A 230,686-nucleotide genomic window follows, 5' to 3' on the forward strand; every position below is an offset into this window, starting at 1 on the left:
TTCCAACCAAATGCAGATCAGGAATATACTGGGTAGCTATAACCATAAATGGAGACTGTGTACCAGCATCGGTACAACAAATCACATAGTTTTCACCTTTTAGAATTGGAGAAAATCCATACATCTCATAGTGATTTTGAGTCAACCTATGGTTCAAAGGCTTCTCCACATATAAATATTTAGATGTGAAGGGTCTCCAGGTTGCTCTAACAATCAAATTATCTCGATAAGTGAGATGCTTCTTATTTTCTGCATGAATCTTCAATGAAGAGTTCCACTTGATTCTAAAATCATAATTTTTGACTTCAATGCTATGATTGTAAATATCTATAAAGAATCTTATCTTTTGAGACAAGTTCTTACTTGATAAGTCATAAACCCATTCATCGCTACCCGTCTCAATTCCTCTAGAAAACAACTCAAATATTGATTGAGATGCGTTCTTTTTCTTCAATTTCTTATCCAACAAAAGAATAAAGCTTTCATAATCTTGAGTTGTATCTTGATCCGTTAAATTAATCCAATTTGATTTGATATCAGGTGCAATATGCTCAAACGGAATATCTTCAAACTTTGTCCGTTCAAACCATTTGAGCTTTTCTTCCTTCGTCTGCTCATTCTGTAGCTTAAAGTAAAATATTTTTGCCTTTTTCATAATACCCATACCCTAGAAATTGGATAAGCATCAAATGCTGAGTCTCGACTTACTATAGGAAATGAGTGATTCATGGCTTGAGCAATTAGGATTCGATCAAATGGATCTTTATGATGAAGCGGTAACTGATGAAGTAGTATAGTATCTTTGATAGAAATAGGTAATAGTTTAAATCTAGTCGCTTCAAATCTATCTTCAATATCATTAAAGTCATTTTGCAAAACAATTTTTCCGATTGTAACCTTAATAGAGATTTCCCAAAAGCTAGCAATACTGACAAATACATTGTCAGTAGCCTCAATCCTATCTCGCAGAGAAGTAGGCAAGCTCTGATCATCTTCTGACAACCAGATAAAAGCATGGGTATCTAGCAAAATAGAACTCATTACATATATTCCTTAAAGTCTTCCAAAGGTTCATCAAAATCATCGGGTAATGGAAGCACAAATGTTCCTTTCATTGAACCAGCCAAACGAGGTTTATTAGGGATAGCTTCTACTGGTTCTTCAGGGGTTTCTTTGGCATACTGACTGACTAGAAACTCTGTGTAGAGAAGCACTGATTGTTTGATAGATTCAGGGAGTTTGCTAATATTTTTTAAGATGGTTGACTCTAGTGTCATTTCTTGTTCTCCTTTTCAGTTTTGACTAAAAACATCACAGCTACTCCTATTTTAATATCAAAGATTTGACCAGTGGTATCACTTGAACGAATATCACCACCAGCATCAACAACATAAATTGTATCAAACTCTCGCTCTATAATTTTTCTAAAGCCGTCCAATGCTTTTGCATCAATAAATGAGCGATTGGTAATCAAGGCAATGATACCGTTTTTCCCGAGTCTATCCGATGCCCATCTAATAAAACGTGTGTACATATCATATACAGCATTTTGATTTTGTGCTTTTCCATGCTTAATATATGTGGCTTTAATTCGCTTATCGACTTCTGTATATTTCCGATTGGCATTATCTTGATTAAAATTTTCCTGCCAAGCGTTGTAGGGAGGATTTCCAATAATCACTGAAATTGTCCGACTATTTTGTTCTTGAATTCTGGCTGTATTCTGCACGCTCATGGCAAACAGATCAAGCTGCTTTCCTGCAAACCCGCAATGATCCAAAGTATCCACCAAACAAATATTTTGAAACTCCTCATATTTCCCCATCTTTTGCTGGTAGGTAAACTCGATATTCAAATTGGCAATATAATAGGGTAAAATCGCCACCTCATTACAGTGAATTTCATGCTTATATTTATGCTCCAACTTATCAGCGGGTAAATATTCAATCAATTCCGTCACATAAGTACCCGTACCCGTACAAGGATCGAGAATCTCCACCCCCGGATCGCTCAACAACTTCCCAAAGTGCTTGTGTACCAAATAATCCGCACTTTCAATCATAAAGCGGACAATTTCATTGGGCGTATAAACAATCCCCAACCGGTCCGCCGCTTTCGGATTATACGCCTTGTAAAAATTCTCGTAAACCGCCTTAAGAAACTTCTGCTTTTCGTGGTGGTTGGCGATATTTTCCGACTTGCGACGAATCACCGCATAGTAATGTTCGATGCTTTTGAGCGTGTTTCTGCGGGTGGCTCCGGTGAAAAACGTGTTGACAATCTCCGAGATTTCTCGGCCAATATTATTTTCCCGATGAAACTGCGACTCGTGGAAAATATTGGTAAAAATATCCTCCGTGAGAATGTGTTGAATCAGCATTTCATGGATGTCAAAAATTTCAATTTCCGGGTTAATTGACTGGCGACAAACCGCTAAAAAACTGTTGCGGCGTTCCCGAAATTTTGTATTATTGGCTTCCTGCTGTGTTATAATCTGTCGTAACGCTTCTATAATGTGGGGAATGTCTTCTTTGAATTTGGCGATCGCGGAGCGAAAGTCCCGAACTTCCGGGCGTTCGTAGTCTACAAAGGTTGAGATCAGCCCGTCGAGCGCTTCGGAATCCCCCATCGAAACCCGCAGCTGTTCCCGACTGTGTTGAATCAGAATGGCGGTTTGGGAGTCTTCAAAGAGAATATTTTCGTCGGGATAGCCCAACTCCAGTTTTTTCTCGATCTCTTCGTCGAGGTGATCATACTGGTCTTTGCTCTCCCACCAACCATGCTCCAAGCGGATGGCATCTTTCACCGTACCATCGGGAAAAACGGTGGTGTTGAACTTGGTTTTGTAGTCCAGTTCGGGAATCAGCAGATAGTTGCGGGGTTTGCAATATTCGTTCAGCAGACGCTCAAAAGCATTGCGAATGCTGGTTTCCTTGCGAGAACCCCCATAGCGAATGATTTGTTCAACTTCTGCGTGATACTGCGTGACCAGCAATCTGGACATAAAAAACCACTGCAATTCATCTTTTTATTTTATCCCTCTCCCCCAACTTTAACTCAACCTGTTACAATCGAATTGGAAATGCGATCGCCAATTCTCTTAATTAACCCTTCTGAGAGCGGCGCAAACCCTTCATAGCCAAACCCACCAGACCAACGGACAACAAAGACATAGAAACGGGTTCGGGTACTTTAGCCAACTCGTCTTCTATAGGTACATTGCCGAGTTTGAGTTGAAATGCGAGTTGGGAACGATGGGGTGCCGTTTTATCGCTTAGGTTTTTGGCGTCTCCCGTCCAGAACATCGTCGTTGTTCCCGTCAGGGTGAACGTTTCATCAAGATCGGTGAGCCACAAATATTGAGAACTATTCCAATAGTCGCAACCGCTAGCATCGGTACAGGCGAAACTGGAATTTTCCGCGATCGCCATACCATTGAGAAAGAGATTATCAACCACAACGCTGTTATCTGTCTTGCGAGCGGTGGTGCGAATAAACAGGTCTTTGAAACTGTCGGCGATGCTGTATTCCAAAGTCTGCCCGCCTATTATATAGGTTAGCAGATTGTTGGCAAAAGTCAAACTAAAATCCACCCCTTCCCCGCTCACCCAGTCAAAAGAACGGTATTGAGTCGGAACGGTTTGACCCCCATTTTCATTATCGTAGTGGATATTAAATTCATGTTCTGCCGCCCCGGAGAGGTCGCCAATGCGTCCTTCTGCGGCGACACCGATGGTGGCATCCAGTTCGTCGAAAGCGGCTTCCCCGTCAATAATACCCCCAAAAGTAAAAGCGTTTGCGGCTGTGGGTGCTGCTAAAAATCCAATTGTTGTGGCTGCAACTGCGAAAAATGATTTGTAGTTATTCATCTACTTTCATCCTTGAGGCTATTTCTAACTGTTCTTATTGTTTGTCTATAGCTCTCAGTTTAAGCCACAAAAAAGCTGATTGACCATCAAAAATTTTATATTTTACTCAATCTTTAAGTGATTTATGGGTTTGTAAAAATAACTGTTTTTAGCTGTTTATTTTGCAGTAATTTTATCCAAAAATATTCGGAATAACTGTGAAAAATAATCGTAAGTTTCAGTATGTTTTCGGAATAATCCTCGCCCAAGAAACAATAAAAAACAACCCCAAAAAATAGGGTTGCTGTGAATGAATGATAAAACTCGGACATAAACTGGTTAAGGGGAGAGCGGCTTACATCATCCCCATGCCGCCCATGCCCATGCCGCCCATACCCATACCGCCCATGCCGCCCATGCCGCCCATGCCGCCCATATCGGGAGGAGCGGCGGGTTTCTTCTCGGGCTTCTCAACAACTAAGGCTTCGGTGGTTAAGACCATTCCGGCAATAGAACCCGCATTTTGCAGCGCCGAACGAACAACCTTCGCCGGATCGATAATCCCCGCTTTAATCAGGTCTTCGCATTCACCGGTGAGGGCATTGTAACCCACATTAAAGTCGGTTTCCCGAACCTTCTCAACAATAACAGCACCTTCTGCGCCGGCATTATTGGCAATTTGACACAGGGGAGCTTCCAAAGCTTTGGCGACAATTTTAGCGCCAATCTTTTCCTCTCCAACCAATTCATCGAGCATTTCGTCAATTTTTTTCGCCAAATGAATTAAAGTCGTACCGCCACCGGGAACAATTCCTTCTTCAACTGCGGCTTTGGTGGCGTTGAGAGCGTCTTCAATTCTCAGTTTACGAGATTTTAACTCGGTTTCTGTGGCCGCCCCAACTTTAATCACCGCCACACCGCCGGCGAGTTTGGCAATGCGTTCTTGCAGCTTCTCTTTATCGTACTCCAAATCCGTCTCCGCCCGTTGTCGGCGCAGTTGTTCGATGCGGGTTTGGATATCGGCTTTATTCCCGGAAGCGACAATGGTAGTTTTGTCTTTTTCGAGGGTCACTTTGTCGGCGGTTCCCAACATTTCCAGGGTTACCGCATCCAAACTCAACCCGATGTCTTCGGAAATCACCTGACCGTTGGTGAGAATGGCGATATCTTGCAACATTGCTTTCCGGCGTTCCCCAAAACCGGGGGACTTGACGGCGGCGGCATTTAACACGCCTCTAGCTTTGTTAACCACCAAAGTCGCCAGCGCTTCTCCTTCGATATCTTCGGCGATAATCAGTAAAGGCTGACCCGCCCGGGCGATTTTTTCGAGGACTCCAACTAAATCCTGAATGGCGCCAATTTTCTTATCGACGATCAGAACCCGGGCATTTTCGTACTCGGCCAACATCCGTTCCGGATCGGTAACAAAATAGGGCGACAGATAACCGCGATCAAACTGCATCCCTTCGACAACATCCAATTCCGTTGTCAAAGACTTGGACTCCTCAACGGTGATCACGCCGTCTTTGGTAACTTTATCCATCGCCGAAGCGATCATCTCGCCAATTTCGTGATCGTTTCCCGCCGATACGGTGGCAACCTGGGCGATCGCATCCCCTTCGATGGGTTTGGCGACGGCTTCTATTTCGGCTACCAGACGGTTAACGGTTTTTTCAATGCCCCGACGTAAGGATACGGGGTTGGCGCCTGCGGCAACGTTTTTTAAGCCTTCAGCAACCATTGCTTGAGTTAAAATTGCGGCTGTGGTTGTACCATCTCCGGCGACATCGTTGGTTTGGGATGCTGCTTCTTGAATGAGTCTGGCACCCGTATTTTCTAGGGGATCGGGGAGTGTAATTTCTTTGGTTACGGTAATCCCATCATTAACAATATCTGGCGCACCAAATTTCTTCTCTAATAATACATTTCGACCTTTCGGGCCAAGGGTAACGCGCACGGCATCCGTGATCGCGTTAATTCCCTTTTCCAGCGCCCGTCTTGACTCTTCGTCAAACGCAACAATTTTAGCCATGTAACGACCGTTAGCTCTCCACCTTGTCAATTTAGCACTCTTAGCTTATGAGTGCTAGTTGGTGGAAACCGTACAAGAGTTTTAAGCCATGACCATTCCCCCGTCTACATTAAACACCTGACCGGTGATGTAGGCGGCGGCGGGGTCTGCGGCTAAAAACCTGACCATTCCGGCGACTTCCTCGGGTTGACCGTAGCGACCGAGGGGGATAAATTTTAGAATATCTTCGGTATTTTTTAGGTCTTTGGTCATGTCGGTTTGGATAAAACCGGGGGCGACGGCGTTGACGGTGACACCCCGACTGGCGAGTTCTTTGGCGACGGTTTTGGTAAAGCCGATTACGCCCGCTTTGGCGGCGCTATAATTGGCCTGTCCGGGGTTTCCCATCTGACCGGCGACGGATGCAATATTGATGATTCGCCCCGATCGCTTTTTCAACATAATTTTACTCACGGCCCGGGTGCAGAGAAAGACTCCTGTGAGGTTGAGGTCGATGACGGCCTGCCATTCTTCGGGTTTCATCCGCAACAGTAGGGTATCGCGGGTGATGCCGGCGTTGTTGACGAGGATATCTATTCGCCCCCATTTTTCCATGACGGTTTCGATCAGCTTATCGACTTGATCGGCTTGGGAAACGTCAGCTTGCAGGGCGATCGCTTCTCCCCCGGCGTTGGTAATTTCTCCGACGAGTTCATCGGCGGCGCCGGAAGAACTGGCGTAGTTCACCACGATTTTAGCGCCCTGACCGGCTAAGGCGATCGCGATCGCCCGACCAATTCCCCGCGATGCTCCTGTAATGATAGCAACTTGTTCTTTTAGATGTTGTAGGGTTTCGGGTAAAACGTCCATTGAGAGTTCCTCTGCGATTTTTTTACGGTCAAACTTTCCATCATAGAGGTTAACAGCTTTTGACACCAAGAGAGAATTAAAATTTCTTCATAAACTGTGATTTCTATTAAGATTATGGTGGTTCGATATAAACTGAATTTAAAATGAAGTTTGAGCCGATTCAAAAATTAGTCAAGTCTTGATTTGGGCGATTTTAAAGATAAAAATACCCTGTAAAGACAGTCAACTCGGATTGGCTCAGATTATAATACAAGCATCAAGTTAGAGGGAGTTTCTCTCCATGTCAGTTAAAAAGACGTTTGGCAGCTTTAAAGAACTTCTAGAGGGTTCGGATCTTCCGGTTTTAGTCGATTTTTATGCCACTTGGTGCGGCCCCTGTCACATGATGGCGCCGATTTTGGAGGAAGTCAATCGGGAAATGAATCAACAAATCCGAATTGTTAAAATTGACACGGACAAATATCCACAGATTGCGTCTCAATATCACATTGAAGCTTTGCCGACTTTGGTATTTTTTAAAAACGGTCAACCTGTCGATCGCATTGAGGGAGTTGTACGGGCGCCGCAATTGATTCAACGGTTGTACGGTTTGCTCTAAATTAATTTTTTAGGTTGGGGAAATCTAGAGAAGGACAGGGATTTTAAGGGGAAGGGACTGGGGAAGATTGGGTTTGAGTATTTTGGGATGAATTGAAGTGTAAATCGCATCTGTCGCCGCTGGCAATTGTCTCAACAAGTCAGAGGAATTCTAGCCGGAATGGAGACTTCTCAGGCTAATTTTGATCGCTCAGTTGAGGGGGTGAAAAATTACTTTTTGAGTTCTTGGGGCATTCTCAGACTGCTGTGTAATTTTCCTTGAGCGTGTTGATTGAGAAACTGTTGGTGTTGTTTGAGGATTTCGGCGCCGGGATAAATGGTGCGTTCTCCGGGGCGAATTTGAATCCAGCCCAAATCTTGCAGGCGACAGACTAAATTTGAGATGCTGACCCCCAATTCTTGACGCATTTCATACAGGTGTGACCATTTGGTTAAGTTGCGACCGAGGCGTTTCTGCTCCATAATGTAACGGGGCATGAGCAAGCAACTGGCAAAATATTGAGCCTGCCATTCGATAGAGGCGATTTGGGTGATGGTCGTCTCGGAGCGACAAACGAAGGGTTGCTCGGCTTCTGTGGGGGCTTGCAGAATCGCTTGATGGTTGACGTGTAAGACCCAATGGCCGATTTCGTGGGCGAGGGTTGATTCGATGAATCCTTGCGGTTTGTCGAGGATGTCTTCGTTAATTTCGATCAGTCGTTCTCTGGGTAAAATCCGGGCGGCAATTGGCCCTTGGTCGTCGGGTTCGATCACATCCCAAACGACGCCCAAATCGAGAAAATCAGCCACTAAGGAACCATCAAACGGCCAGATGGGTGCAAAGTTTTTGCTGGTTTGCATCTGTTCTAAGATGCGGTTGGCTTGACGTTCAATAAACGCCTTCGTGTGAAAACGATACGGTTTTAGTAGGTTCACCTCGGCTTTTTCCTCCCCTGCACAAAACTTCTATCCGGCTAAAAAACTAACAAGATTTAACCGGATAAATATGAGAACAATCGACTCAGTTTTGAGCTTGCCAATAAAATTTTGAGTCTTAAATTTTGGTTTCTATTGATTGGCGAAAACCCTTTCAAGTTCGAGCAATGTTTAACCCCAGTTCACAGTGCCAAATTACGGTGCCAAATTACAGTACCAAACTGCTGAATCACTGTTATAAAAATGAATATATATTTTGTAACACATTTTCCCCCGGCTGTCAAGGTCAATGACTCGTACCCTTGGCATGATGCTTAATTGATTGGGACGGGGAACGGTGGCTGTTTGTAATACATTCTGATTACAATTTTCTCAAATGGATTGAAAATTTTCTCGCTTTCGGTCCACATTTTCACAAAAAAAGTTGAATAAAAATTGATTTGTAGGTCAAAGAATTTGAAGGATGACAGAAAAAGGTTCGCCGAGTGACAGCGAACACTTGATTTTAACTTTTATTGAGTTGGAGTCGATCAGAAGTTTTGAGCAATTTCATCGGTTTTAGCAGCCATAATAAAATCATTGCGATGTAACCCGGAAATCGCATGAGTCCACCAAGTAACGGTTGTTTTTCCATATTCGGTGGTAATTGAGGGATGATGTCCTTCGGATTCGGCTGCATCTCCGACTTTTTTTGTAAATTCCAAAGCGGTTTTAAAGTCTGGAAATTTGTAAGATCGCTGTAAACGGTCTTCGTCTTGGTTATCGATTAAATCCCATTGGGGAATTTGGGGTTTAAGCTGTTTAATTTCGTCTGGGGTGACGGGTTTTGAATCTTTGGTACAGGCTTCACATTTTTGTTGGGTGAGTTGTGCCATAATATCTACCTAAATGTTATTGTTGTTATCTCTAATTTTAAAGGTTGCTTTTTTCCTTTAATCCCAACTCAAAGGTGATCTCGTGAACGCCGGGAATGGCTTTCACTTCTTCGACAATGTTTTGAGCAGTTTGTCTATCTTTAACGGTACCGGAGAGAATCACGGAACCGTTGGATACCATCGCCACTAAATCTTCTTGAATCTCGGATTTAATGGTGTTTTGAATTTCGCGATCGCTAAGTGTTTGAGAGCGGTTTAAATCTTCTTGAACGTACTCAACACCGCTATACTGACCGCCACCGGGATTGAGTTTTAAACGTTCATCAAGCTGTCGCTGTTGGGGAGTCTTAAGCGCACTATCGGGAGTTCCCAAAGCACCTAAAAACGGGGTTGCCAGAGCGGATGAACTCTGAATGAAAGTGAGTAATAAAACTGCAAATAAAGTGACAGCAGAGCCAAATAAGCGATGACGCTGGATTAGTAAAGGAACTGCAAATCCAACGGCAATAATTCCTAAGAGTAAATAAAAATCCATGAGGAAATCTCCTCCTTTTGTCTGCGTTCTCCAGCTTTAAATTAAGCCATTATGTTCTAGGATAGATCCTCAACATACAAACAAGGATCTTCCTAGAGGAACAAATTTTAGGCTCTCAAGTTAGAGAATTTTGGTAAAGATTTAGGCGGGTTGTAGTTCTTTAATGCGTTTAACCATCTGCACGGCTTGGCGAACCATTTGGCTGGCATAACCCCACTCATTATCATACCAACTCATCACTTTAACTAAATCTCCATCAATCACTTGAGTCATACTCAAATCAACAATGGAAGCGCGAGTATCGCCAATAATATCGGAGGAAACCAATTCATCATCGGAAGCGCCTAAAATGCCTTGATATTGTTCGTTACCCGCTTCTTCTCGGAAGATATTATTAACTTCTTCAATGCTGGTTGGACGTTCGGTAACGAGGGTAATATCAGTAATTGAACCGACGGGAGTGGGTACGCGGACTGCTGAACCATCAAATTTATTTTTAAATTGGGTTAATACTTGAGTTGTGGCTTGAGCGGCGCCGGTGGAAGTGGGGACTAAATTCTCGGCTGCGGCTCGTCCTCGCCGCCATTTTTTATTGGGTTCATCAACTAAGCCCTGGCTGGCGGTGTAGGCGTGAATTGTGGTCATTGCTGCTTTTTTGATGCCAATTCGACGACCCAAAACTTCGACAACGGGGGTAATACAATTGGTGGTACAACTCGCACAAGAAATGATTTTATCGGACTCAGAAATTTGATTGACTCCATTAACAATTGTTGGAATTCCTTCGCTTTTGGGCGGGGCGGATAATATTACCCGTTTTGCACCGGCTTGTAGATGTTTTTCTAAGTCAGGTTTTTTGGTAAAGATTCCGGTACATTCAAAGACGATATCGACGTTTAGATCCTGTTTTCCCCAGGGGAGTTGAGCGGGGTCTTTTTCTTGGTAAACGGGATATTCTTTACCTGCGACAACTAAGCTATTTTTGGTATTTTCGACGGTTTTAGAACATTTGCCATAGACGGTATCGTATTTGAGTAAATAAGCCAGTTGTTCTGCGGAAACAATATCGTTAACACCGACGACTTCTAACTCGGGAGTATCGAGTAAAATTTTGAAAACTGCCCGACCAATCCGACCCAATCCATTAATTGCAACTCTTGCCATAATTGTATCTCCAATTGACTTATAAATGTGATCTTTTGTCGATATTTTTAGGCTAAATGTTTGTCAATTTATCGCCTTCTATCTAGAGGATGAGGTTACTTTTTTTGTCCGGTTTTTTGTTCGAGTTGCTGTAAGATGACTTCAAATTATTTGAGGAAACGAACTCGGGAAAATAACAACCCGGGAAATTGAAGTTGAAAAGCTACGGGTATAAGGTTCTGAGTCGGTTAATTCTCAAATCCGAGCGATCCGATGATAAATGAATTACCCGATGGCATAAGTTTATGCAATTAAATGTATTTTAATGATGAGTATATTGTATCAATTCCGGTTGCAAAGATTGATAAATCTCAAAAAAACTTAATTCTAGGTTTGAGGAACGTGTGAGCTAGAAAATGAAAGGTTTTTTGATGGACATAAATATCAAACAGCCTGAGTCTATTCCAGCTTGAAGAATATTAGGTCGTCCCGGATTCGACTACACCGAACTCGATTTCTACCTTAGGAAAAGGAATTGCAAAATTGCATCTTCCGAGCGACAGAGTTTGTGTTAGAATAAGGGTGAAAATTTTTTGAGTAAAGATCGACAATCCTTTTAAATCTACCTCGGGGAACACGAAGGAAATTCAACGGACATGATAATGTGAAGCGTAAGCCCGAGGAATCACAGGAGGTTGGTATGGATAAAGCTGACTTAAAAAGTTTACTACATACGCTACAACAGTTGCGCCAGTCTGTCGAGGAAGAAGGTAGAAAACTCTATGAAAAATGGCGACCCAATATCACCCAACGAGCATTTACAATCAGTGCATTAAATCTCGCTCACTATCTGATTTTAAGACACCATGACTTGCGACCCATTCAACGGGAATTAATGCCTTTGGGGTTGTCTTCTTTGGGACGCTGCGAAGGTCGAGTGATGGAAAATTTAGATGCAACAATTGCCGCTTTGGGAACCCTTTGTCAAGTTGACCCGGAGAGTTTACCTCAACGTCCTTCGACTCATGCCTTTTTTCGCGGAGAACGCTTCCTTGACCGCCAAACTCAACAACTTTTGGGAGCATCTTCATCGGAACGTCGGGTGCGGATTATGGTAACTTTACCCTCAGATGCGACAGAAAATTATGAATTTTTTGTCAAAATTTTGCAGCGGGGAGTTAATTGTGTACGAATTAATTGCGCCCATGATAGCCCTAAAGAATGGGAAGCGATGATTGATAACTTGCATTGGGCCGAATCGGAAACCGGAAAATCCTGTAAATTATTGATGGATTTGGGCGGAATTCAACCTCGCACCGCCGATGTAATTACTCCAGAAAATGAAAATCGCTTACATTTAGGCGACCGCTTTTTTATGAGTAAAAATAAACCCGAGCCTAATGGCGAATTTTCCTTTCAAACCCGTTGTACAATTCCCGAAATTCTCGATCAAGTTAAAGAAGGACATATGGTTTGGATTGACGACGGTCAACTGGGAACTCGGGTGGAGTCCGTTCGGGAAGATGGTGTTGTATTAGAGGTGATTCAAGCCCGATTGGAAAAGGGAGAAAAGCTCAAAAATGATAAAGGAATGAACTTTCCCGATACGGAAGTTTATTTTGATGCTTTGACTGAAAAAGATTTAAAAGATTTGGATTTTATTGCGTCTCATGCGGATATTATTGGATATTCGTTTGTACAAGAAGCCTCGGATATTAAGCGATTGCAGCACGAACTTGAAGCCAGAAATCCCGGTCACACAATCGGTTTAATTGCTAAAATTGAAACGGAAGTTGCGATTAAAAATTTACCGGAATTGATTGTTCAAGCGGCAGGTCATCAACCCTTTGGGGTAATGATTGCTCGGGGGGATTTAGCCGTTCAAATTGGCTATCAACGTTTGGCAGAAATGCAAGAAGAAATTATGTGGATGTGTGAAGCGGCGCACATTCCGGTGATTTGGGCGACTCAGGTTTTAGAGAATTTGGCGAAAACCGGAATTCCTTCCCGTTCAGAAGTTACTGATGCGGCGATGGCTCAACGTTCGGAATGTGTGATGTTGAATAAAGGGCCGTTTATTGAGGAAGCGGTGATGATTTTAGATGATGTTTTGCTGCGAATGCAAGCCCATCAAATGAAAAAAACTCCCCAGTTGCGGGCTTTACATTCTTGGGAATAATTAAGAGTATCAGAGGATAAATAGAGATAAATAGAGAGTATCCCGAGCGATTTAGATTTTATAGAACTTAAGATAGATGACAGAATTTCATAAATCGTAGATACTCTCTAAAGTAGAGTCAAACTTGATAAAGCTATGATTTTTTTAGAAAACAAACAAACCGGAAACTTGGTAAAAGTTTTGGATGTAACGGCATTGGCTGACCCGAATAAAAGTCAGATTTCCGGGAGAGTTCAAGCCGGAGAAGAAGAACAACCCCCGGAATTTATGGAGAAAGAAAAACTTGTTTTTCCTTCCGGTGAAAGTTTACCTCGTTGCTGGGTAGATGCTGATTATCGTCATTCTAACTAGAGCTTTTCAAAATAACAAACTCTTTATATGGCGTAGAAAATACATTTAATTGGAGGTTGTAGTTCGATTCCCCCGTCGTCTACTTCCTCCTGTTGTTGTTATTTAACGAGAATTTTCCGCTTCTTCTATCGCGTCATAAAGTTGCGACTTATCCATTTTACTCCGTCCTTCTATGTCTAATTCTTGCGCTTTTTGGTAAAGTTCTCGCTTGGTAAGTTGAGAGTCATCAGCGTGTTGAATTTCGCGCATGACTCGCTTGACGGCGGTCGTCCATTGTGCATATTGTTCTCCTTGTTGAGAAGCGGACCGCTTTTTTTCTTCGACTTCTTGCTTTTCTTTCTCGCTCAAACGTTCCCAAACTTCTTGGGGTAAATACCGTTTGGTTTGATTATTTTTTCGGGCGTTTTCATCCCCTTCTTGGGTTTGCCAATTTTGCTCTGTCCAGTCTTCTAAAGAACGAGCCGCGTCATCTTTTTCGCCTTGATAACCTCCGCCCCGTTTTTCGTATTCCTGCACAAGTAACTGACTTTTTCTCGCTGACCATTGTCCGGGTTTTCCGCCTTTGTCAGACTCCATGATTTCTTGTTTGATTTCACGCCGTAAGTCTGGCTTAGTATATTTTTCGTTGTAGTTTTTATTACTCATTTTGGTGAATTAATTGCTGTTCTTTCATCTAGCCTAAAGAAAATATGCTCTTGAGAAAACTGACTGGGGATAGATTCATTTACAATGCAAACCATCTCTGAGGAATGATTGCTTTGAGTATCTGTCCGATGACTAACGGAATTAAACTTCCGGCTAAAATGAATCCCCATCCTTGCAAACCGGGATTAACGATTTTTAACACATTTGCTAGGGGAGAAAAATAAACAGCCGTCAACAGTAAACCCGTACAAAGTAAAAGTGCTAACCAGACATAACGGTTCGTTGTGACTTCATTTTTTAACAGTCCAGAGTTAGAATCCCGCATATTAAAAACGTGCCACAGGCGACCAAAAGCTAAGGTTAAAAATGAGATGGTAACGGCTTTCTCTTCTTTCATTCCCAAACGACTTAAACACAGCCAAAATACCCCCAAAACGATTAGCGCAATAATAACGCCATACAGCACAATTGCCATCCAATGACGGCGGGGTAAAATCGGTTCGCTGCGATCGCGGGGCTTTTGTTTCATCAGGTTAGAACTTCCTTCTCCTACGCCCAAAGCTAACGCCGGAAAGACATCGTTAATAGCGTTTAGAAATAAAATTTGCAAGGGTAATAAGGGTAACGGAGCGCCCACCAACGAAGTTGCAGCCACCGCAATAATTTCGCCCATATTTCCCGAAAGCAAATACAGCGTAAACTTGCGAATATTCCCAAAGATTGCCCGCCCCTGTTCGACCGCAGCAACAATACTGGAAAAGGCATCATCTTGCAATACCATATCTGCCGCTTCTTGCGCCACTTGCGTTCCCCGTTCTCCCATCGCAATGCCAATATCTGCTTTTTTTAATGCGGGTGCGTCGTTAACACCATCTCCGGTCATGGCAACAATAGCATTGTGCTGTTGATGTAGGGTCACTAAATTTAATTTTTGTTCGGGACTAACGCGAGCAAAAATCGGAACTTGTTGTAATTCTTGCTTTTGTTGTTTGGATAAATTATCGAGAGATTGAAGTTCCTCGCCCCGTCTGGCTTCGGCTTCTTGTTCGGTGGTTAAACCCACAGCCAAGCCAATATTACGGGCGGTAACGGGTTGATCTCCCGTCACCATGATCACTCGAATTCCTGCATCGTGGCACGCTTTTAGGGAATTTTTAACCTGTTCTCGGGGGGGGTCAAGTAATCCCACTACACCCAAAAGGGTAAGATTTTCATAGGGTTCGGCTTCCGAATTGTCTGTATTTTTAGACGCAAAGGCGAGAATTCTTAACCCTTCTTTTGCCAATTGATCGCAGCGTTCCCGCCAAGTGTTTTTGTCGTCTTCGCTTAAATCTTCAACGCCTTCTGAGGTTAATTGTTGAGTACAAACCTCGAGAACTGACTCGGGAGCGCCTTTAACAGCAAAACGATAACCTTGTTCGTCTTCGTGAATGGTTGCCATCATTTTTGTATCGGAATCAAATGGCACGTCTCGAACTTCGGAATAGGTTTCTAATAGTTCTTGGCGGCGAAGCTCTCCTTTTGCCCCGGCAACTAATAGGGCGACTTCCATCGGATCGCCAGTGGGTTTATCTTTGTGTTCGTTAAATTGGGGTAAGCTGGCTTTATTACACAAAACTCCCACTTCTAAGAGGGAGCGCAAACCGTCGTTTTCTTGGGGATTTATTGATTGTTCGTCTTGGGTAAATTCTCCTTCAAGTTCTAATGCTTCTCCGCTCACTTTGACGATGCCAGAATTTAACGCAATTTGCGCAACGGTCATGCGATTTTCGGTTAAGGTTCCGGTTTTATCGGTGCAGATAATATTGGTGGCTCCGAGAGTTTCTACCGCCGATAAACGGTTGATTAAAGCGTTGCGTTTTGCCATGCGCCACATTCCTCGCGCCAGGGCGACCGTCGCCACAATGGGAAGTCCTTCAGGAACCGCAGCAACCGCCAAAGCGATGGCAGTTTGTATCATTAAAAATAATTCTTTTCCCCCAATAATTCCCGCTCCCGCCACCAGTGCAGCTACAACTAATGTTACCCAAATTAAATTTTGACCGAGTTTTTTGAGTCGCTGTTCTAAGGGGGTAGATTCTTGTTCCGCTTCGGCCGTCATTGCGGAAATATGACCGAGTTCGGTCTTCATTCCGGTTGCGATGACAACTCCTTCGCCCGAACCCCGTGTAATTGCTGTTCCTTTAAACAGCATATTTTTGCGTTCGGCGAGGGGAAGATCGCCTTCTAATGCTTCTGTTGTTTTACTGACGGGAACGGATTCTCCGGTTAAAGCGGACTCATCTGCTTGCAGTTTTGATGCTTCCAAAACGCGCACATCTGCCGGAACTAAATCCCCACTTTCAAGAACAACAATATCACCGGGAACAAGTTCTTCAGCCGAAATTTCTTGAACTTTTCCATCCCGTCGAACGTTGGCTTTTGTCTTGCTGAGTTGTTGCAGAGACTCCATCGAATTGACGGCTTTTAGTTCGGTAAAAAAGCCAATCACTGTGTTTAAAAGAATCGCAATAATAATAGCAACCCCTTCGACCCAATCTTGAAAAGCAAAGGAAAGAGCGGAGGCGATCGCTAATAACCCAATAATAGGACTTTTAAATTGATCGATGAAGATTTGCCAGGTACTCCGGTGTTTGAGTTTTTGTAAACGGTTGGGGCCGTATTTTTCTTGTCTTTTTTTGACCGTAGAACCGGAGAGTCCCTGGTTGGTTTCAACAGAAAGTTTGTTCAGGTTTTCTTCTGCTGAATGGGAGCTAGTCCACCGAAGATCTAACTGTTCCTGCTGTTCTTGAGTTTGGGTCATGGGGGGTTAACCGAATAGGGATAGAATGTGAAACTTTTAAAGTTTATAAGTTTTATCAGGCTAAGTTTTTAGAGGAAGAAGGACGATTGTTTGTTTTGGGAGTGATGGAATTTTGAGGAAAATTTACAATCGCAACTCCACCTAAATTTGCAGCTTGATAGTTGTATCGTTCTACTAAAAAATTTGATAGGGTTTGCCGACAGTTTAAGCAAAACCAACAGATTGTGTGCTGGCAAACATGACGGGTTAATTCTCCCGAGCAGATCGGACAGATAATCATTTTTTAACAGGGTTTAATGATAGGGTTGAAGATTCAAGCGGACTGGAGAGCCGACATCAGTCGCGAGTCGAGAATTTCTTCATCGATCTTCTACTCATCCCGGATTCGTTTTTAAAGTATAAATTTGGGATTTAAAGACAACTTTTAATATACAATTATAAATTGCAGAGTTCTTCTATCTCAAGACAGAGGTTCGGTCAAAAGCAGAGAAAGATCCTATTATTGTAAAGGGTTACGGGATATTCTATAGGCTATCATCTCTTTCTCAAGTTGCCATCTCTCAAGAGGAATATTTTGGTAAAATAGGCTTTGATTTAAGCAGGATACAGAGAAATCCTTCTTGTGACAGAAGGAGTTAATTGTTGTTGATGTTACCGTAGTAAATAAGAGATTTTTAATTGTTTTAATAGGTCGATATAGAGAAGTTACCGTCGAAAAATATGAGTTACAATAAAGTATTAGCCGCATTAGATCGTTCTTCCCAAGGAGAAGATGTATTTCAACAAGCGTTAGATATTGCTCGCACTCAAAACGCTGAACTTTTGCTGATTTTTTGTATGCAAAGGTTGGAACAAATGCCAACCGTACCCCCGGTAGAAGCAACAACGGGAACGGGTTTACATCCTTTAATGAGAATGTATCCGGCTATGAGCGAAACCGAGGTGTTACAAACCACCGAACAAGAGATTAAAAGAGCGAAAGAAGAAGCAGATCGCTGGTTGCAAAATTATCAAATCCAAGCTGAAGATCAAGGCGTTCACGCTCAATATCAATGTGTTTCGTTTGCGGGAAATCCCGGCGAACAAATTTGTAAAATGGCGAAGGAATGGAATGCAGATTTAACGGTTGTTGGTCGCACAGGTCGCACAGGTTTAGAAGAAGCTTTTCTCGGAAGTGTGAGTAATCATGTGGTTCACCACGCGCCTTGTTCGGTGTTAGTTGTGCAGGATAACAACTGACGGAATATTTTTGAACTTCTTAAAAGTTTAAGATTTTTTGGAAAATTGACGAGATAGGAGAAATTAACTATGGCTACGAATCAAATCGCTAAAATTCAAGAATACGACCAAAGCATTTGGATGGATTATCTAAATCGCAGTTTGATTGAATCGGGAGATTTAGAAGATTTAATCAAAAATCTAAACATCCGAGGAGTAACCTCTAATCCTGCTATTTTCAAGTCGTCAATCATCGGAAATGAAAGCTACGATGCGGATATCAAAGCGGGGATTGAGAAGAATCAGTCGGTTGAAGAAATCTGCACAAATTTAATTTTTGATGATATTCGCCGAGCTTGCGATATCTTTCGTCCGATTTACGATGAAACTCAGGGATTAGATGGCTATGTTAGCATCGAAATTCCCCCCGATCTGGCGCGAGATACTCAAAAAACAATTTCCGAAGCTCGACGGTATTTTAACGAAATTAATCGTCCGAATGTGATGATTAAAATTCCGGGAACTCCCGAAGGAATTCCGGCAGTAGAACAGGCAATTTCTGAAGGAATTAACGTTAATATCACCCTGTTATTTTCTGTTGACAGTTATCTGGCAGCCGCCCAAGCTTATATTCGCGGATTAGAAACGAGAGTAAGTAACAATCAACCGATTGATTCTATCGCTTCAGTTGCCAGTTTCTTTCTGAGTCGAATCGATGTTAAAGTTGATGAATTGATTGACGAAAGAATTAAAAAAATTGGCACCGAAAACTTAAACGAAGAAGCGCGATTGGATGAAATTAAAGGGAAAGTAGCGATTGCTAATGCTAAAATTGCCTATCAAAAATATAAGGAAATTTTTGGTAGTGATCGCTGGAAAGCATTGCAAGAAAAAGGTGCAAATGTTCAACGGTTACTGTGGGCGAGTACGAGTACCAAAAATCCGGAATACAGCGATGTAATGTATATCGATGAATTGGTCGGGAAAAACACAGTAAATACAATGCCTCTAAAAACTCTCCAAGCTTGCGCCGATCACTGTCATCCTTCCGGGGATAAAATAGAAACAAATGTGGATCGTGCTTATCAGTTGATGGAAAGTCTGCAAGATCCGGATATTCAAATTGACTTAGATCGGGTGATGTCGGAACTCTTGGAAGAAGGAATTGATAAGTTTACTCAACCTTATAATGAGTTGATGAAGTCTCTCGAAGAAAAAACGCAACAACTCGCCACCGTCTAGCAACAAATCTGATTTAACCTAAATATCCAAGATCTGGGAGGTTATTAACAACCTCCTGGTTTTTTTTGCTAAATATTTAGATTTTCGGGTCTTTCTGTTGTAATTCTTCATCAAGCTGATTTTCTGATGATCTCATAAGTTGAGAAACGATGTTGAGTGGGGGAACGGTTCACGGAGTGGGGGTGTGAAACTCCGATTTGAACATCAGTCTGATCGAAATTATAATGAAATGCACCCACACAATTTAATGACCTTTATCAAATGCCAGATATCAACTTTGAATATTGCGAACCCATTGATCTGACCAACTGCGATCGCGAACCTATCCATATTCCCGGTCAGATTCAACCTCATGGAGTTCTCCTCACATTTCAAGAACTTGAGCTAAAAATCTTACAAGCCAGTGAAAATACTATCAATTTTTTAGGAATTGAGGCTGAATCGCTACTAGGAAAAACATTAAATGAGATTTTTGTCCATGCCGATATTGAGTTTCTAACCCAAATCGTTTCCGAGATTGATCTTGATTATTTTAACCCGTTTGAAATTCACACAAAAATCCCCTCACCCCATTCTCAATTTGAAGGGGTGATTCATCGAATAGATAGTGTTTTCTGTTTGGAGTTAGAAATTAAATCCAATTCTCAAAGAAGTTATCCGCTTAGTTTTTACCACTTACTCAAAGCTTCGGTTAAAAATATCGTCAATGTTGCTAGTTTTCAAGAGTCTACAGAACAGTTAGTTTGGGAGATTTATAAACTTACGGGTTACGATCGCGTAATGATTTATCAGTTTGAAGATGATGGCAATGGAGTGATTATTGCGGAAGCTAAAAAAGAGATACTAGAATCCTATTTGGGTTTGCATTATCCGGCTTCTGATATCCCTTTGCAAGCGAGAAAGTTATACAGTTTAAACTGGTTACGTCTGATTGTTGATATCAATTATAAACCTGTAGATATCGTTCCGGTTCTCAATCCCCTGACGAATGAACCTTTAGATTTAAGTCATTCCGTGCTGAGGAGTGTTTCTCCTATCCACGTAGAATATCTCCAAAATATGGGTGTGGCGGCTTCTTTATGTATTTCTTTGATTAAAGATGAGCAACTGTGGGGAATGATTGTCTGTCATCATTATGAACCGAAATATGTCAACTATGAAACTCGCAAAGCCTGTGAATTTTTAGGACAGTTTATGTCGATTGAACTGTTTAAAAAACATTACAAAGAATCAGAATATTATCAAGATAAAGTTAGAGAATTACAAAAAGACTTTAAAAAAAGTTTATCGAAACAACCGCCAAATATTAATGCGTTTCTCCAGAATAATGGAGAGCGTTTGTTATCTCTAGTGAATGCCAGCGGAATTTTGATCGCTCTTGAAGATGAATTGATCATTTTTGGAAATACACCTCCAACCGACTCGGTAAAAAAGTTGTTAAATTGGTTGAAGCTAAATCATCAAGTCGAACTGTTTCAAACGAGCAATATTAGTGAAATTTATCCCGAATTTTCTCTCTATCAAGAGGTCGCTAGTGGGATTTTAGTCATCTCTATTTTCTCCTTAAATACTTCCTATCAAATTGTCTGGATCAGACCGGAAAGAACTCAAACCGTAACCTGGGCTGGAAATCCCAATAAACCCGTTATTTTAGCAGAGGATGGAACGATGCAACTCTCTCCGCGTCGGTCTTTTGAAGCGTGGAAAGAGACGATTAAAGGCTGTTCGCTTCCCTGGAAAAAAATAGAACTTGATGCCGCTTTAGAACTAAGAAATATACTGATGCTGACGGCTTTACAGTCTTCTCAGTCTGCCCTCGAACAAGCGGCTCAACGGGCGGAAATTGCCAACCAAGCCAAAACCGAATTTTTAGCAAATATGAGCCATGAAATTCGCACTCCTATGAATGCTATTTTAGGGTTTTGTGACTTACTTCAAGGATTAGTCACTGAACCCCGCCAACGTTCTTATCTGGAGTTAATTGCTGCGAGTGGACAGTCATTACTCGATCTGATTAATGATATTCTTGATCTCTCCAAAATCGAAGCCGGAAAATTTCAACTCCACTACGAACCCTTAAATTTACGACAGTTAATAGCCGAAATTCAACAAATTTTTACCCATCGAGCCAAAGAAAAGGGATTGTCTCTGATCAGCCAAATTGATCAAACCGTTCCGCAAGGTATTTATTTTGATAGTATACGTTTGCGGCAAATCCTCTTTAATGTCTTGGGAAATGCGATTAAATTTACCGAGCAGGGTTTTATTCAAATTTCGATTCGCGCTCAAGTTTATACTAAAGAAAACATCCCTAAAGTTTGGCTAGAAATTGCGATAACCGATACCGGAATTGGGATCGCTAAAGACCAACAAGACGATATTTTTGAAGCCTTTGTTCAAAGTGAAGGTCAAAGTACGCGCAAATACGGAGGAACGGGTTTAGGATTAGCAATTACTCGCCGTCTCACCACTTTATTGGGGGGAACATTGATGCTACAAAGTCAACTTGGTCAGGGGAGTAGCTTCATTTTTGTGTTTCCGGAAATTGAGGTGAGTGATGCACTTTTGGACTCGGAGACTGTTTCATTGGTTGATGAAGACTTAAACCAATTTGAGAATTCAACAATATTAGCCGTAGATGACGTATACTCGAATTTACAACTGATTCAAGGTTATTTTGAGGGAACTCAACATCGTTTGCTGTTGGTACAGGATGGTCAAAGTGCAATTCAAGTTGCTCAAGCGGAACAGCCGGATGTAATTTTGCTGGACTGGCGAATGCCAAATCTAGATGGACGAGGTGTATTTAATGCTCTCAAACAACATGATAAAACTCAAAATATTCCTATATTTATTGTCACGGCTTCTGTTCTCAGACAAGACTATCTTGATGTACAATTGCTGTGTCAAGGGGTGCTTCACAAACCGATTAATCGCGCTCAACTTGTTAGCGCTTTAAAAAATGTTCTTCCGTCTACCACGAGCCAATCAACTACCACTTCTGAGACTGCCATATCTCAACCCCAGACAACTCAAGACATAGAAAATCTGCCTCAACTGCTTGAAAAACTCAATCAAGAAAAAACGGTTTGGCAAAAGTTAAAAATTACCCTAAAAAGGCGTGAAGTTCAGGCTTTCTATGAACGATTACAAGCCTACGGAGCGGAACATCAATGTCAAATTTTGCTTGATTATGCTCAAGAATTGTCAGCCGAAATAGAGGCTTTTGATTGGCAAAAAATTCCAGAAACTATCGATCAGTTTCCTACTATTTTAAAACAAATTGAAATTCAAAAATAATGAGTTTTAATCCCCATAATTTTCTCATCTTAGTGGTTGATGATATCACTAGAAATCTGCAAGTGCTTGCTGATATGTTAGAGCAAGTGGGCTATGAAGTCACATTTGCAACTAACGGTCAACAAGCCCTAGAACGGGCGAAACTTGCTGAACCCGATTTAATTTTACTGGACTTGATGATGCCGATTATGAATGGTTTAGAAGTTTGTCATAAATTAAAAGCCGATGAAAAATTGTGCGAAATTCCGGTTATTTTTATCACAGCCAGCGAAGAAAGGGAGCATTTATTAGAAGCTTTTAATCAGGGAGCAGTGGATTATATTACTAAACCCTTTTATCCCCCCGAACTGTTGGCTCGCGTGCGAGTTCATCTGGAATTAAAATATACTAAAGATGAACTCAAAAAAACGGCAGCTACTTTGGAAAAGCTCGCCATTACCGATCCTTTAACAGGAATTTTCAACCGTCGATATTTGATGTCAATTGCGGAGAAAGAATATCAGGGTGCAATTAATTATAAGCGGCTTTTTTCTATTGTGATGCTGGATATTGATCATTTTAAAAAGATTAATGATACTTACGGACATATTGTTGGCGATCAAGTGCTAAAAACCATGACTAAGGAGGTACACAGCTTTCTGCGAAAGGGGGATAGTTTTGGGCGGTTTGGAGGGGAAGAATTTGCGATTATTTTACCCGAAGCCGATCGGAAAACGGCTCTGAAAATAGCCGAACGTCTGCGAGAAGCGATCGCCACTCTCTCGATCCCAGTTTCTAACTCTAATTCTCATTCTAATCTTGAGATTAAAATTACCATCAGTTTGGGAGTGACCACTTATAGTTTTGATGATGAAAAACTCGATGAAATGTGGATACGAGCCGATAATGCTTTGTACAAAGCCAAGAGCAAAGGACGCAATCAAGTTTGTAGTATTTCTGCGCCTTTCAAGTCCTAAATTGATGGGGTGGCGGTTTGGGGGGTAATACATTGTGAACCGGGGGGATCTTCGCCTGCGGAAACAACAACAAAATTTCCTATCTCGATATGTTCGCTATCATCGAGGAGAATTACCCCCACTTTGTCCGCGTCTAAATTAAACGTAATTCCAAGCAAATCTTTGGGGAAACCGATCAGTTCATCGACTTTTACATTTGGCAAGCCGGAGACCGTTGCAATCCCACTATAAACCGATTGTACGATACCAACTTTCCGACTTACAAGCTGGGGTTCATGCTTCTGCAACACCCGATCAAACGAGTAAAAAGTCTCATCTAAAATGGATTGCAACGATTCAGAATTTGGGGTCATAAATGCTGATAAAATTCACTACAGAACGCGGGTAAAATCGGCTACGATGACCGTTTTATCTCTGAATTCGGCTTCCAGTTCTCGTTGAAGATCTAAGTCCCAAGTCAGATCGTAATCGCGCTCCAATTCTGTGATGTTAAACCGACGAACCTCTCCGGTCACTTGCACGTTTTCGCCATCAACAATCGGTTCTGTTTGATTATCGACTGAGATCACAAGTACCTCCTCTTCGTCAAATAAATTATCTTCATCCTGCAATACGAAGGAATTTAAACTGACGACGTTTTCGACTTCACCGCTAATTGTAACCGTTTCGCCGATAAATTCTTCGGTGTCATCTTTGATTTCCTCAACAGAAGTTACGGTTTCTACTGGTTCAGGATCGTTTGTGATGATATTGTCATCTTGGGTATTTAGAGCGTTATTTTCATATCCATCGCAAGCAACTAAAGCGCCGGATATCAAGACCATTGCTAATGCTGAACCGCTCTTTTTCCAGTTGGTCGCAATCCGTTGAATTAAACTTTTTTCCTGTTTTTCTGTTTTTAATGTGTTAAAGTTCATAATAATGAATTACTCCTGTCTATATTAGAAGTCCAATCTAGGGTTAAACTTGATAACCCGATTAACTTTATATTAGGAAAATAATCGTTAATCTCCATCTATCGAAATTGGTAAATTTTACCCAAACCACCGAAAGAAGGAGCGCGATCCTCTTCCTTGAGAAGCATGGAGAAGCGTTCATCTAAGTTTTGAACATCGGGAGTAAGGGCGGGTAAAATTTAACGTCAATTGCGCTCCCTCCAACAGAAATAAGGATTCCCTGCTGAGATTGTTCGGAGGTTTTATTCCTCGCCAATTAATCAGGATTATCGGGGTTGGAAACGGGAGATTTTTCTATCGCTTCTTCCATGCGTTCTGACATGGATTCTTGACGTTTTTCTTCTTTTAGATGGGCTTCGCTAACCAGTTCTCGCGCTCTTTCTTGAGTGATGTCCGCTTGTTCGTCCGCATTCTCGGCTTGCGGTTGGGATCGTTCAACCATTGATTCTTGACGCTGCTGAGAATTATGACGTTCTTGAGTCAACATTTCTCTTGATTGTTCGCTGGTACTCATAAATTGAGTCCTCCTTTTTTGAGTGTTCTACTGACCACAAACTTGGTCACGCCCGTACATTTCTGCCGGGGGACTCGTGGCTTCTACTGCGGTAAATGGTTCGATGATTTTGTAGGTGTGGCGGGCGCCTTGGGGAACGACCCAAGAATCGCCTTTTTCCAGAATTATTTTCTGTCCTTCTAAGTACAATTCCGCTTTACCTTTGATTACAAAACCGACCGTTTCATAGTCCCGTTCAACGATGGGTTTTTCTTCGTGGGGCTGTTCATTTTCCCACAACCTCATCGACATTGTGCGACCCGAAACTAAATATTTCTGATCCATTTCACCTTGGGGTGAATATTCGGCGCTGACTTTTTTTACGGTTTTATCTACCATGATTTTTAGGTATGTTAATTACTGAATGTTGCTATGCCAGTCCTACTCATAGTTAAGTGATGTAAATTCCTTTAACTTTTTTATTGCTGGCTACTCTTATCTGCTTGATTTCACCTTCTTATTTAGATCATACTCGCCTTTCCCCCTCTGTTTTCATCCCTCCTAAGGAAGATATCGACTGTTCCGAAAATGTATAACTTGAGTAAGAGGTTTGATGAATGCACCGAGTTAAATTTAGAAAGACAAAGAAATAGGGTTTCTAAATTAATGATTTCACTCCGATTTCATCCGACTTTTACCGAATTTTGATAGGCTTTATAACTGATGTTTAGGAGGTAAAATTAACGGTGAAACCTTTGAAGCAAATTATTTATAAGTACAAGTGGGTTCATACCCGTATTGGAATTCTGGGTAATATTTGTTTTTTAATTGGCAGTTTTTTATTCTTGTTAGAATTTCAAAAGGCTGGCGTTTGGTGGTTTATTTTTGGCAGTACCGGAATGTTAATTGGGAATGTGGGTAATGCTTTTGTAATGGGGGCTAGAAACCATCGCAGAAACTATAGAATAAGATAACATCAATTCTCCCGACCCCAGAGGGCTAACCCACCGCCCCGTCCTCTGGCGGCGATCGCTTTTTCTTGGATATAAAAATAGGCGAAAAATGCTTGTTTGTTTATGCGATCGCTGTAAAACTTTTCTTCGCTTTTCGCGCCGCCACGAATATAGCCATCGTACAACTTCACTCCGAATAATATCACGTTCATGCGGGTAAAGTCAAAGGCTAAAATATTCTTCTTTTCTTGAAATTTTACAGGCCCGCTGAGGGTTAATTTTAAACCGCCCAACTTTACCGAATTTTCGACATTTCCCGCTTCAAAAGCTTGTTCTAAATTGGCTTGAGGAAAAGCCGAAGAATCAGAATAAGATAAATGAATTTTAACCCAGTTGGGAAGATAACGTCCGGCGCCCAAAGCGGTGCCAATTTTGCGGCGAGTTTTTTGAGTTCCGGTAATAAAACATAACCGCCAAGTTCCGACAAATTGATTAAAATTCGACCGTTCTTTTAGCTTGTTTGCGGTTTTTTCCTGTTCAACAAGCGCCCCAACAACCGACTCGGGCGCCGGTTTTTCCGGCGAGTTGGTCAACACCGCTTTTGCGGCTTCTTCGAGAAGGATCGAGCTTTGAGTTAATGAAGTCATCGGTTATAATAGAAATAATAAATTCGGCAAGCAAGCTAACACTAAGTTTAGTGTTTTGAGCCAGATAAAGACTCTAAATCTAGCGGATTCTGCCCGAATTGAACCCAATTGCGATCGCCCAAAAGTAAGTATCAGATCTCCCCCATCTCCTGAGAAAACTGTAAAGAATTATAAAATCAAGATTAAACCCGTGACAAGAGGGGCGAGAACATCTTAAAATCACTCTATGATTCCACACAAACTGACACTCAAAAACTTTCTGAGCTATCGAGACGCCAGCCTGGATTTTAGCGGACTGCACACCGCTTGCATTTGCGGGCCTAATGGGGCGGGGAAATCTTCGCTACTCGAAGCGATCGCCTGGGCAATTTGGGGCAGTAGTCGCGCCGCCACAGAAGATGATATCATTCATCTGGGAGAAACGGAAGCTCAAGTTGACTTTGCCTTTATTGGAGAAGGAAACCTCTATCGGGTGATTCGCAACCGCCGCCGAGGTCAGTCGGGAACGTTGGAATTTCAGGTGGCAACCAAACCCTATGATGAAATTCAAAAGGGTGCAAAAATTGAGTTTCGCCCCATCGGTGAACGGGGAATGCGAGCGACACAGCAAAAAATATTAGATCAAATTAAACTCGATTACGATACATTTATTAATTCGGCCTATTTGCGTCAGGGAAGGGCGGATGAATTTATGCTCAAACGTCCGACCGAACGCAAAGAAATTTTAGCCAGTTTATTAAAGCTCAATGAATATGATAATCTAGCCGAGCGCTCCAAAGATTTCTCCCGACAATACAAAGCAAAAATCGAACTGTTGCAGCAAACAATAGACAGCACAAAGCAACAGCTTCAACAGCAAACAGAAATCACTCAAAATATTGCAAAACTCGAAACTACACTCAACCAACTCAACAGCCAACAAACCGCAGAACGGGAAAAATTACAACAGTTACAAGCGGGCCAACACCACCGCCAAACCTGGGAAAAATTGCGTCAGGGCGAACAACAACAATATCAAACCCTCTCCCAAGATTATCAACGACTTCAGCAAGAATTTAACAGCACTCAACAGCAACAGCAAGAACTCGAAGCCGTCTTAAAACAAGCCTCGGAAATACAAGCCGGATACAGTTTATTTCAAACCCTACAAGCCACAGAAGAACGCCTGTCAGCCCAATTCAAAACCTACCAAGAAGCCCAACAAAACCGCCAGAAACTCCTAGAACAACAGCGGCAAATTTTGCAGCAATTTCAGCAAAAAATACAAAATCTAAACGTACAATTAGACGGGTTAGCCCAACAAGAAAACGAACAGTTGGAAGTGCTAAAGCAGCGCCCGGAAGTGGAAGCCGCCCTGATCGAATTACAAACCGCCCGCAACCATTTAACTCAACTCGATGAACTGCAAGTTAAAGTAACACCTCTACTCCAACAACGCCAACAATTACAAAGCCAAATAGATCGCGCTTCTGCGACTCTGATCGCCCGTTTAGAGGAGTTATCCAAGTCCATTCGTCAAGTGCAACAGCGGGTGCAAATTCATCCAGAATTGCAGCAAAGTTTGCAACAACTGAACGCCCAAATTCAGGAATTAGACAATAAGCGGGTTTATCAAAAAAGAGTTCAAGAAAAAGGACTGGAACGGCACAATTATATCGAAAAATTGTGTTCTAGGCAACGGGATTATGAAACAAAATTGGCGGAATTAGACCATAAAATTAGCCTGTTGGGAACGCCTTTAAACGGGGAGAAAACCGAGAGTTCGGCGATGCCTTTGTGTCCGCTTTGCGATCGCCCCCTCGACGAACACGGCTGGAATTTAGTGGTCGGAAAACACCGAACTCAGCAGCAAGAAATTCGCGATCAAATTTGGGTGATCAACGAACAGTTAGCCGTCGCCGAGCGAGAAATTCAAGGGTTTAGACAGGAGTATCGCCAGCTAGATCGGGAGTTGGCACCCTATGAGGAATATCGAGAACAACGGGGACAAATTCAAGCTAAATTGGAGGGAATAGAAGAATCTCAATTAAGATATCAACAGCTAAAATTGGAAGCAAAAGAAATAGAAAGCTCTTTACAAACGGGCGAATTTGCTGTAGAATTAAATGGGGAATTGCAACAACTAGATCGTCAGTTACAACAGCTTAATTATAACGAACAGAGTCACGTTTTAGCCCGGAACGAAGAAAAGCGCTGGCGTTGGGCGGAAATTAAGCAAAGTCAACTGCAAAGCGCCGAAAGTAAGTTAACCAAAATTCGGGAGCAAAAACCCGAGTTAGAAGCGAAAAAATCCGCTTTAGAACAACAGTTAACCCAACAACAAACCGACTCGGAATTACATCAGCAAATTGCGGCGTTAGAACGTACCCTTGCCGAAATCGGCTATAATTTAGAAGAACACAATCAAGTGCGATCGCAGTTGCGCCAAGCCCAACAGTGGATAACAAGGGCGGAGAAATTAAATTCAGCCCAACAACAATATCCAAAACTTCAACAGCGCTCGGAACAATTACAACAGTTAAAAGCCGGTAAAGCCCAAGATCTCAAAACCGTTAAAACTCAAATCGACTTGCTGGAACAAAAATTAAAAGAAACCCCCGATCTCAGCCCAGAAATTCAACAGTTGGAACAACAAATTCAACAGCGCCGCCAACAAATGGATCGAACCTTAAGCCAGTTGGGAAGCCTCAAACAACAGCAAGCCTATTTAGAGAGTTTAAACGCCCAACATACCGAACAAAAACAACAGTTAGAAACCAATCGCCGTCAATATCGCGTCTATAGCGAACTCGCCCAAGCCTTCGGAAAAAATGGCATTCAAGCCTTAATGATCGAGAATGTATTACCGCAATTAGAAGCAGAAACCAATCACATTTTATCACGATTATCAGCCAATCAATTACACATTCAGTTTATCACCCAACGGGCGGGACGCAGCAGCAAATCTTCCAAAAAGAAAACGGCGAAATTAATCGATACTTTAGATATTTTAATCGCCGATGCCCAAGGAACTCGACCCTACGAAACCTATTCGGGCGGGGAAGCATTTCGGATTAACTTTGCCATTCGGTTAGCGCTGGCAAAATTACTCGCACAACGGGCGGGAACGGCGCTACAAATGCTAATTATTGACGAAGGTTTTGGCACCCAAGACGCCGAGGGGTGCGGGCGTTTAATTGCCGCTATTAACGCCATTTCCTCTGATTTTGCCTGTATTTTAACCGTCACCCATATGCCCCCATTTAAAAGAAGCATTTCAAGCGAGAATAGAAGTAAATAAATCCCCAACCGGTTCCCAATTAAGATTGTTAATGTAGGGTCAAAATTCCGGCTAAAAATTTGTAGAACCTTTAACCCGCTTCATTAACTTCAACTCTCCCACATCGCTAGTAAACCCTAACTTTTCATAGAAAGGAATCGTTTCCGGTAAACAAACCAACAGAAACGCCTCAATTAATTGTAACTGGGGATGATCTAAAATAGACTGAATGAGAGTCTGTCCTAATCCTTGCTTTTGATAAGCCGAATCAACAATTACATCCCAAATAACAGCCCGATACACATAATCCGTTAACACTCGCGCAAACCCAATTAACTTTTGATGATCGGAGTTATTAATACCAATAATTATATCAGAGTGCTGCAACATTTTTTCAACATCTTCTAGAGTCCGTCCTTTACCCCACCAGGTTGACTGATAGAGTTGAACTAAATCCTTAACTTGGGACTGATTGAGTTGACTAATGATTTCTAGATTCATAGATTAATGTAGGGCCAATTCAAGTCACTGGAGGGCGGGTTTATACAGCTTATTGATCGCAGGACAGAGATTGAGCGCACCAAGCCGCCCCTACACAATCATAATCGATTAATCGGACATGATATATAGTGCTTTCCTGTGAGGTACCCCGCCAAAAACCCGGTAACTTTTACAATATAAATCCCCGATTTTCGGCGCACCTTAGAAGAAACCGGGTTTTTTAGTCAACTGAAAACCGCTATAATATGATATCCGATTGATTAATAGGTGTTATTGGGCGGGGCGGGTTTATCTCAATCTTTGAGTAGTAGTAAAGATTGCGGTCGAACCCGCCCCTACGTTTGGGATTATTGATAATCGGATATCATATAAAAACGAAAATGGGCCTGACAATTAGACCCATTCTTTGAAAGCTTAGGGGGTGAAAATCAATTATTTTTTCCCACCCATTCGTAAAGTTCAAAGCTTTCGGTTTGACAGTGGCTACACCCGCCACATTTTTCGATACACTGTTTGTGAACTCTACCTTTACGAACGAGCCGGTTCAGCATTCCCCGCAACGCTTCGCCATCGGTGCGAAAATGTGTTTCCATTTCGGATAACGACGCCTTACCCCGTTGGGCGAGATAATTTTGTACTTCGGTTAAAATCATGGTAACTTTCCCTTTATTAATTAGAAATCCATTGCAGTTGCCTCTTGATTATTTTGGCGGCGAACCGGACGCGCCATCCGCAGCGTAAACAGAGTTCCAACTGTTAGTATTCCCATCGCCAATAACCACAGGGAAGAGAAAACCGGATGTTCGCCAAAGCGGGCAATTTGATAGAAACTCGTGGCAACAATATAAGCCATTCCCGTCGTCCAAACCGCCACAAATACCGTCCAACTCCGATTCGTTTCCCGGTACACGGCCGCCGTCGCCGAAACGCAGGGAAAATACAATAATACAAACAGCAAATAGGCAAACGCCCCGACCTTGCCATCGAACCGCTTCGCCATCGCCCCAAACGTTCCCAGGGTAACTTCCTGTTCTGCGGCGGCGGTTTCCGTGTTGTCAACGCTGCCAATATTTAACCCCAGCGGATCGAGTACGGCGCTCGGAAGTTCGGCCAAATTCGCGGGAATACTCGCAAACGCCTCCCCGACATTGCCCCAAAAACTAAATTCATCCTCGGTAGCCAGTTCGGGATTGTCTTGCACCGCCAACTGACCGTATACTGCATCTAAAGTCCCGACCATCGCTTCTTTAGCAAACACGCCGGTAAAAATTCCCACCGTCGCCGGCCAGTTTTCTTGAGTCACACCCATCGGCGCAAATATCGGCGTCACCGCCTGGCTGCTGACGCTGAGAAGGGAATCTTTGCTATCCTGATTTCCGATAGAACCGTCGGTTCCCAAAGAATTCAGCAAACCCAAAACCATCACCATCAGCACGATCAGTTTTCCAGCCCTCCACAAAAAGGCTTGCAGGCGATCCCAAGTTCGCAGCAGCACCCCTTTCATCCGGGGCAAGTGGTAGGGGGGCAACTCCATCACAAACGGCGAAATTTGCCCTTTCAGGATGGTGTGTTTCATCACCAGCCCGGTAAAAATCGCCGCCAAAATGCCCAAAAGATACAGTCCGAAAACCACGTTTTGACCGCCAACCGGGAAGAAAGCCGCCGCAAACAGCGCGTAAACCGGCAATCTCGCCCCGCAGGACATGAACGGGTTCATCATAATCGTCATCAGGCGATCGCGAGAATTTTCTAACGTGCGGGTCGCCATGATCGCCGGAACGTTGCAGCCAAACCCCACCAGCATCGGCACAAAAGACTTACCGGGGAGTCCGATAAACCGCATCACCCGGTCCATCACAAAGGCCGCCCGAGCCATGTAGCCGGAATCTTCCAGCATCGACAGAAACAAAAACATGAACCCGATCACGGGAATAAAGGTGGCGACGGTTTGAATGCCGCCCCCGGCGCCGTCGGCCAGCAGCGCCACCAACCACGCCGGCATACCGATACTGTTGTAGACGCGGCCCAAGCCTTCGACAAAAATCGTACCCGCCAGGATATCGAAAAAGTCAATAAAAGCGCTGCCGACGTTAATGGTAAACAAAAACATCAGGTACATCACGCCCAGGAAAATCGGCACCCCCAGCCAGCGGTTGAGAACGATGCCGTCAATTTTGTCGGAGAGGTGGCCGCTCGCCTGTCCGACCCGTTGGGTGGCCTCTTCGGTCAGGTTTTGGATGAACCCGTAGCGGCTATCAGCAACTAATATATCGATATCTTCCCCCAGAACTTGGTGAATGGTGTGCCGGTGCCGGGCGACAATATTCGTCAGTTGGGGGGTTGCCAACTCCGGGGCGACCCGTTCATCGTATTGGAGGAGGTTTAAAGCGGTCCAGCGGGGTTCGACGATGCGGAGGTGGCTGTGTTCGGTAATGTAGGGGATCAGTTCGCCGATCGCCTCTTCGATCACCGCCGGGTACGCGACGTAGTGGGGCGATCGCGTTAATTGTTTGAACATCTCGCCGATGGTTTCGATCAGGCCTTTGACGCCCCTGCTTTCGGCCGCGACAATCGGAATCACCGGCAGTTCCAGGCGTTGGGCGAGGCGTTCGGGATCGATGGTAATGCCCCTTTTTTCGGCAATATCCATCATGTTTAAAGCGATCACCATCGGCAGGCGCATTTCCATTAACTGGGTTGTTAAGTAGAGGTTGCGCTCCAGGTTGGAACCATCGACGATATTGATCACCAGTTCCGCTTCCCCCGAGAGGAGATAATCCCGGGCGACCAGTTCATCCATCCCGGTGGCGGTGTCTTCGGCGTCGAGGGAATAGACTCCCGGCAGATCGACGACGGTTATGGTTGTATTTTGATATTTGAACTGTCCCTCTTTGCGATCGACGGTGACTCCCGGCCAGTTGCCGGTGCGCTGGTTCGATCCGGTGAGGGCGTTAAACAGCGTTGTTTTGCCGCAGTTGGGGTTTCCAATTAGGGCAATTATCGGTTTTAGGCTTGCCATCTTCAACTCCTTTCGGGTTTAGGTTTGACTGAGGACTTCGACGATTAGAGCATCGGCTTCTTGCTTGCGGAGGCTGAGGTTGAACCCCCGCACGTTGATTTCAACCGGATCGCCAAACGGGGCAACCCGAATTACCGTAAATTCCGTTCCGGGGGTGAGTCCCATCGAGAGCAGTTTGCTTTTGTAGGCCCGATACGCTTTTTCGTAGCCCCGGATGCGCCCGGCGGTTCCCGAGGGCATTTCTCGCAGATAAATAGAAGTTTCTTGACTTTCCATTTTGGGTTCCTCCTGTTGAGTGCTGAGGGGTTCGTCCGCCACCATGATTTTTTCTGCCATTCCCGCCCCCAACCCCAGGCGGTTATCGGCGATCGCCACCACGACGGAGCCGCTGTTTTGCGTGCTTAAAACTTGCAGTTCGATACCGGGAGTGAGTCCCATTCCCAACATCCGGCTCATTCCGCCTTTGCCGCGAAAACCCACCACCCACACCCGCGTTCCCGACCGGGCTTGAGTTAGAGGGAATGACGTTGGCGCCGTCGGTTCCTGTGAGTCCGAGGTTGGGGAGGGGGTGCGAGTTCCTCCAAAGTATCTAAAGCTCCAGCTTTTACCCTGTTGACCTTGTTGAGGCTGATTTTCATTCTTATTCAATTGTTTAACTCCTGTTGAGTAGAGTTGGCGTCAGCTTTTTGAAATGTATTCTTATCTAGCTGTCTTTATTAAATTAACATCCCTGTATTTCTACTCAGTTTATTTTTTAGGAAAATTTAGCTTTTGATCGCCTTCGGTTTCCTTTGTAACAAAAGCGCGATTTTTCGGGACTTTCAATAGGAAATATAACTGATAAAACGCCCTTTAGAAAAGGGTTTAAAGCATTTTAACTCTTTGCAATGTCAAGTTTTGTATAGAGATAGTTTTTCGGCACAAAATATGATATATTCACAACCGAATAGCACTCAAAATGTAGCTGGAGTTAACCCCCGCCGTTCCCCGGAACTCTAGAGATTTTAGATGATATACAGTCACAATAACAGTGGGTTTCCGGCGATCGCATCCGGGATTTTATTGAAAATAAGTCTCAATTATGTTGGCGTATAGATCGAGATGCTTTTGACATTCTCCAATCCTTTATCACTCAAGAAAAGCGGGTTCTCTACGGCGGAAAATACAGGAGTTGCCCGTTTTTTTGTCCTCATCCTCCGGGTGAAGGGAGGTACAAGTTAATTAGAATCTTTATCAAAAAGCTGAAAGAGCTAATTTTTCAAAACATGACATCCGACTATTTATAACAGTCGCCAGAATGGTGTTCGATCTCGGAGGGCGACGGCGGTCAATTGTTCACCACTATACAGCGGACACTCACTATATATAATATACTGCTGCGCGATCGGCTTGAATCTGACTGCGATCGCCAGTAGCGATAAGTGTAGCTGATATTTACAATAATTTACATGGCATTGCTCGGGCTTCTGTCAGCAACTCCGGGCCACCTATAAGTAATAGCTTATCAGTCTGATTGAAAATTCATTGCTGTTTTGGGCAGATGGGGTAGTGACTTTTTTAAAAAAACCTGTAAACTAAAAGATTAAGAAAAGTCTTAATTGACTTCCTCTTACTTTATTAATTACTTTCAGGACCAGCTTTGATTTTTCATTTCTGAGAAGCACTAGGGTTAAACGTCTCAGACAAACCCGCTTCTTGATAGATAGTCTTGTTTTCTTTTTTAGTGAAAATCTATCAATTTTTGTCGATTTTCACAATTGAATTCGAGAAAACAAAAAATTAAGCTCAATCAATTTAACAGCCCAATTCAAATAATTTGGCAGGCTGCCAGGAGATTCTATGTCTGATTTTAATCGCCCCCACTCTCGAAGAAAATTTTTGCTGACTGCCGGTGCTTCGGCAATGGGTTCAATATTCCTGAAAGGTTGTTTAGGAAATCCCCCCGATCCCAATGCCGGAACCACAACTCAAGTCTCTCCAACCGCAGCGGTACCTGCGGCGAATATTGATTCCGGAATGCAACCGGAAACCACAGCCGTTAAACTCGGTTTCATACCCATTGTAGAATCGGCGGCGTTAGTCATTGCCAAAGAAAAAGGCTTTTTTGCTAAGTACGGAATGACCGATGTAGAACTTTCCAAACAAGCAAACTGGGCATCCGCACGGGATAACGTTACCATTGGTTCCCAAGGGGGAGGAATTGACGGCGGACAGTGGCAAATGCCGATGCCGCACTTAATTTCCGAAGGCTTGATTACCGACGGTAAAAAAGTCCCCATGTATGTTTTAGCCCAATTAAATACCAATGGAAATGGGGTGGCAATTTCGGGAATTCATACCGGAAAAGGATTGGGTCTTAATACAACCAATGCGGCAGATTATATTAAAGGTTTCCCGTCAACAAACGGCCGGAAATTCAAAGCCGCTCACACCTTCCCCAACGTGAACCAAGACTTCTGGATTCGCTATTGGTTTGCCGCAGGTGGCGTGAATCCCGATACCGATATTGACTTGCTGGCGGTGCCTCCGGCAGAAACCGTTCAAGGGATGAGAAATGGAACAATGGATGCCTTTAGTACGGGCGATCCTTGGCCTTATCGAATTGTCGCGGATGATATCGGTTTTATGGCTTGTATTACCAGCGAAATTTGGCCGTTCCATCCCGAAGAATATTTGGGGATTCGTGCAGATTGGGTCGATCAAAATCCGAAAGCAACCAAAGCCTTACTCAAAGGTTTGATGGAAGCTCAACAGTGGTGCGATAAAGTAGAAAATAGGCCGGAATTGGTGCAGATTGTTTCCGGACGAAACTACTTTAACGTTCCCGTTGATGTGTTGACTCCGCCCTATCAAGGTAGCTATGCAATGGGCGATGAAAAACCTGCCATTCAAGACTTTAATATGGGGCCGTTGTACTGGACCGATCCGGTTGGAAATGTTTCTTATCCCTATAAGAGTCACGATCTGTGGTTCTTAACAGAAACCATGCGTTGGGGTTTCCACAATAACTATTTCAAAGATTTTGACCAAGCCAAACAGGTAATTGATCGGGTAAACCGGGAAGATCTTTGGCGAGAAGCCGCCCAAGAAGCAGGTTTTTCAGGTATTCCGACCAGCACTTCTCGCGGCGTTGAAAAATTCTTTGATGGGGTGCAATTCGACCCCGAAAAGCCGGAAGCTTACCTCAATAGCCTGCAAGTGAAACGGATTTAATCCATTTTCATTCCCAATTTAATTCAATTCAATCTTTCTGAACTAGAGGGGTCAGAAAAGAGAAGAATTGGTTAACTTTAAAAAGTCTAAAGAAACCCCTCTGATTGTAGCATTAAACTTACCAAATCTCAACCCTTAAAAACCAAGGAGTTTCAAGACCATGACGAGCACTATTGGAAATAAACCAACCGGAAATAGTCCTGTTGATTCTATTCTTTCTTACTGGAAAAAACATTCTAAAGATATTCTTCCTCCCCTGATCGGAATTTTGTCCTTTCTGGCTATCTGGCAACTGCTTTCATCGACGGGAATCACTCGTCTACCGGGGCCTCTGAGCGTGTGGACAAACGAACGGACTCGGATTTTATTAATGTATCCGTTTTACGATCGGGGGGGATTAGATAAAGGTTTATTTTGGCAAACTTTAGCCAGTTTAATGCGTGTGGCTCAAGGTTATTCTCTCGCGGCAATCGTGGGGATTAGTACGGGCATTTTAGTCGGTACAAACCCGGTGATTGACAAAGCCTTAGATCCGATTTTTCAGTTCTTACGAATGGTTGCACCGTTGGCGTGGGTTCCAATTGCCCTCGTTGCCCTCCAACAAAACCAACCTGCGGCGATCTTCGTAATCTTTATTACCTGCGTTTGGCCGATTTTAATTAACACCAAAGAAGGCGTTAAACAAATCCCCGAAGATTACAATAACGTCGCCCGTGTTTTACAACTCACTCGCAAAGAATATTATATCAATATTCTCTTTCCTTCCGCTTTACCCTACATCTTTACAGGTTTGAGAATTGCGATCGGTTTGGCGTGGTTGGCGATTATTGCGGCGGAAATTGTCATGTCAGGTATTGTCGGAATTGGCTTCTTTATTTGGGATGCTTACCAACAAAACTACATCAGTGAAATTATCTTAGCCGTCATTTATATCGGTGGTGTAGGTTTATTACTCGATCGCAGTGTGGCTTGGTTACAACAAGCGATCATTCCCGGACAGAAATAATTGATAAGTTCAGAAGTTCAGGAGTTTAGAAGTTGCTCTGTTCATTCTTAATTCTGTCCCCCAACTCAGGATTTGGAATGTGAAGTTAAACGCTTCAGGATTTATCGAAATAAGTCCGTAGTTGCGCTTTAAAACCTCAGCATTCTTTGAAAAAACAGGTGAGGGCGTATGCCATACGCCCCTACTAAAAACGATTCATCAAACCAAAAACTCACAGAAAAAACGATGGAAACATTAATTGATGTCGAACAACTGGGTAAAACCTTTCCCCTATCCGGCGGAGGAGAATATATCGCCCTCAAAGGAATAGATCTGCAAATCAAAGTGGGTGAATTTATCTCCTTAATTGGTCACTCCGGCTGTGGAAAATCAACCCTGTTAAATATGGTCGCCGGGTTAGATCATCCCACCGAAGGAATTGTCACCATCGAAGGACAACGCATCACCCAACCCGGCCCCGATCGCATGGTTGTATTCCAAAACTATTCCTTGCTTCCCTGGCGGACAGTCCGCGAAAATATTGCTCTAGCCGTCAACTCGGTGATGGAGGGAATGCCGGCCGGAGAACGTCGCGGCATCATCGAAAGCCACATCGATCTGGTGGGACTGCGACACGCCGTTGATAAATACCCCGCCCAACTCTCCGGGGGGATGAAACAGCGGGTGGCGATCGCCCGTGCTTTGGCCCTGCGCCCGAAACTCCTGCTTCTCGATGAACCCTTCGGGGCGTTAGATGCCCTGACTCGGGGGAACTTGCAGGAACAACTGATGAAAATTTGCCAAGAAAACTGCATTACCGCCTTGATGGTGACGCACGATGTCGATGAAGCGGTGTTATTATCCGATCGGATTGTGATGTTGACCAACGGGCCGAAATCGAATATCGGTCAAATTTTAGAAGTCGATATTCCCCGCCCCCGCAAACGGATGCAAGTGGTAGAACATCCCAGTTACTACAGTCTCCGCAGCGAGATGATCTACTTCCTCAACCAACAAAAACGCATCAAAAAAATGCGGGCCAGAAAAACTGCTGCGATCGCCCGTCACGGCTTAGAAAAAGTTAACCTCGATATTGGCTTCGTTCCCCTGAGTGCCTGTGCGCCCCTGGCGGTTGCCAAAGAAAAAGGATTGTTTGCCAAACACGGTCTTGATGAAGTCAGCCTGGTGCGCGAAACCAGTTGGCGAGGAATTAGCGATGGGATGGTGGGCGGCTACTTAGATGCGGGGCAAATGCCCTCAGGAATGCCCCTGTGGTTGAGTTTGGGGGGCTACAACGAAAAACCGATCGCCGTTGTTACCGCCCTCACCATGACCCGCAACGGTAACGCCATTACCCTGTGTCGCCGCTTTTATGACCAAGGCATTCGCACCTTGGCCGACTTCCGCAAAATGTTGCTGTCTTCGAGAGGCGAACCCCACCGGATGGGAATGGTGCATCCGGCTTCTATGCACAACCTATTGTTGCGGTACTGGTTGGCATCAGGGGGTATTGATCCCGATATCGATGTCAACCTGCAAACCATTCCCCCGGCGCAAATGGTGGTAGACTTGAAAGCCGGCAGTATTGATGGATTCTGTGTCGGTGAACCCTGGAACCTGCGGGCGTCGAAGGAAAATGTCGGGTTTATCGTGGCGACGGATTTGGAAATTTGGCCCGGACATCCCGGTAAGGTGTTGGGTGTGCGCGAAGACTGGGCGAATACTTATCCGAATACTCACATTGCTTTGGTCAAGGCGCTGTTAGAAGCCGGACAATATTGTGCAGATCCGGCAAATAGTGAAGAAATTCGTCATATTCTCGCCAGTCGGGAATATGTGGGAACTCCGATAGAGTACATTCAACTCCAGGAATCGGAAGCGGCTAGCTGTCCTTTGGATTCTACCCTATCTTCCTTTGCTCATCATCTGTTTTTTGGCAACGGCGTTAACCGTCCGAGTCGTACAGAGCAACTTTGGCACATGGTACAGATGGCCCGTTGGGGGCATACTCCCTTTCCTCGGAACTGGGTGGAAATTCTCGAACGCATTTGTGAGGTTGGGGTGTTTAGTACAGCCGCTCGTGAATTGGGCTTGTCTGAAATTAGTTATACTCGCGGTGAAATTAAGTTGTTTGATGGTACTCGTTTTACAACAGAAGATCCCCTCGGTTATCTCAATAGTTTAGCGATTAAACGAGATTTCACGATGGCTGAAATTCATCTCGATTCTCCACGACGCACAGCGGCTTAACAGTGAACAGTGATCAGTGATCAGTGACCAGTGAAAACAGGGAACAGGGTTTTCAGTAACCCGTGACCGACCAAGTGACCGGTGATAACTGATAACTGTAAAAACTGGTCACTTCATAACTGATAACTGATATGAATCCGCCCTTTTTCCCACACAACCGAAATTCATCCACGATTTGCACCGAGTCAAAAAATTAGTAACAATCTCAGGTATTATTCTATGAACACACCCGTTAGGAGTCCTCAACGGACAATGGTCTCTCAAACTAAAGTTTCCGTCAAACCCCAAACGAATCCTCAAGCTTTTTTGAGCTTTGAAAATGTCTCCAAAATTTATCCTACTCCGAAAGGTCCTTATACGGTTTTAGAAAATATTAACTTCACGGTAGACGAAGGTGAATTTATCTGTGTAATTGGTCACTCCGGTTGCGGAAAATCAACGCTTTTGAATATGGTTTCCGGGTTTAATCAACCCACTCACGGCAGGGTTTTGTTAGAGGGTGAAGTGATTAAAGTACCTGGCCCGGATCGAATGGTGGTGTTTCAAAACTATGCGTTATTGCCCTGGCGTAGTGTTTTTGATAATGTTTATTTAGCGGTTAATGCGGTTTATCCCGATATGCCAGAAGCAGTAAAACGGGCAGTTGTTCGAGATCATTTGGCTTTAGTTGGACTGGCTGAAGCGGCTGATAAAAAACCCACTCAAATTTCGGGGGGAATGAAACAACGGGCGGCGATCGCCCGGGCGTTAGCGATTCGTCCTGAGGTGTTGATTTTAGATGAACCGTTTGGGGCGTTAGATGCGATTACCAAAGAAGAATTGCAGGAAGAATTGCTGAAAATTTGGAACGATCATCGCTGTACGGTGTTGATGATTACTCACGATATTGATGAAGCTTTATTCCTGGCGAATCGCTTGGTAATGATGACAAATGGGCCTCATGCAACGATTGGCGAAGTGTTAGAAATTCCCTTTGAACGTCCTCGCGATCGCACTCAAATCATGGAAGATCCGGTGTATTATGATCTTCGCAACTATGCGTTAGATTTCCTTTATAATCGGTTTGCTCACGATGATGATGCGCCTTAAATAAGTTTAAACTGTCTTGAGTCAGCTTAATATTTTTTCACGGTAGGGGAGGAGTTAACCTCCTCTACCTTTAATTTTAAGCGATCGCGCCCCTGGCAACCCGAAAAAGTTTTCTCAGGAGTTCACTAAAATAATAATATTGACTTCTGGGATTAATGTTTTATGAAACCCGTCACTGGCTACCACTTCCACAAGCAAATTTATGTCAGCTTCCGTACATTAATTTATCGTGGGTTCCGAGAAGCGGATCAAAAACCGGTGGTTGTCAAACTCTGTCGTCATCTCTATCCAACTTTTAGTGAACTGGCTCAATATCGTAACGCTTACGCCTTAATCGCCCATTTAGATTTACCGGGAGTGGTGAAAATGTTGGCTCTCGAACCCGTCGATCAACGTTTAATGTTGGTGATGGAAGATTTTGGCGGAATTTCTTTGAGCCAATACCTGAATCAACGGGGTATTCACTGGGGAAATGATACCAATAGTTTAACAGAATTTCTGCAAATTGCGCTACAACTGGCGGAAATTTTAGAACAGTTGCACCACCATCAAATTATTCATAAAGATATTAAACCTCACAATATTATTATAAATCCTCAAACTCAAAAGATTCAACTGATTGACTTTAGTTGTGGGTCCCAACTCCCCAAACAAATCGCCGAAATTCGCAGCCCTAATCGTTTAGAAGGAACACTGGCTTATCTGTCACCGGAACAAACCGGACGGATGAACCGAGGAATTGATTATCGCAGCGATTTCTATTCCCTTGGGGTGACGTTTTATCAGTTGTTAACCGGTCAACTCCCCTTTATTGCTAACGATCCAATGGAGTTGATTCACAGTCATATTGCTCGTGAACCCAGACCGCTGAGTGAACTCAATTCTAATCTTCCTGAAGCGATTAATGCTCTGGTCTTGAAGTTGATGTCAAAAATGCCAGAATCTCGATATCAAACTGCATTGGGATTGAAAAAAGATTTACAAAAATGTTTGTCATTGTTGCAAAAAACAGGTGCGATAGAAACTTTTTATTTGGCTAAAAACGAAGTTAACGACCGCTTTTTAATTTCAGAAAAAATTTATGGTCGAGATCGGGAAGTTGAAACCTTATTGGGTGCTTTTGAAAGAGTTGCTGGCTCATCTCAACGAAAAACCAAGCGGGATAAGTCCCGATTAGAATTGATGCTTGTCAGCGGTTTTTCGGGAATTGGAAAGTCAGCTTTAGTTAACGAAATTCACAAACCCATTGTTGAGAAAAAAGGGTATTTTATCTCGGGTAAATTTGACCAATATCAACGAGATATTCCCTTCTCGGCTTGGATTGGTGCTTTACAGAATTTAATCAAGCAGATTTTGAGCGAACCGGAACATAAAGTTGCAGCGATTACCGCAAAATTAAAACAAGCGTTGGGACAAGAAGCACGGGTTTTAGTGGATGTAATTCCCGAGTTAGAACGATTAATCGGCGAACAACCTCCCGTTACCGAACTGTCATTTTCTGCAACTCAAAATCGGTTTAATTTATTATTTCAAAAGTTTATTAGTGTATTTGCTCAAGTCGAACATCCTTTGGTGATTTTTTTGGATGATTTACAATGGGCTGATTTGGCTTCATTGCAGTTAATACAATTGCTGACCGAACTGATCGAACCTTGTTGTTTATTTATTGGTTCCTATCGAGATAATGAAGTCAATTCATCTCATCCTCTGATTCATACCCTTGAAAATATCAATAAATTGGGAGTTCCCGTCAATCAAATTACCTTACAGCCATTATCTGGCTCGGCGTTAAATCAGTTGGTGGCGGATACTTTGAATTGTTCTCTAGAGAAAGCATTACCCCTGACCGAACAGGTTGAATATAAAACTCAAGGAAATCCCTTTTTTGCGGCTCATTTTCTGAAATATATTCAGGCGGAAGGATTGATTTTTTATAATTTAAAACAAGAGGAATGGCAATATAAACTGAACCCGATTCAAGTTTTAGCTGAAAATCGAGATATTATTGAATTAATTGCGATTCAGCTTAAAAAGTTACCCCAAGAAAGCCTGGAAGTTTTGCAGCTTGCCGCTTGTATGGGGAACCAATTTGATTTGGCAACCTTGGCAATTATTTCAGATAAAACTCGGTCAGAAGCGGCTTCATTCTTGTGGATAGCCTTACAAGAAGGGTTAATTTTACCCGAAGATGAAACCTATAAATTTTATCAGCTAGACGGCGATGATAGCCTACAATTAACTCTTCAACAACAGTATAATCCGAGTTATCATTTTTTACACGACCGAGTTCAACAAGCGGCTTATTCGCTAATTCCAGAAGACCAAAAAGCCTCGATTCATCTGAATATGGGTAGGCTTTTATTACAGAGTTTTTCCTCGGACTCTCAAGAAGAAAAAATTTTTGATATCGTCAATCATTTGAATCAGGGAAAACACATCCTGTCTACAACAACAGAAAAGGTAGAACTGGCCCAATTAAATTTAAAATCCGCTCAAAAAGCCAAGAATTCTACAGCGTATGCGGCCGCCATGAATTATGCAGAAGTCGGACTGGAGTTGATTGCATCTCAAGGGTGGAATAAATGCTCTGAATTAACCTATAAACTCCATGTAGAAGCGGTTGAAACTGCCTTTTTAAAAGGAGATTTAGAGCGCATGGATCATTTGATTGAAATTGTACTAAAACACACAGAAAATCCCTTAAAAAAAGTCAAGGTTTATGAAGTGTTAATTCAATCTCTTGCGGCTCAAAATAGACTTTTAGAAGCGGTTGAGACAACACTGATTGCTTTAGAACTTTTAGGAATTCATTTACCCAAGCAACCGAGTCAGTCTGACGTGCAGAGAGAAATTAATTACACGCAAATGAAGTTAGCAGAAACTTCAATTGAAAGTCTGGTTCATTTACCTGAAATGACAGAAGAAATACATCTATCTGCAATGCGGCTTCTGGCTAGAGTTTGGGGTGCGGCTTATATTTCAGTTCCAAATTTAATGCCGATAACGGTATTAAAACAAGTTAATTTATCTGTTGAACGGGGTAATACGGCAACTTCAGCGTTTGCTTATGCTTCTTATGGCTTGATTTTGTGTGGACAAGAAAATAAAATTGAAGAAGGTTATCAGTTTGCTCAATTGGCTCTCCATGTTTTAGAACGCTTTCGAGCGAAAGAACTTAAAACCAAAACTTGGCAGATTATTTACACATTTATCACCCATTGGAAAGAACACTTACGAAACTCATTTTCTCCCCTGTATGAAGTGTATTCTCTGGGAATAGAAACGGGAGAATTAGAAACGGCAGGTTATGCGATTGTTGCCCATTCTTATTATTCTTATTTTGGGGGTGTATCTCTGGTTGAATTAAAAGAAAGCCTGAATATTTATCAAGCTTCTTTAACGAAGATTAAACAAAAAAATTCATTAAATAATATTCAACTTTATCTCAACCACATCTTTAGTTTAATGGAGAGTAGCGATCAACCTCTGAATTCTTTCATGCAACGGCAGGAGGATGAGGAAAAAATTCTATCTCTTTATCAATCCAATAATGATCTTTACGCTTTGGCAAACTTTTATATATTAAAAGCCATTTTGTATTATTTGTTTTTACAGCCAGAAGAAGCTGTAATTTTGTTAGAAAATGCGGAACCCTTTCTCGAAGGTGTAGTTGGACAACCTTGGATACCTGTTTTCTATTTCTACAGTTGTTTGGCTCAGTTAGCGGTGTATTCTAGTGCGTCTTCAACTCAACAGCAAAAAATTGAAACTACAGTGATTCAATTTCAGGAAAAAATACAAAACTGGGCGGATCACGCTCCGATGAACTACTTGCATAAATACCATTTGGTCGAAGCCGAATTTTATCGCGTTCAAGGGCAAAAAATAGAAGCTATTGAAGCTTTTGATCGGGCTATTAGTTTGGCAAAAGAAAATCAATACATTCAAGAAGAAGCGCTCGCCAACGAACTCGCAGCAAGATTTTATTTGAACTGGGGAAAAACTAAAGTTGCTCAAACTTATTTGATCGAAGCTTACTATGGTTATATTGCTTGGGGAGCAACAGCAAAAGTTCAACATCTAGAACAACATTATCCGGAATTACTCGCTCCGATTTTAGTTCGGGATAATGAAGGCGAGGATCTTCTCAGTTATAGTTCAATTTCATCAACTGGATGTTCAAGCAATTCTACCAGTAGTAGAACCTACAGTTTTCTGGATTCAACCACAGTCATAAAAGCGTGTCAAGCCCTTTCGAGCGAGATTAAATTAGAGAATCTACTTTCAACTTTAATGCAATTGGCAATTGAAAATGCCGGGGCGCAAAAATGTGCTTTAATCGAATACAAAGAGGAGCAGTTAATCTTAGAAGCGATCGCCTATGCTCCCCCTCGTTCTTCACGGGATCAATCTGGGTCATTAGAATCTTTTCAGCACCTTTCTGTAGAGATAGAAAACTGCACCAAAATTCCCCAAGCATTAATTCATTATGTTTGGCGAACTTCAGATGCTTTGGTCTTTGAAGATGCAGCCACCCAAGCCAGTTGGATGAACGATGTTTACTTAGAACAGCAAAAACCGAAGTCCGTTTTATGTTGTCCTATTGCCAAGCAAAATCAAATTATTGGAATTTTGTATTTAGAAAATAACTTAATCACGGCTGCTTTCACTCCCGAACGTTTAGAAATTTTAGAGTTAATTACAACTCAAGCCGCCATCTCTTTAGAAAATGCTCGACTCTACGAAAATTTAACAACAGCCAAAGCCGAATTAGAAACCGCCAACCAAACTCTCGAACAAAAAGTAGAGCAACGAACTCAAGAACTCCATGAAAAAAATCAAGATTTAGCCAACACGTTGAAACGCTTAAAACAAACCCAAGCCCAACTCATTCAGACGGAAAAAATGTCGAGTTTAGGACAGTTAGTGGCGGGGGTGGCTCACGAAATTAATAATCCGGTTAACTTTATTTATGGTAATATTGCCCACGCTCAAGAATATGCAGAAGATTTATTAAATGTGATTGAGGCTTATCAGCAGTGTTATCCCGAACCGGATGCCTTTATTCAAAATATCATTGAACAAGTTGATTTAGAGTTTTTAATTTAAGACTTACCAAAACTGTTAAATTCGATGCAAGTAGGAGCAATTAGAATCAAAGAAATTGTTGAATCTTTACGAAATTTTTCTCGGTTAGATGAAGCGGATGTAAAATTAGTTAATATCCATGATGGCATTGACTCAACTTTAATGATTCTGCACAATAACCTGAAAGCAAAACCCGATGCTCCCGCTATTGAAGTGATAAAAAACTATGGAAATTTGCCGAAAATCGAGTGTTATCCGGGGCAGCTTAATCAGGTCTTGATGAATATTATTTCTAATGGAATTGATGCCCTGAGAAGCAGACAACAAAAGCCTGACGTACCCCCACAAATGACCATTACGACAGAAACAACAATCAATAAAACGGTGCGAATTCGCATCGCTGACAACGGCATCGGCATGAGCGAACAGGTACAAAAACAGATTTTCGATCCGTTTTTTACCACCAAACCCGTTGGGAAAGGAACGGGATTGGGTTTGGCAATTAGTTATCAAATTGTCGTCGAACGTCACCGAGGTCAATTAAATTGTATTTCAACATTGGGCGAAGGTACAGAATTTATCATTGAAATTCCGCAGCGACAGTCCGATGCAAATCAAGTCTAATCGGGTTCAGGGAAGATTTGCCGGAGGAAGTCTGGGGATAGATTTTCGGCGTTGCATGGCTTCGCCGACGGTAACATTAACTTGAGCGCCGATCAGCATAATCAACGAACTAATATAAAGCCACAACAGCAAAATAATAAACGCTCCAATCGCGCCGTAAGTGAGGTTATAATTGCCAAAATGGGCAACATACAGGCGAAATAAATTAGAAATCACCGCCCAAGAAATCGCGGCTAAAATTGCTCCGGGAACAATCGGCGTTTCCGCTTTTCGTTGGCTCGGGCCAAAGCGATAAATCAAGGCAAAATTGGTCGCCATAATGCCCAAAGCGATCGGCCATCGCAACTGTCTCCAGGTGCTAGGTAGGGTTTTAACGAGCAAACATTGCTGTACGGGCGGTTGTTCGAGACAGTCTTTAATTTGATCGAGGGGACAGGTTCCCACAGTTTCGAGAATACAACTTTTTCGGGCGAGAATTTCAACGGCGACATCGCTAATAAACACCAACCCGCAGGCGACTATTAGTAATAAAATACTACCCACCGCCAAACCAATGGCAATTAACCGATTTTCCCAAAAGGGTCGCAGGCGATGTTTCGGGACTCGATGGATGTGGTTGAGGGCCACCATCGCCGAACCAATCACCGCAGAAAACAGCCAAATGGAAATCAGAAAACTAAAGGAAAACACCTCTTCGCTGCTGTTGATCAGCATTCGTTCCCAAACACTGGCAATTTGAATTTGAACTTCTTGGGGAACAACAACAGCCACAAGGCTTGCCATTTCCTCAAGGGTATTCTGCAACGAGTTTGATAAACTGATCGCCGCAATAATCGCCAGCAACGCCGGAAACAGCGCCAAGGTGGAATTATAAGCCATTTCTGCCGAAAGACCATTCAGGCGTTGCTCGGCGGTGCTGATGGCAACTTGCTTAATTGTTGTCCAGTTGATATAAAGAAAAAAGCCAAAAAAGCGGAAAATTCGCGCCCGGATTTTTCCGAAAATTTTGGTCAGGTAGCGGTAGAGAAGGATCAGAAAATCTGCCGTTTTCTCGGCCGCCTCCTCAAGAGAAGTCTTGAGTTGAGCGTGAGATAAGGTTTGTTGCAATTTTGCTTGGTTAAACTCAGATGAGATCCCAAACAGTCGAAGCATTTGTTTAAATAAGGTGTTGAGCAGCGCCCAAACCCCGCAAAATAGAGCAACTAAGAGATTGGCGACTAGCTCCGCCAGCCGTTCGACGAGCCGATGAATCGAGATCAGGTTGAACACAGGCCGTTGTCTTAAACTATCCTCATTTTAAAATGTGATTATTAAACAGTCCCCAGAAAATTTTGATATGGCTCAGGATGTCCGGCAATGGTTAGATGAAATCAAACGATTAAAGCAGCAGTTGACGCAGGTGCAGCGCGATCACGATGCGGCCCTCGACAGCGCTAACCAGTGGCGTCAGCTTTATAGTACCGAAGCTCAACAACGGCGCGAAGAAGCCAAACGCCATCAAGAGATGATTGCCAGTTTGCGATCGCAGCTTGAACAGTTACAACAAAAGTTTTCGATACCGACCAGTGAAATTGTATCGAAGGTGGCGATCAACCGGGAGATCGAGCGACTGGCTTCTGAGGATGAGTTAAAGGCGAAATTAGTCGAAGTGATGCTCGAACGCGATCGCGCTCGGGAGCAAGTTCGTCAGTTAAACGAGTCTCTCGAACAGGAAAAGGCTAATCATTTGCAAACCCGCAACAGTTTAACAACGGCTTTGGGCGATACGGTTGATCTGTTAACCAAAGCCCAAGGTCAATCCCCCTCGGCCGATCCGGTTCAAAAGAAGCCGAAACTGGAACTGTTGCCACCCGAGGCCTTCGAGGAGAACTCCTCCCAATGGGTTCAACTCCCGGAAGGCACTCAACTGCCTTTACCTCAGCTTCCCCCGATGGATGAGTCTACCCCGGAGTCTGAGGATTAGACCGTTGGGTTTTTACAATCCCATGACTTTGGCGACGGTTTCGATATCGGGGGCAATTCCCTGTTTGAAGGGGTTGTTGCTGTGTTCGATCGCGGTGCCGGGATCTTTTAGGCCGTTTCCGGTGAGGACGCAGACAATGGTTGCACCGGTTGGCACTTGCTCTTTGACTTTGAGCAAACCGGCGACAGAAGCGGCGCTGGCGGGTTCGCAGAATATCCCTTCTTCTGAGGCCAAAAGCCGATAAGCGGCTAAAATTTCTTCATCGGTGACAGCCGAAAAACTTCCCTGACTGGCTTGTTGGGCGGCGATCGCCAGGTTCCAACTGGCGGGGTTGCCGATGCGGATGGCGGTGGCCAGGGTTTCCGGTGCGGCGATCGGATGACCTTGGACGATGGGGGCGGCACCGGCGGCCTGAAATCCCATCATTTGGGGAAGGCGGGTGCAACGGTTCTCGCTGTGATATTGACAAAATCCCATCCAGTAGGCGGAAATATTGCCGGCGTTGCCGACGGGGATACAGAGCCAGTCGGGAGCATCGCCCAAAGCATCGACCACTTCAAAGGCTCCGGTTTTTTGACCTTCTAAGCGGTAAGGGTTGACGGAATTGACTAATTTGACCGGATAATGTTCGGAGACGTCCCGGACGATGTTTAAGGCTTGGTCAAAGTTCCCTTGAATGGCCAAGACTTCGGCGCCGTAGAGCAGGGCTTGGGCGAGTTTTCCCATCGCCACGTAACCATCGGGAATTAACACAAAGGCTTTTAATCCGGCTCGTCGGGCATAGGCGGCCGCCGATGCGGAGGTGTTTCCGGTACTGGCGCAGATGACGGCCTGACATCCTTCTTCCTTGGCTTTGGAAATGGCCATTGTCATCCCCCGATCTTTGAAGCTGCCTGTGGGGTTGAGTCCGTCGTATTTGACGAAAACTTGCACCTGTTTGCCGATGATCTGGGCAACGGAAGGAACCGGAAGTAGAGGCGTATTTCCTTCTTGTAAGGTGACAACGGGTGTTGCTTCGGAGACCGGGAGGTAGGGGCGGTACGTTTCAATTAAACCAGGCCAGTTCTTCAGTTGAACTTGATTCGGCGATAGAGTCAGCGTCATCTCGATTTTGGGTTTGATTTACTCGGAAAAAAAGTTGACAAATCCAATTTTATATGATACAAGTCAACCGTTGTATTTGGGAGAATTAGAATCCTCGATCAGTTGACAGAACAGGGGGTTAAATGGGATTCTTAATCCCAGTTTACCGTGTTTATTACAACTGATTAGAAAAACAAAACGATTTTTTACTGCTCTTAATCAGAGTTTACGTTTAGGTTACGGTATAGTTAAATCTCGTAAGTAAATATATTCAGATGCCTAGTCAACTGCTGATGTCAACACAATCATCTACTCTATCGCGGCCCGAGAACTTGGATGCAACGGTAAAACAGGCTAGCCGTTCTTCAAACTCCTCTGCTTCTAGCTCCCTTCAACTAGGTTTGATCAAGTGTCCGTACAATGTCGATCAGCAAGTGAAACTGCTTCACCTGCAAGCCGAGGTGGACACGCTGTTGTTACAACTGCAAACCCTAAAGCAGCAACGCTTGACGGCTCCCGTCGGTGAGGATCTCAACGCCAGATCCCGGCAAAACCAACACTAAACCAACACTAAAGGTATAATTTGATTGAGCAAATCCCATTACTCTTGTAAACTGGGAGAGGGCAACAAAGTATCACCCGTGTCACCTGATTTTAAATCACAGGTCAAATCGGGTAAATCCCTACGATCTTTGCTGAGAACAGTAGGGAAACACATCTGCTATTACTTTTGAGCTTGAATGTCAAGCCTTTAATTCCCCTCGGGGAGTTAGAGTCTTTTCCAGGGTTAATATTCCTGGCAATTGAAAACTGTTTAAAAACGCACCAACTCTAGAGTTTGGTGTGAGGATTTTACTGAGAAAAATCATCCATGACCCTATCTATTGAAAGTCCAGAGAGTCTAAAATCGACTCAGAACCTGTCCGATCTGCGTTTGAGAGATATTATAAAAACCCTACCTCGTGAAGTTTTCATTAAAGACAAACGCAAGGCTTGGAGTATGGTTATTATCAATGTTAGTCTTGTGATTTTAGGCTACATTGCGATCGCCTTATCTCCCTGGTTTTTACTTCCTATAGCTTGGATTTTCACCGGCACTGCATTGACCGGTTTTTTTGTGATTGGCCATGACTGCGGCCACCGTTCTTTTGCCAATCGTCGTTGGGTGAATGACTTGGTAGGTCATTTGGTCTTCTTACCCCTCATTTATCCGTTTCATGGGTGGAGAATTGGCCACAATCACCACCACAAACACACCAATAAAATGGGTGAAGACAATGCGTGGCACCCCTGGACTCCTGAAGTCTACGAAAACTTTAATCCGGCGATTCAAGTTGTCTATCAATTTGTTCGAGGACGGTTATGGTGGATGGCTTCTATTTTACACTGGGCTAATGTCCATTTTTACTGGCCAGAATATGAAGGCAAACAGCGAGAACAGGTGAAGTTTTCCGCTTTAGTGGTGATTGGATTTGCGGCGATTGCCTTTCCGACTTTAATCGCAACCACAGGGATTTGGGGATTCGTCAAATTTTGGTTATTGCCTTGGTTGGTTTACCATTTCTGGATGAGTACCTTTACTTTAGTTCACCACACTTTCCCCGATATTCAGTTTAGCACTCCCGACAAGTGGCACGAAGCAACCGCCCAATTACACGGAAGCGTTCACTGCAATTATCCGGGTTGGGTTGAGTTTATGTGTCACGATATTAACGTTCACGTTCCCCACCACATTTCTAGCGCAATTCCATCTTATAACCTGCGTGCCGCCTACAGCAGCATCAAAGAAAATTGGGAAGAATATCTCTATCCCGAACAGAATTTTTCTTGGGAATTGATGAAAGAAATCACCGATCAATGTCACCTTTACGACGAAGAAAAGTGTTATCAATCTTTCAAAGAATACTACAGATAAAATCTTGATTGAAAATGAATTCTAGAGGCGTTCTCCCCGAACGTCTTTTTTTTGGCTAACTTTTAGCCGTTTGTACGGGTTAAAATGAATATCAATAGGATACAACCCAGTGGCTATGGTTTCTCAAGCAACCCCATCTGCAAACGAAATCTTCTATCCCGATTGTGATGGTCAACCGATGGCAAATAACACCATTCAGTTTCGTTGGATTTTAGTCATCGAACAAAATCTAGACTGGCTATTTAGCGACGATCCCAACGTTTTTGTTGCGGGAGATTTGTTTTGGTATCCCATCGAAGGCAATAATACCATAAATAATGCACCGGATGTTATGGTTGTTTTTGGTAGACCCAAAGGCGATAGACGTTCCTATAAACAATGGGAAGAAGCGGGAATTGCACCCCAAGTGGTATTTGAAATTTTGTCTCCGAGTAATTCTCGCCTGGAAATGGATCGAAAGTTGCTCTTTTATGAGCGTTACGGTGTAGAAGAATATTATATTTATAATCCCGATAATCAGCAGCTTCACGGTTGGTTGCGGGGAGAATACGGACTCGAAATCATCGAACCGATAGAAAATTGGGTGAGTCCAAGAATGGGGATTCGGTTTGATTTATCCGGTGAAGAACTGCAAATTTATCGATTGGATAATACACCGTTTTATTCTTATAATGAAGTCCGTCAAATGTTAGAACAAGAACGACTTCGTGCAGAACAAGAACGACTTCGTGCAGAACAAGCAGAACAAGCCAGACGAGATGCTATTCCTCGATTATTAGGAATGGGTTTAACCGTTGAACAAGTGGCGGAAGCGTTGGGTTTGTCGGTAGAAGAAGTTAATTCAAGAACTGAATAAAAGATATATTAGGAGTTCTATCATGTCCGATTAATCAATTATGATTATGTAGGGGCGCGCCTCTAAACCATCTCTGATACCCATTACTAAATTATCAAAACCCGCCCCGCCCCCAGAACACGCATTAATCAACGACATGGTATTAGATATCTTCGTTATTAATCAACTTCATCGCTTGATTTAAAAGTTCTTCTCGATTAACAATTTCTTCTAATTCTTGCGGTTCGTAGCGTCCTTCTTGAACTTCTAGGGAAGCTTGATCAATTGCGTTTAAATAAGCTTCTTCTAGAGTTTCTAGCAGTTCTTCTTGATTGAGATAATAACCTCCCGCTTTGCGACGTTTATTTTCCCGTTGAATTTCTCGAACCGAGTTCCGAATGGAAACATCCCATGAACGAGTTGTGCGATTTTCTGCTTGTTGTTTAATTAAATGTAGGAGTAAAATAACTGCATAACTGCGAATGGTCTTTAAAATTGCTTTTCGACCCATTTCTTCTAACTCGTCAATCAGGGTTAATGAACCTTTTATATCACCTTTGAGTAGTAATTCTTTTAACTCTATAATTTCTTCCATAACCCAAGAATCAAGAGAGGATAGTTTTATTTTAGCATTTGAGAAGAACCTCTCCCTAAATCCCTCATCAATCCCCCCTTAATCCCTCATCAATCCCCCCTTGATCCCCCCTTAAAAAGGGGGGTGGGGGGTAAGGCGAGGGACTTTGAAATTGATCGGGGTGAGGAGGATGAGATCAATTGATTGTATCTGCGTCAATTAAACTCATCGCTTGACTTAAAATTTCGACTCGATTAACAAGTTGTTCTAATTGGCGAGAATCATAACGCCCTTCTTCAACTTCTAGAGAAGCTTTATTAATGGCTTGTGGATAGGCTTTTTCTAAAATACTATTTAATTCTTCAGAACTCAAATAAACCCCTTTTGATTTGGGACGTTCGTTTAAATTTTGAATTTCTAAAACCGAGTTCCGAATGGAAACATCCCATGAACGAGTTGTCCGATTTTCGGCTTGTTGTTTAATTAAATGTAGGAGTAAAATAACTGCATAACTGCGAATATTGTTAATAATATCTTTTCGACCCATTTCTTCTAACTCGTCAATTAGGGTTAATGAACCTTTGATGTCGCCTTTGAGTAGTAATTCTTTTAACTCTAGAATTTCTTCCATAACCCAAGAATCAAGAGAGGATAGTTTTATTTTAGCATTTGAGAAGAACCTCTCCCTAAATCCCTCATCAATCCCCCCTTTATCCCCCCTTTATCCCCCCTTTATCCCCCCTTAAAAAGGGGGGTGGGGGGTAAGGCGAGGGACTTTGAAATTGATCGGGGTGAGGAGGATGAGATCAATTGATTAATTTTGAGAAGAACCTCTCCCTAAATCCCTCTCCTAAAAGGCGAGGGACTTTGAAATTGTTCAGGGTGAGGACGGTGAGATCAATAGTCAAATCAACTTTTATTAAATTAATTAGTGAACCTATATGTTTCCATTTTATCAAAAAAAACCTCGTTTTAATTATCACTTTTTTAAACTAAAAAATTAGGAATTGGGTCAGCCTCATGTTAGGATGGAAAGAATGCAAGTCAATCGGATCGGATTAACGTGATACGGAGTTAACCCTTGAGTTTTAATCCTGCATTGTGTCGAAACGAAAGGGAAGTCGAGAGTAAACTGATTGTTAGTTATTTGTTACCGCAGTTGGGATACACCCCCAACACTTGGCATCAAGAAGTAACATTCGGTAATATTCGCTTAGATTTCTTATCCTTTGCGGCGCAAGTTATTCCCTTTACCGTTGATGCGGATTCTCCATTAAGTGTGGTCATGGAGGCGAAGCATCCCAATCAAAATTTGAATCGTCACGTTCAAAAACTGCGGCGTTATTTAACCAGTTTGAGCGTCAGATATGGACTCCTAACCAATGGGAAAGAAATCCGAATTTATCAACGGGTTGATGATAATATTGAGTTAGTTTTTCAATGTCCTGGGGAGGAAGTCGAAGCAAAAATAGAGGAAATCAAAGGTTTAATTGGTCGAGAATCCCTCAGACCCAGACAGGAAATTACTCCTGTATCTGATGGGATTGAAACCTTAGATTTTTCTCCCGAACCCAGTTATCAAGTTCTCCTCGAAAATGAGGATATAGAACCCATTCTATTTTCCGCAGAAACTTTTGAACAGACTCCCATCTCAACTGAAAACGAACCAACAGAATCCAGTCAAGAATTATCTCCATTTCCATCAGTTGTATCTCAAAGTTCTATTCTGGAAAGGACAAGTACCATGAAAATTATCGCCGTTTATCACAATAAAGGTGGTGTCGGTAAAACCACCACTGTTGTTAATTTAGCAGCAGCTTTAAGTAAGAAAGGTTATCGAGTTTTAGTGATTGATTTGGACAGCCAAGCCAACACAACCTTTGCAATGGGATTAGTAAAGTTTCAATTTGATGAGGAAGATAATATTAAAGATTCCTACGTTTATCATTTTCTAAAATCGGGAGAACTTGACTTTGTTTCAGATGTTGCCAAAAAGTCTGATGGGTTTAACGATCCGGAAATTGATGTCATTCCTTCTCATATTGACTTGCTACAACATCAAGATTTTTTAAAGAATATTCAAGCCACGCCTTTCAGACTTCCGAGCAAACTTAAGCGGGTAGAAAATGACTATGATATCGTAATTATAGATACTCCTCCATCCCGTGATTTATATGCACAATTACCGCTGATTGCTGCCGATTATTTAATTATACCATCGGATCTCAAACCTTTTGCGAATCAAGGATTATCTAATGTTAAAACCTTAATTAAAGACGTTAACGAGTTTCGGATGTCAAGCGGACGACCCCCGATCAATCTTTTGGGGGTTTTACCTTCTAAAATAGCCACTAACGCTCGATACTTACAATATGTATTTCCGCGACAAAAACAAGTCATTCCTGAAAAATATGAACTTCCACTCATGGATAGTGTTATTTTTGAAAGGACAGCTTTATCTCAATGTCTAAATGAGACAATTATTGTAGGAGAATTAGAAATTGCCGAACCCCAGTCTATTTTTAAATATGCAGAAAAAAATTCCTCAGCAAGTAATGCTGCTAGTCAATCTATCGATGAATTTGAAGCGCTCGCTACAGAAGTTTTAAGAAAAATGGGAGTTTAAAAGTGATTAAGTTTTCCTATGTGGATGTTAAATCAATTACCTCAGATGTTCCCCGCTCAGAATTTTCTGAAGCTGAAATTGACACTTTAGCCGATTTAATTCTAGAGTGTGAGGGAGTGTTAAAACCGATATTCTTACAGCAAATTGATTTGGATCAGTACAAAGTCATTGAGGGAGATTTAGAATATTATGCTGCGGTGAGAGCGAAGGAAAAAAACTTGCGTCAGGGAGAGATGATTAATGCAATTATTGTTTCTCCCGCTCAAGAAAAATCTATCAAGCAACAACTGGACTTTTTCAAGAAATCTCAATCTTTAAATGTTCCAGAAAAAAGAGAAAACAACCCCAGTCAAACGAATTTTGATGGCGTTGAGTCTCGAATATTGAATATAGAGTCTCGCCAAAATAATCTAGAATCACGTCTAAATAAAGTCTTTGATCAACAAAATTCAAAACTCGAAAGCATTAATCAAAAATATGATCGGGAGATACAAGAGATCAAATCTCAAATCCCAAAAAAATCGCAACCACTTGAGGCTTTTAATACTTTGACTATATCCGAACTGGCTTTTCGCTTGAAAAGTGCTAATATCACCGGAAAAACGGCTGATAAAATTATTCAAAATATAGAACGTGAACGATCTAAAAAGCCGTTTGAATCTCTAGGAGATATTATCGAGCGTATTGAAGGATTAGGGGATAAGAGGATGATCTCAATTCTTGATACTTGGTCAAGAACACTATTTTTATAATACCCAAAACGGGTGGGGTCTGTCAAACCGATTTCTGTTAAAATTCACAATAATTGTGAGTCAAATTTTGGGGTGGGGGCGGGTTTATTTAGGTTGTTGATGAGAAATATAAATCTCTGCGGAACCCGCCCCCTACAAAACGGGTGGCGTGCATCAAACAGATTTCTGTTAAAATTCACAATAATTGTGAGTCAAATTTTGGGGTGGGGGCGGGTTTATTTAGGTTGTTGATGAGAAATATAAATCTCTGCGGAACCCGCCCCTACATGGGCTAATTGATAAAATCCAATAAGTTTTTATCGGCAATAACATAGGTTTTTGCTGGTTTTTTAAGCTTTTCAACTTTCTTTTCTGCCACCGCTTTTTTTAACCATTCTCGCATTTGTCCGATTTGTACATCCAAACGTTCGGCGAGAGATTTATCATCTAACGGTTCTTGTAGATGTTTTAATATAATTGGTAGAACCGCTTGATAAATTTCTTCAGCAGGAATAGAGGGAACTGTCTGTTGTTCTTCTAAAGTATTTTGTGCAGAAATTGATTCATTCTCTACTAATTTTTCCGCAGTTTCAGCCGGATGAGTTTCTACATTTTCTTCTAAATTATACTCATTTTCTGATGGTTTTTCTTCCTGTTGTTCGTTTTCCTCCTCAATATTTTTCTCTATTAACTCCGGCGGTTTTGAGAGAAAATCATGTAAATAATCATTCCACTCAATTAGTTTAAACGGTCTTGCACCTTGCTCAACCAATTGTTGATTTCCTTCGGGAACATTATCTTCCATTCGCACCCAAACGGGAACCTCTTTAATTTTTTCTAACGCTTCAATTGCACCCGCCCAAGTTCCGCCTTGACGCACAGAAGAACTAATAACTAAAGCATAATTTGCCAAAGCATAAATATATTTATTCCGTCCCATTGCATTACCGACAGAAAAACCCGCGTTGGGATCGTAAGTAGAAATTAAAGTGAGTTGACCCTCTCGAATACTGTCTCTATATTTGCCCAAAGTTGCCGCTTTGAGTAAACTATCTGCTAACACACCGATCGCCGTTCCTCCCGCTTCTAATATCCCCAACATTGACGCCTGATCGACGCCTTTCGCTCCCCCTGAAATAATTTGAATTTTTTCTTCTGCACAAATTCGAGCAATTTGTTGAGTATATTCTACCGCTTCTTCGTCAATATTTCGCGAACCAACAACTGCTAATCCTCCTTTAGAAAGTAATTCTATCTCGCCCACACCATACAGAATAGCAGGTGCAGAATGTTTCAATCTTTGCTTGAGAAATAGAGGATATTCCCCATCACCCCGACCAATAATCCAGACTCCTTGATTCGTCCATTTTTCCACTGCAAAAGCGAACATTGCACCCCGTTCAAGTAAAGCAAAAATTCGGCTCGGATCGAGTTTATCACCCGGTAAACTTTGCAATTTAATTTGAGTATTTTTATCCAATAAATCTTGGGGTCGCATCCGATTTTCCTGCAACCATTTCGCCAAGAGATTATACTCTTTCAGCGTTAACGGTTTGGGTTCGGCTTGTCGATTTTCTCCAAAACTTGCACAGAGTAATAATATCGCTTCGGTATCAGCAGAAACCGTAAAATTAACCATCATTTAATCACTTGTAAAGCCTAAAGAATTCTGAGTCAAAGCCATCGGAAAAACGTTTCCACTTCCGGCTTGACGCAAAAGAGCAGCAACGACTGTAAATGTCCAGCGAGAATCAACAAAATCATCCACTAAAAAAACCGATCCTTTCATTCTTTCCCAACTCTCGACGACAAACACACCATCTAAATTATGAGCTTGTTGATAACTGTTACTCATGGTTTTTTGAGGTTGATTTTGACGAACTTTTTTCACCACTGGAACAAACGGTAATTGTAATTGATGGGCGAGTCGTTGGGCGAAGTTGGGAACTAATTCAGGACGTTTTAGGGAAGGTACACAAGTCACCCAAGTCGGAAAAGGTTGAGGCTTCCAGCGTTGAATCATTTCCACCATGCCTTGTACTAAAGTATCACTAAACTGGCAATCTTCATACTTTCCTTTTTTAACCAATTCTCCCCATCCCGCATCCCCCCAAAGAGATAACGCTCGACCTTCTTCTGCTCTTAAATTATCCCGAATATTACCAGAAAAGCCGTACATTTGCAAGGCTTGTGGAGTCCATTTTTTGCGGGGTGAAATTTTGTGATCGCTGCGGCGAAGATATTGAATGGCTTGATTTGTTCGTTCTATTGAACAGGTTATCGGAAGTAACGGTTTTCCCAAACAAACCGCACATTTACCGCAAGGAATACAGTTGGGATCATCAAGAGCGTTGGCGAGAAACTGCATTAAACAGTTTTGAGTTTCCATATATTCTCGCATTTGTTCTTGTTCTTGATAGCGAAGTTCTGTTAATTGTTCAATTTTTTTCTGATTGGGTTGATAAATGACGGGTGTAGCAAACCATTTAGAACCCTGTTTGGTTACGGGAGTTGGAGATTCCAGCGATAACAGTTTTAAGACTTTGCTAATTTGACCTTGAGAGAGGTTTAAATCCTGCTGTATCTGAGGAATTGATAACCCTTCTTCGGCTTGATTTAAACAGTCTAAAACTTGTTGGGTATGTGCTTCTGGGGGGAAAGCGGTTTGAATAAAATAGTTGGTGATTTCTTCGTCTTCTTCCCCACTTAATAAAATACCATAGGCTGATTCCACCGCTCGTCCGGCTCGTCCAACTTGTTGATAATAATGAACGACTGAACCGGGACGTTGATAGTGAATTACAAACCCCAAATCTGGCTTATCAAAACCCATTCCTAACGCTGTGGTTGCGACTAATGCTTTCAGTTGATTATTCAACAGTTGATCTTCAAGCATTTCTCGGTTTTCTTGAACATCAGCATGATAAGCTTTAGCATGAATTCCATTCTGTTTTAACCAATCTGCAATTCGTTCGGTATCTTTGACGGTTAACGCATAAATTATACCACTTCCCGGTAACTTTGGGAGGTTTTCAACCAACCATGCTAAACGTTCGGCTGGACTCGAAAGTTTAATATTTTGTAGTTTTAAACTTGGACGGGTTAAAGTTCCTCGAAAGACCCAAAGTTCCTCACCCAATTGTTCGATAATATCGCGAACAACTCGATTATTTGCGGTGGCGGTTGTAGCCAAAGCGGGAATATTGCGGGGTAATGCTTGTAACACTCGAACGATGCGGCGATAATCGGGACGAAAATCGTGTCCCCAGTCGGATATACAATGGGCTTCATCAACAACAAATAATCCTATTCTTTGAGAAATTTGGGAGAGAACCGTGTTTTGAAAGTCTTCATTTGCCAATCGTTCGGGAGAGATTAATAATAGGTCGATTTTTCCGTTAATTAATTGAGTTTTAACCGCTTCCCAGTCTTCGGTATTACTAGAATTAATCGTAGCAGCTTTAACGCCAATTCGTTCGGCTGCTACAATTTGATTTCGCATTAAGGCTAACAACGGTGAGATTAATAATGTCGGCCCGCTTCCTTGTTCTCTAAACAGACGAGTTGCGAGAAAATAGACTAAACTTTTCCCCCATCCCGTCCGTTGTACGACTAACAATTGAGAGCGATTTTCTACCAATTCTGCGATCGCTTCCCACTGTCCATCCCGAAAATTTGCATCGGAATTCTTTAGGGCTTCACGTAATAGCAATAAAGCCCGAACTTTTAAAGCGTTATTCATTTTTAATGCACACTGATTCGTTAATTTGGCGATATTTTTCTATTTTGAATGATGTTTTTAGTTCGGACAAACTTTCTTAAAAAATCTTAATTTTAGGGTAATTTATACTAACTAAAATTGAAATGAAACCACGTTATTTAGCATTTAGAACCTCTCCCTAAATCCCTCTCCTACCAGGCGAGGGACTTTGAGGCATGGCGATCGCCGAAGCGATGAAAATAGATATACTACAATCAGATAAGCTTGTAGGCTTGTCTCAAGAATGTCTGCTAGGATCGCGAAGCCACTTCTCACGAAGCTACTACACTATACTATACTTTGTGAAGGGTCGTTTATAGGGATGCTGTAATCCTAAGATAATATCTTCTTTAGGAATACCCATCTCTACCAATTCTTCAGCAATAAGAATATCCGTTGTATTCCGTTGAATCCAAATTTTCCCATCTTTAATATCAAGATGAATGATACAATTGTAAATCCGATCATAATCTTCCCAACCCAACTCTAAAATTTGATAATGGTCTCGTTCAGTATCAAATATTAACTGAGTTTCAAGATTTTCTTCTGAATTTTTAAACTGACTATATTTTATTAATAATGATTGAATAATTTGACGATATTTTTCTAGTTTGTCCATTGTAATATCACCTCATTAATAGAATCATAAACAATCATTTTAACCTGATATTCTTGCACTGATGCCTGGGCTAAGTCTCGACCGAAAAAAGATCGATAGGTTTCTATTGGAACTGCAAGGTACAAAGTTCGTTCAGGCTGAGTGCGCTGCAATACTAATCGATAATTTAGGAACTGTCCTAATGCTGCATGATAATCAAAGAGTTCAGATTCATTCAAGAAACTCTTGATTTCAACTGCTATTTTTTTGCCCGCTTTTTCTGCTGCTAGTATTCTCTCAGCACCGAGATCAATTAAAACTTTATCCTTACCAAATTTTACAACAAGCGGATCATCTGTAATTATCCAATCCTCTTTTTGAAGTGCTTGCCTTACCGCTTCGTGAAAAATATCCTTTGCTGGCACAGATGAACTCCTCACACTGCGTCTTAATAATTGGAGATAGTTTTATTTTAGCGTTTCAGTGCGATCGCAGTTTTTTAGAGTATTTGCACCCAATTCTGGGGGGAGTGATCTGGGTTACTTTTTTACAAATCAGGTAATACCGCTTCGCGAAAGTCAGAAGTCAATTTGTTGTTAAACCCGCCCCCGACAAACGTTTTTACTGTCCCCGCCACAATTTAATCGTCCTGTCAGAACTTCCACTGGCTAACGTTAGACCGTCGGGACTGAAAGTTACAGAATTGACAGTATTTGAACGTCTGGTGAGAGTGGCAATTTCCCGTTGAGTCTGCACATCCCACAATTTTATCGTGTCGTCACCACTCCCACTGGCTAAGGTTTGACTATCGGGACTGAAAGCTACAGAATTGACCCAATTTGAATGTCCGGTGAGCGTGGCAATTTCCCGTCGGGTCTGCACATCCCACAATTTTATCGTTTTGTCATTACCGCCACTGGCTAAGGTTCGACCATCGGGACTTATGGCTACAGAATTGACCCAATCTGAATGTCCGGTGAGAGTGGCAATTTGTCGTTGAGTCTGCACATCCCACAATTTTATCGTCTTGTCACCATTCCCACTAGCCAAGGTTCGACCATCGGGACTGAAAGCTACAGACCTGACAGAATTTGAACGTCCGGTGAGAGTGGCAATTTGTCGTTGAGTCTGTACATCCCACAATTTGATTGTGTTGTCCCAACTCCCACTGGCTAAGGTTCGACCATCGGGACTGAAAGCTACAGACCTGACAGAATTTGAACGTCCGGTGAGAGTGGCAATTTGTCGTTGAGTCTGTACATCCCACAATTTGATTGTGTTGTCCCAACTCCCACTGGCTAAGGTTCGACCATCCCGACTGAAGGCTACAGACCTGACCCAGTTTAAATGTCCTCTCAAGGTGGCGATTTCCCGTCGGGTGAGAACATCCCACAATTTTATCGTTTTATCTAAACTCCCACTGGCTAAGGTTCGACCATCCCGACTGTAGGCGATAGAAGTGACAGTATTTGAATGTCCCTTAAAAGTGGTGACTAAAGTTAGATTTTGCCCATTTCTTGAGGAAGTTTGAACAACTTTTGGTTGAGGAGAAACGGGAGATTGAATTTTTAACGCTGAAATAGGGGAAGTTTGAACAACTGTTGGTTGAGGAGAAACGGGAGATTGAATTTTTAACGCTTCTAAAACTTCTACAACGGACGAGAAACGATTTTCAATATTTTCTTGTAACAGCTTATCTAAAATTTCCCCCAATTCTTGACTCACCGAACCCTTTAAAGACTTTCGCCAGTTTCCCGTCCAACTGTAACCTTGTCTCAGGGATAATTCGTAGGGATGTACATCGGTTAACAGGTGAAAACAGGTTGCTCCCAAACTAAATAAATCACTCGCCCGATACGCTTCGCCGCCTAACATTTGTTCGATAGGTGCATAACCGAGCGAACCGATTTGAGTCCCGATTTGAGTTGATAACACGGTTTTTGATAACTCTTTTGCAACCCCAAAATCGAGCAGGACAAACTGACCATCCTCCCGACGCCGGATAATATTTTCCGGTTTAATATCCCGGTGAATGACGTTTTTTTGATGGATAAACTCAATCACAGGTAATAAACTGAGTAACAGGTCTTTAACTTGCTGTTCGTTCCAAATGCCTTGCTGTTCTAAAAGTTCTGATAAGTTCTCGCCTTCCACATATTCTTGAACCAAATAAAGCTGGTTATTGTCTTCAAAATAGGCGGATAATATGGGAATTTGGTCATGTTTTCCCAGTTGTTGGAGTTGTCTGGCTTCCCGTTCAAAGAGTTGGATTGCTTTTTGTAATGCTGCGGTTCCCTGCACGCTCGGCACAAACTGTTTAACCACACAATATTCTTTTAGTTTATCATGATATTCTGCCAAATAGGTTCGACCAAATCCCCCCTGTCCCAACAGTTTAATGATGCGAAATCGTCCCCGCAGCAGGTCGGGTATTTTCACCCCGCAAGCCTGACAATAAACCACATCATCGGGGTTTTGCGGCTTAGGACATTGGGGGTTGATGCAGCATTTCATGGTTTTGAGGGGTGATTATTTTATTTCTATTTTGCCCAAATTTTTCGGAAAATTAACCCTTTCCCGTTCATTGAATATTATAGCCTGGGGAATAAAAACCGGGTAACTCCTAAGAAACCGGGTTGTTGGGGTTTATCTATCAATAAAAATTGGATAATCGAGTTTTGGGGAATACTGTGGGGAATAAAAACCCGGTTTCTCGGAGAAACCGGGTTGTTGGGATTTATCTATCAATAAAAATTAATAAAAACCCGGTTTTTTGAAAAGAGAGGGTTTTTGGGATTGATTGGTTTTTTTGGATGTATTGCTGTTAAAATAATACAATTACTAAAACGCTCTATCAATACACAACTCAATGCTGACCCAAGACAAACAACAAAAACGCAATTGGAAACCGATTATTAAACAATTTGAAGCGACAGTCGGAAAACGGGGCGTGGTTCAACGCAAGGAAGAATTATTAGTTTATGAATGCGATGGACTCACCAGTTATCGCCAACGTCCCGCTTTGGTTGTCTTACCCCGAACCACCGAAGAAGTCGCCGAAGCCGTGAAAATATGCGATCGCCATAACCTTCCTTGGGTGGCGAGAGGGGCGGGAACGGGCTTATCTGGCGGCGCTTTACCCGTCGAAGATTGTGTTTTAATTGTCACGGCGTTGATGCGAAAAATCCTAAATGTTGACCTCGAAAATCAACGAGTTGTCGTACAACCGGGGGTCATTAATAATTGGGTAACGCAAACGGTAAGCGGGGCTGGATTTTATTACGCCCCCGATCCTTCCAGTCAAATTATTTGTTCAATTGGGGGAAATGTTGCGGAAAATTCCGGCGGGGTTCACTGTTTGAAATATGGGGTAACAACCAATCACGTTTTAGGCTTAAAAATAGTCACGCCTGAAGGTGAAATTGTCGAGATTGGCGGAGAAGTTCCCGAAATGCCGGGATATGATTTAACAGGTTTATTTGTGGGTTCGGAAGGAACGTTAGGAATTGCCACAGAAATCACGTTAAGGATTCTCAAAGCCCCGGAAAATATCTGTGTTTTGTTGGCAGATTTCCCGACAATAGAAGCGGCTGGCGCTGCGGTTTCTGATATTATTGGGGCGGGGATTATTCCAGGGGGAATGGAAATTATGGATAATCTCAGTATTAATGCGGTGGAAGATGTGGTAAATACTGGGCTTTATCCGCGAGATGCGGGGGCGATTTTGTTGGTTGAAGTTGACGGTTTGGAAGTGGAAGTTGCGGAAAATAAACAGCGAATTGCCGAGATTTGTAAAAACAACGGGGCGCGTAATATTACGATAGAATCTGAACCAGAAAAACGATTAAAAATCTGGAAAGGACGGAAGGCGGCGTTTGCGGCTGCGGGTCATGTTAGCCCGGATTATTATGTTCAAGATGGGGTAATTCCCCGAACTCAAATGGCTTATGTTTTGAAAGAAATTGAGGCTTTGAGTGAGAAATATGGGTATCGCATTGCTAACGTATTTCATGCGGGAGATGGCAACCTTCACCCGTTGATTTTGTATGACAATTCTGTTGAAGGGGCGTTAGAAGTTGTTGAGGAAATTGGCGGCGAAATTCTCAAGATTTGTGTGAAAGTTGGGGGAAGTCTTTCGGGCGAACACGGTATTGGTTCGGACAAGAGTTGTTATATGCCGGAAATGTTTAATGAAACGGATTTAGATACAATGAAATGGGTTCGAGAGGTGTTTAATTCTAAGGGTTTGGCGAACCCCGGAAAGCTGTTTCCAACGCCTCGAACTTGTGGAGAATCTGCTAAAGTTCAGAATGTGAAACAGTTTGAAGGGGCGGAGGTTTTTTAAAAAGAATCCCCCTAAATCCCCCTTAAAAAGGGGGACTTTATTCCCCTAAATCTCCCTTAAAAAGGGGGGTGAGGCGAGGGGGAATTTTTCCGCTTCCCTCTCCTAAAAGATCAGGGTTTGACCTCTCCCCCTAGCCCCCTCTCCTAAAAGGCGAGGGGGAATTTTTCCAGTTCCCTTTCCTCGTAGGAGAGGGTTAGGGAGAGGTCGAAAAGGTTGGGGAATTTTTTTGAGTAGAGAATTATCAAACTATTAATTTAATAACTCCTCACTTTTATTATTCCCCTCAATTCTTCCCCCCTTTTTAAGGGGGGCTAGGGGGGATCAAAGCGTTAAGGGGGGCTAGGGGGGATCAAAGCGTTAAGGGGGGCTAGGGGGGATCAAAGCGTTAAGGGGGGCTAGGGGGGATCAAAGCGTTAAGGGGGGCTAGGGGGGATCAAAGCGTTAAGGGGGGCTAGGGGGGATCAAAGCGTTAAGGGGGGCTAGGGGGGATCAAAGTGTTAAGGGGGGCTAGGGGGGATCAAAGCGAGACTGGGGAAAAGGTCAAAAATACAAGTTTAACTTTGAGATAACCGCTTAACTTCTCCTCCTCCTAACATCTGATGAGTTTCTGCTAAATAGCCGGGAATTTTATCGGCGTTGGGGCTATTGGCTAAACATTGACTCAGGTCAACTTGTTCAACATTGGCGGCATTTTTTCCGGGGAACCAATGACCGCCATTTCCTAACAGATTATACCGCATTTTTCCGTATTCTACCAGATCGTAAGCGATCGCCAAATTTCGCAGCCATAAAATCACGGGAATATTGATGTTATTGGGCGTATTTTCTGGGGTAGGTAAGCCGATTTGCCAGGTTTTAAACCAATCTTTTCCTAAAGAGTTTATCGCTTGTTTTTCTAAACGTTCTAAAATGGGCGGTAAAATTTCATCATAACGATCTAGTAAATCAATGGTTTTTAAATGTTCATCAAAATCGGTGGGTTTAGAAGCGCCCACACTCAAGGTATGAACTTGTGGATGACTCAAACAAAATAAGTCATTAAACACCATTGGACTCAAGGGAGAACACAGTTCAACCAATTTTTTCGGGGGGTTATAAAGTTTTCCGCCTTTGTCTGAAGGGCTAATAATAAATACCCCCATATCGTGGCGGGTTGCGGCTTCAATTGCCGGCCAGTTTAACTGATTGATGTAATACCAATGCAGATTTACATAATCAAATTGATCGGTTTCTATGGTTTTTGTAATCACATCAGTCGGCCCCGTGAGTGGAGAAACCAACAAACCTGACTTTGCCTTGTTCTTGAAATTTTCGGGCTTCATCCAAACAGCCTCCGGGTCTGATTGTCCAGTCGAGTAACTCGGGAGTATTAATGCCGTGAATGCCCAATAAATCAATATGATCTAATTGCAAAAAAGCCAAAGATTGATGAAATTTTCGCCGAAATTCTTTGGGGTTTTCAGCGGGAGAAACTTTGGTTTGAATAATCAATTGTTCGCGGGGAAATTTGGGTAAAACTTGCCCAAGTTGCATTTCTGAGGTTCCATATCCCCGTGCGGTTTCAATATGATTAATCCCACATTCAAAAGAACGGCGAATGGTCGCTTCTAGATTGGTTTGATTCTCAATTGGAATTTGATGGGCTGGAATATCTTTCCATTGATGCTGATACCGCATTCCACCACAAGAGAATATCGGCATCGGCAATTCTGTACGTCCAAATCGTCTATAATACATCATACGGATGAGAAGACTAACGACTTTATTTTCCAGTTTATTTATTCCATTGTAATCAATACAGAGACGTTCGGCTTGAACGCCTCCGAAGCGCTGAGGAAACTTAGGAAATTTCGCGGATCAGGGGTTTTCCGTCTTTGATTTCTCCGACTAAGATTAAGTCAGCAACACCCACAAATAAACCATTTTCTAAAACACCGGGAATATTATTCAGGGTTTGTTCTAATTCGGCGGGGTTATCAATAGAGTCAAATTTGACATCAATCACCATATTTCCTTGGTCGGTAATCACTGGCCCCGCTTTTTTTACCCCCATACGAAGGGTTGGTTTTCCGCCGAGTTTTTCAATTTTTTGCATCACCGGCGTAATGGCTAATGGTAGAACTTCTACGGGGAGTAAAAAGGTCGATCCTAACTTTTCAACCAGTTTGGAACTATCAACAACTACGATAAATTGATCGGCTAAAGTATCAACAATTTTTTCGCGAGTATGTGCCGCACCTCCGCCTTTAATTAGATTCTTATTGGGATCGACTTCATCGGCGCCGTCAATGGCAACATCCATGTGATCAATTTCGTCTAATGTTGTTAGGGGAATGCCGTATTGTTTGGCGAGTACAGAGGCTTGAAATGATGTCGGAACGCCTTTAATATCTTTGAGTTCTCCACTTTGAAGACGTTCTCCTAAATACTGAATGGTGTAGGCTGTGGTTGACCCCGTACCCAAACCGACAATAGAACCGGACTGGACGCGATCGGCTGCGGCTTTACCGACTTGCTGTTTCATCAACTTGACGGGATCTTGTTCGCTACTCATGTTTATTACTCCTCAATTTATGGTCATTTTTGGACAATTGGCAATTAAAATTTTAATTACCCCCTGTTTACTGTACCGCGTTAGGGGCATTCTCGAATAGTATATCCCGATTTGACAGTCATCTGACAATGGACAACTCGGCCCATAATCCCAGTTTGTGGCAAGATCGCAAAACAAACAGCATCCCAATCAATCGTTTATACAATATTTTGATAAGCTTATAGATATAGTACCACAATCATTAAATCCGAGCAAATCTAACGATAATTTTAACAGACAACGATAAAATTAAGGAGTTGGGTGTGAATTTTTCATTGGTTGAAACTTATTTTAAAAACGGTCTTCAGTTTCAGGAAGCGGGAAACTGGGCGGAAGCGATCGCCTGTTATCAGCAAGCCCTCCAAATTGCCCCCCATCAAGCAGAAATTTATCAAAAACTCGCGGAAGTTTTTGTTTGGAATGGGGAGTTAGAAGCGGGGATCAAAGCGATTCAAACCGCAGTCAATTTAAAGCCTAATTTTGCCGGGGCTTATCTTAGTTTGGGAAATATCCTACAACAACAAAATCAGATCGAACTGGCAATTTGGGCTTATACCCAAGCTCTTGATATCCAGCCCAATTTCACGGAGGCTCAAGCCAATTTGGGCAGTATGTATTATCATTTGAAGCGGTTTTCTGAAGCCGTACACTGTTATCAACAAGCGATTAAGTTTAACCCCAATTCTGCTGTTATTTATTGGATGCTTGGAAACGCTTTTTCTCAAACTCACCAAGTTGAACAAGCTATTTCTTGCTATCAAAAAGCGATAGACCTGCAAGCCGATGAAGTTAGATTTTACTTTAAGCTCGCTTCTATTTTAGCAGGTAAAGGGCAAAAAATACAAGCAATTTCTTGTTATCAAACGGTGTTAAAATTACAGCCCGATTGTCAAGAAGCCAGGGAAGCACTTCAGCAATTAACTCGGGATCAATTCGCGGATAATCTCACGGGTTTAACCTTTGTTTCCGACTCTAGCGAACAATTTGAAGAACGCGGAGTTGACTTGGCGAGTCCGTTAACAGAGGCGATAAAAGCCGAACCAAGCCATTCAATTTATTCGCCTAAAACAGAAGATATTTTTGTTGAAAATACCAAAAATATTTGCCAGTTAGAAACCCAATTTGAGCGGCTAAAAACTTATCAATTGCAGGCGAATTTTTATATCAATACGGGTGAATTTGAACGGGCGATCGCGATCGGTCAGGAAGCGTTAAAAATACAACCCAATTTTTATCACGCCTACGTTATCTTGGGGAATGCGCTGCACTTTCAAGGGAAATTAGAAGCAGCAATTCGCGCCTATTCTCAAGCGTTAGAACTTCAGCCCAACGTTGCCGAAGTTTATGGAAATCGGGGTACAATGTACGCGAAACTCAATAGAATAGACGAAGCGATCGCGGATTATCAAAAAGCGCTAGAACTACAGCCCTATTTCGCCGTTGTTCGTTGGAATTTAGGAAAGATTTTTCAACGGTTGGGAAGACTAGATGAAGCCGTTTCCAGTTGGAAAACCGCCCTGGAAATTCAACCGAACTTGAGAGGGGGTAAATTACACATTGAATTGGGGAATATTCTCACCCATCAGAAAAAATATCCAGAAGCAATTTCCTGCTATCAAAAAGCGCTAGAACTACAACCCAACGAAGGAGAAGCCTATCTAAATTTAGGTTGTCTCTATTCCGAACAAAAACAATATGAAGCCGCAATTAAAAGCTTTCAAGCTGGAATTGAAATTAATCCCCAAAATACCGATTTCTATCTGAATATGGGGTTTGCTTTAGTAAAATTAAACCGCTATACAGAAGCAATCAACTGTTATCAAAACTTGCTAAAAGTTCAGCCAGAAACTCCAGAAGCCTATGCGAGTTTAGGGAATATCTACGCTAATGTGGGTGAAGTCGAACAGGCGATTAAACATTACGAACAAGCGATTAAACTTAAGCCAGACTGGGCAGAAATTTACTGTCGTTTAGCCCATATTCAAAAGCAAGAACAACCCCAAGCCGCAATTGTTAATTTAGAAAAAGCAATTGAACTGAACCCCGACTATGTAGAAGCCCATCAACAATTATGCGATCTGCTGAGTCATTCAACAAATCTTACCAAAGCCAGACAAGCAGCCGATCAATACTGTCAACAATGCGGTGAAAAAGTTCCGGTTTTATCGGCAATTGCTTATATTTTTGCTTACACTCAATCGGGCGCTTATCAACAAGCTGTTTCTAAACTTGTAGAACTTGAAAAAATTTGTAATGAACGGATTAAAACCTTCTCCCTGTTTGAAGTCAATTTATTGTATGAGATTTTAATTTTTATTGTTTCCCATGTGCGAGATGCTTTAGTTGAGAACGCCAACTTCTATAAACTTATTGCGGCAGAATATTATCATCGGCGAGTGAAGCAACCGTTAAAAGGTGTTGAAAATCTGGCTAGTTTTTCAACAGATCAAACAGTAAGACCGCTGAAAATCGGTTTTCTTTCCAAACACTTTCGCCGTCATTCGGTCGGTTGGTGTAGTCAATCATTAATTCGGGAATTATCCGCCATTACCCCCAACGTTCATTTATATGTAACCGGACGATTACAAGCCGATGAAGTTACCCAAAACTTTGAACAAATCGCCCAGAAATTATATTGGCCTAAATCCTACCCGAATGGGTTTGCATCAGCCGAAGAATTAGCCCAAGAAATCTTACAGGATCGGATCGATATTTTAATCGATTTAGACTCCGTAACCGTCCCCGCCAACGTCCAGATTTTGAACTATTCACCCGCTCCCGTCTGTGCGACTTGGCTTGGTTTTGACGCGCCTTATATCACCGACAAACATTATTTTCTCTGCGACTGGAACACCCATCCGAGCGGACGAGAACAACATTATCGTGAAAAATTAATTCGTTTACCCGAAACTTCTGTGGCGATTTCGGGATTAGCAAGCTGTAAAGTCAATCGCAATTTAGTTAGAAAACAGTTGGGAATTGATGCGGATAAACTGGTATATTTGTGTGTGGCTCCCGGTCGGAAAACGAACTTTGAAATGATCGAAGCGCAAGTTAAAATTCTCAAAGCAGTACCCGAGAGTTTAATGATTAGAAAAGGTCAAGGCGATCATCTTTTAATTCGGGAAATGTATCGTCAAGCCTGCGAAGAACAGGGGGTTGATTTTGATCGAATTCTGTTTATTGGCTTAACCAAAACTGAAGAAGAACACCGGGCTATTTATCAAGTGGTTGATGTTTTATTAGATTCCTATCCCTACAATGGCGGGACCCATAATTTAGAGGCTTTGTGGTCAAATTTACCGATTTTAACCAGAGCGGGCGAACAGTATCTTTCTCGCATGGGTTACGCCTTTTTACAAGCGGTTAACTTGGATGTTGGTGTGGCTTGGAGTTGGGAAGAATACACCGAACTTGGGATAAAATTGGGAATGGATGCTAATTTAAGAACTGAAATTCGAGAGCATTTAATCCGCTCCAAACAACCAGAAAACTTAGCGCCTTTGTGGAATCCTAAAAACTTAGCCCAACAGATGTATAAAGTGTTTGAAAAATTGCGGTTTTAAAGCCACTAAGTTTTCTTTTTTGAGACCGAATTTTAATTGGAAATCAAGCCCAAACCGATCAAAACTTTTTCTCTGTCTGATAAATTTCCGATCATCCGTTGGGAGGGTTCCGGTAAAACTTTAATCAGTGTGGGAACGGCGACAATATTTTCAGCTTGCAACAATTCGGGCTGTTTATAAATGTCGATGACTTCTAATTCATGTCGTCCAGCCAGATATTCATCGCAAATATTTTGAAGATTTTTGAGGGCGATGAGAGACTGCAAGGAGCTTCCCGCAATATACAAACGCAAGCTGTAATGAACATCTTTTTCTTGAGCTAAATATTCCTCGAAGAAATCAGTTGATTGGTCAATATAGTTTTCTGTCATATCTTTTCATTTCCTTTCCTTCATGGCTTTATAATCTCTAATTAATTCTCAAATTTTATCAATTTCTAACCAGACTAAAATCTTTTCGTGATTCGACATATCCCCAATAATTTTCTTTGGCGGTTTCGGCAGTTTTCTCACTAAAGTTGGCAAAGCAATAATTTGATCTTGTTTGGCCAGGTGAGGATTTTTTAACAAATCAATTACTTCAATTTTATATTGACTACCCAAATACTCCTCACACATTTGGGTAAGATTTTCAAACGCCTTGATAGAGCGAGGTGTATGTCCGGCTACATAGAGTTTAAACTCCCAAATTAAATTGGGATCAAGCAGTTCAAACTGTTCTGAACTTTCCACCACATTCTCCATAAGTTTAATTGGGTATTGACTTGAGGAAACCATCAAAAAATAAACAAGATTTGCAACTCATTAACTTTTATTTTTCGGGAGTAATTTTTTCATCGGCTTGACGCATTTGGGCGATTGTTACTGTATCTTCTTGTAAGATATTTTGAGATCGTTTTTCCTGCTGAATCATCATTTCTAGTTCTTCTTGTTCCGCATCCAGTTGAGCTTGTAAAGCTTCGATTTGCGCTCGCACAATCGCTTGTTTGCGCTCTAAATCTCTTTGTTTGCGTTCAAACTCCTGCTGACGAGCCAATCCATTTGCTCTTTCTTGAGCTTCTTGAATGGTGCGAGCCGTTCCCGTCAACACCTCGCCCTGACCCAAATAGACATCGCTCAGTTGAATTCCCTCGTGAGTTAACAGCATTTCTCGCATTTGATTCGAGTGTTCCATCCCCCGAGATTTCAACACATAAAGCAAACGATTTCGCTCACCATTGGTTTCAATGATTCGCACTTCTAACCAAGTATCCATCAAAGAGGAAACGCCAATTTCAGTAGACTCAAGAGGATTGCCACCGGAAGTTAAATTCGTCAATAAAACGGTGATTTGTTTGCTCTTGAAAAAATCAATTAAACGGAATAAAAACCCTTTGGCTTGCATTAACGTCCCGCCCATGCTCACATTACTCATCGGATCAATAATCACGACCCTCGGCTTCATGTCATTAATCAGACTATATAATGTCACCAAATGCAACTCTAAACCCGTCGCGGTTGGGCGTTCGGCTTTGAATTTCAGCAATCCTTTTTCAACAAAAGGTTCTAAATCAACACCCACAGAGCGCTGGTTGCGAATAATTTGCTTTGGTGCTTCCTCAAAAGCAATATAAAGACAGCGTTCTCCCCGCTTGCAAATGGCTTGAGCAAAATGGGCGGCGAGGGTGGTTTTTCCGGTGCCTGCGGTGCCTGTAATTAAAATACTACTTCCTCGAAAATAACCTTCACCTCCAAGCATATTATCCAAACGGGGAATACCGCTCGAAATTCGTTCGTTAGAAACTTCATGGTCCAAACCCACAGAAGTAATGGGGCATAACCGAAATCCCATTTTCACTAATCAAAAACGGATATTCGTTGCTTCCGTGACTCGAACCGCGATATTTGATAATTTGTAAACGACGGGTTGAAACTTCCTCTTCAATGCGCTGATCGAGTCGAATTACGCAGTCGGAAACATATTCTTCTAAACCTTGTCGGGTTAGACTAGAATCGCCCCGTTCTGCGGTGATGATTGCGGTGACTCCTTTGGTTTTTAGCCAGCGAAATAACCGCCGCAATTCCGATCTAATAATTGCCGCATTAGAAAGTCCGGAAAACAACACTTCAATCGTGTCGAGAACAATCCGTTTTGCGCCGATCTGATCGATCGCACAACCCAAGCGAATAAATAAGGCTTCTAGATCGTATTCGCCCACTTCTTGAAATTCTTCGGGATCGATGTGAATATGATCAATACTGATTTTGTTTTCCGCACTCAGTTGTTTTAAATCCCAACCCAGAGAAGCGACATTTTCTGTCAATTCTTCGGGGGTTTCTTCAAAGGCAATAAACACCCCCGGTTCATTATATTGAACGGCACCCCGCACTAAAAACTCCATTGCCAACAAGGTTTTACCGCAACCTGCGGTACCACAAACAAGAGTTGGCCGTGCTTTTGGCAGTCCGCCTTTGGTAATTTCGTCTAATCCATTGATGCCTGTAGAACATTTGGGCAGTTCTTTATGTTTTGATGGAATTTTACTGTTAAGTTCTATCATAGTGAATCTTCCTTGAGGATGAATTTAAGACGTTCTAAATTAATAAAGTTTTTTCTCCTTTACTGATGTATGTGCAGGATACACCTTACATTACTATTATAGCTAGTTCCTGCAAAAATATTATTCAACCCGAAAAATGACCCGGATAAACTCAAACATTTTCTCAAACGCTGTGCGGGGCAAATGCGCTCATCTTTGCAATGGAGAGGGGATGGATTTGCCGATACACCTAATTTTTTTTATGAGTTTAAGTTGGGGTCAACCGTAGAATTGCTGATTAATTAAACTTCCTAACATTTTCATCGCTTGTTCAAGTTCATCAGACCAGGGAATTCCACAATTTAGACGAAAGCAATTTTTATAACTTCCTGAAACCGAAAATATCGAACCCGGTGCAATACTGATTTTATGTTGCAGCGCTTGATGGTAAAGCGTCATCGAATCAAAATTTGAGGGAATTTCTACCCACAAAACATAGCCGCCCGTTGGTCTAGTCACCTTCGTTTCTTTGGGAAAATATTCATAAATCGCTTGTGTCATTCGCCGAACTTGTTCTTGATAAGATCGTCGCAATTGTCGCAGATGGCGATCATAACCGCCATTGGCTAAAAAACCCGCAATTGTAAGCTGATTTGCCGAAGCTGTATTAATATTCGTAATCAATTTTAGCTGTTCAACTTCGGTTTGATAACGACCCGGAACCGTCCAACCCACGCGCAAACCCGCCGACAACGTTTTACTACAAGAAGCACAATACAACACTAAACCTTTGCGATCATAAGCTTTAATGGCTTTCGGACGATTGCCATCAAACTTTAAATCTCCATAAACATCATCTTCAATCAGAGGAATATCATATTTTTCTAAGATTTCAACGAGTCGTTTTTTCTGAGCATCACTCATACAACTTGCCAGGGGATTACTAAAATTAGAAACCACAGCACAGGCGGCAATATTTCCCTGTTCTAATGCCGTTTCAAATTCTTCAAGAATTAACCCATCTCGCGGATGAGTGGGAAGTTCTAATGCTCGTAAATGCAACGATTCTAAAATTTCTAATAAACCATAATAACAAGGGGATTCAATCGCCACAGTATCTCCCGGTTTTGTTACCGCCCGCAAGCACAAATGAAGCGCTTCTGTGGTGCCATTTGTAATTAAAATTTGTTCGGGAGTCAGCGAACATCCCGCATCCATCAGGCGACGGGCGACTTCGTGGCGGAGGGCTTCACAACCCGGAAGCGGGTTATAGGCGTGACAAACTTCGGGATATTGGCGCATCACCTGGCCCATCAAACGGTTCAGCGCTTTGACGGGAAACAGTTGCGGATCGGGAACGGCAGCCCCCAAACGGATAACATTGGGATCGCGCAGTGCCAGGTTAATCCCCAGGGCGATGGAGGTGTCTACCGTATAGATGCGACGGGGCGGGGTCGAGGGGTTCGGTTCATCGAGGTGGGACAGCAGCGAAGTTTGCTTGACAAAATAACCCGATTGTGGTCGCGCCCCAATTAAACCCCGATCTTCGAGAAGGCGGTAAGCTTCCAACACCGTAGAAATACTGACGTTCATCTGTTTGTGCATCCGTCTGACCGAGGGGATGCGATCGCCCGGTTGCAGGGTGCCTTCTTCTATGAGGGACTGGACGCGATAGGCGACCTGTTCATACAGGTTGGTGCGATCTGACTTTTCTAGGGGTTTGAGGTTCATGGCGGTCAAGGGTGAGGCTCTCAAGATACAGATCAATACAGTTCTAACCGTTGATCAGCATAACAGTTCTTTCAAGTTAAAACTGTTATGGTTACAAATTATTATAACTGCCTCTGTTTTGTTGGCGTCTAGTTCGGCAAAATAATAACAAGAACAAATCGAATCAGTTCCAACCGGGAAAATATCAAGATGTAAACTCAAATCTATTGAGGGTTAATTGCCATGAAAATAACTCAACACTCGCTTTCTTTGCCTTCAGATTCATTTTCTGGAAACAACCGCAGGCGAAAGGGTATTGAGGAAAAATTAAGCTATATTTTTTCTCAAACTATACGACAAACGATAAACTTTTTGGTCGGGAGTTCCGAACCAAAAATTTGGCAAACTCAAACCAAAACCGGAGATTTAATCTGGCATATTTACGACCCCATAACCGGAAAAACCGAACAATTTATCAGCGATCAAGACGTGAGAATTTGGATTGAAAAACAGTATTATCGTTAGCCAAACGCACGGGAAATTATTCTAACTCACCTTTTTATTGTCATCCACCTTCTTAATGCTATTTTTTGTGAGGACTCAGGGAGATTTTATGATCATTTATGACTTTCACATTGACAGCCTCGACTCAGAACACTTTAAAACCCCAAAGAAAATGTTGAATCTCATTCGTAAATTCTGGAAATTTAGTAAAAATTACGGCGACTATATCGCCACACCCTTAAACCGTCGGGAAAAATGGTTACAAGTTCATCGTCAGAAATAAAATTTCTCCCGTAAACTTGCTATAATGTAACCTCAAGCTGGTGTCAAAATAAAAAATGTAGGGGCGGGTTTACATAGATTTATCCATCTCACAAATAATATTTATAAACCCGCCCTGCTACAAAAATTGCTAAACCCGATCAATCTCTAGGAAATAGAGAACAGACGCCTGACCGGGGTGGGTTTATTAAGGTTAGTTGCGATCAACATACAGATGGGTATAACCCGCCCCTACAACAACACTATTCCCTGAAAAAACGAGCATAAAATTATCATTAATTGAGGAAAAAACCCCATGAATCCAACAACATCAACCCCTCAAAATCAAGATAAATTTCAATTTTGGATTGATCGGGGCGGAACGTTTACCGATATTGTCGCCCGTACCCCATCCGGTCAAACCCTCGCTCATAAATTACTCTCAGAAAATCCAGAACGCTATCAAGACGCAGCCATTCAAGGGATTCGAGAAATATTACAATTATCCCCCGATGAACCCATTCCCGGACACCGCATTTTAGAAGTCAAAATGGGAACCACCGTCGCCACCAACGCCCTACTCGAACGAAAAGGCGATCGCACGGTTTTAGTGATTACAAAAGGATTCAAAAATGCGTTAAAAATTGGCTATCAAAATCGCCCCAACATTTTCGCCCGAGAGATCATTTTACCCGAAATGCTCTATGAGGAAGTCATCGAAGTCAACGAACGTTATGACGCGGCGGGAAACGAACTAAAACCCGTTAATTTGGAATCGCTACAACCAAAGCTAAAAGCCGCTTACGATGCAGGAATCCGCAGTTGTGCTATCGTTTTAATGCACGGATACCGCTACCAAAAACACGAACAACAAATAGCAAAACTCGCCCGAGAAATCGGCTTCTCTCAAATCTCGATCTCTCACGAAGTCAGCCCGTTAATGAAACTGATTAGTCGAGGAGACACAACCGTTGTCGATGCCTATCTTTCCCCAATTTTGCGGCGTTATGTTGAACAAGTTTTAAGCCAGTTAAATCATAACAGCGACACCGTTTCCTTATTATTTATGCAGTCCAACGGGGGCCTCACCGACGCCCGAAATTTTCAAGGAAAAGACAGCATTCTTTCTGGGCCTGCGGGGGGAATTGTTGGGGCGGTTCAAACCAGTTTAAGGGCGGGTTTTGAGAAAATTATTAGTTTTGATATGGGCGGAACTTCCACCGACGTCGCCCATTTTAACGGCGAATATGAACGGGAATTTGAAACAGAAATAGCTGGCGTGCGGATGCGGGTCCCCATGATGGCCATTCATACCGTCGCTGCGGGTGGGGGTTCCATCGTCCGCTTTGACGGGTCCCGCTATCGGGTCGGGCCGGAGTCTGCGGGGGCGAATCCGGGGCCTGCTTGTTATCGCAAAGGCGGGCCGCTAACCGTCACCGACTGTAACGTAATGTTGGGGAAAATTCAGCCCGAATATTTTCCCAAAGTGTTTGGAATTGAGGGAAATTTAGCGTTAGATGGGGAAATTGTTCGGCAAAAATTCCAAGAATTAGCCGCAGAAATTAAAGCCAAAACGGGAGATAATCGCACTCCCGAAGAAGTCGCTACGGGGTTTATTACCATTGCCGTTGAAAATATGGCAAATGCGATCAAAAAAATATCCCTGCAACGGGGTTATGATGTTTCTAATTACACCCTTTGTTGTTTCGGAGGGGCGGGAGGTCAACACGCTTGTTTAATTGCCGATACGTTAGGAATTGAACAGGTGTTTATTCATCCCTACGCTGGCGTTTTATCTGCTTACGGGATGGGTTTGGCCGATATTCGGGCGATGCGAGAACGGGCGGTAGAAGCAACATTAACAGAAGAATTAATTCCCCAGTTAGAAACCCTTTTAACCGAACTTGAAACCGAGTGCAAACAAGAATTAACCGCAGAAAATCCCCAAACAACTGTATTAGCAAAAGTCAATTTAAAATATCGGGGAACCGATTCAACCCTAACCGTTAATTTTGCCAATTTTAACGCCATGAAAGCCGAGTTTGAACACAAACATCAAACCATTTACGGCTTTGTGCGGGAGGGGAAAGCGTTAATTGTAGAATCGGTTTCTTTGGAAGTCGTTCAACAGATGGAAACACCGGAAGAACCGCTCATTTCTCGCAAGCATTCTCAACCGCCTTTACCCATCGCAAATGTACAAATGTATGCGCCCCAAGGTTGGCAAAATACGCCCCTATTTCGGCGAGAAGATTTGCAACCGGGAGATAGTATTATCGGCCCCGCAATTATTATCGAAGGCATCGGAACCAACGTTATCGAACCCGGTTGGAAAGTTACCCTAACCGAACGCAATCATTTAGTTTTAAACCAACTCAAAACCTCAAAATCAAATTCGGAAAACTCGGATTCAGAATTAACATTAAATTCTCAATCAAACCCTTCTAAACCCGATCCGGTTCGGCTGGAAATCTTTAAGAACTTATTTCAGTTTATCGCCGAACAAATGGGAATCACCTTGCAAAATACGGCTGCTTCTGTTAATATTAAAGAACGTCTCGATTTTTCCTGTGCAGTTTTCGACAAACGGGGTCAACTCGTTGCCAACGCCCCCCATATTCCCGTACATTTGGGTTCGATGAGCGAAAGCGTTAATAGTTTAATAAAAGCCAAAAAAGACCGTTTACAACCGGGGGATGTTTATATGCAAAATAACCCCTACGATGGCGGGACTCACTTACCCGATGTAACGGTCATTACCCCCGTTTTTGCACCGAAGACCAACCAAATTTTATTCTACGTGGCGTCTCGGGGTCATCAAGCGGATATTGGCGGAATTACCCCCGGTTCAATGCCTCCAAATAGCACAACTGTTGAGGAAGAAGGGATTTTAATTGATAACGTTCAATTGGTGAATAAAGGGAAATTTTGTGATGTAGAATTGTTGGAATTGTTAACCTCGGGGCGTTATCCTTCTCGAAATCCTGAGATTAATATTGCCGACTTGCAAGCCCAAATTGCCGCCAATGAAAAGGGCGTTCAAGAACTGCAAAAAATGGTGAATCAATACGGTTTAGAAACAGTACAAACTTATATGGGTTACGTGCAGGATAACGCCGAAGAATCCGTTCGTCGGGCAATTGATGTGTTAAAAGATGGCGAGTTTACCTATGAGATGGATGGCGGCAGTCAAATTAAAGTTACTATTAAAATAGACAAACAAACCCGCAGCGCGACTATCGATTTTTTGGGAACTTCCCCGCAGTTAAACAGCAACTTTAACGCCCCCCAAGCGGTGTGTAAAGCGGCGGTTTTGTACGTGTTTAGAACCCTGGTTAATGACCAAATTCCCCTCAATGCCGGCTGTTTAAAACCCCTGAATATTATTATCCCCGAAGGCTGTATGTTGAACCCCCGTTATCCGGCTGCGGTGGTGGCGGGAAATGTGGAAACTTCTCAAACCATTGTTGATGCTTTGTACGGGGCGCTGGGGGTGATGGCAGCCTCCCAAGGTACCATGAATAATTTTACCTTTGGAAGCGATCGCCATCAATATTATGAAACCATTTGTGGGGGTTCGGGGGCGGGTGAAAACTTCAACGGTACCGATGCGGTTCACACTCACATGACCAACTCCCGTTTAACCGATCCGGAGGTTTTAGAGTGGCGATTTCCGGTATTATTGGAGGAGTTTAGTATTCGTCCGAATAGTGGCGGAAAGGGGGAATTTATAGGCGGAAATGGTATCGTTCGTCAAATTCGTTTTCTGGAAAAAATGACGGCGAGTATTTTATCGGGACACCGAACAATTCCCCCGTTTGGACTGGCGGGGGGCGAACCGGGTTTGGTTGGTAAAAATTCCGTTATTCGCAATGATGGAACGGTGGAAATGTTGGGGAGTACCGCCACAGTTGAGATGAATGTTGGGGATGTATTTGTAATAGAAACTCCTGGCGGTGGCGGCTACGGAAATATTAAACCGATGAGTTGATACCTCTGGCTAACCCTAAAAAACCTCTCCCTAACCCTCTCCTACCTCTCCCCATCCCTCTCCTACAAGGAGAGGGGGAAGGTGTCCCTCACGGGACTATTGATTAATCGAGAGGGAACCGGAAAAATTCCCCCTCGCCTTACCCCCCTTAAAAAGGGGGGATCAAGGGGGGACTATCGGGGGCCAGGGGGAGAGGTCTAACCCTAAAAAACCTCTCCCTAACCCTCTCCTACCTCTCCCCATCCCTCTCCTACAAGGAGAGGGGGAAGGTGTCCCTCACGGGACTATTGATTAATCGAGAGGGAACCGGAAAAATTCCCCCTCGCCTTACCCCCCTTAAAAAGGCAGGGCCGTTTCATTCTAACAAAATCCAAAGCCTAGACCACCTGTTATTAAGCCATCTTTGACCCTCTGTAATTGACACAAAGCCTAAAAGTCTAAAAAGATTAATTGCAATAGTTTGAAGAATCGATAAATTCGTTCGTGCTTGAAAGTGAGCTATAGAAGAATCATCTTCTTTGAAGATCACATCCTTGACCCAATGCAAGCGATTTTCAATTTGCCAATGACCTTTTATTTTTTCAGAAAAATAATCGGCTTTTTCCCAAACGCTACTGATGTAGTAAGCGACTTGATGATAGTCCTTTTTACCTCTTTTACCCCATCTTTCAACTCGGATTAAGCTTTTAATTTCATACCAACTAGATTTCAGGGAATCTATACTCTTGAAGACAGCTACTTGGCGTTGAATTTGGCGACCATGACTTTTATCTTGCTCTATCTTGATACTCAAAGGCTCTTGATTGTGGGCGACAGACTCTAGAGCTTGATACAATTTTTTTTGATTCTTTTTGACGGTGATTAAGTAGTGATTTTTTGATTCAATAATTTTTTTAACGGTTTGCTTTTGGCAGTGCAAAGCATCCAGAGTAAATACTTGATTCTTCAGGGGAAAATCTTCGATGATTTCTTGGACTTGCTTAATTTCTGAACAGCGTTTGTTCTCAAAGCAATTTAATCCCAATACAACTTGATATTCTTGACTGTACAAGGAAACAAATGAAACAAAGTTTTGATGAGAGTTGCCAAAATTGTCTACAGTGCTGCCTAAGCTTTTGCCATCAATACAGACCCAATCCCTCAAATCATCAGATTCACATAGACTACTAGACCATTGATTAAAAATGTCCTGAAGATTTGACCAGTCTACTCCCATCAGAACTCGTCTTATGGTTGATGAAGATGGAACTTTTGGGGATGAAATCTTAAATTTTTTAACAATTAGCTGTTGATTGGCTTTGGCAAAATCTCCCATCGCTCTATACCCTAAGTATCCCTGCATCGCTGCCAAAATTACTATCAATAGCACCAACCATAATGGATGCCTTCTGCCCTGGCGGCGGCGAAAGTCCTTGACTTTTTTAAGTTCTTTAATTAGACTATCCATAGATAAAATTTAAGAAAAAACTGGCGATTGCTATCATTTTACATCCGGCGCGATCGCCAGTTTTATTGTTCAATTCCCGCCTTTAAGAATCAGAGTGGAACAAGCCGTTTGAGTCAGGCGATCGCTATGTTTTTCTAAGATTTTAGGTGTTCTGAAGAAAAAAGGGGTGAAACTGCTTCCAATTTTAGCTCCTCGCGATCGCAAAATTTTAGAATGAAACAGCCCTGCCCTTAAAAAGGGGGGATCAAGGGGGGACTATCGGGGGCCAGGGGCAGAGGTCTAACCCTGATCTTTTATGAGAGTCCCAAAAACCCGGTTTCTTCAAGAAACCGGGTTTTTATCTAACGTTTAAGTCTAACAATAAAAAAACCATCCATATTCTGTCGATGGGGCCATACTTTTAAATATCCTTCGGGAGTAAGAACCTCTTGCAAAGGTATTTCGGGTAAATCAATTTTCCAGTCTGAATTTTGACTTAAAAAAGATTCAATAATCCTTTCGTTTTCTAGGGGATGTATCGTACAGGTTGCGTAGACCAAATATCCTCCCGGTTTCACCCAATTTGCCGTTTTTTCTAACAGTTCTCCTTGCAGTTGGGAGAGTTCTTGAACGTTTTCTGCTGTATGTCGCCAACGCGCATCCGCCCGACGGTGTAACGTTCCCAAACCCGAACAGGGCGCATCCAATAAAACCCGATCCGCACTATTATTATACTCGGAAAACGTGCGAATGTCACCCGCTTTTATTTCAATGGATTTTAGCTGCAATCGCTGTTGATTTTGTTGCAGTTTTTTCAGTCGAGATTTGGCGCGATCGCAGGCTAAAATTATCCCCGTATCCTGCATTAATTCCGCAATATGAGTTGTTTTTCCCCCCGGCGCCGCACAAGCATCAATAATCATTTCTCCCGGTTGGGGATCGAGAAGATGACTCACCCACTGGGCGCTACTATCTTGAATCGTCCACCATCCTTGTTGATAACCGGGTAATTTTTGAATCTCTCCAATACTTCCCGACAGTCTCAACGCTTGCGGTAAATGGGGGATTGGCTTAACGTTTATTCCCGCTAATTTTAGCTCATTTTCAACCGTTTCTCGGGTTGTTTTCAGGGGATTAATTCTTAAATCTATGGTCGGAGATTGATTGAACCACTGACAGAGTTGTTGGGTTTCTTCCAAACCCAGTTCATTTAACCAATACTCAAGAATCCAATCGGGGAAACTGTAGAAATCTCCCAATTTTTGAATTAAATTTTTATCGTCTAATTTGAGAATAGGATAATTTTGATCGCTTTTTTCTTGTTGGCGCAAATACTGTCTGAGAATCCCATTAACAAACCCGCTCAATCCCGATAAACCGTTAGTTTTCGCCAATTCAACACTCGTATTCACCGCAGCAGAAGCGGGAATTTGACTCAGATAAGCCAATTGATAAAATCCCAAATGCAAAATAATTCGCAGATCGTTCTGTTGTTGGTGAGATTTTTTTTGAGCAAATTGATCGATCAAAGCATCCAGCGATCGCCGTCTTCTCACACAACCATAAACCAATTCGGTGGTTAAGCGTCGGTTAACGGGATTCAAATCAGCTTGACGCAGGCTTTGATCCAAGGCAATATCGGCATAAGTTCCCCGCCTTTCGATGTCTCGAAGTATCAGAAATGCTAATTGGCGGGGATTCTGATTCATTAGAACTTGATCCTTAAAATTCACTAAATCTCAAAAACTCTATTACTAATGTTGTCAATTTTCAAAGGTTCATTCAAAATAAAAGATGAACACATCTGCGGTGCAGTTTTTGGACTTTTACTGATCCCATTGATCGGTGATACCTATTGATTTTACATTTTCGCAAATTATACCTTAATCTTAGAAAGTGATTGACTGAGGGGTGTAAACCATCTTAACTTGAAAATACAACCAAGGTGAGAACTATGCAAAGCTTCCAGGGTGTTCAGAGGTTCAGTGTTTTTGTCCGCAACCGACTTCAGTCGCTGTTTGGGAGTCCTGACATTGGCGACGCCGCCAGCTACGAAGTTTGGCGACATCGTTTTATGTATCAACGACTCAGTTTAGGGGTGGGACTGGCGTTAATTTCCTATCTGACGTTTACCCTATCGCAGCTTAACAATTTACTGTTTAATCCAGAACAGTTTAAACTAACTTGGTTGCTGACTCAAATGACGGTTGAACTGGGTTTGTTGGGGGGTTTTCTATTACTGCGGACGGCGATTGGTGTTCGTTATCCGGGGTTTATTTTTCTATTATTGACTTGGTTAGTAACACTGAGTCCACAAGTTCGAGCAACATTACAAGGAGTTTCCCAACCTGCAATTATTGAATGGCCGCTTACCTTTTTTTCCCTCGCCACTTTAATTCCCGTTTGTTGGCCGCTGCATTTGATTGGTCAGGCGGGAACATTTATCTATTATCTGGGTACGCAAATTATTTTTAATTTAAAAGTAGAATTTCCCACCCCTTGGATGACCTCTGATTTTTTATTCCTGTATTTTTTCTGGATTTGTTTCATTAGTAATCTTTCAGTTTATTTGTACGATCGTTTGGCGAGAGCCGAGTTTAATTCCCGTCGGGCTTTACAAGAAGCTTACCAAGAACTGCAAATTGAACAGGAACGTTCGGAAGACTTATTACTGAATATTTTACCCGTTCCCATTGCCCAACGTTTAAAACAAATCAAACAAAAACCCGCTACAATTGCCGATCATTTTACCAATGCGGGGGTTTTATTTGGTGATATTGTCGGATTTACTGAACTCTCTGGAAAAATCCCTCCAGCGGAATTAGTTCAACTTCTCGGACAAATTTTTACTCGTTTCGATCATTTAGCCGATAAACATAATCTAGAAAAAATTAAAACCATTGGTGATGCTTATATGGTGGTTTCGGGTTTACCGGTTCCTCAAGAAGATTATGCCCAAGCGATCGCAGATATGGCGTTAGATATGCAGGAAACCCTGCAAGAATTTAACCTTGAAACCGGACAAAAATTTCAGATGCGAATTGGCATCGCGATCGGCCCGGTTGTCGCAGGTGTGATTGGTTTGAAAAAGTTTATTTATGATTTGTGGGGCGATACCGTTAACATTGCTAGTCGCATGGAATCTCACGGAATTGCCAATGAAATTCAGGTAACAGAAACGACTTACAACGCTTTAAAAAATGATTATGCTTTTGAAAGACGGGGTGCAATTTTAGTGAAAGGAAAAGGAGAAATGATCGCTTATTTATTGAAAGGAAAAAAACATTTAGCCCCCCTTAAAGTTGAAACTTTAACCGTTGAATAAACGAGAATTAACCTTTTCCCGTCAATTCTCCATCAACATATCAACCACCAAATCAACTAAAGCATCATTCACCCCTAAAGGTTCGGCGACTTGAATTTTGACCGGGGGGAATTTTTTCCCTAATTGTTCGCTCAAACGGGCGATCGCATCGGTGGTTTCTCCCGCAAAGATAAAATAGGGCAAAATCCCAATCTTTCGGTATCCACTTTGTACTAACGCTTCGACTTGGGATTCTAAACTCGGAGACGTGAACCAATAAGCCGGTATTGCTCCCAACCGACTGGCTAATTCTTCTACCGGTTGATTGCCGTCATGACGGCGACTCCCATGACTGAGCAAAATCCAAACATCACAAGAAATCGATGTGATTTGATAGGTTAATTCTGTTGCTAAACGAGACAGTTGAGACCCCAAATAGGGTTTGATTTTTAACTGAACCTCCGATCCAACTGCGTTTTGAGCCAGTTCAACTTCTTGAGGAATATCCTCTTTGACATGAACTCCAGGAAGTAGAAATAACGGCAAAATTTCAACTCGATTTAATCCTAAAGTTCGCGTATATTCTGCAAATTGTTGAATTTGTTGGTACAAAGGAACCGGAGAACATTCTAAAGTTGCCGTTGCTAGGACAGGTGATGGTGAACTCGGTAATAATCGAAGGTTAATTCGATCTTTCAACCGTTCAGCTAACTGTTCTAAAGCTTGCTGCGGTCGGGGGTCATGGCTCCCGTGAGAAACTAGCAAGTAGGTGGAATACAATTGCCCAGATGTAATAAATTGACTTGAATTTCTGATATTGTAGCGGATTTGGAGCCTGTTCGATCTCCCTATATTCTCCTTAAAGATCCCCCTATATCCCCCTGAAAAAGCAGGGATCAAAGGGGGCGAGGGAGGATAAGGGGGCGAGGGGGGATCGGAATTAATTGAATCCGGGTCTGACTTGTATCATTATGGCCAGGTCAGTTTGTTGAGCGGCGATCGCAGTTAACCACTTTTTCTATTGATGACGGGCTGCCGGAACATCTCCCATCCCGCCGTGACTAAAAATAAAAACATCCGTAATCGATTCATTTGCCAAAACGTCTACCAGTTTTTGGCTCATCTCACCCCCTTCCTGTTCATTGCCATCCTTGTCGAAAGCAACTACACCTAGCAATTGCTGTCGAAATTGGGAATCGAGCGCGAAAAAGCGACTGCTCTGGATAATATCGGAGGTATTTACAACGATCAGGGTAACTATTCTCAGTCGATGGAGTATCATCAACAGGCGTTGGCAATTCGTCGAGAGATTGGCGATCGCTCTGGAGAACTAACCTCTGTTGGCAACATTGGCTTCATTTACCATGTTCAAGGACGCTACCGTGAAGCGATAGAATTTTACCAAAAATCGTTGGTATCAATAGAGATTTTGACAACTTTAAACAATCGCCAACCGACGATCATTTAATTATTAATGAGAATGTAGATCAAATCCCGATCCGATCATCAATGATCCTTTAAGATTTAGAAAACTAAGTAGATTAATCCCCACTTGAGGAGTATGAAACGAAGACATTTCTGCCATGCAGCAATTAGTTCGGCTTGTTTGATGAGGATTTTAGGACAAAATTTAGCTTCGGCTTCAAGTTCTAAATCTTCTCCAATCAAAGTCCATCACAATTGGGTTGTTTTGTATTGGATGCCATACGATAATGAACTCATGCGTTTTGGTGAGCCAATTCTTAAAATGCTCACGAGCGGAACACGGGACAGTGAAACTCTGGTTGTCGTTCAATCAGACTATTGGGGTGATACAAAAATGCGTCGCCGTTTGCTCAAAAATGGAACAATACATGAGATAGAGTTATTAGAACAAGACAGTAGCGATGTCTCTACTTTTTCAGCTTATTTAGATTGGGCGCATCAAACAATGACGGCAGAACACTGGGCTGTTATTGTTGTTGGTCACGGTGGTAAAATTAATGAAATTAGCCCCGACGATGGCGGTGGGAATTGGCAAACAAGAACTTGGATGGGAGTTGACCAGTTCGCCCAAGCCGTTAGCTATTTTAATCGGGCTACCGACGGACGGGTGGAATTGCTGTTCTTTCAAAATTGTAATAAAGCTACCCTAGAAGTCGTCTATGAAGCTCGAAATTGCGCCCGATATACCCTCGCCTCTCAGCTTAATCTGGGCGCACCGAATTACTATTATGAAGGTTTTCTCAGTCGCTTGAAAGAACCTTCTGTAGATGGACGTGAAGCCGCTATTTCTATTATGAATTCCGAACGGGCGGATATGTACCATACACTGACTTTGGTTGATAATCAAGTTGTCAGACAAATTCCAGAGAAACTTTCGCCATTGGTTCAGTTGATTTTTAACACCCGTTTACCCACAATTGAACAACCCAAATTTTCAACCTATACTTATTCTAATGAACGACATTGCGATGCGCTCGGTCTACTGGATTACCTTTCTAGTAGGAATAGTCAAGCTTGGGATAAGTTTACTCAATTTACTGAGTTTCTACAGTCATCGGTTATTTCCCATTATAAAACGGGTGGAGAGTTTTATGATCGTCGCTTCAGACATCGTGCTACCTCCGAAAAATTGCGGGGTTTGAGTTTATATTTTCCAGAAACTTCCGAAGAGATTTCTCGTTACAGTTCGTTGGCTTTATACCGAGAAGTGGATTTAGTTAACTTGTACCGAAAACTCTTTAAGATTGAATAGATTAGTGTTGCTGACCTAGAGGGATAATCAGCCTAATTGTTTTAACCACCATTGGTTCGTTCTAATGGGGAAGATGGGAAATTCTGCGCCAAGCGTTTTTTCGCTTCACCAGTTGGCAAAGCGCAAAGTCAAATCGTGAGAATTGAGTCTTTCAAGCTATTTCACATTGCGGGCAAATTTGGTAAGAGTTTAACTTTTCCTGAGAATATTCTACGGGGAAATGTTGGGCTAACCAATCAATCTCAGATTAACGTTCGTGCAGATGGGGGCGGAGACGTTAATATTAATGCGAGAAATGTTGAAATCTCGGGTGACAGTGTTATTCGGGTGGGAATTGATGAAGGTTTAGGGTTTCTAGAAGCAAAAACTGGAGATATTAATGTTAACGCTCAGGAAAATATTCTCCTAACAGGTGCAAGCAGTTCAATTACTAATAGAATAAATTTGGGTGGAACGGGTCTATCTGGAAACATCAACATCACAGCTAATTCAGTTTCAATAAATGGTGGTGCTTTTATCAGCACTTCTATTTTAGGAAACGGAAACGCAGGGAATATAAATGTAAAAGCCGCATTCGTTGAAGTTTCGGGTACTTCTCCTGATGGTGAATTTTCCAGTGCTTTGATTGCAGGTTTAAGTGAGACAGGTATGGGTAATGGAGGAAATATTTACATAGAAACCGGACAATTCCGATTAACAGAAGGCGGGGAAATTATCAACGGTAGTTTTGGACAAAGAAATGCGAGTTCAACCTCAATTTTGGCAACGGATTTGGTGGAGTTATAAAATAGTAATATTTTGAGTGATGTTGGAGAAAATGCAGTTGGTAATGGAGGAGATATTAAAATAGAAACCGGACAATTTCGATTAGTAGACCGAAATAGAAATGGTCAACGCCGCCTTATATTTGCGTCGCCCCCTGCTGGTGACGGGAAAACCGGGAACGGGTAAAACCTCCCTCGCCTACGCCGTCGCCCACGAACTCAACCTCGGGGAAGTTCTCTACTGGCCGATAACCACCCGAACAACCCTCAAAGATGGGTTATACTTGTACGATGCGATCGCCCGTTTGCAGGATATCGGAGAAAAAGATAGAAGCAATTTCGATAATATTGGTAAATATATCCGTTTGGGGCCGCTAGGAACGGCATTATTACCCTCAAACAAACCTCGGGTTTGAGTAATGGTTATATTGTGCGGTTGGGGGGGGAGAGTTGCGGGGGTGCCGAATGCGAGGTTGGATATAGCAGAAAATTATCTTGATGGAAGTTCGACTCTAAAAGGCAATATCTTGATTGTTGACGACTTGATAGAAAACCTACACTTCTTAACAGAAATGTTGGGCAAACGGGGATATAAAGTTCGCAGCGTCACCAACGGCAAGATGGCATTATATCATTCAAAAAGTTGGAAACTACGAAGAAATTTATAACCGCAATTTCGATGAAACTGCGTTGCCCCGAAATCTCAATGAACTGATGTTTGTTGAAGAGAGAGGTCTGGTTTATTATCCTCCTTTTTCCGGTAGCGATACAGTCAGTGTGCCGTTGATTGATAACGACAGTCGCAACGTTTTACAGGAAGTTTTAGACCGAGGTTTCGTGCGGGTTGGGGTGAGAAATGACGCGCCCGGACTCGGTTTTGCCGAGGAAAATGGTAATTTAACCGGGTTTGATGTTGATTTGGGTCGGGCGCTGGCGGCTTCTTTTTTTATTTGATAATATTGACTTGCGTTCCTGCACTCAAAAATCCCTGCGCGACCAAATCGAACTGGTTTCTCAAGAGGTTGTTTTATTTAACACTTCCATATAGGTAATCGGAACTGGGCATACGGACAATTACTTGAACACCAGAAAACGCCAATAACTAAACACGTTAAAATCAAAGGTGATCAATCACCCTACGATGGAGACAAGGTTTACTGGGCTAAAAGATGTCACAAACATTCAGGGTTAACCAAAAGACAACAAAAATTGTTCAAAAAGCAGAATGGTAAATGTAAGTATTGTAACGCCTTACAATTTGCAAGCAACAAGAGCGAGAGCAGTTTTTAAATTTCCTTGCAAAAGTATTAGAGGTTGATTCTCAAATGTTGCACATAATATTAATCCTGCGCTCCGACTTTGAACCGGGTTTTTTAGATTCCGCACTAAAATATTATTGGACAGGCGATCGCTTTCCAGTGAGGGTTACAGTTGTTCATCTAAAAGATAAATTTGTGTAAATGCGGGGATTGATCCTAACAATTTCTTTTTTTTTCAGAACAGAAATTTATGGTAGGCTGTGGGGCAGCTAGGCTTATTCTCAATTCATATCGCTAACTTACTCCGTTGTTCGCCTTAAGTTGGTAGCTATTATGACCTCGGTTCGCCTTTTCTCTCGGGTGTTATCTGTATTACCGATTACATTTTTTAGTAGTTTACCCACCTTTGCGGTTTCTTCCCAACTCCCAGAACGTTTTGCTGTAAATTCTGATACTTTTTCCGAAGTTTATCCGGTTCCGGGTTCTGAAGTTCTCCTCGCCCAGGCTATTACTCCCGCAAATGATGGGACGGGAACGGTGGTTACGCCCGATGGAAATCGCTTCAATATTGAGGGGGGAACTCGTTCGGGAGATGGGGAAAATTTATTTCATAGTTTTGAGAAATTTGGACTGGATGAAGGTCAAATTGCTAACTTTTTATCTAATCCCGAAATTCGCAACATTTTAGGTCGGGTTGTGGGTGGGGATGCCTCTATTATTAACGGTTTAATAGAGATGACGGGGGGCAGTTCTAACCTGTTTTTAATTAATCCATCGGGGATTTTATTCGGGCCGAACTCTCAGTTAAATCTTCCCGGTGATTTTACCGCAACGACAGCCAACGGGGTGCAATTTGGCGAGGAATGGTTCAACGCCGAAGGGTTAAATAACTACGAAATCTTAATGGGAAATCCGACGGGGTTTGCTTTTACAATGACTAACCCCGGAAGCGTGATTAACTTAGGAACCTTAGCCGTTGAACGGGGACAAAATCTAACATTATTGGGCGGAACGGTTGTTAACGCCGGACAACTTTCAGCCCCGGAAGGACAGGTGATTATTACTTCGGTTCCCGGTGAAAATTTTGTTAGAATTAGTCAGGCTGGACAACTTTTAAGTTTAGAAATTCAACCGATAGTTCCCGGTAGCAGCCAACCGAATAATTGGTCAATTCCGATTACCAGTTTACCCGATTTATTAACAAGAGGGGCGAGTGGGTATGACATGGTGGCAAAAGTTAACTCCGATGGAAGTGTAGACTTAACCGTTTCTAATACCACCGTTCCCGTCAATTCTGGGACAACTATTGCATCTGGAGAGGTGGATGTTTCGGGAGAAACAGGCGGAACTGTTGGGGTTTTTGGGGAAAGAATTGGGGTAGTTGATGCTAATATTAACGCCTCTGGAACCAATGGGGGCGGTACGGTTTTAATAGGCGGAGAGTATAAAGGACAGGGAGAGGTTCCCAATGCGTTAAGAACCTTTGTTAATCGCAATACGATTATTAATGCAGATGGTTTATTAAGCGGAGATGGCGGACGGGTTATTGTTTGGGCCGATGAAGTAACGGGGTTTTATGGGAATGTTAATACAAGAGGGGGGAGTGAGTTAGGGAATGGTGGATTTGTTGAAGTTTCGGGGAAAGAAAGTTTAATTTTTGATGGAATTGTTGATACTTCGGCGGTCAATGGAAGTGTTGGGACGTTATTACTTGATCCTCGAAATATTACAATTTCCAACGAACCCAGTTCTCCGGGAGTCGATGAGGGATTACCTGATATTTTTCAAGATGATTTAGCCAATCAAGACGTTACCGTTAATTCTACGACGCTAGAACAGCAAACTGGAAATGTAACTTTAGAAGCCACTGAAAATATAACAATTGCAAATGGGGTTTCTCTCATTTTTGTAGAAGGGGACGGTTCAATTACTTTTACCGCCGATGCAGACAATAATAACAGTGGTAATTTTTTAATGGATCAAACTCAATCCATTAATACTGTGGGAAGAAACCTCACCATTTCGGGAGTAGAAATTACGATGGGAAGAATATCTACTCAGGGAACAACACCTCCGGGGGGAAATGTTACTCTGAATGCTGAAAGAAATAACGGCACAATTTTTGTTCAATCCAATGATAACAATATTGCAGCCATAGCTACAGACGGAGGAATTATCACGATGACTGCGGGAAATGACACCGCAGAACAGGGAGGTTCAATTCAAGTCAATGGTCAAATCAACAGTGGAATTTTCCCATCTGCTGATGATTCTGGAGGAGGAGATATTGAAATTAATGCTTTAGGAAACAACAGTTTAATTGATATAAAAACACCAGATGATGATACTACAGAAGTTGATCTTACTACTCCACTGGTAACAAACGGAGAAGGAGAGATCAACCTGACAGCTTCGGGAAATGGTGGTCAAATTCTTATTACAAATGGATTGGCAGCCATAGATAATCAATTTGCGGCTATAGTTACAGAGAGAGGAAATATTACACTAACGGTTGGAAATGAGACAGCTAATCAACGCAGTTCTATTAAAATAAGCGGTGATATTAATTCTACAATGTCTCCTTTTCCCATAACAGTTACTCTCAATTCGTTAGGAAATAGCAGTGAAATTGTAGTACAGCGAATAGCAGCATCAGGAGGAATAATTAACCTTAATGCAGGGAGTGAAACAGCTACTCAATCTAGTTCAATTAGAGTAGAGGATTACATTGGGACATCCAGTATTAGAGGTGGAGAAATTAATATTAGACTTTTTGGAAATAATAGTACCTTAGATGTAGGGGATCTCCGCACAACCGGAGGAGAGATTGATATTACCGTTGGTGATACTAATAGTGAAGGAAGTCAGATTAATATAGGATCAATAGATACAGATCGGAATGATATTGATCCGGGTTTAGATCCTAATAATCCAGCCGATAGTATAGCTAATATTGAACTTAATGCACGGGGAAATGATGCTCAAATTACGGTAGGAAATTTGAATACTACCGGAGGAAACGTTACTCTTGCAGCAGGAAATGACACAGCAACTCAAGGCGGTTCTATTACTATTGCTACTCCAGAAAGTTTTAATCCTCCAGAAGAATTTGCTACTATCAGAACAGGTGGGGGAAATGTTATTCTGAATTCTTTAGGAAATAATAGCACAATTACCCTTGATGCTCTCGAAGGATTTCCTGCTATAACTACAGGAGGAGGAGCGGTTAATTTTACCGCAGGAAATGAAAACGCCACCGAATCAAGTTCGATTACAATTAATGGTGAAATTAATACATCGGGTGGAGGTAGTGGAGGAGATATCAATCTCAATGCGTTAGGAAATGGGGGTGAAATTACAACAGGTATTTTAGGCACAAATGGAGGAAGTGTTAACTTTACCGCAGGAAATGAAACCGCAACTGAATCTAGTTCAATTACCATTAATGGTGAAATTAATACATCGGGTGGGGGCGCTGGAGGAGATATTAATCTGGATGCGTTAGGAAATGGTGGTCAAATTATAATAGGAAATTCCGATATAGTAGGTAACTTAGGTACAAACGGAGGAACAGTTAATTTTACCGCAGGATATGAAACTGCAACTGAATCTAGTTCAATTACCATTAATGGTGAAATTAATACATCGGGTGGAGGTAGTGGAGGAGATATCAATCTCAATGCGTTAGGAAATGGGGGTGAAATTATTATCACGGGAGACTTAAGTACAGGTGGAGGTAATATTACCTTTAGTAGTAGCCAAAACTCAACAGCATCTCCCAACGGGGCGACTCTTATTGTTAATAGTAATCAAGAATTTAATTCAGGTACGGGTACAATATTATTTGATAACGTTGGAGTAGAAGCAGGAAGTAACACTCTAACTCTAACAGCAAATGAGATTAATTTTGATATTAGTGGAAATAATCGATTAATTGCTGGAAGTGGAAACCTCATATTACAACCCTTTAGTTTAGATCAAGAAATTACTCTGGGAACAGAAAACGACCCAAACAATACTAGCCTCAACTTATCTCAAAACGACCTCAACTTAATCAATGGCTTTAGTTCGATTATCATTGGACGGATTGATTTACAGGCGAATATTAATCTTGAAGAAAATACACTATTTTCTGATCCTGTAACCCTACAAGCAGGTAGCGGTTCTATTTTATCGAGTAATAATAGTGGAATTACCGGAACAGATAATGCTTCAATTACATTAAATGCTAACCGTGAAATTAATATTGGCAACCTTCAAACCAATGGAGAAGTTATTCAGTTAAATGTTAATAATGGTGCAATTCTCACAGGAGATATTTTCACGAATGGTCAAGACTTTAATCTCGAAGTTGGTGATGGATTTACAACCGAATCAACTCTAGTTCAAACCGGAAATATTAACACTTCATCAACAACAACTAACGGCGGAAATATTAACCTAGATGTTCAGTCAGGGAGTGGAACAGCTACCCTACAAACCGATGATTTAATTTCCACTTCTACGAATGGTGAGACAGGTTTTATTACCATCAATGCTGGTTCTGATAGTGGAAATAGTACGATAACAATTGGTAATATTAATCCTGCAATTCTAACGGGTCAGGGTGCGAATATTTCTTTCACCAGTATTACTGCAAATGATGGTACTATAACTCAGACTCAAAATGGTTCAACTGTTACTTTAAATAACAATCAAATCTTTAACGCGGGAACGGGAACAATTAGCCTCGATAATGTCGGTATTGCTGCGGGAAATAATAACTTAACCCTCACCGCAGATGAAATTAACTTTGATGTTGATAATAATCGCACCCTTTCAGGAAGTGAAAATTTAACCCTACAACCCTTTACCCCAGACCGAGGAATTAATATCGCAAATTCTGATAACACTGACACCACAACTCTGAATATAACTCAAGCTGAAATTGACTTAATTCAAAATGGATTCAACTCAATTACTATCGGACGTGATAACAGTAGTGGAACCATTACTGTTGTTAATCCCGTTACCTTTAATGACCCTTTAACCCTACAAACACCATTGGGTGATATTATTGTTAATGGGACTTTAACCGGATTAGATAATGCTTCGATTACCTTAACAGGTTCAGGGGAAACAACCATACTCAATGCTGATATTATTACCGCTGGAAATCCCATTACAATTAATGATAGCGTTGTTGTTGGAGTAAATACTGTTAATCTCGATACGACTAATAATTTGAATCAACCGGGTGCAAATATTACCATTCTTGGAACTGTCAATGGAACGAATCCAAATATAGAAACATTAAACCTCACCGCAGGGGTTGGAGATGTTAACTTTAACAATGCAATTGGCAATTTAATTCCTCTCTCTATACTGCAAATTAATAGTGCAGCTAATGTAACATTTAGTAATGCGTTAACCACAGATAATATTACTCTAACCAGTGATGAAATTAACTTTGAAGGCGGTAATAATTCAGTTACCGGAAACTTTATTACTCTCGAACCCAATACCGTTAGCAATATAGCCATTGCGGGTTCAACGGATACCGAGACAGGAACACTCAACCTGACAACCACTGACTTAGCTGCTTTAAATAATTTCGAGTCTATCTTTATTGGACGGTTTGATTTTAATGGTAATATTTTAATTGAAAATAACGCTCAATTTTCCGACTCCGTTACTCTAGAAGCGGGGAGTGGTTTAATCATTTCAAATAATAATGCAGGAATTATCGGAACCGATGATGCTTCTATTACTCTGAATGCAGATAGTGAAATTAATGTCGGTCAACTCTCAACAGAAGGCGAAGCAATTAACTTAACCTCAATTGGTGATACTGGACAAGTCACCACAGGAAATATTACTACAAATGGCGGAAATCTTAATATTTTAGCGGGGAACAACTCTACAGAAAATTTAACTCCAAATTCGATTACAACCGGAACAATTAATACCTCATCTAACAGTGGAAATGGCGGAAATGTTAATCTAGATGTTCAGTCAGGGAGTGGAACAGCCACTCTCCAAACGGGTGAAATCAACACAACTTCTATTAATGGAAGTGGAGGAGTTGTTAACCTGAATGCGGGTCAAAATACGGGAGTGAGTAACATCACTGTCGGAAATATTAATTCATCTGTTAATGGCGGTATTGGCGGAAATATTATCTTCAGTAGCTTTATCGGACGGGAACAAGAAGTGTTGAGTCCAGATGGTGCAAATTTAACTTTAAATAGCAACCAAACCATTAACGCGGGAACCGAAACAATTACCTTTAATAATGTCGGTGTTGTCGCCGAAAATAATAATTTAACCCTCACCGCAGATGAGATTGATTTTGATATTAGTGGAAATAATCGGACAATTTCAGGAAATGGGAATTTAACCCTACAACCCTTTACCGCCAATCAAAATATTACGATTGATGGAACAGACAGCGAAGCATCTACAACCCTTGATTTAACCTCAAATGAACTCGGGTTATTGAACAACGGATTTAATTCAATTACCATCGGACGAACCGACTCATCCGGTACTATTACCATTGGAAATAGGGTGACATTTAATGACCCGATAACCCTACAATCTCCCGAGGGTTCGATTAATATTGGCGGGATAATCACCGGAAGGGAGGATGCTTCTATTACCCTCAATGCTAACTTAATTAATCTCAGCGAAGCCATTACAACGGACAACCAAAATATTACCATTCAAGGTAATGAAATTAACCTCAACGGAAACACAACACTGGATACTGATAATACAGGTGGCGGCGATATTAGTATTAACGGAAATGTTAACGGAAATTCTGACCTTACCCTAACAACAGGAACGGGAAATATTAGCTTTTCGGGGACAATTGGCGAAACTCAACCCGTTGGAAATATTACCGCTAATAGTAGCGGAATTACCGAATTTAGCGGAACGGTTAACGCCAATAGTTTAACCACAGATGCGGGGGGTTCAACTCAACTCAATGGAAATATTACCACCACAAATAACCAAACCTATAACGATGCGGTGAACTTGTTGGGTGATGTGACATTAGATAGTAGTAATGGAAATGGAAATCTAAACTTTACATCAACAATTGACGGAAACTTTAACTTACAACTCAACTCCGGTACGGGTAATATTACACTCGGAACCGTCGGAGATAATCAACCTTTATCTTCCCTAACCGTTAACAGTCAAGGTCAAACTAATTTAGGGGGAAATATTACAACTAATGGTTCCGATGGTGTGAACTTTGAAAACACTGCAACTGTTCAATTAAGTGATAATATTATCATTGATACAAGTTCGGGAAATGGAATAATTAACTTTAGTCAAGCAAGCATTGATGGAAATTTTGACCTAGAACTTAATGCGGGTAGCGGTGAGATAAACTTAGGAACAGTAGGAAATAATACCCCGCTTAATTCTTTAAGCCTTACAACCACTGGCTTAACGACTTTAAATAGTAATATAACAACAAACAATAATATTGACTTCTCTCAAGCAACGGGTGGAACTCAACTCAATGCTGATGTTGTTATTACCAGCAATAACGGGAATATATCATTTGAAAATAGTCCGATAACCGGAACAGGAAACAGCTTAACTCTGGATACAAGGGGAGAAATTTTTCTGGATAATGTTGGTGAGAATAATAATGAAATTGGAGGCGTTACTATCACCAATGCGAATATTGTTAATTTGTTGGGTAATATCTATACAGATGGGGGTATAAACTTCCCCAGTGTAACAACAATTAACCTCAATAATGAAACAGTTAACCTGGAAACCGATAGCGATAATGGAAATATTAACCTTTCGGATGCTTCTGTTGAAGGAAGTGGCGGATTAATTATTAATGCGGGAAGTGGTCAAGTTAATTTAGGTACTTTTGGTAATAGTATTCCCCCTGAAAGTTTAACCGTTAATACATCTGGCTTAACCACTCTCAATGGAAATCTCACCATTAATAATAATATTGATTTTACTCAAGCCACAGGTGGAACCCAACTTAATACAGATGTTAATATTACCAGCAACACCGGAAATATTTCGTTTGAGAATAGTCCGATAACGGGAACAGGAAATAGCTTAACTCTAGATACATCAGGGAATATTTCACTTAATAATGTTGGTCAAGAGGGGAATGAATTAGGAGAATTAACGATTAGTAACGCCAATATTGTAGATTTATTTGGTAATATTTTTACCAATAATAATCTAGACTTTACAGGTGCATCAACTGTTAATATTGCGGAGAGTTCAGTAACACTGCAAACCAATAGCGTCAATGGAAATATTAACTTTTCAGGTGTTCCAATTGAAGCCACAGAACCCGTAAATCAACTGATTCTTAATGCGGGAAATGGTAATATTACTTTAAACAGAGTAGGAACTAATATTCCTCTAAATTCTTTATTGATTAATACTACTGGTGAAACGAGTTTAGCAGGTGATATTAATATTGATGGGGTTGATGGAATTACTTTTGAAAACGCTACAAATATTATTTTGTTAGATAATGTGATTATCAATACCGCTTCAGGAAATGGCAGTATAAACTTTAATAATGCTACCATTAATGGTAATTCTAATTTACAACTTAATGCGGGAACTGGTAATATTACATTGGGAACAGTTGGAAATAATATTCCTTTAAATATTTTATCCATTAACACCAGTGGATTAACGAATTTAGGCGGTAATATTAGAATCAGTGGAACTGATGGAATTACCTTTGAAAATGCAACCAATGTTGTTTTAACCAATGACGTTCAGATTGATACAAGTTTAGGAAATGGAATTATTAATTTTGGAACTGGAACGGTTGATGGTAATTTTAATTTACAACTGAGTGCGGGTAATGGTAATATTATTTTGAGTACATTCGGAGACAATCAGACTCTGAATTTACTGGATATTCAAACCACAGGAATAACAACGCTTAACGGTGATATTACGACAAATAATAGGATTAACTTTACTCAAGCAACGGGTGGAACTGTACTAAATACTGATGTTGAAATTAGTAGTAATAATGGCGATATTGACTTTAATAATAGTCCAATTTCAGGAACAGGTAACAATTTAACACTCAATGCACCCAACGGAAATATTACTCTAGATACCGTTGGAACCAGTGAGAATGCGTTAGGTGAAATCACCGTTAATAGTAGTGGAATTAGTCGATTTAATGCTACCGTTAACGCCAATAGTTTAACCACAGATACAGTAGGAACAACTGAACTTAACGCTGATATCACCACAACGGGAGAGAACGGTCAAAACTACGGTGATGCAGTTAACCTCTTAAGTGATATTACCTTAACGGGTGACGAAATTAACTTTAATAATAATGTCTCCGGTGAGAATACCAGCTTAACGTTACAGCCTTTTAGTTCCAATTTTTCGATTGAAATCGGAGGAAGTAGCAATGACAATCAGAGTGTTTTAAATTTAACGAATACCGAGTTAAACTTATTGCAAAATGGTTTCAACTCAATTCAAATAGGTGGCGAGAATACAGGAACAATTACTGCTGCTGGAAATGTATTGTTCCAAGATACTGTTAATCTTCAATCTGGTACAAGTTCTATTGAAGCCACAGGATTTACAATTACAGGAACGGATAACGCCGCCATTACATTTAATGCCAATCAAAATATTAATGTCAGTAATATTATCAATCCTAACGGTAATATTAGCCTGACTACAACCAACGGTTCAATTAATGCTAATGATTTGGTTAGTCGTTCGGTGAATTTAACCACAGGAGGAGGTAATATTACTCTCAATTTTAATCAAAACTTTTCTTTAAACAATCCCAACGTTCAGACTAATGGTGGTAATTTTAGTATCAACAGTCCGGCTTTTATTCAACTCTTAGGAAGTGGAAATATTCAAACAACCGGAGGAAATATTACCCTATCAGGAACCGAAATTAATAGTGAAATAGACCTCAATTCTAACAATCCTCAAGGTCAAGGCGGTAACATTAATTTAACCGCAACAGAGGGAACAATTTCCACCGAAAATTTGAATAGTTCCGGTTCAACAGGGGGTGATATTACTGTTATCGCTCCCACTGCAATTATCACAGGTCAAATCAATAGTAGAGGTACTGTTGGGGATGGTGGAAACGTGATTCTTGACCCGGTTGGTGATGTTGAAGTTGAGTTTATTGACGCCCAAGGTGGGCCGAATGGTCGAGGGGGAAATGTACTTTTAGAATCCACAGGCGGATTTGTGCGAGTGACTGAATCTTTTCTCGACCAAAATAACATAAATGCCAGCATTTCTACCGCAGGCGGACAGGGAGGCGGTTCAATTACGATTCGACATCGAGGTGGGTTAGCCGAGGAACCGATTGCTAGTTTTGAAATAGGAAATACTAACCTAACAGAGAATGATAATGGCACAGCAGCCGCCATTACAACAGGTGAATTTACCCTTGAGTCTGGGGAAACTTTTCCCGAATCTTTTACGCGCGGAAATATCGTTCTTCAAACTGATGATATGGAACAGAATAATGATGATATGGAACAGAATAATGATGATATAGAACAGAATACTGATGATAATATAGACACATCTAATACTATAGATTTACCCAATACTGATAATATAGATACACGAATACCACGTGGACAGTTTACTGATAATGTAGATACATCCAATCCTGATAATACAGATACATCTGATACTGATAATACAGATACATCCGATACTGATAATATAGATGTTCCATTGACACCGATTAAAGAGCTAGCAGTTAATGCTGAAGTTACAGAAGTTGAACAGAGATACACTCAAGATTTTGAAGAATACTGGGGAATGTCCGCCAGTAAACCTGCAAACAGTTTAGCTGAAACCCGTGATGCGTTGAGTCAAATTGCCGAAATTACAGGAATTAAACCCGCCGTTATTTATGTTAATTTTGTTCCGGTTGAATATAATATAGAAGCTCAACAAAATCAGATTGATGCGAGAGAATATCAATCGGAAAATTCTTCTCCAGCGAGAGGAACAGACCAACTCGAATTAATCTTGGTGACGGGAGAAGGTCAACCCATTCGTAAGCGAATACCCGGAGTAACTCGTCGGCAAGTTTTGTTAGAAAGAGATAGTTTTTTGAATGAAATTTTTCCTTCAACTCGCTGGAGTGAAGATTCTTTCTTACCCCATGCTCAACAATTTTATCAATGGTTAATTGCCCCATTAGAAGCCGAATTAACTGCTCAAGAAATTGGCAACTTAGTTTTTATTATGGATGAAGGATTAAGAACTTTACCCCTCGCCGCTTTACATAATGGGGAGCAATTTATTGTTGAAAAATACAGTGTCGGACTCGCACCCAGTATAACCCTAACGGAAACTAATTTTAGTAATGTTAGAAACGCTCGTGTTTTGGCAATGGGTTCAGAAGAATTTCCGGCTGACTCTAGCTTATCTCCTTTGTATGGGGTGTCAGCAGAAATCAAAGCTATTACAGATATTTTTGGAAATGGAGAATTATTTTTGAATGAAAACTTCACAACTGAAAATTTAATCGAAGAGCAAGAAGCGACCCCCTTTGGTATTATTCACTTAGCCACTCATGCCGAATTTAATTCCGGACAACCGAATAATTCTTATATTCAGTTTTGGGATGATAAACTCAGACTCGACCAAGTGCGAAATTTAGGATTGAATCAACCACCCGTAAAATTATTAGTATTAAGTGCCTGCGAAACGGCTTTGGGAAATCTAGAAGCTGAGTTAGGATTTGCCGGGTTTGCGGCGAAAGCGGGAGTCGAGTCAGTGGTCGCCAGTTTGTGGAGGGTTAATGATGTAGCGACCTTTGCACTCATGGCTGACTTTTATCAAAAATTAACCCAAGCGCCGATAAAAGCCGAAGCTTTAAGACAAGCTCAAATTGCTTTAATTCGGGGAGAAGTTCGCATAGAAGGTTCGCGCCTAATTTTACCGGATCGAGAAATTCCTTTACCTGAAAAATTAGTCAATGCTAATATTGAAACGTTTTCTCAGCCTCACTTTTGGGCGGCGTTTACGATAATTGGTAGCCCTTGGTAGGTGAAAAACTATCAGACGGCACTCGGGTCTGAACACAATTTTTAAGCGAGAAACTATGAGTTTAGTCTACAACAGACAAACAGATTAAAATCGATAGTTAATACTAAAATAAATCCCATCATCTTGAATATTATCGCCCCGATCGCGAAAATCGACCAAAGGAAAACCGTAGTCAAGCCGCAAACTCATTCCATTTACCCCCAGAAATGGGTCCCATAAAAACCCAAAACCCGTACTCACCAAAAAAGTTTGACGGGGTAATTTATTGGGATTATCAATTTGATTCCAAACGGAACCCATCTCAAAAAAAGGTGAAATTTGAATGATCGGATCGCCAGCAGAATTTCGCCTCAAAGTAATTCGATCTTCTATCGAAAACCGAAATCCATTGTCCCCAGTTCGCAAATTTTGTCGATAACCTCGAACGGATTTTCCGCCCCCAATTACAAACTGTTCGGCGGGAAGTAAACTATCCGCAGTAAGCTGAAGATCGCCCCGAATAATGACTAAATGATCGGCACTCACTAATTGAACCCGTTGTACCTGTCCTAACCAACTAAAAAATCGACTATCCGGTATGGGAGAATCGTTTACAGTCGCATCAAAAACATCAATTCCAAAGTTAAATTGCGATCGCAAAGACCAAGATCCCTCCGAGTCCCGTTTGAGATAATCTTGACCGAATTTAATCACCCGAGTTCGGCTATTTCCATCTTCATCGGGGCCGATAACAAACGGTCGCGGTACATCTTCAAACACAAAAGTTTGACCATTTTGGATGGCAAAACTCAACGATAACGCCAATTCTTCCCGAGGATTTCTAATAATGGGTTGTCGATAAGCCAATTCATAACGGGCTTGAGTGCCGCGAATATCCAACTCATCAAAAGGTTCCTGAGTCACTTCATTTCGATTCGGAGAAACCCGTAATAATATTGTACCATCTTTGGCATTAATTGGAAGTCGATAAGCAAAATCATAGACATCAGTTCCTCCCGTAGTCGAACGAGAATAAGAAGCTGCTACATCATCGCCAATTCCGGTTAGATTTTGAAATCCCAAACTAATTCCCGTTCGTTCACCGCCCACGCTAGGAGGCGAATAATTATCAATATTGACACTTCCAAAAAACCGCCTAGCCTCCTCAACTCTAACTACTAATATACTTTCTCCAACTTCCCCACCCGGACGCAAACTTGCTTCAATATTACTAAATAAAGGATTGACTCTCAGTAACCGCAATTGATCCTCTAATTTCTGAACATTTAAGGGAACATCCGCACCCAATTCTATGCGACTGCGAACATAACTCGGATTTAAGTGTCTTGTTCCTTCGATTTCAATATTTGACAACCGACCTTCTGTAACTCGAATTTCAACCACGCCATTTTCAATCCTTTGAGAAACAGGTCTGGCAATAGATGTGATATACCCCCGATTAATATAAAGTTGCGTAATTTCATCGGCAACTTGTCGCAATTCTTCTAAGGTTAATTCTCGACCTTCAAACGGTTCAACAATCGGATCGAAATCTGACTCATCAAAAACGGTACTTCCGGTCACTTCAATCTGACGAACAAAAATTATAATTTGTTCAGGTTCGGGTTCGGGTTGAGTTTCTAAAGGTTCTGAAGGATAATTTTGGACAAACGATTCAAATTTATAGATTTCGGGTTTTAAATCTATTTTTACTGGGGCATGATTCTCAAAAGAGAGCAATTTAAATTGTTTCAAATATTCCGAAGCAAAACCCAGATAAATTGTCGATTCTGATAATGATAAACATCCAAAAAATGCCAATTTTAAAACGGGTATAAAAGGGGACATACTCGGGTTTAATTTGAGTTGGGGGATGGATACGCAATGAAAAAGGAGAGGTTGTTCTTGTTGCTGACAACCCCACTAAAACCGGGGTTCAACATCAACCTAAAACCCACGCTTAATCAATGTAATACCGGAGAATCAAGCTATTTGACTGAACAACAATCTGTTATGGAAGTGTCCACAAATTCTTGTAATTCTACCGATTTTAGTAAGTCAGACCAGTTATTCGTTAAAGTAGAATTCGTTGGATTAACGCGCATTTTTTGAAGAGTATCGGTTAAAGTATCATACCAAATACTGTTGTTTGCATCAACAATATTAGCTTCTTGAGTTAGATTATTTTGGAGTTGACTGTTCTGATTTTGACTCGATTGAACTCGCTTTATCCAACCATTAACTTTGGGATTATTTAAGGCATCATCCGAACCACATTCGAGTTCAAAAAACCAACGATACTCTTGTTCAAGTTCGAGGGGTTTTGCAGTTGAGGGTAACGTAATCCCAATAATTCCTGGGGTTCCTGATAGCTGAACTGAAATCGGTTCTTCGAGAGCCGGACGCCTATTTTTATCTAATATTATTAATTCCGCCTGACGAATATCTGTAGAATTATAAGGAACATAAAACCAGAAGGTCGGATATTCTTTTGTGGTTAAACCCAAGTTGGTTTGAGGAATTAAAGCGGTTAGAGGGGGTTGCATTGAGGGACAGTTTCCGCTTCCGCGACTCGCTGCACCTTGACGATTACCGGGTCTGGTTTTTCCATCTGCGTCAAAATTGAAGTCGTCGCTGGCTAACTGAAAAGATGAGCTAACCTTTGAGAAGTTATCAATTCCATAAGATAATTCTCCGGTTAAGGTTAGGAAGAATAATAGAGTTGCAAAGTAGAGATTAATCCGAGTCATTTTTGCTATATAGTTTTAGGAAAGGTCGCTTTTATAATAACACCAATTAGTAGAAATGCAAATCCAGATAGAATAATTAGCAGCCAACCTCCTCTTGTTAAAACAATATAACCAATTCCATCGATAACCATCAGATTAATACTTCCGACTCCCCGAGAGAATCTTGTGATTCTTTTGTTGCGATTCAAACAGAAAGTAAATAGAACTTCTCCCCCAATCCTCAATCCTAAAATTAATATAAATTCTCCCCTGTTTGGTCATACCCCCAATTTAGATAGCTAGCCACAGAAGGTTTCCTCAGACAACTACACCTGAAAGCAGGTCGGAAACAACTGACCTATACTTTTGGCGCTTGTAAAAAACTAAACTATGGGCGAGTTGCCTTTCTGAGATTTCTCAAGTATAGTGGTACTATTTTCTGACCTCATTAATGTTAAACTGTCTTCAAACGCTGTTATACAGTTTCTCCTATGGCGAGTACAACCATCGGTTTTAGAATTCCAGACCATCTTCACAGGAGACTGGAGGAATACAGAAGAAAAGCCCGCTTAAGTAAAAGTGAGGTAATTGTCAGTGCTATTGCTCAATATTTGGGTGCGGTTGAAGACGTTCCTTTTAGTCAGAGGGTAATTGATTTAGAAGAACGGGTTATGACCTTGGAAGCTGAACTACTGAAAATTAAAGAAAATATTCATTTGTAATAGCTTTAAAACAAACATACATAATTAAATCATAAATTTATCGGGAAAAATAGAGATTTTTTAGAGCTTAAAAATCGGCTTTAAAATCCGAACGTAGAACTCCCACTCTCAAGATCATCCATTCCAAATCCTCTCTTAATAACCGTACATTTTACTTATGAAAACCATCTTAATTTTATCGGCAAATCCCGCAGATACAACTCGGTTACGTCTGGATAAAGAAGTTCGGGAAATTAAAAAAACCCTGAAACAATCAAATCAGAGAGACGAATTTAAGGTGATTTCAGTCGGAGCGGTTCAGATTGATGATTTACAACAAACGCTCTACGATTATCGTCCCACAATTGTACACTTTTCGGGTCATGGTTCGGGAAATGAGGGGTTAATTTTAGAAGATAGTACGGGTCGAAGTGTATTGGTAAGTGAAGATGCGTTAGCCCGATTATTTCAAGCCTTTCAAACGGAAGTTGAATGTGTTTTACTGAACGCTTGTTATAGCCAAATTCAAGCCAGAGCGATTCATCAAAATATTGATTGTGTTGTCGGGATGAATCAAGCGATTGGAGATGAAGCAGCAATTAAATTTGCGGTGGGATTTTATCGGGCGTTAGGGGCGGGAGAATCCTATCGAAATTGCTTTGAATCCGGTCGGACTTTAATTGATTTGAACGCCTTGTCAGAATCGGATAAACCTCAAATCAAATTTAGGCCGAGAAGAGAAAGTTTAGCAATCGGTTCTAGTCAAAACTCTAAAAAAGCTATTAAATCCATTGAAAAAAACGTTCACTCTTCAGCTTATCAGCCCAAACCCATGCTTAGATCTCGATGGAATGATTATAGAAATATCTTGGCGAGCAGTATAGTAATTACAGGCTTAGTCATGGGCTTTCGTTTTCTGGGAATACTCGAAACTTGGGAACTCAAAACTTTAGATGCGTTAATTCGGTTAAAACCCGATCAACCTCCCGATCCTCGCCTTTTAATTGTCACCGTAACCGAGTCAGATATTCAAGCGCAAAATCCCAATGAATTACGAGGTTCTTTATCAGATCCGGCGCTGAAACAGTTATTAGAAAAACTCAATCAACATCAACCCCGAGTCATTGGTTTGGATATTTATCGTCCTTTTCCGGTTCAACAAAATCAGCAAGATTTAGCAAACCTGTTAAAACAAAGTAAAAATTTTATTGGTATTTGTGAATTGGGGGGTGATGAAGATAATCCTTCTGTTCCTCCTCCCGATGAAGTTCCGCTTCAGCAGGTTGGGTTTAGTGATGTACCCCTCGATCGCGATGGAATTGTTCGGCGTCTGTTTTTTGGAATGAGTTCAAACCCCGAATGTAACACAGAAAAATCCTTTAGTTTTCAAGTGGCTTATCATTATCTCCAGGATGAAGGAATTGAGTTTAAACGCATTTCAGACAAGACCTTTCAGATCGGTTCAGTCGAGTTTAAAAAGCTTGAAGCTGCAACGGGAGGTTATCATCGATTAGATGCAATGGGATATCAAATTCTGCTGAATTATCGCTCTTCTCAAGCTCCCGCTAAAACAGTAACATTAGGTCATATTCTCAACGATCGCTTTGACCCAAAATGGATTGAAGATAAAATTGTTTTGATTGGGACAACTGCCGAGAGTATCGACGATGGCTTTCTAACTCCTTACAGTGCGGGTTATTCACCGCTTAAATTTACTCCCGGAGTCTTTATTCAAGCTCAAATGATCAGTCATATTCTCAGTGTTGTTGAAAATGATAGACCCTTGCTGCGGGTCTTGCCGGAGTGGGGAGAATTTGTTTTTGTTTTAGGATATGCTTTCATCAACGGAATCCTTTTTACTCTATACTTTGACCAACAAAAAAAGATCATCATAATATCCTGTTTTGTCATTGGTAGCGTCAGCCTAGTTGGTCTCAGTGTAATTGGATATCTTGCTTTAATGAAAGGAATTTGGCTGCCCATTTTTTCCTCTGGAGTTACATTAATATTGATGAATGGTTTTCTAGTTTTGTCCTCTGTTAGTTAGAGCAAGATCTCGCGACCATCTGTTTGAACACAATCAAGGCAGTCAACAATACCTGTAAATCCGTCCCCAACCCGATATTTGCTGAATTTCCAAGGAGCCAAAACCCCATGCGTGACGGGCAAATGAAGCAACAGTACCGATTTTTCAGCCACAGACGATGGCTTGGGTCTATCCTCTTGGGGATTGTCGGCATCGCGATCGCACTGGAATTGCATCTGCTTTCGCCCCACATCACCATTGCCCAAGACACTCCCCATTCTAACGGCGCTTTCGATACAACCGTTGTTGCCAGCAAAAAAGCGGCCCCCTTCAACCAACTGGAATTCTATCCCATTCAACAAACCCTGCCGCCCGACTTATATCGTCCGACCGGGGAGTGGATGGGCCGTTTAATCTTACCGAGAGTCGAGCAGATCCAACAGTGGCAGCAAACCACCGGGGAAACCGACTTTGCCTGGTTGGAAATCTATCACGCTCCGGCCGCAAATCGGGCGTGGGAGGGGAAAATTGTGCGGTTGGCTTGGAAAAACACCCCCCTGACTCAAAAATACGTTGAGACGGCGACCCGAGATGTGAGGTTTACCCCGGATGTACAAAAAAGCATCGATGCGGGACGAATTCATCCGGTGCGACTCAACGGGCGGGATCGGGTCGGGCCGTTACAATCTCTGGCGGGATTTCGCCCCAAAGATGATGTAACGGTGGTACTCAAGGGCAATATTCAAGTTGAAGGCAACAGTTCCACACCTCCCCCCGCCCCTTCGGTTAACTCTCCGGTATTGCGAATTGAGCGGGAACCGGCTATGGAAACCGGGCGGTTTGTGGCTTTGGTGCAACTCATCGAACCCGTTGCACCGCCCGACGGTTATACCCGGCAGAGCCAATGCCCGGGAGGGCAACCCTGTGCCAGCGAGTTTTTTAAAGTCCGACACTACAACCCGACCACTCAACAATTCGATGGCACCGAAGCCATTATTCGCATTCCCCAACAGCCCCCCGATGGAAATGGTGTCTTTTTCTCCACTCCCGGCGACCTAGAAAAATCCCCGGTGGGGAAAGCCGGTTGGTACGTTTACGGCGCTCAGGATCGAAAGGGTATATTCACGGTGCAGGCCCTCAAACCGCGATCGCTATTTCAACTTGCCCCCTCCCAAGTGATTTTGGGTCAATCCAAGGCATTGGGGTACATTCGCTATCAAAATTGGGCCGATACCGAGCAACGAAAAGGAAACGCCCAGTCGGTTTTGGTGAATCCTCGGGCGAGTCAACCCTCATCCGCCCTCGCCGAATGGCAAACAGACTTCAATACCGAAACTCCTCTTGGCACTCGCGCCCTGGTGATTCACCTGTTCGGATCGCGGGGGGGCGAAGGCAAACTGGGCGAAAAAGGCTTCCTCCGCACCTATACCGGACACTTTGCTTATGGTTTGGGTGAAGTGGTGCGAGATCCGTTCACCCAAGAACCGCAGTTTGAGATCACCTACGTGCAGATTTACGCCAACAACGGCCCCGGGATTATGTCCGGTGTCAATACTTGGGCGAACTACATGGGCAATCTCTACCGGGGGAAAATGGGGACGCACCCGGTTTCTGATGTTTTGGTGAAATTGGACACCCTAACCGAAGACTACCAGTTTGGGACGGTTCGGTTCTCGCCGTTCAGACAACTGTTGGCGGAACTGAGTTTGGTCGCGGCCCGCTATCGAATAGGAGATGGCACCGGCAGCGCGTTGATCAGTGCGGCGACCTCCTGCGTGCAAGATTCCAATCAAGCTCTCTACAAAGCGTTACGCCAGTTTCAGCGGCAGGTTGAAAACAATCCCGAAGCGATGGCGTGGATGAAAGCGAACCCGGATGCCCCCGAAACCCAACGCTTTCAACGCCTGGTTCGCCTGGGTCTAGATTTGTATAACGAGTTAACACCTTTGGGAGTGGTTCGTTGGGATTGGGACAACAATGCTGATGTCGTTTTGGGAACCCAACCGGAAGGTAATTTTGTTAGCCTCAGTCAGCTTACGATCCGCAATATTTTAACCGGGTTGCTATCCTGGCGGACGGCTTTACCCCGTCAGGGTCACGATGAGATGGCTATTTTATATCTCAAAAATGGGGCGAGTCTCTGGTTTCTACGACCCAACCAACTGGGGGGCAATGACCCGAGCATTTATCCGATCGCCCCGACCTGGGCAATGGGAGGCTTTACGCTGCCTTTTAGCAATGTTCCCTGGATTTCGATTCTGTTGACCCGGATATTTGGCTCGCTCCGCATTCCCTATGGGGTGGGTTGGCTGGTCGCTTGGGTGGGGCTGGCGAGTTTTGGGACTGTTGCCTACTGGATGGGTACGGGTTCGGGTTTCCTGGGATGGCAACCCTGGCCGGCGCCTTGGTATCGGAAGTTGGGGGTCGCCGTCAGGCTTTTCTTTGTCCCCGCTTTGGCTGAAGAATTTGTTTTTCGGGTATTGCTGATTCCCGAACCGGGGCGTACTGGTACGATTGAATGGGTCTGGTGGTTGTTTGCCTTTTTCAGTTTGTTTTTGTACGTTATTTATCATCGAGTTAACGCCCAATTTTTCTTAAAATCGGCAAGACCCCTGTTTTTCAAGCCGATTTTTCTCCGACTTTGCGCTTTGTTGGGTTTAACTTGTACGATTGTTTACCGGATCACGGGTTCTTTGTGGACGATTACCCTGATTCATGGGTTGGCTGTATTGATTTGGATTCTTTTTCTGGGAGGAATGCAGCAGTTACAAGCTACACGGCGAGTTGGCGAAGATACTGTTAATATGAGTTTTACTCCCAATTCCTGAATAAACTCTATTTGAGAAAAAGGATAATTATCAATGGATAATTGACAATTGATAATTGATCATTAATTAATCAGGTTGAAGACCTCTCCTGATCCATTATCCATTATTAATTATCAATTATTGAATGAATCGGTCAACAATCAATTTAAACATCTCTTTCTATAGATTTGACTTCAAAATCATGTTGAATCATTGCCAAAATAAGTAGACCTATTCCCAATACAATTAGACTTCAACCCAAAACGTGAGTAAGTTTCATAAAGCACTGATTTACACCCGGACTGACCATGTACTACATTTTGTCGTGCCGAATCGGGGCTACAAGTTAAAGACAATAGGAGATCAGGCGATCGCCAAATGTGATTATTGATGAGAAATGGCTATAATGATTATTATGTAAGGCTTTGGGCTGACGACACCCAGATCGTCTCGACGACATTTAATTTGTCACTGTACAGTAAGGCTTTGGGCTGGCGACACCAAGATTGTCTCGACGACATTTAATTTGTCACGGGACCAAAATCGCTATAATCGTTATTGTGGGGGGATTACAGCGATTTAATATTTCGATGACACCAAGATTGTTAAGACGACAAATAATTAGTTAATGTACACAATAGTAGTAGGCTTTGTGTCAATAGCAGAGCCTCTTTTTTGAGAATTTCTGTATCCAGTCTCTCTCCGGTAAAATCAGGTTTAGCATCGATAATTAAAATGGACAAGCTTCACTTCTCCAAAAGAGGTCAACAGATGATTCGCAAATGGCTGATGTTGCTCCAACGACTGTCACCAATTCGGGGAATGCTGACGTTTCTCAGAAATGCCAACGCTTACCCAGAAAATTATGGAAATTTAGCCGATCTTTCCTATGAAGCTTGGCGGAATCGCTTTCTGCTAGCGAGATTAAATTTAGCTTTTGGGTTGGTTTTATGGGCTTACCTAACAAGTTTTGTGCTGAACTTAGCGCGTTTCTTTTATGTGGGCGAGGCTTTTTTTGATAAGCACTTAATCATTCAATTGATTGGGTTATTTAGCTTATTTACGGGTATGGGAGTGCTGCAAACGAACTGGGGGCGTCATCATCTCGGCATAATTTTTCTGGGGCTTTCTTGGTCTTTAGAAATGAACGAACAAATTATTGAGACCGTTTTTGAAGTTCTCAAACCCAGTCCGGTTAGTTCCTCCCTTGTTAGCCCGGAACTTATCGGTTGGGGTTCAACATTTTTCACACAGGCGACTTTAATTCCGGTTTGCTGGCCCCTGCATTTGTTATCACAAATTATTACTTTGGGTTACTATTTTGGAATTAATCGTATATTTGGCTTTGATACGATTCCCAACTATAATGAACCCTTGCGATTAATTTTGATGTTGTTTTGGATTTGTTTAATCTGTGATTTATCGGTTTATTTGTACGAACGTTTACAACGGGCTGAGTTTAACGCTCGTCAGCAACTTGAAATTGCCGAAGCCAAATATCGAAATATTTTTGAAAATGCTGTTGAAGGATTATTTCAATCTACGCCGGAAGGACGTTTTTTAGACGTGAATAATACCTTAGCTCGTATGTGTGGCTATCAGTCACCTCAAGAAATGATGGCTAAAATTACCGATATTGGACGTCAAATGTATATCGATCCCCAACGTCGTGCCGAATTTATCCGTTTGATAGAAGAACAGGGCTGTGTCTTGGCTTTTGAGTCTCAAGTTTATCATGCAGATGGTCGTATCATTTGGATTTCTGAAAATGCCAGATCCGTGCGAGATGCGGAGGATAATATTATTATTTATGAAGGAGATGTCGAAGAAATTACCGAACGAAAACGAGCGGAAGCGGAAATGCGTAAAGCCTTACAAAAAGAGAAGGAACTGAATCTCTTAAAGTCTCGTTTTGTTTCGATGATTTCCCATGAGTTTCGCACTCCTTTAACAACGATTATGGCATCAACAGAAGCTCTAGAATATTACGGACATCGCTGGACTGAAGACAAAAAAAATAAATATTTCAAACGGATTCAAGTCACCATTCAACACCTGACCGATCTCCTGAATGATGTTTTGATTATCGGCCAATCAGAAGCCCATAAACTTCCCTATAATCCCACAGTTATCGATCTGGATTCCTTCTGCAAAAATTTAGTTGAAGAAATTCAAATTGCCGCCGAGAATCAGTGCAATATTAAATTGAGTATACACGGGAAGTACATCCTAAATAGTTTAAAAAAAGACCCCAATAACAATTCAAAAATCTATTCGGTCTTTGATGAAAAGCTCTTGCGCCATATTTTGATAAACTTACTTTCAAATGCGGTCAAATATTCGCCAAAAGGAGGTTTAGTTGAAAGCAAAGTTTTTTATCAAAAAAAACAGGTTGTTTTCACCGTAAAAGATGAAGGAATTGGGATTCCCCCCGAAGATCAAAAACACTTATTTGAATCTTTTCATCGAGCTAGAAATGTAGGTACAATTCCGGGAACGGGTCTAGGATTGGCAATTGTTAAACGATCTGTTGATAGATTAGGCGGAAGAATTACTGTACACAGCGAAGTTGGAAAGGGTACAATATTTACAGTAGCCCTACCCTTGAAAGTTAAGGAGAGAGAAATCGATGAAGCGGATTTTAGTCATTGAAGATGAATCCGATGTGCGGGAAATTATTCTTGATATTCTAGAAGCTGAAGACTTTTCTGTAATTGGTGCAGAAAATGGGCAAGAAGGTGTTAAGGTTGCACAAGAATATCTTCCGGATTTAATCATCTGTGATGTAATGATGCCGGAAATGGATGGATATGATGTTTTAAAAAAATTACGGGAATCCAAGGCAACTTCAACGATTCCTTTTATTTTTTTAACGGCGAAAGCTACTCGCGAAAATCTTCGTCAAGGGATGAATTTAGGGGCTGATGATTATTTAACGAAACCTTTTAGTCGGAAAGATTTACTGGGTGCCATTTCCAGTCGCATTCAAAAAAAGGATGCCATTGAACAAGAAACACAAGAACTTCTCGATGAACTGAGAAGCAGTTTAACGCTTTCACTTCCCCATGAATTGCGGACTCCTTTAAATGGAATTCTCGGTTTATCTCAACTGTTGATGGAAGATTTTGAAGAAATGGAAACCCATGAAGTTAAACCGATGTTAGCGGATATTAATGCTTCCGCTCAACGCTTGTATCGATTGATTTCTAATTTTCTACTGTATGCAGATTTAGAACTTTTAATTCACGACTCGGAACGGATGAAGTTTTGGCCTCAAGGTTCGGTTAAAGAACCCAACACCTTACTTCAAAAAGTCGCCGAGGAAATGTTGAAAATGTTCCCCGAACGTCAGGGAGATTTGAATGTAGAATTGAAATCTAATAGAGAAATTATAATTCCTGAAAATATTCTCGAAAAAATAATAGAAGAACTCCTGAATAATGCGTTTAAATTTTCCAAACCTGCCGAAAGGGTTTACATTAAAACTAAAAGTATTCAACCTCAATATGAGATAGAATTTGTTAATGAAGGGGAGGGAATGACGCCCAGTCAAATTGCTAAACTGGGGGCTTATAAACAATTCGATCGCAGCCGTTCAGAACATCAAGGAGCCGGATTAGGGCTGGCTATTGTTAAACGTCTTTTAGACATACATGGGGGAGATTTGAAGATTGAAAGTATACCGAATAAAATGACAACTGTCCGGGTTAGTTTACCCATTTATAGCCCAGAAAAAAGTGAGGAACCCTAAATCGATTCTCCGCCTAAAAGTTTGAGACAGAGAACTGACCGAAGATCGGTCAGATCCGAATAAATTGCTGTCAATTTCTGCTAACTTTCTCTATCCGGCGCGTAAAATTTGCTGAATCATTCGATTGGCTTGTGAACCATAACCACCCCCGAATAAGTTAAAGTGATTCAGAATATGATAGAGATTATAAAGCGTTTTGCGACGTTCGTAGCCAGGATCAACCGGAAACACTTCATTATATCCTTGATAAAAAGCGCCTGAAAAGCTGCCAAATAATTCCGTCATTGCTAAATCAACTTCGCGATCGCCATAATAAGTTGCGGGATCAAAAATAACCGGTTCTCCCTCCGCAGTCACCGAAGCATTTCCCCCCCACAAATCTCCATGTACAAGAGAAGGTTTGGGTTGATGATCTGCTAATAATTCGGGAATTTTTTCGATTAAAACCTCTGCTTGTTCAAATTGACCTCCCCGACGTTTTGCCAGTTTCACCTGATAGCCAATTCGATGAGTTGCCCAAAATTCAGCCCAATTTTCAGTCCAGGTATTAATTTGAGGTGTGGAACCAATTGTATTATTAATTTCCCAACCAAACTGATGCTTTCCCGGATAGTTATCGCCGGGACTCCATTGGTGCATCATTGCTAATTTTCTTCCCATTTCTTTCATGGCTTCTGTGTTGCTGCGTCCTCCCATTTCTACCCATTCCATCACGATATAAGCTGAGTTTCCTTCTGTTCCCCAACAAATGGGTTTAGGAACTCGAATGGTGTCAGTTTCCCACATCTGTTTAACGCCGAGAGCTTCCGCCTCAAACATCCCAATTTCAGAAGCTTTATTGAGTTTAATAAAATAGCTGCGATCGCCATCAGTTAGGCGATAACCTTGATTAATACACCCTCCACCAACAGAACGACTGTCACTAACTTGAAACTTTTCTCCTGTTGCTTGCCCGATCTGTTCAGCAATTTTATCCCACATCATTTTTTGAGCCGATTATCTTCAATAACAGTTTACCATTTCCGGTGAACTTATTCCCCAATTATTTTGGGTCAATTTGGGGAGTTTTAAGGGGTTGTATTGTGGTTGTATTGTCTTGATTTTCAAAAAGCATAACTTCATCTTTTTGATAACGAAGTTGAAAGTTTGGCATGGTTTTCAGTTTCTCCACCAGACTATAAACCAACTCTCTCGAACTATCCCAACCGGGATAACTCCCATTCAGTAAAATATATTTAAACTCGTTTAAATCAAATTGTTCTGCTCCTTTTGTGGCTAACATAATCACCGAACGATGGGTTAAATGAGGCGCGATATGATCGGCCGTTAAAACACTGCCTTTTGTGTCTACCAAAGCAACCGCTTCCTGAGAGGCTTTCACCGTGTCAAAATGTCTCAGATATCTTGAGCAAAAATAGCCGTACTTTGCCAACGCAAAAAAAGCAATTAATGACCATAATACAATCTTTTTAGGTTGGCGTAACCATCCGCCCCCTGCGGCTAAAGTCGAAATAACAGCAACCAATAAAAAAGGTAAAATCGGCAGAGAATACTGTTGAGTTAAGTTTTTTTGCTGAACACTATCACTGAGCAAATTTAAAAATAAAATCGGTAAAGCCGGAATCAAAGGTGTTAAATGTCGGGGAGAAAGTCCCCAAATTACGGGAACAGTCAGGAGAATTAAATACTCCAAATTCGACAGCGTGAAAATTTGTTTGAGAACAATTCCCGGTTTCAGCAATAAATTTAAAGCGATTTCAAAAACCGAATCTCCCAGAGAATCATAAAATTTAACTCCGGCTGGTTCGCCCCCACTAAAATGAGGAATAATCACCTGAGTTGCTATTAAAAACCAACTTAAACCCGCAAACAAAGCGATCATTCCACAAGTTCGCTTTTTTTCAAAAAATAGTAACCAAATCCCTAAAGCCGCAACAGTTAAAGATAAAACCGCTTTGCAGCTTAAGATGATAATCACCGCTAAAGTAAATCTCCAAACTTGCTGCAAGCGAGCCGCTAAAATTGCCCAAAGTAATGCCGGAAGTGCAATGACTTCGGGATGAAAATCAAATAAATTGAGATTAAAAATTAACGGATAGAGCAAATAAACAGCCGCCATTGCCGTAGCTTTAGATGGTTTTAAGCCCGCATGAATCGCCAAGTAAAACGTTGGTAAAGCCCCAAGAGATAAACCAATCGCTTGTACAAAAAACAACCAATGCACCTGAGGAAAAATTTTATATAATAAAGCTAAAGGATAAAGTATCCAAGCGGCATGATCCCCAAGAATATGCAAACCTCGAAAAAGAACAAAAGGCGTTTTTCCTTGACTGATCAGATAAATTCCATTGTCAAAAATTCCTAAATCAAAAGCATTCGATTGAAATAAAGCATGACGTAAACTGCTACAAAAAAATAAGACGATGGTACTGAAAACAACCATCACACGGACGAGATTAAGTTTAGAAATCAATTTGGGCATACTCAGCTTGGAAGTCAAACCTCTAGATTGAACTAAAACAGGCATTGAACACAGTTTCAGGAAAATGCTAACATTTTAAATTGAAAATTTGAGCATTTGAGATCGCCAAAAATACGCCTTTGTGCAGAAATCACAAATTTTCTTGTCCCAATGGAACCCAAAACTGGTAAATTAGGGTCTGAGAGATTGAATGTTTAAAAATGATACACTAGGAATGACAACATTGAAGATAGCCAAACCCCTAAAACAATACTGGAAATCCTTTGATCAACATCCAAAAACAACTTGGGGACTCTCAATTGTCGGGCTGTTGTTGATTTGTAGTCTCGCGTTTCTGTGGAATTTAGGGAACACCGGCTTAGTTGATGAAACTGAACCCTTGTTTGCTGAAGCCGCCCGCCAAATGGTGTTAACTGGGGATTGGATTACCCCCTATTTTAACGGTGAAACTCGCTTCGATAAACCACCCTTGGTTTACTGGTTAATGGCGGTGGGTTATCACGTTTTTGGGGTGAATGAATGGGCGGTACGTTTTCCCTCGGCGTTGGGGGCAATTGTCTTAACGGTTAGTTGCTTTTTGACCTTGCGATCTTTCGGCTTTTTTCCCTCAAATTTTACGGTTGATTCTCGACAAAAAAACCGTCAATTATGGTTATCGGCTTGGATAGGAGGGGCGATCGCAGCCTTTAATCCAGAAACATTAGTTTGGGCGCGTCAAGGCGTGTCGGATATGCTTTTAAGTGGGTGTATGGGAACCGCTTTGTTTTGCTTTTTTTGGGGTTATGTTGAAGACGGCAAAAAACAAACCGAAACCGCAGAACAATTCTCAATTTCTCAATTATTTCTCGACTTTTCTCTTCCCAATAAATGGTACTTAGCCTTTTATGTCTTGTTGGGGTTAGCCGTTCTCACCAAAGGGCCTGTTGGAATCGTTTTACCGGGATTGATTCTCATCTCTTTTTTACTTTATCTCGGTAATTTTAGACAAGTTTTACAGGAAGCAAAACCCATTTTAGGAGCGATAATTTTTACCGTTATTGCCTTACCTTGGTATGTGTTAGTGATTCTTCGCAATGGTCAAACCTATATTGATTCTTTCTTTGGCTATCACAACATTGAACGGTTTACAAACGTTGTTAATGGTCACGATGCACCCTGGTATTTTTACTTTATTGTCGTCTTAATTGGCTTCATGCCTTGGTCAATTTATTTACCCTTAGCTATCTTTCGTTCCCAATTCTGGCAGCGTTCCTTTTGGCGTCAACAACCTCGCGATCGTCAGTTGGGTTTGTTTGCCTTATTCTGGTTTGCTTGTATTTTTATCTTTTTCTCAATTTCTGTTACCAAACTCCCCAGTTATGTCTTACCTTTAATGCCTGCCGCTTCAATTCTTGTTGCCCTTCTCTCCTGCGAATTAATAGTACAGCAAACCTCAGCAGATCAGGAAATAAAACCCCTAAAAAACAGAGGAATACTGATCACGGGAGGATTCAATATTTTTTTCCTCGTTCTTCTTGGTATTGTTTGTATTTATAGCCCTCAATTTATTGGAAGCGATCCGGCTGTCATTAATTTACCCGAAGTCGTCGAAAATTCGGGTTTACATCTCCGAGGAGGAATAATTTGGCTGATCGCAGCAATATTAATTGCTTGGATACTGCGATATCCTTCTCAATGGGGTTGGTTAATGACAGCCAATTTAGCGGGGTTTATAGCCTTTTTTATCTTTCTCGTTAATCCTGCTATTTTTCTTCTCGATGAAGTCCGCCAACTTCCCCTAAGACAACTTTCTTATCAAATTGATCGGGTCGAAAAACCCCAAGAAGAACTGTGGATGATTGGTTTTAGAAAACCGACTGTTGTCTATTATTCTGAACGTCATGTTTACTTTTATACGGCGCTGGATTTCTTTAAGGGAATCGTAGAAGGTCAGCCAATATACCATCTTTTTGATTCGATTCAAAATCGTCCCAATCTTTCAACAATTATGGTGATTAGTCGCCTCAAAGAAATTGAAAGATTGGGTTTACAATCTCAAGATTATCAAATTTTAGACAAAAAGGGTCGTTATTTGTTAATTCGAGTTGAGAAAAAAATACTTTTAGATCGAGTTTTAAATCTGTGATAATTTTTGTTGCAGACAAAACCAGAGTTCATTTTACCGAAGATCAAACCATGTCTGATAAAATCCCCTCTCTGTTTGGCAAAACCAAATTTATTGAACACCAGCTTGATGAATTTATGGATAAAGTATCCGAAGGAAGCCTATATTTTGAAATGGGTTTAACTTCCTACTTAGCCAAAGGGTTTGTCACCGAAAGCTGTGAAGAAAAAATGCAGCAAATTCAAAATGTAAAAAATCGCTGTAACGAGTTACGACGGGCGATAGAATCTGAACTTTACACCGAGATGTTAATTCCAGATTCCCGAGGTGATGTCTTAAGTTTACTCGAAGATCTCTACTATTTAATTGATGTCTTTGGGGATACCTTTCAAGATATCATTATTGAGAAACTCGAAGTTCCTAACGTCTATGAAAAAGATTTTAAAGATCTCACCCAAATGGTGGTTAAAAGCGTCGAAACTATTGTGATTGCAGCCCGTTCATTTTTTCGAGATCCTCGCACAGTACGCGATCATATTTATAAAGTCAGAGTTTATGAGTCTGAATCTGATAAAATCGCTTTGCGACTCAAGAAAAATATTTTTGATTCTCAATTGCCTTTGGAACGAAAAATTCAACTTCGTGATAGTGTAAATGCGATCAATTCTTTGGCTGATGCTGCTGAAAATGCCAGTGATAAACTCGCCATTTATGCCATTAAACGAGTTTTATAATATGATTCGGCTGCATCAAATAGTTACAGGTTTTTTGTAAAAAAAAGGTTACAGATTTGATGCACCCTACGGGTAACAAATTTGATAATATTATTTTTTGAGGTGAACTGAAAACTAAATGGACATCATTGCAACGCTCATTTTCTTGTCGAGTGGTTTATTTTTAGGATGGTCTTTGGGTGCAAATGATGCGGCGAATGTATTCGGTACAGCCGTTGGAAGTCGCATGGTAAAATTTAGTACAGCCGCTTTCATTTGTAGCGTTTTTGTTATAATTGGAGCGGTGATTGGGGGTGCGGGTGCCGCTGAAGGTTTGGGCGAATTAGGTGTAATTAATACGCTTCCGGGTGCATTTACCGCCGCTTTCTCCGCCGCTATTACCGTTTTTTGGATGACTCAAATTGGTTTACCCGTTTCCACCAGTCAAGCGGTTGTGGGTGCCATTATTGGCTGGAACTTTTTTAGCGGTTCAACAACTGATATTAACGCTTTGATCAAAATTGTCGGAACTTGGGTGGCTTGTCCAATTTTAGGTGCAATTTTTGCGGCGACTCTCTATAAAATTGTGGTTTTTTTAATTAACGGGATAAAACCGCATTTATTGCAGCTAGATTTCTACACCCGTTCGGCTTTAATTTTAGCAGGTGCTTTTGGTTCTTATGCTCTCGGAGCGAATAATATTGGTAACGTCATGGGCGTTTTTGTGTCTTCCTCTCCTTTCACTGATATTCGTCTAAATCAATTGACTTTTACCTCAGTTCAACAACTGTTTTTAGTCGGAGGGATTGCCATTGCAGTGGGAGTCTATACTTACTCTAAAGGTGTGATGATGACGGTTGGAAGCAATCTGATGCCGTTATCTCCTGTGGCTGCATTTGTCGCCGTAACTGCTCATTCTCTGGTTTTATATGTGTTTTCTTCTAAACAGTTACAAGAGTTTTTAGCTAACAATAATTTGCCGACAATTCCTTTAATTCCCGTTTCGAGTTCTCAAGCGGTTGTCGGCGCTGTTATTGGGATTGGTTTACTCAATGGCGTGAAAGGCGCCAGACAAATTAAATGGCAAGTTTTACGCAATATTACCTTGGGTTGGATGGCTACTCCCATTATTGCGATTGTCATCGGTTTTCTGATGCTATTTGTTGTCGAAAACGTCTTTAATCAACAGGTTTATTAAGATGAAACGAAGAAAAAAAACTTTTAATTTACTTTTCAATAGTCTTAGACTTGGAGTTAATTTTGTAGCGATTCTAGCCGCAATTGCAACTTTTATCGGTTTTCTCGCCGAACAGTGGTGGATTTTTCAACTCCTCGATCATTTGCGAGTGCAATTGAGTTTAATTTTACTGCTGGCTATTTTATTAAATGGGATTAAATATCGCTTTTGGAGTTTAGCTTTTTGTCTCCCCTTCTTCCTGAACGTCCTGTTAATTTTGCCTTTGTTTATCCCACCCTCTCAAAATATTAACGCTGTTCAAGGGAATAATACTGCTCAAAATTCCTTGCAGTTACTTCATCTGAATCTTGACCGCAACAACACCAATTATACACCCACACTGCAATATTTAGACCAACAAAATGCCGATCTAATTTTCCTCCAAGAAGTGACACCCGCCTGGTTAAATCAGATTGAATCTAATCTTACTGGTTATCGGGTTGTCGAGTCCCGTCCCCTGAAAAATTCTCATGGAGTCGCCTTTTTAGTTCCGAAAAATTTACCGCCATCTCTGCAAATTAAAAATACAGAAATTCTTCATTTTCCTTTGAATTCAGAACGTCCGATGATCGCCGCTGAAATTGAATGGAATCAACCCCTATCTATCCTCAGTCTACACGTGACCCGTCCTCGAAATAACGGCACGACTAACTATCAAAAAAAAGAACTCGATGGAGTAGCCGCTTGGAGTCAGGAACAACAAAATCAGGGACATCAAGTGATTATAATTGGTGATTTTAATCTCACCCCTTGGTCAATTCGATTTCGTCAGTTTTTACAAGCCGCAAATTTGAGAAATTCTCAGCGAGGTTTTGGACTTCAACCGACTTGGTTAGCAGGTTTACCCCCTTTTATGATGATTGCAATTGATCACGGAATTTACAGTGAGGATCTGGTTACTTTAGACCGAAAAATAGGGCCAAAACTTGGCTCAGACCATTTACCCCTGGGGTTGGAAGTTACCGAAAGGCTTTAAAGAATAAAGCGTTTTGAGTAGGTCTTAAGGGGTCAAAATCAAACATCGGTTCGGGATAGATTGTCGGAAAAATAGGCTTGATTTTCTAAAATTTCAGTGATATGCTGTAATTTAGTCTCTTGAAGATCTATCAAGTCTATAATCAAGTTCACCAATTAATCCGGATTGAGGATCGAAGATTTGGTCTATCCAAATTTCCTCCATTTTGATGAAAATATGTTATGACATTAATAGAACGGTGAAAATTATTTTAACTGGTTGCATTTCTCCGATCTGTTCTTAGCCGTTACAACTGAAGACAGCTTCCTGACGGGTGCCTTGCTAGCCGGAAAATCTAAGCTAGACTAGGAAAATATAATCGATTTGATCGGTATTTAACCTCCTCTGGAGGCAACTACTGGAGTTTATAGGGGAAAACATTTGTGAAAATCTTAGTGACTGGTTCTGCTGGCTTTATTGGGTTTCATCTGAGTAAAATCTTACTCGAACGGGGGGATACCGTTATCGGATTAGATAACCTCAATTCTTACTATCAAGTCTCTTTAAAAAAAGATCGACTTGAGCAACTCAACCCCTTTGAAAACTTCACCTTTTATCACTTAGATTTGGTTGATCGCGAACAGCTAGAAAAGCTTTTTTCTGAACACAAGTTTGATGCCGTAGTAAATTTGGCCGCCCAAGCGGGGGTTCGTTACTCTATAGAAAATCCCCACGCCTATGTCGATAGCAACCTGACGGGTTTTATCAATATTTTAGAAGGGTGTCGCCATACCAATGTAGGTCATTTAATTTTTGCATCTTCAAGTTCAGTTTATGGTGCAAATAAAAAAATTCCCTTTGAGGTAGAGGATAACGTTGATTATCCCGTGAGTTTATATGCGGCGACAAAAAAAGCAAATGAATTAATGGCTCACAGCTACAGCCATCTCTATAATATTCCCTCAACAGGCTTGCGTTTCTTTACCGTTTATGGGCCTTGGGGTCGTCCCGATATGGCGTATTTTCTGTTTACAAAAGCGATACTGGACGGAAAACCCATCAAAGTCTTCAATCACGGGAAAATGCAGCGGGATTTTACCTATATTGATGACTTAGTTGAGGGGATTGTCCGGCTGATTGATAACATTCCTCAGCCCAATTTGCAGGCAGAAAGCAACACAAAAGCCCCTTACAAAATCTACAATATTGGCAACAACAAACCCGTTGAACTTTCGCGGTTTATCGAAGTTTTGGAAACCTGCCTCGGGAAAAAAGCGGTTAAAGAAATGCTGCCGATGCAACCGGGAGACGTGCCGATCACTTATGCAAATGTCGATCCGTTAATTCAAGACGTTGGCTTTAGTCCGGACACGCCAATAGAAGTCGGAATTCAACGATTTGTCGAGTGGTATCGCTCTTACTATGGGGTATAATTTCTATCAATAAAGACCGCTCAGACTTCTCCCCTGATGAATTTTAATCGTCAGGGGACGCCTCGAACATGGTAGCCTAAAGTATGGCGGAAAATTTCCCTGGACAACCATGACTCAGACTGTTGACTTCCTCAGCCATCTCAACCCCTCCCAACGCCAAGCCGTCGAACATTTTTGTGGCCCGATGCTCGTGGTGGCGGGTGCGGGTTCGGGTAAAACTCGGGCGTTAACCTATCGTATCGCTAACCTTTTGCGAACTCATCGGGTTCATCCCGAAAATATTTTGGCGGTGACTTTTACCAACAAAGCCGCCCGAGAAATTAAAGAGCGAGTAGAAGCCATATTTGCCGAACAACAGGCGCAAACCCAGTATCAAAAACCTTTTTCCGCCCTCACTCCCCCCGAACAAACGAAATTGCGATCGCAAGTTTATCGCAGTATTACAAAGCATCTGTGGATGGGAACCTTTCACAGTCTTTGTGCGCGAATTCTTCGCTACGATATTAATAAATATACCGACGAAAAAGGCCGTCAGTGGCAGCAAAACTTTTCGATTTTTGATGAATCAGACGCTCAAAGTTTAGTCAAACAAATCGTCACCAAACAGCTAAACTTAGATGATAAAAAGTTTGAACCCCGCAAAGTTCGCTATCAAATCAGCAACGCCAAAAATTTGGGATTATCGCCCCTAGCCTATCAGCGAGAAAATCCCCAATATAACGGTCGAGTTATTGCCGAAGTTTACAGCATTTATCAAGATAATCTCGCCGCCAATAACGCCCTAGACTTTGATGATTTAATCCGTGTTCCCGTCGAACTCTTTCAACAAAACGAACAAGTTTTAGCCTACTGGCATCAAAAATTTAGTCATATTTTAGTCGATGAATATCAGGATACCAACCGCACCCAATATGACTTAATTCGGCTATTAGTCACCAACGGCGAACATCCCAAAAGGTTTAATAATTGGAATAATCGTTCGATCTTTGTCGTCGGAGATGTCGATCAATCCATCTATTCTTTCCGCATGGCCGACTATACCATTCTGTTAGAATTTCAAGAGGATTTTGGGGATGGTTTGGCCGATGATGACACCCGCACGATGATTAAATTAGAGGAAAACTATCGCTCAAGGGAAAACATTCTCGAAGTCGCCAATCAACTAATTATTAATAACAAAACTCGCATTGAAAAAGTGCTGCGCCCCACACGCGGAGAAGGGCCGCCCATTTACTGTTATCAAGCCGACGATGAAACCGCAGAAGCCAGCTTTATTGTCAGTCAAATCAAAAATTTAACCCAAAAAAATCCCGAATTAGGTTATGGTAGTTTTGCGCTGCTTTATCGGGTTAACGCTCAATCTCGGGCCTTAGAAGATGCTTTCATTAAAGGTAATATTCCCTATCAAGTCATTGGGGGTTTAAAGTTTTACGATCGCAAAGAAATCAAAGACGCGCTTTCTTATTTGCGGGTAATTGCCAATCCCGCCGACAGCGTTAGCTTAATGCGAATTATCAATACACCCCGGCGAGGAATTGGTAAAACGACGATAGATAATTTAGTAAATGCGTCTCAACAATTGGGTATTCCCCTGTGGGAAATTGTCAGCGATCCCGACTCCGTAAATACCCTGGCGGGACGTTCAGCAAAATCTGTCAATCAGTTCGCCGAAATGATATCATCTTGGCAAGAAAAAGTTGCTTCTTCTACCGCTTTGGAGATTTTAGACGGGATAATGGAGGATTCTGATTATATTCTAGATTTGAGTAATCAAGGCACCGACGAAGCCGAAAGTCGCCTGGAAAATATTAAAGAATTGAGTAACGCTGTCGCCCAATTTCAAGAAGAATATGAAGACTCAACTTTGGGGGGATTTTTAGCCAGCGCTTCTCTAGCTTCCGACTTAGATAACCTCCAAGAAGGCGAACAAGCTGTTTCTTTAATGACACTTCATTCCGCCAAAGGTTTAGAATTTCCCATTGTGTTTTTAGTAGGATTGGAACAGGGATTATTCCCCAATTTCCGCAGTATAGAAGATCCTTTAGCCCTAGAAGAAGAACGAAGACTTTGTTATGTGGGAATTACTCGCGCCCAGGAACAATTATTCCTTTCTCACGCCCGAGAACGCCGCCTCTGGGGATATCGCGAACCCTGTCTTCCGTCGATGTTTTTAAAAGAATTACCTTCGGATTTAATTGAAGGCTATCTCCCCATTTCTCAACCCGCAAAAGCTTCAACTAAAACCGCTAAAACCACTAAAAAAACTCAAGAAAAAACCAATAAACAACCCTCAAAAGTGGAAAGCTTTGCGGTTGGCGATCGCGTACTTCACCGCAGCTTTGGGATCGGAGAAGTGACCCACGTTTTTGGAAACAAAGACAAAATATCCATCGCCGTTAAATTTATGACATCCAGTCCGAAAATTCTCGATCCTAAAGTCGTTCCTCTGGAAAAATTGGAGTAAAATTTTTTGGGGATTTTCCCCACGATAAAAGTTTATATAATGATGTCCGACTAATCAATAATCCCCGTAGGGGCGGCTTGGTGCAATATCTTTACTACTACTCCAAAATAGAGATAAACCCGCCCTGGGTTTCTGTCTAATCGGATCATCTTTTCGGAACCTTCTCTGATATTATAGGGTCTAAGCTATCACATAATTCTATTCTGCCAGACATTTTTCTGGAATCGTGAAGCGATGAAACTCACAACCAAACCATTTTTAATTGCAGTGGCGATCGCGCCTACAATAGCATCTTTTATACAAATCACACCCCACGCTAATGCTCAATCTCTCTATGTTAACTGTTCTGCTGAAATTATCGGTAATCAGCGAGGTTCACAGGTTAATATTCGTTCGGGTGCGGGTACGAGATCGCAGGTGATTGACTCTGTAAGCGTGGGTAATCACGTGATTATTCTCAATGATGGCGATCGCTCAGGTGGTCCATTACCACTGCGTCAGGTGGATACACAAGGCAAAAGTTGGTACATGATCACCAAAACCCGAGAAGGTAAACCAGACGGCTTAGTTCCTGCTACAGACAGAGGGTGGATACGGGAGGACTTTTTGCAGTTGAGTTGTCCTCCCTAAGCGATCGAGAGAACCCAGATCAAGATCACAAAATTTCCATCCCCATTAATTAGCTTTAGGGTTTTGTCATCAACTTAATCTTAAAAACCCGTTAACTAAGGAAAAAGTGGAGGATATCGAATCATCTACTTGCTAGAATCAGAAACCAGTATTTTATTATTAACAATCTACAGCAAATTAGAACAAGCAGACATTGAAGTTGATGAAATTCAAGCCATTTTAAATGATTTTTATGGTAATTAATCAATTGACTCGATTGCTTCATCTATCTTTTTTGATTGGCAATGAATCGTGAAGTTTCGGGGGCGGGGCGCCCGCACTGCTGCTTATTGGCGCCCTAAATTTCACAAATAACATAAGATTGCTATGGCGATCGCCCCCAGAATAATTACTCGGAAATCACCCGATCCGGCTTCAGGAAAAACGTGGCAATAATGATCCCCAGAATTGCCAAGAACGCCATCGGATAAAAGGCGTAAGTATAGCTTCCAAACCAGTCGCGAATTCGTCCGGCGATCAGCGTTCCCAACAGCGCCCCGACGCCGTAAGCGGTAAACACGATCCCGTAGTTTTCGGCGTAATTGTCGGGGTTAAAAAATCTCAAAGTTGCCGTCGGCGCGATCGCCAACCATCCCCCCAAACAAAACCAAAACAGACAAAACGCGATCAAATAGCTGGCAACTTGTCCCTCGCCCGCATTCAGCATCAAAATACAGCCGATCAAAATTAACACGTAAGAAAATATCGCCACCAATTTGGGCGGAAAGCGATCGCTCAACCAGCCAAACAACGGCCGGCTAGTTCCATTAAACAGGGCAAATAAAGAAACGCTACTGGCAGCCAGTACCGGATCAATTTTGATAATTTCTTGACCCACCGGGCTGGAAATTCCGATCGCGCTCAACCCCACAAAAGTGCCGATAGTGTAGCAGATCCACAGCGCGTAAAACGAGCGAGTTCTTAACATATTGGCGGGGTAAATCTCGGCTGTTTTCGAGGTCGGTTTAGCGGAACTTTTTTCGGAAAAATACCAGTCTTTTGGGGGCATTTTTAGGACGGTGGCGCTCGCCAAAATAATCGCCGTAAACCCTATCCCCAAAATTAACAGCGTAGACCTGACGCCGTAACCATCGATCAAATTTCTTCCCAGGGGGGCGGTAATCAGCGGCGATAACCCAAACCCAATAATGGTTAACCCCACCGCCAAGCCTTTTTTATCGGGAAACCACCGGGCAACCACCGCCATCGGCACCCCGTAGGTGATACCAACGCCGGTCCCCGCGATCGCCCCGTAGGTGAGAGTCATGGCGAAAATATTGCCGGCAAAACTGGAAAGAATGTAGCCCAAACCGACAATAACTCCGCCGATAACCGTCATTTTTCGGGTGCCAATTTTGGGGATATAAAACCCCGCGACCGGCATCGTTACGGCGAAAAAAACCAGGGCAATAGTATAAGGTAAAAGACTTTCGGTAGCCCCAATATTGAGATCGGCTTCCAGGGGTTTTCTAAAAATACTCCAGGCGTAAACCGTTCCCAAACAGAGCAAAACGCTCATTCCCAAAGGAATCAGCAACCATCTTCCTTGATCCCAGGGCAGCCCAAACAGTTTTAAATCTTGGCTTTTATTGGTGATTTCCATTGATTTCGACTCCTCTAACGCAATTTTAGACCGAGGGGAAATAAGGCCATCGGAATCAGTTTAAAGTGTTTTTGGCAAAAGGGAATTCCGATAATGGCTATGAAAAAATCAGGCCGCTAACTCAATGAGATAGGGCGATTTCCCAACCGAACGTAATCACCCAAATGATATTAAAAATCATCGCGATGGGGTTGGAAAAACTTTCCAAGACCGCATCGATCGCGACCATAGCTTAGATGCTCCTCAGATGTGAGTTGGGTGGGGGTTTTGGTCACGGGTTCTCAGCTAAATTTTGCTGCGTCCCTTTGATCTCAGTTTATAGCGCTTTGCGCCGATCTATTTACAAATGTGCGGCACGAAGAATAGACAAAAGCCTGACCGGACCAAACTTGGTCCAGCCAGAGGGCCTCTTGCCGCCCCCGTTGCGCTATAACTCGCATTTGAGAAGTTTATAACATTCGCCTTTCTGGGAGTAGCGATCCGCCCAGAACAATTACTCGGAAATCACCCGATCGCGCTTCAGGAAAAAACTGGCAATAATTATCCCAAAAATCGCCAACAAACCCATCGGATAAAAGGCATAAGTGTAGCTTCCAAACCAATCCCGAATTCGTCCGGCGATCAGCGTTCCCAACAGCGCCCCGACGCCGTAAGCGGTAAACACAATCCCGTAATTTTGGGCGTAATTGTCGGGGTTAAAAAATCTCAAAGTCGTTGTCGGGGCGATCGCCAACCATCCCCCCAAACAAAACCAAAATAGACAAAACGCAATCAAATAAGTTGCAACTTGTCCCTCGCCCGCATTCACCATCAAAACACAGGCGATCAAAATCAATACATAAGAAGTAATCGCCACATACCGGGGGGAAAAACGGTCGCTCAACCAACCAAATAAAGGCCGACTCATCCCGTTAAACAGGGCAAATAAAGAAACGCTACTGGCGGCCAATGCCGGATCGATTTGAATAATTTCTTCACCCACCGGGCTGGAAATTCCAATCGCACTTAAGCCAACAAAAGTACCAATAGTATAGCACATCCACAGCCCGTAAAACGAGCGACTTTTCAACAAATTAACGGGGTAAATTCCCTCGGTTTTCGATCCCGTTTGAGAGGAGATTGGTTGTTGAGGATGCCAGTCTTTTGGGGGCAATTTTAGGGTGATAGAAATCGCGAGAATAATCACCGTAAACGCCATCCCCAAAATTAACAAAGTCGGTCTAACGCTGTAAGCATCAATCAAACTTTTTCCCAAAGGAGCGGTAATTAATGGAGAGAGTCCAAAACCAATAATCGTTAACCCAACTGCCAATCCTTTTCTATCAGGAAACCACCGGGCAACCACCGCCATCGGCACCCCGTAAGTAATACCAACGCCCGTCCCGGCAATTACCCCGTAGGTGAGAGTCATGGCGACAATATTACCGGCAAAGCTAGAAAGAATGTAGCCCAAACCGACAATAATTCCCCCGATAGCCGTCATTTTTCGGGTGCCGATTTTGGGGATATAAAACCCGGCGATGGGCATTAACGTCGCATAAAAAACGAGGGCAATAGTATAAGGTAAAAGACTTTCGGTGGCACCAATATTAAGTTCAGCTTGTAGGGGTTTTCTAAAGATACTCCAGGCGTAAACCGTCCCCAAACAGAGTAAAACAATTATTCCCAGAGGAATCAGCAACCATCTTCCCTGATCGGGAGGTAATCCAAATATTTTTAACTCTGAACTTTTATTGGTGGCCATTAATTACAACTCCTTTGATTAAAACTCCTTTAACGAAATTCTCGCCCGAAGGGAAATAAAGCCATTGGAATCAGTTTAAAATGTTGTTGGGCAAAGGGAATCCCGATAATGGTAATCAATAAAATTAGACCGTGAATTAAATGAGATAGGGCAATTTCCCAGCCAAAAAATATCACCCAAATCACATTAAAAATCATGGTAAATGGACTAGAAAAACTTTCTAAGACTATATTTTTCTTCCCAAAAGGCGCCATTGTTGCAAAACCGAGTTTAATCGCTTGCAGTCCAAAAGGTATCCCAATAATGGTTAAACAAGTCGCCAGCCCGCCAACAATGTATCCCAAACCGGAAAGAAAACCGCCAAAAATCAACCAGATAATATTTCCGATTAGACTCATCTTTTCTCCTCCTAAACAAACAAGGTTAGCCCAATTTTATACCCATTCTCGTAAAGTTTGATGCACCACCGCTAAATGCCACATATAATCCTCTAAAGGATATTCAGAAGCAGCTTTGACAATAAACTCTTTGGCTTGCGCTTCATCCTGTTGGGCTTCATAGTACAATCCCACATAGAGATGAGCATAAAACTGTCCTTGTTTTCCTAACTGTTTACCCGTGTTAACTACATCTTCGGGCTGACAATTTCCAGAAAAAAGTTCATAAACCTGTCGCATCACCTTTCTGGGATCATTACCAACCGATAACAGAGACTCTTTCGCCGCTTCCGCCCCCAAGAGTTGAGCCATACACAAATAGCGCCAAATCGTTTCTTCGACATCTTGAGAATTGACAACTAAATCCAACTCAAACTGATTGGCTCCGGCTTGAAATTGTCCGGCATAATAATAGGATAAGCCCCGTTGCCACAAATAAGGCTGAAGGGTTGGTTCAAGTTCTTCGGCTTGATCGAAATCTTGAATAGAGGCTTCGATTTCAGCCAATTTAAAATGAACCATCCCCCGCTGAACATAAGTTTTTGGATCAAAAGGTCGAGAGGCGACTTGATTGTCCCAATAAGCCAATTGATTTTGGAGAAAGAGTAGACGATCCATAGAACAAAACAGTTAGGAGTTACTGTATATTATTGTCTCAGTCTCCCAAACAAATTCCCATACTGCGAGCCGTTTTTACCAAAATATCATTCGGATCGATCGCCCGATATTGAGCGATCGCCTCAGCAATGGGAACACTTTCGACTTGACGATTGTGCCAAACTACCATGCGATCGTACTTTTGATCGGCAATCAAATCAACCGCAGCCACCCCAAAAGCCGAACCGATCACCCGATCCGTCATTGTCGGGGTTCCGCCCCGTTGAACGTGACCCAAAACCGTGACTCGGGTTTCCGCCCCGCTACAAGCCGCTATTTTATCCGCCAAATATTGACCAATTCCCCGCAGTCGAGATTCTCCGTGAAAATCGGTGTTGGTCATGGCATCTCCGGTTTCTGTTTTTACCGCTTCCGCAACGACAATTAAACAATAGTTTTTACCCTGTTTTTGACGTTCCCTAATTTGGTCACAAATCTTTTCCAAACTGTAGGAAATTTCCGGGATTAAAATCACATCCGCCCCGCCTGCAATTCCCGATCGCAAAGCAATATGTCCGGCGTCGCGTCCCATCACTTCCACAATCATCACCCGGCTGTGACTCGCTGCGGTAAAATGTAGGCGATCGATTGCTTCTGTGGCAATTGTAGCTGCGGTGTGATATCCAATCGATAATTCCGTACTTCCGACATCATTATCAATGGTTTTGGGAATACCCACAAGATTGAGATTTCCCTGTTCGGCGACTTTTCGTAAAATCGCTAAACTTCCATCTCCACCAATCCCAATTAACGCATCTAATCCCAGTAAATGGTAGCCCTCAATAATTTCATTTGAACGATCGAGTAAGCTACCATCCGGCATTGGAAAAGCAAAAGGATTACCCTTATTTGTCGTTCCTAACATGGTGCCTCCATGCGTTAGAATCGACTGTACTTTTTCAATGGTTAAATTGATAGCATCCGGCGGACGAGACATCAAACCGTTGGTGGCTTGACGAATTCCTAACACTTCCCAACCGTAAGTTCCAACTGCTCGATAAACTGCCGCTCGAATGGCCGCATTCAAGCCCGCACAGTCTCCCCCACTGGTTAAGATGCCGATGCGTTTGTGTTCTCCCATGATTCACATCCTGCATTCACTTAATTACAGATTAAGTCTTCTTGGTTTAAATACCGCTAAATTTTCTTCTGACTTAATCTTTTGTGTATTAGTACCCAGTGGTTAAAATCCGGCTTTCCGATCTTAACAGCAAAGTGTACTTTTGGCTGAGGACTGATTAAAAAGTTTATATTTCTGCTAAAATCTTTTCAATCTCACTCTCACTCTCGTTTTTCGACCGATGGGATTTTGGGCCGTTCCCCCAGAGAACGTTCAATAATTGATCATTAATAATTTGTCTTTTTTCTCCTTGAAAGGAGAGGTCTTCAACCTGATTAATTAATTATCCATTATCCATTATCCATTATCCATTGATAAAAGAGCAGACAGAACACTTTAATCATTGCTCTGTCTTGCTATTTCCAAACCTTTTGCACTCGTTAACAGAAAAATCAGATTTTTGCGTAGGATCAGGGTTTAGTTAATCTTAGAAAGGACAGCTAACCGGAGGGAATACAGTCCCGGCGTTGATGCGGTTGTAACCATTGAGGTCAAAAATTACGCTCTTATAAATGACTTTATTTCCTTCTTTTTTACCCCGACGAACTCGCAGAGAACCCGCAACATCCCAAACCACAAATTCTTCGCCACAATTTCTCAAAATTGCTTCATCACCCGGTTCAGACAATTCTACCGCAGCACCGGTGATCGTATTTCCATTAACTTGACCGCTAATACAAATACTATTAGAACTGTTGGCTTGGCTCAATTGACCGGTAATATTATTACCTTTCTTGCGAAACAAAAAGATTAAAGATTCAGTTTGAGCCAGTTCAGCTTCTGTAATTGGAGTTCTCGCGGTAACATAGCGATAGTTTCCATCCGGTAAACTCGAAATTCGAGGTTGAGAATAAGAAGTTTGAGTTTCAGGTTTGAATTGTACCAAGGTAGAACTCCTTTGCTGGTTAATTTGTTTGCTTAGTTTCAATCTAACTTGTAGACTTTGGAGGTGACAGTCACTTGTTCGAGTGACATAAAACTTTGATAGTGCTTCTAAGCGACTGTTTTAATTTTTCAGAGCCGATTTAGCCGAAAGAACTTTTGGCTGATCGCTAGGGTTTTCTTGAATAAATTCAACTTTTAGAGATTTAAAATTCTCCCGAATTTTTTCGATATCCTCTTGTGTTTCCGCTTCATATTCAAGATCGCTGCGTAAATTATCCGCTTTCACCAAAGTTCGTTCAAAAAGAGAAACTCTCTTACTCATCGGAAAAGAAGTAATCCAACCATTTAAAGTAACAGCGAGTGTTCCTAAAGGTGTTACTAAGTCTTGGATTTCATCTTTCTGGGAAGAACCACAAATAGCCGTTGCTGCGGTTAACAGCAGTGCAATTCCAGTTGACCAACGATTTAACCGTCTTGCCTGGGTTAACTCGTTATTCTTTTGTTCTTTATATTTCTTTATTTCTTCGGTCAAATCCTCTTTGAGCTTCCCTAAATCTTTACGATTATTTTGAGAAAGGTGAGTTTTTTCTAAATGAACAACTGGTGCAGAAGACCGAGTAGACTGTTGGGCTTCACTGCGAGTTTCAACTGAGGTATTTTGCATTGTTTATTCCTCCAAGATTAACAATAGATTGATTGTTCATTAATCTGTTATTTCTAATCTAACCTTGAGTTTCATTAACGAACAGTCACTTATTCGAGTTAGATGATTTTGTTAGTGATGGGGTGGGGCGGGTTTACCTCAATCTCGGAGTAGTCGTAAAGATCGCAGGCTCAACCCGCCCCTACAGAATTATTCTAAATTTGTTTTTCCCACAGATCACCTATATAAACCCGCCCCAGTATTGTTGTAGGGACGGGTTTATATAAACTGTTGCGAGGAGATGATAGATCTATTTAGAACCCGCCCCGGTGATGTAGGGACGGGTTTATATAAACTGTTGCGAGGAGATGATAGATCTATTTAGAACCCGCCCCGGTGATGTAGGGACGGGTTTATATAAACTGTTGCGAGGAGATGATAGATCTATTTAGAACCCGCCCCGGTGATGTAGGGACGGGTTTATATAAACTGTTGCGAGGAGATGATAGATCTATTTAGAACCCACCCCGGTGATGTAGGGACGGGTTTATATAAACTGTTGCGAGGAGATGATAGATCTATTTAGAACCCGCCCCGGTGATGTAGGGACGGGTTTATATAAACTGTTGCGAGGAGATGATAGATCTATTTAGAACCCGCCCCGGTGATGTAGGGACGGGTTTATATAAACTGTTGCGAGGAGATGATAGATCTATTTAGAACCCGCCCCGGTGATGTAGGGACGGGTTTATATAAACTGTTGCGAGGAGATGATAGATCTATTTAGAACCCGCCCCGGTGATGTAGGGACGGGTTTATATAAACTGTTGCGAGGAGATGATAGATCTATTTAGAACCCGCCCCGGTGATGTAGGGACGGGTTTATATAAACTGTTGCGAGGAGATGATAGATCTATTTAGAACCCACCCCTACACCAACATCACGACTTCTCAACTCCGTAAGCTAACCGAGCGGCACCATAGGCGGCGGCGGTGTGTATCGGTTGAACCATCGGAACTTTGAGATAACGTCCTCGAATTGTTGTCCAAACTGGATTTTTTGCCCCTCCCCCGGCGGTATAAACTTGACTCAGGGGTGTGGCGCCCAACTCTTGCAACCGTTGATAACCTCTGGCTTCAATGCGAGCAATACTTTCTAACAAACCGTGTAGAAATTCGACCGAATTATCGGGACGGGGTTCGAGTCGGGGCGGAAGTGAGGGATCGTTGATCGGAAAGCGATCGCCTTTTTTTAATAGGGGATAATAATCGAGGGGACTGCTAATATTGGGATTAATTTGATTGCTGAGGGTTTCTAATTCGCGATCGCTGAAGAACTCTCGCAAGACCGCCCCTCCGGTATTAGACGCCCCTCCGGTTAGCCACAAATTCCCGAGGCGATGGCTGTAAATGCCGTAACGAGCGTCATTAACGGGGGTGTCGCTGAGAAGTTTTAACACCAGAGTAGAACCTAACGATGTCACTGCTTCGCCGGGAGAGGTGGCACCGCTGGCGAGAAAGGCGGCTATGCTGTCGGTGGTTCCCGCACAGACAACACAGTGTTTGGGTAAGTTTAATTGTTCTGAAATTTCTAAGGTAATTTCACCGATTGGGGTTCCCGGTGCCAGGACTTCGGGTAATTGCAATTTTAGCGGGTTTGACTCACGATTAATTTCATTTGTCAACCATCTAGGGTAGTGCAAATGAGCGACATCGTAGCCGAGTTTAAGCGTGTTATGATAGTCGCTAATGCCCAGTTTTCCATGCAGCAAAAACCCCAACCAGTCCGCTTGATGCAGAAAGTAAAGCGGCTGTGATTCGGTGTTGATTTCACGGTGATGATGTTGCCACCACAGCAGTTTTGCTAAACTTGATGTGGCACTCAAAACGGGATGGTTTTCCGGGGCGATCGCGATAGATTGTTCCATAATTTCCACCCCCCGTCCGTCGTTATAAAGCAAAGGCGATGTAATGGGTTTTCCCTGTCGATCGCACAAAAGCGTCGTTGCTGATGTACCATCTATCGCGATCGCCCCCGTTTGACGGCGAAGTTCTAAGGGAATTTTGGCGATTAAATCAAATAAAGTTGTTTTCCAAATCACAGGTAATTCATTAGGGGAAGAAGACTCTGGAAATGGAGATTCTACCTCTTGATGAATATTGCCTTTTGGATCTGTGATGACCAAGCGGGCGCCCGAAGTTCCGAAATCAATCCCGATATAAAAGTTCATGTTAATTTAACCTAAACTTGACTTTGATCTGGCGTTTTTATAGTATGATAAAAAGTTCTGCGTTGAATTTTGAAAACTGAGCGAATATTAACTTTTGATAAAAAGTGTACGATCAGGTATATTAGCTCTAGACTTTCAGCGAATTGATGGTTATAACGTAGGAGATACACGGGAAATCCTACAGGATCAACCGCTAAAAAAAACTTTAAGGAGTTTGCAGAGGATTTCATGGATACCCTAGCTTATACTCATTTAGTCTCCGCTTTTGAATCTCCCCGTCAGTCCAATGATGGGAGTTTAGTCTTATTCCGGGGTATGAACTGGAATAAAGTCTCGGGTGCTTGCTGGCTACCCATTGTCTCGATTGCCATTGGTGCGGCTGTTTTAAGTGCGGGTAAGCCGGCTCAAGCGGCACTGTACTATGGAGACTATGGTTCTGACGTTAAAGACGTTCAGCACAAGCTGGCTTATTACGGCTACTTCGGTTATAACGCCACTGGCTACTACGGCAAAGTCACCAAACACGCGGTTAAAGCGTTTCAACGGGACTACGGTTTACACGTTGACGGTGTAGTTGGCCCGAGTACGGCTTCAGCTTTAGGCTTAAAGTGCTATGGTAGCTCTTGCTACAAGTCTAGCTATCACAAGCCGAGCTACAAGAAAGCCAGCTACAAGAAAGCCAGCTATCATAAGTCAAGCTGCAACTGTGGAAACAGCCTGCATCATGGTTCTAGCGGTTATAAGGTTGTGAAGCTCCAAGATAAGTTAGCTCATTATGGCTACTTCCATGCCAACTCTACCGGCTACTACGGCCATATCACCAAGCACGCGGTTAAAGCCTTCCAGCATGACTATGGCTTGCACGCAGACGGTATTGCCGGCCCGAAAACTTTACACGCAATGGGTCTACATTAATAACTAGGGTTTTCCCACCGACTCCTAATACCAATTCTTTATGAAGCTGCATCTAATTGATCCCTCCAGGCTATATCCTTCGGATAGGCAACGCCTACGCCACCCCCCCCACCCCCCTTAATAAGGGAATCCCCCCTAACCCCCCTTAATAAGGGAATCCCCCCTAACCCCCCTTAATAAGGGAATCCCCCCTAACCCCCCTTAATAAGGGAATCCCCCCTAACCCCCCTTAATAAGGGAATCCCCCCTAACCCCCCTTAATAAGGGAATCCCCCCTAACCCCCCTTAATAAGGGAATCCCCCCTAACCCCCCTTAATAAGGGAATCCCCCCTAACCCCCCTTAATAAGGGGGGATCAAGGGGGGATCAAGGGGGTTGGGGGGGATCATCAAAAGTTGCATGATTAGAAAGAAATGGTATAAAGAGCGAATTTGCTTATAAATCAACCTGCATCACTATTAGGCAGAGACTTGCTTAATAGCCATGCAGGTTATTTTCAGTTAGAATAAGTTTTCAAAAACGTGATGTGGGAAACTACTTTTTCATGTCCCGAGCCATTTTGCGGAACTCGTCTAAGTTTGTATCTGGACGACGCCGCTCTGTTTTCGGGGTGGGAGTAGAAAAAGAAGATGAAGAAGATGATGAGGAAAAGGAGGTTGCCGAAGAACCATTAGAAGCAGGTTTAGACATCTCCATTGCCGCTTTGGTTACAGAGTCAGAAACTTTTGTCGGCTGTATACCCGCGATTTTCGGGAAGGTCTTCTTTACCTGTTGTTGTTTACGCATATACTCTATATCACCAAAGGTTTTGGCGTCGTCTGAGTCGAGATAAAAAGCACCCTCAGATCCATTATCATTAGACTTTTTACCAAATAAACCAAATAATCCTGCCATGTAAGACTCCGAATAGCTGTATGAGAAATTTTCGTCGTTATGTAAAATATTATCAAAATTTATGTTGAAATGAGTAGAATCTTAATTTTTTTTCCGCAGGCTGCTGCTGTGAACTGGAGAGGTTCAAGCACCGCTGTTGAGGTTTATATTCCCCAACTAGAGCGTGATTGAAGCCGAAACCGGATGCTAACATCCCCACAGAAGCCCCCCGAACGGACAAACTGAAAAATGAGAAACATTAACGGATAATCGGTTTATGGTTAATATTTGGGTTGAACACATCGCATGGGGACTCGGTACTGTACTCGGAGCGGAAGTGGTTCGAGATCTTTACCATGTCCTCTCTCATCTCTGGCCGCCCCTGTACCGCTGGCACGTCTGGCATCATCGGGTGTTTCGTCCAGATTATACCGTCGTCAGTGACCAGATTTATCGTCAGGGAAACTGGTATCACGATGTTCCCGAAGCGATCGCCATGTTAATATTTAGCTTAATCTTTGCCATCATCGCCCATTATTTCGCCCCCGAACATCAAAGGTTTGCGATCACCGGTTGTGTGTATACCCTCTCGTTTTTACTGCCGGCGATCGCCCGGGGGTTGGGCATTCCCAAAGTGGATGAACTGACAGATCTCACTCATCTTCCCGGTGAATTTTCTCATCCGCCTTCTCATTGGTTGGTTAACCGTCCTTATCACTGGCGTCATCACTTTGACAATCAAAACGCCTATTTTTGTGGTACGCTCACTTTTGTAGATAAACTCATGGGAACAGCACTTTCTCTCAAAGGCAAAACCGTAGCCGTTACGGGCGCTTCTGGAACTTTAGGGCGCAGTCTTTTGTTACAACTTCATCAAGCCGAAGCGAAAATTATCGCCCTGACGTCTGGAGATGAACCGGTAATTCTCAATATTGATGACAAAGAATTTCCTGTCAAAACTATCACTTGGAAAGTTGGCGAAGAAAATCAACTGGCCGAGTTATTCAAAAAAGTCGATATTCTGATTTTAAATCATGGGATTAATGTGCATGGAGAACGCACCCCCGAAGCCATTTCCCAATCCTACGAAGTTAATACGTTTTCCAGTTGGCGGTTGTTAGAATTGTTTCTTTCAACGGTGAAAACCAACACTGATATTGCCCGAAAAGAAGTCTGGGTGAATACCTCCGAAGCCGAAGTCAGTCCGGCATTGAGTCCGTTATATGAACTCAGCAAACGAACTTTAGGAGATTTAATTACCCTCAGACGTTTGGATGCGCCCTGCGTGATTCGGAAGTTGATTTTAGGGCCGTTTAAGAGTAATCTGAATCCCATTGGTGTCATGTCGCCCGATTGGGTTGCCCAACAAATTGTTAAACAAGCCCGTGCAGATATCCGAACAATAATTGTAACAATTAACCCGATCACTTTTATCGCTTTTCCGATTAAAGAGTTTTTTGTATCGATGTATTTTAAACTCTTTAGTCGCCCGTCAGTTGAAACGGTTATTGAGTCGGAAGTTTCTCCGTCTCAGTCTTTTTCCGATTCTCAATCCAAAGTTTAAACTGATCGGTTCAAGCGGCTAATCTTCAATAATTGATAATTAATAATGGATAATGGATAATTACCTCGATCCTTTATGAAGAGGATTGATAGAGAAAAAATAAAAAGTCGGGAGCGTTGTTGGAAAACGGATTAAGTGACTCGGGAATCGAGTTTACGCCGTCACCGCCTTTTCAAGGCGGTGTACCGATGACCTGAACAATTCAGGGGTTTATGCGACTCGCAGACAAGTTAATCCGTTAATTCCTTATCTGATCCGTTGTTTGATAATTTTTCTTTTTTCTCCTTGAAAGTCGAGGTCTTCAACCTCATTAATTAATGATCAATTATCCATTATCCATTATCCATTATCCATTATCCATTATCAATTATCCATTATCCATTATCCATTGATAAGAGACTTAAGCCTTTTTCTCCGCTTAAGCCTCTTAGATCCTAATTTTTAACTTCTGACATTTCTAGCACACGTCCTTCTAGGTCTTTGACCAAAAAATTCAAAGGTCTTTCGCTGCGAATTTTAAACTTGAGGCCCCGTGTTTGTACGCGCATTAAAATTTGTTCTAAACAGTCGTGATCGAAGCAAACATGGCGGTGGCGGTTCTTCGGGCCGTAGCTTGCGCCGCTAATGATATGTAACTGAGTATTTTTCATCAGTTGATACCATAAACCATCAGTACCCCCCGCATCTGAGGGGTTAGTCGCCGCACCTCCGACGGTGGTAGACATATAAAGCGGATCGATCCCTGTTGCTCCTAAGGTTTGTTCATAGTTGTAATAATAGTGCAGGGGAACATCTGCAACGGGCATATCGAGCAAGCCTTCATAAAACTGGCGGGCAACGTTGAGATCGCTGACCATGATAGTATGCACTTTTGGGGCGCTGGTGAGAAACATCCACATGGCGGCTGCATAGGCGGCCAGCAGCATGACCATCACGCCTTGAGTGGAGAAAATACTGTCAAGTGCCGGGAAGAAAGCACTCAAGGGCAGGTGGGACAGGGAAAAATCAATTAGAGGAATGGCTAGCATGAATGATAAAAATGTAAACTAGACTTAACAGTAGGGTCGCAACAGAGACTCAACCGAAAACTCGGGCTAGTTCTCATGTTAACAAAAAGTTATCCAAACGCCCCCCCTACAGCCTGTCTTGTACAGTTTCTTGACAAATAGTTATAAGTATGTTAAATAGTGGGTTTTTAGATCGGGAATGGCAGAAAATCTGATTCATATTTTTGTTTACGGTACCCTCAAACCGGGGGAGTGCAATTATCAGCGATATTGCGCCGGTCGAGTCGTGCGGGAACGTCTGGCGATCGCAGAGGGTCAACTTTTTCACCTCTCATTGGGTTATCCGGGGATGACACCGGGAGAGGGTTGGGTTTCGGGTGCGGTGCTTTCGTTCCCGGATGAGTCGATTTTTGAAGATTTAGATCGTTTAGAAGATTATCAACGCGATCGCCAGCCCGAACAAAATGAATACCAACGCCAACAAATTCAAACCCTAACCCCCGACTTTCAACCGTTAGAGGTGGCCTGGGTTTATCTAATGAATCCGGCTAAAATTGAGCATTATCAAGGCGTTTACCTTCCCGACGGGAATTGGAACGCGATCGCCCAGGGAATAGACAGTCACTCAGAACCCGTCACCAGTCACCAGTTATTAGGGAACAGGGAATAGGGAATAGGCAGTGATCAGTTAACAGTAGCATGGTACTTATCACTGGTCACTGGTTACTGTTCACTGTTCACTGTTCACTGGTCACTGTTTCCCGACTTCCGACTATTACTGAGGGTTAGAGAGTGCGGAGTCGGGAATGGGAATAATGGGTTGATTGACGGTTATACTGGCCGCATCGGTTCTGACAATGGGAACAATTGGCTCATTGAGGGCAATTTTGAGGGGTTCAGGATCGGTATTGGATCGAGAGGCGTACTGGGGAATGGGAGAAAAACTGCCGAAGGTTAGACTGGAGAGAGTCGCCACAAACAGAGCCGCGATCGCCCCCCCTCCCCAAGCCACTCTGCGGTAATTGCGACGATTAACGTTTTCAAAGACCGCTTGAACCAATTCATCCGGGGCAGATTGTTCGGAGGTGGGTACTGGCATACTCCCCCAGTGAGAACTCAGCGATCGCAGTTGTTGATAACAACTTTTCACCTGAGGATCGGTTGCTAACCAATACTCAACTTGGCGACGTTCTTCTGGGTTTGCTTCACCATCAATATAGGAACTGAGCAGTTCATAGTGATAATCGCTCAGATCGCCGTCTGACGGATGTTCCATTTCTTCTTCGGTATTGAATGCTGGGTTTGGGTGGATTGGGTGATCGTTATCGGACTCAAAGTTAGGCTTCATGGTAACACCTCCCCGTCAATTTACGTCAATGAAATTAAAGTCATCGGATCAATCTGTTGCTTCTAAAACTTGGGGAGAAACGCGCTCTTTGTGATGATGCATTTCTGGCTTTAACACTCTTATTGAATAGTGTATCAATGTAGAATTGAGATGACCTGGCTTTACAGATTTTCCTAACTATTTAGATAAGGTTGTAACTGGGTTTGCAAACGTTGACGCGCCCGAGCAATTCTCGATTTGACCGTTCCCAGAGAAACCCCTGTAATTTCTGCAATTTCTTCGTAGGCCAAACCTTCAATTTCTCGCAAAACAATTGTTGTGCGAAAGACTTCCGGTAAATCAGCGATCGCCTCATGCAGACAATCATAAAATTCTCGGGTACTGAGATCCTCATCGGGTCCCGGACGTTCGGCGGGAATTTCCCACTCAATTTCGCCATCATCAATACAACGGGGTGCATCCAGTGATAGAGGGGGTTTAACCCGTTTGCGTTTGCGAAGTTCATCATAAAATAGGTTGGTGGCAATTCGACTCAACCAACCCCGAAACTTAGACGGTTCTTGCAGACGCTTGATATTGCGGTAAACTCGAATCCAAATTTCTTGAGCCAAATCGGAACGATCTTGCCAGTCGGGAGCCAAATGGTACAATACCTTATCGACATGGACCTGATACCGACGCAAAAGTTCGGTAAAAGCGGCCCGATCGGGTTGTACTCCTTCCTGACATCGCAAAATCAAGTCATAGTTAGAGAGCTTTTCAGGGGACAATAGCACTTGTTGAGGAACGGTCGCCTCAGCCGCAGACCAGGATATAGATAGACTTTCACTCATGGATCGAACTAGGCTCATCAGACATTCCCTTTCATCAGACGTCTGCCCGGTTCAGAATGTTCCTTAAATTTTAACTTAGGTTTGGCTCAGAAGCGATCGCCTTCTATCTGTCCGGGAACCCGAGCGCTGCTCTTTGGCGATTAAACAACTTTAGCAGTTTCGTTTGTTGATGTCGGACTCGTTATAAATTGCATAGGCTTAGTTGAACCAGAAATAAGTCAAAATGGTAGATAGAGTATCTGTTGCACTTGGCTGATTCATTGAGTAAAAATCCCGTTCAAAGTGAGTTTTAAAATGTTCCAGACCTCTAGAAATTTAATTAAAAGCTCAATTCATCTCAGTTTAAGTTTATCGGTTTACCTCCTACTTTTATCAGAACTGGGATTGGCAGAATCTAATCCTAAAAATGCACCCCGGTTGCAACAGTCAGAAACAGTTTCTCAAAATCATCAAACCCCTACAGCAGTTCAACAGCTTGTTAATGAAGCCGAAAAACTGACACGGCAAAAAACAATTCCATCTCAGCTAGAAGCGATCAAAAAATGGTCAGAAGCACGATTAGAATGGCAAAAATTAGGAGATCAATCTCAAGAAGCATTAACCTTACTCAAACTGGGTGAAATCTACAAAAATCTGGGTGCCACCGCCCCCGCATTAGAACGCTACAACGAAGCTTTAAGCCTATACCGAGAACTTGGGAACCGCCTCCAAGAAGCATTGACCCTGAGTGAAATTGGAAATATTTATATTGCGAACTTAGAACAAGGGGAAGCAGAAGAACAGTTTAGATTTGAACACGAGTTTTTCATCGATTCTCGGCTATCGCAATTAAGGTTAACTCAACAGCATAGAGATGATAAAATACCTTTGGAGTTTTATCAGCAATCTCTGAAAATTTACCGGGAAATTAATCACTTATCGGGAGAAGCCAGCCTTCTCAATGCAATGGCAAGTCGCTATTTACATGATGATGAAGAAGATAAACAGGAATTACTTGAGAAATCTTTAGCAATTTATCAACAAATTGGCGATCAAAAAGGACAAGCATTGGTGTTAGGTCATCTGAGTGAATTGTATCTGATTGGCTACGGAAATGATCAAGTCGGTTGGGATTTGTTTAATCAAGCTTTAGCCCTTTATCAAAAAAATAATGAGTCTTTGGATAAGGAGGATTTGACTTGGCGTCAAGGCGAAGCAAGGCTGTTGAGTGTTGGGGCTTATTATTGGTGGTCAAACAATCAACAAAAAACCTTAGAATTCTACAATCAATCCCTAAATATTTACCAAGAAATAGGCGATAAACAGGGAGAAGCACTGACCCTAACCCGCATCGGCGATTACTATGGTAGCCTAGAAAATCGCGAAAAACAATTAGAATTTTATACTCAAGCATTGGGTATTTATCAGGAAATTGGCGATGGGGTTGGAGAAGCTAATATTTTAGATCGCTTGGGGTTGATGTATTTCCGGTTAGGAGAGGTAGAGAAAGCCTTAGAATTCTACAATCAAGAATTAGAAACGCTTCAGAACGTGAGTGAATTTTACGCTGAACTCGGCGACGAACAACAGACATTAATATTTGACTATCGTCAACCAGTTGTTTTATTTAATTTGGCAAATATTTATTCTCAATTAAAAGATGAAGCCCAAGAAAGAGAAGTTTATCATCAAGCCAGAAAAATTTATCAAAAATGGCAAGATGATGAAGGCGAAGCGAGTTTTCTGATTAAAATTGCTGAACGCTACGGAAAGCAAGAAAATTCGGAAAAAATGCTAGAATATTTCAATCATGCGCTCATGGTTTATCGAGAAACGGGAAATCTGGAAGCGGAAGCTAATTTATTAGTCGATAAAATTTCGTTTATTTATTTTGCCGGTTTGGGAGATTCTGAAAAAGGATTGAATAGCCTGAATGAAGCTTTAAAAATTTATCAAAAAATTGGCAATCTGGAGGAAACTGCAAACACACTCAATCAACTTGGGTATTTTTATCGGGAATTAGAAAACAAAGAAAAAGCAGTAGAATTTTACAGTAAAGCTGCTGTTGCTTTTCAAGAAATGAATAATTTTAGCGATCAAGCATATACGCTGAGAATTGTCGGTGAACTCTACTATGAATTGGGGAAAAAAGAGCAAGCGTTAGAAGCGTTTCAGCAAGCCGGAAAAGTTATTCAAGAAAAGGGCGATACCGAACAAGCTGTAAAAATCCTCATTCAAATTGCTTCCGATTATAAAGAACTGGGAGATGGAAAAATAGCAATCAAATTCTATAATAAAGCCATTCCAATTCTTCAAGAATTAGGAGACTATCAACAAGAAGCAGCAATTTTGAGAACAATGGGTCAGCTTTACTATGAATTAGAAAACAAAAACAAAGCGATAGAAACTTTTAACCGGGCGCGAAATGTTTATCAAAAAAAAGGCGATAAATCAGGGGAAGCATGGACAATTTATGAAATCGGTAAAACTTACACAATATTAGGAGAGTTTCAAAGGGCTTTAGATTTCTATCAGCAAGCTTTGGCAATTTACGAGGTAGAAGCAGATGCAAGCTTCCGAGAAGAACGAACCCTTGATATGTTGATCAGAATGAGTCGAATTTATGCTTATTTGGGAGACTCAGAAACCGCGTTAGAATACTGTAAAAAATCCCTAACGAATGCTCAAAACTTCCCCCAATCAAAAATTGTTAGACGCTCGGAAATGTTTCGAGAAATTGGTAAACTTTGTTATCAGATTGGCGAGCCAGAAAAAGCTTTAGAATCTTTTAGTCAATACGGGACTATCTATCAAAAATTAGGCCCGGATAGAGAAGTAGTTGGTCTGATTCGGATTGGTGAGGATTATGCTAAATTAGGAGAATCAAAACAAGCAATAGAGTTTTTCAATCGAGCGAGAATCGTTTATCAAAAAAGCGGTTTTTCTGAAGGAGAAGCAGATACTTTAATTTCGATTGCTAGAATTTATTATTATAGTGGAAACTATCAACAAGCTTTAGAATTTTTTAATCAAGGCTTGAGAGTTGCTCAAACAATTAATAATCGCAGTAAAGAAGCCTCGATACTCACAGAAATCGGTGATAGCTACTCCCAACTCAAAGATGAGGAAAAAGCCTTAGAATTTTACAATCGAGCTAAGAAGATTTATCAAGAGTTGGGTAATTATCGAAAACAAACCGATATTCTCAATAAAATCGGTGAAGTTTATCAGCAGTTCGGAAATTTAGAAAAAGCTTTAGAAATTTACCAGCAAGCGCTCAAAATTTCCCAAGAAAATGATACCAGTTCCGCTTATGATTCGAGCTTTATTTCTATAAATATTGCACGGATATACTCGGAATTAGGAGAATTCGACAAAGCGTTGAATTTTTTACAGCAAGCTCTAGATTATAATCAAGAACGGAGTTCTTTTCTTTATAGAGAAATGGGGAAAGTTTATTCTAAGTTAGGAGAACTTGAAAAGGCTTTGCAGTTCTTCAATAAATCCCTAAACTTGCAAAGGGATAACTATCCTGAAGCGCAAGCGGAAAATCGATTGGGTCTTGCTGTCGTTGAACAACAAAAGGGGAATCTTGAGGAGGCTTTAAGTCAGATTAAAATAGCAATTTATTTAATTGAAGAAGTACGAGAAAAGAAAAATTCTCCAGAAGAACGTCTGGCTTTTTTTGCATCCAAACAAGACTATTATGAGTTCTATATCGACTTATTAATGGAACTGCATCAACAAAATCCGTCTCAAGGATACGATGCTGAAGCGCTCAATATCAGCGAACGTTCTAAAGCTAGAAGTCTCCTCGAACTTCTCGCCGAAGCTAACACCGATATTCGTAAAGGTGTTGACCCGCAATTGGTGATTCAAGAACGAAGTTTACAGCAACAATTAGATGCAGTCGAACAACGACGAGTGGAAGTTTATCAAAGTGAAAATGACAGCGTAGAAGAAAAAACGGCTATCGAACAAGAACGACAATATCTTCTGGATAAATATGAAGAAGTCCAAACGAAAATCCGCGAAACCAGTCCAAGTTATGCGGCGCTGACTCAACCTCAACCCCTGACTTTAGAAGAAATTCAGCAACAAATTCTGGATGATGATACGCTACTTTTGCAATACGCTTTAGGTGAGAAACGCAGCTTTCTTTGGGCTGTTAATAAAAATAATATTACCAGCTATGAACTCCCGCCAAAAGCATTAATTGAACAAGCCGTTCGAGAATTTTATACTCGGGCTGTTAACCGACGTTCTACTTCTGATAAGATCTCCAAAGCCTCTGAATCTCTTTCTGAGATGATTTTAGCGCCCGTTGCTTCTCAACTGAAGAATAAACGTTTAGTAATTGTTAGTGATGGAATTTTACATTATCTTCCCTTTTCTGCTCTTTCTGTGCCGATCAATTCATCAGAAAAACAAGATTATTTTCCCTTAGTTTTTAATCACGAAATCGTCAATCTTCCTTCGGCATCAACTTTAAGTATTCTCCGCCAAGATGCGGAAAAACGAGAACCTGCACCGAAAAGTATTGCTATTTTTGCCGATCCGGTTTTTAGTTCCGACGATAGCCGATTGCAAACCCCAACTTCCCCCCAAAGCGAAACTTGGGAACAGTATAATCTTAGTCGTTCCGCCCGACAATTGGATATTGGTGTTTGGGAACGACTTCCGGGGACTCGCACTGAAGCGGAAGCCATTCTCGCCCTTGTACCCGAATCTGAGACTATTTATACCTTTGATTTTGCCACAAATCGAGCGATCGCCACCGATCCCCAACTGAATCAATACAAAATTATTCACTTTGCAACGCATGGATTATTTAATAGTGTTAATCCCGAACTTTCTGGGATTGTTTTATCGATGATTGATCCCCAAGGAAATCCTATCAATGGGTTTTTACGTCTCCACGATATTTTTAACCTGGATTTGTCGGCAGATTTAGTGGTTTTGAGCGCTTGTAAAACGGGACTCGGAAAACAAGTTCGCGGAGAAGGTTTGGTGGGATTAACGAGGGGATTTATGTATGCCGGTACACCCCGAGTCTTGGTGAGTTTGTGGGATGTTGATGATGCGGCGACGGCCGAATTTATGACAAGATTTTACCGGATAAAGTTCAAAGAAAACTTATCACCAACACAAGCACTCAGAAGGGCGCAGTTAGAAATGCAAACAGACACCGAATGGAAATCTCCCTACTATTGGGCTGCGTTTACGTTGCAAGGGGAATGGCGTTAAACGACTTAAGGACTGAGTAGGTAATCAAAAAGCAACCTCTAGAAAATAGTAAGTTTTTAGAGGTTTAGTGCCGGCTCATTAATATTCACAAGTCGTCCATCTTCCATGTAAATAATTTGGTCGGCAATATCAAGAATACGATTGTCGTGAGTTACAATTAAAATAGCACAATTGTTTTCTTTGGCTAGTTTTTGTAGCAAGTTGACCACATCTCGACCCGAATGACTATCTAAAGCCGCAGTCGGTTCATCTGCTAATACCAATTGGGGCGAACTAACCAACGCCCGAGCGATGGCAACTCTTTGCTTTTGTCCGCCCGAAAGTGCATCGGGATAGTAGTTAATTCGCTTACCCAAGCCTACGGCTTCTAAGATGGCATTGGAGCGCTTTTTAATTTCTCTGGGATGAATCGTTTTGTTGAGTTTTGCTGACATTTGAACGTTTTGAGAAGCGGTTAAAAACCCCAGGAGATTATGAGCTTGAAAAATATAACCAATTTGTCTTCTAATTTGTACCAATTGATTGGGAGTGGCTCCATAAAGTTCTTTTCCTAAAACTTTAATACTGCCTTTTTGAACCGAACGCAATCCCCCAATTAAAGTGAGTAATGTGGTTTTACCCGAGCCAGACTGACCCATCAAAATAATAATTTTACCCCCCTCGATTTTCAAATTAATATTAGACAAAACCTGCTTTTTGAGCGAACCTTTTCCAAAATAATGATTGAGATAACTAATTTCAATTACAGATTGTTCAGACATGATTGAGTGTTCCTCCGTTAATGATTTGATCAAAAAATATCGGCCGGATCGGCTGCATTTAGTCGGCGAACCGAAATCATTCCAGAAATGATGCACATAATGATAGTTAAAACCAAAACAAATATCGCTCTTGATGCGGTCATCAAAATCGGTAAATTCGTGGCTTGTGCGGCAAAGTGATACAGCAACATCGTGATAGAAACGCCCGGTAAATATCCCAAAACACCAATAATAATCGCCTCTTGAAAAATCACCAAAACAAAGTAATGATTGCGATAACCGATGGCTTTAAGGGTTGCATATTCTGGGAGATGATCGGAAACATCGGTGTAAAGAATTTGATAAACAATTAAAACGCCAACAATAAAACCGATTCCTGTCCCCAGAGCAAAAATAAAACCAATCGCCGTACTGGTCTGCCAATATTCTTTTTCCCAGGTGACAAACTCCTGTTTTGACAGCACCAAAACATCGGGAGGAAGGTGATTTTGCAAAGCCGTTTTAACCGCCTCTAAATTAGCTTGAGACTCCAATTGAATCACCCCAATATCAATTAATCCTTGATTGCGGTGAGGAAAGAGATGATGAAAATTAGTATCGCTGGTAATGAGATTTCCATCCGCAGCAAAAGAAGCCCCCAAAGAAAAGAGTCCGCCAATGGTTACTCGCCGATATTCCATTTCTGCTGTCACCGTTTTTTCTTCGGCAATTAAAGCAGGAATAGGCCCGAATTCCGGTCTGGATAAGTCATCAAATAGATAAGTATCTTTCCGTTTTATCGCATCAATATTTGCCGACAAATTGGGTAAATTCAAAGGATTACTATCGGGATTTAAACCAAAAACTAATAAACCCCGACTCTGACCATTTACCGGATTTTTCCAGATTGCAAAATCCATATAAACAGACGTAGCAGATTGAACCCCCTCAACGGCTAATGATTGATAAATTCGCCGACGAGAAAAGGGTTTCATCGTCACACTCGCATTAGATTGAGGACTCAACAAAAACAAATCGCCCTGAAAACTTTGATGCAATTTGACGTTACTTTCAAAAAGTGCAGCCTGAAAACCAAGCTGAAGAAACATGAGCAAATCCGCAAAACCAATACCCGCCAATGCAACCAAAAGACGAGGTTTATTATGAATGAGTTGTAACCAAGCCAGAGGAGCTTTCATAAACGTTCTAAAGGATAATTTTGACAATCACACGGGAGTAGGTTAAATGAGCAACTTTGGCTCGATCTTGTTCGGCAATTTGGATTTTAACTTCTACGACTCGGTTATCGACATCGGAAGCCGGATCGCTGTTAAAAACTCCTTGTCGATTAATCAGCCAACCCACTTCACTAACCGTCCCTTGAAGTTCACCAGAAAAAGCTCCATTTTCGCTTTCGATAGTAACAGTTTGTCCGGGTTTTACTTGACCAATATCACTCTCATAAACCTCTGCTGTTACCATCATTTTATCGGTTTTTCCGATTGCTACAATTCCTTCGCCCGGTTGAACACTTTCGCCGGGATAAGTGTGAATTTGCAGCACACGACTGTTCATCGGCGAGCGAACATAGGTTAATTCTAATTGCTGTTTTTCCTGCTGTAAAGCGGCTTTTGCCCTTTGAATTTCGGCTTCCGCTTTATAAACGTCTACCTGTCGCACTTCGGTAATGCGATCGAGATTTGCTTTGGCTTCTTGAATTTGTTGATCAACTGTATTTTCAGATTGTTGTGAATTCGCTTTGACTTCTCGAATTTCTTGATTGATAGTGGCAATAGTTTTATCCAAATTTGCTTTTGCCTCTCTAACTCTTTCTGTAGCGGTTTCTAAAGTTAGATGACGGCGCTCCAAATCTAAGCGTGAAATCGCCCCTTCTTCTACTAATAATTTAAAACGTTCAAACTCGCTTTGAGCATTGTTCAGTTCCGCAGATAAACGATCAATTCTTGCTTCTTGAGTTGCTTTTTCTCCTCGTAATTGTTCTTCGAGACGGGCAATTTTTGCTTGATAACTAATACGTTCCCCTTCTAATTGTGCTTGTAATCTTTGAATTGTTGCTTTTTGAGATTCTATTTCTCCTGATTTTGCCCCCGCTTTAATAATTTCCAAATTGGCTTGGGCTATTTTAATGTCATGTTCTGCGAGTTTAACCGCAGCATCTTGAAGATCGCGATTTTCTAACACCGCAACGACTTGATTTTCCTCAACTAAATCTCCCTCTTTAACCCGCAATTCAATTACTCTTGCACCATTCAAATTTTGAGGGGGAGCCAATTCTACGGTTTCGCCTTGAGGTTCGAGGCGTCCTAAAGCGGTAATTGATTTAATTTTCGGAATAGTTTCGGTTGGATTAATAGAGGTTTCAGGAGATTGCTGAGTTGAGGATTTTATCGCATCAACCACATCAGACCCGATGGCAAATAATCCCGCAGTTGATCCCCCAGTTGACTGAAGCAAGTAAGCAAGATTAGCACCAATTACCACGACTCCGATACTTGAAAGAATTACAGTCCAACGGATTCTAGGTTTAAAGAATTCTGAGTCTTCAATGTCTAATTTTCTAACCATGTCTAATGAGGAGAGGGAATTAACAGCAGTTTAAGGCTGGAACTCGCAACAGTTTTTTTCAATTGTTGGAGTCCAGCCGAAGGTAAATTGTTACTGAGATTTAGCTTTTTTCAAGATAGAAGTCAGGCCGAGTGAACCAATAGTAAGTAAGCCTACAATAGACGAAGGTTCGGGAACGCTGACGGCTCGTAGATTCAACGGTAAGGGAAAATCAACGACGACAAAACCCGTATTGGGGTCAAAGATGGGAACAGAAGTTTCCACAGCGAAATCTTCAATAAAAAACTGAACTCCACCTCCATTTTCATTCACGTCCTGTAAAAAGGCATTGGCTAAACCATCGGCTAAACTGTTTAAATCACTGAATTTATTGACAGTCAATGCTTCTGAAAAAATTACCTCTACATCGTCTTCAACTGCTTCACTTTCTCCATATTCAAAAACAGCATAGAAAGGCGTGTAACCAAAACTGATAATTTTTGTATCACCCCATGTTATGAAACTTTCCACCGCATTAGGATCGGCTTGGTAAATTCGTTCTTCAATGCTAGAGTCGGTACTTCCTAACCAGTCTTGACCTAAAATATCGTCTCCTAAATTCCACGTTTCTGTGAAAGCTCGGTCACTTTTTTGTCCGTAGCCAAACCCAATATCATTGAAGTCAATATTGTTGTTTGTTAGGTAATTAAAAAAGTTAGTAAAGTTAGTAACACCATCTAAGGTTCCAGAACGTGTTTCTCCCGTTGCCAAAGGACTAGATTGAAGACCAGTGGCATAATAAGGAGCAGGATTTCCTGGTGAATTAAGACTAATTTCGAGATGACCGCTATCGGGGGCATTGGGATTAGCATTAAAAAAAGCGGTTTGTGTACCTGTAAAAGAAAGAAAACTGTCAGATTCAATCGGACGAGTTGTGATTAATTGCAGTTGATCGTAATTAAAAGTAGCAGCTTGAACCGCAAGGGGTAGTCCGGTTGTTACAACAGTCGTCAAAGTCAAAGTAATTGAAAGAGAATAAGTCCGCATGATTGACAACTCCTAAACTGAATTAAATGGTGAAATATGTTGCGATTGTAGATGCAGATCTGTGAAAATTTATCTGTATAAATATTCATCAGATTATGTAGAATTGGGGAACAGAAGGTTTAATACCAAATCCGTTTGTGACAGTAGCACATTCAAAAAATAGGTTCCCTTTTTAATTCTTCTTCCCGATCCTTCTTGTTCCCGACTTCCGCAATCAACTTTTAGCTTAACCGGATTTGGTATAACATCAGGAGTAATTAACAGCAGTTTAAGGCTGGAACTCGAAACCGTTAAATTTATTGAGTCCAGCCCGGAGGGAATTTGTTAGTGAGATTTAGCTTTTTTCAAGATAGAAGAAAGACCGAGTGAACCAATAGTTAGTAAGCCGAAAATTGACCCCGGTTCAGGAACGCTGACGGCTCGTATATTCAACGGTAAGGGAAAATCAACCACAACAAAACCCGTATTGGGGTCAAACATGGGAACAGAAGTTTCCACACCGAGATCTTCAATAAAAAACTGAACTCCACCTCCATTTTCATTCACGTCCTGTAGAAAGGCATTGGCTAAACCATCGATTAAACTATTTGAACTACTGACTTTCTCCGCTCTCAATTTTTCGGTAAAAAAGATATCGATATCGTCTTCAGTTTCTATCGTCTCACCGACATCAAAAATGGCGTAGAAAGGACTATAACCAAAATTAATGAATTTTGTATCCCCGAAAGTTAAGAAACTTTCTACGGCATTAGGATCGGCTTGATAAATCCGTTCTTCAATTGTAGAATCAGGACTTGCAAACCAGTCTTGACCCAAAAGATCATCTCCTAAATTCCACGTTTCTGTCAAAGCTCGGTCACTTTTTTGTCCGTAGCCAAACCCAATATCATTGAAGTCAATATTGTTGTCTGTTAGGTAATTAAAAAAGTTAGTAAAGTTGTTAACACCATCCAAGCTTGCAGAACGTGTTTCTCCCGTTGCCAAAGGGCTAGATTGAAGACCAGTCGCATAATAAGGAGCAGGATTTTTAGGTGAATTGAGACTAATTTCGAGATGACCGCTATCAGGAGCATTGCGATCTGAATTGAAAAAAGCAGTTTGTGTACCCGTAAAAGAGAGAAAAGTGTTAGATTCAATCGGACGAGTTGTGATTAATTGCAGTTGATCGTAATTAAAAGTAGCAGCTTGAACCGCAAGGGGTAGTCCGGTTGTTACAGCAGTCGTCAAAGTGAAAGCAATTGAAAGAGAGTAAGTCCGCATGATTGATAACTCCTAAAGTAAATTAAACGGTGAAAGATGTTGCGATTTTAGATGTCGATGTCAGGATGAAGAAATTGATTCATTTATTATTCAAAGTTTAGTTGTTTTTTCCCCATCCCTCTCATTCGCAGCAATAAGAAGATATAGAGAGGAATAAACGCACTAAAGATGAAACGATTGCCAAACATTGCCATCATTAGAGAAGACAATATCGGGCCGGCTGCATTTCCTAAAGAGTAGCTGGTTGTAAATAAGGCTATTCCCGCTCCTAACTCTTTGGAAGTGACTTGTTCTCCCACCAATGCTAAACACAGGGGATAAATGGGGCCAATACTTGCACCTGCTAGCCCAGAAAATAATAGAATGAGCGAATAATTATTAATCACTATCAACCCTAAAGTGACAATGATACCAACAGAGACACACATGAATAGTACCCGGGTTTTACCTAATTTATCCGCCAAGTTAGTGACCGGAACGGTACTCAAAAGATTGCCCAGAAAAAACATTGATAGAGTTAAGCCCATTTGTTCGACATTGTAGTTTTGGTTGAGAATAAATACGGGATATAAAGTAATTAGAGTAGCGTTGGCGATTCCGTAAGCAAATATCCCATGAATTGGAAATTTGAATTTCTTCAAAAGTGGCAATAATCGTAAGCTTGATGATGTTGGTATGGAAACCATGAATTTCTTCTTCAGGCAAAACAAAACTAGGAGAAAAGCACTAACAACAACACCACCTCCCATCAAAAAAGCAAACTGAGGATTAAGACTGTAAAAATGAGGTCCGAAGATGGTTCCAATAATTAGTCCTAGCCCCATCGCCAGAAAGTAAAAACCATTCACTCTTGCTCGGTTGTTCTCATGGGAAAAATAATTTAATGCAGTCTGTCCTCCTATTAATAAACAACAAACCCCAAATCCCATCAAAATCCGGATAATTAACCATAAAGATAGGTAAGAAGTTAACGCAAAAAAGGGCGCACTTAACCCCATCAGCAACAATCCCAACAACAGAACACGACGAATTCCCTGTTGACGTAAAAGCTTATTAACGAAGGGAGTTCCGACCGTAATTGCCAGAAAATAGATTGTAGAATGAATCCCAATCGAAATCTGACTAACCTGTTGTTGTTCCATAAAGGTTGACATCAGGGGATTGAATAAACCGAGAGAAATTCCAAATAATAAAGAGAGCGAGTACAAGGTCAACAATCGGGTTGAAAAGAGAACTGTTGATTTCGGACTAGAAACGTGTTGCATGATTCTTATGAGTAGGATATATCAACAGAGGAAGGATAAAAAGTTAAAATATTGGTTTTTATCCTTCCTTTGATTGTGCCTATTTCATCGGTGAAAAGGCTTGATGGGTAGAGAGGTTTTTATCTGGATTGGGATGAGTTTTTTCCGGTTCTAACAAATGTTGTGAACCCTGGAAAATCTCCTGTTGACCAAAGAGTTTTAGACATTCTCCAGTGATGCTATTGATAGCGGGGTTAGCCAGAAAATAAACGACCTCTGCAACTTGTTCTGAAGCAATCGTAGAGTTACAAAAGGCTTTCTGAGTTTGAGCGCTATCAACGCCAGCCGGACAAACTGCATTCACCTGAATATTGTGCGGTTTGAGTTCTTCTGATAACGATTTGGTTAACCCTAAAATGCCATGTTTAGAAACCGCATCCGCACTAAATACAGGATAACCTACAAAAGAAGAATCCGATCCTAAATTGATAATTTTTCTTTCGCCTTTTTGGAGGAGATAAGGAATAGCCGTGCGACAACAATTGTAGGTTCCAAACAGATTAACTTCTACAATTCGTCGCCACTCAGCCGGATCGGAATCTGCTAATATTGCCGAACCTGTAATTTCAGGATTATTCACCAAAATATGAATCCCATCCCATTGTTCGGCAACTTGTTTAAATGCAGTTTCTACGGCTTCTAAATCGCTGATATCTGCGGAAATTGAGATGGCTTCTCCTCCCCATTGTTGAATTTGGGTAACAGTATCTTGAAGGTGTTCAAGAGTTTGAGAAATTGCTGCAACTTTAGCGCCCTGACTTGCTAACTTTAGCGCGATCGCCCGACCGATTTCGCCATCTGCACCCGTAACAATTGCCACTTTTCCTGCTAACGGTAGAGAAGATTTATCTGTAGAAACTGTAGTCAGATGATTGGGAGATTGATGGTTTTGAGATGGAGAAACGGAAGGTTGATCGTTGGGAACCTCTGCCAATAAATCCCGCAAAAGTTGTAAATAATCTTGCCCGAGTTTCTGGATAGTTTCGCGGAAGTGGAAATGGCTAGAATATTCAATTTGTAACTCCAAACAGTCATCGGTAATGCAGAAGAAAAACTCCAATAAAGTTGTGCGTTTCTGTTCGGGTGGCGACAGACGACGATCCCAATCTTCTTTGATAAACTCAAAGATTTCTGAAGGGCGAATATTTCGATTGCCAAAATAATTCGCTCGTACAGGCGTGAGATAATTATCAGGATAGAGATAACTGGGCAGTTGTTCGCCAATCCAATCAAAGGTACTTCCATTCATCGGTAGCTCATTAAACTTGTCTTTAATTCGCTGAATAAAAGTCTGCCATTCTTCTTGATTATTTACCGCCAATCCCAGAGGAAAATTCGTGGCAAAATTACCAACACTGCTAAAAAACTGATTATTCTGCCCTAAATTTCGGCTATGACTGCGATGACTCAAAACCACTTGTTCGCTACCACTCCACTGTGCCATCAATCGATATAAAGGCGCTAATAAAAGAGAGTAAACGTTACAGCCATAGTATTTTTTCGCTCGACTTAATAGAAAAGCCGTCTGATCTTTGGGTAAAGTAAACCATTCACTCACCGCAGATGTTTCTAAATTCGTACCCAATTGTTGATCGAGAGGAATTTGGAAAGCCGACTGAGGAGAAGGAAACTGAGATTTCCAATAGTCAATATGACTTTCTAAATTACCCTGAGATTCTTCCGCCATCAAATAACGCACATAATCCGCATAAGAAACAGTCGTCGGTAAATCTTTCAAGACATCTTGTAGACCGCTTAAAAGCTGGCTATAAATAAACCACAATTCTCGAAATAACACTTGACTACTCAGCAAGTCGCCAATAATATGATGTCCGATCATATTAATGTCATAACAAGAATTATTGACCTTAATGACCATCACTTGAATTAGCGGCCAAGAATCAATCCGAAGCTGTTGACCGATTTCTTGAACGGTTTTGTGCATTTGAATATCCCGTTGTTCAGGACTCAAATGAGTACCATCATAGTAAATAACTTTTAACGGTTCTGTGGGATGAATTTCCTGTTGCCACCATTGTCCTTGACGTTGTAAAAAGACCGTTCGTAATGCCCAATGACGCTCAATTAAACAATTCAAAGCTTGGTTAAAAAGTTCGAGATCGAGGGGCTGATGATAAAGACAACGAGTGTAACCTGTCCACTGATAAGGGGCATCAAAATATCGCACTAACCAGCGTTGAGCGGGGCCTAAAGGCAAGCATTCTTCAATGGGTTTTGTGGGAGTAGGTGCGGGAATTTCTTCACCATTAATAACAGCTAAAAGCGCTTTGCGGTCGAGTTTACCATTGTGATTTTTGGGCAAATTTTGGAACCATTCCAAACGATGGGGAATCATATAATCCGGTAAACGTTGCTTGAGAAATTCCTTCATTTGTCGAGGATCAACATGACTGCCAACTAAACCGGCAACTAATCGTTTACCCGAACTTAAATCTATCACCACCACAGCCGCTTCATTAACTGCGGGATGAGACAAAAGAACGCTTTCAATTTCTCCGAGTTCAACACGAAAACCGCGAATTTTTACTTGATGATCGATGCGTCCGTGATATTCAAAACTGCCGTCGGGGAGTTGTTTTGCCAAGTCTCCTGTTCGATACAAATACTTTCCATTAATATGAGAAAACGGATTAGAACAGAAGGCTTTAGCGGTTCGTTCTGGGTCTTTTAGATAACCTTGAGCCAGTTGTATTCCTCCGATCCATAATTCTCCCAATTCTCCCGGAGTAACGGGTTTTTGATGTTCATCGAGGATCAACAAATCAACATTATCAATGGCTTTACCAATGGGAATACTGGTTTCTCCTTGCTCTCCTGGACGCTGACGAATAATGTGACAACTAACATCAATTGACGCTTCTGTTGGGCCGTAAAGATTAGCAAGTCCGGTGGTTTTTCCATATTGCTCTAACCAGGCTTGAATAAAGGGAATGGGTAAAGCTTCGCCGCTAAAAATTAACCAGCGCAGGTGAGGAAATTCGTGATTTTCTTCGGCTAAAGCATTGATAAATTCCCCAAACAAAGACGGCACAAAGTGCATAATATTAATCTGAGTTTCATTCAGCCATTGGGCGAGACTCCAGGGATCTTTTACTGTGTCTTTATGCACCGGACAAACTGTTGCTCCTACCATTAAAGGCCAGAAAATTTCCCAGATTGAAATATCAAAACAACAAGAGGTTTTTTGAGCGACGCGATCGCCAGGTTTGAGCATAAAAGTTTTTTGCATCCATTCCAGGCGATTCATATAGCCGCGATGATTTAGCATTACCCCTTTCGGACGACCAGTAGACCCGGAAGTATACAAAACAACCATCAAATCATCTGGGGTATTTAATAGGGGAAGATCGCTTTCGGACTCTTGAGACCAAACGCCCCGATTAACTTGTTTTAAGGGTTTTTTATTCGCTAAATACGCCCCTTCATCCAAGAATACTAACCCCCGCAATGCCAACTCTGACATCAAACAAGGCTCGATTTTATCGGTTAGTTGAGATTCAGTTAATAATATTCCAATTTCAGCATGATTGAGCATATAACAAATCCGTTCCGATGGATAAGTCGGATCGATTGGAACATAAGCCGCACCTGCTTTCAGAATCCCTAAAATACCCACCCAGAGGAAAGAATTTCGTTGGGTCATAATCCCAATTAAATCCCCCGGTTTAACTCCTTCCTGTCGCAAATAATGGGCAATTTGATTAGAAAGGCGGTGTAATTTTTGGTAGGTGAGTGGAGTTTCTGGATCGAGGACAGCAATAGCATTGGGCGTTTGTTTTACTTGCTCAATAATTGCTACATAGGGAATAGAAACATCGGCTTGATTGGATACAGAATTATCAGCAGCGGGAGTGAGAACCTGAGCCATTTCTGCCAAACTACGACAACTCAATAAAGCCTGACGATCTAATTTCTGACCCAGTTCTTTTTCGAGGGCGGTAATCATCCGAATTCGTTCTAAGGAGTCGATGCCTAAATCTGCTTCTAAATCTTGTCCCAAATCTTGTTCGTTAATGGAGAGATGACAGATATTACAAGCCACTTTTTGCAAGATAGAACAAAAACGGGAATCCTCGGGCAAAATAGAACAGTTTGGGTTAACCGAATTGCTTTCAGTATCAAGAAAGGCGAGGCGTTTGAGTGAGGCGATAAATTCATTCAGCAAAGCATCAATAAAAGATGCAGTGAAGCAATTTTCATCATAATTTGTACTGAAATGTAGGCGATTATCAAACATTTCAACCAAGGTATCTATCCCGCCCGGTATGCTTCCGGTTGCCGAACGATAATTAATAATTTTCAGCGATTGATAATCGGTTTTCAGATGGGTTTGCCCCATATTTGAAAGATACAAATTAGATTTGATTGCTGTTTGGATCAAACTCGCTGCCATCGCGGGCAATTTACCCTCGTTCAGCTTTATTTTTTCTCGTAATAAATTCCCCATCATAACAGTCTGGGCGTTATCATAACGAGATACAAGGGCGGTTTGAAGTTCTGACTGCACCAATTTTAGGAAGGATAAGTCATCGTTTTGACTCTTAGAAATTGGGAAACTTAGGGCGATATTTTCGGCAAAACAACCCACCATTTGAGAAACATCAACTTCCGGATAAGTCCGTCCGCTGGTGGGAATGTTGAGAATAATTGACTGAGTTTGTTGATGAATTTCAGCGAGCGCCTGTAAATAAGCGCCAACTAATAAGGTGTTTAGAGACAAACGCCAACCCCGAGCGCGATCAATTAAGGCGGCTGTAAGATTTGGTTCTAACTGATAGGGAAGACTGCGAAATTTGCCATTTTTGCGAGGAATAGTCTGTCCTTGAGGATTCCAGAAGAATTTGTTTTTCCCTTGTTGACTGAGATAGTTTTGTAGGGAAGTTTCTGCTTGTTTATCTTGCCAACTATTGATTTTTTCGGTTTGTTTGCGATAGGCTTCAACGGTTGTTAAGGGCTGTAAATTAGGTTCGGTTCCCTTTAAGTTTGCCGCGTAAATTTCGATAAATTCCCGCAACACAATTTGATTACTTAATCCATCGGCGAAAACGTGATGATGGGTGAACCCAATTTCATAAACAGAGTCCTCTAAACGCAATGCAAAAAAGCGATGTAAAGGCCATTGTTCAAGAGACCAGGTTTCATTAATTGCCTCATTGACTATTTCTTGAATGCGAGACTCTTGAGTTTTAGCATCAAAATCTCGTAAATCAATAACCGATAATTCGGGAGGTTGGGGATTATTTAAAACCCGAAGTTGGTAATCTTTAAAACTTTGAGTATCGGTAGGAATAGAGAAGAAAGCTCTCAACATTGGATGACGGAATAGAAGGTCTTTCCAACTTTTTTGAGCGATTTGAGAATCGAATATTCCTTTGAATCTTACGGTTGAACAAACACTACAGGAAGAAACAGCTAAATGAGTCGCCAAAAAGATGTACTGAGAATCAATTAATTCAACGGATTCTGCTGTGATTTCATCGGAAACGGTTTGGTTTTCTGTTGATTCTTTAGACTCTAACCAATCTTGAGCGATCGCAGTAATTTCTCCTAAGGTTTGCAACTGCATCAATTCTTCCATTGGAACCGCTTGTAAGAAAGCTTCTTGTCGGTATTCAGGAATCAATTTAATTAAACCGTTCAGCAGTTCAACTGTTTTAATTGAGTCGAGTCCTAAATCACTTTCGAGAAATAAATCTGGTTCTAAATCTTTGACAGTGTGACCGGAAATTGCAGCGATTAGGGTATAGATTTGATCGCAGACAGAATTGTAAATCATTGTGTTTTTTTTTCTGATTGACGATATCGAAACAGGGCTTAAGATCGGTCTTTAACAACTAAACGGTGGCGGAACTAAGCGGACTGGAAACCATCGTTGACTGTCCCAAGAATGTCATTTTCACCCCATCGTGAGGGATAAGATTTAATCCTCGCAAAGTCGGACGTACAGGTTGAGCGCTCACCAATTTAAGTTGATAACGTGAAGTAGTCGTTGCTAAAAATAGTTTTAGGGTTAGTTGTGCAAATGCAGAGCCAATACAGCGACGACTTCCTCCACCAAACGGGAGATATTCATAATAAGAAAATTTTTGATTGAGAAAACGTTCAGGCTTAAATTGTTCGGGGTTTGGGTATAAATCTTCTCGCCGATGAACCAGATAAATTGAAGGAATTAAAACGGTGCCAACAGGTAATTTGTAACCGACTAATTCCACAGGAGATGAAACAATGCGTGGTTGTCCTTGAATCTCTACGGGACTAATCCGCAGAATTTCTTGGCAAACTGCGTTTAGATAGGGTAAACGAGCAATATTGAGGGGGTTTTCCTCGGAACCAATAGACATCAGTTCTTTTTGCAACTTTTCTTGTACATTATTAGAACGATTGACCCAGTAAAGTGACCAAGCCATTGCGGAAGCGACAGCATCTTTACCGCCAAAAATAAGCATTACTAATTCGTCGCGTAATTCTTGCTCGCTCATTCCTTCTCCCGCTTCATCTTTTGCCGCCATTAGTAAATTAAGAATGTCCGTTCTATGTGGATCAAAATTTTGACGACGTTCAGCAATTTCAGCATAGATAAAGTTGTCAATTTGTCGCATCAAATGACAAACATATCCCCAAGGACTCCAGCGACCTAAGTCGGTTCTCAAAAATGGCAAAAACAATAAACTTGATGCAATCGGATTCTTCGCGAAAAAATCTAGCACTGAACTTGTCAGTTGATTAAGTTGTTGTAAGCTTTGATGGTTTCCAAATACAGCTTTGAGAATCACTTTTCCTGATATTTCTTCTGTGATTGTATGAGCAGAAAATGTTTGTCCGGCAGTTAAGTTTTTAAACATCTCTTCAGTGGTGTCGCAGATGAGTTTTGCATAGGCTTGCAGATGGTTTCCATGAAAGCAAGGCATGATTAATTGGCGGTGGCGTTGGTGACGTTTACCTGTTAATGTTCCCAAAGCATTTTGTCCCAAAACAGGTTTAAAAAGCTGATTTCCAGGATTTGTAAATTCCTTAGATTCGCCGTTAAAAATCTGTTGAATTGCTTCAGGATTACTAACATAAACAGTTGGTTGTGTTTTAGACCCCAAACAAACCGTAAATAAATCGCCATACTTCTGCTGTGCAGTATCCATATACTCTAGGGTGTTATTCATCCATTGAAATAGCTGGAATAAAGGATGATTTTTCGGGCCTTGAGGTAGATTTTTGAGTGTGTTCATAATGTCTTTCAATGCTTTTGAATGAGTAAATTGACCGGGGAAATTTTTCGATTTTGTCTACTTGAATTTGAGCAAGACAAAAACGCAAATTTGGGAATGAACGAAACAGATTAACTCAACCTTTTGAACTCTTTTGCTAAAGCTAAATAACTGGAGTGACGTTGCTCTGGGGAGAGCGTAGGAAGTTGATCGGTTGGTAATAAATCTGGGTTGACGGGAGAGGTAGAAGGTGCTTCAATTGCTTCTTGATTTGCGATTGTTGCCCGATAGCGTTGGTGTTCAAAAGGATAAGTGGGTAAGGGGAGTCGACGTCTTCCTTGAGGGAATAATTCGCCACTATTAAAGCGAACTCCGACAGTATATAATTGAGCCATTAATGTTAGTAAACGGGTCACACTTTGCTGTTTAACATTGGGCGCGATCCAAGTTAAATTTGCCTCTAAATTCTGCGGTTGACGTTCATTTCCCAAACCGAGACAAATTCCCCCTTTTGCCAACATTTCTTGATAGTGGCGAGGATGTAATGAATTGGATGATTGCACCAAAGCACTAAGCTGTAAACTTGAAAGAGTAGTCGGGTTTTTGAAGATAGCATTCGGTGTAATTAAAGGACAATTCCACTGAGTTTTAATGCTCTTTTCTGGGGAAAGAGTATTCAGAGGAAGCACAATTTTTTCACCTTCCAAACGGGCTAAAGCGGCGATCGCATCTTCTAAAGTTAACCGTCCAGATAAACAAGCCGCCACTAAAATACCGATATCTTCAGCCAGCAAAGAAGTCGGTTGTAATTCCAAAGACATTAACCAAGTCGATAAAGCATACTGAACTGCAAATACATGAGCTTTTTGGTTGAACATCTTTTGGGAATCTTTACCCGTTAAACTAAACTTTTGCCAAGTTGTTTGACATTCTTGATAAGCCGCTTTAAAACGGGGAAAATGTTCGGCTACAACTTGAGTTTCTTCTGGGGTTAAAAGACTCGAACCATCCAAAAATACAGATAGAGAAGGGGGACGGTTGGAATTCGCTCGACCTTGATAAATATTACCGATTTTTGTGTTATTTTCGATAGCCTCTAGGTAATCTAAAAGCTGTTTGCGAGCTTCAACAACAAAAGCGGTTTTATTGGGAAATTCTCGCTGAGTATTATTGAACGTGAAAGCAACAGAAGAAAGGTTTTCTTCGGGATAATTTAACAGATGTTCCCGCAGTTGTTTGGCAACAGTTTGAAGTACCTGTTGGTTACGAGCCGTCAATAAAAACAGATGAGATTGAGGAGAATATTCACTCGCTAACGAGGGTAAAGATGGAGCCTGTTCTAAGATAACATGACAGTTGGTACCGCCAAATCCAAACCCATTTACTCCAGCCCGTAAAGGTTTATTTTTCTGCTTCCAAATGATCCCCTCTTCTCCGACTGTATAAAAGGGTGTTTCGGCAAAGTTAATATTAGAATTAGGCGTTTTAAAGCCTTTGGTGGGAGGAATCATGTCATTTTGCATCGATAACACCACTTTAATCAAACTAATAATTCCCGATGCTGATAAACAGTGACCAATTGAAGATTTAACCGAACCCACACCACAAAATTGACGGCGTTCAGTAAAGCTACGAAAAGCCTGAGTCATTCCTTCAATTTCTATCGGATCTCCCAGTAAAGTTCCGGTACCATGTGTCTCAATATAAGAGATGGTATTGGGGTCAATATTAAACTGCGTATAAGCTTCACGAATAGCCGCAGCTTGTCCTTGAGGATTGGGAGCCGTTATACCTTGAGAATGACCATCATTGTTGATAGCAGACCCTTTAATTACTGCATGGATATAATCACCATCTACAATGGCTTTTTCTAGCGGTTTTAAGAGTAACGCTCCCGCACCTTCACCGATTACCATTCCATTCGCTCGTGCGTCAAAAGGATAACAAGTTGCAGTCGGAGAAAGCGCTTTTACACGACTCAATAACGTCAGCGGAGTCGGACTCAGATTTAAGTTTACCCCACCGACAATACTCATCGAACTTTGACCCGAACGTAAACTTTCACAAGCCAAATGTAAGGCAACTAACGAGGATGAACAAGCGGTACTGACGGCTAAACTCGGCCCGGTTAAATCTAAGCAATGACTCACCCGTGCAGCGAGTTGATTAAACTCATTTCCTGCTGCGGTTTCTGATAGAATCTCGCTCGGTTTTAGGATGTCTTCGAGTAAATTTACAAAAGACTGGCGAGTTTCATTCTGAAGCTGATTAAACCAAGTGCTACTCTCTAAACGATGGCGCAACGCTCCATAATATTGAGAATTAACAAAGTGTTCGGCATAGTTATTTTGTCCGCAACCCACGAAAACGCCGATATCTTTGGGGCGGTGTTTGCCTCCATAACCCGCCTGTTGTAAAGTCGTCCAAGCTATCTCTAAAAACAGACGTTGTTGAGGGTCCATGACTTTGGCTTCTCGGGGTGAAATCCCAAAAAATAAGGGATCAAAGTCAAAGGGATTATCAATAAATCCTCCTTGTTTACAATAGGTTGTATGGCTTTTTTCTCCGGTTTCATCAAAATAATCTTCGGCAGACCAACGACTATTCGGAACCTCTTTAATCGCAGAACGTCCTTCTTTTAACAGGTTCCAATACTCGCTTAAATTGTTTGCGCCAGGAACCTTACAAGCCATGCCAATGATAGCGATATCTTGAAATTTTTGGGGTTGTTTTTGAATTTTTAATGGTTTTTCTACCGTGTCTGTTTGTGAGGTTGAACCATAACGTTCCTCTAAGTAATCGATTAATTGGTTTGGGGTTTGATACTCAAATAACAGCGTTGGTGATAAGTTAATTTTGAGGGTTTGATTGAGTTGTTTGATCACTTCAACGGCTCCTAACGAGTCCAAGCCCAGTTCGGGAAACGTGCGATCGCCTTCGATGTTTTCTTGGCTACTAACCAAATGTTGGTTTAAAATTTCTTCAACCAACAATTGTATATTTTCGGGAATTTTTACGCCGGGTTCAGGTGTAGAGTTAGGGTGAACTGTTGTAACTGAAGGTGTTTTGATTAAGTCAATTACGTGAGTAACAACCGGACTATTAGAAGACAAGACCTCAATAAAACTCCGAGTAGCTTGTTGGGTTTCTAAAGGGTTGAGTCCTGCCATTTTTGCCGCAAACACTAACCCCTCACCCCTGGCTTTAGCAATTCCTAAATTTTGCCAAATTGAAAAATTAATCGCCAAAGAACGTCCGGGGCTTTGTTGTTGAGAACGATAAACAGCATAGTGATCGAGAAAAGCATTAGCCGCCGCATAATCACCCGCATATTCTCCCCAGTTTTTCTTGGATGCACTCGCCGATGAAAGCAGAACAAAAAACTTGAGGGGTTGGTTACAAGTTATCGCATCTAAAATTAAAGTTCCTTGCACTTTTGGCGCGAACACTTTAGCGATGGTTTCCGGTTGTTTTTGAGTCAGTTTTACCGTCTGATGGTCGAAGATTCCCGCAGCGTGAATGACTCCATCGAGACGAACAAAACGCTGTTTAATTCTCTCCATTAACGCTTTCATTTCTTTAGCGTCAGTTACGTCAACGGCTTCATAAATAACCGTTGAACCCATTTTTTCTAACTGTTGAATAGTACGAATGCGCTCCCTTTCTGGATGATTTTTTTCTAAGCATTCTACCCATTCTTCTTTGGGCGGTAACGGTTGACGACCTGTTAACACTAAATTCAGTCGATTCTCAGCCAGTAAACCTTTGATGAGTTCTACCGCTACGGCGCTGGTTCCTCCGGTAATTAAATAGGTGTCGTTGTCTTGAATGATGGAATTAGATTGACGAGTTAAAGACTTTATTGGGGCTAAATTTCTAACAAATCGCTGTTGTCCTCGAATGGCAATAATTCCTTCCTCTGTTGGTTCTGTTTGCAGTTCTTGTATCCATAACTGCGTCAATTTTTCTAAAGTTATCTCGCTGGAAACAACATCAACAACCTTTGTTTTTAGGTTGGGATTTTCCTGGCTGATAATTTGGGTTAACGTTGCGCCTAAACATTGATGAACCCCGAGTAACTGAGAACTTTCAACCACTGCATAATTGTTGTAGGTTGTCAACAGCAAACTTGTTGATTTCCCCGGAAAATGTTTGAGCAAAGCCTGTCCTAAAAATAAGACACTGTAGGCACTTTCCGCCAAAGTCTTTTCGGAGAGAGTTTGAGGGTCTAATTCTTGAACCTGTTGGGAATTCCAGTGGTGAATAACTGCCCCCAAAGAATGACCATTCGCTTTTATTTTTGCCATTAATTGTTCGTAATCTTCGGGAGAGTTGGGATTAATAATAAACTCATTTCCCTCCTGTTGAAAACCCTCTCCTGGCATCACCCAAAAGAACTTATGGTTTTCCTCGGGTATCGCCTGTTTTATACTAGAAGCCAGAGTTTTGGAATCACCAAAAATCAGAACATCACCCGAGGGGAATTGATGGGGAGTTGGTAACGTTTCACACTGCCATTGCCACTGATAAAATAACTGGAGATTATCTGAGACTTTAACCGTCGGTTTCTCCAATATTTTCGGTGAATAAACAGCGGGATTTTCAGTCAAAAGCTCAAGCTGAAAACGTTGACGTTCAAAAGGATAACTGGGTAAAGAAACCTGACGGCGCTGATAATCTTTATCCAGCATTCTCCAATTAATTTCTATTCCCTCAACGTGTAACTGACCCAAACTTTCTAATAGCGGAAACCAATCACATTGTCCTCGTTTTAAAGATGAAAGCCAGAGTCCATCAGATGCAGTTAAACACCGTTGTCCCATGTTCAAAAGCGTTGAACTCGGCCCCATTTCGATAAAAATGCGATAACCTTGTTGGTAGAGAGTCTCCATTCCATCGGAAAATCTGACGGCACCCCGAAGATGACGACACCAATAAGCCGCATCGGGGACTTCTTCGGGTTGAAAGGGTTGACCCGTAACATTAGAAATGAGCGGTAAACGCGGAGAATGATAGGTTAAAGATTCAGCAACTTCTTGAAAAGGTGCTAATATTGGCTCCATTAACGAAGAATGGAAAGCATGGGAAACTTGCAAAGGTTTTGCTTTAATTCCCTGGGATTCTAGAATAGATAGAACCTTCTCCACCGATTCTTTTAAACCAGAAATCACAACATTTTCATTGCCATTAATGGTCGCAATATCGACATCAAGTTGATTTGTTTTTAACGTTTTTGCGATGGTTTCTTCCGAAGCAAACACCGCCGCCATCATCCCATTTTTGGGGAGACTTTGGATTAAACTTGCTCGTTTGGCGATTAATTTCAGTCCGTCTTCTAGGCTAAAAACACCCGCAACACAAGCCGCCACATATTCCCCAACACTATGACCCATAACGGCATCCGGCACAATTCCCCAAGATTGCCACAACTGAGCCAAAGCATATTCTAAAGCAAATAAAGCGGGTTGAGTGTAAGCGGTTTGATGGAGTTCGGGAGAATCAGAATTATCCGGATAAAGAATTGAAAGGAGCGAACAATTTAACAGAGGTTGGAGAATTTCATCACATTGATTAAGGATGCGGCGAAAGGTGGGTTGAGTCTCATAAAGCACCCGTCCCATGTTGACATATTGAGAACCTTGACCCGTAAATAAAAAGACAATTTGATTGAGTTTTCCTTGGGAAGAAATTTGTCCGGCGAGAACACCTTTGGGGGTTTTGGAACTCAGAAAACTTTGTAACTGTTCTTGGAGTTGGGGTAGAGATTCAGTAATAATGGCGAGACGGTGATTCAAATGCGATCGCTTGGTGTTGGCGGTAAAGCAAATATCAGCCAAAGAAACATCGGAAGAATTGTTCAGAAAACTATGATAACGTTCGGCGAGTTTTTGTAGCGTTGTCGCACTTTTTGCGGATAAAGTTAACAGATGATAAGGACGTTCTGGGGTGGTTTTCGGTGAAGAATCGATCAGTTGCACAACAGACATTAGCGATTATTCTCCTCAACAATTAAGTGAACATTCGTGCCGCTCATTCCAAAAGAACTAATTCCAGCCAGTCGGCTTTCTTCTAGAGTCAGCCAGGGGGTGAGTTGAGTCGGAACGACAACCGGAAGTTGTTTCCAGCGAATATAACTATTAGGATTTTGCAAGTGAAGATGGGGAGGAATTTGCTGATTTTGCAAACAAAGAACAACTTTAATTAAACTGGCGATACCTGCGGCGGCTTCTAAATGACCAATATTGGTTTTCACCGAACCCAGCGCCAGAGGATGACTGTTTTCTCTGTTTTTTCCTAACACATTCGCCAAGGCTAAAACCTCTATCGGATCACCCAAAGAAGTTCCGGTTCCGTGAGCTTCTACATATTGAATTTGCTCGGGACGAACACCGGCATTTTGCAGCGCTTGGCGAATAACCGCTTCTTGGGCCAAACCGTTAGGTGCCGTCAGTCCGTTGGTTAAGCCGTCGTGGTTGGCGGCTGACCCCCGAATGGTGGCGAGAATGCGATCGCCGTCTGCAACAGCCTCCGATAAACGCTTGAGAACCACCACGCCGCCTCCTTCGCCGCGAACATAGCCGTCAGCTTGAGCATCAAAGGTTTTGCAACGATAATCACTACTCAAAGCCCTCATTTTGCACAAACCGATGGTTGTTTCGGGAGTTAACATTAAATTAATTCCGCCAGCAAGGGCTAAATTACACTCGCGAGAACGCAAACTTTGACAAGCTAAATGCACAGATAGTAGGGAAGAAGAACAGGCAGTATCTAACTGAATAGCCGGCCCTTGAAAGTTGTAGAAATAAGCTAAACGTCCGGCTGCCATACAGCGTAACGTGCCTAAACTACGGTAGGGGTTAATTTGAAAACGCTGTTGGGGGTTAATGAGTTGGTGAGAATAGTCATCGGTTGTTAATCCGATAAAAACTCCGGTTCGGCTTCCAGTCAGCTTTTTAAAGGGCTGTCCGGCGTTTTCTAAAGCTTCCCAAGACATTTCCAAAAGCAGGCGTTGTTGGGGATCAAGTTCTGCGGCTTCTCGCTGAGAAATACCGAAGAAATTGGCATCGAAACAGTCTACATCTTGGAGAAAACTTCCGTAGCGGGTGTACATTTTTCCGGGAGCGCTGGGATCGGGATCGTAATAACTTTCAATATCCCAACGTTGGGCGGGAACTTCTTCAACGGCGTTGACTCCATCGCGTAATAATTGCCAGTAAGTTTCGGGACTTTCTGCACCTTTTGGAAAGCGACAACCTATTCCAATAATTGCAATGGGTTCGGTTTGTTGATATTTGAGCGTATCTCGTTCAATGCGGGTTTTTCTGAGTTCGAGAAACGCACTTTGCAACAGCGCTTTATAGTCGGGGTGGTCGGGTGCAATTTTCCCTTGGGGTAACGATGTTTTTGCTTGAGTTTGAAGATTCATTTTTTATTTGCTTTGTTGAACCATTGTGATTTCTTGGGCGAGCAATTGAGCGATTTCTAATTCAGAAAGCTCACTGAGAGTTGTGGCGACTTCAATTAACTGATTAGAATCTTGCTCGGAATGATTTTCTGGGGTTTGTTCGGGGGGTTCTGCTGTTGATTTTGTGTTGGAATTGGAAAGACTGGCGAGATAATTTGCAAGCGCTTCAATGGTGGGAAAATTCCAGGCTAGAGTCATGTCGAGGGACTGTCCTAACCAGTTACCCAAACCGTCTGCTAATTCCACAGCCGTTACAGAATCAAGTCCATAGTCAGCCAATGCTTTGCTCGGATCAATTGCCCAAGGTTCTAGTTTTACTTTCTGACTTAACCAATAAATAATCCATTGTTGAATCTCTCGGGGGGTTGCTTGTTTAGCAGTGGTTGTTTTTGCAGTTGATGATGAGATTTTTTCCGTCATTCCCGTCCAAGAACCGACGGCGTTGAGGGTGTTTTCTAAATAGCCTTGTTTGCAAGCATGGCGTTGAATTTTGCCACTGGATGTTTTAGGAATGCTGGCGGTTTTTAATAAGATTACCGCAGAAACTAGAAGTTCATGTTCTTCTGAAACCGCTTTGCGAATGGCGGCTACAACTTCATCTACATCGAGTTTACGGATAAAACTGCGTTCAACTTCTTGGGCGATAACTAATTGTTCGGTGCCGTCAATTTCTACAGCAAAAGCGGCTCCAGAATTGGCTCGTAATGCGGGATGACTTTTCTCAACCGTTTGTTCAATATCTTGGGGATAATGATTGCGACCCCGAATGATAATTACATCTTTGAGACGTCCGGTAATAAACAGTTCTCCCTCTTGGAAAAATCCCAAGTCACCTGTTCGTAAAAACGGCCCTTCTTTGGTATCGGCTAACTGGGCGCCGAAGGTTTTTTCAGTTAAATCCGGTCGGTTCCAATAGCCTTTGGCAACACTGCCTCCAGCCACCCAAATTTCTCCCACTTGGTTGGGTTCACAGCGAATTTGAGACTCCGGATCGACAATAATAATTTTGTCAAAAAACGTTTGTCCGCAACCGACTAAAGTTTGAGAATCGACGGGTTGATTTTTAACTCGCTCAATTCGATTTTGTTGTAATTGAGTCCGATTAACTTCATAGAAAACGGGGGACAAACTTTGCAGACCACCGGATACAAATAAGGTCGTTTCTGCCATCCCATAACAAGGGTAAAAAGCTTGCGGGCGAAAACCAAAAGGAGCAAAGGTTTTCGTAAACTTTTCTAAGGTTTCAGCCCGGATCGGTTCTGCCCCATTAAAAGCAACAGTCCAACTACTGAGATCGATGTCTGTGCATTGTTCCGGTTGAATTTTTTGAACACACAAATCATAGGCAAAATTGGGGCCGCCACTGGTTGTTGCTTTGTAGCGGCTAATCGCTTGTAACCAGCGAATTGGCTTTTGTAAAAACGCAACCGGAGACATTAAAATTGAGGGGATTCCTAAATACAACGGTTGCAGTACATTTCCGACTAATCCCATATCATGGAAAAGCGGCAACCAACCGACAAACATTGTTTTTTCTGAATGCCCCATTGCCATTTTAATTAGGCGTTCATTATGCAATATATTTTGATGCGTAACCATTACCCCTTTTGGATTTCCGGTTGAGCCAGAGGTATATTGAAGAAAAGCCAAACTGTTTTGATCTAAGGTCGGTTTTTGCCAGTTTGAAGCGAGTTCTGTGGAAATTGTTTCAGTTGCGACGTAGTGAATATTCGTGAAATGACTGTTTTGGGCAAACTGACTTTTGCTCTTTTCTAAAACAGATTCGGTCGTTAAAACTAAGCCAACTTCGGCATCGGATATAATCGATTCTAGCCGGGTTAAATTTTGATTTGAACGGGGCGGATAAGCCGGTACTGGAACGATTCCTGCATAGAGACATCCGAAAAATGCAGGTAGAAATTCTATCCCCGGAGGATACAACATTAACGCCCGTTCTCCTACTTTTGCTAAGGATTGTAGAGATACGGCGATCGCTTTTGCTTGTTGGTCGAGTTCTTCATAAGTCAGTTTACAAGATTCTTTTTCTCCTTCTTCTAAGAAGATATATGCAGTGTGATTGGGTTGATGAGCGCTGCGATAATTGAGCAGGTCAACGAGCGTTGCAAATTCATTATTTTTCATTGCAGCCATAATTTATTCCTGTTGGATTGGATTACGTGAAATCTTGAGAGCGGAATCGGTTAGTCATGCCGCCAGGGGTTATCTTCATCGTTGAATGTTAGACAAAATTCAGATATTTTATCGTCTAAAAACCCTGGCAAAGCAAGGATTTTAGTTCAACTAAAACCGATAAAATTCAAGGATTGCATTAGAGAAAAAACTCAATCAATCTCCATCAAAGGCTGATAATTTTTAATTGTTCTGACCTTTGCTTGTTGATACATATGTCTGGTATATATGAGGTTATGCAATTTGTTATATTTCGTCATAAACTCAGTTAAATAAAAGTTGAAGCGTTTTAGCGATCGTCTCTCGTCACATCTATATATAGAGGGTTTCTGTGAGAAACCGGGTAACTCATAGCCGCAGGGGGTTTGTGGGGTGTCTCATCAGTTAAATAAAAGTTGAAGCGTTTTACAAAACCCTGTCCTGCGTCGGATCGAATCGATGATCCTCCCCGTCCCCACCTCTATAGGTGAGATGGTCTGTGATCTGGGGGCCGGTTGTACCCCGATCTGTACTACAAGTCCGAGATGAAGCTGAACCCCCCCTACCCCATCACTGGGGCTTGGGGAGATAATCAACGTCGAGGGGATTCGATCAAGCCGTTAGTTTGCCATCGGATGATTATAGATTAAAAACCCGGTTTTTGGGATGTACCTCCGAAGCAACGGCGCTAGAAATTATCTTGTCTGTTTGGGCTGATAATATGAAATACTGAATTGATCGGATGGATTTTCATTTCCTACTTTTAACTATGGCAACTCAAAAATCTGTCTTGTCTTTCTATCAGCGAATTCTTTCCTTTGTTTTCGGGGTAATACTCAGCTTTTTCTTAGCCGTCGGATTATCATTTAGACAACCTGTTAACAGTTTAGAATCAATCAAAGTCAGTCGTTTTTTAAAAAATACATCTTCAACTCCCGAGATTAATTCTCTCAGTTCCCAGTCATCAATTTTCCAACTCGAACAACAAGCTAGAGACTTTTATCAAGCCGGTAACTTTGAGAAAGCTGTAGAAATTTGGAGGGAAATTAAAACTCGTGAAACCGATCAATTAAGACAAGCCGCATCCCTGGGAAATCTATCCCTCAGTTTGCAAAAATTGGGGGATTGGGAAGCTGCAAATCAAGCCATTCAAGACAGTTTAGAGTTGTTAGATTCCCTCTCTAATCACCCCGATCAAACAATATTAACGATTCAAGGGCAAGTTCTGAGTATTCAAGGAAATCTCTACTTTTCTCAGGGAAAATATAGTCAAGCGTTGGAGAGTTGGCAGGTTGTAGAGACAATTTATCGACAAACTCAAAATCAAAATGGAATCATTGAGACGTTACTCAATCAAGCTCAAGCTTTGCAAGGATTGGGGCTTTATCGTCGGGCGGAGAAGATATTAATGGAAGTGAATCAATCTCTACAAACTCAACCCGACTCGACTCTCAAAGTCTCTCAATTGCTTCACCTCACTCATGTTTTGCGAGTTTTAGGTAAGCTGGGAAATCTCGATTATATTGAATCAAATGTTTGTGGGGTTTCAGAGGATTATCCTCTCAAAAATTCGGCTTTATCGGAACTCTCAGCCGGATTGGTTTTGTTGGAATTATTAGAAACCGCCAAAGCATTAGAATCTCCCCCGGAAATTCATAAAGTTCAGTTAAATTTAGCCAATCTCGCCCGGGCGATCTATCAACAACAAAAACAGTTAGAAAACACAGAATTAGCTAAAAAAGTCGCTCAAACTGCCGTCGTTTGCTACGAACAAGCGGCTACATCTTCTACAACAATCACCCAAATTAGATCGAAACTCAATGCTCTCAGCTTTTTGTTAGAATTAACCGAATGGTTGCCGCTTGAAAACGATACAGATTGGCAGAGAAAAATTCAATCTAAAATCAACTTTGAGAAGACAAACTGGCGGAAGATTGAATCACAAATTAACGGGCTTCCTTCCGGTAGAACCGCTATTTATGCTAAAATAGATTTGGTTCAAAGCTTGATGAAATTAGCCGGGAATCAGCCCGAACTTGATCGGAAGATTGAACCGATTTTATTAAGTGCTATCGAAGAAGCAAAACGTCTCGGAGATCCCCGAGTTCAGTCTTATACACGGGGTTATTTAGGTCAACTCTACGAACAACGCCAACAATGGAAAGAAGCTAAAATCTATACTGAAGATGCTTTATTTTTAGCCCAATCTATTCCCGCAGAAGAAATTGTTTATCAGTGGCAATGGCAATTAGGTAGAATTTTCAAAAATCAAGGAAAATCAAAGCGCCAAAGTGCGATTGCATCTTATCAGGGAGCCGTTCAAAGCTTACAATCTTTAAGAAAAGATTTGGTGGCGATTCGTCAAGATGTACAATTTGATTTTCGCGATCGCGTTGAACCCGTTTATCGAGAGTTAGTAGATTTACTTTTAACCTCAGAAAATCCCCCGCCCGAAAACCTAAAACAAGCCCGAGAAGTTCTTGAAAAGCTACAATTAGCCGAACTCGATAATTTCTTTCAAGATGCTTGTTTAGAAGCACAACCAAAAGCAATCGATCAAATTGATAGTAACGCCATTGTAATTTATGGAATTCTTCTAGAAAACCGCCTGGAAATAATTGCCAGCTTACCCAAGACTCAAGACCTGTTTCACTACAGAACACCCGTCTCTAAAACCGAGTTAACAAGTACCCTAAAGCAACTCCGATTTAACCTGCAAAAACCCTATGCTTACCAAGAAATTAAAAGATTATCAGAGCAACTGTATCGCGGGTTATTAGAACCCCTAGAAACTAAATTAAAAGGTGATGAAACCTTAGTATTTGTTCTCGATGGTGAACTGCGAAATCTTCCCATGTCTGCGCTTTATGATGGTCAACACTATTTAATCGAAAAACATCCGGTTGTTATTCAACCCGGACTACAACTTTTAGACCCCAAACCCATCAGTAGACCTTTAAATGCTTTGAGTGCGGGTTTAGTGGAACCGCCAGAAGAATTTCGTCAACAGTTTGCTTTGCTGCTTAATGTTCCCGAAGAATTAGAGAAAATTCAAGACGTTGTGGCTGAGAGTGAACAGTTACTCAATGAAGAATTTAATCGTGAGAATCTCGAAAAACAGATGAGTTCAAGCTCATTTGAAGTGATTCACCTCGCCACTCACGGTCAGTTTAGTTCTCAAGCCGAAAAAACATTTATTCTCGCTTCAGATGGTGCCATTAATATTAAGCAACTCGATAACCTTTTTCGCATTCAGGAACCAAACAAAACCCGGAACATTGATTTATTAGTTCTCAGTGCGTGCGAAACGGCGCCCGGAGATAATCGAGCAGTTTTAGGATTAGCAGGAATGGCGGTGAGAGCCGGTGCCAGAAGTACAATTGCTTCATTATGGAGTTTAAATGATCGGTCTGCTGTTGAATTTATGGGTCACTTTTATGAACAATTAGTTCAAGGAAAATCGAGAGCAGAAGCACTTCGTCAGGCTCAACTGATGTTTCTTCAACAGAAGAATGGGTATGATGCTCCTCTGTATTGGGCGCCTTATATTTTAGTTGGAGATTGGCGTTAAATTGCTGAGAGTTTTCACTTAAAAGTTATGGGCGGGCGGGTTTATATCAGTTGTCTTTGGGAAAACATAAATTAATTGAGAACCCGCCCCTACAGGACTGGTGAGGCGAAAATACCCGCCCCGATCGCCGCTATCAACCCGTCCCAATATCGGTAAAAACACTCATCAATTGTTGTACAAATCGGCAATAAATGACACCTCTCTACCGCCCTGGCGTTAAAATCGGAGTCGATCAACTCGACTGCGGATCTGTGTCACTGCGAGCGGAATCGTCAGGTTCAATTTTTTCATTTGATGTTGGGCTTTGGTCTTCTTGACTCGGATTTTCAGTCGGTTCAGGTGTTGCTTTTGTTGGGCCTCTGTCTCGTCCCGGATCGCCTCGCGATTGAAAAGTTTCTTCTGGATTTTGATTTTCTAACTCGGTTTTTTTTTCTTCGCTCATATGAAAATATCACCCCATGAAATACAAACTTTGAGTATTATACTATGATTACTGCTCGATAGCTCCTAACGCTTTTAAAGCCACTTTTTGAGCAGAAGTTAAACCGATGGTTCCGGTAATTTTCATCCCTTCATAGGGACGTGCTAAAATCATGGTATTTAAACATTTTCCGGTTGCCATTTCCCATAATTTAATCGTTTGATCGTCGCCGCCACTGGCGAAAATCTTACCATTGGGACAGCAAGCCACAGACCAAACGGTTTGGCGGTGTTCCTGACAGGTATAAATACAGTCTCCCGTTTGCAAATTCCACACTTTCACCGTATGATCGTCACTGCTACTAACAATTTGACTCCCATCATTATTAAACGCAATTGACCGCACTCGCTGGCGATGTCCCGCCAACGTCTCTAAACATTTTCCCGTTTCAATTTCCCATAATTTAACCGTGCGATCGCCTCCTGCACTCGCCAATATTTTCCCATCGGGACTAAACGCCACACATAACACCCAGTCTCGATGTCCGAGTAATGTTTTTAAACAAATTCCCTGTTTAATATCCCAAATTTTCACGGTTTGGTCATCACTTGCACTCGCCAAAATTTGACCACAAGGACTAAACGCCACGCACTTGACCCGATGCAAATGTCCGGTTAAAGTTTGCAAACATTCTCCTGTTTCTATCTCCCAAATTTTCACCGTTTTATCCCGGCTTCCCGTCGCCAATAAACCCTCGCAACTCCAACTAACTGAATGCACCCAACTCTCGTGACCCCAAAGGGTTTTTAAACATTCTCCAGTGGTTAGATTCCAGAGTTTAATCGTACTATCATCGCTGGCGGTTGCCAATCGTTTTCCGTCGGGATGAAAGGCGGCTGAGGAGACAATATTGGTATGACCGGTTAAGGTTTTTTCACAGATTTTTGTGTCAAGATTCCACAGTCTGACCAAACGATCTTCACTACAACTGACTAATATTTTACCATCGGGACTGAAGGCAACAAACGACACCCAATTACTATAAGCATCTAAGGTTTTTAAACATTGACCGGAAGCGACTTGCCAAAATTTAATACTTTGATCTTGACTGACACTAACCAAGGTTTGACCATCTGGACTAAACCCCACCCACCACACTAAATGACGATGTTCTTGTAAGGTTTTTATACATTCACCTGTAGCAACATTCCAAATTTTAATTGTATGATCGTTGTTTCCGGTTGCCAGTCTTTTACCATCTGGACTAAATGCCACCGCCCAAACTCTTTCTTGATATCCGACTAAAGTTTTCGTGCATTTTCCGGTTTCTAGATTCCAAAATTTTACCGCATTTCCATCAGAGGCTGTTACTAAGATTTTACCGTCCGGACTGAGTGCCATTGAAGACATCCAATTCACTTGGGTTTCTAAAATCTGCACGCATTTTCCCGTCGCAATTTCCCAAATTCTAACGGTTTCATCTTCGCTACAACTGATAACTAAACCCCGTTTTAACTCAAAACAAATTCCTAAAATTCGCCGCAAGTGTCCTTTGAAAACTTGCAAGCATTTTCCGGTGTTCACATCCCACAGTCTCAGGGTTTTATCATTACTTCCACTGGCGATCATTTTTCCATCTTCGCTAAATTCTAGAGACTGCACTCGACTATTATGACCTCGTAATGTCTTTAAACATTGACCTGTTTTTACATCCCAAAGTTTTAGGGTTTGGTCATTACTTCCACTGACGAAAATCTTGCCATCGGGACTAAAACTAACCGCCATCACCCAAGCTTTATGTCCGGGAAGAATGGATAAAGGGCGACCTTCTTGGGTTTGCCAAAACACGATATCTTCAGCTATTCCTGTGGCTAATAATTCACCATCGGGACTGAGGGCAATTGATAACACACCGCCAACGGTTTGGGTGAATACACATTGATTGAGATCGGCTTGAGAAAAGTTAACTCGATGTAAATTTACCCCTTGTAGATAGGCTTGCCAAACGGTTAAATGGGAAAAGTCTAGATCGCTGATGGGGAGTTTTGATTCTATCAGTAAATTGAGAAGATTTCCGGCTGCATATCCCCGTTTTTGAGGGCTGCGCGATCGCAATTGATCTAACAGTTGGGTTAAGCATTGATAGACGGCTTCGGGATGAGAAAATAGGGCGAATAGTTTGTCGGTGATGGGTTTGAGAATCAGACGAATTTGAGCGATTCTTAAATAGTCTTTGGTTTGGGCTTCTATTAAAGCATGAGTTTCAAAAAGATTAATTTCTCCTGTGGTGATTTCTTGAAAGATTTCCTCGATCAGTTTTTCGGTGATGTACTCCATAACAACCGGTTGCTGGGTAAATTGTGCCGATTGTTTTTCGATGAGCGATCGCTGTTGCAAAGATTCTAGGGCTTCTAATAAGTCTCGCTGCGAAATCGCCGTTAGTATGGCTTGTTTGAGTTGAGATAACGACATCCATTCTTGATGGATCGCCAACCAATACATCACCTGTTTTTCCAGGGATGATAACCGACTAAATTGTTGATCGAGTAAGTCGGCAATATCCCCAAAAATTACCGATCCTTCCGCCAAAAACTCGCCAACATTTCCCTCAAACAGTTCCACTATTGTGGTCGAGACAATTTTTAAAGCCAGGGGATTTCCCGAGTAGTAGTCTGTCAATATTTTAGCATCTTCTTCGGAAATATCAAAGCCTTTTTCTCGTAAAATATCTTGACCGGCGTTTGATTTTAAACCTTCGAGTTGCAAAGACCGAATCGGTTGATTATTCCCTTCTCGATATCCAATTCCTCGGGGTTTTTCTCGGCTGGTTAACAGCAAACAACTTTGATGTTGTATTTCTCCAATATTTCTAAATAACTGTCCGTAGCGTTCATATCCCTGTCGATAACTCCCCGCCCGTTTGTTGGTGTCGAGAATCGATTCAACGTTATCTAAAATCACTAAAAATCGGGAAGTTTGCAGAGATTGAACTAAGGTTGAAATTTGAGCGTCAACGGTTTGAGGTCGTTGGGTTAATTGTTCGTTTGAGAGAAATTGAATTAACTCCGTTAGCAATTTCTCAAGGGGGGGTGCATTGCGGAGACTTCGCCAAATTAATCCCGAAAATTCCCCTTGAATTTGTTGGGCGAGTTTCACAGATAGCGCCGTTTTCCCCATTCCTCCCATTCCCAACAGCGTCACCAACTGACAGCGCTGTTCAAGAATCCAATTTTTCAGCGTATAAAGTTCAGTTTCCCGATCATAAAATTCGGCACAATTTGGCGCTTCTCCCCAATCTTGACGCGAAAAAACTGGGTTAATGCTCGGATTATTTTTAGGTAAAATGTCCGAAGATTCAGTGGAGGATATTTCCCCAGTTGACTGTTTAGATTTTGGCGAGCGGCGTTGTTCCCACTGCCGTTCAAATTCTCCCAAATTGCCCGATTTATCTAATCGATGATGCCATAATTTTAAAGTAAAATGCCAGAGATCCGATCCTTGAGTTGAACAGCGATTGTCTTCTAGGATTTCGAGAAAATCTTTCAGACGTTTTAAGCTTTCTTTGACTTGAGTAGAATTTAACTTTTCTCCTTTCCCCATTTGGGCTGTCAAGGCTTCAAGATATCTCACCTTTGTACGGATAACCAATTGTTTCTCGGTTTGCCAGTTTACCCGAATCTGGGATTGAAAGCGATCGCATTCTTCTATTTCTCCATTGGCGTAGGCTATCAAGACTTCCAAAAGGCATTTTGTCCGTTTCTTAGACTGAGGGCCGTAATTAGGTCTTGCCATAGATACATCCCTAAAATATTTAATTTATTGTCTCAAACATACACGGATTAACTCTAGATTTCAAGGGATTTTCAATATTTAAAGTCCGTTCGCTGCAAAGCGCAGTGGAAAAAAGATTAAAATATCAAGCTGATTGGGGGTTAATTACTGCTGCCGAAAAATTATAAATTGTAATTGAGGTCATAAAAATTTTGATCTAACACCAATAAAGTTCGGGGATTCCCCGAAGTTGCACCAGTTCCCCTACTGCTGAAACTCAATGGTAGAGGCGAATTCAGCCCCAAAAACCCTACATTTGCTTGGGTGCAGTTTCTCTACCTATTCTAGAGCCATAGCTCAATCAGAAGCTAAAAGGGTCAGCGCTTAAAACCTGATGAATGAGTTGAGCCGCTCACCGTCACCACCTGAGGGTTATAAAAACCGTTAATTTCGGTCAATCGTACACCAAAATAAAAAAATCATGCAATATATTCTACACTTCAAAACCGATTCTTACCTGAAACGCTTTCCTTTTGCTCCCGAGAAACTCTTATCTGAAGATCTCCTGGTCTATAAAGCAGGTGATGAAATATCGATCAGCGAATACACAACCGACTTCCAAGGAAATCACATTCGAGTCATCTTAGAAAATATTGATGTGCGTTCAGTTTCTCTCGAAGATATCGATAAACAATACTATTGTTTGGCGAATGAAGTCGAAATCTTTAACGCAGAACTTGCTCGCGGAAGTCGCGATCCTCAACAATTTCCCCCTACAATTCCGGCTAAAGTTAATTTATCGGTTCCTTTCCATACCCAACACAATAATAAATTTAATCCTGGCGGTTCTTGTAATGTCACTTGTCTCGCCATGATCTTGAACTATTACGGGATTGATTCTCGAACTCAAGCCGATCTCGATCGCAGTGTTCAACTCGAAGATATTCTCTATCTAAAAATGGCTCAATGGGATGAAGAAAATGGATTTTATGGAAGTTATCAATCCCGTCATCAACCCCACTTTTTGATGCGATTGTTGCGGGAATGGGGCGAAAAATATGGTCGGGGTGCTTTGCAAAATTCATACTTCAAAGAATTGGCATCGGAAGATGATATTAAACAGCATATTGCTTCGGGAAATCCGGTGATTGTTCACGGCTATTTTACTCACTTTGGTCATCTAATTGTCATCAAAGGTTATGATGACACGACCGGGGAATGGATTGGCAACGATCCCAATGGAAAATGGTTGGGATATCAAGGCGGATATGATATAAATAGCAGCGGGGAAAATGTACGTTATCGCTATGAGAATGTTTACGACGTTTGTCATATTGGTGCTGGAATTTGGTGTCATTTTACCGTTCCTCGGGTCTTACGTTTGAGGCAGTTATTAATCGAAGGGCCGGACGTTATTCAGGTACAAACAGCCTTGAACAAACTCGGTTTTTCAGTAGAAACTAACGGGATTTTTGACAAAATAACTGACAATGCGGTTAAACAGTTTCAACACCACAAAGACTTGACCGTTGATGGCGTAGTTGGGCCTAAAACTTGGGCGAAATTATTTACAAATTTTGCTTAAGTTGATGACATCATTACTATCAATATCCGAGAGTAAATCCGATTCTTAATTCCTGTAAATTCTGCGATCAGTCAGTCGTTCACCGGATTTGAAATCCGGTGCTGGCGGTTGACTGTCGAAAGTAATGAAATATAGATTTTTCTTACAAAAATTATCGCCATTTCCCCGCTCGCTTCCCCTAAAAAATCTTGAAGTAATCAATCAATAATTTTTGATATAAAATTTAAAACATAATCCTACACAAGCTTTCAGGTTTCAACCGACAACTTCCGATCCTTGTGACCATCTGTAGCAAAAATTTGAGTCTTTTATATAATACTATAAGCATAAGTAACAACGATTCCCGTCAACGATCAGGGGTAAGGATTTTTTCCCAAAGCAGCAAAAAATTTATGATCGGTTCGCCAACCTGTTTTCGATTAAAAATCCCTGTTTTCACCTGACTTTCCTGAGAGAAAGGTCTAACCGCTCTATCAGGAGATCGAGGTCAAGCGACCGAGGCGTTTTTTTCTCATGAAAAAATTGGCTAGATTTAATCACTTTTTTGAGTTGAAACCATGAATAATAATCTCACTCCAGATTACAAAGAAACGATTTTAATTGTTGATGATTGCCCCGATAATTTACACCTATTAAGCGGTATTTTATCTCATGCTCAATATAAAGTTTATCTCGCTCCGAGTGGCAAGTTAGCCCTGAAATTCATGGAGTCGAATTTGCCGGATTTAATTTTGCTGGATATTATGATGCCTCAAATGGATGGTTATATGGTTTTTGAGCAGCTTAAAAACTCGGAAAAAACCAAAGATATCCCCGTGATTTTTATCAGTGCCTTGCAGGATATGTTTGATAAAGTCAAAGCTTTCTCTATGGGGGGTTCGGACTATATTACCAAACCTTTTAAAGAGCAAGAAGTTTTAGTTCGGGTTGAAAATCAATTGCGAATCATCAGACTCTCTAAACAAATTATTGAGCTAAATATTGTTCAAGAACGCAACCGGATAGCGGCTGAAATTCACGATTCTTTAGCCCAAGCATTTACCGGGATTATTTTACACTTAGGTGCGGCAGAGCGGGCGATAAAAAAAAGTCCCGAACAGGCTATTTCTTACCTAAAAAACGTGCGAGAACTTGCGAAAAATGGACTGGCTGAGGCACGGCGTTCGGTGGAAGCTTTGCGCCCCAAATTATTAGAAGATGTCGATTTGTATACCGCTCTTAACCGAATTGCGACACAGATGTCATCCCACAGCCAAACCCGCACCGTTTTAGATGTCATGGGTACGGTCTATCCCCTACCTTTAGAAGTTGAAAATAATTTGCTCCGCATCGGTCAAGAAGCCGTAACCAATGCGTTTAAATATGCCAAAGCCGGCACAATTAATATAGAGCTAATTTATGAAGCCAAACACTTTACTTTGCGGGTGAAAGATAACGGACAGGGATTTGATCTCGAGAGTCCTTGTTTTCAGAATGGTTTTGGTTTTTTGGGCATGAAAGAACGAGCCGATCGCATTGATGCTGAATTGACGATTGCTAGCGAAGTTGGAGGGGGAACAGAAATTAAAGTTTTTGTTAAGCTTTGAGCGAACGACTTTGAAAGTTTCATGGCAAAATATAGGGAAATCAGTTGTTATTAAACTGGGGTATCAATTATGATAAATCAATTGAATTTGATTAAAGTTTTAATCGCTGACGATCATGCGATTGTGCGACAGGGTTTAGTCTCCTTGTTGCAGCAAGAACCTGATTTGTCTGTTGTAGCCGAAGCCAGTAATGGACAAGAAGCGGTCAAAATGTTTGGTCAACATCAACCGGATGTGGTGTTAATGGATTTGCGAATGCCTCAAATGAATGGAATTCAAGCAATTACCGCTATCCGTGCCGAATTTGCCAATCCTCAAATTGTCGTGCTGACGACTTATGATGGTGAGGAAGACATCTATCGGGGACTACAGGCGGGCGCCAAGGGTTATTTGCTCAAAGATACCGATCCTAACGATATTTTTGCTGCAATTCGCAGCGTTTTTTCGGGAGAAAAATATATTCCATCTGTTGTCGGCAGCAAGCTAGCAGAACGCATGGGAAACGATCCATTAAGTCATCGTGAATTGGAAGTGCTTCGCCTAATTGTTGCGGGTAACAGTAATCAGCAAATTAGCGAGATTCTGCATATTAGCAAAAGCACGGTTAAGTTTCACATCAACAATATTTTCTCTAAGTTGAATGTCAAAGATAGAACCCAGGCGGCGATCGCAGCTTTAAGACGGGGAATGGCGAGTTTATAAGTAAGAAACGTTCCTAAAGCTTCGTTTGAACTTTAACAAAAGCAGACTACTGATTTTTTAGCAAACCTATTCTACAATATAAATCTTCTCGATGAGAGGATTAAAAGTTAAATTTTTTCACTCTCATCGAGAATGAAGATCGCAGAAAATACAAGCCGATATCAAAGCTTTTCCGTAAAAAATAATTATTTAGAAATAGGAGTTTGATTCATTAACCTGTATTTGGCATTTTGTCGCAGGTTATAAACTCGTTGGATGCAGACCTGTAAAATTGCCGCGATTTGTTTGGGAGTATAACCCTGTTCACAAAGTTCTAAGACTTCTTTTTCACGTTCTGTCAGTTCAAATTGTCTGGGCATTTTCTTCAATCTCCTTAGCGAGTGCCGAGATCATTTTGGCATAAGTTCCCGGAAAAAAAATCGGGGAAAATACGGAATTTTAATTTTGAAAATAAACCGACATCGCTATTAAGATAAAAAACCAAAATCTCACCCGTTCAACGCCATCACAAAAGTTAACGACCAAACCCTGCTAAACTAATGCTTGAATGGGTGGGAATTAGTCGCTTAATTCCTTCTCTTGATTTAACCTTATTAAAATTGCCGATAGATACCTTGACGATGCCAAAGAAAAAAGTCGCCATCAATACGCGATCCGCACGGAAATGATACCAAAACTTTAAACGTTTGACACCCTGAATTGCAACGCTAAATCCCATCACAGACCCGGCGATCTTCCTTGATCAAACTAACATTAGGATTGTTAAAATAATCCTCTAACCAATCACAACTATGCTTCAATAAACCCTCAATTTCTAACCCTTCCAAATTCCACAAAATAATCGTTTGATCATCCCCACCCGATGCCAAAGTCTTGTTATCCGGGCTAAAACTGAGACTGCGAACAGCCCCAAGATGCCCCGGTAAAGTCGCCAGCCAAGTGCCATCCGGTTTCCAGAATTTCACCGTTTGATCGTCACTTCCCGAAGCGATCGCCGAACCATCCGGGCTAAAACGAACACTATTAACAGCGAGATTATGTCCGGTCCAAGAGTTAATTAAACTGCCATCGGGTTCCCAAACTTTGATCGCGCCACTGGCGCTCGCCGAAGTTAAAGTTTGACCATCGGGGTGAAAATCAACGTTATAAACTGAAGTGTTATGTTCAGAAAAAGTATTGAGCAAAGTTCCATCAATTTTCCAGAGTTTTACCGTACCATCTATACTGCTAGTCGCAAAGATTTCCTGAGCAGAATTCCAACTAATTCCAGAAATTCCCGCATTATGCCCAGAAAGGGTATTAAGCAAAGTTCCATCAATTTTCCAAAGTTTTACCGTAGTGTCATTACTACCCGAGACAATCATCTGATTATCCGGACTAAAACTAACAGCATAAACTGAAGCTTTATGCCCAGAAAAAGTATTAAGCAAAGTTCCATCAATTTTCCAAAGTTTTACCGTATTATCCCAACTTCCCGAGACTATTTTTTGACCATCGGAACTAAAATTAATCCCAAAAACGATATCTTGATGCCCAGAAAATGTGGTCAACAAACGACCATTTGCTTTCCAAAGTTGAGCTTTCTTATCAGGACTCGCAGAAACCAACGCCTCACCATTAGGACTAAAACTTAGACCCAAAATAATATCTGTTGGCCCGATGAAAGTTTGGCGCAGGCTAGTATTCCACTTCCACAGTTCAAGAGAATGGTCAAGACGAGCAAAAGCCAGGGTTTGACCATCGGGACTTAAATTCACACTACGTCCCGTCAAAGTTTTCAACAATGTGCCATCCCGCTTCCAAATTTTTACCAGGTTGTCAGCGCTCGATGAAACAATCATCTGACTATCAGCACTAAAATTAACCTTCAAAGCCTGTGCATTATGTTCAAGGGTTCTTATGAAAGTGCCATCAGGTTTCCAAAGCTTAACCGTCTTGTCAGAACTCGACGAGCCAATCATCTCACCATCCGGGCTAAAATTAACATTAATTACCAGCCCGTTATGTGCAGAAAAACTTTTCAAAAAAGTGCCATCTTTTTTCCACAGTTTAACTGTTCCATCCATACTTCCAGAAGCAATAGTCTGTCCGTCTGGGCTAAAACTAACGCTACTAATTGGCCCGTTATCCTCAATCGTTTTCAGCAAAATACCGTCTTTTTTCCACAGTTTAATGGTGCCGTCGTCGCTAGCAGAAGCAATCATTTCACCATTGGGGCTGAAAGTCACATGATTAACTATTGCCTGATGATCGGTTAGAGTATTAAGTAAAGTGCCATCTTTGTTCCACAGTTTAATCGTACCATCTCGACTTGCAGAAGCTATAAATTGACCGTTTGGGCTGAAATGATGGTTGACAATATCGTTAGTATGTCCGGAAAGGGTATGAAGTAAAGTGCCATCTTTTTTCCAGAGTTTAATAGTGTCATCTCCGCTCGCCGAAGCAATAATTTGACCATCCGGACTATAGTTAATATTATAAACTTCATTGGTATGTCCGATCAAGCGATTATTTTCTCGGATTTGATACATCACCCCTTGCAGTGCGGTTAAAACTTCTTTCTGAGTATTGGCGTCGGCAAAAATTGCGCCTTTCATGGTTTTATAAGCTTTTAATGCTTCTATTAACGCATCTAATTCTTGCTCGGAATTAAACAGTTGTTCCGCAGATAAAGCCAAATTTCGACTTTGGGCTTGTTGGTTTTGATTCCATTGAAATAATCCAAATCCCGAGAGAACCGCAAAGGCTGTAACAATCAGGCTAATTTTCGTTCTACGGTTATTGCGCCAGCGTCGGAGACTGCGCTGTAAAAATTCAGCCTCAACTTGATTAAACCAAGTTTCATTAGATTTTATATTGTCTTCTAAGACTTTTAGATAGGGGTTGCTATCCCAGAGAAATTCTTCCGGTTTTTCTTTCGGGTGTTTTTGCAAGTTTGAGGTTTTTTTCCAGAACTTAAATAAGCTGGTATTCATCCGATCAAACAAGCCTTCTAAAAAGATAAAACTGCGGTCTAATCCCTTAACCATCGGTTCAAACCGATCTTGAACGCTCAGAGATTTTTCCTTGGTTTTCCATTCTAAAGCCGCAGAAGTTAGCCGCCGTTGTAAGATTAAATCTTCTTGATGTTCTCGCTCCCAAAGAATTAGTTTTTGCCACCCTCGAACTAAAACATCGTGGGCGGGTTCAACATAACTTTTGCCCTCAGTATCTCGCCCTTTCACCAGCAAACGTGCGGCACAAAATCGTTCAATTGTTTCTTGAATGCGTTGATTTTCGGGTTCGGGATAGACTAATTCTTCCTCTAAAACCCGCCGACGAGCCAATTCACCGCCGCCAACCGCAACCATTCTGAGCATGAGATGACGGATGGTTTTTTCATAAGCCGGATCGCGTTTAATTAAGGCTGCATATTCCCAGTCCGCTCTTTGGGTCAGACTGCGGGTAACTCCGCCCAATTCTTGATAATCTTCTTGGGTAATTGCCCGGTTATTTCTTGTACCTTCTCTCACTTTTTGGATATAATTAAAATACAGTTCGCTGAGGGTAAAAGAGAGTAACGGTAGCGCTCCGGGCATCTGCACAACTTCATCAATTAATTGTTCGATCAAGGTGGGCGGTTCAAAATACATCACCTTCGTTGTTGCCGGTTCAACGATGATTTGACGCAATTCTTCCCGGGTCATAGCCGGAACCACAAATCGGGATTTTGTCCAATATTGTTCTAAGGCGGTTTCTCTAAATTGGGGTTCAAAATCGGAACGCAATGTAACAACAATTCGCAACCAATCTGAAAAACGTTCTAAGGCTTTTGTTAACCCATTTAAAAACATTTTCTGTTCTTCGCTATCGGAGTTGAGCGTTACAATTTCCTCAAACTGATCGATAACTAAAAGTATTTTTTCATCGGGAAACTCTTTTTTCCATTCGTTCAAATCAGTTAATAAGTTTTGAGTGTTTTGTATTTCTGAATTGGGGAAATCAGAATTAAATTTATTTTCGCAGTTGGAAACTTTAGAATTAATCGGTTGTATAAACCGTTCAGATTGAGGTGAAAAATTGTTTCGTTGTAGGGCATAATTTAAAGCTCTAAACGGAGACTCTCCGGGGCGAATAGCGGGTAAAATCATCCAGTTATCCCGAGTCGTTTTCAACTGAGAAATTAACCCCGCTTTCACCAAGCTCGATTTTCCCGTACCCGATGCACCCAATACAACCGTTAACGGATTTTTACTCACAAATTCAACCAATTTTTCCGTTAACGCTTGGCGACCAAAAAATTTATCGCTATCTCCTTCTTCAAAAGATTCTAACCCTTTGTAGGGATTATTTTTTTCATTCAGTTGGGGAGCCGACGGCAATTGGTTAACATCAAAACCGGGAATAATAAAGATATATTCGCCTTTATCGTGGTGTCTGAGTTGGGCAAAACCGGGGGTTTGTTTGGCTGCGGTTTTCCCCAATTCCGATTGTAAATAAACGTATAGTTCTGTTGCGGTAATAATCCCATCTTTCATCAGATCGGCTTCTCCATTTAGACCTTTAAATAAAAGTTCTGCAAAGGGAGAATGATCGGAACTTTCGCTTCTTTTTCCAAATTGATAAAGGGAGTCAGTTGCTTTTTCATCGTGGGCTGCGGAAGTAATAACTTGTTGGGCGCAACCGGAGGTATATCGAGTATAGCGCTCCCGATAAACGGTTTGCGATCGCACGGCTTCCCGATGGGTTGCAGCCCAACGAAAAGTTCCCGCAAAACAACAATCTAAAATAATTAATGAATGGCGACAGGGGAGTTGAATTAAGCTATCATGTAATCGCTGCATCGAAAGCCAAGTTTCGCTTTGATCTCGCTGACCATCTTGAGGGATTAAAAAACCGACCGGCCCATCTGCGTTTTCCAGTCCATCTAAGGCGATACCATGTCCGGCAAAGTAGAATAAAATGCGATCGTCGGGTTCAATTTTAATTTGATTTCCATTAGAAAAAGGTAATATTTTATCGGTGAAAGCCGTTAAAAGATTGTCGAGTTTAGACAGCGTTGCATCTCGATCTAAAAGTGACAAAACTTGGTATTGGTATTTTTCTGTCAGGAGTTTAGCCAGTTGTTGGGTGTCATTGACTGCGGTTTGTAAGGCGGGAATGCCATTAATATATTGATTAATCCCAATTAAAACTGCAAAACTTCGCTTAATCTCTGACATTTTTAAATTCTCCCCAGAATTTGGAGTGGAAACTAATACCAATTCTTTATGAAGCTGCATCTAATTGATCCCCCCTTAATCCCCCAATCCCCCCTTGATCCCCCCTTAAAAAGGCAGGGCCGTTTCATTCTAACAAAATCCAAAGCCTAGACCACCTGTTATTAAGCCATCTTTGACCCTCTGTAATTGACACAAAGCCTAAAAGTCTAAAAAGATTAATTGCAATAGTTTGAAGAATCGATAAATTCGTTCGTGCTTGAAAGTGAGCTATAGAAGAATCATCTTCTTTGAAGATCACATCCTTGACCCAATGCAAGCGATTTTCAATTTGCCAATGACCTTTTATTTTTTCAGAAAAATAATCGGCTTTTTCCCAAACGCTACTGATGTAGTAAGCGACTTGATGATAGTCCTTTTTACCTCTTTTACCCCATCTTTCAACTCGGATTAAGCTTTTAATTTCATACCAACTAGATTTCAGGGAATCTATACTCTTGAAGACAGCTACTTGGCGTTGAATTTGGCGACCATGACTTTTATCTTGCTCTATCTTGATACTCAAAGGCTCTTGATTGTGGGCGACAGACTCTAGAGCTTGATACAATTTTTTTTGATTCTTTTTGACGGTGATTAAGTAGTGATTTTTTGATTCAATAATTTTTTTAACGGTTTGCTTTTGGCAGTGCAAAGCATCCAGAGTAAATACTTGATTCTTCAGGGGAAAATCTTCGATGATTTCTTGGACTTGCTTAATTTCTGAACAGCGTTTGTTCTCAAAGCAATTTAATCCCAATACAACTTGATATTCTTGACTGTACAAGGAAACAAATGAAACAAAGTTTTGATGAGAGTTGCCAAAATTGTCTACAGTGCTGCCTAAGCTTTTGCCATCAATACAGACCCAATCCCTCAAATCATCAGATTCACATAGACTACTAGACCATTGATTAAAAATGTCCTGAAGATTTGACCAGTCTACTCCCATCAGAACTCGTCTTATGGTTGATGAAGATGGAACTTTTGGGGATGAAATCTTAAATTTTTTAACAATTAGCTGTTGATTGGCTTTGGCAAAATCTCCCATCGCTCTATACCCTAAGTATCCCTGCATCGCTGCCAAAATTACTATCAATAGCACCAACCATAATGGATGCCTTCTGCCCTGGCGGCGGCGAAAGTCCTTGACTTTTTTAAGTTCTTTAATTAGACTATCCATAGATAAAATTTAAGAAAAAACTGGCGATTGCTATCATTTTACATCCGGCGCGATCGCCAGTTTTATTGTTCAATTCCCGCCTTTAAGAATCAGAGTGGAACAAGCCGTTTGAGTCAGGCGATCGCTATGTTTTTCTAAGATTTTAGGTGTTCTGAAGAAAAAAGGGGTGAAACTGCTTCCAATTTTAGCTCCTCGCGATCGCAAAATTTTAGAATGAAACAGCCCTGCCTTAAAAAGGGGGGTGGATGGGTGGCGAAGCCGGGGGGATCATAAAAAGTTGCATGATTAGAAAGAAATGGTATAAGGGTTTAAATTGGGCATATTTTAACTCAAACTCCATTGGAAATCAAGTTTAAATCAAGGTAAAATCCCCCTGTTCGTAGAAGTGACCGCTTGAATTTTGATTGGGTTGTTGCTTCTCAGAAGAACGAGTCCAAAAAATAATTAAGCCGATAACAAAGCCGCTCAAAATGATCATTCCAATTATCCAAAGTATTTTCTTAGAATTATTTGTAATTTGATGATTTGTCGTTGATTTTGGGTAAAGTGCAGCGGCTAAAGCTTCCCTTCCCGCCCGATCTGTAAAATAGGTAAAATGATCGCAAGCAGTATCCGTTAATATTTTCGGTGGCGGCGAACGGTTTAAACTAATATTTTGGATGCTTATTTGAGTAACAACAATATCATTTTCTTGGGTAAAAACTGACCGATCAAAAACTCGATTTTGGGCGTTTTCAAACAGATTATTCACCAACCGATCCAAAAGGCATGATTGTTGATGGGGTTCAACTTCTAAAGCTTTAGAAAGGATTGAAAAATTACCCGCAATTATGGTATAGTGAACGTGAGGATCGGGGCTGTTGGCGAGTTGTTGTAAGAAAATAGAATTGGGCTGTATTTGTTCAAATAAGTGATTGTTTGCTGGTAAAACCTCCAAGAATTCAGCCACAATTTTAGTCGGCCAAACTTGTCTTGAAAGTTGATTTAATCCCAATCCCAACGTTATATAAGCCCAGTCCTGAATGGTTGTCCAAGAAATACCTCCGTTCGGCGTTCCTAACAGGACTAAATGCTGTACCACTTGATTTCCGCCTTCTCGTTCCACAAACCACCGAGAAATTAAACCTCCCGTTGAATGGGCGACAATATCTAAGCGCTTACCATGATTTTTTATTAAACCCACTTCATGTAATTTTTGCCCCAATAACCGAGCATTTTCTTCTATGGACGTTTGAAAATTATCAGAATCAAAGGTTAAAATTAGGTCATAAAGTTCGGCAAGGGGTCGGTTTTCTCCATTCAGGTTAACCGTAGCTTTTCGGAGACTATAAACCATCGTTGAACTGTCGTTAATTATCCCGTGAATACAGAGAATGATATCTTTTGATTCTGCAACTCTTGCTTTAACTCTTTCTAGATTTTGTTCGTATTTAACATGACCTTGTTCGTTGAAATCTGCCAAGGCTAATATCGGATATTCCTCAGATAACGGCAGTTTTTGGTCAACAATTTTTTCAAAGAAAATTTTAATTGAACCGTCCGCACACCGATTACTAGCTGTTGGTTTGGGTAAGCGTTCTAAGCTAATTTCTATGGTGTCATTTTCGGTTTTTGTTCCCCTCCCCAACGGTAAGAAAAACTCTCCATCGTAAGCAAAAGCTAAAATCGATTCATTTTCGGCTAATGGTTGATTGACCCGCAATTTTAGAGGATTTTCCGAGCTAACAACAGTATAATCTTCCACTTCACTTAACTCTAATATACTCAAACCGGGGTCACTTCCCCGACTATTTGTAAATTGAAAAGACTGACTCAATCCCGATTCTTGACGCAAAATAGCAGGTAAAATTAAGTTACCTAAATCTCGACTAGCTTGGGGTATTGTGCTAAGATTAACTAGGGCTTTTAAAGTCGAATGCGCTAGAATTTCAACCGCTCTCTTTTGTAGAATTGTATTTTTATGAGAGTAGAGGGATTCAGCTTGTTGAGGTCGGACAATTGTAATGGTAACTTCTTTGGTCATCCAATCATCATAATTTCCTTTATCTCTGACGGCTTCGCGAGTATTAACTTCTCTCATCAAGTGATTGAGCGTTCCTTGAATCCCCTGTACAGAGCGAGTCAGTTGAGGGGGTGCGAGTCCATCTTGTCTTAATAAACTCGCATCAAATTCTGCGGTCGAGACAATCAGCTTGAGAATATCTTTATACTCGGTAATCCCCTGTTCAAAATAGTCATCGGGAACTTGAAAGATAATATCATCGCTGGTAATAGAAGACGGAGTTTCTGAATTTTCGGAACCGAGTAAAATACTGCTGACTGTCTCGAAAAATGGAGTATCTACAGCAAAACTTTCGGAAAGATTAATCAGATTACAGTACAAAGGATTGTTACTTTTATTGGTCAGTTTAATTTGCAGTCGGGGTTCTTGCCAACGGTCGTTTTCAGAACTGTACTCAACCCGCATTTCTGATGATGATCTGTTGTTTTTATTGCTAGATAATGATTTTTGTTCTCCAGAAATCAGAATAATTTCTAGGTCGATATCGCTGTTTTTAATGCGACTCGTTGCCGGGGTTGAGAGGTTTAAAATATTATTCCAACGGGCGATATGTTCGAGCCGATAAATCACCTGTAAGGCAATTTGATCGGTGTATTCTTGCTGAATATATCGTTGGGGAATGGGTGCGACTAAAGGGCGATTATTATCGGGTTGTACGATCCAATATTGACCGTTTTTTACCAATAAATGGTAATCGGCTTCTTGAGGGTCATCGACTTGCTGCACGTACAAAGAAGGTTTGTTACCCACTGCTGATTTTAAAAGCGCTTGTTGGGCTTTTTCTACGCCCAATCTTTCCCGTTCATCACCTTTAATGTAAACTTTTAAAGGCGGTAAAGGTAAACTTGTGATCACCGCACAATAGCTTTCGGTTTCTGATAATTCATCCAGACCTTTAATAATTTCTACCTTACTTCTTTGAGGTAAAACTTGGGTGACTCGTGCTTCTCCTAAAGCCTCTGAAAGTTGCTGCATTCTTTCGGCGCTGCTACCAAAGGGAAAGAGCGCTAATTGAGTCTCTATCCCCTCAGAATAAGCTTTGGGAATCCCGTGAATTGAACCGCCATCAATCACCCAACTCCGCTCATTTTGACTGTGAGTTAAGGTGAAATAGTGAGGGCGTTCTTTAATCGCACCGCTCAAAAAAAGTCGTTTTAATTCCTCTCGGTTCGTTGCTTCGACTTGGGGGGATTGATCTTTAACTTTTCCCGTCACTAAAGCATTAAGATTTCGGGCTAAATCTCGATAGGTTATGTTCCCATTTGTTCGCTGTAGGGTTTGCAGTAAAAAGTGAGAAAAAGCCCCCCGATATTCCCCAGTTTCGGTTTTATATTCCTTGGCGTTTTCGTACTCTCTACAGGCGGATAATAAAATGTGTTTTCCTTTGGGTAAAACCACCCCGGTTATCTTAGTTTTTGGATTTTGTGAGTCGCTTAAAATTTGATTGAGTGCGGCTTGATTTTCTGCAAAAATAAACGTATTGAAGGGTCGTTTTCGACAGTCTACCGAACCCCGACGCACGTTCATTTCAGGCGATAAACCTCGGGTTCCCGAACCGGAGTGACAACAGTCAAGCATAATCACAATATGGGGTTCTTTTTGCGCCACTTGAGAGATGAGATATGCGAGTTCTTTATCTGCTAAGTCATAGCCACCTTCTGTCCGACTATCGTAGCAAATTAAAGTTTCATCTAAACGGTCTGCTTCTAGTTCCCAAAATTCTTCCGGCGATTGCTCCTGAGCGCCATGACCGCTATAATAAAACAGAGCGATATCATTACTCTCTGCTTGAGATAAATAGTTTTGAAATCCATCTATAATTGCTTGGCGGGTTGCTTGTTCATCCCGAAGAATTTTCAGATGAATTTGGTATCCTTCTTCGGGTTTTGCAATTCGTTCGCTCAGATAGTCGGCGAATGCTGTAATGTCGTTAACACAACCTTCCAAACAACACACTGTATCGGGAGGATATTGATCGATTCCAACCAAGAGTGCGTAGATATTACAGGTCATAAGGGCGGATTTTATCGGGTTAAAAAGGCACGGGTTCAAGAGAGATTATTATCCCAAAATCTTTCTTATATTTCTTAGTAAATCATAGATAAGTTTGACCTGTCAATCCGAACAATATACCGGTTTGACCGTTTTGATTTTTTTCCCGGACTGAACATCCGACTGAGCATCATACAATTTCACATTTTTTCATATGTTTTAATACTTTTTTTAACGTTAATAGGATTGATGTTGTCGGTCGTCATCCGGGGTGTTATCGGAACGGATGACCTGTACTTTTGGCGAGGTCGAAAACTCAACTCTCGGTCAGTGGTTTTCTTAGATTTTTCTCTGTATAGTTATTTTATCAAGAACAAGCAACAACAGTCTAAAAGCTTGTCGATGATTTGGAAGTTGGAAAATCGATTAAATTGAGGGTGTTTATCTATCGGAATATTGGGAAGATATTACCGATTACTTAGGGAAAATTTGCCCAAATTAAAAATGAGCCGCATTGACAAATAACAACTTTAAAACTATCGCCAGCTTTTGGAGTTTATCGAATTAATTTTTTAGGGGGAAAACATGAACACCTTAGAGTATACGTTACGGTTTATCTCAGATTCTCTGCTGAAAGTTCGACCTTTAGAAACCTCCCTTTTATCTCTTGATGAAATTCTCACCTATCATGCCGGAGATGAAATTCCAATTAGCGCCTACACTCCCAATTTACAAGGAAAATATATTCGGGTTTATTTAGATAAATTTGATGGTTCTTATCCTGAAACGACACCCAAGCAATATTACTGTTATGGTCAGGATGTTCAAATTGTATTAACAGCCGTTTCTCGGGGTCAAGAACCCAGTCAAAAATATCCGCCCGTCCTTCCTCCGAAAGTAGATTTAAACGTTCCTTATTACGACCAACTCAACAATTTAGAACATCCTCAGGGTGCTTGTAACGTCACCTGTGTGGCGATGGTTCTCAAATATTATGGAATTGATTCTCGCAGCGCCAAAGAAATTAGTAACGATGTTCAACTCGAAGATGTGCTATTTCGTAAAACCGAAAAATGGGATAAACAGTATGGATATACAGGTGCAACCAAAACCCGTCACATTCCCCAATTTATTCAACGACTTTTGCGAGAATGGGGCGCAGAACACGGCCCCGGAAAACTTCAGAATACCTTCTTTAAAACCGTGACAACCGAAACGGAAATTAAACACCATTTAGCCCAAGGTCATCCGGTAATTATTCACGGATATTTTACCAACTCCGGTCATCTTATTGTCATCAAAGGATATGATGACGAAGAAAAAGTTTGGATCGCTCACGATCCCTATGGTAAATGGTTAGGATATCAAGGCGGATATGCCGATCTAAATCTTAGCGGCGCAGATGTTCGCTATACCTACGCAGATGTTCGCACCGTTTGGGATGTTGATGGCGAAAGTTGGTGTCATTTTCCCCTGTCTTAATCCCCTGTCAGGGTAAGTTTTAAACAGAACTTACCCCCCTAACAGAACCGGGTTAATTTTGAGAAAATAAACAATCTAATCGCCCTTGGTATTGCATGGCTTCCGAGGGATCATCAATCAAAGCAATCACTTGTTTAACTTTGTCTGTCTCTCCCTGAAAAAGATAAGCTTCAATCATAGAATTCAAGTCATAGTTACTAATTAACAGACCCTTCTCCGGTTGACTCTGCATCAGTTCAAGAATTTTGTCATACCAGACAATTTTCTCCTCCAAAAGCGCAAACATTTGTGAACGCCGGATCATCACCTCAGCTTGATCACGGGGAGACAACCCGATGCGAGATTGCCATTGAGTTATAATATCAATCTGACCGGACGAGAGAGCCTCTTCAAAAATTCGTCTCGCCATCAGAGTTTCGTCAGCAACCCCCACAGCTTCGGCCAACTCAATAAAATCGGCGATCGCACCTCGCGGATCATCCAGACTAGAAATATACGGTATCCGCTCAACCCGTTGTTGCACATCTTCAATCTGCTTAAGATAATTAACCTGCAAAGCATAAAGGCGATCAGCGCTTGCGGTTTGCTGCTGAAGACGTAAATAATGCTCTAAACGATTGACCCAGACGATGGGATGTTCGTCAGCAAACATCCCCATACCTAGCTCACCATTGAGAAGTTCTTCGGCTTGGTCAGCCAGCGCCGTACTCAAGCGGTTAGCCAGTTCCGTCTGTCCTTGGTTCTGAAGGTGCCAAATCGCCCGTATTGCAATATCTTCAGCCAGGAACTCAGCCGGACGAATATCAATCACAAAGTAAGGCGGACTCTCCGCAGAAGGGGAACCGACATTCACCCTTGTCGGGATCTTCCAAACAGACAATAGTGTAGGATCGCTCCTTCCGATTTTGGGTAAAATCTCCTCACTCAGAGCGATCAGCGCCTGCGGTTCCCCTTGGGAGGCGGCCACAGCAGCCACCCACCAGCGCCAATCGTCGCGAACTTCAAACACTCCCACATCAATCACCAGAGGCATAGACTGGGGAATCAGTTTCATCGCTTCGTCATAGCGTTTCGCTTGTACCGCTTCGACGATCAGAAACTCGACGGCTTGGGTTTTGAGATTCAGCCGTTCAATAAACTGAATCATTTCCGCCGTATATCCTCCCGAGCGGCTGAGGGTGTAGAGCGAACCGCTCCATTGATCGTCCTTTAAAGTCCCAAAATCCGAACCGAAACCCTGTTTTTGACCGATTTTACCCGCCGCAATCAACCGTTCTAGGGCGATCGCAGCTTCTTTAGGGCGCTTTTGTTGACGCGCTTCTCCGGCGATCGCCAACCAAGCCTTCGCCGCCAAAGCCGGCCGGTTCGTCGGTAACTGGTTTGCCCCCACCGTCGCCGTCGTCACACCCCCCGCCTGAGCAAAGGAAATAATCCCTTCTGTTGCGATCGCCGCTAAATTATTCTGCTCAACTGCGGGTGCTGACAGCAATGGTTTGATGGTCTTTTCAAACAAAGCAACGGCCGGTTTGAGTTGCTTGGCCCGCAGATAAGCCGATGCAATCCGAAACAGTTGTTGACTTTCTTCGGCGAGCGTGGGAATTGCTCGGGCTGCGGCTTCGGCTTGAGACCATTGACCCCGACGGAGATAGCTACCGACCAACTGCTCCGGGAGGTTGTTGTTTAAAGGAGGTGATTGGGGGGAAAGGGTTTTCAGGGTTGCGGTTGCCGCCCCCAGGCTTGTTTGTCCCAATGAATTTTCACCCAGATCAAACCAAGCTTCTGCTAGTCGCCACTGAGTTTCCGCTTTTAGGGACGGAACTGCTATTCCGGCGACGGTTTTACTGGCTTGCTGGAGTAAGAGTTTACTGCGCGACGGTTGATTTAACTGTTTGTAGGCGATCGCACTGACGATCAGGGCGCGGCTTTGGGCGTAGTTGTAGCCCGCCGGGAGTGTGTTGGCGAGGGTGATGAGTTGCTCGACGACGGGGACCAGTTGCGATCGCTCCGAGGCGGGTGTTCGTTCTATCAGACTCAGTAACAGGGGCGGTTCTTCAAGATTATTTCTCAGTAGGGTAAAGCGATCGATGGCCATTTGCGTAGTGCGGGGACTCTGGCGAGCCATTTTCATCAGCTTGAGGATTTCCGCTAGGTTATCTGGTTTTGCAGAGGCTGAGTTGGGGTTAATATGCTCGGAAAGCAGTCTTGTCCATTGACGAAAGGCATAGTGGAATTGTTCGCTCTCACAAAAGGCTGAAAGTTCTGTACCCTTCGTCTGAGCGGTTGCGGGTATGGCCGCCCACAGCGTCAGGATGGGGCCGGCTCCAAGGCTCAGTAGACAAATTACAGACAATAGACGCTTCATGGATATTTAAAAAAGTGTTGACAGTTTAAGGCGCTCCCTATCCCTTTCATCATCTGGGCTGTCATTCGGGGTGAAAATTTAGAGATTTGCTCGGGGTTAGTTTGCTGCAAAAGTGCGACCCGTGTAGCCATGATTTTAGTCACGGGTTTTGATGACTAAAAGCGCTCTCAATTCTGCGATCGCCCAAGCTACTTTAGTCTTATGAACCGATTGAAGATCCTCAGTGATGCTGATGTTAAATTTATTCAATTTTTTGTTAAAAGTCGAGTTATTCTTTCTCATGGTTTTAACGGGCTTGCTCCCCTGTTACATCGCTTTCAGCCGGACAAAAGCTAGGGCGGAAACACCACAAAAGTCTATTCTAGACCGACCAATCGAAGAACCAAGACAGCGGCAATAGCGCCCCTATGAATTGGGACGACAACACCGATTAAAATTGAATAAAATTAGGTAAACCCGGAGTTGTCAAATTGTTAGTTGATGTCTATCATAAAGCCAGAACAGATCGAGCAAAAACATTAACAACCTTTATGGAAGACAACAAAAGCGAAGGCAAAAAATCTCCGATTCTGCGAGCCAAGGAAATTGTAGAAGGTGTTCAAATGTTCTCGCACCCCTGGAATCCAAATTCCGAAATATGGGGGACAGATTTGGCGCGGACAGTTGGACTAAAACGCACTGGAGTTAACTTTATAAAAGTTCCTCCGGGTAAGGAATCCTTTATTTATCATTCCCATTATTCTGAGGAAGAATGGATTTATATCCTCTCCGGGAAAGGCGTTGCAGAAATTGACGGAGAAGAATTTGAAGTGGTTTCGGGAGATTTTATGGGATTTCCCACCCCTTCAGTTCCCCATCATCTCAAGAACATTGGTGACGAAGATTTAGTCTATTTAGTCGGGGGAGAAAACTTAGAAATAGAAATTGCTGAGTTTCCAAAACTTCAAAAACGGATGCTTCGTCGTGGAAATAGCGTTGAAATTTATAACTATTCTGATGCTAAACCTTTTGAAGCGTTAGACCCCTAACTGAATCAAGTTCGTTGGAGTTATCGGTCAGTCAAAGGCGAACGCATCACCCTTCATCACCTCCTCACCTACACCGCAGGTATCCCGAATTTAACCAGCTTTCCCGACTATAACAAATGGATGCAGTTACCAACAACTTTGGATCAATTAATAGATTAAAGGAAAACACAGAGATTAGTTTAGGACAACAATGATGAGCAAAATTAAGAATATTGTGTTGGTTCATGGTTTTTGGGCTGATGGGTCTAGTTACAGTGAGATCATTCCGATATTGTTAGCAGAAGGTTATGAAGTTGTCGCAGTTCAAAACCCGCTTACTTCGCTAGCTGATGACGTTGCTGCAACAAAACGTGCTTTGGATCGGATCGAAGGTCAATGTGTTCTGGTGGGTCATTCTTGGGGCGGTATGGTGATTACCGAAGTTGGCAATGATGAACGAGTTTCTGGCTTGGTTTATATTGCCGCACTTGCTCCCGATGTTGGCGAATCAATGATAGATTTGATGAGTAAATATGGCTCTCCATCGTCCCATTTTAAAGAACAAGAGGGTTTTATTTGGATTTCCAAAGAAGGTGTAAAAGAGATTCTGGCAGGCGATCTTTCAGCAGAACAAATAGCATTAATCTATGCGACTCAAACTTCACCTTCTACCTCACTCACAAACGAAAAAATAGAGAAGCCCGCATGGAAATATAAGCCAAGCTGGTATATTATTACCAACAATGATCGGGCTGTTCCACCTGATTTACAGCGTGATTTATCTAAACGAATGAGTGCAACGACAGTGGTTTTAGAATCAAGTCACTTTCCAATAATTTCTCATGCAAAAGAAGTTGTGGATGCGATCAAAAAAGCCGCAAATCATGGCTAATTTTCATGCAGTTTCCAATTCAATAACAGAGCATTGCTAGATGGTATTATCGTTGCTCCCAGAATAGATTAATGGTGAATTGACCCTTGAAAAATCCGGTTGGGGAAATCGCGATCGCCGGATTTTTCCCCTTCCTTATCCCTGGGGGAATACAAGCCGGGGCGAATCAATTTATCAGTCACAAAAGCGATCTTCAAAAATTTAGATCTCCCTTAGATTTCCCCGAAACCACCTCTATAAACCCGCTCCGTGTTTGGTGTAGCATTATTTTTTAGATTTTACATCAATAGCTTGCTGATTGTTAACCGTTTACAGCGAAGGAGAGAGTAAAGTTTTTCGAGCCAATCCCCATGAATCCTACTTTAATATCAAGTTCTCTCTGCTGTTTGATTACCGCTGCACTGTCCTTTGGTGTTGCACAATCAACCCAAGCTCAATCTAATCTAGAGACAACCAACAAACATCAAAGTTGGTGTCAGTCTCAGGGCGGTAATTGGGTAGATAATACTTGTCAGTGGGAACAATTGCAGATGAAACAATCCACAGAAGTGAAATTAAGTCAAGAATGTGGTCAGCAAAATGGGATTTGGCACACTTTGTTTGAGGAAGTTTATAACCCTAAATGTTCTGGTGCTTGTCTGGCTTGGATTGATCCTTTTGATTTTGAGTATATCGAAAAAGGCGTAGTTTGTGCTTGGTATTCTGGGATTGAACCGGCACAATAAATTCGGTTTTATCGAACAAGCGATTGGATTAACTTTAGCAGAAAATGGGGTAATGGTTGTTGTTTTGATTCAAATTTGCTGCTATTTATTGCAACTTTTGGATCAGAGTCCAGCAACCATTACGATGCTCAAAAATATAAGCCCCCGGTTCTCCATAAGTCCGAACGACATATTCTTCTTGATCGACCCGAGAATCATAAGCATACTCGGCTTTAATATAATCTACTCGAAACGTGTTATTATTAATGCGTTTCAAGTCAACTTGTAAGCGAGTATAGGGACTGTTATCTACGCTAGAAGGCACCAGTTGTACCCAACGGTAATCTCTGATATCAATACTAAACTCATCATCTTTCTTGCTGAGAAATCCGATCAGATTACTGGGATTTTCATAGTCTCGAACTTCGATAGTGTCTGCTGTATGGGTAAAACGTGTTTCGTTCCCCTGATAATCTTGACCCCGTACAAAATGCTCAAAAAATATTTTGTATTCATCGGGTGAACAATATTCGGGTAAAGCCGCTTGAAGTTGTTCGTTGTTGTTCGTCGGGGGATAATTTGTTCTTTGTTCACTCGTCACACGAAACGGATTCAGCGGGTTAATTTTCTCTAAATTGTTCGGGTTATTGGTCGCCAAACTCCAAGCATTTCCTCCGGTATTCAATGAATTTTTATCCTCAAAAACTGCTAAACTTTTAGGCAAAAAAGAAGATTGACCTCCGGCGATCGCACCCGGAGAGTTAACAAAAATTGTCGCGATGACAACCCGAGTAAAAGTGGGAATTGACTTAAATGTTATAGGCATGGTAAAATCTATAAATCCGGGATTATTTTAAATGACTAGCCCTTTAAAATCTAATTTTAGACCCGTTTAGATCCCGCAGGTAGACACATAAAGTCTCTGTCGAATAGCCGACCAATTCTGAGCCATAACAGTTCCCGGAGTCAGCTTTTCTCCAAGCATTTGGGGATAGCGACTATAAAAAATAACATCTGCTAAATAGTCATAAGCGCTCTGATAAGACCTCCGATTCCGCACTCAACAACGCCTACAATCTCAATCTTTCATCGAATAGGAGAGTAAATTAATTCGGGATTCATCTCCCAATGAGAAGATACTCAATCAATCCCAATCCCATTGCAATTCTTCTCGATCCAGAGCTTGTTTTGCCCTTAATAAAGCTCGGGTTCTAGCCAATTGACTTTTCCAACCCGAACGGGGTAGAATAGGAGTGGGAGAAAAATCAGCCGTCTCTAACCGATTTGAATCCGTTGAACGTGAATTTTCTGCTTGTAAAGATTCAGTTTTGAAAGACTCAATATTTAGATGTTCTGCCATGACTTTATCGTTTTTGAGTGAGAAATTTCGTTTCAGGATTGACGGTTTTTAAAGGCTGTTGCGGCCAATCATCCGGCCATTGAATCCGATCGGGGGTAAAATGTAGAGGATCGGACTCAACCCAAGGAGCATTTAGAGGTTCCTCAACTGTCTCAAACTCTCCATTGTCAAAAGGTAATCCTTCCGCCCGGACTTTCGGAACAACCCGTTCCCGTTTTCCCTGAGCCGCATAAGCCAAAGCCCGATGATGACAGTAGGGATTATTGCCTCGGCGATTAAAAAACACATGAGCAGTCCAAGTACAGCCCCCCCGACAGAGTTCGGCATACTCGCAGGTTTGACAAAATCCCCACAAGTGATCCACCCCGGAAGGAGTGCCAGCATTCAAGTTAAACCCGAGTTCTTCAGTGCTTTCAATAATTTCGCGCAAAGGTCGATGTCTGATATTACCCCCCGTGTAGGCCGCTGTCGGCAAGGAAGGACACCCTTTGATCGTCCCATCGGCTTCAATTCCCAAGGTGGAAAGACCCGCCGAGCAGCCCTGCCAGAACGTCCATTCATCTTCCCGTCCCCGCCCCCGTAACAACCGTTCATAGGGGCCGTAGTAGCCAATATTATTCCCCGGCTGGATCTGAACCTTGCCGTCTTTTTTCGCCTGTTGAGCAACCCGAGCTAACATGGGGTAAACCGCCAGCAATTCGCAGGGCTGAAGTAAAATTTCGCTGTGATCGGCGGCGTTTCCCATCGGCACTGTCAACTGAATCTGCCATGCGCGAGCGCCCGCATCCCGAATCGCCTGATAAATGCGGGGAAACTCCGGCGCCGACAGGCGATTAATTTGAGTGTTGCAACCGAAGGGAATACCAACCTGTTTTAAATGACCCATCGTTTTAAACGCCCATTGCCAGGAACCGGAGCGACCTCGCAGGCGATCGTGGGTGGCTTCTAGACCATCGACGGAGATGGAAACCGTCGCAATTCCCGCCCGGTGCATTTTCTCGGCGGTTTCTAGAGAGATCCCATAGCCCCCCGTTGTCATCGTACACCGCATCCCGGCGCGATTAATCGCCTCGGCAATTTGCAGCCAGTCGGGGCGGAGAAAGGCTTCTCCCCCAATTAATGTGACTTCCGTAATTCCCACCTCTGCCATCTGCTTGACGAGATCGAGGGCTTCATCGGTGGATAATTCCCGTTCGCGGACTTGTCCTGCGCGTGAACCGCAATGACTACAAGCTAAATTGCATTTGAGGGTAATTTCCCAAACTGCATAGCTGGTTCGACGGTATGCCATAGCAATCTCTCCACATCAGTAGTCTGTTCAGTTTGAATTAATTTTATTCATCTATCGAATCAATGATTACCCGGTACACGGGTTGAAATATCATCTTCATCCATCCAATCAACGATTACCCCGTACACCGATTGAAATATCATCCCGTCATCAATGGGTTCAATGACGACACCATACATCGGCTGCACTATTGGGTCATCAATGGGGTTGATTGGGTCATCAATGGGTTCAACGATTACCCCATACATCGGCTGCACTATTGGGTCATCAATGGGCTTGATTGGCCGCGAAAAGCTCCGTCGCCCTTTTTTCATCAATCCACCAATTGCACCGACCAATTCCGCTTCTGTTAATTCGTGAAACTCATCCCGTTCTTTGAGATCGAGCAGTTGAATGGATGCGGTTTCAAATTCTTCTTGAGAAAAGCTATAGCCGTTAGCCTGTAAGAGTTGTTGCACTTGTTCGGCAACATTATTTTCGACTTGTTCGCGAAAGGTTTTGTCTTTGACCAGTCGAACTAAAAAGTCCTTGACGTTTTCTAAGATATTAATAGGTCTCATCCAATGCTCCCTCAAAATCTTGATGGTAGGGTGTAACAAGTTGTTTTTAACAAGTTAGCATCCGGGCTGAAATGACCGATGCCATTTTGGCATTTTTTTTGAACCGGAAAGGTTGCAAAATTGTCTATAAACTGAGGGGCTGATTGCCAACATTTCACGGTAAATTTGCCCCCGGATGGGGTCAGGAAGAATCCGGAGGAATTAGGAGCGGGGGGCTGACTTCTGCTGATTTGTTAATCTGGGTCTAGACTTCTGGCGATCGCCGATTGTACCGACTCGGAGAACATTATTTTGAGATCGGAATTCTTGGGGTTTTGATTTGATACCTGTGCGGGTCAGACAAATAGACGAGAACCCATAACTTTATTAATTCAGCGATTTTTTCTTGGTTTTTTCAGTTTACATGAAGTCTGGAATCTCGGCGATACAATTTATAATTATACAATTAAAAGACTTTATTTACCACTTGATTGATTTGTTGAATTTTTTATTTTATCGTTTGCGAATAATGAAAATCCCCAAGGCGGTTCGGCCCTGGGAATGAAAAAAAGATTCGGTTTGAAGATTTCAATCGCAATTCTAATCAACTCTAAAGCCGCACAAAATCGAGTGAAAAATTGAGAACGCTTGCGTCTATCCCCTCAACAAAACCAATCAGTTCTTTTTGTCCCGCAGTGGTCTGAAATATACCTGTTCCCGTTCCGGCATCGGGGAGTGTTAAATTTTCGAGGGAATAGCTATCATTGGTGTGAACGACTATCACATCAAGCTCCTGTTGATTGAAGTCGGTAATTAAGGCATAATCCCCATTTCCAGCCCCGGTATAGTAATTAGTTACAGAATCACCAATAAAGAAAGAATCTGACCCCGGCCCTCCGGTTAAAGTATCAATTTCACCTGAACCCGGATTCAAAGCTAAAATATCAATACCAAAAAGGGCATCATTTCCCAGATCCCCAGAAACCAAGTCATTTCCCGAATCTCCTGAAATAATGTCATCTCCCTGACCCCCAAAAACACTATCATTTCCTTCTTGTCCATACATAAAATCATTGCCTAAATTCCCGAAAAGGAGGTCATTCCCCCCGATAAAATCAAAACCTCCGTAGATATAATCATCATCTTGTCCTCCAAAAATCACATCGTTACCATCATCACCATAGAGAGTATCGGATTGTTGATTACCGTTAATGGTGTCATCTCCTGCAAAACCTGAGAGATTATCATTTCCGGCCAATCCAAAAATAGTATTGTTGAATGAATCTCCGGTTAAATTGTCTGCTATAATTGTGCCGAATATAGAAGTCATAGAGTTTGCCCTCTGACCAAGTTAGATGCTGTAAGGTTGATTTAATTTCTCTATCGGACCAAACCCTACATTTTTACGTCAGTTGTTCAAAAAATTTTTATAAAAATTGTTCTTCTATCATCTCCGACCGCTCAATTATCCCAGGGCTAGGGGAAACTTGCTAGATTTCAGCAAAAACTTGATAGACGGCGAGAGTTTTTTCTTTTCCGGGAAGCTTGACTTTACCCATCAGTTGGGTATAAAATAGAGGAGAAATATATTGATAGGTTTGTTCAGAAATCAGAATCCGACACATCTCATTCTGGGAAGACTTATCATAACTTTCTAATCGGGCGGCAATGTTGACGGTATCTCCAATAGTCGTGTAATTTTGTCGGCGCAGACCGCCCAAACTGCCGGCGACAACTAAACCGGTGGCGATCCCGACTCGCATAGCCGCAGTGGGCAGTCCTTTTTTATCCCACTGTTGATTGAGAGTTTCTAACTCCATACGCATTTGTAAAGCGCAGCGAACCGCAGCAAGAGCATCAAGACCAATTTCTTCCGATGTGGTTCTGGGGATGGGAATCCCAAAAACCGCCATAACTGCATCTCCGATAAATTTATCGACAACCCCATCGTGATCGAGGACAATTTGAGACATGACATTCATATACTCATTGAGCCAAGACATCAGAGTTTTGGGATCGGTGCGTTCGGTAATTCTAGTAAAGCCCTTAATATCGGTAAATAGCACCGTTGCCACCATATCCTGTCCGATCAGATGCCCTTCTTTAATCAACTGATGGCGGGCATCCCAAACGGCATTAGCTATTTTAGGAGAAACTTGCTGTCCGAGCAAATTCATCACAATCTGCCGGTCTTCCCGTTCAATGTAAGCTCTGTAAGCGGTAATTGCCATTTCCAATCCGATCAGAATCAGCAACGGGGGAACAACGGGAATCCACCACCCATTTAAAAAAGCGACATAGGTGGCGATCGACAGCGATCCATTGGTAAGCACCAGACTAAGAATTTTGCGATGAATTCGTACAAAAATCCAACTGGTAGCAACACCAACCCCGGACCAAAGCACAATCCAAATCCCCTCGATCGCATTCGGCCAAACTCGAATCAACCGCCGCCCGTCTAACGCCGCACTGAGAACTTGACTGGCGATCTGGGCGTGAACTTCCACCCCCGGAGTCGTATTACTATAAGGCGTCAAAAAAATATCCTTGAGGCTGTATGCGGCTGTTCCAACCAAAACAATCCGATCGCGAATTAATTCCGGGGGTACGCGATCGGCGAGGACATCGCCCATCGATACCGTCTCAAACACCCGACAACCCCCACAGGGGGGACTGCGATAGTTGAGTAAGAACTGATAACCACCCGCATCGGCATCAACATAACCCCCCTCATTTCCTTGGAACGGCCGAAATATCGCTCGATTGAGCCTTAAAATTCCCCGCTCCGCATCGAGTTCTTCTATATTAATCCCCTCTTTTTCTAAATAGAGGAGCGCCAGCTTCAGGGGGAAACTAAAGATAACCTCATCCTCATCAAAAGCGATAAATAAAGCGCGACGAACTCGCCCATCAAAATCAAGGATTATATCAGACGCACCCACTTGGTCGAGCTTTTTCAGGGTTGGGGGAGGATCGACCGCTCCAACCACTTTTTCAATCCCAATCAAATTGGGTGTAGACTCAAATAAATCGATCAACTCCTCAGAACCGGGAGGTACGGGCAAATCTCGATAAAGATCTAAGCCAATCGCCCGAGGTTGGTGAAGTTTGAGTGTTCTCAGTAACTCGACCAACTGTTGATCGGACATCGGCCATCTTTGCAGCATTTTGATGTCTTCTTCGCGAATCTCGACAATCAAAATCCGGGAGTCCGCAAGTTCGGGAGGACGCCAGCGAAAAAACTGATCGAAAGCCATCCATTCTAAAACCTGCAACTGTCCCAAACTGCGGAGAACTAAAACGAGTACAACGACTGTCGGAAAGATGACGGCGATCCCTCGTCCTTTCCAACATAGCTGTTTTAATTTTTTCCGACGACTGGTGTTGAGTTTCAACTGCTTGGTGTGGATTTACTTGTTAGCTTTGATTGACACTCCCTCGCCTGAAGGCGTGGGGAATCTTTCAGCACTACTGAGAGCATGGAACATCAGAATTAATATCCCAAATCCTCAATCGCTTAGGCGATGTCAAAACGCCTAAGCGCCAAATCGTTAGGATTAAAATTAATCTAAGCGCGAACTGGTTACTTTTCGAGCAATATTCAACGCCCCATTGATATCAGCATTAAAGATTAACCCAGTTTGAGATTTGTACTGTCCTCTGGTTATTCTTCTACCTGATGGCTTCCAGAATTCGGGTTTTTCACCGTATTTTGGAAGAACATCTTGAGCCAAAGCATCCGACTTAGAGGTATAACTTTCCTCTGTTTCTACAAATCTTAATCCGCATTTTTCACAGAGTTTTTGAATACGAGACTTTAACTTAGCCGTAGGTACAGAAACAAACTTTTGATTATTTTTTCTGCCCATGCTTGATTCCTGTTTTTGACCCTTGTTCCAGCCAAAAATAACAGTTCCAATATTGTTGTCCAGGCAGTGATTGACAACTAACCTTGCAGCTTTATTAACGGCATCTCGCATCTGTCTATTACGCTTTTCAGTTGTTTGGTCAAGTAATTTACACCAAAAGCCTTGAGCTTTTTTCTCTTTAAGAGTAGCAATTCGCTTGTTGTACCACTGATTCAAAGATTTTAGATGCTTACCGTCAACAATAAAGCTTGTATCAACATTACTAACTGCTGTTAGCCAATTATCTAAACCCGGGTCTAAAGCTAAAAAATTATCGTAATTTACATTATGACTAACAGGTTCTACCTCGTCAGAAGTTATCCAGACTGCATCAAAATAACCTAGTCGAGGGACAATTTGAAGTTCTTTAATCTTTGACCATTTTAGGTTACTTGGAAATGGTAAATAGATATATTGAATCTTCAACCAAGCTTTGCAGTTAGTTCCCAGAGGAACCCTTACACTACCATCGACAAACTTTAACCATTTCTTAGGGTATGAAATCTGAAAAAGACCAGACTTTCTGTATTTAGGTGGTTTAGGTTTTTCAGAAAGTTGACCTTGTTTCCAGAGTTTGTTTAACGCCTTGAAGCCTTTAAATGCCTCTCCTACTGAAATACAGGTTTGTTGTGCCGCAGAACCATAAATAGCTTTTGCGTGAGGATTATTTTTCATAACTGTTGAAAGCCATCTGCCGTTAGATATCTTCCCGGTCTTGAAGTACAACTGACGAGCCAAGTATGTCGTACAGTTGTAAAGTTTGTTGGACTCTGTACAAAGATATTCTAAGACTGCTTTGAGTTCGCTATCTTCAGGTAGTCGATTTACTTGGGCAAAAAATTGTTTAGTCATACAGGGATGTTAACATAACATTGTCGATAATTACAACACAGTCAACATGAGGAAAAGTTCTCAAGGATATCGCCATGACCCACATTCTGTAGGCTTGGCGACAGTTCATCTTTGCTTTATCCTTAAAAGACGTAAACCCGTTCTCAAGGGAGCAATAAGACAAAGACGATGGGGAGATCTTTCAGTCAGTAGCTAGAGAAAAAGGTTGGTTCATCCGTTCAACTGAAATAGCCCCTGACCATGTACATTTGCTAATTGAATATGACCCTAAACAATAAGATTGCTGATGTTGCTAAAGCGATTGATCGGAAGGTCATCAAGATTACTTAGACAAGAATTTCCTGAGTTGTTAAAATTACCTTCTCGCGCGATCGAGAAGCTACTTTTATGAAACTAGCGGAAAAATTAGTACAGCAAAGATTAAAGAGTATATTGAAGATCGACACCACTGGTAGACTCTCGGCATCCTTAGTTGCCCGTGTCGCCTTTGAGCCCCTGAATAAATTCAAGGGGCTACCAGTCTACCGTGTTATTTTCCGTGTGCCACATTCAATCAAGGGTTGAGTCGCGATCGAGTCGAGGAGCGGTTGAGACTGCAATAATTGCCTCCACGTTTCTTGGTTTTGGTGATTGGACTCGGAACATTGCAGCGATGCTAAAGTCTCGACTGCATCATGCCAAATCCCATATTCGGCGTACAATGCGGCCCGTTTTAGCGGTTCGGCTTGTTCGAGTTGGCTTTTTTGGGTGGGGGAAAGTTCTGTGAGTTTGATCGCTCCCATATCGACTACATCTCGATCTCGACTGTCGGGATCGCAAATAATGGCAAACATCCATTGATAGTCTTTTCCCTCCTCCAAGGCGGTTGCTGAGTCGGGGAGTTCCACTTTCACGATTCCTGACGTCTCGGGTAAGCTGTAACGGGCGCGATATTGATACTCTCCGTTGGCATCTCTGAGTAGAAATTCTGCTTCTTTTGCTGAGGTTTGCGGCACATATACGAAAAATTGGGGGTGTTGGCGAGTGGTCAGCCCGAGTTTTTCGCCAGGAATTAATAAGGTCAGCGGGGGTTTGGGTTGCTCTTCATCGAGAAAACAGGTTGTTCGGGTTCCTCCTCCAACGGTTGCTTTGGGTTTTCCCTGTCCGGCGGGGGGTCGGTATCGAATCGCTACTTTTTGACTCTCTCGACGGGGTGCCGCAGAAGAGGGCTGTGCTTCTACTTTCACAGATAAGTTGCTCAGAAGAAAAACCCCACAGCTAACAGCGAAGATTCCTGTAAAACCGTTGAGAAGGCGTTGACTTGACATCGGAAAATTGCTCCTATTAGATGCAACAAAACATGAGATTGATATGAATTCAGAGCAAATACACCCTAAGTTTGATCAAAACCAACTTCCGACTAAAATAAAGGGCGCCCAGTAAAAGGGCAGGCGATATCCTCGTTCTAGAAGGTCGAGTTGGGCAAGACGCAAAGCTTCTGCTTTACTGATGTTAGCCTGGCTCAAGTACGAGTAAAAGGTTTCCATGAATTGAGCGGTTGATTGATCGTTAACTGACCATAAAGTTGCTAAGGTACTGTTGGCACCTGAACGGACTGCCACTCCTGCTAATCCTAGTGTAGCTCGATTATCTCCGGATGCTGTCTGACAAGCGCTTAAAATTAACAGTTCTATGGGGCTGATTCCGTTTTTTTCTCGGCTTTCCAGCAAGTTTTCTAAGTCATCAATTTGAATTTTATCGTTGATTGTTAAAATAAAGGTTTCTTCTCGGTTAGAGCTAAATTGACCGTGAGTTGCCAGGTGAACAATAGGTACATCGAATCGGCTGATTTGATTTTCGAGGTTTGGGGTTGTAAAGTCATCGTTGAGTAGCACTTTTGAGCGGGGAAATTGTTGGGAAATGTTTTCGATTTCTAGTTCTACCGCAGGGAGAGGCGGGAAGTTTTGAGTCGCTTCGCTGAGTCCGCCGACTAAGAGTTTTAAGGCGTTAGAATTTAAGGGGTTGGAGTTTCGCAGTTTTAAGCCCGGTAAGCCGATCGCAATGTTATAGTTTTCGATCAGATAGCGATCGCCGTCTTGTAAAAATGACATTGGAATATTTCGTAAAACTCCATCGAGAATGAAGACTAATGTGGTAATATTGTTAGTTTTTAGCTCGGTTTGAATGGGACGAATTAGCCAGTTGTAGAGTTTTTGGGTCTGGGGTAAAATGTCTTTTTCTGTGAATAATAGTCCTAAGTTTCTGCGAATTTCTAGATTCAATTCTTTGACTTCCGAGGCTGAAACTGGGGTGGAATAATGACGCAAGGGTTGTCCGGGTAGGGCGATTATTACTTCTAAACGTTCTGCTAAAATGATCGGATAAAGTATGGCGGCGTTGGGGTCGGCTTGGTCTATTTTTGTGGCTTCTTCTTCGATACAAGCAGTCCGAAAAAAGTTGTTTAATTCCTCGATTTGTAAGGATTCTATTAAGTTTATAGATTCTCTCAAATCCGATTGATTTTCATCACCTCGCTGCAAACGTAAGTCAATTAATTCTCGATAGACGGGTTCAACGTTTTCTTGAAAGTTAAACCGAGTGTCTAAGCCGGTTGCGACTATATCTTGACGAAGACCTTTGAGTAAATCAACGGCTTGGGTATAATTGGTAATGGCGGCTTCGGTTTTTCCGGTGGCTTTGCGTATTCGTCCGAGTTGCCAGAGAAATTGATAAGCAATATCGGGTTTATTTTGATAGCTATCTAAGGCGTTCAGGGCTTCTATTGTTGCGTTTTCTGCGGGGTTCCACTGTTGTTGGATTTCGTAGAATTTTCCCTGTAAACCCATGCTATAAGCCAACCCCCGTTGAGAGTTTATTTCTTCTGCTTGTTGGCGTACATGGGTTAAGTTTTCCTGAGTTTTGACTTGAAGTTCTGAGAAGTTTATTGAGTTAAATTCCACTAAGTTTCCTTCGGAATTTTGGGGCGGGTTTGATAATAAATTTGACGATAATAAATTCAACAGAATTTCAACGAAGTTAATTTGTGCATATATTGCCGATTCGCTCGGGGATAACTCAAGAATATCCGCTTGGGTTTCGAGCAATAAACTCTCCAAATTTTGCCATCTTTTAGCTTGAAAGAACAGGGTGATTTGTTCGAGTTTTGCTTGGGTTTTCAGCAAAGGTGAACTTGCCAATTCAAGCGCTTGGGTGTAATAGTCTAAAGCCGCGTTCAAATCTTGCTCGGCAATTTTCTGATTAAAAAAATTATTGTTGGCTTCGGCTTGCTTAGTTTTCCCTAAACTCAGATAAACCGCCGCAACTTCCCGATTATTTTCTAACTCTTTAGCCTGTTCTAAAGCCGTTAATAACACTTGAGAGGAGGCGGAAAAATCGCCCAATAGTCTAAACAGTTCACCCAATTGTCTAAAGGCTAAAACGTGGAGAGAATTAACCGGTTTGGCTTCAATTTTTGCCTGAGACTCTACAGACCATTCACAGCTTTGATGATTTTTATCGTTAAGTTCTAAAGCTGTCATTAACGTTTGACAAGCTCTCGGATAAAACCCCAAATTTTGCAACGCTTGAGCCTGATTAATTTGGCTTTGAGTTTTGCCAGAATTATCCCCAATTTTAGTATAATATTCGGTCGCTTCTGTCCAGGTGGAAAGGGCTTGTTCTAGCCGTCCGGTTTCCAAATACAAATTACCCCGAATATTGAGAATTTGAGCCAGAAGACGAAGTTGAGTTGGTGAGGCGGATTCGGGAGAAATTCCCAAGCGATTTAGACTTTGATTTATCGCTTCTTCTGCTGGTTTCCACTGTCCTAATTTCTGATAACTCAAAGAGAGATTACTCAACGCCATTGCTTGATTTAAAGGCTGATTATTTGCGGCAAATTCTGTAACCGCTTGTTGCCACATCTCAACGGCTTTCTGATAATCTCCAGCCAAATAGAACGCTCTCGCTTGTTCTACAAAATTGGGTTGAATTTCTTGAATCTCTGAAATTTGTTGAATTTGTTGATTTTCAAGCGCCACAGCCCTTGAAGCTCGAATTTCAGCTATTCCGGGAAAAATGACCATTGACAGGAAAAATAACACCCCAAAACTGATAATTCGCCATTGGGGTTTTCTCATATTTTTTATTGTATGTTTTATCAGATGTTTTATCATATATTTTATCATGGTTTCCGCTCTCCTCAAGGTCAATTATATGATATCCGATTGATTAATTCTGTTAGGGGGTGGGGCGGGTTTATATAATATCAAATCCGGTTGTATAATCAACGAATAACAGACACCCGACCCGTACCGCCGACAGTGGACAGGCTTCGGTTCAACCCCGCCACTCCGAACACCGAATAGCCAGAGCATTGACTATTGAGCGGCCGATCATTTATAATTGAGCTATACAGTTTTTCAACTATTGCGATTCCCAAATAGTCCCCAGAGGGTCCAATGATAGTAGGTACTACAGAAGCAGCCCGTATTTTAGAAATCTCTACCGCTCGACTGCGAGTTCTCCTGAGCGAAGGCCGAGTCCGAGGTGCTTATAAGACCGGGAAGATGTGGCTAATTCCCCTGGTTAACGGCAAACCCATTATTAAGCGAGGTACAAGAGGCCCCGATCCTCGTTGGCGCAATCCAAGATTGCCCGCTCAAACGATTGTTCACGTTAATTCTCAAAGAATTCGGCAAAATCAAAAACAACAGCAACAACTTCCCGTGATTACGGTCAAGAAGGGTAATACTAACGTTTATGGACATCAGGTCGAAATACTGGGAGGATGTCGTGTCGTCTATAGTCCCGATAAGCCGCTCAGTTGTGGTGCGAGGGTTTGGATTGAAACCCTAAATAAAGTGATGATCGTCGGTTAGTCAAAATCTCTTGATCTCCCCACACTTTTCTGAGGGTATTCAACCAGACTTGATATAAGTTGTCTGTGGGAGGTTATAAATCAATTCGGAGGCGCGCCCCTACAATACCCGCCCTACAGAATAATTATTGATTAGTCGGATATCATATTACACCTCTGAGACTGGGAATTAGAACGCCGAACTTGAGTCCCAGTCGGATCGTAACCGACTAAAATAATATCCCCATTTTCATCTCGTATCCATCCCCGAGCCGGCACAATATTTAAACTCGAAATCGGCTGTTCTTCTGCCGTTATTCTCGAAGATTCCCGGCGTTGAATTGGATTAACAGATCTCGGTTCCGTTTCGGGAATTTGATCGCTTAATCCCACACTAACAGCCGGATTAATCGTTTCTTGAGTTGGGTTGGGCGGCAAACCTCCCCGTCCGGTAATTATAAATTGACTTTCTTGATTTTCACGGCAGGGATTTTCAGCGATTATTGCTTCAGGATCGACAACTTCTTGAGAGAATTCTACAGCAAACCCCGACGAATCAAACTCACTATTAAAATCAATCGTTCCGCTAAATTGAGTCCCGAGTTGTGAAGAAGCGGTAATATCGCTGGCTGCGGTGGGTTGTTGACGAATTCGAGTCCCTAAAACGGCATTGGCATTAATGGCAATTTGCCCCCCAAAAGCTTGCTCGGCATTGGCGGTAATATCACTATTTTCAAGCGCAATTAAACGGTCCGTATTAATGATAATACCGCCCCCGGTTGCTTCTCCGGTAGCGTTGGTGGAGATGCGACTATTTCGCCGCAGTTGAATTTCTTCGGAATTGAGGGTAATATTTCCAGAATCCCCGGCAGAAGTTTCGGCGCTGAGGGCGGCTTCGTTATCGAGAAGAACGAATTGAGAATCTATTTCTAGGTTTCCCGCTTCTCCTTCTCCATCGCTGCTAACCGTAATTTGAGCTTGATCTCGAACGGTTAATTGTTCGCTAGTAATTTTAACGGTTCCTCCCGCACCCTCACCGGAAGTTGAAGCCGAAATTTGTCCTTGATTTTCGACGGTTAACTCCCCAGTTTTTAGGGTTAAATTTCCCGCCGAACCCGTAGAATTGGGGCTAGTTGAAGTTAAGATACCGCTGGCTGCTAAATTGTTGGGAGAGCGGAGAATCACTTCGGCGGCGTTTAGGGTTAAATTTCCGGCGTTTCCAGAATCCGAGGCATCTGTAGCAATTCCCGCTCCATCTTCAAGAATCACCCGACCTGTGGGTGCATTGACGGTTAATTCTCCTCCATCGCCGGAACTGCTACTTCCTGATAGCAAACCTGCAAAACCCCGCAATTCTAAAGACTCGCTAACGTTAACGGTTAAAGAACCTGCATTTCCCTGGCTGGTGGTGGTGTTGCTAGAAGTGATAGAAACACCATCTTCAACGATAAATTGTCGGGTATTAATTTCTAAATTTCCTCCTTGTCCGATTGCGGTTGTTCCGGTGGTAATTCCTGTTGTGATCAACTGCTCGCTGGGTATATCATCGGCGGAAGTGAGAGGGCTAAATACGGTTCTGAGTTGAAAGGGTACTGAACGATTTGTTTGATTGCCGATTACTTCTATAAGATTCGTTGCGTTGATGGTTAAATTACCTCCGTTACCTCTACTGTTGGGTAGGGTTGATGTTGTAATTCCGGTAATATTTTGACTCGGGTTGCGAATCGTTAAGGTGTTGGTTGTAATCGTGAGATTTCCGCCATTACCTATACCGATTGTACTGCTTGCTAATCCAGTTAAAGGAATATTTGAGAAAAGGATATTCAGGATATCGTTGTTGAGTTCTGAAACACTGCTTGAATTTCCTTGATTGAAGATGGCGACGGTATCAACTGCGTTTAAGTCAACATTTCCCCCTTGTCCCGAACCGATTGTTAAGTTTAAAACTACGCCAAAATCTCTCACAGAAATGGACTGCCCCGAGACTTTGATATCGCCTCCAATGCCTTCTCCGGTGCTGACACTGGTAACAAATCCATCATTAATTGAAACGTTGCTTTGACTATTAAGAATAATATTTCCGCCTGACAATCCTAAGGATTCAATTGTTGAACCGGGGTTGAGAGTAATATTGCCTTGAGCGAGTAAAGTCACATCGCCGCCATTCCCGAAAGAATTAAAAGCCGGCAGAAGTTGAGGTACAAGTTCTAGGGTAAAGTTCTCGAGGTTTGATGTCAGGTCAATTCCCGGAGGAAGGGCAGATAAATTAACAAAAAAAGGTGCGGAGGTATTAACCGTATTGGTGAGGGAAATTTCACCCCGAGCGTCTACAATAACTGAACCTCCAGACCTTAAATTATTGGTATTGTTGTCTACATTTGCCAGTAGGGTTGGACCAGTGTTAATGGTTCCAAGCGTTATTTTACCCGGCGTGAATGATGAATTGGGTTGATATTGATTGCTCAGAAAAATCAGCCCGTTTGGTTGAGTTAGATTAATACGACCAATGTTAATATTTGCACTGGTTGAAGGGGTTTTTGCGGTTAAATTTCTCGGATGAGTGACTGTGGTTCCGGCGCGAATATCGACGGTGGGTTGAGCGCTTCCGTTAATGGAAATCGGGGTGATTCCATTGGATAGAATAACGGTTTCTGGGGTGGATTCGGATTGGGCGGCTCGGGTGATATTGATTTGATTGATGTTGACGTTTCCCCCGGCTAAAATGTGCAGTGAACTGCCGTTATAACCGTCAAAGCTGACATCGCCTCCCGAGTTGATTTTTGTCCCGTTTGGACTGGATAAACGTCCGAGATTTCCATCGAATTGTTCGATTTGGAAATTTCCCCCGCTCCAGTATTGGGTGCTACTTTGTACGGCGTCAGGGGAACGAAACCGCATATTTTCCCCGGAAATAAAACCGCTGTTGGGATGGTTTTCTGTAGAGATTTGGATTTGATTGGCTTGCAGGAGTAATTGATTGTTAGCTTCGGCAATAAAGGGGTTTTCTGGGGTATCGCTGACCTCGATTTTTTCTTGGGCTTCTAGGGTTAAATTTCGACCGGCTTGCAGTTGACCTTGTAGGTTTAAATTGCCCCCAACTAGGGTTAAATCCTGACCCACTGACAGGTTTCCCTGATTCGTAATTGTTGAATTGGGTTGTGGGTTGCGAAGGTTTAATCCGACGGGCATATTAATCGTTAATAATGGCGGCGCTTGTGGGTTTGATGCGGCAAATTCAACGCCATTTTCAAATAAGATTCCGTCGGCGGTTGTCGCGAAAAATGAACCCGCCACATCTAACCGTGCGTTGGGTCCGAAGACAATCCCGTTGGGGTTAATTAAAAATAAGTTTGCATTTCCTAAAACACCCAATACTCCTAAAATGTTCGAGGGATTTTCACCCGTTACCCGAGTGAGAATGTTTTGTATTCCTTCGGGATTGGAAAAATAAGCGCCCCGTCCTACCTCGACGTTGAATTCTTGAAAGCTATGAAATAGGTTGTTTCCCCGCACCGCTCCCCCGTCAATGCGTAGCGTAGCGGCTCCGCCAGGAGCATCGCCGGGAGTCCCTCGAATGGTTTGGTTGAAAATGACAGTAGAATTCTCATTTCCTAGAGTATTATCGGGGATAATTTGGGCGTTAACTTGGGGGATTAGAATTGTATAGAAAAGAACTGTAAAAGTTACTTTAGCCGTCCCTAAAAATGAGGATAAGTGCATGATAATAATGCTTTGTTACTCGGATGAGGTGTTAATCCTGTTGATGTACCCTTTAATCTGGTTAGTGTGAGCAGAAGTTTAACTGGTCTTCAAGCTTAGTATAGCCTACATTTTTCTTGACTGTCTGTATCAGTCTTTCGACCGGTAGCAAAGGCAACCCGTCTTTGATTTTCGCTTTTTTGCAAGTTCGACCCCCGGAAATTCTGGCATCTCCCAGTTTAACAAAGTTCTTCCCGAATCACCCTCTTGGTCGCGAAACTTAATCAAGTTTATTGTATATAATTATAATCTTTCTATTCTATACTTTTTGGAGCCAATTTGTAAATATAAAACGGCAACAAAAACAATTTTCAGTTCATTAACAGCCCTTAAAAACCTTGAAGTTTTAACCCAAAAAAATGAAAGCTAACGGTGAGGGGAGGCAAAAGGCGCTCTTGCAAAAGCCAATTGCCGCGAGAAATACAAGAGTTTTAACCTTGTTAATTGTTCTGAATCTAGAGTGCTTTATTGAGTGTTGGGAGTTAGACTTTTAGATCTAGCAATTAACGCCGATGCCGCCTGTTTAGCGTGCAGAGCCGCTTTGGAATTCCGTTCCATCATCGCCACCACTGTTGCACCCACAACTAAAATTACTAACTGTTGCGTTAGTTGCTCCGCATTGGGCAAATTCGCCGCTTTCACCAGAGACAGAATATAGTCAAAATTTGCCTGTTGATGATCTAAAGAAACTTGATAGCCGGGATGCTTTGGATCGACTAATTCAACCGCAGAATTGAGAAAAGCACAGCCCCGAAAATCGGGTTGCTCAAAACATTCTTGAAGTGCATCAAAAATTGCTAAAACTCGCTCCTCCGGTTCGGTCGCCAAGCGTTCCACGGCTTCTTGAAACCAAGTCCGCCAAGATTCATCCTGTTGTTGCAGCCAAGCCGCAATTAAGGCATCTTTGGATTTAAAGTGGTTGTACAGCGACATTTTCGCGACACCCGACTCGGCGATAATCCGATCAATCCCGACATTCTGCACCCCTTCTTTGTAAAAGAGTTCGGATGCGGTTGCTAAAATGCGATCGCGAACACAAGAACGATTTGATGATTTTGTATTTGCCATAGTATCTGTGTAGACAGGTCTGTATAATCTTATCTTATCCTATTTTTTCTAAAAGTTGCAATCCGTCAAGAGTTGAATCATTGACCATCCCTCTAAATCCTTGTTGTCGCCTCTCCACTGCGAGAATTAAGTCGATTTGTTTGATTAGAATTTTAACTCAAAACCTGCATAGCCTCTACTGTTTGAGAGGAATGTTAATTTAGAATTAAGATTTCAGCCCGACTTGTCTTGAAGCCGAGAAGCGATCCGAAAATCCGGTTGTTTGCTCGAAACCTACTATTAATCCTAGCCAGATCTGCGACTTTTATCCCACGAAACCTTGACAATTAGAACTCAAGAACCCCTCTTGAAAGTGATTGAGAAACTGGAGGCTCAAATTGAAGCCCCCAAAATATTGGGTTGGAGTTTTTCACGAAATCATCGCCCCTATGCCGGTACGATTTCTAACTCCGGGTTTAAAATCCATCGTATTATCCACTATCGGAACTCGTTTTTACCAGTTATTAGAGGACAATTTGAGTCGTTATCGGATGGAACAATTGTTCATATTAGTATGAGCTTACATCCTATGGTCGTGGCGTTCTTGAGTTTTTGGTTGTTGATGTGGTACAGCGTATCAATTCCTATCTTTATCTTGGAGATTTTATCGGGAAATTTACCTAAATTTGAAGCTTTATTATTTTTAGGGTTGCCTATTTTTCTATTATTGATATTTGTCTGTGCGTTTTGGTACGAAGCCGATCGCAGTTGCCAAGAATTAACTCAGATTATTGGGGGAAAAGCATTGTGAAAGCATAGAGTCTAGAAAATAGGAATACATCTCTATGAATTGACCGACAGTCCAAACCCTCAAGCCGATCGCTTCCTTTACCCCCAAAAAGATAGTCATTACCCGGAAAACCTGTTACAGATTCCCCAGAACTCTTGAATTTTGGCGGGGTTTTGGAAGCGGATTTTAAAGGAGTTTGGCGATCGGATCGGGGTGAGATTTTTTCCGATCAATATTCTCTACAACTTTCAACCCTTGAGAGTCTTTATCTACATATTTCTTTTGAATTCTACTCCTTGGCGATTGCTAAAACGCTAATTTTTAGTTGTGGGAGTCTTCATGTTTGACGCTCAATAAATATTCAATACTTTCAGAAAGTAACCAAATATTATATTTTTTCCGCCAGTCTGGAGCAAACTCCAAACCGTAAATTTCCGCAATCTCAGTGGCGGTTGAAAACATTTCTTCTGGGGTGAGAGTAATTTCCGGTTCAATTTCATGGGGAGATCGATTCACGTCTTTTAAACTGTGAATTTGTAACGTTTTAAAAATATAGTTCTTGGCAATTTTGGACTTAAAATCGAGTAAATAATCATGAATTTCTTCTCGATTACATTTGGGTTGATACATTTTTTCTCTTGAATTCAGGTGTTGATGAGATTTTATTCGGCGTGACCGTAAACGATAGCAGAAAATTAATCGCCTTGATATTTTGGCTTTTCACCTCCTACCATATCCTTCTAGAATTCCACAATTGTGATTGTTAGCATACATCAGCATACAATCTTTTTTGGCTTTTTCTCCTCCCGCTCCCCCAATCCCCTGTTCCCCGGACCTAGCACCACAACACTGGGCTGTTTCGGGGTGTGTGGGACTGTTGTCAAAATTTGCATAAGTTCCCCTCTCCCGAGAGATAAGTATGTATGACCTTTATCTCCATCTACCCGGAGTTATCGATAAGTATCTGTTATGTTCAATCATCGTGACCAGGAATTTATGAAATTTGTTCGCCAACGAAATCTTCAGAATCAAAGGCAAAAAAAGCGCATCAATTTAGGCGCTATTATTCAAATATTTAATAAGTTTAAGCGGATTAAATTCAAGTATTTTTTGAGCTTTTTAACTGTCTTAATCGTCATCATTTATCAAGCCTATTCGCCTGTAGATTACCGTTCATCTAGTGATTGGATCACTTACCTGAGCAATATTCCAAAGCCCCCCACCTCTCAATCGCCCTGGCCTTGGAAAGATCATCAAACTATTCATCCGATTATTACTAGCATAACACCAGAGATTGAAACCAGTATTAAATCAGTGGCTCAATATATTGCTGAACATGAAACTAATCCCTATTTGCAAGTCAAAGCCATACATGATTATGTAATTAGTAGAGTCACTTATGACTTGGATGTACTGACAACAGGAATACGACCTTCTCAAGATGCACAAACTGTCTTTTTAACTCATAAAGGGGTCTGCGAAGGTTATGCTAATCTTTTCCGAGAATTGGGGCAGGCGATGGGATTAGATGTTGTTTATATTAAAGGAAAAGTTCGTCGAGACTTGGCACCTATAGATTTGATTCCTGAAGCTTTTAGGTTGCTAAAATCGAATTATGATTGGACACTTCATGCTTGGAATGCAGTTAATGTTGATGGAAACTGGCAATTAGTTGATACCACATGGGATGACACCGATTCTGAGAGTTTATATCGTACAGATTATCTGTTGATTCCCCCGGAAGTGATGATTATTAGTCATTTACCTGTAATCCAATCTTGGCAACTTTTACATCATCCTAAAAATTATACTTCTTTTGAAAAGCAACCCATTTTAAACCCTCAATTTTTCGCCGAAGGGTTAACGATGATTTCTCCCCGTGAATATGATACAACTGTTCAAAAAACGGGCGTGATTGAAATCCAGACTTCTCCCAATTATACCGGAATAATTTACGGGTTATTGTCAAAAAATCGGGAATCTAAATCTTTTCTATGGAATGGGTTTTTTAATCGTTCAAAAGCGCAAGATGAGGAGGTAAAAGTCTGTAAAACTGATAAGAATGTCCGGGGAAATGTTCGGATTAATTGTCAGTTTTCGCAAGCGGGAAACTATGAGGTTTTGCTGTTCAGCTTTGACCCTAAAAATGAATCTGTTAACACTCAAAGGGATTTTCGGGGTCGTCTAAAGTTTAGTTCTCGGGAAGTGAAAGATTGAGCGTCAATGGCAGATATCAATTAAATTATACTGGCTGAAAAGCACCCGATTTTGTCTGATTTTCTGTTAAATAGAGGACGTAAATCTATGTTCTCTATTTGACCGAACAACAATCTGTTATGGAAGTTTCAAGGAGTTCTTTTAACTCTACAGATTCAAGTAAATTAGACCAGTCATTTTTTAACGTAGAATCCGAGGCGTTAACCCGCATCATCCCAATCAGATTTGTTAAAGCATCATACCAAATCCCGTTTTCTATATAAACCAAATAACGGGGTTTAATTTGATTATGTTCTAACTGATTCATCAGTTGTGAACTGGGTTTAACTCGTTTTATCCAGCCATCAACTCTCGGATTATTTGATGGATTTTCCGAATCACAGTTGAGTTCAAAAAACCAATGATATTCTTGTTCAAGTTCTAGGGGTTTTGCAGTTGAAGGCAAAGTCACCCCAACAATTCCGGGGGTTCCCGATAGCTGAACTTTCATCGGTTTTTCGAGTACCGGACGTTGGTTTTCATCTAAAAGCATCAATTCAGCTTCGGGAATATCCGTAGAATTATAAGGTATATAAAACCAGAATGTCGGATGTTCTTTTGTGCTTAAACCCAAGTTTTTTTCAGGGATTAAAGCGGTGAGAGTGGGTTGAGTTGGGGGACAATTTCCGCGACTTGATCCACCTTGACGATTACCCGGTCTACCATCTCCATCAAAATCAAAGTTGTCGTTGCTCGCCACCTGAAAAAATGAGCTAATCTTGAAAGAATTATCAATCGCATAAGACCATCTTCCCGTCAAGGTTAGGAAGAATAAGAGGGTTGTCAAGTACAGCTTAATTCGAGTCATTTTGATTCTATAATTTTAGGAACAGTAACTTTTATAACCCCAGGAAGTATTAATGCTAACCCCGACGGAACAATCGGTATCCAACCGCCTTGAGTTAAGGAAAAATAACCAATTCCACCCAGACAAAATAGACTCGCACTCCCGAGAATAAAAGACAATAATATCGTATGTTTTCGGCGGGTTAAACAAAAAATAAACAGGAGTTCTCCAATCACCGCAAATCCTAAAATAAACAGAGCTTCTCCCCACTTGGGTAACACCCAAAGCAAGGAGCGATCATCTTGAACGGCGCTGAGAATTTGACTGATCATTTGAGCTTGAATAAAGACTCCCGGAATAGATTTAATTGGGGAATAACCCGCACTGTAAGGCGTGAGCAAACCATCATTGATACTTTGAGCCGTTGTCCCAATCAAAATAATTCTATCTTGAATCCATCTCGGATCAAAGCGATCGCTTAAAATCTCACTCAATGTAACCGTTTGAGCGGGAGCTTGGGAAGAACGATAATTGAGCATAATTTGATATCCCCTTGCATCTAATTGATGATAACCTCCCGCTGTCGGTTCAAGCTTTTTAAACTGGGTTGAACCCATCTGAAAAGTATTGGGTAAAGTCCGTTTAAATTGAATTCCTTCACCCCGCAGATAATGATAAGCGACTTGAAAACTAAAAGATTTTTCCGCATTACATTCGGAGTTTGGACTCATTCCCAAAAGCTGACGCCGAACAATTCCATCGGGATCAATGGGTACATCACTAAAGGCGATTTGTTGAAGCGGAACTTCATCAGGAGGAGGAATAGAAGGATTATCTTTAGCGTCGCCAACTTCACAAACAACAATCAATTTTTTATCTTGTTTTAAAAGCTTGGCTAAATCCTGCTGATTTTGTTGAACGGGAAAAGGACGGTAAATATTTAAACCAATGACTCTCGGTTGATATTGATTGAGTTTTTCTAATAATTGTTTGAGCGCTGTATCGGATAACGAACCTCGTAATTCATTGGGATTTTGAGCTTGAATATCTTCTTCCGTTACAGTAACAATTAAAAGACGAGGATCGGGAGGTTCATCGGGTTTTAAGCGAATTAACGCATCCAAAGTTTTTAGTTCCCAAATTTGGAGTATTCCCAGCGATCGCATACCCAGGACTAAGCTAGTAATCACAACACTAACGAGCAATATTTTTTTCCAATCCTTCCATCGAAATAAAGAGATTTGTTGAGGTTTAGAGTGAGATTTATGAGGCGGTTTACGCAACTGTTCCCAAGTTAGCGATCCTGCTAGTGGATGCTGAAAAATAACGGGAAGCCAACTCGCACAGGGAAAATTTCCTTCAAAATCATCATGCAAACGTTCTCGCGCTTTTCGCACTGCAAAAGTAAAAGATTTTCCCGTTGAAAAACTCGCCAAAAAATACTTTAGAAAGCTTTGAGCCACTTCATCCGGGACCATTTCCCGCATAACAATCATTCGAGGAATATGCAAGTCACTCAATTTTTTAGCCAATCCCAATCCATCACAAGAATTAAAAATTGCCAGTTTTAATCCCAATTGAACGGCTTGTTTTAAACCATATTTAAGCTCGCCAATCGTTAAACTTTCTAGAGGATTAATATAAATTTTTCCTTCCTCACCTTGAGTTTCGCTGTGTCCGGCAAAAAACAAAATATCCCAACTTTTTTCCCAAAGTTGAGCGTTAATTTCTCGGCGTGTTGGTTCAACGAGAAAAACCAAATTGACATTCGGTAAACTCTCAAGCAGTCGGCGATCCTGTTCAATATCTATCCCTTCACTATGACCTAAAATCGCTAAAATTGTCACCCTAGAATTAGCAGGGGATTGAGTAGAAATATTTTGATATTCTGGAGTGCTAAAAGCAACTTCCGCCTGACGAGATTCCACCCAATCCCAAAGATGCCAGGGTAGTTTTTGAAGCTGAGGCTCGGAGGTACGAATTAGCACCCGAACCGTTTGATTGAGACTGAAACGATCCCGGAGTTGTCGATCAATTCTTTTAAACTCAGAAGCATCTAGCCATGCTAAAAAGCCATCGCTGAGTTCTTGGGCTGAGTGTTTACACGCCTGAACAGGATTAATTTTACCATCATAAATAATAGCTTCAGTTTTGATGCGGTAGGGCGCTCCAATTGAGCGATAATTTTGCCAATGATTTTGTAAGCAAGCTGCGACTTTGAAATTGGGGGGTAAACCGCCTCTAATTTCGAGTTGTCGTTGGTTTTCTAACCAAATTTCTAGGGTGACTTGTACCCCGGTGTTCAAATTCCCATCGAGTTTTAGAACAACTTGCTGTTCCCTCATTGGCTACTCACCCCTGTCGCTTTAAATTACAAAAGTTTCCACAATACTCAGATCTTTTAAACATACTTTAACACTAAAAACCTCTCCCGACTCTCCACTAAATTTTAATTGAATATTCTTGGTGCTTCTGGCTTCGGCTTGCATGACGGTTTCGCCGTCTTCATCGAGTAACATCAGTTGTAGATTTTGAGGTAAATAAACTCGATCATCAGCCGGATACAACTCAACCTGAATACCCATTTCTAACTCGTTTCTCGGCTGCAAACGAACCAACAATCCAAGTTCTTCACCTGTGGATTCTAAATTAAACTTTTTAATTCGTTCAACTCCCAAATCAGAATTTACAGGGTTGAGAGAGTCCGAAGTTAGATTTCCACTCCGCCACGCCATTGTCGGGGGAGATAATAAACTTTCTATTGTTTCCCAACCGCTTTCAAAGGTATTCTGTAACCATTGATTCAGTTTAACCGCCGTTTCAATTTGGCTCGCATATCTGAGAAAAAAATCCAGAGATTTTAACTGATTCAAAGGAACTTCTTCCGCAGTAACTTTTTTGATAAAACCCAAGATTTTAGCCTCTGTTAATGCCGAATTGAGTTGGACTGCAAAATAACCTCGGCGGTGATTCCAAGACTCAAGCGGAATAGAAACAATTTGTTGATGAGGAAGAACCGGACGACACTCAAACTTACCCAAATGCGGCACATTCAAATCGGCGACATCGGTAAATTTTTGTAGAATTGGATCAAAACTCTCACTGGATTTCCAATCCGGTTCAAATCCCATACATTTCAAATAAAACTCAACCGCATACACGCTCAAAGTATTGAGATAAACTTGTTTAGCCTGTTTTGGATTTAACTGTTTTTGACGAAATTCATCCGCTTTTTGATGAGCTTTGAACGAAAGAGGAACAGTGAACGTTAGAGATTCCATGAGATTGTTAGTTGTCATTTTTAATTCCTCACTACACCCAGTGTAACTAATTTTGTAAATATTCTCGGAAATACGGTGTAAATTCCTTTAACCGCTTTTTATAAAATTCACATAAGGAAGAAACCGGAACGTTTAATTCTGCTGAAATATCTTTCCATTTGCGATCTTCCCAAATTTTCGCCAGTGCCAAGAATCGAAAGGTCGCTTTCGGCTGTCCTTTAATAGACTCTTTGGTAAAGATATTATCGGGATTTTCTTCAATTAACTTTTGAAGTTCTTGAGATTCCGAAAGGTGTTCGGAAGGCGGAATAAAGTTATCTAAGTCTTCTAGGTTGGGTAAAGAAGCAACCTCTTCATTTTTCCCCCCTTTGGGTAAATAAGTTAGACCTCGACGTGTATATTGATTAAAACAATCGGTAAATCGCTTATCCAAGATAAAATTACACCAAGCCATCACATCTTGATCGGGATTGTATTTATCAATATTTTGACAAATTTCCATCATCATTATACTCAGCGCTTCATTGTACAAATCCTCATACAGACTTGCAGAAAAAGGAAATGACCCTTTTTTCGGACGAGCCAAACGACCCGACCTTAAAATGTGATCCATCAGTATATTCAACGCTTGTCGGCGCTGGTAGCTACTTTTAGGGTGATGTTGAGCCTCCCTTGCGAGTTGGTTTAGCTGAGAATCAATTGGACTTTTCCCCTGCTGCATAGATACTCCCCATCCCTTGTTCAGGACTCTTTCTATAATTTCTGCTTTCGGAGATCGTTTTTTCGGACGACTGAGTTTTTATTACAAAATTTTAAACAAAAGAGTTGTTCATTGAGGGTCGGGGAATCTTCTCTAACCTTGAGAGAGAGCGCATTACAACCCAGTTAAAATCATGGGAGACAGCAATTTTTCAAAAAAAAAGATCCTATGTTCCGAAAAAAAGTAGAGCAAGTTCAGAAACCCAGACAGAACTCAACTTCAGAATAAATTATTGCAGGAGGTTTGAAAATGTCAATAATTTTTGTAGATACCCTTGTAGACGAGAATGATGGCGATCTCAGTGTTGGAGATCTATCTTTACGAGAGGCAATAGCAAATGCTAGTCCTGGGGATGCGATCGAGTTTGACTCCAGCCTGATAGGTGGCACTATCACCCTCACTGAAGGACAACTGAACATTAATAAACCTCTCACTATCAATGGTTTGGGTGCGGACAACCTAACTATCAGTGGTAATAATAATTCCCGTGTTTTCCTAATTGATGATGCTGATAATAGTACCTCCATTCCCGTTGAGATTAATGGTTTGACTATTTCTGATGGTCGTTTACCCCGGACTTTTACTTCTGGTGCCGGCATTCTCAATTATGAGAGACTCGAATTGTTTGATGTTATCGTCAGCAATAATCAAGGAGGTTCTCGAGGTACTGGCATAGGTAATGTAGGATTTCTAAAAATATCTGACAGCGTTGTTAAAGAAAACAGTAACGGATTATTTAGAGGAGCAGTTGGAGGAGCAGCCGGTATCGCCAACTTTAGTGAGGCTACCCTGGAGATTGAAAGAAGCACTATTAGTAACAATAGTTCCGGAAAAAATGGTGGTGGTATTATTAATAGTGGCGGCACCTTGCAGATCACGAATAGCACGATTAGCGGCAATACAATTGACGCCGCAGCAACGGGATTTGGAGGGGCAGGAATTTTTAATACTTTTGATGGGACTCTGACCATTAGTAACAGTACAGTTACCAATAACGAGATTTTACTTAATTTTGACAGCAATACATCTACTTTTATCGGTGCTGGCATTCAAAGCAACTCTGGTGTCGTTACTGTCAACAATACAATAATTGCCGGCAATAAAACCGATGCTGTTTCTAACGATGTTGAAGGCAGTTTTAACAGCAATGGCAACAACCTAATTGGTAATTTAGGAGGTAGCACAGGGTTTAACAGCAGTGAACAGTTAACTGTATCGGTTGACTCGGTTATCGATCCCGTATTAGCAAATAACGGGGGTTTTACCGAGACTCATGCTCTGGTTTCTGGTAGTCCTGCCATCGATGCGGCGAGTAGTTCTGAGAATTTGACAGATCAACGGGGGGTTTCCCGACCTTTTGGAAGTAACCCCGATATTGGTGCGGTTGAATTTAGTCTACTTGATACTATTCCTGTCCCTGTTGAGTCTGAGATTGACGAATATTTAATCGGTGACTGGAACGGTGATGGCATAGATGATCTCGCAATTCGAGATGAGTTTCGGGTATTCATGGATTACACTCGCGATGGAATCCCCGACATTATTCAAGAATACGGCAGAGGCAACAACGAAGATGAATATTTAGTCGGAGATTGGGACGGGGATGGTGACGATAACCTCGCCGTGCGACGGGGTAATGAAGTGTTGATGAATTTCGACTTTGATGGAAACCATGATACGTTGCAAGCATACGGCAGAGTCAACAACGAAGATGAATATTTAGTCGGAGATTGGGACGGGGATGGTGACGATAACCTCGCCGTGCGACGGGGTAATGAAGTGTTGATGAATTTCGACTTTGATGGAAACCATGATACGTTGCAAGCATACGGCAGAGGCAACAACGAAGATGAATATTTGGTCGGAGATTGGGACGGGGATGGTGACGATAACCTCGCCGTGCGACGGGGTTTTGAAGTGTTGATGGATTTCAACTTGGATGGTTCCTATGATTTGTTGCAACAGTACGGCAGACTCAACAACGAAGATGAATATTTAGTCGGGAATTGGGACGGGAATGGTGGCGATCACCTCGCCGTGCGACGGGGTTTTGAAGCGTTTATGGATACGAACTTCGATGGTTCCCATGATTTCATCCGCTATTTTATTTAGAAGTCTACCCTTATTCTGATTCTGGTAATACCTAGGATATTTGGTGCGATGACGTGGCTTGTTTGTAAAGCGAACAATTTTTAAAGGGGTTACTCAATTTATTTTTGAACTCCTATGAGCGATCGCATTTTTTCTTAAGCGTTGATGCGATCGCTTTCTCAGACGTTTTCTATTTTTTATCAGGCTCCTATGGACTCGGTTAAAATAGCTGAGATTGGGACCGATCGTCTATTCCCCTAGAGTCAACCTTTACACAACACCCCTTTATGTAAACAACATTTCTTTATATTTTAAAGATTGGGTAAAAGAGATTGACTTGTTTAGAACAGGCTAGTAAAGTTGAGCAAAATGCTAGGGATAAAACTCTCTCGGTTCACAAAAAATTAAATTTGTTGTTCAAGTCATCACAGTTAAGTTTACACAGCGAAAGTCAATCAAAGTTTACAGTTGTTTACAATATTCAGGGGTGAATACCGATGAAAATCATCAAGTTAATCACGGTTACAGCGTTAACAGTTGGGGCTGTTTTTGGTGCTGTTGTTGAGTCAGTAAATGCAGTTACCAAAACTGGTAATAGAGGAACGGGAGGTAGAAGCGATCAAGTTGGAGTCCAGTATGAATTTTCTATATTTTCTACAGATGATGATGGAAACACTATTCCAGATGATGATGGTGATCCTGTAAATAGTAGTGGAACTTTCTTAAATGCAATCCTAGACTTTAAAGCTGAGTTTGATAATCTTGGCACTCTTATTGATTTTGAGGATTTTCACATAGCCGATGCTTCTTTAAATTTAAAAGCCAGCTTAATTAATGCCGGAGAAACTATTTTCCTTCCCGATGGTGTTCCGGTATTTGATGCTTTTGATAAGACCAATCCTTTGATTGCGGAGACTAATCGAATCGAATACATTCTGTACGGTGGTCAATTAGAAAGTCAAGGGATTTCTGAACTGGCTTTGATTATTAAAGAGGTTGACAATTTAGTTGACGACTCTTACGACTTCTTTTTCGAGGATCTTGAGAGTTTAAATACTCCAACGAAGCGAATAATGGCAGTTAACTCTCTGGATTATATAATCGAGAATCAATTGTTAGGAAAAATTAATGAAATCCGTGTTAGTGGGCTATCCTCAACAGAAGTGGTTCTAGGGGATGAACAATCTGATTTTGTAGAAAGTAATTCTGAGAAAACTTATCAAACGATTCCCGAATCTAACACTTGTAGCAGTTTGTTGATATTGGGAGTTTTAGGCGTAGGTTGGGGATTAAAGCGTAGATTTCAGGTAAATTAATAAATTTTTACATCGAGACTGGGGGGAAACGGATAAGAACATTACTAACCCATTGATCCAAAATCTGTTTCCTCAAGCATTAAATTAACTCTAAAACTCCCCAAGTTGAACTATCCGTTTCAATATTCATTTGAAGTGCTGTTGACTTTTTGGGCGAAAAGCTTCATAAAAGAGGTGTCTGCTCTCTTTTATGCTCACCTGTTACAGTGCATCCATGTTCAATAATCTTATTCAATCATTCCCTAGCTGCTTGAGTGGGGCAAGTCTTCTTAGTATTCTGTTGGCTTCCTTCCCCACACCAGCACAAATTGTCCCCGATAACACCCTCCCCCAAAACTCTGTTGTTACTCCCCAAGGTAATATCGTGCAGATAGAGGGAGGAACCCGAAACGGAAACAATCTTTTTCATAGTTTTGAGCGATTTTCTGTCCGGATGGGGGAAACTGCTTTTTTTAATAATTCTGTTGAAGTTCAAAATATTTTCTCTCGCGTTACAGGGGGTTCAATTTCTGAGATAGATGGGGTTTTAAGAGCCAATGGAGTTGCAAATTTATTTTTAATTAACCCGAATGGGATTATTTTTGGTGAAAATGCCTCTCTTGATATTGGAGGTTCATTTTTGGCGACGAGTGCAGATAGTATCATTTTCGCTAATTGGAGTGAATTTAGCGCGACTGACCCCAATAGTCCACCCCTGTTAACTATAAATATTCCTATTGGTTTAGGGTTTCGAGAAAATCCCGGTCGAATTGTTAACCGTTCTTTTACTTCTATTGTAGAAGTTGATGACACAGGAGTTGAATTTGAGACATTTATCGGTTTGCAAGTTCCACCCGAAAAAACTTTAGCTCTTGTGGGAGGAGAAGTGAGTCTAGAAGGTGGAATTCTGACTACATCAGGAGGACGAGTTGAACTTGGAAGCGTAGCAGGAAATAGCTTTGTTAGCCTCACGCCTGTACGCGAAGGATTTGCATTGAGTTATGAAGCTGTACAGAACTTTCAAGATATTAGTCTATCTAACTTCGCTTCTGTAGATACGAGTGGGGAACAAGGAGGAGCTATTCAAATACAGGGAAGGCGCACGATCTTTTCTGAAAATTCTGTCGTTCTTTCGTCTACCTTTGGTTCTGAAACTGGAGGAGATTTAGTTATAAAAGCTTCTGAATCTGTAGAAATGTTTGGGGGTGAAGTTTTGTTAGCAACTGAAACGACTGGAAGTGGAAATGGCGGAAATCTCATCATAGAAACTCCAAGGTTAACTCTTCAAGATGGGGCTTTTATCACCACACAAGCGAATACTGAGTTTCCCGCACAACCCGGAAATTTAACGGTCATCGCCTCTGATTTTGTACAACTTAGACGAACTGACGCATCTTTACCCCTGATTTCCACAGATGTTTCTGATAATGGAACGGGCGAGGGAAGAATTTTAACCCTAAAAACTGAGCAATTGATTGTTGAAGGTGGGGCGCAAGTCGCCGCTAATACTCTTGGGGCAGGGCGAGGAACCGACTTAATTATTGATGCTTCTAATATTGAATTAAAAGGTGCTTTTATTGATCTTGATTCAGATCTATTTGAACCGAGTGGTTTATTAGCTAGAGTTCAAGAACAAGCAACAGGTGATGGTGGAACATTAACTATTAACACAGAAAGATTAGTTGTTAGCGATGGAGCGCAGATACTGACCGAAACATTGGGGTCGGGTAATGCAGGAGATTTAATTGTCAAGGCTTCCTCAGTCGAATTAACGGGTGGAATAAATAACCCCAGTGCCATTTTTGCTGGAGTAGGACAAACCCCAACCAGTACAGGGAATAGTGGAAATTTGACCCTTAATACTAATCAATTCATTGTTAGAGATGGAGCGCAAATTGGAACGACTGCTCAGAATACTGGACGAGGAGGAACCACAACGATTAATGCTGCAAATTCCATTATCTTGAGCGGAACAGCATTAGTATCTGAACCGACAGAAACTCAGAGAAGTGGTATTTTTGTTTCTGCCGAGCCTGCATTTGAAGATGAATCAGGTAATTTAATTATTACAACTGCTGATGCTGGAGAATTAATTATAAATACCCCGGAATTAATTGTTGAAAATGGGGCGAGAATATCTGCTGATAACTTTGGTACGGGTGGGGGAAGTAATGTTAACTTAAACGTTAATCGGTTAATTATTCGAGATGGGGGGCAAATTGGGGCGGGTTCTCTATTAGGCGAAAATCCTATAGATAATGAACGTGGCCCTGGCGGAACGTTAACGGTTAATGCTTCCGAGTCTGTAGAAATTACGGGTACAGATACAATCGGTTCAACTGTTGAAAATAGTCGCTTATTTACGTTAGCAGAAGGAACGGGAAACGCAGGAAACTTAAGCATTTTTACACCTAATTTAACCGTTGCAAATGGCGGAGAAGTTAATGTGAGTGCGTCGGGAACGGGAGAAGCCGGAAATTTAACCGTTGGGGCGAATTCAATTCGTCTGGATAACGCCAGTCTGAGAGCAGAAACCCGCCTGGGAACTCAAGGAAATATTACGATTAATTCCCCCGATATTCAACTGCGTCGGGGGAGCAAAATTACGACAAATTCCTTAGAAACTGGAACGGGCGGAAATATTACGATTAATAGTAATCAGTTAGTTGCGATTGAAAATAG

The 230,686-nt window shown here is 41.9% G+C and carries 153 protein-coding genes and 3 pseudogenes (2 of these 156 only partly in view); 64 read left to right on the forward strand and 92 right to left on the reverse strand.

All coding sequences use genetic code 11. The features are described from left to right. From ACL6C3_RS17365 to fabG, 7 genes are all read right to left on the reverse strand, one after another. Positions 1–655, reverse strand: partial view of a type ISP restriction/modification enzyme gene (locus tag ACL6C3_RS17365; protein ID WP_413160196.1) — the 5' end (the start) only. The gene continues 686 nt to the left of window position 1, outside the view; 655 of the gene's 1,341 nt are visible here — the first part of the coding sequence; its start codon is at positions 653–655; its stop codon lies beyond the left edge, outside the window. Continuing rightward, positions 652–1,041, reverse strand: coding sequence for a type II toxin-antitoxin system VapC family toxin (locus tag ACL6C3_RS17370; RefSeq protein ID WP_413160198.1), 390 nt, complete (start codon positions 1,039–1,041; stop codon positions 652–654). Before ACL6C3_RS17370 ends, ACL6C3_RS17365 begins: the two co-directional genes overlap by 4 nt. Next, positions 1,041–1,277, reverse strand: coding sequence for a DUF2281 domain-containing protein (locus tag ACL6C3_RS17375; RefSeq protein WP_413160199.1), 237 nt, complete (start codon positions 1,275–1,277; stop codon positions 1,041–1,043). The genes ACL6C3_RS17370 and ACL6C3_RS17375 overlap by 1 nt, the downstream gene beginning before the upstream one ends. Beyond that, positions 1,274–3,004, reverse strand: coding sequence for an N-6 DNA methylase (locus tag ACL6C3_RS17380; protein WP_413160201.1), 1,731 nt, complete (start codon positions 3,002–3,004; stop codon positions 1,274–1,276). Before ACL6C3_RS17380 ends, ACL6C3_RS17375 begins: the two co-directional genes overlap by 4 nt. 100 nt (positions 3,005–3,104) lie before the next feature. Continuing rightward, complete coding sequence (locus tag ACL6C3_RS17385) at positions 3,105–3,869, reverse strand: choice-of-anchor W domain-containing protein (protein ID WP_413160203.1); 765 nt, start codon at positions 3,867–3,869, stop codon at positions 3,105–3,107. A 334-nt stretch (positions 3,870–4,203) separates the two neighbouring features. After that, positions 4,204–5,880, reverse strand: coding sequence for a chaperonin GroEL (gene groL, locus ACL6C3_RS17390; protein WP_413160204.1), 1,677 nt, complete (start codon positions 5,878–5,880; stop codon positions 4,204–4,206). Between the two features lie 81 nt (positions 5,881–5,961). Beyond that, positions 5,962–6,729, reverse strand: coding sequence for a 3-oxoacyl-[acyl-carrier-protein] reductase (gene fabG, locus ACL6C3_RS17395; protein WP_413168355.1), 768 nt, complete (start codon positions 6,727–6,729; stop codon positions 5,962–5,964). A 280-nt stretch (positions 6,730–7,009) separates the two neighbouring features. Here fabG and trxA point away from each other — a divergent pair, with 280 nt between their 5' ends. Further along, positions 7,010–7,327, forward strand: a complete 318-nt coding sequence (trxA, locus tag ACL6C3_RS17400) for a thioredoxin (protein ID WP_413160206.1) — start codon at positions 7,010–7,012, stop codon at positions 7,325–7,327. 209 nt (positions 7,328–7,536) lie between these two features. On the opposite strand, the gene ACL6C3_RS17405 is transcribed toward trxA, so the two are convergent. The 4 genes from ACL6C3_RS17405 to gap form a co-directional block, all read right to left on the reverse strand. Continuing rightward, positions 7,537–8,241, reverse strand: a complete 705-nt coding sequence (locus tag ACL6C3_RS17405) for an ImmA/IrrE family metallo-endopeptidase (protein WP_413160208.1) — start codon at positions 8,239–8,241, stop codon at positions 7,537–7,539. Positions 8,242–8,771: 530 nt separating this feature from the next. Continuing rightward, entirely contained in the window at positions 8,772–9,116 is a 345-nt protein-coding gene (locus ACL6C3_RS17410) for a 4a-hydroxytetrahydrobiopterin dehydratase (protein ID WP_413160210.1), read from the reverse strand. Between the two features lie 37 nt (positions 9,117–9,153). Then, entirely contained in the window at positions 9,154–9,651 is a 498-nt protein-coding gene (locus ACL6C3_RS17415; RefSeq protein WP_413160212.1) for a BON domain-containing protein, read from the reverse strand. A 141-nt stretch (positions 9,652–9,792) separates the two neighbouring features. Next, a complete protein-coding gene (gap, locus tag ACL6C3_RS17420) occupies positions 9,793–10,815 on the reverse strand; it encodes a type I glyceraldehyde-3-phosphate dehydrogenase (protein WP_413160214.1) in 1,023 nt (340 codons plus the stop codon). Between the two features lie 679 nt (positions 10,816–11,494). Here gap and ACL6C3_RS17425 point away from each other — a divergent pair. Beyond that, on the forward strand, positions 11,495–12,973 hold the full coding sequence (locus ACL6C3_RS17425; RefSeq protein ID WP_413160216.1) for a pyruvate kinase: 1,479 nt from the start codon (positions 11,495–11,497) through the stop codon (positions 12,971–12,973). Positions 12,974–13,108: 135 nt separating this feature from the next. After that, positions 13,109–13,324, forward strand: a complete 216-nt coding sequence (locus ACL6C3_RS17430) for a hypothetical protein (protein ID WP_023068402.1) — start codon at positions 13,109–13,111, stop codon at positions 13,322–13,324. A 102-nt stretch (positions 13,325–13,426) separates the two neighbouring features. Here ACL6C3_RS17430 and ACL6C3_RS17435 read toward each other — a convergent pair whose 3' ends face one another. Further along, on the reverse strand, positions 13,427–13,969 hold the full coding sequence (locus tag ACL6C3_RS17435) for a Rho termination factor N-terminal domain-containing protein (protein WP_413160217.1): 543 nt from the start codon (positions 13,967–13,969) through the stop codon (positions 13,427–13,429). A gap of 79 nt (positions 13,970–14,048) precedes the next feature. Beyond that, positions 14,049–16,772 (reverse strand): cation-translocating P-type ATPase, encoded by a 2,724-nt coding sequence (locus ACL6C3_RS17440; protein WP_413160219.1) that lies wholly within the window; start codon positions 16,770–16,772, stop codon positions 14,049–14,051. 720 nt (positions 16,773–17,492) lie between these two features. On the opposite strand from ACL6C3_RS17440, the gene ACL6C3_RS17445 reads away from it, so the two are divergent. From ACL6C3_RS17445 to ACL6C3_RS17460, 4 genes are all read left to right on the forward strand, one after another. Next, the gene (locus tag ACL6C3_RS17445; protein WP_413160221.1) at positions 17,493–18,011 is read left to right on the forward strand and encodes a universal stress protein; all 519 of its coding nucleotides are present in this window, start codon (positions 17,493–17,495) and stop codon (positions 18,009–18,011) included. A gap of 69 nt (positions 18,012–18,080) precedes the next feature. After that, on the forward strand, positions 18,081–19,232 hold the full coding sequence (gene tal, locus ACL6C3_RS17450) for a transaldolase (RefSeq protein WP_413160223.1): 1,152 nt from the start codon (positions 18,081–18,083) through the stop codon (positions 19,230–19,232). Positions 19,233–19,493: 261 nt separating this feature from the next. Continuing rightward, positions 19,494–22,532 (forward strand): ATP-binding protein, encoded by a 3,039-nt coding sequence (locus ACL6C3_RS17455; RefSeq protein WP_413160225.1) that lies wholly within the window; start codon positions 19,494–19,496, stop codon positions 22,530–22,532. Next, positions 22,532–23,488 carry a diguanylate cyclase gene (locus ACL6C3_RS17460; protein WP_413160226.1) on the forward strand — a complete coding sequence of 319 codons (957 nt, stop codon included), beginning with the start codon at positions 22,532–22,534 and terminating at the stop codon, positions 23,486–23,488. Before ACL6C3_RS17455 ends, ACL6C3_RS17460 begins: the two co-directional genes overlap by 1 nt. On the opposite strand, the gene ACL6C3_RS17465 is transcribed toward ACL6C3_RS17460, so the two are convergent. The 4 genes from ACL6C3_RS17465 to ACL6C3_RS17480 all read right to left on the reverse strand — a co-directional run bounded on the left by ACL6C3_RS17465 (position 23,485) and on the right by ACL6C3_RS17480 (position 25,336). Next, positions 23,485–23,841 (reverse strand): hypothetical protein, encoded by a 357-nt coding sequence (locus ACL6C3_RS17465; protein ID WP_413160228.1) that lies wholly within the window; start codon positions 23,839–23,841, stop codon positions 23,485–23,487. The genes ACL6C3_RS17460 and ACL6C3_RS17465 overlap by 4 nt on opposite strands. 18 nt (positions 23,842–23,859) lie before the next feature. Continuing rightward, positions 23,860–24,405 carry a hypothetical protein gene (locus ACL6C3_RS17470; protein ID WP_413160230.1) on the reverse strand — a complete coding sequence of 182 codons (546 nt, stop codon included), beginning with the start codon at positions 24,403–24,405 and terminating at the stop codon, positions 23,860–23,862. A 295-nt stretch (positions 24,406–24,700) separates the two neighbouring features. Beyond that, positions 24,701–24,958, reverse strand: a complete 258-nt coding sequence (locus tag ACL6C3_RS17475; RefSeq protein WP_413160232.1) for a hypothetical protein — start codon at positions 24,956–24,958, stop codon at positions 24,701–24,703. Between the two features lie 27 nt (positions 24,959–24,985). Further along, entirely contained in the window at positions 24,986–25,336 is a 351-nt protein-coding gene (locus ACL6C3_RS17480) for a cupin domain-containing protein (protein ID WP_413160234.1), read from the reverse strand. Positions 25,337–25,683: 347 nt separating this feature from the next. On the opposite strand from ACL6C3_RS17480, the gene ACL6C3_RS17485 reads away from it, so the two are divergent. After that, a complete protein-coding gene (locus ACL6C3_RS17485) occupies positions 25,684–25,911 on the forward strand; it encodes a YrhK family protein (protein ID WP_413160235.1) in 228 nt (75 codons plus the stop codon). A gap of 2 nt (positions 25,912–25,913) precedes the next feature. Here the strand turns inward: ACL6C3_RS17485 and ACL6C3_RS17490 are convergent, their stop codons facing one another. Further along, the gene (locus ACL6C3_RS17490; protein ID WP_413160237.1) at positions 25,914–26,537 is read right to left on the reverse strand and encodes a hypothetical protein; all 624 of its coding nucleotides are present in this window, start codon (positions 26,535–26,537) and stop codon (positions 25,914–25,916) included. Positions 26,538–26,763: 226 nt separating this feature from the next. Here ACL6C3_RS17490 and sbcC point away from each other — a divergent pair, with 226 nt between their 5' ends. After that, positions 26,764–29,817, forward strand: coding sequence for an exonuclease subunit SbcC (gene sbcC / locus ACL6C3_RS17495; RefSeq protein WP_413160239.1), 3,054 nt, complete (start codon positions 26,764–26,766; stop codon positions 29,815–29,817). Positions 29,818–29,868: 51 nt separating this feature from the next. On the opposite strand, the gene ACL6C3_RS17500 is transcribed toward sbcC, so the two are convergent. The 4 genes from ACL6C3_RS17500 to ACL6C3_RS17515 form a co-directional block, all read right to left on the reverse strand. Beyond that, positions 29,869–30,297, reverse strand: coding sequence for a GNAT family N-acetyltransferase (locus tag ACL6C3_RS17500; protein ID WP_413160241.1), 429 nt, complete (start codon positions 30,295–30,297; stop codon positions 29,869–29,871). Between the two features lie 428 nt (positions 30,298–30,725). Further along, the gene (locus ACL6C3_RS17505) at positions 30,726–30,950 is read right to left on the reverse strand and encodes a FeoC-like transcriptional regulator (protein WP_413160243.1); all 225 of its coding nucleotides are present in this window, start codon (positions 30,948–30,950) and stop codon (positions 30,726–30,728) included. 20 nt (positions 30,951–30,970) lie between these two features. Then, positions 30,971–33,316 carry a Fe(2+) transporter permease subunit FeoB gene (gene feoB / locus ACL6C3_RS17510; protein ID WP_413160245.1) on the reverse strand — a complete coding sequence of 782 codons (2,346 nt, stop codon included), beginning with the start codon at positions 33,314–33,316 and terminating at the stop codon, positions 30,971–30,973. 18 nt (positions 33,317–33,334) lie between these two features. Further along, positions 33,335–33,964 carry a FeoA family protein gene (locus ACL6C3_RS17515; RefSeq protein ID WP_413160247.1) on the reverse strand — a complete coding sequence of 210 codons (630 nt, stop codon included), beginning with the start codon at positions 33,962–33,964 and terminating at the stop codon, positions 33,335–33,337. 1,191 nt (positions 33,965–35,155) lie between these two features. Between ACL6C3_RS17515 and ACL6C3_RS17520 the strand changes: the two genes are divergently transcribed. The 6 genes from ACL6C3_RS17520 to ACL6C3_RS17545 all read left to right on the forward strand — a co-directional run bounded on the left by ACL6C3_RS17520 (position 35,156) and on the right by ACL6C3_RS17545 (position 46,565). Next, positions 35,156–36,529: a CmpA/NrtA family ABC transporter substrate-binding protein gene (locus ACL6C3_RS17520; protein ID WP_413160248.1), complete on the forward strand. Its 1,374-nt coding sequence runs from the start codon at positions 35,156–35,158 to the stop codon at positions 36,527–36,529. Between the two features lie 160 nt (positions 36,530–36,689). Continuing rightward, the gene (gene ntrB / locus ACL6C3_RS17525) at positions 36,690–37,535 is read left to right on the forward strand and encodes a nitrate ABC transporter permease (RefSeq protein WP_413160250.1); all 846 of its coding nucleotides are present in this window, start codon (positions 36,690–36,692) and stop codon (positions 37,533–37,535) included. Between the two features lie 225 nt (positions 37,536–37,760). Then, complete coding sequence (locus ACL6C3_RS17530) at positions 37,761–39,764, forward strand: nitrate ABC transporter ATP-binding protein (RefSeq protein ID WP_413160251.1); 2,004 nt, start codon at positions 37,761–37,763, stop codon at positions 39,762–39,764. Between the two features lie 252 nt (positions 39,765–40,016). Beyond that, positions 40,017–40,853, forward strand: a complete 837-nt coding sequence (locus ACL6C3_RS17535) for a nitrate ABC transporter ATP-binding protein (RefSeq protein WP_413168356.1) — start codon at positions 40,017–40,019, stop codon at positions 40,851–40,853. 162 nt (positions 40,854–41,015) lie between these two features. Further along, positions 41,016–45,962, forward strand: a complete 4,947-nt coding sequence (locus ACL6C3_RS17540; protein WP_413160253.1) for an AAA family ATPase — start codon at positions 41,016–41,018, stop codon at positions 45,960–45,962. 24 nt (positions 45,963–45,986) lie between these two features. Further along, positions 45,987–46,565 carry a sensor histidine kinase gene (locus ACL6C3_RS17545; protein WP_413160255.1) on the forward strand — a complete coding sequence of 193 codons (579 nt, stop codon included), beginning with the start codon at positions 45,987–45,989 and terminating at the stop codon, positions 46,563–46,565. Between the two features lie 6 nt (positions 46,566–46,571). On the opposite strand, the gene ACL6C3_RS17550 is transcribed toward ACL6C3_RS17545, so the two are convergent. Then, complete coding sequence (locus tag ACL6C3_RS17550; protein ID WP_413160257.1) at positions 46,572–47,834, reverse strand: YihY/virulence factor BrkB family protein; 1,263 nt, start codon at positions 47,832–47,834, stop codon at positions 46,572–46,574. A 67-nt stretch (positions 47,835–47,901) separates the two neighbouring features. Here ACL6C3_RS17550 and ACL6C3_RS17555 point away from each other — a divergent pair, with 67 nt between their 5' ends. Further along, a complete protein-coding gene (locus ACL6C3_RS17555; RefSeq protein WP_413160259.1) occupies positions 47,902–48,528 on the forward strand; it encodes a hypothetical protein in 627 nt (208 codons plus the stop codon). A gap of 12 nt (positions 48,529–48,540) precedes the next feature. On the opposite strand, the gene thrC is transcribed toward ACL6C3_RS17555, so the two are convergent. Next, complete coding sequence (gene thrC / locus ACL6C3_RS17560) at positions 48,541–49,632, reverse strand: threonine synthase (protein WP_413160260.1); 1,092 nt, start codon at positions 49,630–49,632, stop codon at positions 48,541–48,543. A gap of 272 nt (positions 49,633–49,904) precedes the next feature. Between thrC and ACL6C3_RS17565 the strand changes: the two genes are divergently transcribed. The 3 genes from ACL6C3_RS17565 to ACL6C3_RS17575 all read left to right on the forward strand — a co-directional run bounded on the left by ACL6C3_RS17565 (position 49,905) and on the right by ACL6C3_RS17575 (position 52,382). Further along, positions 49,905–50,174 carry a hypothetical protein gene (locus tag ACL6C3_RS17565; RefSeq protein ID WP_413160262.1) on the forward strand — a complete coding sequence of 90 codons (270 nt, stop codon included), beginning with the start codon at positions 49,905–49,907 and terminating at the stop codon, positions 50,172–50,174. Between the two features lie 308 nt (positions 50,175–50,482). Then, positions 50,483–51,526 carry a fatty acid desaturase gene (locus ACL6C3_RS17570; RefSeq protein WP_413160264.1) on the forward strand — a complete coding sequence of 348 codons (1,044 nt, stop codon included), beginning with the start codon at positions 50,483–50,485 and terminating at the stop codon, positions 51,524–51,526. A gap of 115 nt (positions 51,527–51,641) precedes the next feature. Continuing rightward, positions 51,642–52,382 carry a Uma2 family endonuclease gene (locus tag ACL6C3_RS17575; RefSeq protein WP_413168357.1) on the forward strand — a complete coding sequence of 247 codons (741 nt, stop codon included), beginning with the start codon at positions 51,642–51,644 and terminating at the stop codon, positions 52,380–52,382. 142 nt (positions 52,383–52,524) lie between these two features. Here ACL6C3_RS17575 and ACL6C3_RS17580 read toward each other — a convergent pair whose 3' ends face one another. Both ACL6C3_RS17580 and ACL6C3_RS17585 read right to left on the reverse strand, forming a co-directional pair. Next, positions 52,525–52,956: a DUF29 family protein gene (locus ACL6C3_RS17580; RefSeq protein WP_413160265.1), complete on the reverse strand. Its 432-nt coding sequence runs from the start codon at positions 52,954–52,956 to the stop codon at positions 52,525–52,527. A gap of 175 nt (positions 52,957–53,131) precedes the next feature. Then, complete coding sequence (locus ACL6C3_RS17585) at positions 53,132–53,566, reverse strand: DUF29 family protein (protein ID WP_413160266.1); 435 nt, start codon at positions 53,564–53,566, stop codon at positions 53,132–53,134. Between the two features lie 450 nt (positions 53,567–54,016). Between ACL6C3_RS17585 and ACL6C3_RS17590 the strand changes: the two genes are divergently transcribed. Together ACL6C3_RS17590 and ACL6C3_RS17595 are read left to right on the forward strand one after the other, a co-directional pair. After that, on the forward strand, positions 54,017–55,561 hold the full coding sequence (locus ACL6C3_RS17590; protein ID WP_413160268.1) for an AAA family ATPase: 1,545 nt from the start codon (positions 54,017–54,019) through the stop codon (positions 55,559–55,561). A gap of 116 nt (positions 55,562–55,677) precedes the next feature. Next, on the forward strand, positions 55,678–56,313 hold the full coding sequence (locus ACL6C3_RS17595; RefSeq protein ID WP_413160270.1) for a DUF655 domain-containing protein: 636 nt from the start codon (positions 55,678–55,680) through the stop codon (positions 56,311–56,313). A 271-nt stretch (positions 56,314–56,584) separates the two neighbouring features. On the opposite strand, the gene ACL6C3_RS17600 is transcribed toward ACL6C3_RS17595, so the two are convergent. The 5 genes from ACL6C3_RS17600 to ACL6C3_RS17620 form a co-directional block, all read right to left on the reverse strand. Beyond that, a complete protein-coding gene (locus tag ACL6C3_RS17600; RefSeq protein ID WP_413160272.1) occupies positions 56,585–57,934 on the reverse strand; it encodes a DNA-processing protein DprA in 1,350 nt (449 codons plus the stop codon). Continuing rightward, positions 57,935–60,034 (reverse strand): RecQ family ATP-dependent DNA helicase, encoded by a 2,100-nt coding sequence (locus ACL6C3_RS17605; RefSeq protein ID WP_413160273.1) that lies wholly within the window; start codon positions 60,032–60,034, stop codon positions 57,935–57,937. A 301-nt stretch (positions 60,035–60,335) separates the two neighbouring features. Beyond that, the gene (locus ACL6C3_RS17610) at positions 60,336–60,671 is read right to left on the reverse strand and encodes a XisI protein (RefSeq protein WP_413160274.1); all 336 of its coding nucleotides are present in this window, start codon (positions 60,669–60,671) and stop codon (positions 60,336–60,338) included. Next, positions 60,659–61,075 carry a XisH family protein gene (locus tag ACL6C3_RS17615; RefSeq protein WP_413160276.1) on the reverse strand — a complete coding sequence of 139 codons (417 nt, stop codon included), beginning with the start codon at positions 61,073–61,075 and terminating at the stop codon, positions 60,659–60,661. Before ACL6C3_RS17615 ends, ACL6C3_RS17610 begins: the two co-directional genes overlap by 13 nt. Positions 61,076–61,271: 196 nt before the next feature. Beyond that, positions 61,272–63,164: a protein kinase domain-containing protein gene (locus ACL6C3_RS17620; RefSeq protein WP_413160277.1), complete on the reverse strand. Its 1,893-nt coding sequence runs from the start codon at positions 63,162–63,164 to the stop codon at positions 61,272–61,274. 355 nt (positions 63,165–63,519) lie between these two features. Here ACL6C3_RS17620 and glcD point away from each other — a divergent pair, with 355 nt between their 5' ends. Next, a complete protein-coding gene (gene glcD / locus ACL6C3_RS17625) occupies positions 63,520–64,995 on the forward strand; it encodes a glycolate oxidase subunit GlcD (RefSeq protein WP_413160279.1) in 1,476 nt (491 codons plus the stop codon). Positions 64,996–65,549: 554 nt separating this feature from the next. Here glcD and ACL6C3_RS17630 read toward each other — a convergent pair. Together ACL6C3_RS17630 and rpiA are read right to left on the reverse strand one after the other, a co-directional pair. Then, positions 65,550–66,732 (reverse strand): annotated as a pseudogene (locus ACL6C3_RS17630) (aldo/keto reductase). 103 nt (positions 66,733–66,835) lie between these two features. Then, entirely contained in the window at positions 66,836–67,549 is a 714-nt protein-coding gene (gene rpiA / locus ACL6C3_RS17635) for a ribose-5-phosphate isomerase RpiA (RefSeq protein ID WP_413160281.1), read from the reverse strand. Positions 67,550–67,851: 302 nt separating this feature from the next. Between rpiA and ACL6C3_RS17640 the strand changes: the two genes are divergently transcribed. Next, the gene (locus ACL6C3_RS17640; protein WP_413160282.1) at positions 67,852–71,154 is read left to right on the forward strand and encodes a tetratricopeptide repeat protein; all 3,303 of its coding nucleotides are present in this window, start codon (positions 67,852–67,854) and stop codon (positions 71,152–71,154) included. 32 nt (positions 71,155–71,186) lie between these two features. Here the strand turns inward: ACL6C3_RS17640 and ACL6C3_RS17645 are convergent, their stop codons facing one another. The 5 genes from ACL6C3_RS17645 to ACL6C3_RS17665 all read right to left on the reverse strand — a co-directional run bounded on the left by ACL6C3_RS17645 (position 71,187) and on the right by ACL6C3_RS17665 (position 75,403). Beyond that, positions 71,187–71,525, reverse strand: coding sequence for a circadian clock KaiB family protein (locus tag ACL6C3_RS17645; RefSeq protein WP_413160283.1), 339 nt, complete (start codon positions 71,523–71,525; stop codon positions 71,187–71,189). A gap of 48 nt (positions 71,526–71,573) precedes the next feature. Then, a complete protein-coding gene (locus ACL6C3_RS17650) occupies positions 71,574–71,897 on the reverse strand; it encodes a circadian clock KaiB family protein (protein WP_413160285.1) in 324 nt (107 codons plus the stop codon). A gap of 67 nt (positions 71,898–71,964) precedes the next feature. Beyond that, positions 71,965–72,984, reverse strand: coding sequence for an ATPase domain-containing protein (locus ACL6C3_RS17655; protein ID WP_413160286.1), 1,020 nt, complete (start codon positions 72,982–72,984; stop codon positions 71,965–71,967). Then, complete coding sequence (locus ACL6C3_RS17660; RefSeq protein ID WP_413160288.1) at positions 72,938–73,693, reverse strand: ATPase domain-containing protein; 756 nt, start codon at positions 73,691–73,693, stop codon at positions 72,938–72,940. Before ACL6C3_RS17660 ends, ACL6C3_RS17655 begins: the two co-directional genes overlap by 47 nt. Positions 73,694–73,951: 258 nt before the next feature. Further along, positions 73,952–75,403, reverse strand: a complete 1,452-nt coding sequence (locus ACL6C3_RS17665; protein ID WP_413160290.1) for a PLP-dependent aminotransferase family protein — start codon at positions 75,401–75,403, stop codon at positions 73,952–73,954. Between the two features lie 222 nt (positions 75,404–75,625). Here ACL6C3_RS17665 and ACL6C3_RS17670 point away from each other — a divergent pair, with 222 nt between their 5' ends. Both ACL6C3_RS17670 and ACL6C3_RS17675 read left to right on the forward strand, forming a co-directional pair. Then, entirely contained in the window at positions 75,626–75,907 is a 282-nt protein-coding gene (locus tag ACL6C3_RS17670; RefSeq protein WP_413160291.1) for a hypothetical protein, read from the forward strand. A gap of 556 nt (positions 75,908–76,463) precedes the next feature. Further along, on the forward strand, positions 76,464–80,138 hold the full coding sequence (locus ACL6C3_RS17675) for a hydantoinase B/oxoprolinase family protein (protein ID WP_413160292.1): 3,675 nt from the start codon (positions 76,464–76,466) through the stop codon (positions 80,136–80,138). A gap of 355 nt (positions 80,139–80,493) precedes the next feature. Here the strand turns inward: ACL6C3_RS17675 and ACL6C3_RS17680 are convergent, their stop codons facing one another. Both ACL6C3_RS17680 and ACL6C3_RS17685 read right to left on the reverse strand, forming a co-directional pair. Next, a complete protein-coding gene (locus tag ACL6C3_RS17680) occupies positions 80,494–81,585 on the reverse strand; it encodes an ISAs1 family transposase (RefSeq protein ID WP_413160293.1) in 1,092 nt (363 codons plus the stop codon). 341 nt (positions 81,586–81,926) lie between these two features. Beyond that, positions 81,927–83,273, reverse strand: a complete 1,347-nt coding sequence (locus tag ACL6C3_RS17685) for a 16S rRNA (cytosine(967)-C(5))-methyltransferase (protein ID WP_413160295.1) — start codon at positions 83,271–83,273, stop codon at positions 81,927–81,929. Between the two features lie 245 nt (positions 83,274–83,518). On the opposite strand from ACL6C3_RS17685, the gene ACL6C3_RS17690 reads away from it, so the two are divergent. Beyond that, positions 83,519–84,889, forward strand: a complete 1,371-nt coding sequence (locus ACL6C3_RS17690; RefSeq protein ID WP_413160297.1) for an adenylate/guanylate cyclase domain-containing protein — start codon at positions 83,519–83,521, stop codon at positions 84,887–84,889. Between the two features lie 21 nt (positions 84,890–84,910). Here the strand turns inward: ACL6C3_RS17690 and ACL6C3_RS17695 are convergent, their stop codons facing one another. After that, positions 84,911–85,648: a sirohydrochlorin chelatase gene (locus tag ACL6C3_RS17695; RefSeq protein WP_413160299.1), complete on the reverse strand. Its 738-nt coding sequence runs from the start codon at positions 85,646–85,648 to the stop codon at positions 84,911–84,913. A 409-nt stretch (positions 85,649–86,057) separates the two neighbouring features. Here ACL6C3_RS17695 and ACL6C3_RS17700 point away from each other — a divergent pair, with 409 nt between their 5' ends. The 7 genes and pseudogenes from ACL6C3_RS17700 (at position 86,058) to ACL6C3_RS17730 (ending at position 101,691) form a co-directional block, all read left to right on the forward strand. Next, positions 86,058–86,336: a tetratricopeptide repeat protein gene (locus tag ACL6C3_RS17700; RefSeq protein WP_413160301.1), complete on the forward strand. Its 279-nt coding sequence runs from the start codon at positions 86,058–86,060 to the stop codon at positions 86,334–86,336. A gap of 93 nt (positions 86,337–86,429) precedes the next feature. Beyond that, a complete protein-coding gene (locus ACL6C3_RS17705) occupies positions 86,430–87,605 on the forward strand; it encodes a clostripain-related cysteine peptidase (protein WP_413160303.1) in 1,176 nt (391 codons plus the stop codon). Between the two features lie 51 nt (positions 87,606–87,656). Beyond that, positions 87,657–88,391, forward strand: coding sequence for a hypothetical protein (locus ACL6C3_RS17710; RefSeq protein ID WP_413160305.1), 735 nt, complete (start codon positions 87,657–87,659; stop codon positions 88,389–88,391). A gap of 94 nt (positions 88,392–88,485) precedes the next feature. Continuing rightward, positions 88,486–88,782 (forward strand): annotated as a pseudogene (locus ACL6C3_RS17715) (AAA family ATPase); the annotation flags it as partial. Positions 88,783–88,788: 6 nt separating this feature from the next. Continuing rightward, complete coding sequence (locus ACL6C3_RS17720; protein WP_413160307.1) at positions 88,789–89,037, forward strand: hypothetical protein; 249 nt, start codon at positions 88,789–88,791, stop codon at positions 89,035–89,037. A gap of 46 nt (positions 89,038–89,083) precedes the next feature. Further along, the gene (locus tag ACL6C3_RS17725; RefSeq protein ID WP_413160309.1) at positions 89,084–89,323 is read left to right on the forward strand and encodes a transporter substrate-binding domain-containing protein; all 240 of its coding nucleotides are present in this window, start codon (positions 89,084–89,086) and stop codon (positions 89,321–89,323) included. A gap of 638 nt (positions 89,324–89,961) precedes the next feature. Then, positions 89,962–101,691: a CHAT domain-containing protein gene (locus tag ACL6C3_RS17730; RefSeq protein ID WP_413160311.1), complete on the forward strand. Its 11,730-nt coding sequence runs from the start codon at positions 89,962–89,964 to the stop codon at positions 101,689–101,691. Positions 101,692–101,775: 84 nt separating this feature from the next. On the opposite strand, the gene ACL6C3_RS17735 is transcribed toward ACL6C3_RS17730, so the two are convergent. After that, the gene (locus ACL6C3_RS17735; RefSeq protein ID WP_413160313.1) at positions 101,776–103,518 is read right to left on the reverse strand and encodes a ShlB/FhaC/HecB family hemolysin secretion/activation protein; all 1,743 of its coding nucleotides are present in this window, start codon (positions 103,516–103,518) and stop codon (positions 101,776–101,778) included. 140 nt (positions 103,519–103,658) lie between these two features. Then, positions 103,659–104,420, reverse strand: coding sequence for a DUF928 domain-containing protein (locus ACL6C3_RS17740; RefSeq protein WP_413160315.1), 762 nt, complete (start codon positions 104,418–104,420; stop codon positions 103,659–103,661). Between the two features lie 470 nt (positions 104,421–104,890). Between ACL6C3_RS17740 and ACL6C3_RS17745 the strand changes: the two genes are divergently transcribed. The 5 genes from ACL6C3_RS17745 to ACL6C3_RS17765 all read left to right on the forward strand — a co-directional run bounded on the left by ACL6C3_RS17745 (position 104,891) and on the right by ACL6C3_RS17765 (position 113,684). Then, a complete protein-coding gene (locus ACL6C3_RS17745) occupies positions 104,891–105,121 on the forward strand; it encodes a hypothetical protein (protein ID WP_413160316.1) in 231 nt (76 codons plus the stop codon). Positions 105,122–105,278: 157 nt separating this feature from the next. Continuing rightward, positions 105,279–107,147: a CHASE2 domain-containing protein gene (locus tag ACL6C3_RS17750; RefSeq protein ID WP_413160318.1), complete on the forward strand. Its 1,869-nt coding sequence runs from the start codon at positions 105,279–105,281 to the stop codon at positions 107,145–107,147. Between the two features lie 107 nt (positions 107,148–107,254). Further along, complete coding sequence (locus ACL6C3_RS17755) at positions 107,255–109,954, forward strand: type II CAAX prenyl endopeptidase Rce1 family protein (RefSeq protein WP_413160320.1); 2,700 nt, start codon at positions 107,255–107,257, stop codon at positions 109,952–109,954. 714 nt (positions 109,955–110,668) lie between these two features. Beyond that, complete coding sequence (locus ACL6C3_RS17760) at positions 110,669–112,585, forward strand: ATP-binding protein (RefSeq protein WP_413160321.1); 1,917 nt, start codon at positions 110,669–110,671, stop codon at positions 112,583–112,585. Continuing rightward, entirely contained in the window at positions 112,563–113,684 is a 1,122-nt protein-coding gene (locus ACL6C3_RS17765; protein ID WP_413160323.1) for a response regulator, read from the forward strand. The genes ACL6C3_RS17760 and ACL6C3_RS17765 overlap by 23 nt, the downstream gene beginning before the upstream one ends. A gap of 90 nt (positions 113,685–113,774) precedes the next feature. Here the strand turns inward: ACL6C3_RS17765 and ACL6C3_RS17770 are convergent, their stop codons facing one another. Together ACL6C3_RS17770 and ACL6C3_RS17775 are read right to left on the reverse strand one after the other, a co-directional pair. Then, positions 113,775–114,665, reverse strand: coding sequence for a fructosamine kinase family protein (locus ACL6C3_RS17770; RefSeq protein ID WP_413168358.1), 891 nt, complete (start codon positions 114,663–114,665; stop codon positions 113,775–113,777). A 61-nt stretch (positions 114,666–114,726) separates the two neighbouring features. Next, positions 114,727–116,166, reverse strand: a complete 1,440-nt coding sequence (locus ACL6C3_RS17775; protein ID WP_413168359.1) for a DUF2079 domain-containing protein — start codon at positions 116,164–116,166, stop codon at positions 114,727–114,729. A 214-nt stretch (positions 116,167–116,380) separates the two neighbouring features. Here ACL6C3_RS17775 and ACL6C3_RS17780 point away from each other — a divergent pair, with 214 nt between their 5' ends. The 7 genes from ACL6C3_RS17780 to ACL6C3_RS17810 all read left to right on the forward strand — a co-directional run bounded on the left by ACL6C3_RS17780 (position 116,381) and on the right by ACL6C3_RS17810 (position 125,702). Then, on the forward strand, positions 116,381–118,291 hold the full coding sequence (locus ACL6C3_RS17780; protein WP_413160325.1) for an ArnT family glycosyltransferase: 1,911 nt from the start codon (positions 116,381–116,383) through the stop codon (positions 118,289–118,291). A gap of 50 nt (positions 118,292–118,341) precedes the next feature. Continuing rightward, positions 118,342–119,004, forward strand: a complete 663-nt coding sequence (locus ACL6C3_RS17785; RefSeq protein WP_413160327.1) for a DUF47 domain-containing protein — start codon at positions 118,342–118,344, stop codon at positions 119,002–119,004. Between the two features lie 118 nt (positions 119,005–119,122). After that, positions 119,123–120,181 (forward strand): inorganic phosphate transporter, encoded by a 1,059-nt coding sequence (locus ACL6C3_RS17790; RefSeq protein WP_413160329.1) that lies wholly within the window; start codon positions 119,123–119,125, stop codon positions 120,179–120,181. Position 120,182: 1 nt separating this feature from the next. After that, positions 120,183–121,196, forward strand: coding sequence for an endonuclease/exonuclease/phosphatase family protein (locus ACL6C3_RS17795; RefSeq protein WP_413160331.1), 1,014 nt, complete (start codon positions 120,183–120,185; stop codon positions 121,194–121,196). Between the two features lie 422 nt (positions 121,197–121,618). Continuing rightward, positions 121,619–122,608 carry an NAD-dependent epimerase gene (locus ACL6C3_RS17800; RefSeq protein WP_413160333.1) on the forward strand — a complete coding sequence of 330 codons (990 nt, stop codon included), beginning with the start codon at positions 121,619–121,621 and terminating at the stop codon, positions 122,606–122,608. A gap of 109 nt (positions 122,609–122,717) precedes the next feature. After that, complete coding sequence (gene pcrA / locus ACL6C3_RS17805; protein ID WP_413160335.1) at positions 122,718–125,072, forward strand: DNA helicase PcrA; 2,355 nt, start codon at positions 122,718–122,720, stop codon at positions 125,070–125,072. 234 nt (positions 125,073–125,306) lie between these two features. Next, positions 125,307–125,702: an SH3 domain-containing protein gene (locus ACL6C3_RS17810; protein ID WP_413160337.1), complete on the forward strand. Its 396-nt coding sequence runs from the start codon at positions 125,307–125,309 to the stop codon at positions 125,700–125,702. Between the two features lie 388 nt (positions 125,703–126,090). On the opposite strand, the gene ACL6C3_RS17815 is transcribed toward ACL6C3_RS17810, so the two are convergent. From ACL6C3_RS17815 to ACL6C3_RS17850, 8 genes are all read right to left on the reverse strand, one after another. Next, positions 126,091–127,344, reverse strand: coding sequence for an OFA family MFS transporter (locus ACL6C3_RS17815; protein WP_413160339.1), 1,254 nt, complete (start codon positions 127,342–127,344; stop codon positions 126,091–126,093). Positions 127,345–127,837: 493 nt separating this feature from the next. Then, positions 127,838–129,088 (reverse strand): OFA family MFS transporter, encoded by a 1,251-nt coding sequence (locus ACL6C3_RS17820; protein ID WP_413160340.1) that lies wholly within the window; start codon positions 129,086–129,088, stop codon positions 127,838–127,840. A gap of 29 nt (positions 129,089–129,117) precedes the next feature. Next, entirely contained in the window at positions 129,118–129,486 is a 369-nt protein-coding gene (locus ACL6C3_RS17825) for a YccF domain-containing protein (protein WP_413160342.1), read from the reverse strand. Between the two features lie 36 nt (positions 129,487–129,522). Continuing rightward, positions 129,523–130,143 carry a tetratricopeptide repeat protein gene (locus ACL6C3_RS17830; protein ID WP_413160344.1) on the reverse strand — a complete coding sequence of 207 codons (621 nt, stop codon included), beginning with the start codon at positions 130,141–130,143 and terminating at the stop codon, positions 129,523–129,525. Positions 130,144–130,180: 37 nt separating this feature from the next. Continuing rightward, positions 130,181–131,263 carry an ATP-dependent 6-phosphofructokinase gene (locus ACL6C3_RS17835; RefSeq protein WP_413160345.1) on the reverse strand — a complete coding sequence of 361 codons (1,083 nt, stop codon included), beginning with the start codon at positions 131,261–131,263 and terminating at the stop codon, positions 130,181–130,183. Positions 131,264–131,729: 466 nt separating this feature from the next. Further along, positions 131,730–132,188 carry a hypothetical protein gene (locus tag ACL6C3_RS17840; RefSeq protein WP_413160346.1) on the reverse strand — a complete coding sequence of 153 codons (459 nt, stop codon included), beginning with the start codon at positions 132,186–132,188 and terminating at the stop codon, positions 131,730–131,732. 120 nt (positions 132,189–132,308) lie between these two features. Then, the gene (locus tag ACL6C3_RS17845; RefSeq protein WP_413160347.1) at positions 132,309–132,851 is read right to left on the reverse strand and encodes a hypothetical protein; all 543 of its coding nucleotides are present in this window, start codon (positions 132,849–132,851) and stop codon (positions 132,309–132,311) included. A gap of 920 nt (positions 132,852–133,771) precedes the next feature. Next, positions 133,772–135,061 (reverse strand): FGGY-family carbohydrate kinase, encoded by a 1,290-nt coding sequence (locus ACL6C3_RS17850; protein WP_413160349.1) that lies wholly within the window; start codon positions 135,059–135,061, stop codon positions 133,772–133,774. 228 nt (positions 135,062–135,289) lie between these two features. Here ACL6C3_RS17850 and ACL6C3_RS17855 point away from each other — a divergent pair, with 228 nt between their 5' ends. After that, complete coding sequence (locus tag ACL6C3_RS17855) at positions 135,290–135,976, forward strand: peptidoglycan-binding domain-containing protein (RefSeq protein ID WP_413160350.1); 687 nt, start codon at positions 135,290–135,292, stop codon at positions 135,974–135,976. A 534-nt stretch (positions 135,977–136,510) separates the two neighbouring features. Here the strand turns inward: ACL6C3_RS17855 and ACL6C3_RS17860 are convergent. Beyond that, positions 136,511–136,870 carry a hypothetical protein gene (locus ACL6C3_RS17860; RefSeq protein ID WP_413160351.1) on the reverse strand — a complete coding sequence of 120 codons (360 nt, stop codon included), beginning with the start codon at positions 136,868–136,870 and terminating at the stop codon, positions 136,511–136,513. Positions 136,871–137,126: 256 nt separating this feature from the next. On the opposite strand from ACL6C3_RS17860, the gene ACL6C3_RS17865 reads away from it, so the two are divergent. Next, positions 137,127–138,413 (forward strand): bifunctional sterol desaturase/short chain dehydrogenase, encoded by a 1,287-nt coding sequence (locus ACL6C3_RS17865; protein ID WP_413160352.1) that lies wholly within the window; start codon positions 137,127–137,129, stop codon positions 138,411–138,413. A 434-nt stretch (positions 138,414–138,847) separates the two neighbouring features. On the opposite strand, the gene ACL6C3_RS17870 is transcribed toward ACL6C3_RS17865, so the two are convergent. After that, complete coding sequence (locus ACL6C3_RS17870; protein ID WP_413160353.1) at positions 138,848–139,441, reverse strand: glyoxalase-like domain protein; 594 nt, start codon at positions 139,439–139,441, stop codon at positions 138,848–138,850. 178 nt (positions 139,442–139,619) lie between these two features. Here ACL6C3_RS17870 and ACL6C3_RS17875 point away from each other — a divergent pair, with 178 nt between their 5' ends. Further along, a complete protein-coding gene (locus ACL6C3_RS17875) occupies positions 139,620–140,090 on the forward strand; it encodes a gamma-glutamylcyclotransferase (protein WP_413160354.1) in 471 nt (156 codons plus the stop codon). 105 nt (positions 140,091–140,195) lie between these two features. On the opposite strand, the gene ACL6C3_RS17880 is transcribed toward ACL6C3_RS17875, so the two are convergent. Together ACL6C3_RS17880 and ACL6C3_RS17885 are read right to left on the reverse strand one after the other, a co-directional pair. Next, positions 140,196–140,768, reverse strand: a complete 573-nt coding sequence (locus ACL6C3_RS17880) for an anti-sigma factor family protein (protein WP_413160356.1) — start codon at positions 140,766–140,768, stop codon at positions 140,196–140,198. A gap of 173 nt (positions 140,769–140,941) precedes the next feature. After that, entirely contained in the window at positions 140,942–141,601 is a 660-nt protein-coding gene (locus tag ACL6C3_RS17885; RefSeq protein WP_413168361.1) for a sigma-70 family RNA polymerase sigma factor, read from the reverse strand. 294 nt (positions 141,602–141,895) lie between these two features. Here ACL6C3_RS17885 and ACL6C3_RS17890 point away from each other — a divergent pair, with 294 nt between their 5' ends. Next, the gene (locus tag ACL6C3_RS17890) at positions 141,896–146,827 is read left to right on the forward strand and encodes a tetratricopeptide repeat protein (RefSeq protein ID WP_413160358.1); all 4,932 of its coding nucleotides are present in this window, start codon (positions 141,896–141,898) and stop codon (positions 146,825–146,827) included. A gap of 56 nt (positions 146,828–146,883) precedes the next feature. On the opposite strand, the gene ACL6C3_RS17895 is transcribed toward ACL6C3_RS17890, so the two are convergent. The 11 genes from ACL6C3_RS17895 to ACL6C3_RS17945 form a co-directional block, all read right to left on the reverse strand. Continuing rightward, positions 146,884–147,588 carry a DevA family ABC transporter ATP-binding protein gene (locus ACL6C3_RS17895; RefSeq protein ID WP_413160359.1) on the reverse strand — a complete coding sequence of 235 codons (705 nt, stop codon included), beginning with the start codon at positions 147,586–147,588 and terminating at the stop codon, positions 146,884–146,886. A gap of 29 nt (positions 147,589–147,617) precedes the next feature. After that, positions 147,618–148,766, reverse strand: a complete 1,149-nt coding sequence (devC, locus tag ACL6C3_RS17900) for an ABC transporter permease DevC (protein ID WP_413160360.1) — start codon at positions 148,764–148,766, stop codon at positions 147,618–147,620. A gap of 7 nt (positions 148,767–148,773) precedes the next feature. Continuing rightward, positions 148,774–150,153 (reverse strand): HlyD family efflux transporter periplasmic adaptor subunit, encoded by a 1,380-nt coding sequence (locus ACL6C3_RS17905; protein WP_413160362.1) that lies wholly within the window; start codon positions 150,151–150,153, stop codon positions 148,774–148,776. A gap of 90 nt (positions 150,154–150,243) precedes the next feature. Further along, a complete protein-coding gene (locus ACL6C3_RS17910; protein ID WP_413160363.1) occupies positions 150,244–151,179 on the reverse strand; it encodes a PEP-CTERM sorting domain-containing protein in 936 nt (311 codons plus the stop codon). 324 nt (positions 151,180–151,503) lie between these two features. Next, on the reverse strand, positions 151,504–152,439 hold the full coding sequence (locus ACL6C3_RS17915; RefSeq protein ID WP_413160365.1) for a PEP-CTERM sorting domain-containing protein: 936 nt from the start codon (positions 152,437–152,439) through the stop codon (positions 151,504–151,506). An 86-nt stretch (positions 152,440–152,525) separates the two neighbouring features. Then, positions 152,526–153,704: an MFS transporter gene (locus ACL6C3_RS17920; RefSeq protein ID WP_413160366.1), complete on the reverse strand. Its 1,179-nt coding sequence runs from the start codon at positions 153,702–153,704 to the stop codon at positions 152,526–152,528. Positions 153,705–153,783: 79 nt separating this feature from the next. Next, positions 153,784–159,540 carry an amino acid adenylation domain-containing protein gene (locus ACL6C3_RS17925; protein WP_413160368.1) on the reverse strand — a complete coding sequence of 1,919 codons (5,757 nt, stop codon included), beginning with the start codon at positions 159,538–159,540 and terminating at the stop codon, positions 153,784–153,786. Between the two features lie 58 nt (positions 159,541–159,598). Next, the gene (locus tag ACL6C3_RS17930; protein WP_413160370.1) at positions 159,599–160,984 is read right to left on the reverse strand and encodes a cytochrome P450; all 1,386 of its coding nucleotides are present in this window, start codon (positions 160,982–160,984) and stop codon (positions 159,599–159,601) included. Between the two features lie 110 nt (positions 160,985–161,094). After that, positions 161,095–166,950, reverse strand: coding sequence for an SDR family oxidoreductase (locus tag ACL6C3_RS17935; RefSeq protein WP_413160372.1), 5,856 nt, complete (start codon positions 166,948–166,950; stop codon positions 161,095–161,097). After that, positions 166,950–168,389: a type I polyketide synthase gene (locus ACL6C3_RS17940; protein WP_413160374.1), complete on the reverse strand. Its 1,440-nt coding sequence runs from the start codon at positions 168,387–168,389 to the stop codon at positions 166,950–166,952. The genes ACL6C3_RS17935 and ACL6C3_RS17940 overlap by 1 nt, the downstream gene beginning before the upstream one ends. Before the next feature lie 3 nt (positions 168,390–168,392). Beyond that, positions 168,393–170,579 carry an AMP-binding protein gene (locus tag ACL6C3_RS17945; RefSeq protein ID WP_413160376.1) on the reverse strand — a complete coding sequence of 729 codons (2,187 nt, stop codon included), beginning with the start codon at positions 170,577–170,579 and terminating at the stop codon, positions 168,393–168,395. A 787-nt stretch (positions 170,580–171,366) separates the two neighbouring features. Here ACL6C3_RS17945 and ACL6C3_RS17950 point away from each other — a divergent pair. Beyond that, entirely contained in the window at positions 171,367–174,168 is a 2,802-nt protein-coding gene (locus ACL6C3_RS17950) for a CHAT domain-containing protein (RefSeq protein ID WP_413160378.1), read from the forward strand. A 232-nt stretch (positions 174,169–174,400) separates the two neighbouring features. Here the strand turns inward: ACL6C3_RS17950 and ACL6C3_RS17955 are convergent, their stop codons facing one another. Beyond that, entirely contained in the window at positions 174,401–174,610 is a 210-nt protein-coding gene (locus ACL6C3_RS17955) for a hypothetical protein (RefSeq protein ID WP_413160380.1), read from the reverse strand. 48 nt (positions 174,611–174,658) lie between these two features. Further along, positions 174,659–178,381, reverse strand: coding sequence for an NB-ARC domain-containing protein (locus tag ACL6C3_RS17960; RefSeq protein ID WP_413160381.1), 3,723 nt, complete (start codon positions 178,379–178,381; stop codon positions 174,659–174,661). 460 nt (positions 178,382–178,841) lie between these two features. Between ACL6C3_RS17960 and ACL6C3_RS17965 the strand changes: the two genes are divergently transcribed. The 3 genes from ACL6C3_RS17965 to ACL6C3_RS17975 all read left to right on the forward strand — a co-directional run bounded on the left by ACL6C3_RS17965 (position 178,842) and on the right by ACL6C3_RS17975 (position 182,233). After that, positions 178,842–179,945: a C39 family peptidase gene (locus tag ACL6C3_RS17965; protein ID WP_413160383.1), complete on the forward strand. Its 1,104-nt coding sequence runs from the start codon at positions 178,842–178,844 to the stop codon at positions 179,943–179,945. A 557-nt stretch (positions 179,946–180,502) separates the two neighbouring features. Next, positions 180,503–181,531 carry a response regulator gene (locus tag ACL6C3_RS17970; protein WP_413160385.1) on the forward strand — a complete coding sequence of 343 codons (1,029 nt, stop codon included), beginning with the start codon at positions 180,503–180,505 and terminating at the stop codon, positions 181,529–181,531. Positions 181,532–181,600: 69 nt separating this feature from the next. Further along, on the forward strand, positions 181,601–182,233 hold the full coding sequence (locus ACL6C3_RS17975) for a response regulator (protein ID WP_413160386.1): 633 nt from the start codon (positions 181,601–181,603) through the stop codon (positions 182,231–182,233). A gap of 185 nt (positions 182,234–182,418) precedes the next feature. Here ACL6C3_RS17975 and ACL6C3_RS17980 read toward each other — a convergent pair whose 3' ends face one another. The 5 genes from ACL6C3_RS17980 to ACL6C3_RS18000 all read right to left on the reverse strand — a co-directional run bounded on the left by ACL6C3_RS17980 (position 182,419) and on the right by ACL6C3_RS18000 (position 192,725). Further along, the gene (locus tag ACL6C3_RS17980) at positions 182,419–182,592 is read right to left on the reverse strand and encodes a helix-turn-helix transcriptional regulator (RefSeq protein WP_413160388.1); all 174 of its coding nucleotides are present in this window, start codon (positions 182,590–182,592) and stop codon (positions 182,419–182,421) included. Between the two features lie 155 nt (positions 182,593–182,747). Next, the gene (locus tag ACL6C3_RS17985; protein ID WP_413160389.1) at positions 182,748–182,951 is read right to left on the reverse strand and encodes a hypothetical protein; all 204 of its coding nucleotides are present in this window, start codon (positions 182,949–182,951) and stop codon (positions 182,748–182,750) included. After that, positions 182,941–187,494: a caspase family protein gene (locus tag ACL6C3_RS17990; protein WP_413160391.1), complete on the reverse strand. Its 4,554-nt coding sequence runs from the start codon at positions 187,492–187,494 to the stop codon at positions 182,941–182,943. Before ACL6C3_RS17990 ends, ACL6C3_RS17985 begins: the two co-directional genes overlap by 11 nt. A gap of 64 nt (positions 187,495–187,558) precedes the next feature. Continuing rightward, the gene (locus ACL6C3_RS17995) at positions 187,559–188,650 is read right to left on the reverse strand and encodes an ISAs1 family transposase (RefSeq protein WP_413160293.1); all 1,092 of its coding nucleotides are present in this window, start codon (positions 188,648–188,650) and stop codon (positions 187,559–187,561) included. Between the two features lie 352 nt (positions 188,651–189,002). Further along, positions 189,003–192,725: a caspase family protein gene (locus ACL6C3_RS18000; RefSeq protein ID WP_413160393.1), complete on the reverse strand. Its 3,723-nt coding sequence runs from the start codon at positions 192,723–192,725 to the stop codon at positions 189,003–189,005. Between the two features lie 564 nt (positions 192,726–193,289). Here ACL6C3_RS18000 and ACL6C3_RS18005 point away from each other — a divergent pair. Next, positions 193,290–194,186, forward strand: a complete 897-nt coding sequence (locus ACL6C3_RS18005; RefSeq protein WP_413160395.1) for a C39 family peptidase — start codon at positions 193,290–193,292, stop codon at positions 194,184–194,186. Positions 194,187–194,238: 52 nt separating this feature from the next. Here ACL6C3_RS18005 and ACL6C3_RS18010 read toward each other — a convergent pair whose 3' ends face one another. After that, positions 194,239–196,548 (reverse strand): hypothetical protein, encoded by a 2,310-nt coding sequence (locus ACL6C3_RS18010; RefSeq protein WP_413160396.1) that lies wholly within the window; start codon positions 196,546–196,548, stop codon positions 194,239–194,241. Positions 196,549–197,078: 530 nt separating this feature from the next. Here ACL6C3_RS18010 and ACL6C3_RS18015 point away from each other — a divergent pair. From ACL6C3_RS18015 to ACL6C3_RS18025, 3 genes are all read left to right on the forward strand, one after another. Beyond that, positions 197,079–197,576: a cupin domain-containing protein gene (locus ACL6C3_RS18015; RefSeq protein WP_413160397.1), complete on the forward strand. Its 498-nt coding sequence runs from the start codon at positions 197,079–197,081 to the stop codon at positions 197,574–197,576. Between the two features lie 190 nt (positions 197,577–197,766). Then, the gene (locus tag ACL6C3_RS18020; RefSeq protein WP_413160399.1) at positions 197,767–198,447 is read left to right on the forward strand and encodes an alpha/beta fold hydrolase; all 681 of its coding nucleotides are present in this window, start codon (positions 197,767–197,769) and stop codon (positions 198,445–198,447) included. Positions 198,448–198,797: 350 nt separating this feature from the next. Beyond that, the gene (locus tag ACL6C3_RS18025) at positions 198,798–199,172 is read left to right on the forward strand and encodes a hypothetical protein (protein WP_413160400.1); all 375 of its coding nucleotides are present in this window, start codon (positions 198,798–198,800) and stop codon (positions 199,170–199,172) included. 85 nt (positions 199,173–199,257) lie between these two features. Here ACL6C3_RS18025 and ACL6C3_RS18030 read toward each other — a convergent pair whose 3' ends face one another. From ACL6C3_RS18030 to ACL6C3_RS18060, 7 genes are all read right to left on the reverse strand, one after another. After that, entirely contained in the window at positions 199,258–199,977 is a 720-nt protein-coding gene (locus ACL6C3_RS18030; RefSeq protein ID WP_413160401.1) for a hypothetical protein, read from the reverse strand. A gap of 318 nt (positions 199,978–200,295) precedes the next feature. After that, positions 200,296–200,511, reverse strand: a complete 216-nt coding sequence (locus tag ACL6C3_RS18035) for a hypothetical protein (RefSeq protein ID WP_413160402.1) — start codon at positions 200,509–200,511, stop codon at positions 200,296–200,298. Between the two features lie 4 nt (positions 200,512–200,515). Next, a complete protein-coding gene (locus tag ACL6C3_RS18040; protein ID WP_413160404.1) occupies positions 200,516–201,802 on the reverse strand; it encodes a nif11-class peptide radical SAM maturase 3 in 1,287 nt (428 codons plus the stop codon). Positions 201,803–201,861: 59 nt separating this feature from the next. Next, on the reverse strand, positions 201,862–202,362 hold the full coding sequence (locus tag ACL6C3_RS18045; protein ID WP_413160405.1) for a Nif11-like leader peptide family natural product precursor: 501 nt from the start codon (positions 202,360–202,362) through the stop codon (positions 201,862–201,864). 589 nt (positions 202,363–202,951) lie between these two features. Continuing rightward, the gene (locus ACL6C3_RS18050) at positions 202,952–203,671 is read right to left on the reverse strand and encodes a calcium-binding protein (protein ID WP_413160407.1); all 720 of its coding nucleotides are present in this window, start codon (positions 203,669–203,671) and stop codon (positions 202,952–202,954) included. Positions 203,672–203,831: 160 nt separating this feature from the next. Continuing rightward, entirely contained in the window at positions 203,832–205,736 is a 1,905-nt protein-coding gene (locus tag ACL6C3_RS18055) for a CHASE2 domain-containing protein (protein WP_413160409.1), read from the reverse strand. Between the two features lie 168 nt (positions 205,737–205,904). Further along, entirely contained in the window at positions 205,905–207,101 is a 1,197-nt protein-coding gene (locus ACL6C3_RS18060; protein ID WP_413160411.1) for an RNA-guided endonuclease InsQ/TnpB family protein, read from the reverse strand. A 46-nt stretch (positions 207,102–207,147) separates the two neighbouring features. On the opposite strand from ACL6C3_RS18060, the pseudogene tnpA reads away from it, so the two are divergent. Continuing rightward, a pseudogene (gene tnpA, locus ACL6C3_RS18065) lies at positions 207,148–207,556 on the forward strand (IS200/IS605 family transposase). Between the two features lie 66 nt (positions 207,557–207,622). Here the strand turns inward: tnpA and ACL6C3_RS18070 are convergent. Both ACL6C3_RS18070 and ACL6C3_RS18075 read right to left on the reverse strand, forming a co-directional pair. Continuing rightward, the gene (locus ACL6C3_RS18070; protein WP_413160413.1) at positions 207,623–208,408 is read right to left on the reverse strand and encodes a DUF928 domain-containing protein; all 786 of its coding nucleotides are present in this window, start codon (positions 208,406–208,408) and stop codon (positions 207,623–207,625) included. Positions 208,409–208,483: 75 nt separating this feature from the next. After that, positions 208,484–211,219, reverse strand: coding sequence for a CHAT domain-containing protein (locus tag ACL6C3_RS18075; protein WP_413160415.1), 2,736 nt, complete (start codon positions 211,217–211,219; stop codon positions 208,484–208,486). Positions 211,220–211,540: 321 nt separating this feature from the next. On the opposite strand from ACL6C3_RS18075, the gene ACL6C3_RS18080 reads away from it, so the two are divergent. Next, entirely contained in the window at positions 211,541–211,960 is a 420-nt protein-coding gene (locus ACL6C3_RS18080; RefSeq protein WP_413160417.1) for a DNA-binding protein, read from the forward strand. A gap of 131 nt (positions 211,961–212,091) precedes the next feature. On the opposite strand, the gene ACL6C3_RS18085 is transcribed toward ACL6C3_RS18080, so the two are convergent. Further along, positions 212,092–215,658, reverse strand: a complete 3,567-nt coding sequence (locus tag ACL6C3_RS18085; RefSeq protein ID WP_413160419.1) for a filamentous hemagglutinin N-terminal domain-containing protein — start codon at positions 215,656–215,658, stop codon at positions 212,092–212,094. A 504-nt stretch (positions 215,659–216,162) separates the two neighbouring features. After that, complete coding sequence (locus tag ACL6C3_RS18090; protein WP_413160421.1) at positions 216,163–216,765, reverse strand: TetR/AcrR family transcriptional regulator; 603 nt, start codon at positions 216,763–216,765, stop codon at positions 216,163–216,165. 319 nt (positions 216,766–217,084) lie between these two features. Here ACL6C3_RS18090 and ACL6C3_RS18095 point away from each other — a divergent pair, with 319 nt between their 5' ends. Beyond that, entirely contained in the window at positions 217,085–217,555 is a 471-nt protein-coding gene (locus ACL6C3_RS18095) for a hypothetical protein (protein ID WP_413160423.1), read from the forward strand. A gap of 300 nt (positions 217,556–217,855) precedes the next feature. On the opposite strand, the gene ACL6C3_RS18100 is transcribed toward ACL6C3_RS18095, so the two are convergent. Then, entirely contained in the window at positions 217,856–218,164 is a 309-nt protein-coding gene (locus tag ACL6C3_RS18100) for a hypothetical protein (RefSeq protein ID WP_413160425.1), read from the reverse strand. 339 nt (positions 218,165–218,503) lie between these two features. Between ACL6C3_RS18100 and ACL6C3_RS18105 the strand changes: the two genes are divergently transcribed. After that, positions 218,504–219,751 carry a transglutaminase domain-containing protein gene (locus ACL6C3_RS18105; protein ID WP_413160427.1) on the forward strand — a complete coding sequence of 416 codons (1,248 nt, stop codon included), beginning with the start codon at positions 218,504–218,506 and terminating at the stop codon, positions 219,749–219,751. Between the two features lie 94 nt (positions 219,752–219,845). Here the strand turns inward: ACL6C3_RS18105 and ACL6C3_RS18110 are convergent, their stop codons facing one another. Genes ACL6C3_RS18110 through ACL6C3_RS18125 form a run of 4 tightly spaced genes read right to left on the reverse strand, consistent with a single transcriptional unit; the run spans position 219,846 to position 224,579 of the window. Beyond that, complete coding sequence (locus tag ACL6C3_RS18110) at positions 219,846–220,598, reverse strand: DUF928 domain-containing protein (protein WP_413160429.1); 753 nt, start codon at positions 220,596–220,598, stop codon at positions 219,846–219,848. Then, entirely contained in the window at positions 220,595–222,922 is a 2,328-nt protein-coding gene (locus tag ACL6C3_RS18115) for a CHASE2 domain-containing protein (protein WP_413160430.1), read from the reverse strand. The genes ACL6C3_RS18110 and ACL6C3_RS18115 overlap by 4 nt, the downstream gene beginning before the upstream one ends. A gap of 21 nt (positions 222,923–222,943) precedes the next feature. Beyond that, positions 222,944–223,876, reverse strand: a complete 933-nt coding sequence (locus ACL6C3_RS18120; protein WP_413160431.1) for a DUF1822 family protein — start codon at positions 223,874–223,876, stop codon at positions 222,944–222,946. Between the two features lie 28 nt (positions 223,877–223,904). Beyond that, positions 223,905–224,579 carry a hypothetical protein gene (locus tag ACL6C3_RS18125; protein WP_413160432.1) on the reverse strand — a complete coding sequence of 225 codons (675 nt, stop codon included), beginning with the start codon at positions 224,577–224,579 and terminating at the stop codon, positions 223,905–223,907. Between the two features lie 288 nt (positions 224,580–224,867). Here ACL6C3_RS18125 and ACL6C3_RS18130 point away from each other — a divergent pair, with 288 nt between their 5' ends. The 3 genes from ACL6C3_RS18130 to ACL6C3_RS18140 all read left to right on the forward strand — a co-directional run. After that, positions 224,868–226,730, forward strand: coding sequence for a choice-of-anchor Q domain-containing protein (locus tag ACL6C3_RS18130; RefSeq protein ID WP_413160433.1), 1,863 nt, complete (start codon positions 224,868–224,870; stop codon positions 226,728–226,730). Positions 226,731–227,206: 476 nt separating this feature from the next. Further along, complete coding sequence (locus ACL6C3_RS18135; RefSeq protein WP_413160434.1) at positions 227,207–228,025, forward strand: hypothetical protein; 819 nt, start codon at positions 227,207–227,209, stop codon at positions 228,023–228,025. Between the two features lie 214 nt (positions 228,026–228,239). Continuing rightward, a protein-coding gene (locus tag ACL6C3_RS18140; protein ID WP_413160435.1) for a filamentous hemagglutinin N-terminal domain-containing protein crosses the window boundary here: on the forward strand, positions 228,240–230,686 show its 5' portion. The gene runs 565 nt beyond the window's last position; only the first 2,447 of its 3,012 coding nucleotides appear in the window; its start codon is at positions 228,240–228,242; its stop codon lies off the right edge, out of view.

This window comes from Capilliphycus salinus ALCB114379, from assembly GCF_047276495.1.
Taxonomy (GTDB): domain Bacteria; phylum Cyanobacteriota; class Cyanobacteriia; order Cyanobacteriales; family Microcoleaceae; genus Capilliphycus; species Capilliphycus salinus.

Excerpts from the sequence above, each read along its gene's own strand:
- ACL6C3_RS17370 (WP_413160198.1), bottom strand. The coding sequence starts at position 1,041 with ATGAGTTCTATTTTGCTAGATACCCATGCTTTTATCTGGTTGTCAGAA.
- ACL6C3_RS17375 (WP_413160199.1), bottom strand. The coding sequence starts at position 1,277 with ATGACACTAGAGTCAACCATCTTAAAAAATATTAGCAAACTCCCTGAA.
- ACL6C3_RS17380 (WP_413160201.1), bottom strand. The coding sequence starts at position 3,004 with ATGTCCAGATTGCTGGTCACGCAGTATCACGCAGAAGTTGAACAAATC.
- ACL6C3_RS17385 (WP_413160203.1), bottom strand. The coding sequence starts at position 3,869 with ATGAATAACTACAAATCATTTTTCGCAGTTGCAGCCACAACAATTGGA.
- groL (WP_413160204.1), bottom strand. The coding sequence starts at position 5,880 with ATGGCTAAAATTGTTGCGTTTGACGAAGAGTCAAGACGGGCGCTGGAA.
- fabG (WP_413168355.1), bottom strand. The coding sequence starts at position 6,729 with ATGGACGTTTTACCCGAAACCCTACAACATCTAAAAGAACAAGTTGCT.
- trxA (WP_413160206.1), top strand. The coding sequence starts at position 7,010 with ATGTCAGTTAAAAAGACGTTTGGCAGCTTTAAAGAACTTCTAGAGGGT.
- ACL6C3_RS17410 (WP_413160210.1), bottom strand. The coding sequence starts at position 9,116 with ATGGCACAACTCACCCAACAAAAATGTGAAGCCTGTACCAAAGATTCA.
- ACL6C3_RS17415 (WP_413160212.1), bottom strand. The coding sequence starts at position 9,651 with ATGGATTTTTATTTACTCTTAGGAATTATTGCCGTTGGATTTGCAGTT.
- gap (WP_413160214.1), bottom strand. The coding sequence starts at position 10,815 with ATGGCAAGAGTTGCAATTAATGGATTGGGTCGGATTGGTCGGGCAGTT.
- ACL6C3_RS17425 (WP_413160216.1), top strand. The coding sequence starts at position 11,495 with ATGGATAAAGCTGACTTAAAAAGTTTACTACATACGCTACAACAGTTG.
- ACL6C3_RS17430 (WP_023068402.1), top strand. The coding sequence starts at position 13,109 with ATGATTTTTTTAGAAAACAAACAAACCGGAAACTTGGTAAAAGTTTTG.
- ACL6C3_RS17435 (WP_413160217.1), bottom strand. The coding sequence starts at position 13,969 with ATGAGTAATAAAAACTACAACGAAAAATATACTAAGCCAGACTTACGG.
- ACL6C3_RS17440 (WP_413160219.1), bottom strand. The coding sequence starts at position 16,772 with ATGACCCAAACTCAAGAACAGCAGGAACAGTTAGATCTTCGGTGGACT.
- ACL6C3_RS17445 (WP_413160221.1), top strand. The coding sequence starts at position 17,493 with ATGAGTTACAATAAAGTATTAGCCGCATTAGATCGTTCTTCCCAAGGA.
- tal (WP_413160223.1), top strand. The coding sequence starts at position 18,081 with ATGGCTACGAATCAAATCGCTAAAATTCAAGAATACGACCAAAGCATT.
- ACL6C3_RS17455 (WP_413160225.1), top strand. The coding sequence starts at position 19,494 with ATGCCAGATATCAACTTTGAATATTGCGAACCCATTGATCTGACCAAC.
- ACL6C3_RS17460 (WP_413160226.1), top strand. The coding sequence starts at position 22,532 with ATGAGTTTTAATCCCCATAATTTTCTCATCTTAGTGGTTGATGATATC.
- ACL6C3_RS17465 (WP_413160228.1), bottom strand. The coding sequence starts at position 23,841 with ATGACCCCAAATTCTGAATCGTTGCAATCCATTTTAGATGAGACTTTT.
- ACL6C3_RS17470 (WP_413160230.1), bottom strand. The coding sequence starts at position 24,405 with ATGAACTTTAACACATTAAAAACAGAAAAACAGGAAAAAAGTTTAATT.
- ACL6C3_RS17475 (WP_413160232.1), bottom strand. The coding sequence starts at position 24,958 with ATGAGTACCAGCGAACAATCAAGAGAAATGTTGACTCAAGAACGTCAT.
- ACL6C3_RS17480 (WP_413160234.1), bottom strand. The coding sequence starts at position 25,336 with ATGGTAGATAAAACCGTAAAAAAAGTCAGCGCCGAATATTCACCCCAA.
- ACL6C3_RS17490 (WP_413160237.1), bottom strand. The coding sequence starts at position 26,537 with ATGACTTCATTAACTCAAAGCTCGATCCTTCTCGAAGAAGCCGCAAAA.
- sbcC (WP_413160239.1), top strand. The coding sequence starts at position 26,764 with ATGATTCCACACAAACTGACACTCAAAAACTTTCTGAGCTATCGAGAC.
- ACL6C3_RS17500 (WP_413160241.1), bottom strand. The coding sequence starts at position 30,297 with ATGAATCTAGAAATCATTAGTCAACTCAATCAGTCCCAAGTTAAGGAT.
- ACL6C3_RS17505 (WP_413160243.1), bottom strand. The coding sequence starts at position 30,950 with ATGATTTTAACCGAAGTACAAAATTATCTCGCCCAACGGGGTAAGGCG.
- feoB (WP_413160245.1), bottom strand. The coding sequence starts at position 33,316 with ATGGCAAGCCTAAAACCGATAATTGCCCTAATTGGAAACCCCAACTGC.
- ACL6C3_RS17520 (WP_413160248.1), top strand. The coding sequence starts at position 35,156 with ATGTCTGATTTTAATCGCCCCCACTCTCGAAGAAAATTTTTGCTGACT.
- ntrB (WP_413160250.1), top strand. The coding sequence starts at position 36,690 with ATGACGAGCACTATTGGAAATAAACCAACCGGAAATAGTCCTGTTGAT.
- ACL6C3_RS17530 (WP_413160251.1), top strand. The coding sequence starts at position 37,761 with ATGGAAACATTAATTGATGTCGAACAACTGGGTAAAACCTTTCCCCTA.
- ACL6C3_RS17535 (WP_413168356.1), top strand. The coding sequence starts at position 40,017 with ATGGTCTCTCAAACTAAAGTTTCCGTCAAACCCCAAACGAATCCTCAA.
- ACL6C3_RS17540 (WP_413160253.1), top strand. The coding sequence starts at position 41,016 with ATGAAACCCGTCACTGGCTACCACTTCCACAAGCAAATTTATGTCAGC.
- ACL6C3_RS17545 (WP_413160255.1), top strand. The coding sequence starts at position 45,987 with ATGCAAGTAGGAGCAATTAGAATCAAAGAAATTGTTGAATCTTTACGA.
- ACL6C3_RS17555 (WP_413160259.1), top strand. The coding sequence starts at position 47,902 with ATGGCTCAGGATGTCCGGCAATGGTTAGATGAAATCAAACGATTAAAG.
- thrC (WP_413160260.1), bottom strand. The coding sequence starts at position 49,632 with ATGACGCTGACTCTATCGCCGAATCAAGTTCAACTGAAGAACTGGCCT.
- ACL6C3_RS17565 (WP_413160262.1), top strand. The coding sequence starts at position 49,905 with ATGTCAACACAATCATCTACTCTATCGCGGCCCGAGAACTTGGATGCA.
- ACL6C3_RS17570 (WP_413160264.1), top strand. The coding sequence starts at position 50,483 with ATGACCCTATCTATTGAAAGTCCAGAGAGTCTAAAATCGACTCAGAAC.
- ACL6C3_RS17575 (WP_413168357.1), top strand. The coding sequence starts at position 51,642 with ATGGTTTCTCAAGCAACCCCATCTGCAAACGAAATCTTCTATCCCGAT.
- ACL6C3_RS17580 (WP_413160265.1), bottom strand. The coding sequence starts at position 52,956 with ATGGAAGAAATTATAGAGTTAAAAGAATTACTACTCAAAGGTGATATA.
- ACL6C3_RS17585 (WP_413160266.1), bottom strand. The coding sequence starts at position 53,566 with ATGGAAGAAATTCTAGAGTTAAAAGAATTACTACTCAAAGGCGACATC.
- ACL6C3_RS17600 (WP_413160272.1), bottom strand. The coding sequence starts at position 57,934 with ATGATGGTTAATTTTACGGTTTCTGCTGATACCGAAGCGATATTATTA.
- ACL6C3_RS17605 (WP_413160273.1), bottom strand. The coding sequence starts at position 60,034 with ATGAATAACGCTTTAAAAGTTCGGGCTTTATTGCTATTACGTGAAGCC.
- ACL6C3_RS17610 (WP_413160274.1), bottom strand. The coding sequence starts at position 60,671 with ATGGACAAACTAGAAAAATATCGTCAAATTATTCAATCATTATTAATA.
- ACL6C3_RS17620 (WP_413160277.1), bottom strand. The coding sequence starts at position 63,164 with ATGAAATGCTGCATCAACCCCCAATGTCCTAAGCCGCAAAACCCCGAT.
- glcD (WP_413160279.1), top strand. The coding sequence starts at position 63,520 with ATGCTGACCCAAGACAAACAACAAAAACGCAATTGGAAACCGATTATT.
- rpiA (WP_413160281.1), bottom strand. The coding sequence starts at position 67,549 with ATGAGTAGCGAACAAGATCCCGTCAAGTTGATGAAACAGCAAGTCGGT.
- ACL6C3_RS17645 (WP_413160283.1), bottom strand. The coding sequence starts at position 71,525 with ATGACAGAAAACTATATTGACCAATCAACTGATTTCTTCGAGGAATAT.
- ACL6C3_RS17650 (WP_413160285.1), bottom strand. The coding sequence starts at position 71,897 with ATGGAGAATGTGGTGGAAAGTTCAGAACAGTTTGAACTGCTTGATCCC.
- ACL6C3_RS17655 (WP_413160286.1), bottom strand. The coding sequence starts at position 72,984 with ATGGGATTTCGGTTATGCCCCATTACTTCTGTGGGTTTGGACCATGAA.
- ACL6C3_RS17660 (WP_413160288.1), bottom strand. The coding sequence starts at position 73,693 with ATGATAGAACTTAACAGTAAAATTCCATCAAAACATAAAGAACTGCCC.
- ACL6C3_RS17665 (WP_413160290.1), bottom strand. The coding sequence starts at position 75,403 with ATGAACCTCAAACCCCTAGAAAAGTCAGATCGCACCAACCTGTATGAA.
- ACL6C3_RS17670 (WP_413160291.1), top strand. The coding sequence starts at position 75,626 with ATGAAAATAACTCAACACTCGCTTTCTTTGCCTTCAGATTCATTTTCT.
- ACL6C3_RS17675 (WP_413160292.1), top strand. The coding sequence starts at position 76,464 with ATGAATCCAACAACATCAACCCCTCAAAATCAAGATAAATTTCAATTT.
- ACL6C3_RS17680 (WP_413160293.1), bottom strand. The coding sequence starts at position 81,585 with ATGGATAGTCTAATTAAAGAACTTAAAAAAGTCAAGGACTTTCGCCGC.
- ACL6C3_RS17685 (WP_413160295.1), bottom strand. The coding sequence starts at position 83,273 with ATGAATCAGAATCCCCGCCAATTAGCATTTCTGATACTTCGAGACATC.
- ACL6C3_RS17690 (WP_413160297.1), top strand. The coding sequence starts at position 83,519 with ATGCAAAGCTTCCAGGGTGTTCAGAGGTTCAGTGTTTTTGTCCGCAAC.
- ACL6C3_RS17705 (WP_413160303.1), top strand. The coding sequence starts at position 86,430 with ATGAAACGAAGACATTTCTGCCATGCAGCAATTAGTTCGGCTTGTTTG.
- ACL6C3_RS17720 (WP_413160307.1), top strand. The coding sequence starts at position 88,789 with ATGGTTATATTGTGCGGTTGGGGGGGGAGAGTTGCGGGGGTGCCGAAT.
- ACL6C3_RS17725 (WP_413160309.1), top strand. The coding sequence starts at position 89,084 with ATGTTTGTTGAAGAGAGAGGTCTGGTTTATTATCCTCCTTTTTCCGGT.
- ACL6C3_RS17730 (WP_413160311.1), top strand. The coding sequence starts at position 89,962 with ATGACCTCGGTTCGCCTTTTCTCTCGGGTGTTATCTGTATTACCGATT.
- ACL6C3_RS17735 (WP_413160313.1), bottom strand. The coding sequence starts at position 103,518 with ATGTCCCCTTTTATACCCGTTTTAAAATTGGCATTTTTTGGATGTTTA.
- ACL6C3_RS17740 (WP_413160315.1), bottom strand. The coding sequence starts at position 104,420 with ATGACTCGGATTAATCTCTACTTTGCAACTCTATTATTCTTCCTAACC.
- ACL6C3_RS17745 (WP_413160316.1), top strand. The coding sequence starts at position 104,891 with ATGGCGAGTACAACCATCGGTTTTAGAATTCCAGACCATCTTCACAGG.
- ACL6C3_RS17750 (WP_413160318.1), top strand. The coding sequence starts at position 105,279 with ATGAAAACCATCTTAATTTTATCGGCAAATCCCGCAGATACAACTCGG.
- ACL6C3_RS17755 (WP_413160320.1), top strand. The coding sequence starts at position 107,255 with ATGCGTGACGGGCAAATGAAGCAACAGTACCGATTTTTCAGCCACAGA.
- ACL6C3_RS17760 (WP_413160321.1), top strand. The coding sequence starts at position 110,669 with ATGGACAAGCTTCACTTCTCCAAAAGAGGTCAACAGATGATTCGCAAA.
- ACL6C3_RS17765 (WP_413160323.1), top strand. The coding sequence starts at position 112,563 with ATGAAGCGGATTTTAGTCATTGAAGATGAATCCGATGTGCGGGAAATT.
- ACL6C3_RS17770 (WP_413168358.1), bottom strand. The coding sequence starts at position 114,665 with ATGTGGGATAAAATTGCTGAACAGATCGGGCAAGCAACAGGAGAAAAG.
- ACL6C3_RS17775 (WP_413168359.1), bottom strand. The coding sequence starts at position 116,166 with ATGCCCAAATTGATTTCTAAACTTAATCTCGTCCGTGTGATGGTTGTT.
- ACL6C3_RS17780 (WP_413160325.1), top strand. The coding sequence starts at position 116,381 with ATGACAACATTGAAGATAGCCAAACCCCTAAAACAATACTGGAAATCC.
- ACL6C3_RS17785 (WP_413160327.1), top strand. The coding sequence starts at position 118,342 with ATGTCTGATAAAATCCCCTCTCTGTTTGGCAAAACCAAATTTATTGAA.
- ACL6C3_RS17790 (WP_413160329.1), top strand. The coding sequence starts at position 119,123 with ATGGACATCATTGCAACGCTCATTTTCTTGTCGAGTGGTTTATTTTTA.
- ACL6C3_RS17795 (WP_413160331.1), top strand. The coding sequence starts at position 120,183 with ATGAAACGAAGAAAAAAAACTTTTAATTTACTTTTCAATAGTCTTAGA.
- pcrA (WP_413160335.1), top strand. The coding sequence starts at position 122,718 with ATGACTCAGACTGTTGACTTCCTCAGCCATCTCAACCCCTCCCAACGC.
- ACL6C3_RS17810 (WP_413160337.1), top strand. The coding sequence starts at position 125,307 with ATGAAACTCACAACCAAACCATTTTTAATTGCAGTGGCGATCGCGCCT.
- ACL6C3_RS17815 (WP_413160339.1), bottom strand. The coding sequence starts at position 127,344 with ATGGAAATCACCAATAAAAGCCAAGATTTAAAACTGTTTGGGCTGCCC.
- ACL6C3_RS17820 (WP_413160340.1), bottom strand. The coding sequence starts at position 129,088 with ATGGCCACCAATAAAAGTTCAGAGTTAAAAATATTTGGATTACCTCCC.
- ACL6C3_RS17825 (WP_413160342.1), bottom strand. The coding sequence starts at position 129,486 with ATGAGTCTAATCGGAAATATTATCTGGTTGATTTTTGGCGGTTTTCTT.
- ACL6C3_RS17830 (WP_413160344.1), bottom strand. The coding sequence starts at position 130,143 with ATGGATCGTCTACTCTTTCTCCAAAATCAATTGGCTTATTGGGACAAT.
- ACL6C3_RS17835 (WP_413160345.1), bottom strand. The coding sequence starts at position 131,263 with ATGGGAGAACACAAACGCATCGGCATCTTAACCAGTGGGGGAGACTGT.
- ACL6C3_RS17845 (WP_413160347.1), bottom strand. The coding sequence starts at position 132,851 with ATGCAAAATACCTCAGTTGAAACTCGCAGTGAAGCCCAACAGTCTACT.
- ACL6C3_RS17850 (WP_413160349.1), bottom strand. The coding sequence starts at position 135,061 with ATGAACTTTTATATCGGGATTGATTTCGGAACTTCGGGCGCCCGCTTG.
- ACL6C3_RS17855 (WP_413160350.1), top strand. The coding sequence starts at position 135,290 with ATGGATACCCTAGCTTATACTCATTTAGTCTCCGCTTTTGAATCTCCC.
- ACL6C3_RS17860 (WP_413160351.1), bottom strand. The coding sequence starts at position 136,870 with ATGGCAGGATTATTTGGTTTATTTGGTAAAAAGTCTAATGATAATGGA.
- ACL6C3_RS17865 (WP_413160352.1), top strand. The coding sequence starts at position 137,127 with ATGGTTAATATTTGGGTTGAACACATCGCATGGGGACTCGGTACTGTA.
- ACL6C3_RS17870 (WP_413160353.1), bottom strand. The coding sequence starts at position 139,441 with ATGCTAGCCATTCCTCTAATTGATTTTTCCCTGTCCCACCTGCCCTTG.
- ACL6C3_RS17875 (WP_413160354.1), top strand. The coding sequence starts at position 139,620 with ATGGCAGAAAATCTGATTCATATTTTTGTTTACGGTACCCTCAAACCG.
- ACL6C3_RS17880 (WP_413160356.1), bottom strand. The coding sequence starts at position 140,768 with ATGAAGCCTAACTTTGAGTCCGATAACGATCACCCAATCCACCCAAAC.
- ACL6C3_RS17885 (WP_413168361.1), bottom strand. The coding sequence starts at position 141,601 with ATGAGTGAAAGTCTATCTATATCCTGGTCTGCGGCTGAGGCGACCGTT.
- ACL6C3_RS17890 (WP_413160358.1), top strand. The coding sequence starts at position 141,896 with ATGTTCCAGACCTCTAGAAATTTAATTAAAAGCTCAATTCATCTCAGT.
- ACL6C3_RS17895 (WP_413160359.1), bottom strand. The coding sequence starts at position 147,588 with ATGTCTGAACAATCTGTAATTGAAATTAGTTATCTCAATCATTATTTT.
- devC (WP_413160360.1), bottom strand. The coding sequence starts at position 148,766 with ATGAAAGCTCCTCTGGCTTGGTTACAACTCATTCATAATAAACCTCGT.
- ACL6C3_RS17905 (WP_413160362.1), bottom strand. The coding sequence starts at position 150,153 with ATGGTTAGAAAATTAGACATTGAAGACTCAGAATTCTTTAAACCTAGA.
- ACL6C3_RS17910 (WP_413160363.1), bottom strand. The coding sequence starts at position 151,179 with ATGCGGACTTATTCTCTTTCAATTACTTTGACTTTGACGACTGTTGTA.
- ACL6C3_RS17915 (WP_413160365.1), bottom strand. The coding sequence starts at position 152,439 with ATGCGGACTTACTCTCTTTCAATTGCTTTCACTTTGACGACTGCTGTA.
- ACL6C3_RS17920 (WP_413160366.1), bottom strand. The coding sequence starts at position 153,704 with ATGCAACACGTTTCTAGTCCGAAATCAACAGTTCTCTTTTCAACCCGA.
- ACL6C3_RS17925 (WP_413160368.1), bottom strand. The coding sequence starts at position 159,540 with ATGATTTACAATTCTGTCTGCGATCAAATCTATACCCTAATCGCTGCA.
- ACL6C3_RS17930 (WP_413160370.1), bottom strand. The coding sequence starts at position 160,984 with ATGAACACACTCAAAAATCTACCTCAAGGCCCGAAAAATCATCCTTTA.
- ACL6C3_RS17935 (WP_413160372.1), bottom strand. The coding sequence starts at position 166,950 with ATGTCTGTTGTGCAACTGATCGATTCTTCACCGAAAACCACCCCAGAA.
- ACL6C3_RS17940 (WP_413160374.1), bottom strand. The coding sequence starts at position 168,389 with ATGAATCTTCAAACTCAAGCAAAAACATCGTTACCCCAAGGGAAAATT.
- ACL6C3_RS17945 (WP_413160376.1), bottom strand. The coding sequence starts at position 170,579 with ATGGCTGCAATGAAAAATAATGAATTTGCAACGCTCGTTGACCTGCTC.
- ACL6C3_RS17950 (WP_413160378.1), top strand. The coding sequence starts at position 171,367 with ATGGCAACTCAAAAATCTGTCTTGTCTTTCTATCAGCGAATTCTTTCC.
- ACL6C3_RS17955 (WP_413160380.1), bottom strand. The coding sequence starts at position 174,610 with ATGAGCGAAGAAAAAAAAACCGAGTTAGAAAATCAAAATCCAGAAGAA.
- ACL6C3_RS17960 (WP_413160381.1), bottom strand. The coding sequence starts at position 178,381 with ATGGCAAGACCTAATTACGGCCCTCAGTCTAAGAAACGGACAAAATGC.
- ACL6C3_RS17965 (WP_413160383.1), top strand. The coding sequence starts at position 178,842 with ATGCAATATATTCTACACTTCAAAACCGATTCTTACCTGAAACGCTTT.
- ACL6C3_RS17970 (WP_413160385.1), top strand. The coding sequence starts at position 180,503 with ATGAATAATAATCTCACTCCAGATTACAAAGAAACGATTTTAATTGTT.
- ACL6C3_RS17975 (WP_413160386.1), top strand. The coding sequence starts at position 181,601 with ATGATAAATCAATTGAATTTGATTAAAGTTTTAATCGCTGACGATCAT.
- ACL6C3_RS17980 (WP_413160388.1), bottom strand. The coding sequence starts at position 182,592 with ATGCCCAGACAATTTGAACTGACAGAACGTGAAAAAGAAGTCTTAGAA.
- ACL6C3_RS17985 (WP_413160389.1), bottom strand. The coding sequence starts at position 182,951 with ATGGGATTTAGCGTTGCAATTCAGGGTGTCAAACGTTTAAAGTTTTGG.
- ACL6C3_RS17990 (WP_413160391.1), bottom strand. The coding sequence starts at position 187,494 with ATGCAGCTTCATAAAGAATTGGTATTAGTTTCCACTCCAAATTCTGGG.
- ACL6C3_RS17995 (WP_413160293.1), bottom strand. The coding sequence starts at position 188,650 with ATGGATAGTCTAATTAAAGAACTTAAAAAAGTCAAGGACTTTCGCCGC.
- ACL6C3_RS18000 (WP_413160393.1), bottom strand. The coding sequence starts at position 192,725 with ATGACCTGTAATATCTACGCACTCTTGGTTGGAATCGATCAATATCCT.
- ACL6C3_RS18005 (WP_413160395.1), top strand. The coding sequence starts at position 193,290 with ATGAACACCTTAGAGTATACGTTACGGTTTATCTCAGATTCTCTGCTG.
- ACL6C3_RS18010 (WP_413160396.1), bottom strand. The coding sequence starts at position 196,548 with ATGAAGCGTCTATTGTCTGTAATTTGTCTACTGAGCCTTGGAGCCGGC.
- ACL6C3_RS18015 (WP_413160397.1), top strand. The coding sequence starts at position 197,079 with ATGGAAGACAACAAAAGCGAAGGCAAAAAATCTCCGATTCTGCGAGCC.
- ACL6C3_RS18020 (WP_413160399.1), top strand. The coding sequence starts at position 197,767 with ATGATGAGCAAAATTAAGAATATTGTGTTGGTTCATGGTTTTTGGGCT.
- ACL6C3_RS18025 (WP_413160400.1), top strand. The coding sequence starts at position 198,798 with ATGAATCCTACTTTAATATCAAGTTCTCTCTGCTGTTTGATTACCGCT.
- ACL6C3_RS18030 (WP_413160401.1), bottom strand. The coding sequence starts at position 199,977 with ATGCCTATAACATTTAAGTCAATTCCCACTTTTACTCGGGTTGTCATC.
- ACL6C3_RS18035 (WP_413160402.1), bottom strand. The coding sequence starts at position 200,511 with ATGGCAGAACATCTAAATATTGAGTCTTTCAAAACTGAATCTTTACAA.
- ACL6C3_RS18040 (WP_413160404.1), bottom strand. The coding sequence starts at position 201,802 with ATGGCATACCGTCGAACCAGCTATGCAGTTTGGGAAATTACCCTCAAA.
- ACL6C3_RS18045 (WP_413160405.1), bottom strand. The coding sequence starts at position 202,362 with ATGAGACCTATTAATATCTTAGAAAACGTCAAGGACTTTTTAGTTCGA.
- ACL6C3_RS18050 (WP_413160407.1), bottom strand. The coding sequence starts at position 203,671 with ATGACTTCTATATTCGGCACAATTATAGCAGACAATTTAACCGGAGAT.
- ACL6C3_RS18060 (WP_413160411.1), bottom strand. The coding sequence starts at position 207,101 with ATGACTAAACAATTTTTTGCCCAAGTAAATCGACTACCTGAAGATAGC.
- ACL6C3_RS18070 (WP_413160413.1), bottom strand. The coding sequence starts at position 208,408 with ATGTCAAGTCAACGCCTTCTCAACGGTTTTACAGGAATCTTCGCTGTT.
- ACL6C3_RS18075 (WP_413160415.1), bottom strand. The coding sequence starts at position 211,219 with ATGAGAAAACCCCAATGGCGAATTATCAGTTTTGGGGTGTTATTTTTC.
- ACL6C3_RS18080 (WP_413160417.1), top strand. The coding sequence starts at position 211,541 with ATGATAGTAGGTACTACAGAAGCAGCCCGTATTTTAGAAATCTCTACC.
- ACL6C3_RS18085 (WP_413160419.1), bottom strand. The coding sequence starts at position 215,658 with ATGCACTTATCCTCATTTTTAGGGACGGCTAAAGTAACTTTTACAGTT.
- ACL6C3_RS18090 (WP_413160421.1), bottom strand. The coding sequence starts at position 216,765 with ATGGCAAATACAAAATCATCAAATCGTTCTTGTGTTCGCGATCGCATT.
- ACL6C3_RS18100 (WP_413160425.1), bottom strand. The coding sequence starts at position 218,164 with ATGTATCAACCCAAATGTAATCGAGAAGAAATTCATGATTATTTACTC.
- ACL6C3_RS18105 (WP_413160427.1), top strand. The coding sequence starts at position 218,504 with ATGTTCAATCATCGTGACCAGGAATTTATGAAATTTGTTCGCCAACGA.
- ACL6C3_RS18110 (WP_413160429.1), bottom strand. The coding sequence starts at position 220,598 with ATGACTCGAATTAAGCTGTACTTGACAACCCTCTTATTCTTCCTAACC.
- ACL6C3_RS18115 (WP_413160430.1), bottom strand. The coding sequence starts at position 222,922 with ATGAGGGAACAGCAAGTTGTTCTAAAACTCGATGGGAATTTGAACACC.
- ACL6C3_RS18120 (WP_413160431.1), bottom strand. The coding sequence starts at position 223,876 with ATGACAACTAACAATCTCATGGAATCTCTAACGTTCACTGTTCCTCTT.
- ACL6C3_RS18125 (WP_413160432.1), bottom strand. The coding sequence starts at position 224,579 with ATGCAGCAGGGGAAAAGTCCAATTGATTCTCAGCTAAACCAACTCGCA.
- ACL6C3_RS18130 (WP_413160433.1), top strand. The coding sequence starts at position 224,868 with ATGTCAATAATTTTTGTAGATACCCTTGTAGACGAGAATGATGGCGAT.
- ACL6C3_RS18135 (WP_413160434.1), top strand. The coding sequence starts at position 227,207 with ATGAAAATCATCAAGTTAATCACGGTTACAGCGTTAACAGTTGGGGCT.